This is a genomic window from Klebsiella ornithinolytica (assembly GCF_030505655.1).
GTDB lineage: Bacteria > Pseudomonadota > Gammaproteobacteria > Enterobacterales > Enterobacteriaceae > Klebsiella > Klebsiella ornithinolytica.
On sequence record NZ_CP130153.1, the window covers coordinates 3,873,807 to 4,104,492 of the forward strand.

The 230,686-nt window shown below is 57.5% G+C and carries 208 protein-coding genes, 12 tRNA genes, 2 other RNA genes and 1 pseudogene (2 of these 223 only partly in view); 120 read left to right on the forward strand and 103 right to left on the reverse strand.

The window, feature by feature from the left end; translation table 11 throughout:
• The 5 genes from hutH to hutI all read right to left on the reverse strand — a co-directional run.
• Positions 1-1,065: the 5' portion of a histidine ammonia-lyase gene (gene hutH, locus Q1L34_RS18480; protein WP_327204233.1), read on the reverse strand. 468 nt of this gene lie to the left of the window's left edge; 1,065 of the gene's 1,533 nt are visible here — the first part of the coding sequence; its start codon is at positions 1,063-1,065; its stop codon lies beyond the left edge, outside the window.
• Position 1,066: 1 nt separating this feature from the next.
• Positions 1,067-2,752 (reverse strand): urocanate hydratase, encoded by a 1,686-nt coding sequence (gene hutU / locus Q1L34_RS18485; protein WP_032716926.1) that lies wholly within the window; start codon positions 2,750-2,752, stop codon positions 1,067-1,069.
• A 143-nt stretch (positions 2,753-2,895) separates the two neighbouring features.
• On the reverse strand, positions 2,896-3,621 hold the full coding sequence (locus tag Q1L34_RS18490) for a histidine utilization repressor (RefSeq protein WP_099144840.1): 726 nt from the start codon (positions 3,619-3,621) through the stop codon (positions 2,896-2,898).
• 56 nt (positions 3,622-3,677) lie between these two features.
• Positions 3,678-4,634: a formimidoylglutamase gene (gene hutG, locus Q1L34_RS18495; protein ID WP_004859753.1), complete on the reverse strand. Its 957-nt coding sequence runs from the start codon at positions 4,632-4,634 to the stop codon at positions 3,678-3,680.
• The gene (hutI, locus tag Q1L34_RS18500; RefSeq protein WP_164489297.1) at positions 4,631-5,965 is read right to left on the reverse strand and encodes an imidazolonepropionase; all 1,335 of its coding nucleotides are present in this window, start codon (positions 5,963-5,965) and stop codon (positions 4,631-4,633) included. The genes hutG and hutI overlap by 4 nt, the downstream gene beginning before the upstream one ends.
• A gap of 250 nt (positions 5,966-6,215) precedes the next feature.
• Here hutI and Q1L34_RS18505 point away from each other — a divergent pair, with 250 nt between their 5' ends.
• The 8 genes from Q1L34_RS18505 to Q1L34_RS18540 all read left to right on the forward strand — a co-directional run bounded on the left by Q1L34_RS18505 (position 6,216) and on the right by Q1L34_RS18540 (position 12,889).
• Positions 6,216-7,499 (forward strand): putative acyl-CoA thioester hydrolase, encoded by a 1,284-nt coding sequence (locus tag Q1L34_RS18505; protein WP_075808797.1) that lies wholly within the window; start codon positions 6,216-6,218, stop codon positions 7,497-7,499.
• Between the two features lie 292 nt (positions 7,500-7,791).
• Positions 7,792-8,343 (forward strand): tetratricopeptide repeat protein, encoded by a 552-nt coding sequence (locus tag Q1L34_RS18510; RefSeq protein WP_004859748.1) that lies wholly within the window; start codon positions 7,792-7,794, stop codon positions 8,341-8,343.
• Positions 8,330-8,881 (forward strand): sigma-70 family RNA polymerase sigma factor, encoded by a 552-nt coding sequence (locus Q1L34_RS18515; protein ID WP_071824637.1) that lies wholly within the window; start codon positions 8,330-8,332, stop codon positions 8,879-8,881. The genes Q1L34_RS18510 and Q1L34_RS18515 overlap by 14 nt, the downstream gene beginning before the upstream one ends.
• Positions 8,878-9,681 carry an anti-sigma factor family protein gene (locus Q1L34_RS18520; protein ID WP_099144560.1) on the forward strand — a complete coding sequence of 268 codons (804 nt, stop codon included), beginning with the start codon at positions 8,878-8,880 and terminating at the stop codon, positions 9,679-9,681. Before Q1L34_RS18515 ends, Q1L34_RS18520 begins: the two co-directional genes overlap by 4 nt.
• A gap of 190 nt (positions 9,682-9,871) precedes the next feature.
• Entirely contained in the window at positions 9,872-10,444 is a 573-nt protein-coding gene (locus tag Q1L34_RS18525) for a peroxiredoxin (protein WP_032716916.1), read from the forward strand.
• 15 nt (positions 10,445-10,459) lie between these two features.
• Entirely contained in the window at positions 10,460-11,698 is a 1,239-nt protein-coding gene (locus tag Q1L34_RS18530; protein ID WP_015584860.1) for a protein-disulfide reductase DsbD family protein, read from the forward strand.
• A 17-nt stretch (positions 11,699-11,715) separates the two neighbouring features.
• Positions 11,716-12,267: a sigma-70 family RNA polymerase sigma factor gene (locus Q1L34_RS18535; RefSeq protein WP_004859737.1), complete on the forward strand. Its 552-nt coding sequence runs from the start codon at positions 11,716-11,718 to the stop codon at positions 12,265-12,267.
• The gene (locus Q1L34_RS18540) at positions 12,260-12,889 is read left to right on the forward strand and encodes an NrsF family protein (RefSeq protein WP_306124516.1); all 630 of its coding nucleotides are present in this window, start codon (positions 12,260-12,262) and stop codon (positions 12,887-12,889) included. The genes Q1L34_RS18535 and Q1L34_RS18540 overlap by 8 nt, the downstream gene beginning before the upstream one ends.
• 137 nt (positions 12,890-13,026) lie before the next feature.
• Here the strand turns inward: Q1L34_RS18540 and pgl are convergent, their stop codons facing one another.
• Positions 13,027-14,022 carry a 6-phosphogluconolactonase gene (gene pgl, locus Q1L34_RS18545; protein WP_054829419.1) on the reverse strand — a complete coding sequence of 332 codons (996 nt, stop codon included), beginning with the start codon at positions 14,020-14,022 and terminating at the stop codon, positions 13,027-13,029.
• Between the two features lie 173 nt (positions 14,023-14,195).
• Between pgl and Q1L34_RS18550 the strand changes: the two genes are divergently transcribed.
• Entirely contained in the window at positions 14,196-15,014 is an 819-nt protein-coding gene (locus Q1L34_RS18550; protein WP_152308783.1) for a pyridoxal phosphatase, read from the forward strand.
• Here Q1L34_RS18550 and modC read toward each other — a convergent pair whose 3' ends face one another.
• From modC to Q1L34_RS18570, 4 genes are all read right to left on the reverse strand, one after another.
• Positions 15,015-16,073: a molybdenum ABC transporter ATP-binding protein ModC gene (gene modC, locus Q1L34_RS18555; protein WP_015584861.1), complete on the reverse strand. Its 1,059-nt coding sequence runs from the start codon at positions 16,071-16,073 to the stop codon at positions 15,015-15,017. It lies immediately after the preceding gene.
• Positions 16,074-16,075: 2 nt separating this feature from the next.
• Positions 16,076-16,765, reverse strand: a complete 690-nt coding sequence (modB, locus tag Q1L34_RS18560; RefSeq protein WP_004859726.1) for a molybdate ABC transporter permease subunit — start codon at positions 16,763-16,765, stop codon at positions 16,076-16,078.
• Positions 16,765-17,538, reverse strand: coding sequence for a molybdate ABC transporter substrate-binding protein (gene modA / locus Q1L34_RS18565; RefSeq protein WP_004859724.1), 774 nt, complete (start codon positions 17,536-17,538; stop codon positions 16,765-16,767). The genes modB and modA overlap by 1 nt, the downstream gene beginning before the upstream one ends.
• Before the next feature lie 158 nt (positions 17,539-17,696).
• Positions 17,697-17,846 (reverse strand): AcrZ family multidrug efflux pump-associated protein, encoded by a 150-nt coding sequence (locus tag Q1L34_RS18570; RefSeq protein ID WP_004859721.1) that lies wholly within the window; start codon positions 17,844-17,846, stop codon positions 17,697-17,699.
• Between the two features lie 153 nt (positions 17,847-17,999).
• On the opposite strand from Q1L34_RS18570, the gene modE reads away from it, so the two are divergent.
• The 7 genes from modE (at position 18,000) to gpmA (ending at position 25,758) form a co-directional block, all read left to right on the forward strand.
• Positions 18,000-18,788 carry a molybdenum-dependent transcriptional regulator gene (gene modE / locus Q1L34_RS18575; protein WP_004859720.1) on the forward strand — a complete coding sequence of 263 codons (789 nt, stop codon included), beginning with the start codon at positions 18,000-18,002 and terminating at the stop codon, positions 18,786-18,788.
• A 67-nt stretch (positions 18,789-18,855) separates the two neighbouring features.
• Entirely contained in the window at positions 18,856-20,331 is a 1,476-nt protein-coding gene (gene modF, locus Q1L34_RS18580) for a molybdate ABC transporter ATP-binding protein ModF (RefSeq protein ID WP_032717173.1), read from the forward strand.
• 206 nt (positions 20,332-20,537) lie between these two features.
• Positions 20,538-21,554 (forward strand): UDP-glucose 4-epimerase GalE, encoded by a 1,017-nt coding sequence (gene galE / locus Q1L34_RS18585; protein WP_048024142.1) that lies wholly within the window; start codon positions 20,538-20,540, stop codon positions 21,552-21,554.
• A gap of 9 nt (positions 21,555-21,563) precedes the next feature.
• A complete protein-coding gene (galT, locus tag Q1L34_RS18590) occupies positions 21,564-22,610 on the forward strand; it encodes a galactose-1-phosphate uridylyltransferase (protein ID WP_015584864.1) in 1,047 nt (348 codons plus the stop codon).
• A gap of 2 nt (positions 22,611-22,612) precedes the next feature.
• Positions 22,613-23,761, forward strand: coding sequence for a galactokinase (galK, locus tag Q1L34_RS18595; protein WP_137056462.1), 1,149 nt, complete (start codon positions 22,613-22,615; stop codon positions 23,759-23,761).
• Positions 23,755-24,798 (forward strand): galactose-1-epimerase, encoded by a 1,044-nt coding sequence (gene galM / locus Q1L34_RS18600; protein ID WP_054829420.1) that lies wholly within the window; start codon positions 23,755-23,757, stop codon positions 24,796-24,798. Before galK ends, galM begins: the two co-directional genes overlap by 7 nt.
• Positions 24,799-25,005: 207 nt before the next feature.
• On the forward strand, positions 25,006-25,758 hold the full coding sequence (gene gpmA / locus Q1L34_RS18605; RefSeq protein ID WP_004859709.1) for a 2,3-diphosphoglycerate-dependent phosphoglycerate mutase: 753 nt from the start codon (positions 25,006-25,008) through the stop codon (positions 25,756-25,758).
• 95 nt (positions 25,759-25,853) lie between these two features.
• On the opposite strand, the gene aroG is transcribed toward gpmA, so the two are convergent.
• A complete protein-coding gene (gene aroG, locus Q1L34_RS18610; protein ID WP_004859708.1) occupies positions 25,854-26,906 on the reverse strand; it encodes a 3-deoxy-7-phosphoheptulonate synthase AroG in 1,053 nt (350 codons plus the stop codon).
• A 408-nt stretch (positions 26,907-27,314) separates the two neighbouring features.
• Between aroG and zitB the strand changes: the two genes are divergently transcribed.
• The gene (gene zitB, locus Q1L34_RS18615; RefSeq protein ID WP_004859706.1) at positions 27,315-28,253 is read left to right on the forward strand and encodes a CDF family zinc transporter ZitB; all 939 of its coding nucleotides are present in this window, start codon (positions 27,315-27,317) and stop codon (positions 28,251-28,253) included.
• Here the strand turns inward: zitB and pnuC are convergent.
• The 28 genes from pnuC to sdhC form a co-directional block, all read right to left on the reverse strand.
• Positions 28,250-28,969: a nicotinamide riboside transporter PnuC gene (pnuC, locus tag Q1L34_RS18620; protein ID WP_004859705.1), complete on the reverse strand. Its 720-nt coding sequence runs from the start codon at positions 28,967-28,969 to the stop codon at positions 28,250-28,252. The genes zitB and pnuC overlap by 4 nt on opposite strands.
• A 36-nt stretch (positions 28,970-29,005) precedes the next feature.
• Entirely contained in the window at positions 29,006-30,049 is a 1,044-nt protein-coding gene (nadA, locus tag Q1L34_RS18625) for a quinolinate synthase NadA (RefSeq protein WP_004859703.1), read from the reverse strand.
• Positions 30,050-30,259: 210 nt separating this feature from the next.
• A non-coding RNA gene (locus Q1L34_RS18630) (RtT sRNA) lies at positions 30,260-30,393 on the reverse strand.
• 22 nt (positions 30,394-30,415) lie between these two features.
• A non-coding RNA gene (locus Q1L34_RS18635) (RtT sRNA) lies at positions 30,416-30,549 on the reverse strand.
• A gap of 22 nt (positions 30,550-30,571) precedes the next feature.
• A tRNA-Lys gene (locus tag Q1L34_RS18640) sits at positions 30,572-30,647 on the reverse strand.
• 128 nt (positions 30,648-30,775) lie between these two features.
• Positions 30,776-30,851 (reverse strand) — tRNA-Lys (locus Q1L34_RS18645).
• 142 nt (positions 30,852-30,993) lie between these two features.
• Positions 30,994-31,069: transfer RNA gene (locus tag Q1L34_RS18650), tRNA-Lys, on the reverse strand.
• Between the two features lie 3 nt (positions 31,070-31,072).
• Positions 31,073-31,148 (reverse strand) — tRNA-Val (locus Q1L34_RS18655).
• Between the two features lie 138 nt (positions 31,149-31,286).
• Positions 31,287-31,362, reverse strand: a tRNA-Lys gene (locus Q1L34_RS18660).
• A 162-nt stretch (positions 31,363-31,524) separates the two neighbouring features.
• Positions 31,525-32,313: a cell division protein CpoB gene (gene cpoB / locus Q1L34_RS18665; protein ID WP_004859702.1), complete on the reverse strand. Its 789-nt coding sequence runs from the start codon at positions 32,311-32,313 to the stop codon at positions 31,525-31,527.
• Between the two features lie 9 nt (positions 32,314-32,322).
• Positions 32,323-32,847, reverse strand: coding sequence for a peptidoglycan-associated lipoprotein Pal (gene pal, locus Q1L34_RS18670; RefSeq protein WP_004859700.1), 525 nt, complete (start codon positions 32,845-32,847; stop codon positions 32,323-32,325).
• Between the two features lie 34 nt (positions 32,848-32,881).
• Positions 32,882-34,174: a Tol-Pal system beta propeller repeat protein TolB gene (gene tolB, locus Q1L34_RS18675; protein ID WP_004859698.1), complete on the reverse strand. Its 1,293-nt coding sequence runs from the start codon at positions 34,172-34,174 to the stop codon at positions 32,882-32,884.
• A 129-nt stretch (positions 34,175-34,303) separates the two neighbouring features.
• Positions 34,304-35,641 carry a cell envelope integrity protein TolA gene (gene tolA, locus Q1L34_RS18680; protein WP_044349716.1) on the reverse strand — a complete coding sequence of 446 codons (1,338 nt, stop codon included), beginning with the start codon at positions 35,639-35,641 and terminating at the stop codon, positions 34,304-34,306.
• A 103-nt stretch (positions 35,642-35,744) separates the two neighbouring features.
• A complete protein-coding gene (gene tolR / locus Q1L34_RS18685) occupies positions 35,745-36,173 on the reverse strand; it encodes a colicin uptake protein TolR (protein WP_004859694.1) in 429 nt (142 codons plus the stop codon).
• Positions 36,174-36,176: 3 nt separating this feature from the next.
• Positions 36,177-36,869 (reverse strand): Tol-Pal system protein TolQ, encoded by a 693-nt coding sequence (gene tolQ / locus Q1L34_RS18690; protein WP_004859692.1) that lies wholly within the window; start codon positions 36,867-36,869, stop codon positions 36,177-36,179.
• Entirely contained in the window at positions 36,866-37,270 is a 405-nt protein-coding gene (gene ybgC / locus Q1L34_RS18695) for a tol-pal system-associated acyl-CoA thioesterase (RefSeq protein ID WP_004859689.1), read from the reverse strand. Before ybgC ends, tolQ begins: the two co-directional genes overlap by 4 nt.
• 160 nt (positions 37,271-37,430) lie before the next feature.
• Positions 37,431-37,724 carry a cyd operon protein YbgE gene (gene ybgE, locus Q1L34_RS18700; protein WP_004859687.1) on the reverse strand — a complete coding sequence of 98 codons (294 nt, stop codon included), beginning with the start codon at positions 37,722-37,724 and terminating at the stop codon, positions 37,431-37,433.
• The gene (gene cydX / locus Q1L34_RS18705) at positions 37,724-37,837 is read right to left on the reverse strand and encodes a cytochrome bd-I oxidase subunit CydX (protein WP_004859685.1); all 114 of its coding nucleotides are present in this window, start codon (positions 37,835-37,837) and stop codon (positions 37,724-37,726) included. The genes ybgE and cydX overlap by 1 nt, the downstream gene beginning before the upstream one ends.
• 15 nt (positions 37,838-37,852) lie before the next feature.
• Positions 37,853-38,992, reverse strand: coding sequence for a cytochrome d ubiquinol oxidase subunit II (gene cydB / locus Q1L34_RS18710; protein ID WP_044349711.1), 1,140 nt, complete (start codon positions 38,990-38,992; stop codon positions 37,853-37,855).
• Positions 38,993-39,007: 15 nt separating this feature from the next.
• Positions 39,008-40,576, reverse strand: a complete 1,569-nt coding sequence (cydA, locus tag Q1L34_RS18715; protein WP_004859682.1) for a cytochrome ubiquinol oxidase subunit I — start codon at positions 40,574-40,576, stop codon at positions 39,008-39,010.
• Between the two features lie 839 nt (positions 40,577-41,415).
• The gene (sucD, locus tag Q1L34_RS18720; protein ID WP_004859678.1) at positions 41,416-42,285 is read right to left on the reverse strand and encodes a succinate--CoA ligase subunit alpha; all 870 of its coding nucleotides are present in this window, start codon (positions 42,283-42,285) and stop codon (positions 41,416-41,418) included.
• The gene (gene sucC, locus Q1L34_RS18725) at positions 42,285-43,451 is read right to left on the reverse strand and encodes an ADP-forming succinate--CoA ligase subunit beta (protein ID WP_004859677.1); all 1,167 of its coding nucleotides are present in this window, start codon (positions 43,449-43,451) and stop codon (positions 42,285-42,287) included. The genes sucD and sucC overlap by 1 nt, the downstream gene beginning before the upstream one ends.
• Before the next feature lie 145 nt (positions 43,452-43,596).
• Complete coding sequence (odhB, locus tag Q1L34_RS18730; RefSeq protein WP_004859675.1) at positions 43,597-44,817, reverse strand: 2-oxoglutarate dehydrogenase complex dihydrolipoyllysine-residue succinyltransferase; 1,221 nt, start codon at positions 44,815-44,817, stop codon at positions 43,597-43,599.
• A gap of 14 nt (positions 44,818-44,831) precedes the next feature.
• Positions 44,832-47,639: a 2-oxoglutarate dehydrogenase E1 component gene (sucA, locus tag Q1L34_RS18735; protein WP_004859672.1), complete on the reverse strand. Its 2,808-nt coding sequence runs from the start codon at positions 47,637-47,639 to the stop codon at positions 44,832-44,834.
• Positions 47,640-48,146: 507 nt separating this feature from the next.
• Positions 48,147-48,863 (reverse strand): succinate dehydrogenase iron-sulfur subunit SdhB, encoded by a 717-nt coding sequence (gene sdhB, locus Q1L34_RS18740; RefSeq protein ID WP_004859670.1) that lies wholly within the window; start codon positions 48,861-48,863, stop codon positions 48,147-48,149.
• A gap of 15 nt (positions 48,864-48,878) precedes the next feature.
• Positions 48,879-50,645, reverse strand: coding sequence for a succinate dehydrogenase flavoprotein subunit (gene sdhA, locus Q1L34_RS18745; RefSeq protein WP_004859668.1), 1,767 nt, complete (start codon positions 50,643-50,645; stop codon positions 48,879-48,881).
• Complete coding sequence (gene sdhD / locus Q1L34_RS18750) at positions 50,645-50,992, reverse strand: succinate dehydrogenase membrane anchor subunit (RefSeq protein ID WP_004859665.1); 348 nt, start codon at positions 50,990-50,992, stop codon at positions 50,645-50,647. Before sdhD ends, sdhA begins: the two co-directional genes overlap by 1 nt.
• The gene (gene sdhC / locus Q1L34_RS18755; RefSeq protein WP_004859662.1) at positions 50,986-51,390 is read right to left on the reverse strand and encodes a succinate dehydrogenase cytochrome b556 subunit; all 405 of its coding nucleotides are present in this window, start codon (positions 51,388-51,390) and stop codon (positions 50,986-50,988) included. The genes sdhD and sdhC overlap by 7 nt, the downstream gene beginning before the upstream one ends.
• Before the next feature lie 324 nt (positions 51,391-51,714).
• On the opposite strand from sdhC, the gene Q1L34_RS28500 reads away from it, so the two are divergent.
• Together Q1L34_RS28500 and Q1L34_RS18760 are read left to right on the forward strand one after the other, a co-directional pair.
• A complete protein-coding gene (locus Q1L34_RS28500) occupies positions 51,715-51,846 on the forward strand; it encodes a hypothetical protein (protein WP_418325369.1) in 132 nt (43 codons plus the stop codon).
• 181 nt (positions 51,847-52,027) lie between these two features.
• The gene (locus tag Q1L34_RS18760) at positions 52,028-53,314 is read left to right on the forward strand and encodes a citrate synthase (RefSeq protein WP_004859660.1); all 1,287 of its coding nucleotides are present in this window, start codon (positions 52,028-52,030) and stop codon (positions 53,312-53,314) included.
• Positions 53,315-54,039: 725 nt separating this feature from the next.
• Here the strand turns inward: Q1L34_RS18760 and nei are convergent.
• The 8 genes from nei to Q1L34_RS18800 form a co-directional block, all read right to left on the reverse strand.
• The gene (nei, locus tag Q1L34_RS18765) at positions 54,040-54,831 is read right to left on the reverse strand and encodes an endonuclease VIII (protein WP_004859657.1); all 792 of its coding nucleotides are present in this window, start codon (positions 54,829-54,831) and stop codon (positions 54,040-54,042) included.
• A gap of 15 nt (positions 54,832-54,846) precedes the next feature.
• Positions 54,847-55,491, reverse strand: coding sequence for a pyroglutamyl-peptidase I (pcp, locus tag Q1L34_RS18770; protein ID WP_015584869.1), 645 nt, complete (start codon positions 55,489-55,491; stop codon positions 54,847-54,849).
• A gap of 9 nt (positions 55,492-55,500) precedes the next feature.
• Complete coding sequence (locus tag Q1L34_RS18775; protein ID WP_044349708.1) at positions 55,501-56,496, reverse strand: DUF979 domain-containing protein; 996 nt, start codon at positions 56,494-56,496, stop codon at positions 55,501-55,503.
• Positions 56,493-57,221 carry a DUF969 domain-containing protein gene (locus Q1L34_RS18780; protein WP_004859651.1) on the reverse strand — a complete coding sequence of 243 codons (729 nt, stop codon included), beginning with the start codon at positions 57,219-57,221 and terminating at the stop codon, positions 56,493-56,495. Before Q1L34_RS18780 ends, Q1L34_RS18775 begins: the two co-directional genes overlap by 4 nt.
• A 62-nt stretch (positions 57,222-57,283) precedes the next feature.
• On the reverse strand, positions 57,284-58,030 hold the full coding sequence (gene pxpA, locus Q1L34_RS18785; protein WP_100663090.1) for a 5-oxoprolinase subunit PxpA: 747 nt from the start codon (positions 58,028-58,030) through the stop codon (positions 57,284-57,286).
• On the reverse strand, positions 58,020-58,952 hold the full coding sequence (gene pxpC / locus Q1L34_RS18790; RefSeq protein ID WP_004859647.1) for a 5-oxoprolinase subunit PxpC: 933 nt from the start codon (positions 58,950-58,952) through the stop codon (positions 58,020-58,022). The genes pxpA and pxpC overlap by 11 nt, the downstream gene beginning before the upstream one ends.
• Positions 58,946-59,602, reverse strand: a complete 657-nt coding sequence (gene pxpB, locus Q1L34_RS18795) for a 5-oxoprolinase subunit PxpB (protein WP_048024581.1) — start codon at positions 59,600-59,602, stop codon at positions 58,946-58,948. The genes pxpC and pxpB overlap by 7 nt, the downstream gene beginning before the upstream one ends.
• Positions 59,603-59,618: 16 nt before the next feature.
• Complete coding sequence (locus Q1L34_RS18800) at positions 59,619-60,362, reverse strand: type 2 GTP cyclohydrolase I (RefSeq protein WP_004859643.1); 744 nt, start codon at positions 60,360-60,362, stop codon at positions 59,619-59,621.
• A gap of 270 nt (positions 60,363-60,632) precedes the next feature.
• On the opposite strand from Q1L34_RS18800, the gene dtpD reads away from it, so the two are divergent.
• A complete protein-coding gene (dtpD, locus tag Q1L34_RS18805; RefSeq protein WP_004859642.1) occupies positions 60,633-62,111 on the forward strand; it encodes a dipeptide permease DtpD in 1,479 nt (492 codons plus the stop codon).
• Here the strand turns inward: dtpD and phrB are convergent.
• Together phrB and Q1L34_RS18815 are read right to left on the reverse strand one after the other, a co-directional pair.
• Positions 62,083-63,525: a deoxyribodipyrimidine photo-lyase gene (phrB, locus tag Q1L34_RS18810; RefSeq protein ID WP_064359740.1), complete on the reverse strand. Its 1,443-nt coding sequence runs from the start codon at positions 63,523-63,525 to the stop codon at positions 62,083-62,085. The two genes, dtpD and phrB, sit on opposite strands and share 29 nt — an antisense overlap.
• 188 nt (positions 63,526-63,713) lie before the next feature.
• Complete coding sequence (locus tag Q1L34_RS18815; RefSeq protein WP_004859627.1) at positions 63,714-63,920, reverse strand: DUF2517 family protein; 207 nt, start codon at positions 63,918-63,920, stop codon at positions 63,714-63,716.
• A 308-nt stretch (positions 63,921-64,228) separates the two neighbouring features.
• Here Q1L34_RS18815 and kdpF point away from each other — a divergent pair, with 308 nt between their 5' ends.
• The 6 genes from kdpF to kdpE all read left to right on the forward strand — a co-directional run bounded on the left by kdpF (position 64,229) and on the right by kdpE (position 72,145).
• Entirely contained in the window at positions 64,229-64,318 is a 90-nt protein-coding gene (gene kdpF, locus Q1L34_RS18820) for a K(+)-transporting ATPase subunit F (RefSeq protein ID WP_015584874.1), read from the forward strand.
• On the forward strand, positions 64,318-65,997 hold the full coding sequence (gene kdpA, locus Q1L34_RS18825) for a potassium-transporting ATPase subunit KdpA (protein WP_327204234.1): 1,680 nt from the start codon (positions 64,318-64,320) through the stop codon (positions 65,995-65,997). The genes kdpF and kdpA overlap by 1 nt, the downstream gene beginning before the upstream one ends.
• A 20-nt stretch (positions 65,998-66,017) precedes the next feature.
• Entirely contained in the window at positions 66,018-68,066 is a 2,049-nt protein-coding gene (gene kdpB / locus Q1L34_RS18830) for a potassium-transporting ATPase subunit KdpB (RefSeq protein ID WP_015584876.1), read from the forward strand.
• A gap of 10 nt (positions 68,067-68,076) precedes the next feature.
• Entirely contained in the window at positions 68,077-68,652 is a 576-nt protein-coding gene (gene kdpC, locus Q1L34_RS18835; RefSeq protein ID WP_327204235.1) for a potassium-transporting ATPase subunit KdpC, read from the forward strand.
• A gap of 1 nt (position 68,653) precedes the next feature.
• Complete coding sequence (gene kdpD / locus Q1L34_RS18840) at positions 68,654-71,341, forward strand: two-component system sensor histidine kinase KdpD (protein WP_004859619.1); 2,688 nt, start codon at positions 68,654-68,656, stop codon at positions 71,339-71,341.
• A 126-nt stretch (positions 71,342-71,467) separates the two neighbouring features.
• Positions 71,468-72,145 carry a two-component system response regulator KdpE gene (gene kdpE, locus Q1L34_RS18845; protein ID WP_004859617.1) on the forward strand — a complete coding sequence of 226 codons (678 nt, stop codon included), beginning with the start codon at positions 71,468-71,470 and terminating at the stop codon, positions 72,143-72,145.
• A gap of 176 nt (positions 72,146-72,321) precedes the next feature.
• On the opposite strand, the gene pgm is transcribed toward kdpE, so the two are convergent.
• Both pgm and seqA read right to left on the reverse strand, forming a co-directional pair.
• Positions 72,322-73,962, reverse strand: coding sequence for a phosphoglucomutase (alpha-D-glucose-1,6-bisphosphate-dependent) (pgm, locus tag Q1L34_RS18850; RefSeq protein WP_327204236.1), 1,641 nt, complete (start codon positions 73,960-73,962; stop codon positions 72,322-72,324).
• A gap of 32 nt (positions 73,963-73,994) precedes the next feature.
• Entirely contained in the window at positions 73,995-74,543 is a 549-nt protein-coding gene (gene seqA / locus Q1L34_RS18855; RefSeq protein ID WP_015584879.1) for a replication initiation negative regulator SeqA, read from the reverse strand.
• Positions 74,544-74,726: 183 nt separating this feature from the next.
• On the opposite strand from seqA, the gene ybfF reads away from it, so the two are divergent.
• From ybfF to fur, 4 genes are all read left to right on the forward strand, one after another.
• Positions 74,727-75,500 (forward strand): esterase, encoded by a 774-nt coding sequence (gene ybfF, locus Q1L34_RS18860; RefSeq protein WP_032716898.1) that lies wholly within the window; start codon positions 74,727-74,729, stop codon positions 75,498-75,500.
• Positions 75,501-75,633: 133 nt separating this feature from the next.
• The gene (ybfE, locus tag Q1L34_RS18865; RefSeq protein ID WP_004859608.1) at positions 75,634-75,927 is read left to right on the forward strand and encodes a LexA regulated protein; all 294 of its coding nucleotides are present in this window, start codon (positions 75,634-75,636) and stop codon (positions 75,925-75,927) included.
• Positions 75,928-76,076: 149 nt separating this feature from the next.
• Complete coding sequence (fldA, locus tag Q1L34_RS18870; protein ID WP_004859605.1) at positions 76,077-76,607, forward strand: flavodoxin FldA; 531 nt, start codon at positions 76,077-76,079, stop codon at positions 76,605-76,607.
• A gap of 292 nt (positions 76,608-76,899) precedes the next feature.
• Positions 76,900-77,352 carry a ferric iron uptake transcriptional regulator gene (gene fur / locus Q1L34_RS18875; RefSeq protein WP_015584881.1) on the forward strand — a complete coding sequence of 151 codons (453 nt, stop codon included), beginning with the start codon at positions 76,900-76,902 and terminating at the stop codon, positions 77,350-77,352.
• A gap of 62 nt (positions 77,353-77,414) precedes the next feature.
• On the opposite strand, the gene Q1L34_RS18880 is transcribed toward fur, so the two are convergent.
• The 5 genes from Q1L34_RS18880 to nagE all read right to left on the reverse strand — a co-directional run bounded on the left by Q1L34_RS18880 (position 77,415) and on the right by nagE (position 83,791).
• Positions 77,415-77,630: a hypothetical protein gene (locus Q1L34_RS18880; RefSeq protein ID WP_327204237.1), complete on the reverse strand. Its 216-nt coding sequence runs from the start codon at positions 77,628-77,630 to the stop codon at positions 77,415-77,417.
• A 54-nt stretch (positions 77,631-77,684) separates the two neighbouring features.
• On the reverse strand, positions 77,685-78,017 hold the full coding sequence (locus Q1L34_RS18885) for a ChiQ/YbfN family lipoprotein (protein WP_004859600.1): 333 nt from the start codon (positions 78,015-78,017) through the stop codon (positions 77,685-77,687).
• 47 nt (positions 78,018-78,064) lie between these two features.
• On the reverse strand, positions 78,065-79,468 hold the full coding sequence (gene chiP, locus Q1L34_RS18890; protein ID WP_004859598.1) for a chitoporin ChiP: 1,404 nt from the start codon (positions 79,466-79,468) through the stop codon (positions 78,065-78,067).
• 455 nt (positions 79,469-79,923) lie between these two features.
• Positions 79,924-81,591: a glutamine--tRNA ligase gene (glnS, locus tag Q1L34_RS18900; protein ID WP_327204238.1), complete on the reverse strand. Its 1,668-nt coding sequence runs from the start codon at positions 81,589-81,591 to the stop codon at positions 79,924-79,926.
• 178 nt (positions 81,592-81,769) lie between these two features.
• Entirely contained in the window at positions 81,770-83,791 is a 2,022-nt protein-coding gene (gene nagE, locus Q1L34_RS18905; protein ID WP_015584885.1) for an N-acetylglucosamine-specific PTS transporter subunit IIBC, read from the reverse strand.
• A gap of 313 nt (positions 83,792-84,104) precedes the next feature.
• Here nagE and nagB point away from each other — a divergent pair, with 313 nt between their 5' ends.
• From nagB to Q1L34_RS18965, 12 genes are all read left to right on the forward strand, one after another.
• Complete coding sequence (gene nagB / locus Q1L34_RS18910; protein WP_004859594.1) at positions 84,105-84,905, forward strand: glucosamine-6-phosphate deaminase; 801 nt, start codon at positions 84,105-84,107, stop codon at positions 84,903-84,905.
• Positions 84,906-85,032: 127 nt separating this feature from the next.
• The gene (nagA, locus tag Q1L34_RS18915; RefSeq protein ID WP_015584886.1) at positions 85,033-86,181 is read left to right on the forward strand and encodes an N-acetylglucosamine-6-phosphate deacetylase; all 1,149 of its coding nucleotides are present in this window, start codon (positions 85,033-85,035) and stop codon (positions 86,179-86,181) included.
• A gap of 7 nt (positions 86,182-86,188) precedes the next feature.
• The gene (gene nagC / locus Q1L34_RS18920; protein WP_165458494.1) at positions 86,189-87,409 is read left to right on the forward strand and encodes a DNA-binding transcriptional regulator NagC; all 1,221 of its coding nucleotides are present in this window, start codon (positions 86,189-86,191) and stop codon (positions 87,407-87,409) included.
• Between the two features lie 45 nt (positions 87,410-87,454).
• Complete coding sequence (locus tag Q1L34_RS18925; protein WP_015584887.1) at positions 87,455-88,207, forward strand: HAD-IIA family hydrolase; 753 nt, start codon at positions 87,455-87,457, stop codon at positions 88,205-88,207.
• 279 nt (positions 88,208-88,486) lie between these two features.
• Positions 88,487-90,151, forward strand: coding sequence for an asparagine synthase B (asnB, locus tag Q1L34_RS18930; RefSeq protein ID WP_004859583.1), 1,665 nt, complete (start codon positions 88,487-88,489; stop codon positions 90,149-90,151).
• Positions 90,152-90,377: 226 nt separating this feature from the next.
• A tRNA-Met gene (locus Q1L34_RS18935) sits at positions 90,378-90,454 on the forward strand.
• A 9-nt stretch (positions 90,455-90,463) separates the two neighbouring features.
• Positions 90,464-90,548 (forward strand) — tRNA-Leu (locus Q1L34_RS18940).
• 109 nt (positions 90,549-90,657) lie between these two features.
• A tRNA-Gln gene (locus Q1L34_RS18945) sits at positions 90,658-90,732 on the forward strand.
• A 36-nt stretch (positions 90,733-90,768) separates the two neighbouring features.
• A tRNA-Gln gene (locus Q1L34_RS18950) sits at positions 90,769-90,843 on the forward strand.
• Positions 90,844-90,863: 20 nt separating this feature from the next.
• Positions 90,864-90,940 (forward strand) — tRNA-Met (locus Q1L34_RS18955).
• Positions 90,941-90,986: 46 nt separating this feature from the next.
• Positions 90,987-91,061, forward strand: a tRNA-Gln gene (locus tag Q1L34_RS18960).
• A 36-nt stretch (positions 91,062-91,097) separates the two neighbouring features.
• Positions 91,098-91,172 (forward strand) — tRNA-Gln (locus Q1L34_RS18965).
• Between the two features lie 151 nt (positions 91,173-91,323).
• Here Q1L34_RS18965 and ubiF read toward each other — a convergent pair.
• Entirely contained in the window at positions 91,324-92,499 is a 1,176-nt protein-coding gene (ubiF, locus tag Q1L34_RS18970) for a 3-demethoxyubiquinol 3-hydroxylase (protein WP_004859580.1), read from the reverse strand.
• 208 nt (positions 92,500-92,707) lie between these two features.
• Between ubiF and miaB the strand changes: the two genes are divergently transcribed.
• From miaB to Q1L34_RS19015, 9 genes are all read left to right on the forward strand, one after another.
• Positions 92,708-94,132: a tRNA (N6-isopentenyl adenosine(37)-C2)-methylthiotransferase MiaB gene (miaB, locus tag Q1L34_RS18975; protein WP_004859577.1), complete on the forward strand. Its 1,425-nt coding sequence runs from the start codon at positions 92,708-92,710 to the stop codon at positions 94,130-94,132.
• Positions 94,133-94,284: 152 nt separating this feature from the next.
• Positions 94,285-95,331: a PhoH family protein gene (locus Q1L34_RS18980; protein ID WP_004859576.1), complete on the forward strand. Its 1,047-nt coding sequence runs from the start codon at positions 94,285-94,287 to the stop codon at positions 95,329-95,331.
• Positions 95,328-95,795 carry an rRNA maturation RNase YbeY gene (ybeY, locus tag Q1L34_RS18985; RefSeq protein WP_004859574.1) on the forward strand — a complete coding sequence of 156 codons (468 nt, stop codon included), beginning with the start codon at positions 95,328-95,330 and terminating at the stop codon, positions 95,793-95,795. Before Q1L34_RS18980 ends, ybeY begins: the two co-directional genes overlap by 4 nt.
• 101 nt (positions 95,796-95,896) lie before the next feature.
• On the forward strand, positions 95,897-96,775 hold the full coding sequence (gene corC / locus Q1L34_RS18990) for a CNNM family magnesium/cobalt transport protein CorC (protein ID WP_004859572.1): 879 nt from the start codon (positions 95,897-95,899) through the stop codon (positions 96,773-96,775).
• 22 nt (positions 96,776-96,797) lie between these two features.
• Positions 96,798-98,336, forward strand: coding sequence for an apolipoprotein N-acyltransferase (gene lnt, locus Q1L34_RS18995; protein ID WP_327204239.1), 1,539 nt, complete (start codon positions 96,798-96,800; stop codon positions 98,334-98,336).
• Between the two features lie 406 nt (positions 98,337-98,742).
• Positions 98,743-99,651: an amino acid ABC transporter substrate-binding protein gene (locus Q1L34_RS19000; protein ID WP_015584889.1), complete on the forward strand. Its 909-nt coding sequence runs from the start codon at positions 98,743-98,745 to the stop codon at positions 99,649-99,651.
• Between the two features lie 163 nt (positions 99,652-99,814).
• Entirely contained in the window at positions 99,815-100,555 is a 741-nt protein-coding gene (locus tag Q1L34_RS19005; RefSeq protein WP_004859566.1) for an amino acid ABC transporter permease, read from the forward strand.
• Positions 100,556-100,557: 2 nt separating this feature from the next.
• Entirely contained in the window at positions 100,558-101,232 is a 675-nt protein-coding gene (gene gltK, locus Q1L34_RS19010) for a glutamate/aspartate ABC transporter permease GltK (protein WP_004859564.1), read from the forward strand.
• Positions 101,232-101,957, forward strand: coding sequence for an amino acid ABC transporter ATP-binding protein (locus tag Q1L34_RS19015; RefSeq protein WP_004859562.1), 726 nt, complete (start codon positions 101,232-101,234; stop codon positions 101,955-101,957). The genes gltK and Q1L34_RS19015 overlap by 1 nt, the downstream gene beginning before the upstream one ends.
• Before the next feature lie 69 nt (positions 101,958-102,026).
• Here the strand turns inward: Q1L34_RS19015 and Q1L34_RS19020 are convergent, their stop codons facing one another.
• On the reverse strand, positions 102,027-102,509 hold the full coding sequence (locus Q1L34_RS19020) for a zinc ribbon-containing protein (protein ID WP_015584891.1): 483 nt from the start codon (positions 102,507-102,509) through the stop codon (positions 102,027-102,029).
• Positions 102,510-102,733: 224 nt separating this feature from the next.
• Between Q1L34_RS19020 and leuS the strand changes: the two genes are divergently transcribed.
• The 15 genes from leuS to lipA all read left to right on the forward strand — a co-directional run bounded on the left by leuS (position 102,734) and on the right by lipA (position 118,209).
• The gene (gene leuS / locus Q1L34_RS19025; RefSeq protein ID WP_086817059.1) at positions 102,734-105,316 is read left to right on the forward strand and encodes a leucine--tRNA ligase; all 2,583 of its coding nucleotides are present in this window, start codon (positions 102,734-102,736) and stop codon (positions 105,314-105,316) included.
• 14 nt (positions 105,317-105,330) lie between these two features.
• Positions 105,331-105,912 (forward strand): LPS assembly lipoprotein LptE, encoded by a 582-nt coding sequence (gene lptE, locus Q1L34_RS19030; RefSeq protein WP_004859556.1) that lies wholly within the window; start codon positions 105,331-105,333, stop codon positions 105,910-105,912.
• Entirely contained in the window at positions 105,912-106,943 is a 1,032-nt protein-coding gene (holA, locus tag Q1L34_RS19035) for a DNA polymerase III subunit delta (protein ID WP_004859554.1), read from the forward strand. The genes lptE and holA overlap by 1 nt, the downstream gene beginning before the upstream one ends.
• Positions 106,936-107,586, forward strand: coding sequence for a nicotinate-nucleotide adenylyltransferase (gene nadD, locus Q1L34_RS19040; RefSeq protein WP_004859552.1), 651 nt, complete (start codon positions 106,936-106,938; stop codon positions 107,584-107,586). The genes holA and nadD overlap by 8 nt, the downstream gene beginning before the upstream one ends.
• 102 nt (positions 107,587-107,688) lie before the next feature.
• Positions 107,689-108,318 (forward strand): adenosylcobalamin/alpha-ribazole phosphatase, encoded by a 630-nt coding sequence (locus Q1L34_RS19045; RefSeq protein ID WP_032716886.1) that lies wholly within the window; start codon positions 107,689-107,691, stop codon positions 108,316-108,318.
• 221 nt (positions 108,319-108,539) lie between these two features.
• Positions 108,540-108,857 (forward strand): ribosome silencing factor, encoded by a 318-nt coding sequence (gene rsfS / locus Q1L34_RS19050; protein ID WP_004859547.1) that lies wholly within the window; start codon positions 108,540-108,542, stop codon positions 108,855-108,857.
• A 3-nt stretch (positions 108,858-108,860) separates the two neighbouring features.
• Positions 108,861-109,328, forward strand: coding sequence for a 23S rRNA (pseudouridine(1915)-N(3))-methyltransferase RlmH (rlmH, locus tag Q1L34_RS19055; protein ID WP_015584895.1), 468 nt, complete (start codon positions 108,861-108,863; stop codon positions 109,326-109,328).
• Positions 109,329-109,355: 27 nt separating this feature from the next.
• Positions 109,356-111,257: a peptidoglycan DD-transpeptidase MrdA gene (gene mrdA / locus Q1L34_RS19060; protein WP_004859539.1), complete on the forward strand. Its 1,902-nt coding sequence runs from the start codon at positions 109,356-109,358 to the stop codon at positions 111,255-111,257.
• Entirely contained in the window at positions 111,257-112,369 is a 1,113-nt protein-coding gene (mrdB, locus tag Q1L34_RS19065) for a peptidoglycan glycosyltransferase MrdB (RefSeq protein ID WP_004859537.1), read from the forward strand. The genes mrdA and mrdB overlap by 1 nt, the downstream gene beginning before the upstream one ends.
• Positions 112,370-112,379: 10 nt before the next feature.
• Positions 112,380-113,498, forward strand: coding sequence for an endolytic peptidoglycan transglycosylase RlpA (gene rlpA, locus Q1L34_RS19070; protein ID WP_327204240.1), 1,119 nt, complete (start codon positions 112,380-112,382; stop codon positions 113,496-113,498).
• 143 nt (positions 113,499-113,641) lie between these two features.
• Positions 113,642-114,841 (forward strand): D-alanyl-D-alanine carboxypeptidase DacA, encoded by a 1,200-nt coding sequence (dacA, locus tag Q1L34_RS19075; RefSeq protein WP_015584896.1) that lies wholly within the window; start codon positions 113,642-113,644, stop codon positions 114,839-114,841.
• 114 nt (positions 114,842-114,955) lie between these two features.
• Positions 114,956-115,219 (forward strand): DUF493 family protein YbeD, encoded by a 264-nt coding sequence (gene ybeD, locus Q1L34_RS19080; protein WP_004859527.1) that lies wholly within the window; start codon positions 114,956-114,958, stop codon positions 115,217-115,219.
• A 98-nt stretch (positions 115,220-115,317) separates the two neighbouring features.
• Positions 115,318-115,962: a lipoyl(octanoyl) transferase LipB gene (gene lipB / locus Q1L34_RS19085; RefSeq protein ID WP_015584897.1), complete on the forward strand. Its 645-nt coding sequence runs from the start codon at positions 115,318-115,320 to the stop codon at positions 115,960-115,962.
• 205 nt (positions 115,963-116,167) lie between these two features.
• Positions 116,168-117,064, forward strand: coding sequence for a YbeF family transcriptional regulator (locus tag Q1L34_RS19090; RefSeq protein ID WP_233429570.1), 897 nt, complete (start codon positions 116,168-116,170; stop codon positions 117,062-117,064).
• A 179-nt stretch (positions 117,065-117,243) separates the two neighbouring features.
• Positions 117,244-118,209 carry a lipoyl synthase gene (lipA, locus tag Q1L34_RS19095; protein WP_004859521.1) on the forward strand — a complete coding sequence of 322 codons (966 nt, stop codon included), beginning with the start codon at positions 117,244-117,246 and terminating at the stop codon, positions 118,207-118,209.
• A 227-nt stretch (positions 118,210-118,436) separates the two neighbouring features.
• Here lipA and tatE read toward each other — a convergent pair whose 3' ends face one another.
• Together tatE and Q1L34_RS19105 are read right to left on the reverse strand one after the other, a co-directional pair.
• Positions 118,437-118,643: a twin-arginine translocase subunit TatE gene (gene tatE, locus Q1L34_RS19100; RefSeq protein ID WP_004859519.1), complete on the reverse strand. Its 207-nt coding sequence runs from the start codon at positions 118,641-118,643 to the stop codon at positions 118,437-118,439.
• Positions 118,644-118,770: 127 nt separating this feature from the next.
• The gene (locus tag Q1L34_RS19105) at positions 118,771-119,559 is read right to left on the reverse strand and encodes a deaminated glutathione amidase (RefSeq protein ID WP_015584898.1); all 789 of its coding nucleotides are present in this window, start codon (positions 119,557-119,559) and stop codon (positions 118,771-118,773) included.
• Between the two features lie 90 nt (positions 119,560-119,649).
• On the opposite strand from Q1L34_RS19105, the gene crcB reads away from it, so the two are divergent.
• The gene (gene crcB, locus Q1L34_RS19110) at positions 119,650-120,033 is read left to right on the forward strand and encodes a fluoride efflux transporter CrcB (protein ID WP_004859513.1); all 384 of its coding nucleotides are present in this window, start codon (positions 119,650-119,652) and stop codon (positions 120,031-120,033) included.
• Between the two features lie 57 nt (positions 120,034-120,090).
• Here the strand turns inward: crcB and cspE are convergent, their stop codons facing one another.
• Both cspE and pagP read right to left on the reverse strand, forming a co-directional pair.
• The gene (gene cspE / locus Q1L34_RS19115) at positions 120,091-120,300 is read right to left on the reverse strand and encodes a transcription antiterminator/RNA stability regulator CspE (RefSeq protein ID WP_004859511.1); all 210 of its coding nucleotides are present in this window, start codon (positions 120,298-120,300) and stop codon (positions 120,091-120,093) included.
• Positions 120,301-120,495: 195 nt separating this feature from the next.
• Positions 120,496-121,071 (reverse strand): lipid IV(A) palmitoyltransferase PagP, encoded by a 576-nt coding sequence (pagP, locus tag Q1L34_RS19120; protein ID WP_032716882.1) that lies wholly within the window; start codon positions 121,069-121,071, stop codon positions 120,496-120,498.
• A gap of 291 nt (positions 121,072-121,362) precedes the next feature.
• Between pagP and dcuC the strand changes: the two genes are divergently transcribed.
• A complete protein-coding gene (gene dcuC, locus Q1L34_RS19125) occupies positions 121,363-122,733 on the forward strand; it encodes an anaerobic C4-dicarboxylate transporter DcuC (RefSeq protein ID WP_004859503.1) in 1,371 nt (456 codons plus the stop codon).
• An 85-nt stretch (positions 122,734-122,818) separates the two neighbouring features.
• Positions 122,819-123,616, forward strand: coding sequence for a ribonuclease I (rna, locus tag Q1L34_RS19130; protein WP_015584900.1), 798 nt, complete (start codon positions 122,819-122,821; stop codon positions 123,614-123,616).
• A 28-nt stretch (positions 123,617-123,644) separates the two neighbouring features.
• On the opposite strand, the gene Q1L34_RS19135 is transcribed toward rna, so the two are convergent.
• Positions 123,645-124,475 (reverse strand): alpha/beta fold hydrolase, encoded by an 831-nt coding sequence (locus Q1L34_RS19135; protein ID WP_004859498.1) that lies wholly within the window; start codon positions 124,473-124,475, stop codon positions 123,645-123,647.
• 240 nt (positions 124,476-124,715) lie between these two features.
• Here Q1L34_RS19135 and rnk point away from each other — a divergent pair, with 240 nt between their 5' ends.
• Both rnk and uspG read left to right on the forward strand, forming a co-directional pair.
• Positions 124,716-125,126, forward strand: coding sequence for a nucleoside diphosphate kinase regulator (gene rnk, locus Q1L34_RS19140; protein ID WP_004859496.1), 411 nt, complete (start codon positions 124,716-124,718; stop codon positions 125,124-125,126).
• Between the two features lie 198 nt (positions 125,127-125,324).
• Entirely contained in the window at positions 125,325-125,753 is a 429-nt protein-coding gene (gene uspG / locus Q1L34_RS19145) for a universal stress protein UspG (protein ID WP_004859493.1), read from the forward strand.
• A gap of 68 nt (positions 125,754-125,821) precedes the next feature.
• On the opposite strand, the gene ahpF is transcribed toward uspG, so the two are convergent.
• Both ahpF and ahpC read right to left on the reverse strand, forming a co-directional pair.
• Positions 125,822-127,387, reverse strand: a complete 1,566-nt coding sequence (gene ahpF / locus Q1L34_RS19150) for an alkyl hydroperoxide reductase subunit F (protein WP_064357263.1) — start codon at positions 127,385-127,387, stop codon at positions 125,822-125,824.
• Between the two features lie 239 nt (positions 127,388-127,626).
• Positions 127,627-128,190, reverse strand: coding sequence for an alkyl hydroperoxide reductase subunit C (gene ahpC / locus Q1L34_RS19155; protein ID WP_004859485.1), 564 nt, complete (start codon positions 128,188-128,190; stop codon positions 127,627-127,629).
• 408 nt (positions 128,191-128,598) lie between these two features.
• On the opposite strand from ahpC, the gene dsbG reads away from it, so the two are divergent.
• From dsbG to Q1L34_RS19175, 4 genes are all read left to right on the forward strand, one after another.
• On the forward strand, positions 128,599-129,345 hold the full coding sequence (gene dsbG, locus Q1L34_RS19160) for a thiol:disulfide interchange protein DsbG (protein WP_004859480.1): 747 nt from the start codon (positions 128,599-128,601) through the stop codon (positions 129,343-129,345).
• Positions 129,346-129,535: 190 nt separating this feature from the next.
• Positions 129,536-130,462, forward strand: a complete 927-nt coding sequence (gene citR, locus Q1L34_RS19165) for a DNA-binding transcriptional repressor CitR (RefSeq protein WP_004859477.1) — start codon at positions 129,536-129,538, stop codon at positions 130,460-130,462.
• Between the two features lie 112 nt (positions 130,463-130,574).
• Positions 130,575-131,798, forward strand: a complete 1,224-nt coding sequence (locus Q1L34_RS19170) for a phosphoadenosine phosphosulfate reductase (RefSeq protein WP_004859472.1) — start codon at positions 130,575-130,577, stop codon at positions 131,796-131,798.
• Positions 131,783-132,409 carry an IbrB-like domain-containing protein gene (locus Q1L34_RS19175; RefSeq protein ID WP_044023555.1) on the forward strand — a complete coding sequence of 209 codons (627 nt, stop codon included), beginning with the start codon at positions 131,783-131,785 and terminating at the stop codon, positions 132,407-132,409. The genes Q1L34_RS19170 and Q1L34_RS19175 overlap by 16 nt, the downstream gene beginning before the upstream one ends.
• Here Q1L34_RS19175 and Q1L34_RS19180 read toward each other — a convergent pair whose 3' ends face one another.
• Positions 132,410-133,555 carry a pyridoxal phosphate-dependent aminotransferase gene (locus Q1L34_RS19180; RefSeq protein WP_160873236.1) on the reverse strand — a complete coding sequence of 382 codons (1,146 nt, stop codon included), beginning with the start codon at positions 133,553-133,555 and terminating at the stop codon, positions 132,410-132,412. It lies immediately after the preceding gene.
• Between the two features lie 168 nt (positions 133,556-133,723).
• On the opposite strand from Q1L34_RS19180, the gene mtnC reads away from it, so the two are divergent.
• Together mtnC and Q1L34_RS19190 are read left to right on the forward strand one after the other, a co-directional pair.
• On the forward strand, positions 133,724-134,413 hold the full coding sequence (gene mtnC / locus Q1L34_RS19185) for an acireductone synthase (protein WP_004859463.1): 690 nt from the start codon (positions 133,724-133,726) through the stop codon (positions 134,411-134,413).
• Positions 134,410-134,952: a 1,2-dihydroxy-3-keto-5-methylthiopentene dioxygenase gene (locus tag Q1L34_RS19190; protein WP_015584906.1), complete on the forward strand. Its 543-nt coding sequence runs from the start codon at positions 134,410-134,412 to the stop codon at positions 134,950-134,952. The genes mtnC and Q1L34_RS19190 overlap by 4 nt, the downstream gene beginning before the upstream one ends.
• 357 nt (positions 134,953-135,309) lie before the next feature.
• On the opposite strand, the gene Q1L34_RS19195 is transcribed toward Q1L34_RS19190, so the two are convergent.
• Entirely contained in the window at positions 135,310-137,619 is a 2,310-nt protein-coding gene (locus Q1L34_RS19195) for a molybdopterin-dependent oxidoreductase (protein ID WP_069476137.1), read from the reverse strand.
• A 416-nt stretch (positions 137,620-138,035) separates the two neighbouring features.
• Here Q1L34_RS19195 and Q1L34_RS19200 point away from each other — a divergent pair, with 416 nt between their 5' ends.
• From Q1L34_RS19200 to Q1L34_RS19220, 5 genes are read left to right on the forward strand one after another with little or no spacing between them, the layout of a single operon-like run.
• Entirely contained in the window at positions 138,036-139,016 is a 981-nt protein-coding gene (locus Q1L34_RS19200) for a sugar ABC transporter substrate-binding protein (protein WP_004859454.1), read from the forward strand.
• A 44-nt stretch (positions 139,017-139,060) separates the two neighbouring features.
• A complete protein-coding gene (locus Q1L34_RS19205) occupies positions 139,061-140,566 on the forward strand; it encodes a sugar ABC transporter ATP-binding protein (RefSeq protein WP_155075374.1) in 1,506 nt (501 codons plus the stop codon).
• On the forward strand, positions 140,563-141,549 hold the full coding sequence (locus tag Q1L34_RS19210) for an ABC transporter permease (RefSeq protein ID WP_004859449.1): 987 nt from the start codon (positions 140,563-140,565) through the stop codon (positions 141,547-141,549). The genes Q1L34_RS19205 and Q1L34_RS19210 overlap by 4 nt, the downstream gene beginning before the upstream one ends.
• Positions 141,549-142,547: an ABC transporter permease gene (locus tag Q1L34_RS19215; RefSeq protein WP_327204241.1), complete on the forward strand. Its 999-nt coding sequence runs from the start codon at positions 141,549-141,551 to the stop codon at positions 142,545-142,547. Before Q1L34_RS19210 ends, Q1L34_RS19215 begins: the two co-directional genes overlap by 1 nt.
• A gap of 11 nt (positions 142,548-142,558) precedes the next feature.
• Positions 142,559-143,503, forward strand: a complete 945-nt coding sequence (locus Q1L34_RS19220; RefSeq protein ID WP_048024616.1) for a carbohydrate kinase family protein — start codon at positions 142,559-142,561, stop codon at positions 143,501-143,503.
• A gap of 15 nt (positions 143,504-143,518) precedes the next feature.
• Here the strand turns inward: Q1L34_RS19220 and Q1L34_RS19225 are convergent, their stop codons facing one another.
• Genes Q1L34_RS19225 through Q1L34_RS19235 form a run of 3 tightly spaced genes read right to left on the reverse strand, consistent with a single transcriptional unit; the run spans position 143,519 to position 146,677 of the window.
• Positions 143,519-144,547: a 2-hydroxyacid dehydrogenase gene (locus Q1L34_RS19225; protein ID WP_004859441.1), complete on the reverse strand. Its 1,029-nt coding sequence runs from the start codon at positions 144,545-144,547 to the stop codon at positions 143,519-143,521.
• Entirely contained in the window at positions 144,544-146,040 is a 1,497-nt protein-coding gene (locus Q1L34_RS19230) for an FGGY-family carbohydrate kinase (protein WP_004859438.1), read from the reverse strand. The genes Q1L34_RS19225 and Q1L34_RS19230 overlap by 4 nt, the downstream gene beginning before the upstream one ends.
• Positions 146,041-146,065: 25 nt before the next feature.
• On the reverse strand, positions 146,066-146,677 hold the full coding sequence (locus tag Q1L34_RS19235; protein ID WP_004859435.1) for a methylthioribulose 1-phosphate dehydratase: 612 nt from the start codon (positions 146,675-146,677) through the stop codon (positions 146,066-146,068).
• Between the two features lie 214 nt (positions 146,678-146,891).
• Here Q1L34_RS19235 and Q1L34_RS19240 point away from each other — a divergent pair, with 214 nt between their 5' ends.
• The 8 genes from Q1L34_RS19240 to Q1L34_RS19275 all read left to right on the forward strand — a co-directional run bounded on the left by Q1L34_RS19240 (position 146,892) and on the right by Q1L34_RS19275 (position 156,252).
• Positions 146,892-147,173 carry a hypothetical protein gene (locus tag Q1L34_RS19240; RefSeq protein ID WP_123629085.1) on the forward strand — a complete coding sequence of 94 codons (282 nt, stop codon included), beginning with the start codon at positions 146,892-146,894 and terminating at the stop codon, positions 147,171-147,173.
• A gap of 286 nt (positions 147,174-147,459) precedes the next feature.
• Positions 147,460-148,728 (forward strand): cytosine permease, encoded by a 1,269-nt coding sequence (codB, locus tag Q1L34_RS19245; RefSeq protein ID WP_103073201.1) that lies wholly within the window; start codon positions 147,460-147,462, stop codon positions 148,726-148,728.
• Entirely contained in the window at positions 148,725-149,960 is a 1,236-nt protein-coding gene (locus tag Q1L34_RS19250; protein WP_054829394.1) for a PucR family transcriptional regulator, read from the forward strand. Before codB ends, Q1L34_RS19250 begins: the two co-directional genes overlap by 4 nt.
• The gene (codA, locus tag Q1L34_RS19255; protein ID WP_004859424.1) at positions 149,957-151,195 is read left to right on the forward strand and encodes a cytosine deaminase; all 1,239 of its coding nucleotides are present in this window, start codon (positions 149,957-149,959) and stop codon (positions 151,193-151,195) included. The genes Q1L34_RS19250 and codA overlap by 4 nt, the downstream gene beginning before the upstream one ends.
• 144 nt (positions 151,196-151,339) lie before the next feature.
• Positions 151,340-152,329 (forward strand): LacI family DNA-binding transcriptional regulator, encoded by a 990-nt coding sequence (locus Q1L34_RS19260; RefSeq protein WP_004859419.1) that lies wholly within the window; start codon positions 151,340-151,342, stop codon positions 152,327-152,329.
• A 121-nt stretch (positions 152,330-152,450) separates the two neighbouring features.
• A complete protein-coding gene (locus Q1L34_RS19265) occupies positions 152,451-153,260 on the forward strand; it encodes an inositol monophosphatase family protein (RefSeq protein WP_004859418.1) in 810 nt (269 codons plus the stop codon).
• A 336-nt stretch (positions 153,261-153,596) separates the two neighbouring features.
• The gene (locus tag Q1L34_RS19270) at positions 153,597-154,958 is read left to right on the forward strand and encodes an MFS transporter (protein ID WP_327204242.1); all 1,362 of its coding nucleotides are present in this window, start codon (positions 153,597-153,599) and stop codon (positions 154,956-154,958) included.
• Between the two features lie 25 nt (positions 154,959-154,983).
• Positions 154,984-156,252 carry a histidine-type phosphatase gene (locus tag Q1L34_RS19275; protein WP_069476140.1) on the forward strand — a complete coding sequence of 423 codons (1,269 nt, stop codon included), beginning with the start codon at positions 154,984-154,986 and terminating at the stop codon, positions 156,250-156,252.
• A gap of 177 nt (positions 156,253-156,429) precedes the next feature.
• Here the strand turns inward: Q1L34_RS19275 and mtnA are convergent, their stop codons facing one another.
• Entirely contained in the window at positions 156,430-157,458 is a 1,029-nt protein-coding gene (gene mtnA / locus Q1L34_RS19280; protein WP_327204244.1) for an S-methyl-5-thioribose-1-phosphate isomerase, read from the reverse strand.
• 103 nt (positions 157,459-157,561) lie between these two features.
• Between mtnA and mtnK the strand changes: the two genes are divergently transcribed.
• On the forward strand, positions 157,562-158,761 hold the full coding sequence (mtnK, locus tag Q1L34_RS19285) for an S-methyl-5-thioribose kinase (protein ID WP_004859402.1): 1,200 nt from the start codon (positions 157,562-157,564) through the stop codon (positions 158,759-158,761).
• A gap of 171 nt (positions 158,762-158,932) precedes the next feature.
• Here the strand turns inward: mtnK and Q1L34_RS19290 are convergent, their stop codons facing one another.
• From Q1L34_RS19290 to Q1L34_RS19305, 4 genes are all read right to left on the reverse strand, one after another.
• A complete protein-coding gene (locus Q1L34_RS19290; RefSeq protein ID WP_044349695.1) occupies positions 158,933-160,138 on the reverse strand; it encodes an LVIVD repeat-containing protein in 1,206 nt (401 codons plus the stop codon).
• A 125-nt stretch (positions 160,139-160,263) separates the two neighbouring features.
• Entirely contained in the window at positions 160,264-161,328 is a 1,065-nt protein-coding gene (locus Q1L34_RS19295) for a sugar ABC transporter substrate-binding protein (protein ID WP_004859396.1), read from the reverse strand.
• Positions 161,329-161,348: 20 nt separating this feature from the next.
• Positions 161,349-162,347 carry an ABC transporter permease gene (locus Q1L34_RS19300; protein WP_004859391.1) on the reverse strand — a complete coding sequence of 333 codons (999 nt, stop codon included), beginning with the start codon at positions 162,345-162,347 and terminating at the stop codon, positions 161,349-161,351.
• The gene (locus Q1L34_RS19305; RefSeq protein WP_004859389.1) at positions 162,344-163,846 is read right to left on the reverse strand and encodes a sugar ABC transporter ATP-binding protein; all 1,503 of its coding nucleotides are present in this window, start codon (positions 163,844-163,846) and stop codon (positions 162,344-162,346) included. Before Q1L34_RS19305 ends, Q1L34_RS19300 begins: the two co-directional genes overlap by 4 nt.
• 161 nt (positions 163,847-164,007) lie before the next feature.
• Between Q1L34_RS19305 and Q1L34_RS19310 the strand changes: the two genes are divergently transcribed.
• Positions 164,008-165,105: an oxidoreductase gene (locus tag Q1L34_RS19310; protein ID WP_004859384.1), complete on the forward strand. Its 1,098-nt coding sequence runs from the start codon at positions 164,008-164,010 to the stop codon at positions 165,103-165,105.
• A gap of 60 nt (positions 165,106-165,165) precedes the next feature.
• The gene (locus Q1L34_RS19315) at positions 165,166-165,909 is read left to right on the forward strand and encodes an SDR family NAD(P)-dependent oxidoreductase (protein WP_004859381.1); all 744 of its coding nucleotides are present in this window, start codon (positions 165,166-165,168) and stop codon (positions 165,907-165,909) included.
• A 159-nt stretch (positions 165,910-166,068) separates the two neighbouring features.
• Here Q1L34_RS19315 and Q1L34_RS19320 read toward each other — a convergent pair whose 3' ends face one another.
• From Q1L34_RS19320 to entC, 7 genes are all read right to left on the reverse strand, one after another.
• The gene (locus Q1L34_RS19320) at positions 166,069-166,266 is read right to left on the reverse strand and encodes a YbdD/YjiX family protein (protein ID WP_004859378.1); all 198 of its coding nucleotides are present in this window, start codon (positions 166,264-166,266) and stop codon (positions 166,069-166,071) included.
• Positions 166,267-166,314: 48 nt separating this feature from the next.
• Positions 166,315-168,420, reverse strand: a complete 2,106-nt coding sequence (gene cstA, locus Q1L34_RS19325) for a pyruvate/proton symporter CstA (protein ID WP_004859376.1) — start codon at positions 168,418-168,420, stop codon at positions 166,315-166,317.
• 475 nt (positions 168,421-168,895) lie between these two features.
• Positions 168,896-169,309, reverse strand: a complete 414-nt coding sequence (entH, locus tag Q1L34_RS19330; RefSeq protein WP_004859373.1) for a proofreading thioesterase EntH — start codon at positions 169,307-169,309, stop codon at positions 168,896-168,898.
• Positions 169,310-170,065, reverse strand: coding sequence for a 2,3-dihydro-2,3-dihydroxybenzoate dehydrogenase EntA (gene entA / locus Q1L34_RS19335; protein ID WP_004859369.1), 756 nt, complete (start codon positions 170,063-170,065; stop codon positions 169,310-169,312). It lies immediately after the preceding gene.
• The gene (locus Q1L34_RS19340) at positions 170,065-170,916 is read right to left on the reverse strand and encodes an isochorismatase (protein WP_004859366.1); all 852 of its coding nucleotides are present in this window, start codon (positions 170,914-170,916) and stop codon (positions 170,065-170,067) included. The genes entA and Q1L34_RS19340 overlap by 1 nt, the downstream gene beginning before the upstream one ends.
• A 13-nt stretch (positions 170,917-170,929) precedes the next feature.
• Positions 170,930-172,537: a (2,3-dihydroxybenzoyl)adenylate synthase EntE gene (gene entE / locus Q1L34_RS19345; protein ID WP_065907337.1), complete on the reverse strand. Its 1,608-nt coding sequence runs from the start codon at positions 172,535-172,537 to the stop codon at positions 170,930-170,932.
• 9 nt (positions 172,538-172,546) lie between these two features.
• Complete coding sequence (gene entC / locus Q1L34_RS19350; RefSeq protein ID WP_015584922.1) at positions 172,547-173,722, reverse strand: isochorismate synthase EntC; 1,176 nt, start codon at positions 173,720-173,722, stop codon at positions 172,547-172,549.
• Between the two features lie 187 nt (positions 173,723-173,909).
• On the opposite strand from entC, the gene fepB reads away from it, so the two are divergent.
• Positions 173,910-174,869 carry a Fe2+-enterobactin ABC transporter substrate-binding protein gene (fepB, locus tag Q1L34_RS19355; RefSeq protein WP_004859357.1) on the forward strand — a complete coding sequence of 320 codons (960 nt, stop codon included), beginning with the start codon at positions 173,910-173,912 and terminating at the stop codon, positions 174,867-174,869.
• Between the two features lie 48 nt (positions 174,870-174,917).
• Here fepB and entS read toward each other — a convergent pair whose 3' ends face one another.
• On the reverse strand, positions 174,918-176,159 hold the full coding sequence (entS, locus tag Q1L34_RS19360) for an enterobactin transporter EntS (RefSeq protein ID WP_004859354.1): 1,242 nt from the start codon (positions 176,157-176,159) through the stop codon (positions 174,918-174,920).
• 237 nt (positions 176,160-176,396) lie between these two features.
• Between entS and fepD the strand changes: the two genes are divergently transcribed.
• Genes fepD through fepC form a run of 3 tightly spaced genes read left to right on the forward strand, consistent with a single transcriptional unit; the run spans position 176,397 to position 179,184 of the window.
• Complete coding sequence (gene fepD / locus Q1L34_RS19365) at positions 176,397-177,404, forward strand: Fe(3+)-siderophore ABC transporter permease (protein WP_015584924.1); 1,008 nt, start codon at positions 176,397-176,399, stop codon at positions 177,402-177,404.
• Entirely contained in the window at positions 177,401-178,393 is a 993-nt protein-coding gene (gene fepG / locus Q1L34_RS19370) for an iron-enterobactin ABC transporter permease (protein ID WP_015584925.1), read from the forward strand. Before fepD ends, fepG begins: the two co-directional genes overlap by 4 nt.
• Positions 178,390-179,184 (forward strand): iron-enterobactin ABC transporter ATP-binding protein, encoded by a 795-nt coding sequence (gene fepC / locus Q1L34_RS19375; RefSeq protein ID WP_004859346.1) that lies wholly within the window; start codon positions 178,390-178,392, stop codon positions 179,182-179,184. The genes fepG and fepC overlap by 4 nt, the downstream gene beginning before the upstream one ends.
• Before the next feature lie 435 nt (positions 179,185-179,619).
• Here fepC and entF read toward each other — a convergent pair whose 3' ends face one another.
• From entF to fes, 3 genes are all read right to left on the reverse strand, one after another.
• Positions 179,620-183,501: an enterobactin non-ribosomal peptide synthetase EntF gene (gene entF, locus Q1L34_RS19380; RefSeq protein ID WP_327204245.1), complete on the reverse strand. Its 3,882-nt coding sequence runs from the start codon at positions 183,499-183,501 to the stop codon at positions 179,620-179,622.
• A complete protein-coding gene (locus Q1L34_RS19385; protein ID WP_004859340.1) occupies positions 183,498-183,716 on the reverse strand; it encodes an MbtH family protein in 219 nt (72 codons plus the stop codon). The genes entF and Q1L34_RS19385 overlap by 4 nt, the downstream gene beginning before the upstream one ends.
• 98 nt (positions 183,717-183,814) lie before the next feature.
• Positions 183,815-185,020: an enterochelin esterase gene (gene fes / locus Q1L34_RS19390; protein ID WP_064357276.1), complete on the reverse strand. Its 1,206-nt coding sequence runs from the start codon at positions 185,018-185,020 to the stop codon at positions 183,815-183,817.
• A gap of 257 nt (positions 185,021-185,277) precedes the next feature.
• Between fes and Q1L34_RS19395 the strand changes: the two genes are divergently transcribed.
• Positions 185,278-187,518, forward strand: coding sequence for a TonB-dependent siderophore receptor (locus tag Q1L34_RS19395; RefSeq protein WP_015584930.1), 2,241 nt, complete (start codon positions 185,278-185,280; stop codon positions 187,516-187,518).
• 116 nt (positions 187,519-187,634) lie between these two features.
• Positions 187,635-188,270 (forward strand): enterobactin synthase subunit EntD, encoded by a 636-nt coding sequence (gene entD, locus Q1L34_RS19400; RefSeq protein WP_327204246.1) that lies wholly within the window; start codon positions 187,635-187,637, stop codon positions 188,268-188,270.
• Between the two features lie 49 nt (positions 188,271-188,319).
• Here the strand turns inward: entD and Q1L34_RS19405 are convergent, their stop codons facing one another.
• Both Q1L34_RS19405 and Q1L34_RS19410 read right to left on the reverse strand, forming a co-directional pair.
• Positions 188,320-189,255, reverse strand: coding sequence for a transketolase family protein (locus Q1L34_RS19405; protein ID WP_004859326.1), 936 nt, complete (start codon positions 189,253-189,255; stop codon positions 188,320-188,322).
• Positions 189,248-190,078 (reverse strand): transketolase, encoded by an 831-nt coding sequence (locus Q1L34_RS19410; RefSeq protein WP_004859323.1) that lies wholly within the window; start codon positions 190,076-190,078, stop codon positions 189,248-189,250. The genes Q1L34_RS19405 and Q1L34_RS19410 overlap by 8 nt, the downstream gene beginning before the upstream one ends.
• 365 nt (positions 190,079-190,443) lie before the next feature.
• On the opposite strand from Q1L34_RS19410, the gene Q1L34_RS19415 reads away from it, so the two are divergent.
• From Q1L34_RS19415 to Q1L34_RS19450, 8 genes are all read left to right on the forward strand, one after another.
• Positions 190,444-191,394 carry a sugar-binding transcriptional regulator gene (locus Q1L34_RS19415; RefSeq protein ID WP_004859320.1) on the forward strand — a complete coding sequence of 317 codons (951 nt, stop codon included), beginning with the start codon at positions 190,444-190,446 and terminating at the stop codon, positions 191,392-191,394.
• A 363-nt stretch (positions 191,395-191,757) separates the two neighbouring features.
• Positions 191,758-193,278, forward strand: a complete 1,521-nt coding sequence (locus Q1L34_RS19420) for an FGGY family carbohydrate kinase (protein ID WP_032716850.1) — start codon at positions 191,758-191,760, stop codon at positions 193,276-193,278.
• A 134-nt stretch (positions 193,279-193,412) separates the two neighbouring features.
• Positions 193,413-194,348, forward strand: a complete 936-nt coding sequence (locus tag Q1L34_RS19425; RefSeq protein ID WP_004859313.1) for a D-ribose ABC transporter substrate-binding protein — start codon at positions 193,413-193,415, stop codon at positions 194,346-194,348.
• A 43-nt stretch (positions 194,349-194,391) separates the two neighbouring features.
• Entirely contained in the window at positions 194,392-195,012 is a 621-nt protein-coding gene (locus tag Q1L34_RS19430) for a DUF2291 family protein (protein WP_069476144.1), read from the forward strand.
• A 1-nt stretch (position 195,013) separates the two neighbouring features.
• Positions 195,014-196,558, forward strand: a complete 1,545-nt coding sequence (locus tag Q1L34_RS19435) for a sugar ABC transporter ATP-binding protein (RefSeq protein ID WP_004859306.1) — start codon at positions 195,014-195,016, stop codon at positions 196,556-196,558.
• A gap of 17 nt (positions 196,559-196,575) precedes the next feature.
• Entirely contained in the window at positions 196,576-197,643 is a 1,068-nt protein-coding gene (locus Q1L34_RS19440; protein ID WP_015584935.1) for an ABC transporter permease, read from the forward strand.
• 64 nt (positions 197,644-197,707) lie between these two features.
• Complete coding sequence (locus tag Q1L34_RS19445) at positions 197,708-198,505, forward strand: SDR family oxidoreductase (protein WP_071359224.1); 798 nt, start codon at positions 197,708-197,710, stop codon at positions 198,503-198,505.
• Between the two features lie 35 nt (positions 198,506-198,540).
• Positions 198,541-199,326: an SDR family oxidoreductase gene (locus Q1L34_RS19450; RefSeq protein ID WP_004859296.1), complete on the forward strand. Its 786-nt coding sequence runs from the start codon at positions 198,541-198,543 to the stop codon at positions 199,324-199,326.
• A gap of 75 nt (positions 199,327-199,401) precedes the next feature.
• Here Q1L34_RS19450 and Q1L34_RS19455 read toward each other — a convergent pair whose 3' ends face one another.
• On the reverse strand, positions 199,402-201,435 hold the full coding sequence (locus Q1L34_RS19455) for a choline transporter (protein WP_004859293.1): 2,034 nt from the start codon (positions 201,433-201,435) through the stop codon (positions 199,402-199,404).
• Positions 201,436-201,563: 128 nt separating this feature from the next.
• Between Q1L34_RS19455 and betI the strand changes: the two genes are divergently transcribed.
• Genes betI through betA form a run of 3 tightly spaced genes read left to right on the forward strand, consistent with a single transcriptional unit; the run spans position 201,564 to position 205,338 of the window.
• Complete coding sequence (gene betI, locus Q1L34_RS19460) at positions 201,564-202,157, forward strand: transcriptional regulator BetI (protein ID WP_004859289.1); 594 nt, start codon at positions 201,564-201,566, stop codon at positions 202,155-202,157.
• 11 nt (positions 202,158-202,168) lie between these two features.
• Complete coding sequence (gene betB, locus Q1L34_RS19465; protein WP_004859284.1) at positions 202,169-203,641, forward strand: betaine-aldehyde dehydrogenase; 1,473 nt, start codon at positions 202,169-202,171, stop codon at positions 203,639-203,641.
• 14 nt (positions 203,642-203,655) lie between these two features.
• Positions 203,656-205,338 (forward strand): choline dehydrogenase, encoded by a 1,683-nt coding sequence (betA, locus tag Q1L34_RS19470; protein WP_048024636.1) that lies wholly within the window; start codon positions 203,656-203,658, stop codon positions 205,336-205,338.
• Positions 205,339-205,612: 274 nt separating this feature from the next.
• Here betA and Q1L34_RS19475 read toward each other — a convergent pair whose 3' ends face one another.
• A complete protein-coding gene (locus tag Q1L34_RS19475; RefSeq protein ID WP_054829304.1) occupies positions 205,613-206,308 on the reverse strand; it encodes a GNAT family N-acetyltransferase in 696 nt (231 codons plus the stop codon).
• A gap of 212 nt (positions 206,309-206,520) precedes the next feature.
• Between Q1L34_RS19475 and Q1L34_RS19480 the strand changes: the two genes are divergently transcribed.
• The 5 genes from Q1L34_RS19480 to Q1L34_RS19500 all read left to right on the forward strand — a co-directional run bounded on the left by Q1L34_RS19480 (position 206,521) and on the right by Q1L34_RS19500 (position 211,560).
• Positions 206,521-208,089: an ABC transporter substrate-binding protein gene (locus Q1L34_RS19480; protein WP_004859275.1), complete on the forward strand. Its 1,569-nt coding sequence runs from the start codon at positions 206,521-206,523 to the stop codon at positions 208,087-208,089.
• 101 nt (positions 208,090-208,190) lie between these two features.
• The gene (locus Q1L34_RS19485) at positions 208,191-209,204 is read left to right on the forward strand and encodes an ABC transporter permease (RefSeq protein ID WP_220667692.1); all 1,014 of its coding nucleotides are present in this window, start codon (positions 208,191-208,193) and stop codon (positions 209,202-209,204) included.
• Positions 209,204-210,037 (forward strand): ABC transporter permease, encoded by an 834-nt coding sequence (locus Q1L34_RS19490; protein ID WP_004859268.1) that lies wholly within the window; start codon positions 209,204-209,206, stop codon positions 210,035-210,037. The genes Q1L34_RS19485 and Q1L34_RS19490 overlap by 1 nt, the downstream gene beginning before the upstream one ends.
• Complete coding sequence (locus tag Q1L34_RS19495) at positions 210,030-210,866, forward strand: ABC transporter ATP-binding protein (protein WP_044350480.1); 837 nt, start codon at positions 210,030-210,032, stop codon at positions 210,864-210,866. The genes Q1L34_RS19490 and Q1L34_RS19495 overlap by 8 nt, the downstream gene beginning before the upstream one ends.
• Positions 210,853-211,560: an ABC transporter ATP-binding protein gene (locus Q1L34_RS19500; protein ID WP_004859262.1), complete on the forward strand. Its 708-nt coding sequence runs from the start codon at positions 210,853-210,855 to the stop codon at positions 211,558-211,560. Before Q1L34_RS19495 ends, Q1L34_RS19500 begins: the two co-directional genes overlap by 14 nt.
• 284 nt (positions 211,561-211,844) lie before the next feature.
• Here the strand turns inward: Q1L34_RS19500 and Q1L34_RS19505 are convergent, their stop codons facing one another.
• Entirely contained in the window at positions 211,845-213,182 is a 1,338-nt protein-coding gene (locus Q1L34_RS19505; RefSeq protein ID WP_032716843.1) for an aspartate aminotransferase family protein, read from the reverse strand.
• A 180-nt stretch (positions 213,183-213,362) separates the two neighbouring features.
• Here Q1L34_RS19505 and Q1L34_RS19510 point away from each other — a divergent pair, with 180 nt between their 5' ends.
• Entirely contained in the window at positions 213,363-214,127 is a 765-nt protein-coding gene (locus Q1L34_RS19510; protein ID WP_015584940.1) for an SDR family NAD(P)-dependent oxidoreductase, read from the forward strand.
• A gap of 935 nt (positions 214,128-215,062) precedes the next feature.
• Here Q1L34_RS19510 and Q1L34_RS19515 read toward each other — a convergent pair.
• Genes Q1L34_RS19515 through Q1L34_RS19530 form a run of 4 tightly spaced genes read right to left on the reverse strand, consistent with a single transcriptional unit; the run spans position 215,063 to position 218,038 of the window.
• Positions 215,063-215,824 (reverse strand): amino acid ABC transporter ATP-binding protein, encoded by a 762-nt coding sequence (locus tag Q1L34_RS19515; protein ID WP_004859252.1) that lies wholly within the window; start codon positions 215,822-215,824, stop codon positions 215,063-215,065.
• Positions 215,817-216,482 carry an amino acid ABC transporter permease gene (locus Q1L34_RS19520; protein WP_004859249.1) on the reverse strand — a complete coding sequence of 222 codons (666 nt, stop codon included), beginning with the start codon at positions 216,480-216,482 and terminating at the stop codon, positions 215,817-215,819. Before Q1L34_RS19520 ends, Q1L34_RS19515 begins: the two co-directional genes overlap by 8 nt.
• A 14-nt stretch (positions 216,483-216,496) precedes the next feature.
• Complete coding sequence (locus Q1L34_RS19525) at positions 216,497-217,138, reverse strand: amino acid ABC transporter permease (RefSeq protein WP_015584941.1); 642 nt, start codon at positions 217,136-217,138, stop codon at positions 216,497-216,499.
• A gap of 48 nt (positions 217,139-217,186) precedes the next feature.
• Complete coding sequence (locus tag Q1L34_RS19530) at positions 217,187-218,038, reverse strand: transporter substrate-binding domain-containing protein (RefSeq protein WP_004859243.1); 852 nt, start codon at positions 218,036-218,038, stop codon at positions 217,187-217,189.
• A gap of 232 nt (positions 218,039-218,270) precedes the next feature.
• Here Q1L34_RS19530 and pdxR point away from each other — a divergent pair, with 232 nt between their 5' ends.
• A complete protein-coding gene (gene pdxR / locus Q1L34_RS19535) occupies positions 218,271-219,737 on the forward strand; it encodes a MocR-like pyridoxine biosynthesis transcription factor PdxR (RefSeq protein WP_015584943.1) in 1,467 nt (488 codons plus the stop codon).
• Positions 219,738-219,985: 248 nt separating this feature from the next.
• Positions 219,986-220,120, forward strand: a complete 135-nt coding sequence (locus Q1L34_RS19540) for a hypothetical protein (RefSeq protein ID WP_327204247.1) — start codon at positions 219,986-219,988, stop codon at positions 220,118-220,120.
• Positions 220,121-220,155: 35 nt separating this feature from the next.
• Here Q1L34_RS19540 and Q1L34_RS19545 read toward each other — a convergent pair whose 3' ends face one another.
• From Q1L34_RS19545 to Q1L34_RS19575, 7 genes are read right to left on the reverse strand one after another with little or no spacing between them, the layout of a single operon-like run.
• Complete coding sequence (locus Q1L34_RS19545) at positions 220,156-221,424, reverse strand: Zn-dependent hydrolase (RefSeq protein ID WP_004859237.1); 1,269 nt, start codon at positions 221,422-221,424, stop codon at positions 220,156-220,158.
• Positions 221,414-222,598 carry an amidase gene (locus Q1L34_RS19550; protein ID WP_160873188.1) on the reverse strand — a complete coding sequence of 395 codons (1,185 nt, stop codon included), beginning with the start codon at positions 222,596-222,598 and terminating at the stop codon, positions 221,414-221,416. The genes Q1L34_RS19545 and Q1L34_RS19550 overlap by 11 nt, the downstream gene beginning before the upstream one ends.
• 30 nt (positions 222,599-222,628) lie before the next feature.
• Complete coding sequence (locus Q1L34_RS19555; RefSeq protein ID WP_054829222.1) at positions 222,629-223,639, reverse strand: ABC transporter ATP-binding protein; 1,011 nt, start codon at positions 223,637-223,639, stop codon at positions 222,629-222,631.
• The gene (locus tag Q1L34_RS19560; protein WP_004859228.1) at positions 223,629-224,672 is read right to left on the reverse strand and encodes an ABC transporter ATP-binding protein; all 1,044 of its coding nucleotides are present in this window, start codon (positions 224,670-224,672) and stop codon (positions 223,629-223,631) included. Before Q1L34_RS19560 ends, Q1L34_RS19555 begins: the two co-directional genes overlap by 11 nt.
• A gap of 2 nt (positions 224,673-224,674) precedes the next feature.
• Positions 224,675-225,568, reverse strand: a complete 894-nt coding sequence (locus Q1L34_RS19565; RefSeq protein ID WP_004859224.1) for an ABC transporter permease — start codon at positions 225,566-225,568, stop codon at positions 224,675-224,677.
• 2 nt (positions 225,569-225,570) lie between these two features.
• Positions 225,571-226,524, reverse strand: a complete 954-nt coding sequence (locus Q1L34_RS19570; RefSeq protein ID WP_004859222.1) for an ABC transporter permease — start codon at positions 226,522-226,524, stop codon at positions 225,571-225,573.
• A 17-nt stretch (positions 226,525-226,541) separates the two neighbouring features.
• On the reverse strand, positions 226,542-228,206 hold the full coding sequence (locus tag Q1L34_RS19575; RefSeq protein WP_004859220.1) for an ABC transporter substrate-binding protein: 1,665 nt from the start codon (positions 228,204-228,206) through the stop codon (positions 226,542-226,544).
• A gap of 333 nt (positions 228,207-228,539) precedes the next feature.
• Here Q1L34_RS19575 and Q1L34_RS19580 point away from each other — a divergent pair, with 333 nt between their 5' ends.
• Entirely contained in the window at positions 228,540-229,655 is a 1,116-nt protein-coding gene (locus Q1L34_RS19580; protein WP_004859217.1) for a YbdK family carboxylate-amine ligase, read from the forward strand.
• Positions 229,656-229,738: 83 nt separating this feature from the next.
• A complete protein-coding gene (locus tag Q1L34_RS19585) occupies positions 229,739-230,467 on the forward strand; it encodes a phosphodiester glycosidase family protein (protein ID WP_369974017.1) in 729 nt (242 codons plus the stop codon).
• Positions 230,468-230,619: 152 nt separating this feature from the next.
• Here Q1L34_RS19585 and Q1L34_RS19590 read toward each other — a convergent pair.
• Positions 230,620-230,686, reverse strand: a pseudogene (locus Q1L34_RS19590) (efflux RND transporter permease subunit) (it continues 3,025 nt past the right edge of the window).

Below are 230,686 nucleotides of genomic sequence, written 5' to 3' on the forward strand. Positions count from 1 at the left end.
ACGCTCGGACAGCGAACCGATTTCGGCAATCGCCAGCGCAATGTTATCCGCCGCCATCGCTACCGGTTCGGCGTGGAAGTTACCGCCGGAGATCACTTCATTCTCGGCGGCGAAGACCAGCGGGTTATCCGACACCGCATTGGCCTCAATCAGCAGGACTTCCGCGGCCTGGCGAATCTGGGTCAGACAGGCGCCCATCACCTGCGGCTGACAGCGCAGAGAGTACGGGTCCTGCACTTTGCTACAGTTGTGATGCGACTGCGAAATCTCGCTGCTGTCGGTCAGCACATGGCGATACAGCGCCGCAGCGTCAATCTGCCCGCGCTGGCCGCGCGCTTCGTGAATACGCGAATCAAACGGACGACGCGATCCCAGCGCCGCTTCGGTGGTGAGCGCGCCGCATACCACCGCGGAAGCAAACAGATCTTCCGCGTCAAACAGGCCGCGCAGCGCAAACGCCGTCGATGCCTGAGTACCGTTCAGCAGCGCCAGCCCCTCTTTCGCCGCCAGGGTAATCGGCTCGAGACCCACTTTTTTCAACGCCTGCAGCGCCGGCATCCACTCGCCGTCGACGCGGGCTTTCCCCTCACCCAGCAACGTCAGGGACATGTGCGCCAGCGGCGCCAGGTCACCGGATGCGCCGACGGAACCTTTAGCCGGGATCCACGGCGTGACGCCTTTATTCACCAGTTGAATCAGCGCCTGAATGACGCTCAGACGAATCCCGGAGAAGCCGCGGGAAAGGCTGTTAATCTTCAGCACCATAATCAGACGTGCCATGGCATCATCCAGCGGCTCACCAATGCCCGCCGCATGAGACAGCACCAGAGAACGCTGCAGGTTTTCCAGATCGTCCGTGGAGATCCGCGTTGACGCCAGCAGGCCAAAACCGGTGTTAATGCCGTAAGCGGTGCGTCCTTCGGCCAGAATGGCGTTGACGCAGGCGACGCTCTCGTTAATAGCGGCAAAAGCCTGCTCGTCGAGAGTGATGGTCAGCGGATGCTGGAACACCTCGCGTAGCTGCGCCAGACTCAGTTGACCTGGAATCAGAGTTAAGTTTTTCATCTCAGCGTTGCCCCTGCGTTGCTGCCACCATAGGAAGATTCAGTCCTTGTTCCGCCGCGCACTCAATCGCGATGTCGTAACCCGCATCGGCGTGACGCATCACCCCGGTCGCCGGATCGTTATGCAGCACGCGGGCAATACGCGCGGCCGCTTCGTCGGTACCGTCACAGACGATAACCATCCCGGAGTGCTGCGAGAAGCCCATCCCGACGCCACCACCGTGATGCAGCGACACCCAGGTCGCGCCGCTGGCGGTATTGAGTAAGGCGTTCAGCAGCGGCCAGTCGGAGACGGCATCGGAGCCATCACGCATGGATTCAGTTTCGCGGTTCGGGCTGGCAACCGAGCCAGAGTCAAGGTGGTCACGACCAATGACGATCGGCGCAGACACTTCACCGCTGCGGACCATTTCGTTAAAGGCCAGCCCCAGCTTCTGGCGCCACTCCAGCCCCACCCAGCAAATACGCGCCGGCAGTCCCTGGAAGCTAATACGCTCACGCGCCATATCCAGCCAGTGGTGCAGATGCTGATCATCTTTGATGATCTCTTTCACTTTGGCGTCGGTTTTGTAGATATCCTGCGGATCGCCGGAGAGGGCCACCCAGCGGAACGGACCGATGCCGCGGCAGAACAGCGGGCGAATATAGGCCGGGACAAAACCCGGGAAGTCGAACGCATTGTCGACGCCCATCTCCTGCGCCATCTGGCGGATATTGTTGCCGTAGTCGAAGGTCGGTACGCCCATTTCGTTGAAGGCCAGCATCGCCTGAACATGGTCGGCCATCGAACGCTTGGCCGCCAGAATCGTCCCCTGCGGGTCGGATTCAGCTTTCGCCTGATACTCTTCCCAGGTCCAGCCTTTCGGCAGATAGCCATGCAGCGGATCGTGGGCGCTGGTCTGGTCGGTGACCATATCCGGGCGCACGCCGCGCTTCACCATCTCCGGCACGATATCGGCGGCATTGCCGCACAGAGCGATAGAGATAGCCCGGCCTTCGGCGGTGTATTTCTTGATGCGGGCCAGCGCGTCATCCAGCGAGGTGGCCTGCTCGTCAACGTAGCGGGTACGCAGACGGAAATCGATCCGGCTCTGCTGACATTCGATATTCAGCGAGCAGGCGCCTGCCAGGGTCGCCGCCAGCGGCTGTGCGCCGCCCATACCGCCCAGACCGGCGGTGAGGACCCAGCGCCCCTTCAGGCTGCCCTGATAGTGCTGACGTCCGGCTTCGACGAACGTTTCGTAGGTGCCCTGCACGATGCCCTGGCTACCGATATAGATCCAGCTGCCCGCGGTCATCTGGCCGTACATCGCCAGACCTTTTGCATCCAGCTCATTGAAATGTTCCCAGGTCGCCCAGTGCGGGACCAGGTTGGAGTTGGCAATCAGTACGCGCGGTGAATTTTCATGGGTTTTAAATACGCCAACCGGCTTACCGGACTGCACCAGCAGCGTCTCATCGCTTTCCAGGTTTTTCAGCGCCTTCACGATAGCGTCATAGCATTCCCAGTTACGCGCCGCGCGACCAATACCGCCGTAGACCACCAGCTCATGTGGGTTCTCGGCAACATCGGGATCGAGGTTGTTCATTAACATACGCAGCGGTGCTTCGGTCAACCAGCTCCTGGCATTCAACGTCGTGCCTCGCGGTGCACGTACGTCTTGCTGGCGATATTTGCTTTGCGACATCGGGGTTTCTCCTGACAATTAACGTTGTTTACGTAGATACATATACTTGTCTATACAACTCTACGCAAGCCAGGATTTAACAGAAATGATACAATTTTGTTATATTGCGTCAGCAATCACGCTTTTGCCGACGCAGACGATTGTCAGGAAGTGAAGTGGCCCTGCAGCCGGTAGCGGCTACCCGGGAACAGAAGACGGGCGTGGGAAACAATATGCGTGGTAGACCAGGTACGGCGCCGGATCAGCAGGCAAGGATCGTGGGCATGGATATGCAGCAGTTCGCACTCTTTGGCGCTGGCCTGTACCGCTTCGACGATGTGCTCGCCTTCGGTTAACGGCGCAATCAGCGACAGGTAATCATGCGGTGTGGTGACGGTATAGTCCTGATGTAAATACGCCGGCACCACCGCCGCATTGACGCAGCGGTCTTCAATCTGTACCGGAATGTCGTTTTCAAAATGCACCATCAGAGAGTGAAAAATCCGCGTTCCTTCGGCGACATTCAGCGCAGCCGACTGGATAAGATCGGCTTCGGTCTCTTCCAGCAGCAGCACCTCGCAGCGGTGCTGATGGCGACGGGAGATAATCTCGTCGGCGATGCTCCGCACTTCAAACAGCGCCGACTGCCCTTTCGGCTCCGCGACAAAGGTACCGACACCCTGCAAACGTACCAGTAAACCTTCATCCGTGAGTTCACGCAGCGCCCGATTGATCGTCATGCGACTGAAACCAAACTGGGCCACCAGTTCCGCCTCGGAAGGAATGCGGTCGTGGGGACGCCAGACGCCGCGCTGAATCTTTTCGCTGATCGCCTGCTTCACCTTTTCATAAAACGGGGCAGGCGCGGTTCGAGATTGCTGTGAAAACATAGCCTGACTTTCCTTATACTCAATGGGCGGCGAAACGGTCAGAATATACTGAATCGTCAGCGCCACCAATGGGCGATTTGCCATGCCAGCCGGGCCGCCGCACGGGCCCCCTGGCTGTCAATGTCAAACTGCGGATTAAACTCCACCAGATCCACCGCCTGCAGTTTTCCGCTGCGGCATAACGGTTCAACGATGCGCAGCAGGATCGCCAGCGGAATGCCCAGCGCCGCAGGCGCCGAGACCGCCGGCATTTCGCGCGCCGGCAGCACATCCAGATCGATGGTCAAATAGAGCCTGTCGTAGAGGGCAATATTACGCGCGATTTCCGGCGCAACCTGCTGATCATAGGCCTGCAGAACGTCCAAATCCTCCACGACCCGCACCTCGCGACGCGCCGCTTCATCCCACAGCGCCTGGGTGTTCGCCGCACGGCTGGCGCCGATACAGGTATAGTGAAAGCCGCGCTGCTGCGCGTCGCACTCCAGCGCCAGCTGGCGGAACGGCGTACCGGAGCTGGCCTGCTCAGCGATGCGCAAATCCAGGTGCGCATCGAGGTTAATGATCCCGACCTTCTCTCCGGGGAAAGCGTCGAGCACTCCCGCGCCATGACCGAATGCCGTCTCATGCCCGCCGCCGAGAACCAGCGTGCGTTTGCCTGCGCGCAGGCAGGCGGCCACCGCTTCGCGCAGCGCCTGCTGGGCGGTCTCCAGCCCTTCACCGGCGACGCCGATGGTGCCCATATCGACACAGCGCTCGTGGCCGCTGTGGCTGGCCATATTCGCCAGCGCCCGGCGTAGCGTTTCCGGCCCCTTTTCGGCCCCGGTACGTCCGCGGTTACGGCGAACGCCTTCATCGCAGGCAAACCCCAGCAGGGCAATATCCCCCGGTAACGCCTGTGGTGCAAAACGTTCGGCCCGCACGATAGTCTGAAACAGGCGCAGCGCATTGGCGGCTTCCGCGCTGTCGTCACGCCCTTGCCAGATATCGGCGGGGGTCGGTTGCCACAATGTCATTGCATTTCTCCTCGCACAACGCGATGCCAGAGCGGGCTCCGCCCCGGTTCATAGACCATTTCAACCGGATGTTCAGCATCCCAGATAGCAAAATCGGCAACAAACCCCGCCGCCAGCTGGCCGTGGCTATTCTGGCGCCCCAGCGCCTGCGCGGCATGACGCGTCACGCCCGCCCACGCCTCTTGCGGAGTTAAGCCAAATTTGACGCAGGCCATGTTCATCGCCAGATGCAGGCTGGCAAAGGGGCTGGTACCCGGATTGTAATCCGTCGCCACCGCCATCGGCACCTGATACTGACGCAGCAGCTCGACCGGGGGTTTGCGGGTTTCATTGAGGAAATAGAACGCGCCGGGCAGCAGCACCGCCACCGTCGCGCTGCGGCTCATCGCCGCAACCCCCTCTTCCGTTAAATATTCGATATGATCGGCCGAGAGCCCCTGATAACGGCTCACCAGCTGCGCGCCGCCCAGCGAAGAGAGCTGTTCAACATGCCCTCTGACCGGAATACCGCGGGCCTGCGCGGCCTGGAATACGCGTTCAGTCTGCTGCGGGCTGAAGCCGACGTTTTCGCAGAAAACATCAACGCTTTCAAACAGCCCCTCCTCCCACAGCGTCGGCAGCAGGGTTTCACACACCAGCGTAATATAGGCGTCCGGGCGGTCTTTATATTCCGGTGGCGTGGCGTGAGCGGAGAGCAGCGTCGGCGACAGCTCGACCGCATTGTTCTGCGCAAGCTGGCGCGCCACGCGCAGCATTTTGCGCTCGTTTTCCAGATCCAGCCCGTAGCCGGATTTAATTTCAAGCGTGGTCACTCCCTCGCGAAGCAGTCGCTCCAGCCGCTGCTGAGCCAGCGCTAACAGCTGCGCTTCGCTGCTTTCACGGGTGGCGCGCACCGTTGAGTTAATGCCGCCGCCATTGGCACTGATCGTCTGGTAGGAGACGCCGTTCAGACGCTGCTCCCACTCCTGCGCCCGACTACCGCCGAAGACCAGATGGGTGTGGCAATCAATCAGTCCCGGCGTCAGCAGCCTGCCGCCAAGATCAATACTCGGCCCGGCCGGGGCCTCATTTTCAGGCACAATGGCTTCAATCCGGCCATTGCGAACCAGCAGCGCATGACCATCCCGCAGGCCGTAAGGCTGCGAATCATCAGGGTTGAGAGTGGCGAGGCGGGCATTTCGCCAGATAACGCGATCGGAGGTGGCTTCAGTCATACCAGTCAGCTTGTCATGGGTTGTATAGACATTTATTTTCATTCCACGCGGAATGTCAATAAAAGCAGAGGGAATTGTTATTTTTTTGTGACCGGACGCGGGCGAAGCTCCGGCCATCTGCCCGGTTCAGGCGAACTTTTTCGCGCAGCGTCTTCCCGTTTCGCTCGACTTAGTATAAAAAGCAGGTTTTAAAGGACGTTATACGCGTAATTCATTCCTTGCCGGCCTGACGCCGCTTGCATGTTTTTTGTATAATGCCCTCCCCAAATCATTCGGGTTGCTTTGCGGCGGAAATCAACAAATACGCCAACAGAGAGGCAGCCTGAAGAATGACAGGTCTTGTTAATTGATTCTTGCCCGGAGCAACATGAACACATTCTCAGTTTCCCGCCTGACGCTGGCACTGGCTTTTGGCGTGACGTTATCCGCCTGTAGCTCAACCCCTGCCGATCAACAGCCCTCGACGCAGACTGCGCCGGGCACCGCCTCTCGCCCTGTGTTGACCGCTGATGAAGCGAAAAACTTCACGCCGGCAAGCTATTTCCAGTCCCTGGATCCAAACGCCGCGGCGTGGACCCCGGCGGCCATCAGCATACCGTCTCAGCCTGACTTCGTCGTCGGCCCGGCGGGCGCTCAGGGCGTGACCCATACCACCATTCAGGCTGCGGTTGATGCGGCTATCGCCCGCCACTCCGATCGTCGTCAGTTTATTGCGATTATGCCGGGTGAATATACGGGTACCGTTTATGTCCCTGCGGCACCCGGTGCGCTGACGCTGTACGGTACCGGCGAGAAGCCGCTGGATGTGAAAATCAGCCAGGCTATTGACTCGGAGATGGACGTGAACACCTGGCGCCACCTGGTCAACCCGGCCGGTAAATATATGCCAGGTAAACCGGCGTGGTATATGTTTGACAGCTGCCAGAGCAAACGCGCCGCCACCGTCGGCGTGATGTGTTCAGCGGTATTCTGGTCGCAGAACAATGGTCTGCAGTTGCAAAACCTGACCATCGCCAACAACCTCGGCGACAGCGTGGATGCCGGGACTCACCAGGCCGTTGCGCTGCGCAGCGATGGCGACCAGGTCCAGATTAACAACGTCAACATTCTGGGTCGCCAGAACACCTTCTTCGTCACCAACAGCGGCGTGCAGAACCGTCTGCAAAACGATCGCCAGACCCGTACCCTGGTGAGCAACAGCTACATTGAAGGCGATGTTGATATCGTTTCCGGCCGCGGTGCCGTCGTGTTTGATAACACCGATTTCCGCGTCGTGAATTCACGCACCCAGAAAGAAGCCTACGTCTTTGCACCGGCAACGCTGAAAAGCGTCACCTACGGCTTCCTGGCCGTGAACAGCCGCTTTACCGCCTCCGGCGACGGCGTGGCGCAACTGGGACGCTCTCTCGATGTCGACAGCGCCACCAGTGGCCAGGTGGTAATCCGCGACAGCGCCATCAATGAAGGCTTTAACGTGGCGAAACCGTGGGCCGACGCGGCAATCTCCAGCCGCCCGTTCAGCGGTAACACCGGCGCCGTAGATGCGAAGGGCGTGCCGCAGCGTAATCTCAACGACAGCAGCTTCAACCGCATGTGGGAATACAATAACCGCGGCGTGGGCAGCGTGGTTGTCGCCGAACCGAAGCAGTAAATCTTCACGAGGGGGGAGCGCGTCTCCCCCTTTTTTCTCTCTTTTTCCCTCTCTTTTTCTGAGCGACGTTCTCTTTCGCGACTTACTCTTCTGCTTTTTCCTCCGCTCCGCCTCCTCAATTCATCGCTAGCGCAGCCGCTTCTCTTGCGCGTGCAAAAAATAGCGTTTTCTGGCGAATAAATATCCCCGCTGATGCGTTTACTCTCTGTAAGAACACAACGGCCATCCGGCACGGTTCCCCCCGACAGGGAGGCCGCCGGGTTACCCGCATCGTTGCTCCTGGAGACGAAAAATGAACACCCTTATCTCATCAATTCTGCCGGCTTCGCGCCGCTTAATGGTCCCGGCACTGCTATGTTTGTTCTATGCATCGCCGTCATTCGCCATGGGCGATAACAGCACCCAGAGCAAAACGCCGGACTGCCCCAGCGGGCAGGTATATGACAGCGTCAGCAAGCAGTGCGTCCCGGATAAAACCAGCAGTCTTAGCGATCAGGATAAAACCAACTACGCCTATCATCTGGCGAAAAAAGGGCAATATCAGGCGGCACTGAACCTGCTGGATTCGCTGAAAAACGGCAATACCGCCGAAGCCTGGAACTACCGCGGCTATGCCACCCGTAAGCTCGGACGGACGGATGAAGGGATTGGCTATTATCAGCGCGCGCTGGCGCTTGAGCCCAACTACGCCAAAGCACGTGAATATCTTGGCGAAGCGTGGATGGTAAAAGGCCGCCGGGATCTGGCGCAGGAACAGCTGAAAGTGATTTCCGGAATTTGCGGTCAAAGCTGCGAGGAGTATCGCGATTTGCAGGCCGCCATTAACGGACATCCGGAATCCTGAAGCCCACCGCGAGGGTAAAAAAATTACTACCAGCGACGTTCGCTCACAGCTTGCCGCACATCTGGCCCGTCTTTGGCGCTACGGGCTGATTCTGTCGCACAATCGCGATATTGCCGAAGAGCTGGTTCAGTCAACCTGTGTTCGCGCGCTCGAACGGAGCGCGCAGTTTACGCCGGGCACCCGCATCGACCGGTGGCTGTTCACCATTCTCCACTCCATCTGGATTTCCGAGCTGCGGGCGCGTCACGTCCGAATGGGGCAAGGCTTCGTCGAAAACGACCCGCAGCTTGCCACCGACGACCGCGAAATGAATGAAGATCATCGCCAGTATCAGCAACTTATGCGCCGGGTCAGCGCCCTGCCGGAAGCCCAGCGCAACGCGGTGTTTTTAGTTTATGTTGAAGGTTTTACCTATCAGGAGGCGGCCGATACGCTATCGGTCCCCATCGGTACGGTGATGAGCCGGCTGGCGGCGGCGCGATCGACGCTGGCAAAAACGCCCGCTACCGCCGCTGCAGCCAGGGAGAAACGCCTGTGAAATCATCCTTTTTTACTCCGCCCTATGGCGATGAGGCCATTATTGCCTGGCTGGATGGCGAAATGAGCGCTCCCGACGCTCTCCGCTTTGAAGCCGCCTTCAGAGAGGATCGGCAGCTGGCCGCGCGCACCGCCGAACTGAAGAGCATCCCGCGGAATTATCAGCAGGCGTTTGCCCCGCTGCTGGAACAGGCCCCCGTCGCGCGCATGCAGAACCGACTTGATGCCCATCTGGCGGCAATGCCCGCGCCGGACAGCGCTGCACCTCCCCCGGCCTTTAGCCGCCGCGCCATGATTGCCGCCTCGCTCGCGTTTTTACTGATCGGCAGCGGCTTAGGCTATCTGGCTCGTCCCGCTCCCGGCGAACCTGATGAGAGCGAAAACATTCGCGATCTCGAGGCCCGTTACATGTCGCTGTATAGCGCGGAAACCCTGCTCGATATAGACAGTTCACCGGCGATATTACAGCGCGGCCTGACGCGCACCGCCGAAGATATCGGTTTAGCGCTCAACCCGCAGCAGCTTGCGCTGCCGGGCGCCGAGCTAAAAATGGTGCGCATTCTGCGTTACGAGCGCACCACCATTGCGCAGATCGCCTGGATTCACGCGGCGTATGGGCCGATGGCGCTGTGCATCTCTGCGGCCAGCCCGCAAAACGAGACCAGGATAGTCGCGGAACGGCGGCACGACATGAACCTCGCCTGGTGGCGCGCTAACGGATATCAGTTCGTGCTGATTGGCCGCAATCCTCGCGCACAATTGCACGATAACGCCCGCAAACTGCAGGACTTACTGTCATAGGCAACGTCGCCCTTCGGGGCGATGACCGGCGATAGCGGGCGATGATTCGCTCAACATCGCTGAGAACTGCCGTCGGCCATCGCATCCGGCCGCTAAATATTTTTCACCCGGCGAAACTTTCTTTCTCACTCCGGCGAACTGTATAGCAGAGTCACCTGACCAGAACGCCCTGACATCGCTGGAGCTAATAATGAAACTGATGAAAAACCTTGCTCGTTCTTTGACCCTGACCGTCGCGCTTGGCCTGTCCGCCACCGCGTTTAACGCCGGCGCGGCGCTGCCCGTCGGCGCAAAAGCCCCTGCTTTCGAACTGCAGGGCGCCTTAGCCGGTAAACCGATCGCCTTCTCCCTGCAGCAGGCTTTGCAAAAGGGGCCGGTGGTGCTCTATTTCTTCCCGGCGGCATTTACCGCCGGCTGCACCATTGAGGCCCACGCTTTCGCCGAAGCCACCGATGAATTCAACAAAATGGGCGCTACCGTCATCGGCGTCACCGCCGGTAACACCGATCAGGTCAGCGATTTCTCTAAACTGGAGTGCCGCGATAAGTTCGCCGTCGCCGCGGATCCGGGGGCAAAAGTCGCCGCGCAGTATCAAACGCTGATGGAGATGAAAGGTAAGACCGTTTCTGACCGGACTTCATTTGTCATTGCGCCGGACAACACGATTCTGCTCAGCTACACCGATCGAAATCCGGATGCCCATATTGAGAAGACCCTGGCCGCGGTCAAGCAGTACGACGCCGCCCACCCGCAAACCCACTAAGCGAAGAGGCCAGCGATGCTCACCGCCATGCTGGCCGCCTTTATTGGCGGCATCATACTCAACTTTATGCCCTGCGTTTTTCCGGTCATCTCCCTGAAAGCGCTCGGGCTTCTGCGCCATGCGGATAACGCCGTGGGCGCTCGTCGCGAAGGGCTGGCTTTTTTACTTGGTGTGATGGTCACCATGATGCTGTTGGCCGGTGTTCTGCTGGCTGCACGCGCCGGCGGCGTCGCTGTCGGCTGGGGGTTCCAGCTGCAATCGCCGCTGGTGATTGCCCTGCTTTCGCTGGTGATCCTCGCCGCTGCGCTGAACCTGCTGGGGGTGTTCGAGGTCGGGCTATCGGCGCAGCGTGTCGGCGCTCTGGATATTGGCCGCGGCGCCTTTTTACGCTCGGCGATGACCGGCGCGCTGGCAATCGTCGTTGCAACCCCGTGCGCGGCGCCGTTTATGGCCAGTGCGATTGGCTATGCGCTGGTGCAGCCGCCGGCCACCGCGCTGGTCGTGTTTTTTGCCCTCGCGCTCGGCTTTTCCGCTCCGTTCACCCTCGTCTCACTGTTTCCGGCGCTGGCTTCTCTCCTCCCCCGTCCTGGCGGGTGGATGGATATTCTTAAACGTGCGCTGGCCTTTCCGATGTTCGGCGCTTACGCCTGGCTGGTTTGGGTGCTGGCGCAGCAGGCCGGTAGCAGCGCGCTGGCGACGCTACTGGCGGCCTCCGTGGTGCTGAGCTTTGCTGCCTGGCTCTATGGTATCGCCCAGCAGCGCCGCTTTCAGGGCAAAGGGCATAAGCGCCTGTTCGCCGTCACCGGCCTGCTCGCCGTCGCGGTTATTGCCCCGCTGGTCGGTCTGATTCAGGCTGATTCCGTGTCGCCCGGCGCACAGACTGTCGCGACCGCCGAAACCGCTGCGGAAAAATGGACGCCGCAGGCTGTCGAGGCGCAGCGCGGCCACGGCAAAGCGATCTTTGTTAACTTCACCGCCTCCTGGTGTATCACCTGCCAGGTTAACGAAAAGACATCGCTTTCAACCCAGGCCGTAAAAGAGGCGCTGGCAAAAACCGGGACGCTGTATATGGTGGCAGACTCGACTAAATTTAATCCGGACGTCGATGATGCGCTGAATCAATTTGGTCAGGGCGGTCTGCCGCTGTACGTGGTCTATCCTGCCGATGGCGGGCCGCCGAAAGTACTGCCGCAGCTCCTGACTCCGGGCATCGTCGTGAACGCCCTGAACCAGGCAACCGGCAAAAAAGCATAAACGCAACAAGGCGGATTATGGAAATAAACGACAGCGCGCGTGAAAGCTGGCCCGCGCTAATGGAGCAGGCGCAGGCGGGCGATCAGCTCGCCTACACCCGGCTGTTAAAAGCGCTGGTTCCGGTCATTCGTTCGCAGATACGTAAGCGAATCGCCGACGACGCGTTAGTCGAAGATGTGATTCAGGATGTGCTGCTGACGGTGCATCGGGTACGCCATACCTACGATCCGAGCTACCCTTTTTTGCCCTGGCTGATGGCGATTATTTCGGCGCGGGCCGTTGATGCGCTGCGCCGTCGCGGCCGCTATCAGCAGTGGGAGATCCCCGAAGAGACGCTGCCGGAACCGGCAACGTCAGCAGATCCGCAAAAGCGGGATAGTCGGGAGGAGCTGGCGGGCTATTTGCGCCAGCTCCCCTCCCGCCAACGAGCCATTGTGGAGCATGTCCATCTGCGCGAAATGAGCCTGACGGAAGCCGCTGCACATAATAATCTGAGTGTCGCCGCAGTGAAATCGCTGCTGCATCGGGCGCTGAAAAACCTGCGCCGTTTTGGAGCTCATCATGACTAATCATGACCTGTTAATTGACAAACTGGGGCGCGACATGCGGCCGGTGAAACGCCTGCCGTCGACCGGCAGGCGGGTTCTGACCTGGCTGGCAGCGGCGCTGCCGTGCGCGGTTGCCGCCAGTTTCCTTGTGCAACGCAGTCCGACCGACTGGTCACAGCCCGGCGCCCCTCTGGCGGTGGTGCAGCTGCTGCTGGCTTTTGTGCTCGGCGCGCTGGCGATTCGCAGCGCCTTCACGATGAGCATTGCCGGCCGGCGTTCGCTCAGCTGGAAAGCCCTGCTGCCGATTGGGCTGATGTGGCTGGGGTTGAGTATCAGCAGCATTCCCTATCCGGCGCTGCGGGTGGCGGAGAGCGACAGCACGCCCTGCTTTACCTTTTTGCTGGTGGTCAGCACGCCAATGATGGCGCTGATGATCGCCAGTCTGCGCCGCACCCGAACGCTGCATCCGGTGCGCAGCCTGGCAATGGCGGGACTGGGCATTGCCAGCGTGGCGGTCAGCCTGCTGGCGTTTTGCCATCCGGTGCATCTGCACCCGATGGATTTTGTCATGCATCTGGCGGCGATAGTCACAATCGTGGCGCTGACGGTGTTGGTTGGCAGGCGCTGGGTGGCGCTGGATTAGCGGGCGTTCTCTACCGCTCATCGCTGCGCTATCGGGTCTGGTCATCCATCAGGTTGATGGCACTTTGTTTGCCGGCGCTTCAGACTACGCTAACCGATAAAAAACCTCGCCGCGGCGAGGTTTTTTATCTCAGCAACTTAGTAAGCGTTAACGACCACCCACATTGGCCCCTGACCGACGGCATAGCGCCCTTTCTCTGTCAGCAGCCCCTGCTCACCGACGATCTCATAGACCGCAATATGGTGTGATTTCTGCCCCGCAGCGATCAGATATTTACCGCTGTGATCGAGATTGAAACCGCGCGGCTGCGCCTCCGTCGGCTGATACCCTTCAATGGACAGCACGCTGCCATCTTCGGATACGCTGAAAATGGTGATGATGCTGGCGGTACGGTCACAGGCGTACAGATGACGGCCATCCGGCGTCAGATGAATATCCGCCGCCCAGCGTACGTCGGTAAAACCGGCGGGCATCATATCCAGCGTCTGGACGCACTCAATTTCGCCATGCGGATCTTTCAGCTCCCAGACGTCAACGGAGCTGTTCAGTTCATTCACGCAGTAGCCGTATTGCTGATTCGGATGGAACACCATGTGACGCGGGCCAGCCCCTTCAACGGTGGTCACTTCCGCCGGTTCTTGCGCCGCGAGGAAGCCATCATCGCTGAGGGTAAACAGGCAAATACGATCCTGTTTCAGCGCCGGGACCCACAGGGTGCGGTTGTCGGGCGAAATATTGGCCGAGTGACACCCTTCCAGCCCTTCCACAACGGCCACCGTTTCACCCGGCAGACCATCGATCAGCGGAGTAACGCTCACGCAGCCGGCGTTATAGGACGCGCTGAAGACAAAACGGCCCTGATGATCGGTCGAAATATGCGTCGGGCTGCCCGGCAGCGCCGCTTCGCCGGCGAAAGTCAGCGCGCCGTTATCGGGCGCAATGCGGTAAGCCAGGACGCGAAACTCCGGACGTACGCCAACGTAGAGATACTCTTTATTCGGGCTCACCACCATCGGCTGAACCTGACCCGGGGCATCCACAACCTGAACAAGCTTCAGGTTACCCTCAAGATCGAGACTCCAGACATGAATCTGCTGGCTTTCCGGGCTGGCGGTATAAACGGTTTGTTTCATGACTGCTCCTTTCCTCACTGCACAGGGAAAACGTATACATTTCATTCATCAAGCTGCTGAGCTGATGCAATGTATAGACTCTTTTAACGGTAGATGCTGAAAAATTTGCCCCGCAGGCATAGCGGTGTACCATCATGCCAGGCAATTTTTTCATCATTAACCGGAAACAACACATGACATCACGCGTGATTGCACTGGATTTAGACGGCACCCTGCTCACCTCCAACAAAACTATCCTGCCCGCCTCGCTGGAAGCCCTGGCCCGCGCCAGAGCGGCAGGGTTCCAGGTGATCGTCGTCACTGGCCGACATCACGTCGCTATCCATCCTTTTTATCAGGCACTGGCTCTGGATACACCTGCAATTTGTTGTAATGGCACTTATTTGTATGATTATCAGGCAAAAAAGGTTCTGCAGTCCGATCCGATGCCGGTTGATAAAGCGTTGAGCCTGACCGATATGCTCGCCGCGCACGATATTCACGGCCTGATGTATGTCGACGACGCAATGCTCTATGAACGTCCGACCGGGCACGTTATCCGTACTAGCCGCTGGGCACAGTCGCTGCCCGTCGAGCAGCGTCCGGTGTTCACCCAGGTCGCTTCGCTGGCGCAGGCCGCCCGCGACGTCGAGTCGGTGTGGAAGTTTGCCCTCACCGATGAAGATATACCTAAGCTGGAGCAGTTCGCCCTTGATGTGGGTCAGACGCTGGGTCTGGAGTGCGAATGGTCGTGGCACGATCAGGTCGATATCGCCCGCGCGGGCAACAGCAAAGGCAAGCGCCTGACGCAGTGGGTGGAAGCACAGGGCCTGTCCATGCAGGACGTGGTGGCCTTTGGCGATAACTATAATGACCTCAGCATGCTGGAAGCCGCCGGAACCGGCGTAGCGATGGGCAATGCGGTTGAGGAAGTCAAAGCGCGCGCCAACGTGGTCATTGGCGAAAACGAAAGCAACAGTATTGCCGACTTCATCAACCGCAACCTGCTGTAATCAGGCGGCAATCGATACGCTTTTAATCTGCGCATACAGCCATTGACCTGGCGTGACCCCCAGGTCATCTCTGGCCCACGGGCTGATGCGCGCCCACAGCGGACGGCCGCTGACGTTCAGCTGCACTTCGATCTGTCCGTGTGTTTCAAGACACTGCACGACCCGCGCCGGCAAAATATTGCGAATGCTGGTCTGCTGCGGCTGTTCGAGCACCAGCGAGACGTCGGAGGCCTGAATGCGAATTCGCGTCGCCTCGCCGATTGGCCGATCGAGATAGTTCACCCAGATCTGCTGCTCGCCCAGCGCCAGCGCGGTCATGGCATAACGGGGATGCTGTGCGGCAACGGACACGTTCAGTATTGTGCTCTGCTGATCCGGCGGCAGCCACGGATGCATCACGCTGCTGCTCCATACCTCCTCCAGATCGCCAAAGGCTTTGACGCTCCCCTCCTCCAGCACCAGCACCTTATCCGCCAGATGTTGAATCTCATCAAGCGAGTGGCTGACGTAGAGCATCGGGATATGTATTTCCCGCGCCAGCCGCTGCAGGTACGGCAGAAGCTCACGTTTACGAGGGATATCCAGCGAAGCCAGCGGCTCATCAAGCAGCAACAGCTCAGGTGCGGTGAGAAGCGCTCTGCCAATCGCCACACGCTGCTTTTCTCCGCCGGACAGCCCCCCCGGCAGGCGATCAAGCAGCGGTTCGATACCGAGCAGCGCCACCAGTTTATCAAACTGACCGGCCATACTTTTCGCCATGCCGTACTTCAGATTGCCGCGCACCTTATAGTGCGGAAACAGGCGTGCATCCTGAAACACATAGCCAACACGCCGCTTTTCCGGGGCCAGGCAGATGCGTTTTTCCGTGTCATTTAAAACCCTGCCGTTGAGCACAATTCGCCCTTTCTGCGGCCGGGTCAGGCCGCTGATGGCATTAATCAGGGAGGTTTTGCCTGCGCCGGAGACGCCAAAAACGGCGGTGATACCGCTGGCAGGCAGCGTTTCATCGATACTCAGGCAGTGGCTGCCCAGCGTCTGGGTAAAATGGAGTTCAAGCATGGTTATTTCCCCGTCCGCACGCGGCTGAGCCGCGCCAGCCATTCAGAAACCAGCAGCGAAACCAGCGCCAGCACGATGGAAATCAAACATAAGCGCGCGGCGGCCCCTTCGCCGCCGGGGGTTTGAATCAGGGTATACATCGCCGAAGGAATAGTGCGCGTTTCTCCCGGGATATTGGAGACAAAGGTAATAGTGGCGCCAAACTCCCCTAGCGAACGGGCGAAGGCCAGAACGGTACCGACGATAATGCCCGGCAGCGTCAGCGGCAGCGTTATCGTAAAAAACACCCGCCAACGGCCCGCCCCCAGAGTTCGCGCCGCCTGTTCCAGCTTCACGTCCACCCCTTCCAGCGCCAGACGAATGGCCCGCACCATCAGCGGAAATGACATGACCGCCGCCGCCAGCACCGCCCCGCGCCAGCTGAAGGCAAAGGTCAAACCGAACCAGTCATATAGCCAGCTGCCGATAAAACCGCGCCGACCCATGGCAATCAACAGCAGGTACCCCACTACCACCGGCGGCAGCACCAGCGGCAGGTGGATAATACTGTCGAGCAGCGCCTTTCCGGGGAAATTGCGCCGCACCAGCAGCCATGAGATAAAAATCCCAAAAGGTAAGCTTAACACCACCGCCAGGGATGAGACTTTCAGGCTCAGCAGTACCGCCTGCCATTCGGGATCGCTTAAAATCATTAGCGGGTGGTAAATCCGTATTGTTTGAAGATGGCGGCCGCCTGCGGTCCTTTCAGGTAGTCGTAAAATCCGGTGACGGTGGCATTTTTATGCCCGTCGACGATAGCCAGCGGGTATTCAACTTTCTTGTGCGAATCTTCCGGGAACGTCCCGACCACTTTCACACCTTTGCTCGCCACCGCATCGGAACCGTAGACGATACCCAGCGGGGCTTCGTTACGCTCAACCAGCGCCAGCGCTCCGCGCACGTCTTCAGCCGGTGCCAGTTTCGGCGCCAGCGTCTCCCAGGCACCCAGTTTTTGCAGCGCTTCTTTGGCGTAGATACCTGCCGGCACGTGCTCCGGGTCGCCAACGGCCAGACGGCCGCCTTTCAGCAGGCTGGTCCAGTCGGTTTTGTTGTTAATCACTATGTCGCCCTGCGCGCTGGCTTCAGGCGCGACAACGACCAGGCTGTTGCCAAGCAGCGTTGCGCGCGAGGCGGTATCAATCGCTTTTTTCTCGACCGCGTAATCCATCCATTTCTGGTCGGCAGAGATAAACAGATCCGCAGGCGCGCCGGCTTCGATTTGCCGAGCCAGCGTGGATGAAGAGGCAAACGAGGAGACCACATCGACGTTTTTCTCTTTCTTATAGGCCTTCGCAATATCCTGCATTGCATTCGTTAACGATGCCGCGGCAAACACCGTAATTTTCCCTTCTTCTGCCAGCGCGTGCCCTGCGACGGAAAGTGTTAGCGTCGCTCCGGCAAACAAGCGTAACCATTGACGTGCCATCTGAAACTCCTGTAGTTGCGTTATGTATATGACAATATAACGATAAGATCAGGGTTTTCCCAGCGCGAATTGGTGGTAGCCAGAGGAGGATCAAAAGAGGGTGAAAAAAAGAAAAGAACGAGGAAATGAAAACGCCCGGAAAACCGGGCGCCGGGAAATCAGTTGTTCTGCTGGCCGCGATCTTTGTGACCTGCGCCGGAGAAGATGTTAAACACTTCGCCCAGACCGTAAATCAGACCGAGGATGATGGCCATCACCACCGGGACCATGACAACGGCAAAAACCAGACTTTTCAATAGCTCTAACATGGTTGGCTCCAGAAAGTACGAATGCTTTATTGTAACCGCTTCAGCTGGAAAAACACGCCCCATTTGTGCGGTGGCTGGCCGATAACGGCGACAGATGCATCTTGCAAGATGCCCGCTATCGGTCACAATACTCTTTTTTGCCAGGATATCATTATGCAGGCTGAAATTCTTCTGACCCTCAAGCTACAGCAGCGCCTGTTTGCCGATCCGCGTCGTATCGCCCTGTTAAAACAGATCGATTCCACCGGTTCGATTAGCCAGGGCGCGAAAAACGCGGGCATTAGCTATAAAAGCGCATGGGACGCCATCAATGAGATGAACCAGCTCAGCGAACAGACGCTGGTGGACAGGGCTACCGGCGGTAAAGGCGGCGGCGGCGCTGTGCTGACCCGCTACGGACAGCGGCTGATCCAGCTGTACGATCTGCTGGCGCAAATTCAGCAAAAAGCTTTCGATGTGTTGAGCGACGACGATGCCTTGCCTCTCGACAGCCTGCTGGCCGCTATTTCGCGCTTCTCGCTGCAGACCAGCGCGCGTAACCAGTGGTTTGGTACCATCACCGGTCGCGACCACCAGCAGGTACAGCAGCATGTCGACGTGCTTCTTGCCGATCGTCAGACCCGCTTAAAAGTCGCTATCACCGCGCAGAGCGCAGAGCGCCTTGGCCTGGATGAGGGTCAGGAAGTGCTGGTGCTACTGAAGGCTCCCTGGGTGGGGATGACTCAGGATCCGGCGGTTGCCAAAGAGGCCGATAACCAACTCGCCGGGCGGATCAGCCATATCGAATACGGCCCGGAACAGTGTGAAGTGCTGATGGCGCTGCCTGATGGCCAGAGTTTGTGCGCCACCCTACCGCTGGAACAGACCCGAAAACTGGCAGAAGGTGCTGAGGCGATAGCATATTTTAATGCCGATCGAATCATTCTCGCCACGTTATGCTGACGGCATTGACATTGCGCGCGTGACGTCGTATCCCTGTGGCAAATCGCTGCAAAAAGTGGGATACACAATGTCATCATTGCAAATTTCGCAAGGCACGTTTCGCCTGAGCGACACAAAAACGTTAAAAATCGAGCACCTCACCGTTGGCGCTGGCGAGAGCTGGGCCTTCGTCGGCAGCAACGGCAGCGGGAAGTCGGCGCTGGCTCGCGCGCTGTCCGGTGAGCTCACCCTGCTGTCCGGCCAGTATGAAAACCGCTTTTCCCGGGTAACCCGCCTCTCCTTCGAACAGCTGCAGAAGCTGGTCAGCGATGAATGGCAACGCAACAATACGGACCTACTCAGCCCAGGCGAAGAGGACACCGGCCGCACGACGGAAGAGATTATTCAGGAAGAGTCCAAAGACGCCGCCCGCTGCGCGCGTCTGGCGGAATTGTTTGGCATTACTTCTTTGCTCCAGCGCCGCTTTAAATACCTTTCCACCGGAGAAACGCGTAAAACGCTGCTCTGTCAGGCGCTGATGACGCAGCCGGACCTGTTGATTCTCGATGAGCCGTTTGACGGCCTGGACGTGGCTTCCCGCCAGCAGCTTGCCGGGCTGCTGGCGCGGTTGCACCTCGAAGGGCTCACGCTGGTCCTGGTACTCAACCGCTTCGACGAAATCCCGTCGTTTGTCCAGTTTGCCGGCGTGCTGGCCGATTGCACCCTGAGCGAAACCGGCGAAAAGCAGGCGCTGCTGCAACAGGCGCTGATTGCCCAGCTGGCGCACAGTGAAAAACTGGCTGGCATGAGCTTACCGGAACCAGACGCCCCCGCCGCCCGCCATGCTCTCGACGCCGGGGCCCCGCGCATCGTCCTGCGGGATGGCGTGGTGTCATACAACGACCGGCCGATCATCGAGCGCCTGAGCTGGACGGTTAACCCCGGTGAGCACTGGCAGATCGTCGGTCCCAACGGCGCCGGGAAATCGACCCTGCTCAGTCTGGTGACCGGCGACCATCCGCAGGGCTACAGCAACGACCTGACCCTCTTTGGCCGCCGCCGCGGCAGCGGTGAAACCATCTGGGACATCAAAAAGCATATTGGCTACGTCAGCAGCAGTCTGCATCTTGAGTACCGCGTCAGTACCACGGTTCGCAACGTGATCCTGTCGGGTTATTTCGACTCTATCGGTATTTATCAGGCCGTTTCTGATAAGCAGCGCAAGCTGGTGCAGAACTGGCTGGATATACTGGGAATCGACAAACGTACCGCCGATGCGCCGTTCCACAGTCTCTCCTGGGGACAACAACGGCTGGCGCTGATCGTCCGGGCGCTGGTGAAGCATCCGACGCTGTTGATTCTTGACGAGCCCCTGCAGGGACTGGATCCGCTTAACCGTCAGCTGGTACGGCGCTTCGTGGATGTTTTGATTAGCGAAGGTGCCACTCAGCTGCTGTTTGTCTCCCATCACGCCGAAGATGCGCCGGACTGCATTACCCATCGTCTGGAGTTTGTGCGCAGTGGAGACGGTTACACTTATCAGGTCGGTCCACTCACGGACTGAGCCAAAACAGGGGGCCATGCCCCCCTGTTTTTTTTCAGAGAAATAACCAGAAAAACAATCAACATGCTGTTTTTAAACACTAAAAAGTAAAAATATCGCATTGTGTCTTTTAGTGTAAGCGATTCCACCAATTTGGCCTGTGTCACACTTTCCACTTCTTTGATATGCTATCTTCATCACACACGATAAGCCTATTGGAGCGAATCATGAAAGTACTGGTTACAGGTGGTAGCGGTTACATTGGAAGTCATACCTGCGTTCAACTGCTGCTGCAGGGACATGAAGTGATTATTCTCGACAATCTCTGCAACAGTAAGCGCAGCGTATTGCCGGTCATTGAACGTCTCGGCGGGAAAACAGCCACCTTTGTCGAAGGCGATATTCGTAATGAAGCGCTGATGACGGAAATTCTGCACGATCACGCTATTGAAGCAGTGATCCACTTTGCCGGCCTGAAAGCCGTCGGCGAATCCGTCGCGAAGCCGCTGGAATACTACGACAATAACGTCACCGGTACACTTAAATTAGTTTCCGCCATGCGCGCCGCTGGCGTGAAGAACTTTATTTTTAGCTCCTCCGCGACCGTCTACGGCGATCAGCCGAAGATCCCTTATGTCGAAAGCTTCCCGACCGGTACGCCGCAGAGCCCGTATGGCAAAAGCAAGCTGATGGTCGAACAAATTCTGACCGACCTGCAAAAAGCCCAGCCGGACTGGAGCATTGCGCTGCTGCGTTACTTCAACCCGGTCGGCGCGCATCCGTCAGGCGACATGGGCGAAGATCCGCAGGGTATCCCGAACAACCTGATGCCTTATATCGCGCAGGTGGCCGTTGGTCGTCGCGAATCGCTGGCCGTTTTCGGCAATGATTATCCGACCCCTGACGGTACCGGCGTACGCGACTATATCCACGTCATGGACCTCGCCGACGGCCACGTTGCGGCGATGGAAAAACTGGCGGGCCGCGAAGGCGTACACATTTATAACCTCGGCGCAGGCGTCGGCAGCAGCGTCCTCGACGTGATCAATGCCTTCAGTAAAGCCTGCGGAAAACCTGTTAATTACCACTTCGCGCCGCGCCGCGATGGCGACCTCCCGGCCTACTGGGCGGATGCCGAAAAGGCCGACCGCGAGCTGAACTGGCGCGTTACGCGCGACCTTGACGAGATGGCGCAGGACACCTGGAACTGGCAGTCCCGTCATCCGCAGGGTTACCCAGACTAAGGAACCGTCATGAGCGTATTTAACCCCGTCGACCATCCGCATCGTCGTTATAACCCGTTAACCGGGCAGTGGATTCTGGTATCACCGCATCGCGCCAGGCGCCCCTGGCAAGGGGCGCAGGAAACGCCGGCAAAAGCAACCTTGCCGGCGCACGATCCGGATTGTTTTCTGTGTCCGGGTAACACCCGCGTCACCGGCGACACGAACCCGAATTACACCGGTACCTACGTGTTTACCAATGACTTTGCGGCATTGATGACCGACACGCCCGATGCCCCGAATAGCGACGATCCGCTGATGCGCTGTCAAAGCGCACGCGGCACCAGCCGGGTCATCTGCTTCTCGCCGGATCACAGCAAAACGCTGCCTGAGCTGAGCGTTGAAGCGCTGGAAGAGGTGGTTAATACGTGGCAGGAACAGACGGCTGAGCTGGGCCAAACCTATCCGTGGGTGCAGGTGTTTGAGAATAAAGGCGCGGCGATGGGCTGCTCCAACCCGCACCCGCACGGCCAGGTCTGGGCCAACAGCTTCCTGCCAAATGAGGCGGAACGCGAAGATCGTTTGCAAAAAGAGTATTTCGCCGCTCAGGGTTCGCCGATGCTGGTGGATTACGTTCAGCGCGAATTAGCCGACGGCAGCCGGACTGTCGTCGAAACAGAACATTGGCTGGCGGTCGTACCTTACTGGGCGGCCTGGCCTTTTGAGACGCTGCTGCTGCCGAAGGCACACATTCAGCGCCTCACCGATTTAACCGCAGCCCAGCGTAGCGATCTTGCGCTGGCGCTGAAAAAGCTGACCAGCCGTTACGACAACCTGTTCAAGTGCTCATTCCCTTATTCCATGGGCTGGCACGGGGCGCCGTTTAATAACGAAGAGAATAATCACTGGCAGCTACACGCTCACTTTTATCCGCCGCTGCTGCGCTCTGCGACGGTGCGTAAATTTATGGTCGGCTACGAAATGCTGGCTGAAACTCAGCGCGATTTGACGGCTGAACAAGCCGCCGAACGCCTGCGGGCAGTGAGCGACGTCCATTTTCGCGAATCCGGAGAATAACAATGAGTCTGAAAGAGAAAACCCAAACCCTGTTTGCTGAAAAGTTCGGCTACCCTGCGACCCACGTTATTCAGGCACCGGGCCGCGTCAATCTGATCGGCGAACATACCGACTACAACGACGGCTTCGTGCTACCCTGCGCGATTGATTATCAGACGGTGATCAGCTGCGCGCCGCGCACGGACCGTATTGTCCGGGTGATTGCCGCCGATTATGACAATCAGAGCGACGAGTTCTCCCTTGATAAGCCGATTGTCAGCCACGAGACCCAACAGTGGTCAAACTACGTCCGCGGAGTGGTGAAACACCTGCAGAAGCGCAATAACCATTTTGGCGGCGCCGATCTGGTGATCAGCGGTAATGTGCCGCAGGGGGCGGGGTTAAGCTCTTCCGCTTCGCTGGAAGTGGCCGTCGGAACCGTGTTCCAGCAGCTGTATCATCTGCCGCTGGACGGGGCGCAAATTGCCCTCAACGGCCAGGAAGCGGAGAACCAGTTCGTCGGCTGCAACTGCGGCATCATGGACCAGCTTATCTCAGCGCTGGGTAAGAAAGATCACGCGCTGCTGCTTGACTGCCGCACATTAGGAACCAAGGCCGTCTCGATGCCGAAAGGCGTCGCGGTGGTGATCATCAACAGTAATTTTAAACGTACTCTGGTCGGTAGCGAATACAACACCCGTCGCGAACAGTGTGAGACCGGCGCGCGTTTCTTCCAGCAGCCTGCGCTGCGCGACGTCAAAATCGCCGAGTTCAATGCCGTTGCCCATGAGCTGGATCCGGTGGTTGCGAAACGCGTCCGCCATGTCCTGACCGAAAATGCGCGTACGCTCGAAGCCGCCACCGCGCTGGAAAAAGGCGACCTCAAGCGTATGGGTGAACTGATGGCGGAATCTCATGCCTCGATGCGCGATGATTTTGAAATTACCGTTCCGCAAATTGACACGCTGGTGGAGATCGTCAAAGCCACCATCGGCGATACAGGCGGCGTACGCATGACCGGCGGCGGATTTGGCGGCTGCGTCGTGGCGCTGGTGCCGGAAGAGTGCGTTGATACCGTTAAGCAAGCCGTCGCGCAGCAGTATGAAGCGAAAACCGGCATCAAAGAGACCTTCTACGTGTGCAAACCGTCACAGGGGGCCGGCCAGTGCTAAACCAAACGACAGACCTGGCGCCGGACGGGCAGCCGTGGAATCTGATCACCCTGCGGAATAATGCCGGGATGGTGGTCACGCTGATGGACTGGGGCGCAACATTATTATCCGCCCGGGTACCGCTGGCCAACGGCGAAGTACGCGAAGCGCTGCTCGGCTGCGCTTCGCCGGAAAACTATACCCGCCAGGCGGCCTATCTCGGCGCCTCCGTGGGCCGCTATGCTAACCGTATCGCCAACAGCCGGTTTACTCTCGATGGCCAGACGATCCAACTGACCCCTTCTAACGAAGCCGGTCATCAGCTGCACGGCGGGCCAGACGGCTTTGACAAACGTCGCTGGCAGATCGTTAGCGCCGACGAACATCAGGCGCTGTTTGCCCTCGCTTCTGATGACGGCGACCAGGGTTTTCCCGGCAACCTGAAAGCCACGGCACACTACCGTCTTACTGAAGATAACCGCATCGCTATTGAGTATCGTGCGACGGTTGACAGGCCCTGTCCGGTCAACCTGACCAACCACGTCTACTTCAACCTCGACGGCGGGCAGACGGACGTCCGCAATCACCAGCTGCAAATTTTCGCCGACAGCTACCTGCCGGTGGAGAGCGACGGCATTCCGGGCGGCCATTTGCAGGATGTCGCCCGGACCAGCTTCGATTTTCGCTCGCCGAAAACCGTAGCGGTCGATTTTCTTCGCGATGCCGATCAGCAGAAAGTCAAAGGGTATGATCATGCTTTCCTGCTACAGGCAAAAGGCGATGCCCGCAAGGCGGCGGCCCATGTCTGGTCTCAGGATGGTCAACTGCAGATGGCGGTATATACCTCCGCCCCTGCCCTGCAGTTTTATTCTGGTAACTACCTGGGCGGTACGCCGTCGCGTACCGAACAGCCGTACGCCGACTGGCAAGGCCTGGCGCTGGAGAGTGAATTTCTGCCGGATTCACCCAATCACCCGGAATGGCCCCAGCCCGACTGCATATTGCGCCCGGGCGAGGAGTACGTCAGTCTGACGGAATATCAGTTTATTGCCCGATAAGTCCCCGCCCTCCTGATGGAGGGCTTTTTTTTCGCCATTTTGCTGCAAATTACGCCACTTACAGACAAAAATATAACCGCCGTTTTACAAGCATCTTACACTGAGCCACTATTTTCGCTATGGTTAGGGATAAGCATTGCCGTGGCTCAAATTGCGGCAATATAATGAGAATTGTTATCATTCAAACAAAGCTTGAGGAGTAAGTGTATGGCTGTAACTAAGCTGGTACTGGTCCGTCATGGCGAAAGCCAATGGAACAATGAAAACCGTTTTACCGGTTGGTACGACGTCGATCTGTCCGAGAAAGGCGTAGGTGAAGCAAAAGCGGCAGGTAAACTGCTGAAAGACGAAGGCTTCAGCTTCGATTTTGCTTATACCTCTGTGCTGAAACGTGCCATCCATACTCTGTGGAACGTCCTGGATGAACTGGATCAGGCCTGGCTGCCGGTTGAGAAATCCTGGAAACTGAACGAGCGTCACTACGGGGCATTGCAGGGTCTGAACAAAGCTGAAACCGCTGAGAAATACGGTGATGAGCAGGTTAAACAGTGGCGCCGTGGCTTTGCCATTACTCCGCCGGAGCTGACCAAAGACGACGAGCGCTACCCGGGCCACGATCCGCGTTATGCTAAACTGACCGATAAAGAGCTGCCGGTAACCGAAAGCCTGGCGCTGACCATCGAGCGCGTTGTGCCTTACTGGAACGAAACCATTCTGCCGCGTCTGAAAAGCGGTGAGCGCGTGATTATCGCCGCTCACGGCAACTCCCTGCGTGCGCTGGTGAAGTACCTGGACAATATGGGCGAAGACGAAATCCTTGAACTGAACATCCCGACCGGCGTACCGCTGGTTTATGAGTTCGATGAAAACTTCAAACCGATCAAACACTACTATCTGGGCAATGCGGATGAAATCGCTGCAAAAGCCGCCGCGGTAGCAAACCAGGGTAAAGCGAAATAATTATCGCCAGCCATAAAAAAAGCGTGGATTCGTCCGCGCTTTTTTATTGGCTCTGAATCCCGGCGTCGCGACGCTCTGCCGGGCCAGACGGCGGATTAACCGCGACGGGCTTTTACCGCATCCGCCAGCTGACGCAGGATGGTATCGGTATCTTCCCAGCCGATGCAGGCATCGGTGATGCTTTTGCCATAGGCCAGCGGCACGCCGCTCTCCAGGCTCTGGCTACCTTCCACCAGATGGCTTTCAATCATCACGCCCATAATTGCCTGCTCGCCGCTGGCAATCTGCCGGCAAACATCGGCGCCTACTTCCATCTGTTTTTTAAACTGCTTGCTTGAGTTTGCGTGGCTGAAATCAATCATGATCTGCGCCGGCAGGCCCGCTTTCGCCAGCCCAACCTTCACTTCAGCAACGTGCTTCGCGCTGTAGTTCGGCTCTTTGCCACCGCGCAGAATGATATGACAGTCGCTGTTGCCGCTGGTATTCACAATCGCCGAATGGCCCCATTTGGTCACTGACAGGAAGCAGTGCGGCGCGCCGGCGGCGTTGATCGCGTCAATTGCCACTTTTATTGTCCCGTCGGTCCCGTTTTTAAAACCTACCGGGCAAGAGAGGCCAGATGAAAGCTCGCGATGCACCTGGGATTCCGTGGTGCGTGCGCCGATGGCGCCCCAGCTCATCAGGTCAGCGACGTACTGCGGGGTGATCATATCGAGGAATTCACCCGCCGCAGGCAGTCCGCTGTCGTTAATCTCCAGCAGCAGCTTACGCGCAATGCGCAGGCCGTCGTTGATGCGGAAGCTGTTATCCATATGCGGATCGTTGATTAACCCTTTCCAGCCAACGGTGGTACGCGGTTTTTCAAAGTAAACGCGCATCACCACTTCCAGCTCGCCCTTCAGCTCTTCACGCAGCGTCAGCAGGCGTTCAGCATACTCTTTCGCAGCGGCAGGATCGTGGATAGAACACGGGCCAATCACCACCAGCAGACGATCGTCGTTGCCTTTCAGGATCTGATGGATCGCTTTACGAGCGTGCGCCACGGTGTTAGCAGCATTTTCGGTCGCGGGGAACTTTTCCAGGAGGGCAACGGGAGGTAATAATTCGTTGATCTCTTTAATACGTAAATCGTCGTTCTGATAATTCATTTTCTTTCCAGCGTTGCCATACTTAATCAATTGTGTGCAATGCTTTCAATCTAACTCGCCGTCAGAAAAGTGTAAACAGACTTTTACAGTCACAAGGGTAATTCACTGATTAAACAGATAAAAACAATACAAACCATAACAATGGCGAAAAAAAGAGCCTTAACATCAGTTTTATACTCTGAAAAATTATCATATGTAAATATTATATATTGCACTGACGGGGGAATGATTCGACATTACTCCGTCTCCCCGTGCTTTCACCCTATTGTTGCCTCATTTGCGGCTTGTTGCAGACACATGCCGCCGTACCTTGCCCTATCGACATTGGCTGATGGAACAGACGCCTGATTGTGGTTAATCTGTAATAAGGTCAGAGACTAATTGATAAAATAATGACAGGATTCTGTAATGGCCCATGCTCACACTCCGTCAGAAACCACCGATCGCGGTAACGAAAAACGCCTGTTGCAGGCTTTCATCGTCACCGCCGGCTTTATGCTTGTTGAAGCCATCGGCGGTGTCGTTTCCGGCTCGCTGGCGCTGCTGGCTGATGCCGGTCACATGCTTACCGATTCAGCCGCTCTGTTATTTGCGCTACTCGCGGTCCGCTTCGCCAGCCGTCCACCCAATACCCGTCACACCTTCGGCTGGCTGCGTCTGACCACGCTGGCGGCCTTCGTCAACGCCATTGCGCTGGTTGTGATTACCATTCTGATTGTCTGGGAAGCAATTCAACGCTTTAACCATCCTCAGCCCGTTGCCGGCACCACAATGATGGTGATTGCCGTTGCCGGGCTTCTGGCGAACATACTGGCATTCTGGATCCTGCACCGCGGCAGTGAAGCAAGAAATCTTAATGTCCGCGCGGCCGCCTTACACGTACTGGGCGACTTGCTGGGTTCGGTCGGGGCGATCGTTGCCGCTCTCGTGATTCTCACCACCGGCTGGACGCCAATTGACCCGATTTTGTCGGTGCTGGTCTCATGTCTGGTACTGCGCAGCGCCTGGCGGCTGTTGCAGGAAAGTTTGAACGAACTGCTGGAAGGGGCGCCGCGGTCATTAGATGTCGAGGGGTTAAAGCGGGATTTACGCCGTTCGGTGGCGGAAGTCCGCGATGTGCATCACGTCCACGTCTGGCTGGTTGGTGAAAAAACGGTCATGACGCTGCATGTTCAGGTTGTCCCGCCGCACGATCACGATGCCTTGCTGAATCGCATCCAGGCCTTTTTGCAGCATAAATATAATATCGGGCATGTGACCGTGCAGATGGAGTACCAGCCCTGTAACGGCCCGGAATGCCATCTCAACATGACGCACGCCGGGCACGACCCTCATCACCACCATTAGCGAGAAAACGCGTGAGAACCTCGCTCACGCGCGCTGTTCATCCACATCCGACTGCCGTTAAGGGCAATAAAGGTCAAAAGCAGATATTCCAGCGACATCGCGTAGACGCCCTGAAGGGCAAAAATCACCACGCTGATGACGTTGATGATCACCCAAAGCAGCCAGTTTTCGACATATTTACGGGTCATCAAAATCATGGCGGCGATCGACAGCACCATCATGCAGGAGTCCCAGAACGGGAAGGCATCCGGCTGCAGTTCCGGCATCGTGACCTGCAGTCCCAGGCTCTGCATAAGCGTGACCGCGATCCGCGTCAGAAAGGCAAAGACCGGATTAATGAAGACCGTCATCAGCGCAATTGCCGCAATACAAGCCGTCAGCCAGCCCAGCGCCTTCGGCAATGGCAACCAGCGAATACGCAGTTCGGCTTCATGGCTGCTGGTTTGCCGGGACCAGGCGTACCAGCCATAAACGTTGGCGGCAAAAAAAAAGACCTGTAGCAGCAGGCTGGCATAAAGCTGAATCTGAAAGAAAATAATGGCAAACAAGGTGACGTTGACCAGCCCAAATGCATAGTTGCTGATCTTTTCCAGACTCGCCAGCCAGATACACAGCAGCCCGGCAAGCGTGCCGACCGCCTCGATCCATGATAAGTCGTATCCGCCGGCGCCGATGGGTATATGCACCAGGATATTCTGCGTACTAAAAAAATCCATATTTTCCCCGCACTGTATTGATTGCGTAATTAACCACTATCCCCGAAGTGTAGCCGCAAAATCCAGCATTCTGTTCAGCGGGACTAATGCGCCGGCGCGCAGCTGCGCATCGACCTTAATTTCGTGTTCGGGGCCACCGTTTTCCAGCCCCTCTGCAATCGCTTGCAGGCCGTTCATCGCCATCCACGGACAGTGGGCGCAGCTACGACAGGTTGCCCCTTCTCCCGCCGTCGGTGCTTCCAGCAGCTCTTTTTCCGGTACCGCCTGCTGCATTTTGTAGAAGATCCCGCGATCGGTGGCGACAATGAGCTGGCGCGCCGGAAGCGTTTTAGCCGCGGCAATCAGCTGGCTGGTAGACCCTACCGCATCCGCCATATCCACAATGGACTGCGGTGATTCAGGATGCACCAGAATGGCGGCATCGGGGTAGAGGGCTTTCATCCGCGTTAACGCCTGGGTTTTAAACTCATCGTGGACAATACAGGCGCCCTGCCAGCACAAAACATCTGCCCCGGTTTGCCGCTGCACGTACCGCCCTAAGTGACGGTCGGGCGCCCAGAGAATTTTTTCCCCGAGGCTGTCGAGATGTTCAATAAGTTCAACGGCAATACTGGAAGTCACAACCCAATCGGCACGCGCTTTAACCGCCGCTGAGGTGTTGGCATAAACGACGACGGTACGATCCGGGTGGGCATCGCAGAACGCGTTGAACTCCTCAATCGGGCAGCCGAGATCCAGAGAACACTCGGCATTCAGCGTTGGCATCAGGATGGTCTTTTCCGGGCTGAGAATTTTTGCCGTTTCCCCCATGAAGCGCACTCCGGCCACCAGCAACGTCGAGGCGGAATGGCGGGCGCCGAAACGAGCCATTTCCAGAGAATCAGCGATACAGCCGCCGGTCTCTTCAGCCAGCTGCTGAATTTCAGGGTCAGTATAGTAATGAGCAACCATCACCGCATCGCGCTCGCGCAGCAGACGTTTAATCTTTTCACGGTAAAAGTGTTTTTCATCGCGACTTAATGGCAATGGTTTCGGCGGGAAAGGATAAATCGCCGTTTCAGGGTCAAACATTACGCTCATCTTGCAATCTCGTTTTACTGGCTTAACTCAAATACCGTTAATATGCCTTCAGAGGGCATAGCGGCGGTCATGATGTTTTATATGCTAAACAAGATAGCGGATTGTACAGAAAATGTCGTGCGGAATTTATTGTCGTCTGAAGGCAAAAAAAGGGAGGATTAATATTTATGGAGGGAAAACAACAGATAGCAAAAAGGCGCCTTTTTACATTGGTGGGTCGTGCAGGATAACGCGCTTTGCTCGCCCTTCGGGCCGTCGCCGCCAGCGGCTCCGTTGTCTCGCCTTGCTCGACTCGAACCTGCCGCAGGTTCGAATCGTTAAATTCTGCGCATAGCAAAAAGGCGCCTTTAGGGCGCCTTTTTACATTGGTGGGTCGTGCAGGATAACGCGCTTTGCCCGCCCTTCGGGCCGTCGCCGCCAGCGGCTCCGTTGTCTCGCCTTGCTCGACTCGAACCTGCCGCAGGTTCGAATCGTTAAATTCTGCGCATAGCAAAAAGGCGCCTTTAGGGCGCCTTTTTACATTGGTGGGTCGTGCAGGATTCGAACCTGCGACCAATTGATTAAAAGTCAACTGCTCTACCAACTGAGCTAACGACCCCTTTCGGGACTTAATACTTGCAATATTCAGGATGCCGGGTGGTGCAGGATGAGTGGCTTTCGCTGGCCTTGTGGGCCGTTGCTACGTAACCTTATCCTTCACATTTAACATCAACTTCAATGTTAAAGTGGTGGGTCGTGCAGGATTCGAACCTGCGACCAATTGATTAAAAGTCAACTGCTCTACCAACTGAGCTAACGACCCGCTCGGGTACTACCTGAATTTTTTCACTCGTCACCAATCTTAAACTGGTGGGTCGTGCAGGATGACTCGCTTTCGCTCGCCCTGTGGGCCGTTGCTACGCAACGTTATCCTTCACGTTCAACATCTGAGTTCGATGTTAAATTGGTGGGTCGTGCAGGATTCGAACCTGCGACCAATTGATTAAAAGTCAACTGCTCTACCAACTGAGCTAACGACCCGAGTGGTGGGTGATGACGGGATCGAACCGCCGACCCCCTCCTTGTAAGGGAGGTGCTCTCCCAGCTGAGCTAATCACCCGATACTACGCTGGATACTACATCTGACTAAAGTCAGCGGTGGTTCGTGGAGGAAGACTCGGCTTTGCCTCGCCCTGTGGGCCGTTGCTGACGCAACGTTATCCTTCACGTTTTACTACCGTTCCACCCTGGTAGTTAGTGGTGGGTCGTGCAGGATTCGAACCTGCGACCAATTGATTAAAAGTCAACTGCTCTACCAACTGAGCTAACGACCCACTTTTTTCGTCGCTTCAGGCTTGTTCGATATCCCGTGGCAACGGCGGCATATATTACTGATTTAAGAATTCAGCGCAACAAGTATTTCGATAAAAAACATCTGACTGCTTAGGATTCACGCGACAAGACCAGAAATAATGCGATTTCTGGTCATGCCATAATCACCCAAGGGCATTAAGACGTTTCTGAGCCTGTTTCGCGCCATCGGTGCCAGGGAATTTACTGACTACCTGTTGGTAAACAGCCTTCGCCTTCGCGGTATCACCTTTATCCTGCATAATCACGCCGACCTTAAACATGGCATCAGGCGCTTTCGGGGATTTAGGGTAATTCTTCACCACGGAAGCAAAATAGTAAGCGGCATCATCTTTTTTCCCCTTATTGTAATTCAACTGACCGAGCCAGTAGTTCGCGTTCGGCTGATAGGTTGAATCCGGGTACTTTTTGACGAAATTCTGAAATGCTGCCAGCGCGTCATCCTGGCGGGATGGATCCTTCACCAGCGCAATAGCCGCATTGTAGTCCGTATTTGCATCTCCGGTTGAAGCAGGAGCGCCGGTAGAGGCCGCTGGCGCCGCGGTAGCCGCCGCCCCCTGATCGCCTGCCGAAGACGATGGCTGTGCACCTGCCGCCGCCCCACCGCTGCTCAGACCGTCGATCTGTAACAGAATTTGCTTCTGGCGTTCGACAACCTGATTGAGCTGATACTGGCTTTCCTGAATCTGGCCGCGCAGGGAGTCAATATCATTCTGGTTATCGGAGAGCTGTTGCTGAAGTTGGGTTAAAAGCTGACTGTGAGCGTTAGAAATACGCTCGAGTTGAGTGACCCGGTCTTCGACCGAGCCTGAGCCGACACTACTGATTGGCGCCTGAGCAAAAGCGGCCCAGGGGGCCGCTATGCCAACCAGTAACGACAGACTCAACAGATGATGTCTGAAGTTACTGCTCATGCAATTCTCTTAGTAAACCAGTACGGCGCGACGGTTTTTAGCGTAAGCCGCTTCGTCGTGACCCAGTACTGCAGGTTTTTCTTTACCGTAAGAAACGATGGAGATCTGGTCAGCAGAAACACCTTTGCCCTGCAGATACATCTTAACGGCGTTAGCACGACGCTCACCCAGAGCGATGTTGTATTCCGGCGTACCGCGTTCATCCGCGTGACCTTCAACAGTCACTTTATAGGATGGGTTGCTACGCAGGAAGTTAGCGTGCGCATCCAGCATTGCAGCGAAGTCAGAACGGATATCGTACTTGTCGAGATCGAAGTAAACGATGTTGTTCTGCTGCAGCTGCTGCATTTGCAGACGAGCTTGCTCTTCGGAAGACATGTTGCCACCGTTAGCGTTAGCATCCATACCAGTGCCGGCACCCAGCATGCCTTCACCGCTCTGGTCGTTGCTGGCGTTCTTGTTAGAAGAACACGCCGCGATTGCCATAACCGGCAGAGCGATCATCAGCCCTTTCAGCACTTTGTTCAGTTGCATTTCTTTGATTCCTTTAATAATCAATTATTTATTATCACAGATACGGAGACCAGGCAGGGAATTTTACCTGTCCATCAGTCGCCGGAAGACGCGCTTTGAAACGCCCATCTGTAGAAACCAGATTCAGCACGGATCCCATCCCCTGAGAAGAGCTGTAGATTACCATAGTGCCGTTAGGTGCCAGACTTGGCGTTTCATCCAGGAACGTTGACGACAGAACTTGTACGCCACCCGCTACCAGATCTTGTTTGGCAATGTGCTGCTGACCGTTGGCCGAGCTGACCATTACCATAAATTTACCGTCGCTGCTGACATCCGCATCCTGGTTCTGAGAACCTTCCCAGGAGATACGCTGCGGAGTACCGCCGCCGACGCTGACTTTATACACCTGCGGACGACCGGCCTGGTCGGAAGTAAAGGCCAGATTCTGACTATCCGGGAACCAGCTTGGTTCGGTGTTGTTGCTGCGACCATTGGTCACCTGGCGAATCTGACCCGAACCCAGATCCATCACATACAGGTTCAGGCTACCGGTTTTCGACAATGCGAATGCCAGTTTGCTGCCATCCGGCGAGAAGGCCGGAGCCCCGTTATGCTGCGGGAAGGAGGCTATCTGACGCACCGCGCCATTTGCCAGAGTCTGGACCACCAGCGCAGAACGGCCGCTTTCGAAGGTCACATAAGCCAGTTTAGAACCATCCGGAGACCATGCCGGAGACATCAGCGGCTGCGGTGAACGGTGGACAACAAACTGGTTATAACCATCGTAGTCGGAGACGCGCAGCTCATACGGGAACTGGCCGCCGTTAGTCTGCACAACGTAGGCAATACGGGTACGGAAGGCGCCCTTAATAGAGGTCAGCTTCTCGAATACCGCATCGCTGGCGGTGTGAGCCGCATAGCGCAGGTACTGTTTAGTCACCTTATAAGAGTTCTGCGCCAGAATCGTCCCCGGAGCACCGCCGGTATCAACCAGCTGGTAAGCCACGTTGTACGATCCGTCAGGGTTCCCGGTCACCTGACCGACAACCACCGCATCAATACCCAGCGCAGACCATGCCGCAGGTTGAACCTCTTGTGCCGTCCCCGGTTGCTGAGGCAGACGCGAGCGATCCAGTGGGTTGAACTTACCGCTGTTACGCAGGTCAGCCGCAACGACACCGCCAATATCTTCAGGCGCGGCACCCGGCCCTGCCCACTGGAACGGTACAACCCCGATCGGGCGCGCCGAGTCCACCCCCTGGGTGATCTCGATACGTACTTCTGCGTGCAGCACCGCCGCCCACAGCATTAAAAAACCAAACGCTACTCGTAATGCCTGCTTCATCATATCTCCCTTATCCGGACGGAAAGCCCACGATAATTTAGCAGAATGTTAACAAACTCAAATACACAAAACTACCAAAACCCGGCGTCAGCCCTGGATTGTGTTCCCCCGCTCGCGCCGGGAAGCACATCACTGCGGTTTGAAGTCCAGTGGTGCATTTTTGAACGTCTCATACACAGCCTGAGAAGGCGGTTTCGGGAACTTGCTCATCCGGCTGGTTGCCGCCAGCATCTGCTGACAGAAAGCAGGATCGCCTCCCTCCGACTTCACGCTCAATAACGTCCCGTCCTGAGCCAGGTTCACGCGTAACGTACATGTTTTACCTTTGTACGTGTCCCAGTCATAGAGATGCCCTTTAATCGCCGCCTGAACCTGCGAAATATAACTGGCAATCTCAGCCTGAGACGCGCCCCCCTGCCCCGGTTTACTTCCTTTAGCAGGAGATGAGCCTCCATTGCTACCGCTGGTGCTACCTTTAGGCGCATTCTTACCTGAACTCAGATCGCCGAGCAGGTCGTCTACGCCATCAGCATCTTTCGCTGCCGCGGCTTTTTTCGCTGCCGCGGCTTTCGCTGCGGCGGCCTTAGCTGCAGCAGCCTTGGCGGCTTTATCGGCTGCGGCTTTTTCCGCTGCTGCGGCTTTCGCTGCGGCAGCTTTTTCCGCTTTCTCCGCGGCGGCTTTCTCTGCTGCGGCGGCCTTTTCTGCTGCCGCTTTCTCAGAGGCGGCTTTTTGCGCCGCTGCTTTTTCTGCTGCTTTCTCAGCGGCTTTTTCCGCAGCAGCTTTCTCAGCCGCGGCCTGCTTAGCGGCTTCCTGCTGGGCTTTCTTCTCAGCCTGCTGCTGCGCTTTCTTCGCCGCATCGGCTTCGGCTTTCTTCTGGGCATCCGCCGCAGCTTTCGCCGCTTCGGCTTCGGCCTGTTTCTTCGCATCGGCTGCGGCTTTCGCTGCCGCAGCTTCCGCCGCTTTAGCCTGCGCGTCTGCCTTCGCTTTCGCGTCAGCAGCGGCTTTCGCTGCCGCTTCCTGTGCTTCTTTCGCCTGAGAATCCGCTTTGGCTTTCGCCGCTGCCGCCGCTTTCGCCGCCGCTTCTTCAGCCTGCTTCTGCTCTTCCTTCGCTTGCTTAGCCGCTTCCTGCGCCTGCAGACGATCCTGCTCAAGCTGCTTCAGACGCTCCTGTTCAGCGGCCTGCTTTTCACGCAGTTCTTCAGCCTGCTGCTGAGCCTGCTTTTCGCGCTGCTCGGCGGCACGGCGCGAGCTGGCCTGCTGCTGCTGCTGGCGGTTGTAATTATTCACCACCGCCCCAGGATCAACCATCACCGCATCAATGGAAGAACCTCCGCCGCCGCCGGCTGAGGCATCCAGATGCTCGTCGAACGAACTCCAGATCAGCAGCGCGATCAGAATGATGTGCAGCGCGACTGAAACTATGATCGCTCGTTTAAGCTTGTCGTTTTGTTCGGTTGCCTTTGACACTATCGGTTCCCAAAAACTGTTCGCCTGTCCCCGCTACTCTCGCCGGCCACGAGTCTGTTATTCTCGCAGCCAGCGGTCCGGCGGGCGCACATATCCGAAGCGATTAAATAGGCTTGGTCATTAAGCCAACCGATTTAACCCCTGCGCTATGCAACAGGTTAAGCGCTTTAATAATTTCATCGTAAGGTACGTCTTTCGCACCGCCGATCAGGAACACCGTTTTCTCGTTCGCTTCGAGTCGGCGTTTCGCTTCGGCAATAACCTGCTCTGGCGGCAGCTGCGACAGCGTTTCCGGACCCACTTTTACGCTGTACTGCCCGACGCCGGAAACTTCAACAATCACCGGCGGCTCATCATTACTTTTGACCGCTTGTGATTCTGTCGCATCCGGCAGGTCGACCTCTACGCTCTGCGTAATGATCGGCGCGGTCGCCATAAAGATCAGCAACAGCACCAACAAGACATCCAGCAGCGGAACGATGTTGATCTCGGACTTCAGTTCGCGACGTCCGCGTCCACGTGCTCTGGCCATGGCTTACCCCTTATTGCTTTCGCTGCTGGTAAACGCCTGACGGTGCAGAATCGCGGTGAACTCTTCCATAAAGTTGTCATAGTTCAGTTCAAGTTTGTTCACACGCTGGTTCAAACGGTTGTAGGCCATAACCGCCGGAATTGCCGCAAACAGACCGATTGCCGTGGCGATCAGCGCTTCTGCGATACCCGGTGCAACCATCTGCAGAGTCGCCTGTTTCACCGCACCAAGTGCGATAAAGGCATGCATGATCCCCCAGACGGTACCGAACAGGCCGATGTACGGGCTGATGGACCCCACGGTTCCGAGGAACGGAATGTGCGTCTCCAGCGTCTCGATCTCACGGTTCATCGAGATGCGCATGGCGCGCGACGCCCCTTCAACCACCGCTTCTGGCGCATGGCTGTTTGCGCGATGCAGACGAGCAAACTCTTTGAAACCGCTGTAGAAAATTTGTTCCGATCCCACCAGGTTATCGCGACGCCCCTGGCTCTCCTGATACAGGCGAGAAAGCTCAATACCCGACCAGAACTTGTCTTCAAAGGCTTCCGCCTCGCGGCTTGCCGTGTTGAGGATGCGCGTTCTCTGAATAATAATGGCCCAGGAAGCGATAGAAAAACCAATCAAAATCAACATGATAAGTTTAACCAGAAGGCTCGCCTTCAGGAACAAATCAAGGATATTCATGTCAGTCACTGCTTAAACTCCGCGACAATAGACTTGGGAAGCGCACGAGGCTTCATTAAGAGTGGATCAACGCACACAATGAGAACCTCAGCTTCGTTCAAAACTGTATTCTCTGCGTTGACGATTCGCTGCGTGAAAACCAAAGAGGTACCTCTCATCGAGGTGATTTCCGTCTGGATTTCGAGCATGTCGTCGAGTCTGGCGGGCGCAAAATATTCCAGCGTCATTTTGCGAACCACGAAGGCAACTCGTTCAGCCAGCAAAACCTGCTGACTGAAGTGATGGTGGCGCAGCATCTCTGTGCGTGCTCTTTCATAAAAAGCGACGTAACTGGCGTGGTAAACCACACCACCGGCATCGGTATCTTCATAGTAGACACGAACCGGCCATCGAAACAGCGTTGTATTCACTTTACATCCCGGTAATGCAAAAAAAGATTAGTGCTTTCAAACTTCGCTACTATACGCGCGGGGAACGTGGTTTGGAATGGGGGAAAGTAAACAGCGAGTAAATTTTTATGGGCTTATGCAAGCCCATGAGGTTAACAGAGTTCTCTTATTCTCTTCTCTTTCAAAAGAAGAAAAAAAACAGCCCCGTGATGAGTACAATATCAGCGATAAGTGGACAAAAAATCCCTTGCCAGTGAATGGCATGCGGACGGAAGCCCACGCCGTGGATAACCCCGGCGCACACGGCCCACATCAGCAGGAAGCCGTGCCAGATCTCCAGCTCACTGGTCTTTGCCGCAAAGCGCGACGGATCCCAGAAAATGCAGCCCGCCAGCAGCAGTGCCATCAATAGGGAAAGCGCCCTTAACGGGCGCTTATCCATTATCGCGTAAAGGGTCGCGATAATTTTACTCATCAGTGTTCTTCTTTACCTGCTTTGGTGCTTTCCACGTGCTCAAGCGCTAACGCGGTGATAACCCCAAAGGCACAGGCAAGAAGCGTTCCCAAAATCCATGCGAAATACCACATATCTAGCTCCTTACCTTAATACAACGAGTGGGTGTTCTTTTCGATGTCTTCGCGGGTAATGCGACCGAACATCTTCCAGTAACACCAGGTGGTGTAACCCAGAATAATCGGCACGAAGACAATCGCCACGTAGGTCATCAGGTTCAGCGTTCTTTGGCTGGAGGTTGAATCCCACATGGTCAGACTAACGTTCATCATCGTGCTGGACGGCATGATGAACGGGAACATCGCAATCCCGGCGGTCAGAATGATGCAGGCTAGCGTCAGAGAAGAGAAGATAAACGCCAGAGCGCCCTTCTCCATCCGCGAGGTCAGGATAGTCAGCAGCGGCAATACCACGCCCAGTGCCGGGATAGCCCACAGCGAAGGCATATTATTGAAGTTCGCCAACCATGCACCAGCCTGACGAGTCACTTCTTTGGTCAGCGGGTTAGATGGCGCAGAGTGGTCGATAGCCGAGGTGACCACATAACCGTCGATCCCGTATACCACCCAGACACCGGCCAGCAGGAAGCAAACCAGCGTCACCAGTGCCGCAACCTGAGAGGTCGTGCGGGCACGCAGGTGCAGCTCACCAACGGTACGCATCTGCAGGTAGGTAGCCCCCTGCGTCAGAATCATCGCCACGCTAACAATACCGGCCAGCAGACCAAACGGGTTGAGCAGCTGGAAGAAATTACCGGTGTAGTACAGGCGCATATATTCATCCATATGGAACGGTACGCCCTGCAGCAGGTTCCCGAACGCCACGCCAATCACCAGCGGCGGAACGAAGCTACCGATGAAGATGCCCCAGTCCCACATGTTGCGCCAGCGGGTATCTTCAATCTTCGAGCGGTAGTCAAAACCCACCGGACGGAAGAACAAAGCGGCCAGCACCAGAATCATCGCCACATAGAAGCCGGAGAACGCGGCGGCATAGACCGTCGGCCAGGCAGCAAACAGTGCGCCGCCGGCGGTGATCAGCCACACCTGGTTTCCGTCCCAGTGCGGAGCGATGGAGTTAATCATGATTCGACGCTCGGTGTCATTACGACCGAGGAAACGGGTGAGCATGCCCACCCCCATGTCGAAGCCATCGGTGACGGCGAAACCAATCAGCAGAACACCGATCAGTAGCCACCAGATAAAACGCAATACTTCATAATCGATCATTTGACGACTCCTGTCTTAGCGTGCCGGCTGAGTAGTCGTGGAAGACTGCTCGTAGTGGTAGCGACCGGTTTTCAGGCTGCTTGGTCCACGGCGTGCGAATTTGAACATCAGATACAGCTCCGCGACCAGGAACAGGGTGTACAGACCGCAAATCAGCAGCATCGAGAAGATCAGGTCACCGGCGGTCAGGGACGAGTTCGCTACCGCGGTAGGCAGTACCTCACCTATCGCCCACGGCTGACGACCATATTCCGCGACGAACCAACCGGACTCGATAGCGATCCACGGCAGAGGAATTGCGTACAGCGCAATGCGCAGCAGCCATTTCTTCTCGCCAATTTGGTTACGGATAACGGTCCAGAACGACGCCGCGATGATACCGAGCATCAGGATGCCGCAGGCCACCATAATACGGAACGCAAAGTACAGCGGCGCAACGCGAGGAATAGAGTCTTTCGTCGCCATAGCAATCTGCGCTTCCGTCGCGTCAGAGACGTTCGGGGTATAGCGTTTCAGCAGCAGACCGTAGCCCAAATCTTTCTTCACGCTGTTGAATTCATCGCGTACAGCCTGATCGGTTGAGCCTGCGCGTAGCTCTTCCAGCAGGGTGTAAGCTTTCATCCCGTTACGAATACGCGCTTCGTGCTGTGCCAGCAGGTCTTTCAGACCAATAACCGGCGTATCCACGGAACGAGTGGCAATAATGCCCAACGCATAAGGAATCTGGATTGCGAAGTGGTTGGTTTGCGCATCCTGGTCCGGAATACCAAACAGGGTAAAGGCAGCCGGAGCTGGCTGTGTTTCCCATTCGGCTTCGATGGCCGCAAGTTTAGTTTTCTGCACGTCACCCATTTCGTAACCGGATTCATCACCGAGCACGATAACGGAGAGAATCGCCGCCATACCGAAGCTGGCAGCAATGGCAAAGGAGCGTTTAGCGAAAGCGAAGTCGCGACCGCGCAGCATATAGTAGGAGCTGATACCCAGGACGAACATTGCGCCGCAGACGTAGCCGGATGCGACGGTATGGACAAATTTCACCTGCGCAACCGGGTTCAGAACCAGCTCGGAGAAACTGACCATCTCCATACGCATGGTTTCAAAGTTGAAATCCGAGGCGATCGGGTTTTGCATCCAGCCGTTCGCCACGAGGATCCACAATGCAGACAAGTTGGAACCCAGTGCCACCAGCCAGGTCACCGCCATGTGCTGAACTTTGCCCAGACGATCCCAACCGAAGAAGAACAGACCTACAAAGGTAGATTCGAGGAAGAAGGCCATCAGACCTTCAATGGCCAGAGGCGCACCGAAGATATCGCCCACGTAGTGAGAATAATAAGACCAGTTTGTCCCGAACTGGAACTCCATGGTCAACCCGGTTGCTACACCCAGCGCAAAGTTGATACCAAACAACTTGCCCCAGAACTTGGTCATATCTTTATAAATCTGTTTGCCGGAAAGGACGTAAACCGTTTCCATGATGGCCAGCAGGAACGCCATACCGAGCGTCAGTGGCACAAAAAGGAAGTGGTACATCGCGGTCAAGGCAAACTGTAAGCGCGACAGTTCGACTATATCTAACATCATGACTCCTTGCTCATCGCATGAAGACTCCGAGAATGAACCCTGCACACCGGGTTCATACGCATGCCCCAATACAAAATAACTTGCATCCCGCTTCGTTACCGTTTCGTCGCCAGATGAAACAGCTCCTCGCAAAGGTTACAAATACGTTAACGAAAAACCCAATTGATTCCCCAATATATTACGCCGCAATAACCTTACAATAAACAGGATTTTATTGAATCAGTTTTACATTTACGACGGTGATCAATATATAGCGAAAATGCCTGATTTAGGCCAATTTGATTGGCGACAATTTAACGTTTTTTTGTGGTTTTTTCCAAGCTTTAAGTATTGATATAAATCAATTTTTCCCGCTCATGTTAATTATGTATCCCAACAAAGAATAATGGTGAAGGTAATGTTAAATATATGTTTAAAGCATACCAATAATGGTTACTAAAAAGAGAGATATGAGAAGTATAGGTAATATGATTTAACTTTAAGTCGTATCGTATGAAAAAAAATAGCGATCTGATTAATGTTAGACGCTTCACAGTATTTTTTCCTGATAGACAGCATCAATTAAATCATCATTTTTATCTTTTCATTTTCAGGTAAGAAATAGCAGTGAGAATCATTCCCTCTTCTGCCGAAAAATAGCGGGTTATTATTTTAAAAAAAGGTGTTAAATCAATACAATAGAAGTGGTTTTTCCGGATAACGGCGATCTGCCACGGCAAAAGTGCGCCGCGGGGACCGTTGAAACGGCGGCAAAGAGAGGCATAAAAAAGGCCACCTGACGGTGGCCAACCATGTCGAAATCGGACATTTAACTGCTCAGCTTGAGCAGAGAGGGTTTACTTAATGATTGATTTCAGCGCTTCGCCGATATCCGCCAAGCTACGAACGGTCTTCACGCCCGCCGCTTCCAGCGCAGCAAATTTCTCATCAGCCGTGCCTTTACCGCCTGCGATAATGGCGCCCGCGTGGCCCATACGCTTGCCTTTCGGCGCGGTCACACCGGCGATGTAACCGACAACCGGCTTGGTGACGTGATCTTTGATGTAAGCAGCCGCTTCTTCTTCCGCGCTACCGCCGATCTCACCGATCATCACGATCGCTTCGGTCTGCGGGTCTTCCTGGAACAGCTTCAGGATATCGATGAAGTTAGAACCCGGGATCGGGTCGCCGCCGATACCAACGCAGGTAGACTGGCCGAAACCGTAATCGGTGGTCTGCTTAACCGCTTCATAGGTCAGCGTGCCGGAACGGGAAACGATCCCCACTTTACCCGGCTGATGAATGTGACCCGGCATGATGCCGATTTTGCATGCGCCTGGGGTGATAACGCCCGGGCAGTTAGGGCCGATCATGCGTACGCCGGCTTCATCCAGCTTCACTTTCACCGTCAGCATATCCAGCGTCGGGATACCTTCGGTGATGGTGATGATCAGCTTAATGCCCGCATCAATAGCTTCCAGAATGGAGTCTTTGCAGAACGGGGCCGGAACGTAGATAACGGTCGCGGTTGCGCCGGTTGCTTCAACGGCTTCGCGCACGGTGTTAAACACCGGCAGACCCAGGTGAGTGGTGCCGCCTTTGCCTGGCGTAACGCCGCCGACCATTTGAGTGCCGTAAGCAATGGCTTGTTCAGAGTGGAAAGTCCCCTGGCTACCGGTGAAGCCCTGGCAGATAACCTTGGTGTTTTTATCAATTAAAATGGACATTATTTCCCCTCCACTGCGGCAACAACCTGCTGTGCTGCGTCCGTCAGACTTTTCGCTGCAATAATATTCAGGCCGCTGTCAGCCAGTTTCTTCGCGCCCAGTTCGGCGTTGTTCCCTTCCAGACGTACGACAACCGGTACGTTTACGCCAACTTCTGCTACCGCGCCGATGATGCCGTCAGCGATCAGGTCGCAACGCACGATACCGCCGAAGATGTTAACCAGTACGGCTTTAACATTGCTGTCGGAAAGAATGATTTTGAACGCTTCAGTCACGCGCTCTTTGGTTGCGCCGCCGCCAACGTCGAGGAAGTTAGCCGGTTCGCCGCCGTGCAGTTTAACGATGTCCATGGTGCCCATTGCCAGGCCCGCACCGTTAACCATACAACCGATGTTGCCGTCCAGCGCAACGTAGTTCAGTTCCCACTGTGCAGCCTGCGCTTCACGCGGGTCTTCCTGAGACTGGTCGCGCATTTCACGCAGATCCGGCTGGCGGAACAGCGCATTGCCATCGGCGCCCAGTTTGCCGTCGAGGCAGATCAGGTCGCCCTGCTTAGTGATAACCAGCGGGTTAATTTCGATCAGCGCCAGGTCGCGCTCCAGGAAGATAGTCGCCAGACCCATAAAGATTTTGGTGAACTGCTGAACCTGCTTACCTTCCAGACCCAGTTTGAACGCCAGCTCGCGTCCCTGGTAAGGCATCGGGCCTGCCAGCGGATCGATCGCAATTTTGTGGATCAGGTGCGGGGTTTCTTCCGCCACTTTTTCGATTTCCACGCCGCCTTCGGTGGAGGCCATGAACACTACGCGACGGGAGCTACGGTCAACAACCGCACCCAGATACAGCTCTTTGGCGATATCTGTCGCTGCTTCAACCAGAATCTGGTTAACCGGCTGGCCGTTGGCGTCTGTCTGGTAGGTCACAAGGCGTTTGCCCAGCCAGTGCTCAGCAAATGCGCGAATGTCTTCTTTACTGTTAACTACTTTCACACCGCCCGCTTTACCGCGGCCACCAGCGTGAACCTGACATTTCACTACCCACGGACCCGCGCCGATTTTTGATGCGGCTTCTTCTGCTTCGCGCGGAGTAGTACAGGCATAACCCACCGGCGCCGGTAAACCATAGCGGGCAAACAGTTGTTTTGCCTGATATTCATGTAAGTTCATGTGTTCAGTCCATCCTTCAGGGAATAATTATCTTTAAACCTGTAGGCCTGATAAGACGCGCTAGCGTCGCCATCAGGCATCTCATCAACGCCGGATGGCGGCGTAAACGCCTTATCCGGCCTACGGTAGGTAATACTCTTGCTGACTACACGTCCAGCAGCAGACGAGTCGGGTCTTCCAGCAGCTCTTTGATAGCAACCAGGAAGCCTACCGATTCACGTCCATCGATCAGACGGTGGTCGTAAGAGAGCGCCAGGTACATCATTGGCAGAATTTCTACCTTGCCATTGACCGCCATCGGGCGATCTTTAATGGCATGCATACCCAGAATGGCGCTCTGCGGTGGGTTGATGATTGGCGTGGACATCAGAGAGCCGAATACGCCGCCGTTGGTAATGGTGAAGTTACCGCCGGTCAGGTCATCTACGGTCAGCTTGCCGTCACGGCCTTTCACTGCCAGCTCTTTAATATTCTTTTCGATATCCGCCATGCCCAGCAGGTCAACATCACGCAGAACCGGAGTCACCAGACCGCGCGGCGTAGAGACCGCCATGCTGACGTCGAAGTAGTTGTGATACACCACATCATCGCCATCGATAGAGGCGTTCACTTCCGGATAGCGTTTCAGCGCTTCAACCACGGCTTTCACGTAGAAGGACATAAAGCCCAGACGGATACCGTGACGTTTTTCGAAGGCATCGCCGTACTGCTTACGCAGATCCATAATCGGCTTCATGTTGACTTCGTTGAAGGTCGTCAGCATGGCGGTGGAGTTCTTCGCTTCCAGCAGACGCTCGGCAACGCGTTTGCGCAGGCGGGTCATCGGAACGCGTTTTTCAGAACGGTGGCCCAGTTGCGCAACCGGTGCTGCCGCAGCGGCAGGCGCTTTGGCTTCGGTTTTAGCCGGTGCCGCCGCCAGATGTTTCTCAACATCTTCACGGGTCAGGCGGCCGCCGACGCCGGTGCCTTTAATGGCTGCGGCATCGAGGTTGTGTTCAGCCAGCAGACGGCGAATCGCCGGGCTGAGGGCATCATTGCTCTGCTCTTCCAGAGAGGCCTGCTGACGCTGAGCCGGGGTGGACTCTTTAGCGTCGGCTTTCGCCGCGGACTCTTTACCCGCGCTGTTGCCTTCACGCAGGCGACCGAGGATCTGGCGAGAAAGTACGGTTGCACCTTCGTCTTCCAGCACTGCATCCAGAATGCCGTCCGCTGAAGCCGGTACTTCCAGTACCACTTTGTCAGTTTCGATTTCCACCAGCACTTCATCACGCTGGACGCTATCGCCCGGTTTTTTATGCCAGGTCGCAACCGTCGCGTCAGCTACGGACTCAGGCAGATCGGGAACCAGAATATCTACGCTACTCATTATGTATCCTTTAATTAATCGACGTTCAGCGCGTCATTGACCAGATCTTGTTGCTGTTTCTGGTGAACGGACATATACCCTACCGCCGGAGAGGCGGAGGCCGGGCGGCCTGCGTAACGCAGAGAGGCCCCAAACGGAATCACTTCGCGGAAGTGATGCTGGCTGCAGTACCACGCGCCCTGGTTGAGCGGTTCTTCCTGGCACCAGACAAAATCATGCACGTGAGCGTAAGGCTTCAGCGCTTCCTGTACCGCCTGATGCGGGAACGGATAGAGCTGCTCTATACGCACGATAGCGACATCTTTTTGGTCGTTCTTACGGCGTTGTTCCAGCAGATCGTAATAAACCTTACCAGAGCACAGGACAACACGCTTCACCGCTTTCGGGTCGAGGTCATCGATTTCACCGATGGCCGGCAGGAAGGTGCCGTTCGCCAGTTCGTCCAGGCTGGAGACCGCCAGCGGATGGCGCAGCAGAGATTTCGGCGACATCACCACCAGCGGACGACGCATACCGCGCAGCGCCTGACGACGCAGCATGTGGTAAACCTGAGCCGGAGTCGATGGCACACAAACCTGCATATTCTGTTCAGCACACAGCTGCAGATAGCGTTCCAGACGCGCGGAGGAGTGCTCCGGGCCCTGGCCTTCGTAGCCGTGCGGCAGCAGCATGACCAGGCCACACATCCGGCCCCACTTCTGCTCGCCGGAGCTGATGAACTGATCGATCACCACCTGAGCGCCGTTAGCAAAGTCACCGAACTGCGCTTCCCAGATAGTCAGGGTGCGCGGTTCCGCAGTGGCGTAGCCGTATTCGAACGCCAGCACCGCTTCTTCAGAAAGCACGGAGTCCCAGACTTTGAAATGCTCCTGGCCGTTATGCACATGCTGCAGTGGCGTGTAGGTCGAACCGTTCACCTGGTTATGAATCACGGAATGGCGGTGGAAGAACGTACCGCGACCGGAGTCTTCACCGGACAGGCGAATCGGAATCCCTTCATCAACCAGCGTGGCGTAAGCCAGGTTTTCCGCCGCACCCCAGTCGAACAGCTTCTCGCCGGCGGCCATCGCCTGGCGATCGCCATAAATCTTCGCCACGCGAGACTGCATTTCAATGCTGTCCGGCACGGTGCTGATGCGTTTAGCCAGCTCCTGCAGACGTTTCATCTCGACTTTACTCGGGTAGCTCTCATCCCACTCGTGGTTGAGGTACGGTGACCAGGTAAAGGAATGCAGGTTCATCGGACGCCATTCCTCAACCACGCATTCGCCGGCATCCAGCGCATCACGATAGAGGTTAACCAGTTCGGTCGCATCTTCCAGGGTCGACACTTTGTCCTGCTCAAGTTTGTCGGCGTAGATTTTGCGCGGGGTCGGATGTTTTTTGATTTTCTGATACATCAGCGGCTGCGTTGCGCTCGGCTCGTCGGCTTCGTTATGGCCGTGACGGCGGTAGCACACCAGGTCGATGAAGACATCGCGTTTGAAGGTATTACGGAAATCCAGCGCCAGGCGGGTAACGAAAGCAACGGCTTCCGGATCGTCCGCGTTCACGTGGAAGATCGGCGCCTGAACCATTTTACCGATATCGGTGCAGTATGGCGTGGAGCGCGCATCCAGCGGGTTCGAGGTAGTGAAGCCCACCTGGTTGTTGATAACGATACGTACGGTTCCGCCCACTTCGTAGCCACGCGCCTTGGACATGTTCAGGGTTTCCTGAACCACGCCCTGACCCGTCACTGCGGCGTCGCCGTGGATAGTAATCGGCAGCACTTTATTGCTGCTCGGCTCATCAAGACGATCGAGACGCGCGCGAACCGACCCGATAACCACCGGGCTGACGATTTCGAGGTGTGACGGGTTAAACGCCAGCGCCAGGTGCACCAGGCCGCCTTCGGTTTCCATGTCAGAAGAGAAGCCCATGTGGTACTTCACGTCACCGGTGCCGAGGTGTTCTTTATGCTTGCCCGCGAACTCGTCGAACAGGTCCTGCGGTTTTTTGCCCAGAACATTAACCAGCACGTTCAGACGACCGCGGTGCGCCATGCCGAGCACCACTTCACGGGTGCCGCTTTTGCCAGCGTGACGGATCATCTCTTTGAGCATCGGGATCAGCGCATCGCCGCCTTCCAGCGAGAAGCGTTTGGCGCCCGGGAATTTCGCGCCGAGGTAACGTTCCAGGCCTTCGGCTGCTGTCAGCTCGGTCAGGAAACGTTTCTTCTCGTCAGCGGTAAAGCTGGCTTTCCCTGCTACCGACTCAATACGCTGCTGAATCCAGCGTTTCTCTTCGGTAGAGGTGATGTGCATGTATTCCGCGCCGATAGCGCCGCAGTAGGTTTGTTTGAGCGCGGCAATCAGCTCGCCCAGTTTCATCGTATCTTTGCCGATAGCAAATGAACCTACGTTATAGCTTTCCTGGAAATCGGCCTCGGTCAGATCGTGGTATGCAGGATCGAGATCCGCCACTCTCTCTTGCTTCCACAGTCCCAGCGGATCGAGATTCGCATGCTGGTGACCACGGAAGCGATATGCGTTGATGAGCTGCAGGACTTTAACCTGCTTCACATTGGTATCAGGGTCGGAAATCGAAGAAGTGTAACGTGAGGCATCCTTCGCCAGTCGACGGAAATAATCACGCGTTTTCGAATGAAATTGATCCGGTTTGACTCCGGTGCCAGGTAACTGCTGGAACATAGAACGCCAGTTGGCGTCAACAGAGTCAGGATCGGTTAAGAAGTCTTCATAGAGCTGTTCTATCCAGCTCTGGTTCGAACCAGAGAGGTAAGAAGAGTCCAGCCAGGCTTTCATTGCGCCGTTCTGCATCGTGATCCCTTAAGCATTTATATGCTTATTTCGCCGTAGAAACTACCACGCACAGCAATTGTGCGTGCCGGGGTTCACTTGTTGCGGACGAGTTGTGGCTTCTGCATCCGCGAAGGAACCTTTAAAAACTGCCATTAATCTTCGGCGTTCAGGCTGCGGTTGCGTTAGCTGCCTTCACTTACCCCGGTCACACAGTTCACTATGCTCCCGGGGATGCGTTCAGTTGCCGCCTTACCTCGCTCTGAACGCCTTGATTACTGGTACATATTTGGCGGTTTTTAAAGATTTCCTGCCATCCCCTTCATACTTCAAGTTACATGTGCGTTGGCTTTCCTCACTCACCCCAGTCACTTACTTGAGTAAGCTCCTGGGGATTCGCGGCGTCGCCGCCTTCCTGTAACTCGAATTATTTAGGGTATTCATTTCCCGGCGGCACAAACGCTGCCGGGGCTACTGCTTCGGGTAGCCCGGATAAGCGATAGCGCCATCCGGGACAGACCGGGTTACTTACGCACTGCGCTGCAGCAGCATCGACTTAATATGGCCGATGGCGCGCGTCGGGTTAAGCCCTTTCGGACATACACTGACGCAGTTCATGATGCTGTGACAGCGGAATACGCTGAAAGCATCGCTTAACCCTTCCAGACGGCTGTCGGTTTCGGTATCGCGGCTGTCAATCAGGAAACGATACGCAGCCAGCAGACCTGCCGGGCCGATAAACTTGTCCGGATTCCACCAGAACGACGGACAAGAGGTTGAACAACATGCGCAAAGAATACACTCGTACAGACCATCGAGTTTTTCGCGCTGCTCTGGCTTCTGCAGATGCTCGCGAGCCGGAGGATTTTGCCCATTATTCAACAAGTAAGGCTTAATCTTCTCATATTGTGCATAGAATTGCCCCATGTCTACAACCAAATCGCGGATAACCGGCAAACCGGGCAGCGGACGGATGACAATTTTCTTACCCGGCTGATTCAGCGCGGAGATCGGCGTGATACACGCCAGACCGTTCTTACCGTTCATGTTCAGACCGTCGGAGCCACAGACCCCTTCACGGCAGGAACGACGAAATGAGAGCGACGGGTCTTTTTCTTTCAGCTGCATCAGGGCATCCAGCAGCATCATGTCACGACCTTCTTCCGCTTCGAGGGTGTAATCCTGCATGCGCGGAGCATCGTCAACGTCCGGGTTATAACGATAAATTGAAAACTCTAGTTTCATTTTCCTGTCTCCGCATTAATAAGTACGAATCTTCGGCGGGAATGCCGGACGCAGTTTCGGTTCCATATTGACGCTACGACGCGTCATGGATTCCGACTCTGGCAGATACAGGGAATGGCACAGCCAGTTTTCGTCATCACGATCCGGGAAGTCGAAGCGACTATGCGCGCCGCGGCTTTCGGTACGGAAGTTTGCAGAAACCGCGGTGGCATAGGCAGTTTCCATCAGGTTATCCAGCTCCAGGCACTCAACGCGCTGGGTGTTGAACTCGCTGGAGGTGTCATCCAGGCGCGCATTTTTCAGGCGCTCGCGGATCGCTTTCAGCTGCTCAAGCCCTTTGGCCATCGCATCGCCTTCGCGGAATACCGAGAAGTTATGCTGCATACACTCTTGCAGCGCTTTGCGGATTTCCACCGGATCTTCGCCGTTACGGTTACCGTTCCAGCGGTTCAGACGTTCAAGGGACGCGTCGATTTCGGCTTCGGTCGCGTCAAGCAGATCGCCCTGCTCGGCAATCGACTCCTGCAGATGCAGACCGACCGCACGACCGAACACCACCAGGTCAAGCAGGGAGTTGCCGCCCAGACGGTTCGCGCCGTGGACCGATACGCAGGCAATTTCGCCGACGGCGAACAGGCCAGGAATCACCACGTCTTCGCCCTGCTCGTTCACGGTCAGCGCCTGACCGGTCACTTTGGTCGGAATTCCGCCCATCATGTAGTGGCAGGTTGGGATAACCGGAATCGGCTCTTTCACCGGGTCGACGTGGGCGAAGGTACGTGAAAGCTCCAGGATGCCCGGCAGACGGGATTCCAGAACCTCTTTCCCCAGGTGGTCCAGTTTCAGCTTCGCATGCGGGCCCCACGGGCCGTCACAGCCGCGACCTTCACGGATTTCGATCATGATGGAACGCGCCACCACGTCACGACCCGCCAGGTCTTTCGCATTCGGGGCATAACGCTCCATAAAGCGCTCGCCGTGTTTGTTCAGCAGATAACCGCCTTCGCCGCGGCAGCCTTCTGTCACCAGAACCCCCGCACCGGCGATACCGGTCGGGTGGAACTGCCACATTTCCATATCCTGCACCGGCACGCCGGCGCGAATCGCCATCCCGACGCCGTCACCGGTGTTGATATGGGCGTTAGTTGTGGACTGGTAGATACGGCCTGCGCCACCGGTTGCCAGCACGGTCGCACGGGCTTTGAAGTAAACCACTTCACCGGTCTCGATGCACAGCGCGGTACAACCTACCACCGCGCCATCGGCGTTTTTCACCAGATCCAGCGCATACCACTCGGAGAAAATGGTGGTGTGGTTTTTCAGGTTCTGCTGATAAAGGGTATGCAGCAGCGCGTGACCGGTACGGTCAGCCGCCGCAGCGGTACGTGCCGCCTGTTCGCCGCCGAAGTTTTTCGACTGGCCGCCAAACGGACGCTGATAAATGGTGCCATTCTCCAGGCGGGAGAACGGCAGCCCCATATGGTCAAGCTCCAGAATCGCTTCCGGGCCGGTCTTACACATATATTCGATGGCGTCCTGGTCACCGATATAATCGGAGCCTTTCACCGTGTCATACATATGCCATTCCCAGTTATCTTCATGGGTATTACCGAGCGCCACGGTGATGCCACCCTGCGCGGAAACGGTATGGGAACGGGTAGGGAACACTTTAGAGAGCAGCGCACAGGTCTGGCCGCTCTGGGAAATTTGCAGCGCCGCGCGCATACCTGCGCCACCGGCACCAATCACAACTGCATCAAATTCTCTGACAGGCAATTTCATCACACACCCCACACCACAACAAATCCATAAAGAACGTAAGCCACCAGCGCAACAACGATAACCAGTTGCAGAATTAAGCGTACAGCCAGCGGTTTAACGTAGTCCGTCAACACCTGCCACATCCCGATCCAGGCGTGAATCAGAATGGACACGAGGGCTAACAGGGTGAAGACTTTAGTGAATGCGGAGGAGAAAAAGCCCGTCCAGACTTCCCAGGAAATTTCACCGGTGGTGGCAAAAAAGCCGACCATGTAGATGATGTAAAGGGTCAGAACGATGGCGGTAGCACGAACCAGAATGAAGTCATGTACGCCGTTGCGTCCCAGTGCTGAGGCGTTGCTTACCATACGAGGACTCCTGCGAGAAGTGAAAGCACGACAGTAATAACAAAAGAAATCTTAGCGGAGCGTGTCCCTACTTCGAGGGTTTCTTCCAGGTAGCCAAAATCCATCAACAGGTGGCGGATACCGACAACGGCGTGGTATGCCAGCGCGGTCAGGATGCCCCACATGATGAACTTCACAAAGAAGCTATCCATGATGGAAGACGCAACGAGGAAACCTTCTGGAGAGGAAAGGCTGGTGCCCAGCAACCAAAGCAGAATCCCGACCGCCACGAAGGTGATCACACCGGAAACGCGATGGAGAATGGACGCTATCGCTGTGATTGGGAACCGGATCGTTTGCAGATCCAGATTGACAGGTCTTTGTTTTTTCACATTTCTTACCATGAATAACGCCCACATGCTGTTCTTATTGTTTCCTTCCTCCGGTCTGCTTGCGGGTCAGACAGCGTCCTTTCTATAACCTGTGGTCATGATAAAACCCCTTTTCAAGAGCTAAAACGTGACCAGACAACGCTGGGTGGCTCGGGATTGCAGGGTGTTCCGGAGACCTGGCGGCAGTATAGGCCGTTCACAAAATCATTACAATTAACCTACATATAGTTTGTCGGGTTTTGTCCGGAACAGTGATCGATGTCACGATAACAACATTATTTTAAATTTTAATCACCTGATTTGACAAATATTAAACATTCTTGTTACAACCATTACCAGATAAATGCAATAATGCTCAAAAGTTATGGGGTCACTCTTTCACCTGAGAATAAGTTATGCAACAGTGTGATGGTATTGACCGATGTAATCAGGACAGTTATTAGTGGTATACAGATTTTTAAATTCGGACTGCTAAAACGCTGATTTGCTGCTGTTTCGTCGTAGGCTGAAGACGTACCATCAAGCGCCTTTGCTCTGTACCCTGCAATTTCCGCTGACGCAGAGCTGTGTGCAACATAACAAACTGGTAACGTAGTCAGGCACGGGCCGAAGGCAAATCCACACCCGGCAGTCTTACGCAATAAAGGCGCTAAGGAGACCATAAATGTCTGATGCTAAAGCAAAAATCACCCTAGGCGGTGATACTGCTATTGAACTGGATGTGCTAAAGGGCACGCTCGGTCAGGATGTTATTGATATTCGTAGTCTTGGATCAAAAGGCGTATTCACCTTTGACCCTGGTTTCACTTCCACCGCATCATGTGAATCTAAAATCACCTTTATCGATGGTGATGAAGGTATCCTGCTCCACCGTGGTTTCCCGATCGATCAGTTAGCGACCGAGTCCAACTACCTCGAAGTGTGTTACATCCTGCTGAACGGTGAAAAGCCGAACCAGGAACAGTACAACGAATTCAAGACCATCGTTACCCGCCACACCATGATCCACGAGCAGATTACCCGTCTGTTCCACGCGTTTCGCCGTGACTCTCACCCGATGGCGGTGATGTGTGGTATCACCGGCGCGCTGGCCGCGTTCTATCACGACTCCCTGGATGTCAACAATCCGCGCCACCGTGAAATCGCCGCCTATCGCCTGCTGTCCAAAATGCCGACAATGGCAGCAATGTGTTACAAATATTCAATCGGCCAGCCTTTCGTTTATCCGCGCAACGACCTCTCTTACGCGGGCAACTTCCTGAATATGATGTTCTCCACGCCGTGTGAAACCTACGAGGTTAACCCGGTACTGGAACGCGCCATGGACCGTATCCTGATCCTGCACGCTGACCACGAACAGAACGCATCCACCTCCACCGTCCGTACCGCAGGTTCTTCTGGCGCGAACCCGTTCGCCTGTATCGCTGCGGGCATCGCCTCCCTGTGGGGACCGGCGCACGGTGGCGCGAACGAAGCTGCGCTGAAGATGCTGGAAGAGATCAGTTCCGTTGAGCACATTCCGGAATTTGTCCGTCGCGCGAAAGACAAAAACGACTCTTTCCGTCTGATGGGCTTCGGCCACCGCGTGTACAAAAACTACGACCCGCGCGCCACCGTAATGCGTGAAACCTGCCATGAAGTGCTGAAAGAACTGGGCACCAAAGACGATCTGCTGGAAGTGGCCATGGAACTTGAGCACATCGCGCTCAACGACCCGTACTTCATCGAGAAGAAACTCTACCCGAACGTCGATTTCTACTCCGGTATCATTCTGAAAGCGATGGGTATTCCGTCCTCCATGTTTACCGTTATCTTCGCGATGGCGCGTACCGTAGGCTGGATTGCTCACTGGAACGAAATGCACAGCGACGGCATGAAAATCGCGCGTCCGCGTCAGCTGTATACCGGCTACGAAAAACGCGACTTCAAATCCGACGTGGCCAAAGGCTAAGTTCGATCCTGAAGACAAAAAACGCGTCTGCGAACGTCATGCTGGCCACTTAAGGTGGCCAGCTTTTTTTTGTTTATCGTGGACCAGGGCGATGCCGGTAAACGGTGGTTGGCGCGAAAGTAATTTTCGTACTTCGGGGCATGTGTTCTGTGGAATATTCCGTTCACGTGAGGTTCCGCACGCGACTGTTTCCTGCGCGACAGGTGAACGGGCGGGAACGCAGGCGCACATCCAGGACTGACCGCCAGGACGGTGGTCAGAGGATCGGTCGAGACAGGGACGTCGAGTCCGGCCCGGTCCGCCAGATGAAGCCGGAGTGGAGCATACCGCGTAGCGGCCGTTTTCAGCGCAATGCCGGGGGGGCATGGGGGGCGAGCGAAACGCCCCCCATGCCGTTCACCCGCAGCGGGCGTAAGAAAAGTGGCGGATTCACCGTGAACGGAACATGCCACAAAAGTGAACGATATACTCCACGGAACCCACGCGATAGACCCCTTTCGCACAAACCAGCGTAAAAACAACATCCCTGGCTTAACAGCGAACGACGGGACAGAAACTCCTGCAAAGATGTTGAAAACCTGACAGCGTCGCATAAAAAATCGGCAATCTCATTGAGATAACTGACTCTTACACCACTGCCACACCACTGCCGGATTGGTCAACCGACCCGTAAACGCCCGGCACGAAAGACGGGCACGATAGCTTAAAAAGCGAACAACATATCGCTAATGCTGGCACCCCGGACACCAGTAAAACGGTCGCGACGCGAGCATCGTTTTCTCGATAATCCCGCCGCAGCGCTCGCAGATTTCGCCATCACGATGGAAAACGTTAAAGCGGAACAGCGCGCCATGATGTTTATTCTCATCCACCGCCCCGCGGGTGCGATACGACAGGCGCGGAATATCCAGCAGCGCATGGGCCAGGGCGTCGAGCTGCTTATCATCGAGCGCCGATGCGTTATGCCGCCCGCTCAACCCGACCTGCCAGAGAATCTCCACCCGTAAATAGTTTCCCAGTCCGGCCAGAAACGCCTGATCCAGCAACAAAGCGGAAAACTGCCGTCGGCGGAATCTGGCCGACAGCAGGCGAGCTTTGACCGATTCCGCGGTCAGCGTCATATCCAGCACATCGGGTCCAACCCGCAATAAAAACGGATGGGTAGCCAGCTGCTCCGGCGTCAGAATAGCGATATCCGACGCGCTATAGAGCAAAATCGCCTTCTCCGCCGTCTGCAGCCTGACCCGCAGCACGCGGTTGCTGACCGGCTGTTCGCCCGCCTCCACCACGCGCCAGACGCCGTACAGCTGATTATGACTGTAGAGCGTCAACCCGCCGGAGAAATGCGTCAGCAGCGCTTTGCCGCGGGTTTCTATGTGGGTTACCCGCTGGCCCACCAGCGGAGCCTGATACACCTGTAGCTGCGGAAAAGCGAACCAGACATCGGTAAGAGGTTCGCCTTTGACCGCCGCCTCCAGGCTATCCGCCGCGCGGCGGATCTCCGGACCTTCCGGCATAATAGCGTCCTTCTGTTAGTGCGTCGCACCGCCGACAATTTTCACATCCCCCTCCTGGCGCAGGGAGACGGCAATCGCCGTCTCCAGCGCCGCACGGACCGTTTGTACCGCCATACTCGCCTCACCCGGATGGGCGGCCGCCTGCTCCGGGAGGTACGGAATATGGATAAAGCCGCCTTTTGCCCCGCTTCGCCCGTTTAATGCATGCAGCAGACCATACATCACATGGTTGCAGACGAATGTCCCCGCCGTTTGCGACACCGATGCCGGTATGCCCTGCTCGCGCAGCGCCGCGACAATTGCTTTCACCGGCAGGCTGCTGAACCAGGCCGCCGGACCGTCGGCCACTACCGGCACGTCAACCGGCTGCTGGCCTTTATTATCGGGAATACGCGCATCATCGACGTTTATCGCGACACGTTCGACGGTAATATCGACACGACCACCCGCCTGCCCGACCGCTATCGTTAACACCGGTTGATGCTCATCCAGCGCCGCATACAGCGCCGTCAGGGCCTCACCAAATACACAGGGCAGCTGTCGCGCGACCACGCGCTCACCGGCCACCATCGCGCCATCAAGCTGCTTCACCACTTCCCATGAAGGGTTCACCGCCTCACCGCCAAAGGGTTCAAACCCGGTGATTAATACGCCCGCCATCTTTCCTCCTTACAGGAACATCAGGAAATAGAGTAGAAATACGTTGACGATCAGCAGCAGTACGCCGGTCGGAATCTGAGCCTTAATCACCGCATTTTTATCCGGCAGTTCCAGCAGCGCCGCCGGCACGATGTTGAAGTTTGCCGCCATCGGCGTCATCAGGGTGCCGCAGTAGCCGGAGAACATACCGATCGCCGCCATCACCGCCGGATTACCGCCGTGCTGAAGCACCAGAATCGGAATACCAATCCCTGCCGTGACAATCGGGAAGGCGGCAAACGCATTGCCCATGACCATCGTCAGCAGCGCCATGCCGATGGTGTAGACCGCCACAGCGACAAAGCGGCTGTCCACCGCCAGATAATGCTCGGTGAGCCAGGCAATACTGTTACCCACTCCGGCAGTGGTAAACAGCAGCCCCAGCACCGCCAGGATCTGCGGCAAAATAAACGCCCAGCCTACCGAATCCAGCAGACGACGCGCCTCCTGCAGCGGCTGCGCGACCTTTTCCCGGGTCATGCGAATCGCCATCATCAGGCCGATCAGCGTCCCGGCGGTCATCGAAAACAGCGTAATCAGCGTGGCATGATTACCCGGGCCAAACACCCGGACTTGCCACGATGGCAGGTTATTAAACAGCAGCACCCCGATCACCGTGACAACCGGAATAGCCAGCGCCGGATAAAACAGTCGGTTACCCAGGCGGGTCGCGCTGGCGGTTCGCTCTTCCTCGGTGCGCTGGTGATAGCTACCCAGCCTGACACCGCCAAAACCGGCGATCAGCGCCAGCGCCACGACGGCAACGCCGACGGCAATATTGACCGAGCGCTTGTCGTCTACCAGCTGATAAGTCCAGTCGCCAAGCAGGAACAGCAGACCGTACAGCCCCCAGAACAGGCCGGTGGTCAGGCGACGAGGGTTGCTTTTGTCGCGCCATGACATGACCGCGACCACCAGCAGAACGACACCCGCCAGCCAGTAGAGCCAGGTTTGTTGAAAATTCATGCGACACCGCCTTTCGCCTGTGCGGCGGCGTTCAGTTTATCCAGCTCGCGCTGCAGGTGACGATCGAGTCGCCACAGACGCGCGGAATGGATCGCGAAGGCGCAAATCGCCGTCGGGATCCCCCACAGGGCAATATGCAACGGTTCGGTCTGGATCCCACCGGACTCCAGCATAAAGTTGTGCATAAAGATGATGGCGCCGAAGGCGACGAAAATGTCTTCGCCAAAGAACAGGCCGACGTTGTCCGTCGCCGCCGACATCGCGCGTAAGCGATAGCGAATGCTGCCGGGAAGCGGACCTAACGTTTTTTCCGCCGCCCCTTCCGCCATCGGCGCCAGCAGCGGACGCACCATTTGCGGATGGCCCCCCAGGCTGGTTAACCCCAGCGCAGCCGTCGCTTCGCGCACGAACAGGTAGACGATCAGCAGACGTCCGGCGGTGGCGCTGTGGATCTTCGCGATCCACGCCTGGGCGCGCTCTTTCAGGCCATGCCGTTCAAGTAGCCCAATGACCGCCAGCGGCAGCAAGAGAATAAATGGCAGGTTGCGGGTGTTAAGAAACCCCTCCCCCAGCTTTTCCAGAATGGTGGCGATGGGCATTTGCGCCGCCACGCCGGTAACAATTCCAGAGATAATGACCACTAAAACCGGATTAAAACGCAAAACAAATCCGACCACAATCACGGCAATGCCGATCAGCGGCCAGAGAGATATCGCTTCTCCCATGATAACGTCCTGTTAGTTGTGAGTGTTGTTGTGAGTGCTGTAATGCCTTAATAATTATTGTTTTATTCTTCTGTTTCCGCGCTGACCTGAATATTGCGTCCGGCAAAAGCCGCACGCAAACGGCGCGCAAAATCCAGCGCATGTTCACCGTCACCGTGAAGACACACGGTGTCAGCGATAACATGCGCCCATTCACCGGTGAGACTGCGTACCCGATTATGCTGCACCATTTCCAGGGTCTGCGCCAACGCCTGCTCTTCGCTGTCGATAAGTGCCCCGGGCTGTGAACGCGGCACCAGGCTACCGTCAGCCAGGTACCCGCGATCGGCAAAGACCTCCTGCCGCGTGACCAACTTGTAATGTTGTCCGGCGCGAATTAATTCGCTGCCGGCCAGCCCGACCAGGATCAGCGCAGGATCGAAATCTCGCACAGCCCGGGCAATCGCATCGGCCAGCGGCGCCTCTTTTGCCGCCTGGTTGTAGAGCATACCGTGCGGCTTCACGTGCTTCAGTTCGCCGCCTTCCGCGCGCACGATCGCCGCCAGCGCACCAATCTGATACAGCATCTGGGCATAGACCGTCTCCGGCGGCAGCTGCATTGCGGTGCGGCCAAAATTATCCCGATCGGGAAAGCTGGGATGCGCCCCGACGGCCACGCCGTTTTTCAACGCCTCGCGCACGCATTTATGCATCAGTAACGCATCGCCGGCATGAAAACCGCAGGCGATATTGGCGGAGGAGACCAGCTGTAACAACGCGCTATCGCTCGCACAGCCTTCCCCCAGATCGGCATTTAAATCAATGATCATCGCTCAGTCTCCATGCCAGTTGTTCCAGATAGCGCTGCTGATCCGCACGTGCTTTCAACGCCTCTTCCAGCGTGCACGGAACAAAATGAATCGGCTGGCCTAGCGGAATTTGCGCCAGCTGGTACATATCAGCGTCGATAATGCAGGCGATTCGCGGATAGCCGCCGGTGGTCTGCGCATCGTTCATCAAGACAATCGGCTGACCGTTATGCGGAACCTGTACCACCCCCGGCAGCAGGCCGTGCGAAAACATTTCGCGATGGGTGGTGCGCGTAAGCGGTTGGCCCTGCAGACGATATCCCATCCGGTTGCTCTGGGCGCTAAGCTGCCAGGGGGAACGCCAGAACGCCCCTTGCGAGGCCCGATCAAATTCATGGTACTCCGGCCCCGGCAACGCGCGGATGCGATTGCCGATCGGCAGTGACTTAACGCCCCGCGACGTACTGAATCGTCGGGACGCTTTTCCCAGCTTCAGCCGATCGCCATCCTGCAGGCGTCGCCCTTCAAGGCCGCCAATGCCGACTTTCAGATCGGTACAGCGCGAACCGAGCACCTCCGGAACGTCAATGCCCCCGGCTACCGCCAGATAGCTGCGGATCCCATACTGCGGGGTTTTAAGCACCAGATGCTGCCCGGCCTTCGCCGCCATTCGCCAGCCGACCCATACCGGCTCGCCGTCCAGCATTGCTTCACAGGCGGCACCGGTCAGCGCAAACCAGCAGTCACGTTCAAACTGAATATCCACCTGGCCGAGCGTAATCTCCAGCGCGGCAGCATTTCCCGCGTTGCCGACCAGCAGGTTAGCAATCACCAGCGAGGGTTTATCCAGCGCACCGCAGAGACTGATCCCCGACTGTCGCTGTCCTTCACGTCCGCCATCCTGTACCGAAGAGTACATTCCGGCGCGGATCATCTTCAACATACCCCCTCCTTTTGCGGCACAAAGCGGACTCGATCGCCGGAACGCAGCAGCACGGGCTCCTGACGCGTGGGATCAAAGAGCGCCAGCGGCGTACGGCCCAGCAGCTGCCATCCACCCGGAGTCGCCAGCGGATACACGCCGGTTTGCGCGCCGCCGATGCCGACAGAGCCGGCGGGGACCCGCAGACGCGGTTCCGCATGTCGCGGCATAGCTAAACGCTCCGGCAGTCCGCCGAGATAAGGAAATCCCGGCTGGAAACCAAGAAACCACACCACGTACTCGACGGAGGCGTGCAGTTCGACAACCTGCTGTTCAGTCAACCCGCTGTGAAGCGCCACATTCGCCAGGTCGGGGCCGTCTTCGCCGCCGTAGATAACCGGAATGGTCATCAGCCGCGACTGTGGCTCAAGCGCCTCGCTCTCCTCCCACCAGCGCTGCAACTGCTCAATCGCATCCCATGCCATCTCCTGCGGATGGCGCAGGACCACGGTAATATTGTTCATCCCCGGTATCGCATCCAGGACCTCTTCGTGATCCGCCAGTCTCTGAGCCAGGCGCCAGATACGCTTTTGACTTTCCAGCGTGACCGGGGGTTCGAGCTCCAGAACCACGGCGGTTTCGCCTAACATGTAACAACGCGCTCGCTGCACTTTTCTTTCTCTCTCATCAGGCCGGGTTGGGAATATCAATAAAGGTCACATCCAGATCGGTATTTTCCGTCAGCCATTCGCTCAACGCGCGAATACCGCCGCGTTCGGTGGCATGGTGTCCGGCAGCATAAAAATGCAGGGACTGCTCGCGCGCGGAGTGGACAGTTTGCTCCGAGACTTCGCCGGTAATAAACGCATCGACGCCAAAGCGAGCGGCGCTGTCAATAAAGCTCTGGCCGCCGCCGGTACACCAGGCGACACGGGCCACTTTATCTGGCCCGGTATCACCGCACCACAGCGGCTTGCGCCCCAGGCGCGCCTCAATCCACGAAGCCAGCTCCAGCCCGGAAACCGGCATCGACAGCTCTCCCCACGGGACCAGCGGCTCAATTTCCCCCATGACGGTGATCCCCAGCAGCTGCGCCAGCTGGACGTTATTCCCCAGCTCCGGGTGGGCATCCAGCGGCAGATGCCAGCCATAGAGGTTGATATCATTTGCCAGCAGCGTCTTCAGGCGCTGGCGCTTAATGCCGCGAATCACCGGCGATTCACCTTTCCAGAAATAACCATGATGGACGATCACCGCATCTGCCTGCAGGCGCACGGCCTCGTCCAACAGCGCCTGGCTGGCGGTGACGCCGGTGACAATTTTTTGCACCGTCTCACGCCCTTCCACCTGAAGGCCATTTGGCGCGTAGTCGCTGAATGTCGCGCTATTGAGCTTTTCGTTAATCAGTTGTTCCAGTTCGCTATTTTTCATTGCCGCTCCATCAGGTCATCATTTTGTGCACAGGCATAACATAGCGGTATCCGCGTAGATCGTCGATAGCCTCTGCGTGAGAGACGCTCGTTTGACTTTTAGCTTAATCCCGCAATTTGTCTACCCACCCCGTGATGCATTCGTGTATATTTATGCATTATAAAAGCATATTAAATAACCAGAAAGCCTTTAAGGCCATGAATAACACTGCTAAACCGCTATTCATGCAGAAAGATCGACTTTCGTTTTACGGCAGGAACCAGGCGTTACATGAACAGACAATCATCGCAACCGCGCGCAATCTATTACGTCGTCGCGCTGCAAATTTGGGAATACTTCAGTTTTTACGGGATGCGGGCGCTGCTGATTTTGTATCTCACCAATCAGCTTAAGTACGACGATAGCCACGCCTACGCCCTCTTCAGCGCATACTGCTCTCTGGTCTACGTCACGCCGATTCTCGGCGGTTTCCTGGCCGATAAGCTCCTCGGCAACCGAATGGCGGTGATGCTCGGCGCGTTGTTGATGGCCATTGGCCATTTGGTGTTGGGTGCCAGCGAAATTGCGCCAACCTTCCTCTATCTGTCGCTCGCCATCATCGTCTGCGGCTACGGATTGTTTAAATCCAACGTCAGCTGCCTGTTGGGAGAGCTGTACGAACCCACCGATCCACGCCGCGATGGCGGCTTCTCGCTGATGTATGCGGCGGGGAATATCGGCTCGATCGTCGCCCCCATCGCCTGCGGATATGTGCAGGAAGAGTACAGCTGGGCCATGGGCTTCGCCCTCGCCGCCGTCGGGATGATTGCCGGACTGGTGATTTTCCTCTGCGGCAGTCGCCATTTCCGTCACACCTCGGGCGTCAATCGCCAGGCGCTCTGCGCGCGCCGCTTTATGCTGCCCAACTGGGGCTGGCTGCTGGTTCTGCTGATCGTGGCCCCGCTGCTGATCACCGTGCTGTTCTGGCAGGAGTGGTCGGTCTATGCGCTGATCGTGGCGACGATTGTCGGCCTGGTGGTACTGGCCAGAATTTATCGGCGGGCAGAGACGGCCAAACAGCGTCGAGACCTGCGACTCATTATCGTCCTGACCGGATTCAGCCTGCTGTTCTGGGCTTTCGCTCAGCAGGGCGGCAGCTCCATCAGCCTGTATATCGACCGCTTCGTGAACCGGCATATCATGAGTTATGAGGTCCCGACCGCGATGTTCCAGTCGGTGAACGCCTTTGCGGTCATGCTCTGCGGAATGGTGCTGGCCTGGCTGGTGAAAGAGAATATCAACGGCAACCGTACCGTGCGGATCTGGGGTAAATTTGCGCTGGGTCTGGGGCTAATGAGCGCCGGCTTCTGCATTCTGACCCTGAGCGCACGCTGGTCGGCCGCCTACGGACAATCGTCGATGCCGCTGATGGTACTGGGCCTCGCGGTAATGGGCTTTGCCGAACTGTTTATCGACCCGGTGGCGATGTCGCAAATCACCCGTATCGAAATCCCCGGCGTGACCGGCGTGCTGACCGGCATCTATATGCTGCTCTCCGGCGCCATCGCCAACTATCTGGCCGGCGTGATTGCCGACCAGACAGCACAGGGTGCGTTCGATGAAGCCGGTGCGACCAGCTACGCCATTGATGCCTATATCAACGTGTTCAGCCAAATCACCTGGGGGGCTTTAGCCTGTGTCGGCCTGGTGCTGATAATCTGGCTGTATCACGCCCTGCGGGTCAGGACCCGCGCCCTGGCCGTGGAGTAAGGCTTTTACTGGCGGCCTCCCAGGCCGCCAACGTCTCCAGTCGCGCCTGCTTGTGATCGACCAGCGGACGCGGATAGTTCAGGCTCACCCTCTGTTTATCGGCCCAGATCCACGGCTGATGCAGCGCGTTATCAGGGACATCGGCCAGCTCTGGCAGCCACTGCCGAATAAATGTCCCGGCCTTATCGAACTTCTCTCCCTGGGTGGTCGGATTAAATATACGAAAATAAGGGGCGGCGTCGGTGCCTGTCGACGCTGCCCACTGCCACCCGCCGTTATTCGCCGCCAGGTCGCCATCAATCAGCTGGTTGATAAAATAGCGCTCGCCCGCGCGCCAGTCGATACGCAGGTCCTTGACCAGAAAACTGGCGGTAATCATCCGCAGCCGGTTATGCATCCAGCCCGTGGCATTGAGCTGGCGCATCGCGGCATCGACGATCGGAAAACCCGTTTTCCCGGCTTGCCACGCCTCTAATCCTTGCACATCGTCACGCCATGTCACGTTATCGGTCCAGGCAATGAACGGGCGACCTTTGCATAAGTCCGGGTAGAACACCATCAAATGTCGGTAAAACTCCCGCCAGATCAGTTCGTTTAGCCAGACGGAGCCTGCTTCACCGTCGAGCGCCGCCGGCTGCTCAGCCAGCAGTCGATGCAGGCACTGGCGCGGGGAAAGAACGCCTACGGCCAGACATGGCGACAGCCGGCTGGTGCCTTCCCTGGCGGGGAAATCACGCTGCTGGTCATAATCTGCGGCTTTTTGCTGGCAGAAACGGCGCAGTCGGGCGATAGCCGTTTTCTCATCGTCGGCAAAAAGGTGGGGATCAAAAGCCTCCTGCGGATAGCGGATCTCCGGCAGCGGCGCTGGCGTCAGGGGGCCGTGACCACGTACCGTCGGTGCGGCCACGCACTCCGGCAGCGCCTCGCGCAGTCGACGGAGAAAGGCATTTTTAAAGGGCGTAAACACCTTATACATTTCGTGATTCCCGGTCAGCACGCTGCCTGGGGACAGTAAAAGCGCATCGTCAAACCCGTGACATACCACGCCGCTCAGCCGCTTTTCCACCGCCGCATCGCGCTGACGCTCGTTGATTTCGTACTGGTAGTTATAAAACAGGTGGCTGACCTGCTGCTGCGCGCAATAGTCAGCCAGCAGCTGGACGCTGGCCGAAAAATCCTCCGCCTCCGCCACCTGCAACGCAATTCCTCGCTCGGCAAGAGCTGACTGCAGGCTACGCAGATGGCGGACGATAAATGCCGCCTGCCGCGGCGCCATACCGTGCTGATGCCACTGGCCCGGCGTGGCGATAAACAGCGCCAGCACGCGGGCATGCGGATCGCGACAGGCGGCGGCAAGCGCCAGGTTGTCATGGATACGTAGGTCAGCGCGAAACCAAACCAGATGAGTGGCCATAAAACTCCTGCAATCAGTAACATTCATGGATTCGATACCTCCCGGCCGGGTACGTAGCCCGCGAGGGAAGCATCAGGAAATTCAGATATAGAGTGTTGCAGGAGGCACGCAGGCGCAAGCAGAGGTCGTCTGACCGGGCAAAAAAAAACCGCCGGAGAACCGGCGGTTATGCAGTCTGGGAGGCGCGATCAGTAAAAGTCAGCGGCGGCTTTTTCAGCCTGCGCCATCCACACCGGCTGTTCGCTGGTTTTTGCCCATACGCGGTGCAGCCAGCTGTAATAGCGGGCCCGGTCTTTCCAGAACAGCATCACCGGAAGTGCTGCTACGCCAGCCACGACGGCGAAAGCACGACGTAAAAAGACAACGTGAGCAGGATAAGTTTTATACAACGCCATAATTTCTCTCCCTTAGTCAGGCCGGCAAGCGACGCCGGTAAAGTGTCAATGTATCTCTGGCTAAAATAATACCGCTTTGTATGTAATTTTACTACTCATCCGACCACTAAAAACAGCTCGTTTCGTCTTTATTTACATTCATCCGGTAATTGAGTTACAAAAAAGTTAAATTAATACTAATCATTGGTTAATTTGTGGTTTTGCTGATTTTTATATTTTTTTTACACCGCCGGTTCTGATTTTTGCAAAATCTTTGCACCAGAATTTCTATCCTCCGGGTAAATCGTAAAAACACCCGGAGGTGGATTGTGAGTGCAGGCGTAATTGCTGGCGTGGCGCTGGTATTCCTGTTGCTGGCCTATTTGGTCTATGCCCTGATAAATGCGGAGGCATTCTGATGGCCGCACAAGGATTTTTACTTATCGCCAGTTTTCTTCTGCTGCTGATGGTGCTGGCTCGCCCGACGGGGACGTTGCTGGCCAGAATGATCAACGATACCCCGCTGCCGGTGCTTGCCGGCATTGAGCGCGGCATTTGGCGGCTCTCGGGGATTCGTCCCCAGGAGATGAACTGGTGCCAGTATCTGCTCGCCATTCTGCTGTTTAATGGCGTAGGGCTGGTGGGGCTGTTCGCCCTGCTGATGTCTCAGGGCGCACTGCCGCTCAACCCTCAGCATCTTCCCGGCCTCTCATGGGATCTGGCGCTGAATACGGCGGTGAGTTTCGTCAGCAACACCAACTGGCAGGCCTATGCCGGAGAAAGTACCCTGAGCTACCTCAGCCAGATGGCTGGTCTGACGGTGCAAAACTTCCTGTCGGCGGCAACCGGCATCGCGGTGATTTTTGCCTTCACCCGCGCCTGGTCGCGTCAGCAGGTCAGCACCCTTGGCAACGCCTGGGTCGATCTCACCCGCATTACCCTATGGCTGCTGCTGCCGATTTCACTGCTGATCGCCGTGTTCTTTATTCAGCAGGGCGTGCCGCAAAACTTTCTGCCGTATCAGGCCTTCACCACGCTGGAAGGCGTGCATCAGTCGCTGCCAATGGGGCCGGTCGCTTCGCAGGAAGCGATCAAAATGCTGGGTACTAACGGCGGCGGGTTCTTTAACGCCAACTCATCGCACCCGTTTGAAAACCCGACGGCGCTGAGCAACATAGTGCAAATGCTGGCGATCTTTTTGATCCCGGCCGCGCTGTGCTTTGCCTTTGGCGACGTCGTCGGCGATCGCCGCCAGGGACACGCGATTTTATGGGCCATGACGCTGATCTTTATCGTCTGCGTCGCGGTGGTGATGTGGGCAGAAACCCACGGTAACCCTCACCTGCTGCAGCTGGGGTCGGACAGCAGCCTGAATATGGAAGGCAAAGAGAGTCGCTTTGGCATTCTCGCCAGCAGCCTGTTCGCGGTTGTCACCACCGCCGCCTCCTGCGGCGCGGTCAACGCCATGCACGACTCCTTCACTGCGCTGGGCGGCATGGTACCGATGTGGCTGATGCAGATCGGCGAAGTGGTCTTCGGTGGCGTGGGATCGGGGCTGTACGGCATGCTGCTGTTCGTCATGCTGGCGGTCTTTATCGCCGGGCTGATGATCGGCCGGACGCCGGAATATCTCGGCAAGAAGATCGATGTGCGCGAAATGAAAATGATCGCCCTGGCCATCCTCGTGACGCCCACTCTGGTCCTGCTGGGTACCGCGCTGGCGATGATGACCGAGGCCGGACGCGCGGGGATGTTTAACCCGGGACCGCACGGCTTTAGCGAAGTGCTGTATGCCGTCACCTCCGCCGCCAATAACAACGGCAGCGCCTTCGCCGGCCTCGGCGCAGCAACGCCATTCTGGAACCTGCTGCTGGCGTTTTGCATGCTGTTCGGTCGTTTCGCGGTCATCGTGCCGGTGATGGCTATCGCCGGTTCTCTGGTGAGTAAAAAGATCCAGCCGACCAGTTCCGGCACCCTTGCCACCCACGATGTGCTGTTTATCGGTCTGCTGATCGGTACCGTGCTGCTGGTTGGCGCCCTGACCTTTATTCCTGCCCTGGCGCTCGGCCCGTTGGCGGAACACTTCTCCTTACTTTAAGTGATTCGGAGCACCCTGTTATGAGTCGCAAACAATTAGCCCTGCTCGAGCCGACGCTGGTGCGCCAGGCGCTGCTGGATGCAGTGAAAAAACTGAGCCCGACGGTGCAGTGGCGCAACCCGGTGATGTTCATCGTCTGGACGGGTAGCCTGATAACCACACTGCTGGCCGTGGCGATGGCCAGCGGGCATCTCGCCGGCAGCGCCGCTTTTACCGCCGCCGTGAGTATCTGGCTGTGGTTTACCGTACTGTTCGCCAACTTCGCCGAAGCGATGGCTGAAGGCCGCAGCAAAGCGCAGGCCAACAGTCTGAAAGGGGTGAAAAAAACCGCTTTTGCTCGCAAGCTGCGCGCACCGCAGCATGACGCGCCTGTCGACCATATTCCGGCCGATGACTTACGCAAAGGCGATGTGGTGCTGGTGGAAGCAGGCGATATTATTCCCTGCGACGGGGAGGTCATTGAAGGCGGCGCCTCGGTGGACGAAAGCGCCATCACCGGTGAATCCGCTCCGGTGATCCGCGAATCCGGCGGCGACTTTGCATCGGTCACCGGCGGGACGCGCATTCTTTCTGACTGGCTGGTGATCCGCTGTAGCGTGAACCCCGGTGAAACGTTCCTTGATCGGATGATCGCCATGGTCGAAGGCGCTCAGCGCCGCAAAACGCCGAATGAAATTGCGCTGACGATCCTGCTGATCGCCCTCACGCTGGTGTTCCTGCTGGCCACCGCCACCATCTGGCCGTTCTCCGCCTGGAGCGGCAATGCGGTCAGCGTGACGGTGCTGGTGGCGCTGCTGGTATGCCTGATTCCGACCACGATCGGCGGACTGCTCTCGGCGATCGGCGTCGCCGGAATGAGCCGTATGCTGGGCGCCAACGTCATCGCCACCAGCGGACGCGCGGTAGAAGCCGCCGGCGATGTTGACGTCTTACTGCTGGATAAAACCGGGACGATTACCCTCGGTAACCGCCAGGCCTCCGCGTTTTTACCTGCGGAAGGCGTAGAAGAAAAAACCCTTGCCGACGCCGCCCAGCTCTCATCTCTGGCCGATGAAACGCCGGAAGGTCGCAGCATCGTGATACTGGCAAAACAGCGCTTTAACCTGCGCGAGCGGGATCTGCAGTCGCTGCAAGCGACCTTCGTCCCCTTCACCGCCCAGACGCGCATGAGCGGGATTAATATCGATCGGCGGATGATCCGCAAAGGCTCCGTCGACGCCATTCGTCGCCATGTCGAGGCCAACGGCGGCCACTTCCCGGCGGACGTCGACAAACAGGTGGAAGATGTTGCCCGCCAGGGGGCGACACCGCTGGTGGTCGCGGAAGGCAAACACGTGCTGGGCGTTATTTCGCTGAAAGATATCGTTAAAGGCGGAATTAAGGAGCGCTTTGCTCAACTGCGCAAGATGGGCATTAAAACGGTCATGATTACCGGCGATAACCGCCTCACCGCAGCGGCGATTGCCGCTGAAGCGGGGGTCGATGATTTCCTTGCCGAAGCGACGCCGGAAGCCAAACTGGCGCTGATCCGTCAGTACCAGTCCGAAGGTCGTCTGGTGGCGATGACCGGCGACGGTACTAATGATGCCCCGGCGCTGGCTCAGGCCGATGTCGCGGTGGCGATGAACTCCGGTACCCAGGCGGCAAAAGAGGCGGGCAACATGGTGGACCTCGACTCCAACCCGACCAAACTGATCGAAGTGGTGCACATCGGTAAGCAGATGCTGATGACCCGCGGGTCGTTGACCACCTTCAGTATTGCCAACGACGTGGCGAAGTACTTTGCCATTATTCCGGCCGCCTTTGCCGCCGTTTACCCGCAGCTGGCCATGCTCAACGTCATGCACCTGCATTCGCCTGCCTCGGCGATTCTGAGTGCGGTTATCTTTAACGCGCTGATTATCGTCTTCCTGATCCCGCTGGCGCTGAAGGGCGTGAGCTATCGCCCGCTGTCGGCTTCGGCCATGCTGCGCCGTAATCTGTGGGTCTATGGCCTGGGTGGGCTGCTGGTGCCGTTTATCGGTATTAAAGCTATCGATCTGTTACTGACCCTGACCGGGCTGCTGTGAGGAAAATACCATGTCATTCATTCGACCGGCACTTGTGCTATTTATTCTGTTAACGCTCCTCACCGGTGGCGTCTATCCGCTGCTGACGACGGCGCTTGGGCAGTGGTGGTTCCCGCAGCAGGCAAACGGCTCACTGATCCGCATCGCCGGCGAAGTCCGCGGCTCCAACCTGATTGGCCAGAATTTTACCGCGGCGGGTTATTTCCAGGGACGCCCTTCGGCGACCGCTGAAACGCCGTACAATCCCCTCGCCTCCGGCGGCAGTAATCTGGCCGCCAGCAACCCGGCGCTGGATAAGGCCGTCAGCGAACGCGTGCAGGCGCTACGTCTCGCCAACCCGGACGCTGACCCGCGCGTTCCGGTAGAGCTGGTGACGACATCGGCAAGCGGGCTGGATAATAACCTCACGCCGACGGCCGCGCTCTGGCAGGTCCCTCGCGTCGCGAAGGCCCGCAATCTGAGTATTGAGCAAGTCACCCGCCTGGTGAATGAGGCGACGCAAACGCCGCTGGCCAGTTTTCTCGGACAGCCTGTGGTAAATATAGTGCAACTGAATATGGCGCTGGATGCCCTGAAGGATAAGTAAAATGAGTGACGAGCCGCTGCGCCCGGACCCGGACCGCCTGCTGCAACATACCAGCGAGCCGCATCGCGGCAAGCTAAAAGTGTTCTTTGGCGCCTGTGCGGGCGTCGGTAAAACCTGGGCAATGTTGGCGGAAGCGCAGCGGCTGCGCGCCCAGGGGCTGGATATTCTGATCGGCGTGGCGGAAACCCACGGTCGGAAAGAGACCGCGGCGATGCTGGAAGGGCTCAGCACCCTCCCCCAGCGCCGCCTCTCTCATCGTGGACGCTACGTCCACGAATTCGATCTCGATGCCGCGCTGGCGCGCCGGCCGGCGCTGATCCTGGTTGATGAACTGGCGCACAGCAATGCGCCAGGCTCGCGCCACCCCAAACGCTGGCAGGATGTCGAAGAGCTTCTCGATGCCGGTATCGACGTGTTTACCACCGTAAACGTCCAGCACCTCGAAAGCCTGAACGATGTCGTCAGCGGCATTACCGGCGTTCAGGTGCGCGAAACCGTCCCCGACCCCTTTTTTGACGCCGCCGACGATGTTGTGCTGGTCGACCTGCCTCCTGACGATCTCCGTCAGCGCCTGAATGAAGGCAAGGTCTATATCGGCGGCCAGGCGGAGCGGGCTATCGAAAACTTTTTCCGCAAGGGAAATCTGATTGCCCTGCGTGAACTGGCTTTGCGCCGGACCGCCGATCGGGTCGATGAACAGATGCGCGCCTGGCGCGACCGTCAGGGGCAGGAAAAAGTCTGGCATACCCGCGACACCCTTCTGCTGTGCATCGGCCATAATACCGGCAGTGAAAAACTGGTACGCGCCGCCGCGCGACTGGCCGCACGATTTGGCAGTATCTGGCATGCGGTTTATGTCGAAACCCCTTCCCTGCACCGTCTGCCGGAAGCCAGGCGGCGGGCCATTCTCGCCGCCCTGCGGCTCGCGCAGGAGTTAGGGGCGGAAACCGCCACGCTCTCCAACCCGTCCGAAGAGAAAGCCGTACTGCACTACGCCCGCGAGCATAATCTGGGCAAAATCGTGATTGGCCGTCAGGGAAAACGCCGCTGGTGGAACCGCAGCGGATTCGCCGATCGCCTGGCGCGCGACGCGCCCGACCTCGATCTGGTGGTCATCGCCCTTGATGAGAAAAGCGCCCCTCTACCCACGCGGGCCAGCGATAGCCGTACCGCTATGGAGAAGTGGCGCGTGCAAATCCAGGGCTGCTTCGTGGCGCTGGCGCTCTGCGCGATCATTACGCTGGTGGCGATGCAGTGGCTGGTGGCCTTTGAAGCGGCCAACCTGGTCATGCTCTATCTGCTTGGCGTGGTGATTATTGCGCTGCTATACGGCCGCTGGCCGTCGGTGCTGGCGACGGTTATCAACGTGGTCAGCTTCGACCTGTTCTTTGTGTCGCCGCGCGGTACGCTGGCGGTTTCCGACGTACAATACCTGCTGACCTTTGGCGTCATGCTGACCGTCGGTCTGCTGATCGGGAATCTTACTGCCGGCGTCCGCTATCAGGCCCGCGTGGCGCGTTATCGTGAGCAGCGCACCCGCCATCTGTATGAGATGTCAAAAGCGCTGGCGGTCGGACGCAGCGAGGATGACATTGCCGCGACCAGCGAGCGCTTTATCGCCTCCACCTTCCAGGCCCGCGGGCAGCTGCTGCTCCCCGACAGTAGCGGCAAACTGCACCCGCTCACCCACCAGCCGGGGCTGACCTCATGGGACGATGCCATCGCCCGCTGGAGCTTCGATAAGGGCCAGCCCGCCGGCGCCGGCACCGATACGCTGCCCGGCGTTCCCTATCAAATCTTACCGCTGAAAAGCGCCGCCCGGACCTGGGGACTGCTGGTGGTGGAACCCGAAAACCTGCGTCAGCTGATGATTCCTGAACAGCAGCGCCTGCTGGAAACCTTTACGCTACTGGTCGCCAGCGCGCTGGAACGGCTGACCCTCACCGCCAGCGAAGAGCAGGCCCGATTTAACAGTGAGCGGGAAAGCCTGCGCAACTCGCTGCTGGCGGCACTCTCCCATGATTTGCGTACGCCGTTGACCGTTCTCTTCGGACAGGCGGAAATTCTGACGCTCGACCTCGCCAGCGAAGGCTCGAAACATGCTCCGCAGGCAAATGAGATTCGTCAACACGTGCTGAATACGACCCGGCTGGTCAATAATCTGCTGGATATGGCGCGCATTCAGTCCGGCGGATTTAACTTACATAAAGAGTGGCTGACGCTCGAAGAGGTGATCGGCAGCGCCCTGCGGATGCTGGAACCGGGGCTCGGCGGGCAGCATATTCAGCTGGCGCTACCCGATCCGCTGCTGCTGGTTCACGTCGACGGCCCGCTGTTTGAACGAGTGCTGATTAATCTGCTGGAGAATGCGCTGAAATATGCCGGCTCGAAAGCGCAGATCGGCATTGCGGCGCAGGCTGATGAGCAGCAGCTGCGCTTAGAGGTGTGGGATAATGGCCCCGGGATCCCAACGGGCCAGGAACAGGCTATCTTTGATAAGTTCGCCCGCGGACATAAAGAGTCGGCGATCCCTGGCGTCGGGCTGGGTCTGGCCATCTGTCGGGCGATCGTTGAAGTGCACGGCGGTACGATCGGCGCCTATACGCGGCCAGAGGGCGGTGCCTGCTTCCGTGTTACACTCCCCAGGGAAACGGCCCCGGGGCTGGATGAATGGAGCGGAGCGGCGTAACGCTGCCCCGGCCAGATGCCCGCGCGGCGCTGCTGTGCGCCTGCCCGGGCTACCGGTCTTGCGCGCGAGTAGCCCGGGAGGCGTTTCTGAAGGAGAGGGTCCTATCTGTCTGAACGGGAAGAACGGGTGATAAACGTACTGATTATTGAAGATGAACATGCAATCCGTCGCTTTCTGCGCACCGCGCTGGAAGCCGACGGTATGCGCGTATTTGAAGCCGATACCCTGCAGCGGGGTCTTATTGAAGCTGCAACCCGCAAACCTGATTTAGTCATCCTCGATCTTGGGCTACCCGACGGCGACGGTAATGAATTTATTCGCGACGTGCGCCAGTGGAGTCAGATGCCAATTATCGTGCTGTCGGCTCGCACCGAGGAGCACGATAAAATTGCCGCGCTTGACGCCGGCGCCGATGACTATCTTAGTAAGCCCTTTGGCATTGGCGAACTGCAGGCGAGATTGAGAGTTGCGATGCGCCGACATGCCGGCGCGCAAGCCGACGAGCCGCTGGTGCGCTTCGCCGATATTGAAGTCGATATTCCCGCCCGCCGCATCGTCCGCGGTGACGAAGAGCTCCACCTGACGCCGATTGAATTCCGTCTGCTGGCAGTGCTGTTAAATAATCCCGGCAAGGTCCTCACCCAGCGCCAGCTGCTCAATCAGGTGTGGGGGCCAAATGCGGTGGAACACAGCCATTATTTACGCATTTATATGGGGCATCTGCGGCAAAAGCTGGAAGTTGACCCGGCGCGCCCGCAGCATTTACTGACCGAAACGGGGATCGGCTATCGGTTTATGCCATAGCGCGACGCCTGTCGTCATCATGCGGGCACCACCGATTAAAAACAGCGAACCGATGAGTGGGGGCAATAAAAAAGGGTCCCATGATGACCATGGAACCCTTCTGTGCCACTCAACAGGAACAACCGCGCCTTACCGGGACGACGCTCCTCTGAGAATGCCTGTTCGTTTCACCTGACTCAGGCGTTTTTCAGCACTTCGCTGACGATTTCCACCGCTTCTTTCTCGATCTGCTTACGATGTTCTTCACCCAGGAAGCTCTCGCAGTAGATCTTGTAAGCATCTTCCGTACCTGACGGACGCGCGGCGAACCAGCCGTTGTCGGTCATCACTTTCAGGCCACCAATCGATGCGCCGTTGCCCGGCGCGGCGGTCAGACGTGCGGTGATCGGATCGCCGGCCAACTGGCTGGCGCTGACCATTTCCGGCGACAGCTTAGACAGCGCCGCTTTCTGTGCGGAAGTAGCCGAAGCCTGCAGACGGTTATAGCTCGGCGCGCCAAAGCGGGCAGCCAGTTCGTCGTAGTGCTCCTGCGGGTTTTTACCGGTGACGGCGGTGATTTCCGCCGCCAGCAGGCACATGATGATACCGTCTTTGTCGGTCGACCACGGGGTTCCGTCAAAACGCAGGAACGATGCGCCCGCGCTCTCTTCGCCGCCAAAACCGAAGCTGCCATCGAACAGACCGTCAACAAACCATTTAAAGCCCACCGGCACTTCCACCAGCTTGCGGCCCAGGTCGTTAACCACGCGATCGATCATCGCGGAGGAGACCAGCGTCTTACCAACGGCGACATCCTGGCCCCACTGCGGACGATGCTGGAACAGGTAGTTAATCGCCACCGCCAGATAGTGGTTCGGGTTCATCAGACCCGCCGGCGTGACGATGCCGTGACGGTCATAATCCGGATCGTTAGCAAAAGCCAGATCGAACTTATCGCGCAGCGCCAGCAGCCCTGCCATCGCACACTCAGAAGAGCAGTCCATGCGAATGGCGCCGTCTTTATCGAGGTGCATAAAGCGGAAGGTTTGATCGACGTGATCGTTGACGATAGTCAGGTCGAGTTTGTAGTACTCGGCAATACGTTTCCAGTATTCGATACCGGAACCACCCAACGGATCGACCCCGAGCTTCAGGCCGGCTTTCTGAATCGCCGCCATGTCGACGATATCCGCCAGCCCTTCGATAAACGGTTGCACCAGATCCTGCTCTATAACATGACCGGATGCCAGTGCCGCATCGAGGGAGATGCGCTTGACGCCCTGCAGACCCGAGGCCAGCAGTTCGTTAGCGCGATTCTCTACCACTTTGGTGACGTTGGTATCAGCCGGGCCGCCGTTCGGCGGGTTGTACTTAATACCGCCATCTTCCGGCGGGTTATGAGACGGCGTAATCACGATGCCGTCCGCCAGCGGACCACCTTTTTTGTTGTGCACCAGGATGGCATTGGAAATGGCCGGCGTCGGGGTGAAACCGTTGTTTTCCTGCACGATAACATCAACGCCGTTGGCCGCCAGCACTTCCAGTACGGAAATAAAGGCCGGTTCGGAGAGCGCGTGGGTATCTTTACCCACGTAGCAGGGACCGGTAATCCCGTTCTTCGCGCGGTCTTCCGCAATCGCCTGAGCGATCGCCAGAATATGCTGCTCATTGAAGTTATGGCGCCCTGCACTGCCACGATGGCCAGAGGTGCCAAACTTCACCGCATGCTCCGCGTTGCCCGCTTCCGGCTTCAGTACGTAGTACTGCGCGGTCAGCTGAGCGACGTTAATCAAATCACTCTGTTGTGCAGGCTGACCCGCACGCTTATCGATTGCCATTGCCTGATCCTTCTGATGCAAGGTGAATAAAACTAGATCGTGCCGCAGACCTTCTCAATTAATTCCGCTGGGAACTGCATCGACTGCATGATGTGTTCGATCATGCTGCACTTACGACCGGTATTGGTATTGGTGATAACCCACCACGGAGTACCAGGAACCTGTTTCGGTTTGGTCTGGTTACCGCTTTTTAGCAGGATCCGCGAATCTTCGGCAAAGTACACGCGGGTGCGCCCGTGCAGAGACTCGGTGGCCTCAGCAAACGCTTTGTTATCTAAGGAGTACAGCGTGGTCAGGACCAGCATGAAGCGGTTTACCGCGCGTTTTTGTTCGGCGTATTCATCAGATAACAGCAGCTCGCGCATCGCGCGGACTTTATCTTTCGCCGGATTCACGGGCTTCGCTTCGACGGCAGGCGTCGCAGCCGGCGCCGGCGCAGCTTTTACGACCGGTGCGGCAGTCTGGGAAACGGCGGAAAATTTCAGCATGCGCCGTAAAATGTCGGATGCACTCTCGCCAATATGCTGGGTGTGGCTGGCAATATAGCGATAGAGATCATCATCAACTTCAATTGTTTTCATCTTAATCCAGTGCGATATCTTATTCTGAATACAAGTTGTCAGGATTATAAGGACAAATCCTGACCGCGGATAGCGTCAAACCAGGATGGCGGTAAAACTCAGATAGCTCTGGGTCTTGCAGCCGGATGGCAGAATGTCCAACATAATACCCTAACCCGACGAAGCGAAAAAAAGAACTTTGCCATGAAATTAAATAGCCGCACGCAATCTGCACAAAATCCGCACAATAATTCCCCTGTTGTCCTGGTTCACGGTCTGTTTGGTAGTCTCGACAACCTGGGCATCCTCGCCCGCGACCTGGTGAACGACTACGATATTTTGCAGGTTGATATGCGCAACCACGGTCTTTCCCCCCGTTCGCCGGAGATGACCTACGCGGCGATGGCGCAGGATCTGATCGATACTCTTGACGATCGGCAGATAGAGAAAGCCATCTTTATTGGTCATTCGATGGGGGGGAAAGCGGTCATGGCGCTTACCGCACTGGCGCCGGAGCGCATCGCTGGCCTGGTCGCCATTGATATTGCCCCGGTGGACTACCACGTGCGCCGTCATGATGAAATTTTCAACGCCATCAATGCCGTCACCGACGCCGGCGCCGCGTCCCGTCAGCAGGCGGCCACGGTGATGCGCCAACATCTGCAGGAAGAAGGCGTGATTCAGTTTCTGCTGAAATCCTTCGTTGATGGCCAGTGGCGCTTCAACGTACCGGTATTATGGGATCAATATCCGCACATCGTGGGCTGGCAAACGGTTCCTGCCTGGCCTCATCCGACCCTGTTCATCCCGGGAGGCAACTCGCCGTACGTCACCGATGAGTATCGCGATACCCTGCTCGCCCAGTTCCCACAGGCGCGAGCGCACGTCATCGCCGGCGCCGGCCACTGGGTGCATGCGGAGAAACCGGAAGCCGTCCTGCGCGCCATTCGTCGCTATCTGACCGCTTTGCAGGCTTAACTGGCTAAAAACTGCCCGACCGCGCTGCAGAATGCCCGCGGTCGTTGGCGCAGCGGTTCGCCTGATGTATTATGGCGCGCTATCTGTGTCGGCTATAGCCCGGCAACTTGTTTCCCCGAAGTCACTCTGAATCATGGCAAAAGAACAAACGGACCGTACGACATTAGATTTGTTCGCAACCGAGCGTCGCCCGGGTAGACCAAAGACCAATCCGCTTTCGCGCGATGAACAACTGCGCATAAATAAACGCAATCAGCTCAAACGCGACAAAGTTCGCGGCCTGAAGCGTGTGGAGTTAAAACTCAACGCTGAAGCGGTTGATGCGCTCAACGAGCTGGCGGAAGCTCGCAATATGAACCGCAGCGATTTGATCGAAGAGATGCTGATGAACCAGCTGGCAACCCTGCACAGCCGGGATAAAGCCTGAAAATCCTCAAAAAAACACTTTCATGTAGCAGAGTGTGCAGTCGGGCGTGATTGCTGTTTCCGCGCCCTCCCCTGTTCTGCTATGATTGCCGTTATCTGCGGGCATTACGCCACTACCACATCATTAAGTTTCAAGAGGTTATTTTACTCATGGCAATCATCGGCATCTTTTTTGGCAGCGACACGGGCAACACCGAGAATATTGCAAAAATGATTCAGAAGCAGCTTGGTAAAGATGTTGCTGATGTTCACGACATTGCCAAGAGCAGCAAAGAAGATCTGGAAGCCTACGACATCCTGCTGCTCGGCATTCCGACCTGGTACTACGGTGAAGCTCAGTGCGACTGGGATGACTTTTTCCCGACGCTGGAAGAGGTCGACTTTAACGGTAAACTGGTTGCGCTGTTTGGCTGCGGCGATCAGGAAGACTACGCGGAATACTTCTGTGACGCGCTGGGCACCATCCGCGACATCATTGAACCGCGCGGCGCCACCATCGTTGGCCACTGGCCGACCGCGGGCTATCATTTTGAAGCCTCTAAAGGCCTGGCGGATGACGATCACTTCGTCGGCCTGGCTATCGATGAAGACCGCCAGCCGGAACTGACCAACGAACGCGTGACTCAGTGGGTTAAGCAGGTCTCTGAAGAGCTGCACCTCGAAGAAATCAAAAACGCCTGATGATTGTGCGGCGTTACCGTTAAGTTTCGCCGCATTAATAGATAGAAGCAATCAAACTAATAGCTACAAGTTTTTAACTTTTAATCACATATCTGTACAATGTCCTCTGATTTAACGAGGTCAGGTGACGTAGTTTGTAGCTGGGACCTCGTTTTTGACAGCATACAAGGCCCGATACTTGCAGTTTTCATTTAACGATGGCAGTTCTATAATGAGACGCATTGCATCGGGTGATTCTCTGTATTACTTCCGCTGATGGAAGTAGATCGTTTAGCAACAGGACAGATTCCGCATGACTGACAACAATACCGCATTAAAGAAGGCTGGCCTGAAAGTCACACTTCCACGATTAAAAATCCTGGAAGTCCTGCAGGAACCGGATAACCATCACGTCAGTGCGGAAGATTTATACAAGCGCCTGATCGACATGGGTGAAGAGATTGGTCTCGCTACCGTTTATCGCGTGCTGAACCAGTTTGATGATGCTGGCATTGTGACTCGCCACAACTTCGAAGGCGGTAAATCTGTTTTCGAACTGACCCAGCAGCACCATCACGATCATCTTATTTGTCTCGATTGTGGCAAAGTGATCGAATTCAGCGATGAGTCTATCGAAGCGCGTCAGCGTGAAATCGCCCACCGCCACGGCATCCGTCTGACCAACCACAGTCTGTACCTTTACGGTCACTGTGCGGAAGGCGACTGCCGCGAAGATGAACATGCACACGACGCGCTGGAAAAGTAATTTCCCACCGCGTGGACCACAAAAAGCCAACCTGACGGTTGGCTTTTTTTATGTGCAAACGCCTACCCTTTTCTGCGCGCGGTATGCTCGTCGAAAGCACGGGTAAACGGTTCCTCATCCCAGCGGTTTGCCAGCGCTTCTCGTACCAGAGCCTGTTGGGTTTTCGGTACCATTCCACCTAATGGTGGGTCGGTATCAAGATTGGTGGGGAATGCGTAGCCCCGGGCAGCCACGGCAATCAGTGCCTGAACATCGCCACAGGATTGCGCGCCATGCAAAACGCCTGATGGTTAACATCAGGCGTTTTTACTGACAGGAGCTGGCGCCCGCGATCAGGGCCTGGTGTTGTTGCTGCGAATCTCTTTCCAGATACGATCGCAACGCGCTTTCACCGCCTGGTCATTGCCGGTACGGGTCGCCTGAATACACTGTTGGTAATCCAGAACGCGCACGCTTTCCTGGCTGGCAAACGCCTGATGCTGTTTATCTTCTTTCAGCACGTCGAGAACGCTCTGGCAGGCCTGAACCTTATCCGGATTCCCTTCCGCCGTATTGATACAGGCGCTGTAAGCATCTTTTAGTTTCGTATCTTCTTTTGGCGCGGGGGACTGCGTACAGGCTACCAGGCCCGATGCCATAACCGCGATGAGCAATAGCTTCTTCATAATTGACCTCTCAGGTTTGCGGCAGGTTTACGCCTGCCGCCGCGGCATCAGAAAATAGTGAACGGAGCAATAACCATGAACTTCACGTCACGCTCATCCTGGAAGATATTGCCATAGCCACCGCTCCAGCTCGGGATGTCGGAGTGGTTGTCGTATTGGGTAAAGTGCAGTTTAAACAGCGTTCCTTTTGCCCGGCCGTCCTGTACGGTGTACATGGCATCGAGGCTATACGCGGACTCTTCCAGCCGTTTGTCCGGATTGTAATAGGCGTCCGGCGTGGACATTCTGCCCGGTTTGGCATCCCATGCGTAGACGTAAGAGGCGCCAAACGCCCAGCCCGGCATATTCCAGTTTTTCATGTCATACATCGCGCCGAAGAACACCGCTTTTTCACCGTTGGCGTTGAAGTCAGAACGGTTATCCCACCATACATCAAGACGACCGTTGGAAGAGGCATAGGTCGGGGTCATACGCTGCAGGAAGTAGCCCTGCTGGCCTTCAGCTTTCACCCAGGTGCCTTCCAGACGCAGGTCGAGGACATCAGCAACCTTGTAGCCAAAGGTCAGCGCCTGCAGCCAGGCAGTCCCGTCGTAGATATCGTTCGTGCCGCCGTTACTGACTTTGTCGCGCGTGCCATAGAACTGGTAGCTGGTGTTTAACGGCGTACCCGCGATATCAAATTTGTAGCTGGCCTTGGCAAAATACTGGTCGATATAGCCTTCAGCCTGGCCAAACGCCGCTTCCAGCACGAGGTCATTTTTAAAATCGTATTTGGCGCCCAGGGAGTGCAGATAATCGACTTTGGTTTTCTTGTCGTTCTGGTAGAAATTATCCATCTCGATGTGCCATGGCGCTTTGTATTCGTTCGTCCACATATAGGAGAAACTCAGCGCGCCGGCATCACCGTAATCAAAGTTGGCGCCGGCTTCAGCCCCCTGGTAAGTACCCGGCATAAAGCTCCAGTGCGGAGCCAGCAGCGTTTGCCCGGTTGGCTGGATATAACCGCCGCGAGCCCACACCGGGCCATATTTAAATTTCGCCGCAGCTTTATACAGGCTGATTCCGCTCTTATCGCCAGAGTAATCTTCGTCGTAGGCTTTATTCTTTGAGGAGAAGGCAATTTCGTTCGGGTGACCGCTTTCGCTGCTTTCCGCCATTTCAATTGCGGTGAAGGCAGCCACGTCAATACCAAACATATCAGCGGCATAGCCGGACTGGAAATCCAGATTGGCGTTCCAGGTCGAATGGGAAAGGTTGGTTTTGTATTTATCGCCGTCGGTCACATCTTTCCGGTCGCGCTCACGCTGCCAGTAGTAGATGCCGCCGGTTAAGGTGGAATCATCAATAAAACCTGCTGCGCTGGCCTGCGGAACAACGATCCAGCCCGACATCGCGGTGACGGCGGCAATAGCCAGCGCCAGCGTACTACGTTTGCCACTAAACGTACGCATGTGCATATCCTCTTTGACGTTTTAAAAACGCGGAGCCAAAGGCAAGCCGCGAAAAAATAAATAAGACTGCTAAAAAGGTGGAGCGGTAAAAGCCGCGTAACCACTGTTGATAGACTATTTTTCGTGACGCGAATTATCAATCTCTTTCGCCGATCAAAGCTTAAGATTATGACAAAGCGCACATATTCTATTTCTTTTTGTAACAATATCAGGCCTCATCCTTTTTTATGCGTAAGTAATTACTAAATAGAAAGAAAATACAGAATGAAAGCGCTTACAGCCGTTTTGTGTACCGGTGGGAGGAGTGGCAGAGCTGACAGATATGACAAACAGTAAACAAGATTAATTCGCATCGCAAAAATAACGAACTTAATTCACTGATTCCAAAATAAAAAAAAACGCCGCTAAATGCGGCGTTTTGACACAGAGACGACGGCCGGGCCGCGACGAAAAATTTACTCGCCGACTTTAGCCCAGGTATCACGCAGACCCACGGTGCGGTTAAACACCAGATGCGTTGCGGTTGCATAGCGGCTATCGAGACAGAAATAACCTTCACGCTCAAACTGATAGGCTTTGCTGGCTTCCGCAGTGGCCAGGCTCGGTTCAGCGAAGCCCTGCTTGATCACCAACGATTCAGGGTTCATCACCGTCAGGAAGTCTTCTTCCGCGCCCGGATTCGGCACGCTGAACAGACGATCGTACAGACGAATCTCCACCGGCAGCGCGTGTGCCGCGCTGACCCAATGGATAACGCCCTTCACCTTACGACCATCGGCAGGATCTTTGCTCAGCGTATCGGCGTCATAGGTACAGAAGATCGTGGTGATCGTCCCCTCTTCGTCCTTCTCTACACGCTCGGCCTTGATCACGTAGGCATTACGCAGGCGAACTTCTTTACCCAGCACCAGGCGCTTGTACTGCTTATTCGCCTCTTCACGGAAGTCGGCGCGGTCAATCCAGATCTCCGCGCTAAACGGTACTTCACGGCTGCCCATCTCCGGTTTGTTCGGATGATTCGGCATCGTCACCATTTCGCTTGCACCCTGCAGGTAGTTTTCAATGACCAGCTTAACCGGGTCGATAACGGCCATGGCGCGCGGCGCGTTTTCATTGAGATCTTCGCGGATGCAGGATTCCAGTGACGCCATCTCAATGGTGTTGTCCTGCTTGGTCACGCCAATGCGCTTGCAGAATTCACGAATAGAACTGGCGGTATAGCCGCGACGACGCAGACCGGAAATGGTCGGCATACGCGGGTCATCCCAGCCTTCTACGTGCTTCTCGGTAACCAGCTGGTTCAGCTTACGCTTGGACATCACGGTATATTCGAGATTCAGACGGGAGAATTCATACTGACGCGGGTGAACCGGGATGCTGATGTTGTCCAGCACCCAATCATACAGGCGACGGTTGTCCTGGAACTCGAGGGTACACAGGGAGTGCGTAATGCCTTCCAGCGCATCGCTAATGCAGTGCGTGAAGTCGTACATCGGATAGATGCACCACTTGCTGCCGGTCTGATGATGATCGGCAAATTTAATGCGGTACAGCACCGGATCGCGCATGACGATAAACGGCGAGGCCATATCGATTTTTGCACGCAGGCAGGCTTTCCCCTCTTCAAAACCACCGGCACGCATTTTTTCAAACAGCGCCAGGTTCTCTTCCACGCTGCGATCGCGATACGGGCTGTTTTTACCCGGCGCTTTCAGCGAACCGCGGTATTCGCGAATCTCATCCGCCGACAGTTCGTCAACATAGGCCAGGCCTTTGTTGATCAGCTCAATGGCATACTGGTGCAGCTGGTCAAAGTAATCAGACGAGTAGCAAACATCCCCGGACCAGTGGAAACCTAACCACTGCACGTCGTTTTTAATCGACTCCACGTATTCGATATCTTCTTTCACCGGGTTGGTGTCATCGAAACGCAGGTTGCATTGGCCCTGATAATCCTGAGCAATACCAAAGTTCAGGCAAATAGACTTCGCATGGCCAATGTGCAGATAACCGTTCGGTTCCGGCGGGAAACGAGTATGAACGGTGGTGTGCTTACCAGTAGCCAGATCTTCATCAATGATCTGACGAATAAAGTTAGTCGGGCGGGCTTCTGCCTCACTCATCGTGGGTTCCTCAAAGCGTAAACAACGTATAACGGCACATGATCTTACAAGCGGGGCGTAGAGACAACTATTAGTTACTGAAAATACGTATCTGAAGAAGATTATGGGGTCAGATGGGCTAAAAAAAAGCGGCGGAGGTTTCCCCCCGCCGCTCAGGCATAAACGCTACTCAGGAGCCTTACTTGCCTTTAATCTCATACAGCGGCGTCTGACCTGCCACCACCTTACCGGTTGCCAGAATCACCAGCGCACTGTAATCGTCGCTGTTGCTGCACACGACGGGGCTGATCATTGAACGGGCATTGGCATTCAGGTAGTCCAGATCCATTTCCAGAATCGGCTGGCCAGCCTGCACTTCCGCACCTTCTTCAACCAGTCGTTTGAAGCCCTGGCCGTTCAGCGCCACGGTATCAATGCCCATATGGACGACGATTTCCGCGCCATTTTCCGTTTCCAGGCAGAACGCATGGTTGGTGTTGAAGATCTTCACGACGGTACCGGCAGCCGGAGCTACGACGGTTTTGTCGGTCGGTTTCACCGCCACGCCATCGCCGACCGCTTTGCTGGCGAAGGCTTCATCAGGCACCTGCTCCAGCGCAACGATATCACCGGTAATCGGCGATACCAGCGCCGCGATGGTTTTGGCGTTAGCCACGGCCTGCGGTTTTGCAGTCGGAGCGGCGGCGGCAGGTGCAGCGTTGCCTTCTGCTGCGGCTACTGGTCCCGTCGTTTTCATCGCGTTAGCGATTTTTTCCGCCACGAAGCCGACAATGATCTGTACGCTCGTTTTGTTCAGGCGAATAACGCCTGACGCGCCCAGACGTTTCGCCAGCGCTTCGTTCACCAGAGAAGAGTCTTTAACGTTCAGACGCAAACGGGTGATGCAGGCATCGATACCGGTCAGGTTGTCAGAACCGCCGACTGCAGCGATGTACTGACGTGCCAGACCTGCAACATCCTGCTCTTTGCCGCTGCTGACATTCACATCCTGACCATCCGCTTCGCTACCGGCAACGGCCAGTTCGCGACCCGGGGTCATCAGGTTGAATTTGGTGATGGTGAAGCGGAAGACCACGTAGTAAATAACGAAGAAGACCAGACCCTGCGGAATCAGCATCCACCAGTGGACCGCCAGCGGGTTACGGGACGACAGCACCATATCCACCAGACCGGCGCTGAAGCCGAAACCGGCAATCCAGTGCATGCTGGCAGCGATGAACACGGAGATACCGGTCAACACGGCGTGAATGACATACAGCACCGGCGCCACGAACATGAAGGAGAACTCCAGCGGTTCAGTGATCCCGGTAAAGAAGGCGGCAAAGGCGCCCGCCATCATAATACCCAGCACTTTTGCCTTGTTCTCAGGACGCGCGCAGTGGTAGATAGCCAGCGCCGCACCCGGTAAACCGAACATCATAATCGGGAAGAAGCCCGCCTGGTAACGACCGGTGATCCCCACAACCGCTTTACCTGCTTCGATAGACTGAGCGCCACCGAGGAAGTTAGGAATATCGTTAATACCAGCAACGTCAAACCAGAACACGGAGTTCAGCGCGTGGTGCAGACCGACCGGAATGAGCAGACGGTTGAAGAACGCATACACGCCCGCACCGACGGAACCCAGTTTCTGGATATGCTCACCGAAGTTTACCAGACCGTCGAAGATAACCGGCCAGATATACATCATGATGAACGCGACGGCGATCATCACAAAAGAGGTGAGAATCGGCACCAGACGGCGACCGCTAAAGAAGGAGAGCGCTTTCGGCAGTTCAACGCTGCTGAAGCGGTTATACAGCTCCGCGGAAATGATCCCCACGAGGATACCCACGAACTGGTTGCTGATCTTACCGAATGCTGCAGGAACCTGATCCGCCGGAATCTTCTGGATCATGGAAACCGCAGCCGGAGAGCAGAGCGTGGTCAACACGAGGAAGCCCACAAAGCCGGTTAACGCCGCAGCGCCATCTTTATCTTTCGACATACCATAAGCCACACCAATGGCGAATAGTACGGACATATTGTCGATGATCGCGGAACCGGATTTAATGAAGAACGCGGCCAGCGCGTTGCTTCCACCCCAGCCTACCGGGTCAATCCAGTAACCGACACCCATTAATATCGCTGCCGCCGGCAGCGTGGCGACCGGCACCATAAGCGCGCGGCCAACCTTTTGTAGATAACCTAGAATACTCACTTTATTCCCCCTATGAGACCCCGATAAGGCTCATTCAAAGCCACTTTTTTATTGTGTAACCAGGTTGGTTTTTTAACTTACTTGCAAAGTGTGTGGAAAATTAATTCGTATCGCAAATTAAATGCGTATTTTTTGTGACTATAATCACCAAATATCGTATTAACCCCTCCCTGCGACTGGCTAACATCGAAAACTTATTTTATCATTCAAAAAATCAACACGGATTGACCCCGCTCGTCGTAGTGACTGTAATACTCTTAATAGTATGCTGGCGCCAATCCGCCAGGTTCTAATTTAACTATAGAGGTGAAGAATGAGACTGATCCCCCTGGTAACTGCTGAACAAGTCGGCAAATGGGCCGCTCGCCACATCGTTAACCGCATTAACGCGTTCAAACCGACGGCGGACCGTCCGTTTGTCCTGGGTCTGCCTACCGGTGGTACGCCTCTGACCGCTTACAAAGCGCTGGTTGAAATGCACAAATCAGGCCAGGTTAGCTTTAAACATGTTGTGACCTTCAACATGGACGAATATGTCGGTCTGCCGAAAGAGCATCCGGAAAGCTATCATAGCTTCATGCATCGTAATTTCTTTGATCACGTTGATATTCCGGCGGAAAACATTAACCTGCTGAACGGCAATGCGCCAGATATCGATGCAGAATGCCGCCGCTATGAAGAAAAAATCCGCTCCTACGGTAAAATCAACCTGTTTATGGGCGGCGTTGGCAACGACGGGCATATCGCGTTCAACGAACCCGCCTCTTCACTGGCCTCTCGTACCCGTATTAAAACCCTGACCCATGAAACCCGCGTAGCGAACTCCCGTTTCTTCGACGGCGATGTGGATCTGGTGCCGAAATATGCACTGACCGTGGGCGTGGGCACCCTGCTGGATGCGGAAGAAGTGATGATTCTGGTACTGGGTCACCAGAAAGCGCTGGCGCTGCAGGCGGCGGTTGAAGGCAACGTTAACCATATGTGGACCATTACCTGTCTGCAGCTGCACCCGAAAGCGGTGATCGTCTGCGACGAGCCGTCCACCATGGAGCTGAAAGTGAAGACGTTGAAATACTTCAATGAATTAGAAGCCGAAAACGTCAAAGGGCTGTAAGGTAGTCTCGTCCTGCGGCTTGTCCGCGGGACATTTCATTTTTTTGCTACACCAGCTCCGCCAGGCGGCATCAGACCAACCCTTAGAAGCCAGCCTGCCGCGGAGCATGTGTGAACCGGGGGTCGTAATGTATGCATTAACCCAAGGCCGGATTTATACCGGTCATGAAATTCTGGATGACCATGCGATTATCATCGCTGATGGCCTTATCGAACGTATCTGTTCACTGGCTGATTTGCCGTCTGAGATTGAGCAACGCTCGGTCAATGGCGCCATTCTTGCCCCCGGTTTTATCGACGTACAGCTGAACGGCTGTGGCGGCGTGCAGTTTAACGACAGCCCTGACGCCGTCACCGTCGAAACGCTGGAAATTATGCAGAAGGCCAACGAACGTTCCGGCTGCACCAGCTATCTGCCGACGCTGATTACCTCCAGCGATGAATTGATGAAACAGGGCGTGCGCGTCATGCGCGAGTACCTGCAAAAACATCCGAACCAGGCGCTGGGTCTGCACCTTGAAGGCCCGTGGCTGAACATCGTGAAAAAAGGCACCCACAACCCGGACTACGTGCGTAAGCCGGACGCTGCGCTGGTCGATTTTCTGTGTGAAAACGCCGATGTGATCACCAAAGTGACTCTCGCCCCTGAGCGCGTCAGTACCGAGGTGATTCGTAAACTGGTGGCTGCCGGGATCGTTGTTTCCGCAGGCCACTCCAATGCCACGCTGAAAGAGGCGAAAATCGGTTTTCGCGCGGGCATCACCTTCGCGACCCATCTGTACAACGCCATGCCGTACATCACCGGGCGCGAACCGGGCCTGGCAGGCGCGATTTTCGACGAACCGGACGTTTACTGCGGTATTATCGTCGACGGTATGCATGTGGATTATGCTAACGTGCGGAATGCAAAACGCCTGAAAGGCGACAAGCTGTGCCTCGTCACTGACGCAACCGCCCCCGCCGGCGCGCATATTGACCAGTTCATTTTTGCTGGTAAAACAATATACTACCGTAACGGGCTGTGCGTGGATGAAAATGGTACCCTCAGCGGTTCTTCGCTGACCATGATTGAAGGTGTCCGCAATCTCGTCGAGCATTGCGGTATCGCACTGGACGAAGTGTTGCGTATGGCAACCCTCTATCCCGCACGCGCCATTGGCGTAGAGAAACAGCTTGGCAGCATCGCACCGGGAATGGTCGCTAACCTGACCGCCTTTACCCGCGATTATAAAATCATCAAGACCATCGTTAATGGTAACGAGGTCGTCACTGAGTAAGTAAAGAATGACAGCAGGCGGACATGCTCAAATTGGTAACGTTGATCTCGTAAAACAGCTGAACAGCGCGGCCGTGTATCGGCTCATTGACCAGCACGGCCCCATTTCGCGCATTCAGATCGCGGAACAAAGCCAGCTTGCCCCTGCCAGCGTGACCAAAATCACGCGCCAACTGATTGAACGCGGGCTGATCAAAGAAGTCGATCAGCAGGCCTCCACCGGGGGCCGCCGCGCCATCTCTATTATTGCGGAAACCCGCAACTTCCATGCTATCGGCGTACGCCTTGGTCGCTACGACGCGACGCTGACCCTGTATGATTTAAGCAGTAAGACGCTGGAAGAAGAACATTTTCCGCTGCCTGAACGCACCCAGGAGACGCTGGAACATGCGCTGCTGAACATCATTGCGGCCTTTACTGAACGCTGCCAGCGCAAGATCCGCGAACTTATCGCCATCTCCGTGATCTTACCCGGACTCGTTGACCCGGAAAGCGGCGTGATTCGCTATATGCCGCATATTCAGGTCGAGAACTGGGGGCTGGTTGAAGCGCTGGAAAAACGCTTTAAAGTCACCTGTTTCGTTGGTCACGATATTCGCAGCCTTGCGCTGGCAGAGCACTATTTTGGTGCAAGTCAGGATTGCGAAGACTCTATTCTGGTGCGCGTCCATCGCGGTACCGGCGCGGGAATCATCTCCAACGGACGCATTTTTATCGGTCGTAACGGCAACGTCGGCGAGATAGGCCATATTCAGGTCGACCCGCTGGGCGAACGCTGTCACTGCGGGAATTTTGGCTGCCTGGAGACCGTCGCGGCGAACGCCGCCATCGAACAACGCGTGCGTCACCTTCTTGAGCAGGGCTACCAGAGTAAACTGACTGCGGATGAGTGCACGATCAAAGCTATCTGCAAAGCGGCCAACAAAGGCGACGCCCTGGCCTGCGAGGTCATCGAATATGTGGGACGTCACCTGGGCAAAACCATTGCTATCGCCATTAACCTGTTTAATCCGCAAAAAGTGGTGATCGCCGGCGAAGTTGTCGAAGCAGAGAAGGTACTGTTACCCGCGATTGAAGGCTGCATTAACGCTCAGGCACTGAAGGCGTTTCGCAAGAACCTGCCGGTGGTGCGTTCGACGTTAGATCACCGCTCCGCAATCGGCGCTTTTGCGCTGGTGAAGCGCGCCATGCTCAACGGTATACTGCTCCAGCGTTTGCTGGAAAGCTAACGCGGCTATATAGTTTCGCCTTTCTTCAAAAATGTCGGACTGTCCATGACCATTCAAAACGTAATCTGTGATATTGACGGCGTGCTGATGCACGACAATGTGGCCGTGCCGGGCGCTGCCGAATTTATCAAACGCATTCTTGAGAAAGATATGCCGTTGGTGATGTTGACCAACTACCCTTCCCAGACCGGGCAGGACCTGGCAAACCGCTTTGCGACCGCCGGCATCGACGTGCCGGATAGCGCCTTTTATACCTCCGCGATGGCCACCGCTGATTTCCTGCGCCGCCAGGAAGGCAAGAAAGCCTACGTGGTCGGTGAAGGCGCACTGATTCACGAGCTTTATAAAGCCGGCTTTACCATTACCGACGTCAATCCGGATTTTGTTATCGTCGGTGAAACCCGCTCCTTTAACTGGGAGATGATGCATAAAGCGGCCTTCTTTGTCGCCAACGGCGCACGCTTCATTGCCACCAACCCGGATACTCACGGCCGCGGCTTCTACCCGGCCTGCGGCGCTCTCTGTGCCGGAATTGAGAAAATCTCCGGCCGCAAGCCGTTCTACGTGGGAAAACCCAGCCCGTGGATCATCCGCTCTGCGCTGAATAAGATGCAGGCGCACTCCGAGCAGACGGTTATCGTCGGCGACAACCTGCGTACCGATATCCTGGCCGGTTTCCAGGCTGGTCTGGAAACTATTTTGGTTCTCTCCGGCGTCTCGACGCTCGACGATATCGACAGCCTGCCGTTCCGACCGTCGTGGATCTATCCGTCCGTTGCCGAAATTGATATTTTCTGAATAAAACCACGTCCCAGGACGTGGTTTTTCATTTATCGCACCTGAAAAAAGAACCTCATCTAATAGAAATGGCTTATCACTGCACATTCATCAATAAAGACGCTCAAAACATGTTCTTTTTTTAATATTCAGCAATCGTCATTGCGTTTTTTCTTTTACTGACCGTAAATCTCTTGCGCCTCCCTCTCCTTTGCGGCATTTTCTTAGACATGCACTGAGACCTCGCGATAAGACGACGTCTGCACAACATCACAACACGACAGGGTAATGGAGAAGGTTATGTGTTCAATTTTCGGCGTACTGGATATTAAAACTGACGCGGTCGAGCTGCGTAAAAAGGCACTGGAACTTTCCCGCCTGATGCGCCACCGCGGTCCGGACTGGTCCGGCGTTTACGCCAGCGATAAAGCCATTTTGGTCCATGAGCGTCTGTCTATCGTCGACGTGAACGCCGGGGCCCAGCCGTTGTACAACGCGCAAAAAACCCACGCGCTGGCGGTAAACGGCGAAATTTACAACCATCAGGCGCTGCGTGCGGAATACGGCGACCGCTATACCTTCCAGACCGGCTCCGACTGCGAAGTCATCCTTGCCCTGTACCAGGAAAAAGGCCCGGCATTCCTCGACGATCTGCAGGGGATGTTCGCCTTCGCGCTGTACGATAGCGAGCAGGACGCCTATCTGATTGGTCGCGACCATATCGGCATCATTCCGCTGTATATGGGCCACGACGAGCACGGCAACTTCTACGTCGCCTCAGAAATGAAAGCGCTGGTACCGGTCTGCCGGACAATCAAAGAGTTCCCGGCAGGTAGCTACCTGTGGAGCAAAGATGGCGAAATCCGCCAGTACTACCAGCGCGACTGGTTCGACTATGATGCGGTTAAAGACAACGTCACGGATAAAAACGAACTGCGTCAGGCGCTGGAAGAGTCCGTCAAAAGCCATCTGATGTCTGATGTGCCGTATGGCGTGCTGCTGTCCGGTGGCCTCGATTCGTCGGTTATCTCCGCCATCACCAAAAAATTCGCCGCTCGCCGGGTTGAAGATCAGGAACGCAGCGAAGCCTGGTGGCCGCAGCTGCACTCTTTCGCCGTCGGCCTGCAGGGCTCGCCGGACCTGAAAGCCGCGCAGGAAGTGGCAAACCATCTGGGTACCGTCCACCACGAGATCCACTTCACCGTGCAGGAAGGCCTTGATGCCATTCGCGACGTTATCTATCACATCGAAACCTATGATGTGACCACCATCCGCGCCTCGACGCCGATGTATTTAATGTCGCGTAAAATCAAAGCGATGGGCATCAAAATGGTGTTATCAGGCGAAGGTTCTGATGAAGTGTTCGGCGGCTATCTCTATTTCCATAAAGCGCCAAACGCTAAAGAGCTGCATGAAGAGACCGTGCGTAAGCTGCAGGCTCTGCATATGTTTGACTGCGCCCGTGCCAACAAAGCGATGTCGGCGTGGGGCGTGGAAGCCCGCGTGCCGTTCCTCGACAAGCAGTTCCTCGACGTCGCCATGCGCATCAACCCGCAGGATAAGATGTGCGGCAACGGTAAAATGGAAAAGCATATCCTGCGTGAATGTTTTGAATCCTATCTGCCGGCCAGCGTCGCATGGCGCCAGAAAGAGCAGTTCTCTGACGGCGTAGGCTACAGCTGGATCGATACGTTAAAAGAGGTTGCGGCGAAACAGGTCTCCGATCAGCAGTTGGAAACCGCCAGCTTCCGTTTCCCGTACAACACGCCGTCTTCCAAAGAAGCGTACCTGTATCGTGAAATCTTCGAGGAGCTGTTCCCGGTTCCTAGCGCTGCCGAATGCGTACCTGGCGGCCCGTCAGTAGCCTGTTCATCGGCTAAGGCGATTGAGTGGGACGAAGCGTTCAAAACCATGAACGATCCATCAGGACGCGCCGTTGGCGTTCACCAGTCAGCTTATAAATAACCAATTTGTACGATCGGCGGACCCCTCGGGGTCCGTTTTTTTATTGCTTTTTTTACCGCAGAAAAACGATAAATAACCAATAATTGCCGATTATTCCATCACGCTGTTCGCAACCTAACCAAACAGTCACATTCCGGCGATTTTCATTGAAAAAGGGGTTGACGCTCGCAGGCCCAATACGCATAATGCGCCCCGCAACGCCGATAAGGTAACGCGAAAAAAAGATGGCTACGTAGCTCAGCTGGTTAGAGCACATCACTCATAATGATGGGGTCACAGGTTCGAATCCCGTCGTAGCCACCATCTTTTTTTGCGGGAGTGGCGAAATTGGTAGACGCACCAGATTTAGGTTCTGGCGCCGCAAGGTGTGCGAGTTCAAGTCTCGCCTCCCGCACCATTCACCCAAAGCGTTGCACGGATGGGGTATATCCAGGCTGTAAGATGGCCATAAAGGCTGCCGTAATAAGTTTGTAGATAACCTCTTCTGGAAGTAAAAGATTTTTTGTTGGGGTATCGCCAAGCGGTAAGGCACCGGTTTTTGATACCGGCATTCCCTGGTTCGAATCCAGGTACCCCAGCCATTTTCTTCGATGTTTGCGGTTCACCGCGACGGTTATTGGGGTATCGCCAAGCGGTAAGGCACCGGTTTTTGATACCGGCATTCCCTGGTTCGAATCCAGGTACCCCAGCCATCGAAGAATATGATAAAATTGGCTACGTAGCTCAGCTGGTTAGAGCACATCACTCATAATGATGGGGTCACAGGTTCGAATCCCGTCGTAGCCACCATATAAAGGAATTATTGATTCATTTCGATAAATCCAGAAAGAATTGTTGGGGTATCGCCAAGCGGTAAGGCACCGGATTCTGATTCCGGCATTCCGAGGTTCGAATCCTCGTACCCCAGCCAATTTTAAAAAGTCGTTCACACTGTGGACGCACCCGTTGGGGTATCGCCAAGCGGTAAGGCTCTGGTTTCTGATACCAGCATTCCGAGGTTCGAATCCTCGTACCCCAGCCACTTAATAGCAAAAAAGCTCGCTTCGGCGAGCTTTTTTGTTTTCTGCATTCGGTTCAATCCGGATCGCGACGTTAACGCCATACTCAGGCGACGACGGACAACGCTTAGCGCTAATATCCCGGCTAAGCGACGCGCCAGCCGGGAACTGCGCTTACAATCCCAGGGCGTACTTCAGCGCCTGACGCTTTAAAACGCCCGCATGTGCCGCAGCCATTAAGCCGATATTGCGCAGCACGCGCACCGGCGCCAGATCGTTGGTGAAGCCGGCATAAAACAGATCCATACCCGACTGCATAATAAAATTATCCGCCCTGCGTCGCGCCTGGTAGCGTTTCAGCACCGGAAGACTGGCCCATGCTTCACCCTGGCTTTTCGCCTCGCTCAAAATATCCAGCAGCGCGTCAACATCGCGATAGCCCAGATTCACCCCCTGCCCCGCCAGCGGATGAATGGTATGCGCAGCATCTCCCACCAGCGCCAGCCCCGGCTGTACATACTGCAGCGCATGGCGACGGGTTAGTGGAAACGCTCCGGCACTCAGCGGCGTGACCTGCCCCAGTCGGGACGGGAAGTGGCGCCCAATCTCCTGCTGTAGCTGCGGCATACTCATCCCCTGCAGCTGGCGAATACGCGCGGGCGTGTCATACCACACCAGCGATGCCCAATTGTCGAACAACGGCAGAAATGCGCGCGGGCCCGATGGCGTAAACTGCTGCCAGGTGCTGTTGCCAGGCTCCTCTGCGCACTGCACGCTAATCAACATGCAGGATTGCTGATACTGCCATGCGTGAACGCCAATTCCGGCCAACTGGCGCACCTGCGAGTTGGCGCCATCGGCGCCGATAACCAGGCTGGCTGCGCACTCGCCACCGTCGCTCAGACGCAATGTCGTACAGGTCTCCTCTCGCTGCATCTCCTGTAACGATGCGCCAACCTCGAGCGTGATGCGCTCATGCGCCATCAGCGCCTGCCATAGGGCGAGCTGCAGAACATTGTTCTCCACCATATAACCCAGCTCAGGCAGCTTCAGCTCGGCGGCATCAAAGGTCACATGCGCATCCTCCCATTCCCAGGTCTCCAGCCGGCGATAGGGATGCGCACGCATGCCGCGCACCGCATCCCAGACGCCGAGGCTTTTTAGTAACCCGACAGAAGCGGCGCTAATTGCCGAAATACGCACATCCGGCGGCGCTGAAGGCGCAAATGCCGGCGGTGCCGATGTCTCGATAACCGTTACCGTAAAACCGTGCTGCGCCAGCCCCAGCGCCAGGGCTCCGCCAACCATTCCGCCACCCACAATGGCGACATCTGTTGCATGAATTGTCATGGCAATTATCCTTAAACCTGAATCCGTTAAGTTTACCGGATTTTTCCCCACCTCGTGGTGATAACGCTCGCACTGGTCAGGGCGCGACCAAAGCATTACAATACGCGCCCTGCAATCCTGGCTTTATACCCGCTATCCTTCACATTGCAGAGTCATTCCCGGTGAAGAAAATAGCTTTGGGTATATATACTTAAGCATGAGCAAGTCGATGACAAAAAAACTCCATATTAAAACCTGGGGCTGTCAGATGAACGAATATGATTCATCAAAGATGGCCGATCTGCTGGATGCCACGCACGGGTATCAACTGACCGAAGTGGCGGAAGAAGCGGATGTGCTGCTGCTCAATACCTGCTCAATCCGTGAGAAGGCTCAGGAAAAAGTCTTCCATCAGTTAGGCCGCTGGAAGCTACTGAAAGAGAAGAATCCCGACCTGATTATTGGCGTCGGCGGTTGTGTCGCCTCTCAGGAAGGTCACCATATTCGCCAACGCGCCCACTACGTCGATATTATTTTCGGGCCGCAGACGCTCCATCGCCTGCCGGAGATGATCAACTCCGTTCGCGGCAACCGCAGTCCGGTTGTAGACGTCAGTTTCCCCGAAATCGAAAAATTCGACCGCCTGCCGGAACCGCGCGCCGAAGGCCCAACGGCATTCGTCTCCATCATGGAAGGCTGCAATAAATACTGTACTTACTGCGTGGTGCCTTACACCCGCGGTGAAGAAGTCAGCCGCCCCTGCGACGATATTCTGTTTGAAATCGCTCAGCTGGCCGCTCAGGGGGTCCGTGAAGTCAACCTGCTGGGTCAAAACGTCAATGCATGGCGTGGCGAGAACTACGACGGAACGACCGGCAGTTTTGCCGATCTGCTGCGTCTGGTGGCGGCGATCGACGGTATCGACCGCATTCGCTTTACCACCAGCCACCCGATCGAGTTTACCGATGACATCATCGATGTTTATCGCGATACGCCGGAGCTGGTGAGCTTCCTGCACTTGCCGGTGCAGAGCGGTTCCGATCGGGTGCTGAACCTGATGGGACGTACCCACACGGCGCTGGAATACAAAGCGATTATCCGCAAGCTGTACGAAGCGCGCCCGAATATCCAGATTAGCTCCGACTTTATCGTTGGCTTCCCTGGCGAAACCAATGAAGATTTCGAGAAGACCATGAAGCTGATTGCCGATGTCAATCATGACATGAGCTACAGCTTTATCTTCTCTGCCCGTCCGGGCACTCCGGCGGCGGATATGGTCGACGACGTCCCGGAAAAGGACAAGAAGCAGCGCCTGTATATTCTGCAGGAGCGCATCAACCAGCAGGCGATGGCGTGGAGCCGCCGCATGCTTGGCACCACCCAGCGCATTCTGGTTGAAGGCACCTCCCGTAAAAGCATCATGGAGCTCTCAGGACGCACCGAGAACAACCGGGTAGTCAACTTCGAAGGCACCCCGGATATGGTCGGTAAGTTCGTCGATGTCGAAATCGTTGACGTCTACACCAACTCGCTGCGCGGTAAAATTGTGCGTACCGAAGAGGAAATGGGGCTGCGTATCGCGGAATCTCCGGAATCCGTTATCGCCCGCACCCGCAAAGAAAACGACCTCGGCGTCGGAACCTATCAGCCGTGATCCGTTCAGGCCTGCCGCCCCGGCAGGCCTTGTATTTCCTCTCCCCGACCCAATATTCATCGCAATGCTTGCGCCATATTCCCATGACGTGAATAATTTCCTTACTGGCCGGAGACGTTCGCTGTCCGGCAAAACGCGTAAAGAGGAACAGCTTGAACATAGAAACCCGTGAAATTACCCTGGAGCCAGCGGATAACGCACGCCTGCTGGGGCTGTGTGGCCCGTTTGACGACAACATCAAACAGCTGGAACGCCGATTAGGCATCGAAATTAATCGCCGTGACAATCACTTTAAACTGACCGGGCGCATGATATGCGTGAACGCGGCAGCCGATATCCTGCGCAGCCTGTACGTCGATACTGCGCCGATGCGCGGACAGATTCAGGATATTGAACCGGAACAGATTCATCTGGCCATCAAAGAGGCACGGGTGCTGGAACAAAGCGCCGAAAGCGTGCCGGAGTACGGTAAGGCCGTCAATATCAAGACCCGGCGTGGCGTGATTAAGCCGCGTACGCCAAACCAGGCGCAGTACATCGCCAACATTCTCGATCATGATATTACCTTCGGCGTCGGCCCTGCCGGGACCGGGAAAACCTATCTTGCGGTAGCCGCAGCGGTCGACGCGCTCGAACGCCAGGACGTACGCCGTATTCTGCTGACCCGCCCTGCCGTCGAAGCCGGGGAAAAGCTCGGCTTCCTGCCCGGCGACCTGAGCCAGAAAGTCGATCCGTACCTGCGCCCGCTGTACGATGCGTTGTTCGAAATGCTCGGCTTTGAGAAGGTCGAGAAGCTGATTGAGCGCAACGTGATCGAAGTCGCGCCGCTGGCCTATATGCGCGGCCGTACGCTGAACGATGCGTTTATTATTCTCGATGAAAGCCAGAACACCACCATCGAACAGATGAAGATGTTCCTGACCCGTATCGGTTTTAACTCAAAAGCGGTGATCACCGGCGACGTCACTCAGATAGACCTGCCGCGCAGCACCAAATCCGGTCTGCGCCACGCCATTGAAGTGCTGGCGGAAGTCGATGAAATCAGCTTCAATTTCTTCCATAGCGAAGATGTGGTACGCCACCCGGTGGTAGCCCGCATCGTGAATGCGTATGAAGCGTGGGAAGAAGCTGACCAAAAACGTAAAGCAGAGCTGGCCGCCGAGCGCAAACGCGAAGCCCAGGAACAGGAGCAGAAATGAGTCAGGTTATTCTCGATTTACAGCTGGCTTGCGAAGATAGCGCCGGGTTACCGGATGAAGCCCAGTTTCAACGCTGGGTCGATGCCGTCATTCCTCAGTTCCAGGAGGAGTCAGAAGTGACCGTGCGGCTGGTAGACGAAGCCGAAAGCCATGAGCTGAATCTGACCTATCGCGGCAAGGATAAGCCGACCAACGTGCTGTCGTTCCCGTTTGAAGCTCCGCCGGGTATCGAACTGCCGCTGCTTGGCGACCTGATCATCTGCCGTCAGGTCGTTGAACAGGAAGCCAAAGAGCAAGACAAACCGCTGGAGGCGCACTGGGCGCATATGGTGATTCACGGCAGTCTGCACCTGCTGGGCTATGACCATATCATTGATGAAGAAGCGGAAGAGATGGAAGGCCTCGAAACAGAGATAATGCTTGCTCTGGGCTATGAGGATCCGTACATTGCCGAGAAGGAATAGCCTGCCGCCGGTTTAACCGGCGAGCGGCCCCCATGCCGTCCGGCGCTGAACACACGCGCGACGAGCGACAAATTAACTGACATGAGAACCCACACGACGCCATGAGCGACGACAATTCACACAGTAGTGACACAGTAAACAGCAAAAAGGGATTCTTCTCCCTGTTACTCAGCCAGCTTTTTCACGGAGAACCGAAAAACCGTGATGAACTGCTGGAGCTGATCCGTGATTCCGGGCAAAACGACCTTATCGACGAAGATACGCGCGATATGCTCGAAGGGGTAATGGACATCGCCGACCAGCGCGTCCGCGATATCATGATCCCCCGCTCGCAGATGATTACCCTGAAACGCAATCAGACCCTGGACGAATGCCTCGATGTGATCATCGAGTCCGCCCACTCGCGTTTCCCGGTCATCAGCGAAGATAAAGATCACATTGAAGGGATTCTGATGGCCAAGGACCTGCTGCCGTTTATGCGCAGCGATTCCGAAGCATTCAGCATGGAAAAAGTGTTACGCCCGGCGGTTGTCGTGCCTGAAAGTAAGCGGGTTGACCGCATGCTGAAAGAGTTCCGCTCCCAGCGTTACCATATGGCTATCGTGATCGATGAGTTCGGCGGTGTCTCCGGTCTGGTGACCATTGAAGACATTCTCGAGCTTATCGTCGGCGAGATCGAAGACGAATACGATGAAGAAGAAGATATCGATTTTCGTCAGCTGAGCCGCCACACCTGGACGGTGCGCGCCCTGGCCTCCATTGAAGACTTCAACGAAGCCTATGGCACTCACTTCAGCGATGAAGAGGTGGATACCATTGGCGGGCTGGTGATGCAGGCCTTCGGCCATCTGCCGGCGCGCGGTGAGTCTATTGACATCGATGGTTACCAATTCAAAGTCGCCATGGCCGATAGCCGACGTATCATCCAGGTACATGTCAAACTTCCTGATGACGCGCCACAGCCGAAGCTGGAAGATTAATTACACGGGACGATTAACCTAAATGGTATTTGCCTCTCTCATCGAACGCCAGCGCGTACGTCTGCTGCTGGCGCTATTATTCGGAGCCAGCGGAACGCTGGCTTTTTCTCCTTATGACATCTGGCCTGCGGCGATTGTTTCGTTAATCGGCCTGCAGGGATTAACCCTCAACCGACGTCCGCTGCAAAGCGCCTGGATCGGCTTTTTCTGGGGCCTGGGACTGTTCGGTTCCGGCATCAACTGGGTCTATGTCAGCATTGCCCAGTTCGGTGGCATGCCCGGCCCGGTCAACGTATTCCTCGTGGTACTGCTGGCGGCTTATATGTCGCTGTATACCGGACTGTTCGCCGGTCTGCTGTCGCGCCTGTGGCCCAAAACAAACTGGATACGCGTCGCCGTCGCTGCCCCGGTTGTCTGGCAAATCACCGAATTCCTGCGCGGCTGGGTGCTGACCGGCTTCCCGTGGCTGCAGTTTGGCTACAGCCAGATTGACGGCCCGTTGAAAGGGCTAGCGCCGGTAATGGGCGTTGAAGCCATTAACTTCCTGTTGATGGTGGTCAGCGGCCTGCTGGTCCTTGCGCTCATTCACCGCAGCTGGAAACCGTTGGTTGCCGCTATCGTGCTGTTCGCGCTGCCCTTCCCGCTGCGCTACATCCAGTGGTATCAACTGCTGCCGGAACGGGCTACCCAGGTATCTTTGGTACAGGGTGATATTCCCCAGGCGCTGAAATGGGATGAAAATCAGCTGGTGAATACGCTGAAAATCTATCTGGATTTGACGCAGCCGCATATGGGTTCATCCCAGCTAATCGTCTGGCCCGAGTCGGCGATCCCGGATCTGGAAATCAACCAGCAGAATTTCCTGAGTATGATGGACGACCTGCTGCGGGCGAAAGACAGCTCGTTGATTACCGGTATTGTCGACGCCCGGCTTAACAAGCAGAACCGTTACAATACCTACAACACCATCATTACGCTGGGCAAAGATAACTCCTACAGTTACGACTCCAAAGATCGCTACAACAAGAATCATCTGGTGCCGTTCGGTGAATTCGTGCCGCTGGAGTCCATTCTACGCCCGCTGGCTCCGTTCTTCGATTTACCGATGTCCTCTTTCAGCCGCGGTCCGTACGTGCAGCCGCAGCTGGTGGCGCATAACATGAAGCTGACCGCGGCTATCTGCTACGAGATTATTCTCGGCGAGCAGGTGCGGGATAACTTCCGCCCGGATACCGACTACCTGCTGACCATCTCCAACGATGCCTGGTTTGGCAAGTCCATCGGTCCGTGGCAGCATTTCCAGATGGCGCGGATGCGCGCCCTGGAGCTGGCGCGTCCGCTGTTGCGCAGCACCAATAACGGTATTACCGCCGTCATCGGCCCGCGTGGGGAAATTCAGGACATGATCCCGCAGTTCACCCGCGCAGTGCTGACCACGAAAGTCACTCCGACTTCCGGCCTGACCCCGTACGCCCGTACCGGTAACTGGCCGCTGTGGGCGCTGACCGCGCTGTTGGGTTTTGGCGCGCTGATCATGAGCCTGCGCCAGCGTCGTCGCTAATCGTTATAGCCTGCGGATCTTATTGTCGCTCCGCATAGCCCCGGCCGGCAGCCGTCGCCGGGGCCGCCCTTCTGACCATTCTGACCTCTCTCTACTCGCCAACCTGGCACGAGCATTGCTTAATATTCTCAGGTCGCGGCGACATTTATTGTTGGTATAACCCGGTTGCACCAGCATCGCTCACCTCAGGCACTAACATGGTGCAATGGACGATTTTTGCCTTTAAATGGTGCGGAGCACTTCGCAAAAATAAACAATAAAGCAGCAAAATCTTTACATTAAGCCAAACTAAATGCTAACAAACACATACAAATGCTGCGTGTCAGTGTCGCAGCCATAATAACGCACACACACATTCACAATGGGTATCAAAAGCGTCAATGACGCTGAGGATAAGGAGTTGGATATGCAATTACGTAAACTGGCCACAGCGATGCTGGTCATGGGTATGACCGCCGGTCTGGCGCATGCGGAAGATGCCGCCCCGGCAGCAGGCAGCACGCTGGACAAAATCGCTAAAAACGGCGTCATCGTCGTCGGCCACCGTGAATCCTCCGTTCCGTTCTCTTACTACGACAATCAACAAAAAGTGGTCGGTTACTCTCAGGACTACTCCAACGCTATCGTTGACGCCATCAAGAAACAGCTGAATAAGCCTGACCTGCAGGTAAAACTGGTTCCGGTGACCTCGCAAAACCGTATTCCGCTGTTGCAGAACGGTACTTACGACTTCGAGTGCGGCTCCACGACCAATAACCTTGAACGTCAGAAACAAGCCGCCTTCTCCGATACCATTTTCGTCGTGGGTACCCGCCTGCTGGTGAAAAAAGGCGGTGCAATTAAAGATTTCCCGGACCTGAAAGACAAAGCGGTTGTCGTCACGTCCGGTACCACTTCCGAAGTTCTGCTGCATAAGTTGAATGACGAGAAGAAAATGAACATGCGCATTATCAGCGCCAAAGACCACGGCGACTCCTTCCGTACTCTGGAAAGCGGTCGTGCGGTGGCCTTTATGATGGACGATGCGCTGCTGGCCGGCGAACGTGCGAAAGCGAAGAAGCCGGATAACTGGGAGATCGTCGGCACGGCCCAGTCGAAAGAAGCCTACGGCTGTATGCTGCGCAAAGACGATCCGCAGTTTAAAAAGCTGATTGATGACACCGTCGCCACGGCCCAGACCTCCGGCGAAGCGGAAAAATGGTTTGATAAGTGGTTTAAAAACCCCATCCCGCCGAAAAATCTGAATATGAACTTCGAACTCTCCGACGACATGAAGGCGCTGTTCAAGACCCCTAACGACAAAGCTCTGAACTAATTAAAAAAACAAGGGGCAGGACATCCTGCCCTCCCGATTGTTGTGACAGCGCGGACAGACTATACGGTGGCTGGTCGTTCCCCAGCCGCCGCGAATACCGAAACAGGCTGCACAATGATCTTCGAGGGTAGCGATGCTACCCTTTTTTTTCCAGGAGTCATTTATGTCAATAGACTGGAACTGGGGAATCTTCCTGCAACAGGCCCCGTTCGGCAATACCACCTATCTGGGTTGGCTCTGGAGCGGCTTTCAGGTCACCATCGCACTGTCGATTAGCGCCTGGATTATCGCTTTTTTCGTCGGCTCGCTGTTCGGCATTTTACGCACTGCCCCCAACCGCTGGTTATCCAGCATCGGCACCTGCTACGTTGAACTGTTCCGTAATGTCCCGCTGATCGTTCAGTTCTTCACCTGGTACCTGGTGGTGCCGGAGCTCCTGCCGGAAAACATCGGCATGTGGTTTAAATCCGAGCTCGATCCGAATATTCAGTTCTTCCTCTCTTCGATGATGTGTCTGGGGCTGTTTACCGCCGCTCGCGTATGCGAACAGGTGCGCGCCGCCATTCAGTCACTGCCGCGCGGACAGAAAAACGCCGGGCTGGCCATGGGCCTGACGCTGCCGCAGACCTATCGTTACGTACTGCTGCCCAACGCCTATCGGGTCATTGTGCCGCCGATGACCTCGGAGATGATGAACCTGGTGAAAAACTCGGCCATCGCTTCAACCATCGGGCTGGCGGATATGGCGGCACAGGCAGGCAAGCTGCTGGATTACTCAGCCCACGCCTGGGAATCCTTTACCGCGATTACCCTCGCCTATGTGTTTATTAATGCGGTGATTATGCTGGTGATGTATGTGGTTGAACGCAAGGTCCGCCTGCCGGGCAATATGGGAGGCAAATAATCATGTACGATTTTGACTGGAGTTCTATCGTCCCATCAATGCCCTACCTGCTGGCCGGGCTGGTTATCACCCTGAAAATCACCGTGACCGCCATCATTTTTGGTATCGTCTGGGGCACCCTGCTGGCGGTTATGCGTCTGTCCAGCTTCCTGCCGCTGGCGTGGTTTGCGAAGACCTACGTCAACGTGTTCCGCTCGATCCCGCTGGTGATGGTCCTGCTGTGGTTTTATCTGATTGTTCCCGGTTTCCTGCAGAACGTCCTGGGCCTGTCGCCGAAGAGCGATATCCGCTTGATCTCCGCGATGGTGGCCTTCTCGATGTTTGAAGCGGCGTACTATTCGGAAATTATCCGCGCGGGTATCCAGAGTATCTCTCGCGGCCAGTCGAGCGCCGCGCTGGCGCTGGGGATGACCCAGTGGCAATCCATGAAGCTGATTATTCTGCCGCAGGCGTTTCGCGCCATGGTGCCGCTGCTGCTCACCCAGGGGATCGTACTGTTTCAGGATACCTCTCTGGTTTACGTTCTCAGCCTGGCCGACTTCTTCCGTACCGCCTCTACCATCGGCGAGCGCGACGGAACCCAGGTCGAGATGATCCTGTTCGCAGGCGCCGTTTATTTTGTCATTAGTCTCAGCGCATCGCTGTTGGTCAGCTGGTTGAAGAAAAGGACTGTGTAATGATTACCCTGAAAAACGTTTCAAAATGGTATGGTCACTTTCAGGTGCTGACCGATTGCTCCACGGAAGTGAAAAAAGGTGAAGTAGTGGTGGTATGCGGGCCTTCCGGCTCGGGCAAATCAACGTTGATTAAAACCGTCAACGGCCTGGAGCCTATTCAACAGGGTGAGATCACCGTGGATGGTACCCGGGTCAACGATAAAAAAACCAACCTTGCCAGGCTGCGTTCCCGCGTCGGGATGGTGTTCCAGCACTTTGAACTGTTTCCGCATCTGTCGATTATCGATAACCTGACGCTGGCGCAGGTCAAAGTGCTTAACCGCGATAAAGCCGCTTCCCGGGCAAAAGGCCTGAAGCTGCTGGAACGCGTGGGGCTCTCCGCCCATGCCGATAAATATCCGGCCCAGCTCTCCGGCGGCCAGCAGCAGCGCGTGGCTATCGCCCGTGCGCTCTGTATGGATCCCATTGCTATGCTGTTTGACGAACCGACTTCCGCACTGGATCCGGAAATGATCAACGAAGTGCTGGATGTCATGGTTGAACTGGCCAACGAAGGCATGACGATGATGGTGGTGACGCACGAAATGGGCTTTGCCCGTAAGGTCGCCAACCGGGTGATCTTTATGGATGAAGGGAAAATTGTCGAAGACTCTGACAAAGAAGCATTTTTCGCCAATCCGCAATCCGATCGCGCAAAAGACTTCCTCGCCAAAATTCTGCATTAACGGGTCATTTTACAGGCGCGCATCGGCAGGTGCGCGCCTGATTTCATTCAGCCACCTCAGCGCGGCGTATCAAGGCTCAAAGGGACGACGCTGGAACTGGTCATGGCCGCATTTCGGGCAACGCGGCAGAATATCCGGGGTATAGACCGCCAGGTGATAATGGCAGTGTTCGCACACCAGGTTTCCCAGCCCCACCACTTCGCCACTATGGTAAACCCCGTGGTGGTTGAGATCCTGGAACACTTCGCGCCATTCCAGCTGGGTTTTATCGGTAATATCCGCCAGCTCCTGCCACAGGCTCTCTTTTATCACCCGCATAAACACGCTGTCCGTCAGTTCGTCCTGGCTCTCTTCATAGCTGCGGGCAAACTCCTCCAGATCGCGCCTGACCGCTTTGGTCAGCGTCTCAACTTCGCGATGCGTTAACTCACCAGACTGGCTAATTTTCATCCGCGCCTGTTCCACCAGCGCGTCAATATCACGTTCTCCATTGCGCAGCCGTTCACTGAGCGTCGACACCAGTTCACGGTAGAATTGAGCAACCTTGTTCATCATTTCGCCTCCGGTGTGGTTAACTTCTTCTAATAATAGACCTTATTTGCCATCTGCTTTGCCAGTTAGCCCACAGAGTCACGAAATAGTCTCCGCCGCTTTTGCCGATGTTAATGTGCGAAAGGCTGTTTTGACGTGGGCGTTTGGGCTATGCTATGCCGATCTGATAACACATCCATTGGCTACATTTTGTAGCTGTATTGAAAACAGGACCACTGGCTGCCATGCAAGAGCAATACCGCCCGGAAGAGATAGAATCGAAAGTCCAGCTTCACTGGGACGATCATCGTACATTTGAAGTAACTGAAGACGAGAGCAAAGAGAAGTATTACTGCCTGTCGATGCTTCCTTATCCTTCTGGTCGACTACACATGGGTCACGTGCGTAACTACACCATCGGCGACGTGATTGCCCGCTACCAGCGTATGCTCGGCAAAAACGTTCTGCAGCCGATCGGCTGGGATGCGTTTGGTCTGCCGGCGGAAGGCGCCGCGGTAAAAAACAACACCGCGCCGGCCCCGTGGACCTACGACAATATTGCCTACATGAAAAACCAGTTGAAAAAGCTGGGCTTTGGCTATGACTGGAGCCGTGAAGTGGCGACCTGCACCCCGGAATACTACCGCTGGGAGCAAAAATTCTTCACCGAGCTGTATAAAAAAGGCCTGGTGTACAAAAAAACGTCTGCGGTGAACTGGTGTCCGAACGACCAGACCGTTCTTGCCAACGAACAGGTTATCGACGGCTGCTGCTGGCGCTGCGATACCAAAGTTGAGCGTAAAGAGATCCCGCAGTGGTTTATCAAAATCACCGCCTACGCCGACGAACTGCTGAACGATCTGGATAAACTGGATCACTGGCCTGATACCGTTAAGACCATGCAGCGCAACTGGATCGGCCGCTCCGAAGGGGTAGAAATCTCCTTCAACGTTAACGAGTATGCCGACAAGCTGACCGTCTACACCACCCGTCCGGACACCTTCATGGGCTGTACCTACCTGGCCGTAGCCGCGGGTCATCCGCTGGCACAGCAGGCGGCAGCGAACAACCCTGCGCTGGCTGCATTTATCGACGAATGCCGCAACACCAAAGTCGCCGAAGCAGAAATGGCGACGATGGAGAAAAAAGGTGTCGATACCGGCTACAAAGCGATTCACCCGCTGACCGGCGAAGAAATTCCGGTCTGGGCGGCAAACTTCGTGCTGATGGAATACGGCACCGGCGCCGTCATGGCCGTTCCGGGTCACGATCAGCGCGACTACGAATTTGCCAGCAAATATGGCCTGAACATTAAGCCGGTTATTCTGGCGGCAGACGGCTCAGAACCGGATCTCTCCGGGCAGGCGCTGACTGAAAAAGGCACCCTCTTCAACTCCGGCGAGTTCGATGGCCTGAGCTACGAAGCGGGCTTTAACGCTATCGCCGACAAACTGGCGGCGATGGGCGTTGGCGAGCGCAAAATTAACTATCGCCTTCGCGACTGGGGCGTTTCCCGTCAGCGTTACTGGGGCGCGCCGATTCCAATGGTCACCCTGGAAGACGGTACCGTGATGCCGACCCCGGAAGATCAGCTGCCGGTCATTCTGCCGGAAGATGTGGTCATGGACGGCATCACCAGCCCAATCAAGGCCGATCCGGAGTGGGCAAAAACCACCGTTAACGGTCAGCCTGCGCTGCGTGAAACCGACACCTTCGATACCTTTATGGAATCCTCCTGGTACTACGCGCGCTATACCTGCCCGCAGTACAATGACGGAATGCTGGATCCAAATGCCGCCAACTACTGGCTGCCGGTCGATATTTACATCGGCGGGATCGAACATGCGATTATGCACCTGCTGTACTTCCGCTTCTTCCATAAGCTGATGCGCGACGCGGGTATGGTTAACTCTGACGAGCCGGCGAAACAGCTGCTGTGCCAGGGGATGGTTCTGGCTGACGCCTTCTATTACGTTGGCGAAAACGGCGAGCGCAACTGGGTTTCTCCGGTTGATGCCACCGTGGAGCGCGATGAAAAAGGCCGTATCGTAAAAGCCTACGATCCGCAGGGGCGCGAGCTGGTGTATACCGGCATGAGCAAAATGTCCAAGTCGAAGAACAACGGCATCGACCCGCAGGTGATGGTTGAACGCTACGGCGCGGATACCGTACGTCTGTTTATGATGTTCGCCTCTCCGGCAGATATGACTCTGGAATGGCAGGAATCCGGCGTTGAAGGGGCAAACCGCTTCCTGAAACGTGTCTGGAAACTGGTTTATGAGCACACGACTCAGGGCCCGGTTGCCGCGCTGGACGTTGCCAGCCTGAGCGAAGATCAGCAGGCGCTGCGTCGTGATGTCCACAAAACGATCGCCAAAGTGACCGATGATATCGGCCGTCGTCAGACCTTCAACACCGCGATCGCCGCGATCATGGAGCTGATGAACAAACTGGCGAAAGCGCCGCAGGAAAACGAACAGGATCGCGCGCTGATGCGTGAGGCTCTGCTGGCGGTTGTGCGCATGCTCAATCCGTTCACCCCGCACGCCTGCTTCACGCTGTGGCAGGAGCTGGGCGGTGAAGGCGATATCGACAACGCGCCGTGGCCGGTCGCCGATGAAAGCGCTATGGTTGAAAATACCACCCTGGTTGTTGTTCAGGTTAATGGTAAAGTCCGTGGTAAAATTACCGTTCCTGTCGATGCAACCGAAGAACAGGTTCGTGCACGTGCGGGCCAGGAACATCTGGTTGCGAAGTATCTCGACGGTGTAACCGTACGTAAAGTGATTTACGTCCCGGGTAAACTGCTCAACCTGGTCGTTGGCTAAGCGCAGGAGGAAGCGTGCGATATCTGGCAACATTGTTGTTATCTCTGGCGGTGCTCATCACCGCCGGATGCGGTTGGCATCTGCGGAGTACCACTCAGGTCCCCACCGCGATGAAAACCATGATCTTTCAGTCGAGCGATCCGAATGGTCCGTTAAGTCGTTCGGTACGTAATCAGCTGCGTCTGAATGGCGTCGAGATCGTCGACGGCAGCACGCTGCGCAAGGATATTCCGTCCCTGCGTCTGGATGCGTCATCCATTCAGAAAGATACGGCTTCCATTTTCCAGGATGGTCGTACCGCTGAATATCAGATGGTGCTGACGGTGCAGGCAAGCGTGCTAATCCCGGGTCATGATATCTATCCGATCTCGACGAAAGTCTACCGCTCGTTCTTCGATAACCCGCAGGCGGCGTTAGCGAAAGACGCCGAGCAGGATATGATCGTCCAGGAGATGTACGACAAAGCCGCTGAACAGCTGATTCGTAAGCTGCCAAGCGTCCACGTTGCTGATGTCGAAGCCACGAAAGGGGAAGAGAAGCCGGTTAACGCCACTTCCACCTCCGGCAACCGCGTCTCCACCACGCTGGGTAACTGATGATTCGGCTGTACCCAGAGCAACTCCGCGCGCAGCTCACCGAAGGGCTGCGCGCGGCCTATTTATTACTCGGTAGCGATCCGTTGCTGTTGCAGGAAAGTCAGGACGCGATTCGCGAAGCCGCTGCTACCCAGGGCTTTACCGAACACCATACCGCGACCATCGACGCCAGCACCGACTGGCCCGCCCTCTTCTCACTCAGCCAGGCCATGAGCCTGTTCGCCAGCCGTCAGACGCTGCTTCTGGTCCTGCCGGAAAACGGCCCTAACGCGGCGATTAACGAACAGCTTGCCACCCTGGTCAGCATGCTCCATGACGACCTGCTGTTAATCGTTCGCGGTAATAAGCTCAGCAAAGCGCAGGAAAATGCCGCCTGGGTTGCCGCGCTGGCCAGCCGCGCGGTTCAGGTGAGCTGTCAGACGCCGGAATATGCGCAGCTGCCACGATGGCTGGCGGCGCGAGCAAAACAGCACCACTTGCATCTTGATGATGCCGCCAGTCAGCTGCTGTGCTACTGCTACGAAGGCAACCTGCTGGCGCTGGCGCAGGCGCTGGAACGTCTCTCTCTGCTGTGGCCGGATGGCAAGCTCACGCTGCCGCGCGTCGAGCAGGCGGTCAACGATGCCGCCCACTTCACGCCCTATCACTGGGTGGATGCGCTGCTGGCTGGCAAAAGCAAACGGGTGCTGCATATCCTGCAGCAGTTACGGCTGGAAGGCAGCGAACCGGCTATTCTGCTGCGCACGCTTCAACGCGAGCTGCTGCTGCTGGTTAACCTGAAACGCCAGTCGGCCCATACGCCGCTGCGTACGCTGTTCGATAAACATCGGGTATGGCAGAACCGTCGACAGCTGTTAAGCGATGCGCTCGCGCGCCTCAGCACGGACCAGTTACGCCAGGCCGTGACTCTGCTGACCCGAGCGGAGCTCACCTTCAAGCAGGATTACGGCAGCGCCATCTGGCCGGAATTAGAGAGCCTTTCTTTGTTGCTCTGCCATAAAGCGCTGGCAGACGTGTTTATTGATGGTTGATATGACTCAGTTGCAGGCAATGTACGGCGGCACCTTCGATCCGGTGCACTATGGTCACCTCAAACCGGTCGAGGTTCTGGCGAATCAGATCGGTCTTGGCAAAGTCATTATCGTCCCAAACAATGTTCCGCCACACCGCCCGCAGCCTGAAGCCACCAGCGCCCAGCGTAAACAGATGCTGGCGCTGGCCATTGCCGATAAACCGTTGTTCGTGCTCGATGAACGCGAGCTTCGGCGTCAGACGCCGTCCTGGTCGGCACAAACGCTCGAAGAGTGGCGACAGGAACAAGGGCCGGACCAGCCGCTGGCGTTCATTATTGGTCAGGACTCGCTGCTCACCTTCCCGACCTGGCACAATTACACCTCGATTCTGGATAATGTCCATCTGATCGTTTGCCGTCGTCCGGGCTACCCGCTGGTGATGAAACGGGAAGAGGATCAGCGGTGGCTGGACAAACATTTAACCCACGACGCAGAACAGCTGCACAGCCGTCCCGCCGGGGTCATCTATCTGGCGGAAACCCCGTGGTTTGATATTTCGGCAACGATTATCCGCCAGCGCCTTGAACGCGGAGAATCCTGCGCTGACATGCTGCCGGCCGCGGTACTGGCGTATATCCATCAGCAAAAACTCTACTGTTAACCGGCCGTTGCCCCAGCGTTGGTGACGCCGGATACAATAGCAGCGCGCCGATTCGCATATACTCTCCCTCATCCCTTGATGATGTCAGAAGGCGTATATTCAGTGAAATTATGGTTAGTTCGACATGGTGAAACTGAGGCCAATGTTGCCGGCCTTTACAGCGGACACGCCCCGACTCCGCTAACCGAACGCGGCATGATGCAGGCGAGAACGCTCGGCCAGCTGCTGCAGGCGGTAACGTTCGATCGCGTGCTCTGCAGCGAACTGGAACGCACCCACATCACCGCCGACCTGCTGCTCGGCACACGGCATATCCCCCGGCAGATTGTCCCCGAACTCAACGAGATGTTTTTTGGCGACTGGGAAATGCGCCATCATCGGGACTTACAGCTCGAAGACGCGGAAAACTATGCCGCCTGGTGCGCGGACTGGCAGCATGCGGCGCCGACCAACGGCGAAAGTTTTCAGCATTTCGCCCACCGCGTCCGCACGTTTGCCGAGAAGCTGACGCACCATCCGCAGCCAGATCATCTGCTGATCGTGGGCCATAAAGGTGGGCTGAGTCTGCTTATCGCGCTGTTGCTGAAGCTGCCGGCGGAGGCCATGTGGCATTTTCCTGTCGCCCATGGCACATGGAGCGAACTCGAACTGCACGCTGATTTTGCCACGCTGCGGGTATTAAATAGCCAGGCGCGCTGGCAGAAGGAAGAAGAATTCCGTGCAGACCATTGACAGGTCAGAGCAGGCTGTTATTCTCCGCTGCCTGGACGTATCGGCTAAACGATGTTTCCAGAAATTGTTTTACAAAAATGGCGATGCAATCACGGGCGATGGATGGGATGATAGCCGCCGCCATCGCTTGCTGACCGACATTTATCCCGACTTTTCGACGAGTTCAGGTATACTGTCAGGCTGTTTATTATTATCAATCTTCACTCACCCAGGGGGAACTCTTGCAGGGTAAAGCACTCCAGGATTTTGTTATCGACAAAATTGATGACCTGAAAGGTCAGGACATCGTTGCCATTGACGTTCATGGCAAATCCAGCATTACAGATTGCATGATTATTTGCACCGGCACCTCTACGCGCCATGTAATGTCCATCGCCGACCACGTAGTACAAGAGTCTCGCGCCGCAGGAATGCTGCCGCTTGGCGTTGAAGGTGAAAGCGCCGCTGACTGGATTGTTGTCGACCTTGGCGACGTCATGGTTCACGTTATGCAGGAAGAGAGCCGTCGTCTGTACGAGCTGGAAAAACTCTGGAGTTAATGCGTGAAGCTGCAGCTGGTGGCCGTTGGCACCAAGATGCCGGACTGGGTTCAGACCGGCTTTAGTGAATATTTGCGCCGTTTTCCAAAAGATATGCCGTTCGAGCTGCTGGAAATCCCTGCCGGTAAACGCGGTAAAAATGCCGACATCAAGCGAATCCTCGACAAAGAAGGGGAGATGATGCTGGCAGCCGCAGGCAAAAATCGCATCGTGACCCTGGATATTCCGGGAAAACCGTGGGATACGCCGCAGCTGGCACGAGAGCTGGAGCGCTGGAAACAGGATGGCCGCGACGTCAGCCTGCTTATCGGCGGTCCCGAGGGGCTCTCTCCGGCTTGTAAAGCAGCAGCGGAACAGAGTTGGTCACTCTCCACCCTCACGTTGCCTCACCCGCTGGTACGCGTACTGGTCGCTGAGAGCCTGTATCGTGCGTGGAGCATTACCACCAACCACCCTTACCACCGTGAATAATGATGACCAGGGTAGACTAAGCAGCGAATGAAATTACAGAATTCTTTCCGCGACTATACGGCTGAATCCTCGCTGTTCGTGCGCCGGGCGCTGGTCGCTTTTTTGGGGATTTTGCTGCTTACCGGCATACTGGTTGCCAATCTTTATAACGTGCAGATTGTTCGCTACACCGACTATCAAACGCGTTCCAACGAAAACCGTATTAAGCTGGTCCCCATTCCGCCCAGTCGCGGCATTATCTATGACCGCAACGGTACGCCGCTGGCGCTGAACCGCACCATCTACCAGCTGGAGATGATGCCGGAGAAAGTCGATAACGTGCAGCAGACGCTGGATGCGTTACGCGACGTCATCGATCTGACCGATGATGATATTGCAAACTTCAAGAAAGAACGCTCGCGTTCCCATCGCTTCACCTCGATTCCCGTCAAGGTCAACCTGAGCGAAGTCCAGGTGGCCCGTTTTGCGGTTAACCAGTACCGCTTTCCCGGCGTCGAAGTAAAAGGCTATAAACGCCGCTACTACCCCTATAATTCCGCGCTGACCCACGTTATCGGCTACGTCTCAAAAATTAACGATAAAGACGTCGATCGCCTGGATAAAGAGGGCAAGCTGGCCAACTATGCCTCCACGCATGATATTGGCAAGCTGGGAATCGAGCGCTATTACGAAGACGTATTGCACGGTCAGACCGGCTATGAAGAGGTTGAGGTCAACAACCGCGGCCGCGTCATTCGCCAGCTCAAAGAGGTGCCGCCGCAGGCCGGGCGCGATATCTATTTGACCCTCGATCTCAAGCTTCAGCAGTACATTGAGACCCTGCTCGCCGGCAGCCGCGCTGCCGTGGTCGTCACCGACCCGCGTACCGGCAGCATCCTCGCGCTGGTCTCCACGCCGAGCTACGACCCGAACCTGTTTGTGGACGGCATCTCCAGTAAAGACTACTCCGCCCTGCTGAACGATCCGAATACTCCGCTGGTCAACCGCGCGACTCAGGGGGTCTACCCGCCGGCGTCGACGGTGAAGCCTTATGTCGCCGTATCGGCCCTCAGCGCGAACGTCATCACCCGCAATACCAGCCTGTTCGACCCAGGCTGGTGGCAGCTGCCGGGCTCTGACAAGCGCTACCGCGACTGGAAAAAATGGGGTCACGGGCATCTGAATGTGACCAAAGCTCTCGAGGAGTCTGCGGATACCTACTTCTATCAGGTCGCTTATGATATGGGTATCGACCGCCTCTCTGAGTGGATGAGCAAATTCGGTTACGGCCACTATACCGGTATCGATCTGTCGGAAGAGCGTTCCGGGAATATGCCGACCCGCGAATGGAAGCTGAAACGCTTTAAGAAGCCCTGGTATCAGGGTGACACCATCCCGGTCGGAATCGGCCAGGGCTACTGGACCGCCACGCCGATTCAGATGAACAAAGCGCTGATGATCCTGATAAACGACGGTCTGGTGAAAGTGCCGCATCTGCTGCAAAGCACCGTCGAAGACGGCAAACAGGTTCCCTGGGTTCAACCGCACGAGCCGCCGGTCGGCGACATTCACTCCGGCTTCTGGGAAATCGCCAAGGACGGGATGTTCGGCGTCGCTAACCGTGGCAACGGGACCGCGCATAAATACTTCGCCAGCGCGCCCTATAAAATTGCGGCGAAATCCGGTACAGCCCAGGTATTTGGCCTGAAAGCCAATGAAACCTATAACGCGCACCGAATCGCGGAACGTCTGCGTGACCATAAACTCATGACGGCGTTTGCCCCTTATAACAATCCCCAGGTTGCTGTTGCCATCATTCTTGAGAACGGCGGTGCTGGCCCGGCGGTCGGCACGATTATGCGCCAGATTCTCGACCACATTATGCTGGGTGATAACAACACAAACCTGCCGAGTGAAAACCCGGCGGTCACGGCGGGTGAGGATCAATAATGACCGATAATCCGAACAAAAAATCACTATGGGATAAAATCCATCTCGATCCGACCATGGTGCTGATTCTGCTGGCGCTGCTGACCTACAGCGCGCTGGTCATCTGGAGCGCCAGCGGCCAGGACATCGGGATGATGGAGCGCAAAATAGGCCAGATCGCCATGGGCGTGGTGATCATGATCGTGATGGCGCAAATCCCGCCGCGCGTGTATGAAGGCTGGGCGCCCTATCTCTATATCTTCTGTATCATTTTGCTGGTGGCGGTTGACGCTTTCGGCGCGATTTCCAAAGGCGCCCAGCGCTGGCTGGATCTGGGGGTTGTGCGCTTTCAGCCGTCGGAAATTGCTAAAATCGCCGTCCCGCTGATGGTCGCGCGCTTTATCAACCGCGACGTTTGCCCACCCTCGCTGAAGAATACCGCCATTGCGCTGGTGCTGATTTTTCTGCCAACCCTGCTGGTTGCCGCCCAGCCTGACCTCGGAACATCGATTCTGATTGCGTTGTCTGGCCTGTTCGTACTGTTCCTGTCCGGGCTGAGCTGGCGCCTGATCGGCGTGGCGGTGGTGCTGGTTGCGGCGTTTATTCCGATTTTATGGTTCTTCCTGATGCATGATTATCAGCGTCAGCGCGTCATGATGTTGCTCGACCCGGAAACCGATCCGCTGGGTGCCGGCTATCATATTATCCAGTCGAAAATCGCCATTGGCTCCGGTGGATTACGCGGCAAAGGCTGGCTGCACGGCACCCAGTCGCAGCTTGAATTCCTGCCGGAGCGCCATACCGACTTTATCTTTGCGGTCCTGGCCGAAGAGCTCGGCCTGATTGGCGTGCTGATTCTACTGGCGCTCTATATTTTGCTCATCATGCGCGGGCTGTGGATCGCCGCCCAGGCGCAGACCACCTTCGGTCGCGTCATGGCCGGTGGTTTAATGTTGATTTTATTCGTTTATGTCTTCGTAAATATTGGTATGGTGAGTGGTATTTTACCAGTGGTGGGGGTACCGTTGCCGCTGGTCAGCTACGGGGGCTCAGCCCTGATCGTATTGATGGCCGGGTTTGGTATCGTGATGTCGATCCACACCCACAGAAAAATGTTGTCGAAAAGCGTTTAAGGGGTTTGCGATGCGTAAGCAATGGCTGGGGATTTGCATAGCAGCGGGGCTGCTGGCGGCATGTTCGGGTGAAGACGTTCAACAGAAGACGGTCAGCACTCCACAGCCGGCCGTTTGTAATGGCCCAAGCGTGGAAATCAGCGGCGCCGATCCGCATTATGAGACGCCAAATGCGGCGGCGAATCAGGATTACGAGCGCGAGGGTAAAAGTTATAAAATCGTCCAGGATCCGTCTAACTTTACCCAGACCGGTCTGGCCGCCATTTATGATGCGGAGCCCAACAGCAACCTGACGGCATCCGGCGAAGCCTTCGACCCGACGCAGCTGACCGCAGCACACCCGACGCTGCCGATCCCGAGCTACGTGCGCGTGACGAACGTGGCAAATGGCCGCATGATCGTCGTGCGCATTAACGATCGCGGCCCGTACGGCACCGATCGCGTGATTTCGCTTTCTCGCGCCTCCGCCGATCGCCTGAACACCTCCAACAACACCAAAGTGCGTATCGATCCGATCATCGTCGCACCGGACGGTTCGCTTTCCGGCCCGGGCATGGCCTGTACTACCGTCGCCAAACAGACCTATGCGCTGCCTGCTCGTCCCGATCTTGACGGCGGCGCAGGTGTTTCCAGCGAACCGACGGCGCCAACCGACGTTCGCCCGATCAGCAATGCCACGCTGAAGCCGGAAGACAACGTTGGCGCTCCGGTGAACAGCAGCGGCTTCCTCGGCGCGCCGACGCCCCTGAATAGCGGCGTACTGGAAAGCAGCGAGCCTGCGGTTCAGACTGCCACCCAAAGCGCGCCGGTTACCGCCCCTGGTTCTGTGCAAGGCAGCGTCACGCCAGCAGCGCCGGCTGCGGCGGCAACCACGGCTGTCGCCGCCTCTTCGGCCAGCGCCAGCGGCGATTTTGTCGTCCAGGTCGGCGCCGTCAGCGATCGGGCCCGCGCGCAGCAATATCAGCAGCGTCTGAGCCAGCAGTTTTCCGTGCCTGGCCGCGTCGTGCAGAACGGCGCAGTGTGGCGCATTCAGCTAGGGCCATTCGCCAGTAAATCGCAGGCCAGCACGGTACAACAGCGCCTGCAAAGCGAAGCTCAGCTGCAATCATTTATTACTCACGCCAACTAAACAGGTAGGGTCGTTGTCCGTACTGTGATGCGCATGAAAAAGTCATTAACAAAGTCATGCGCAATGTCGGATGCCGGTCCACAGAGCATTTGTTATAGTAAGGCACTTTTTTTAACTCCATCACGGATGCCGTTGTTCTGACCATGAAGACCTCTTTCACCGCACGTTTACTCGTTACGGCCCTCTCCGTTGCAGCGCTCTCCTCCGCTGCCCACGCCGATGACCTGAATCTCAAAACCATGATCCCAGGCGCGCCGCAGATTGACGCCGAATCCTGGATTCTTATTGATTACAATTCGGGCAAAGTGCTGGCGGAGAATAACGCCGATTCCCGCCGCGACCCGGCGAGTCTGACCAAAATGATGACCAGCTACGTCATCGGTCAGGCCATGAAAGCGGGCAAGTTTAAAGAAACCGACCTGGTTACGGTGGGTAACGATGCGTGGGCAACCGGTAACCCGGTGTTTAAAGGCTCTTCACTGATGTTCCTGAAGCCGGGTATGCAGGTTCCGGTTTCTCAGCTGATCCGCGGCATCAACCTGCAATCAGGTAACGATGCCTGCGTCGCCATGGCCGACTATGTTGCCGGCAGCCAGGATGCCTTCGTCAGCCTGATGAACAGCTACGTCAATGCGCTGGGCCTGAAAAACAGCCACTTCCAGACCGTTCACGGCCTCGATGCCGACGGCCAGTACAGCTCCGCGCGCGATATGGCGCTGATTGGCCAGGCGCTGATCCGCGATGTACCGAACGAATACACCATCTATAAAGAAAAAGAGTTCACCTTTAACGGCATTCGTCAGCTGAACCGTAACGGTCTGCTGTGGGATAACAGCCTGAACGTCGACGGGATTAAAACCGGGCATACCGATAAAGCGGGCTATAACCTCGTGGCCTCGGCGACCGAAGGCCAGATGCGTCTGATCTCCGCCGTCATGGGCGGCCGCACCTACAAAGGCCGCGAATCCGAAAGCAAAAAGCTGCTGACCTGGGGCTTCCGCTTCTTCGAAACCGTTAATCCGCTGAAAGCCGGGAAAGAGTTCTCTTCCGAACCAGCCTGGTTTGGCGACAGCGATCGCGCTTCGCTGGGTGTCGATAAAGACGTTTATCTGACTATCCCTCGTGGCCGCATGAAAGATCTGAAAGCCAGCTATGTGCTGAACAATACCGAACTGCACGCCCCGCTGCAGAAAAATCAGGTTGTCGGCACCATTAACTTCCAGCTGGACGGTAAAACGATCGATCAGCGCCCGCTGGTCGTCCTGCAAGAAATTCCTGAAGGCAATTTCTTCGGAAAAATGATTGATTACATCAAGTTAATGTTCCACCACTGGTTTGGTTAAAAATCGAACACTTGAAAGTGTGATTTACATCCCCATATACTAATCATCAAAGTAACCTGATAACTCCCACACTTCGTGGGAGTTATTATTTTTTGTCGTAACACCGGAGCTGACATGAAAACCAAACTTAACGAACTGCTTGAATTCCCTACTCCATTTACTTACAAAGTAATGGGGCAGGCGTTGCCTGAGCTGGTTGATCAGGTGGTGGAAGTGGTACAGCGCCATGCGCCTGGTGATTACTCTCCACAGGTAAAACCGAGCAGCAAGGGTAACTACCACTCGGTCTCTATCACCATCAACGCAACCCATATCGAGCAGGTCGAAACCCTGTACGAAGAGCTGGGCAATATCGATATCGTCCGGATGGTGCTGTAACCCATTCCCAGACCCGGTCCTGCGCCGGGTCATCTCTCCCCGCTATGCTGTGATATACTCCCCCCTCAAGTCACTTCTCTCTCTGCGGAGACGTTGTTTTGCAGCATAACAAAATCCTTATTCGTCAACTTGGCCTGCAACCTTACGAACCGGTCTCGCAGGCGATGCATGAATTTACCGATACCCGCGACGACAGCACGCTGGACGAAATCTGGCTGGTAGAGCACCCTGCGGTCTTTACTCAAGGCCAGGCGGGAAAAGCCGAACACGTGCTGGTTCCGGGGGACATTCCGGTCATTCAAAGCGATCGCGGCGGCCAGGTGACCTACCACGGGCCAGGGCAGCAGGTGATGTATGTTCTGTTGAACCTCAAGCGCCGGAAACTGGGCGTGCGCGAACTGGTTACTCTGCTGGAACAGACCGTGGTCAATACGCTGGCGGAATACGCGATTGAATCACATCCACGCGCCGATGCGCCCGGCGTCTACGTCGGCGAGCAAAAAATCTGTTCGCTGGGTTTACGCATCCGGAAAGGTTGTTCGTTTCACGGGCTTGCGCTGAATATTGCGATGGACCTGTCGCCGTTTCTGCGGATTAACCCCTGCGGCTATGCCGGGATGGAGATGACCCAAATGCGCCAGTGGCAGCCGGATATTCAACCGCAGATGGTGGCGCCACATCTGGTTGCCAACCTGCTGGCCCTGCTCGGCAACCCGCCCCACGAGATGATTGCTGCCGCTTAGCTCCCGCCCGCTCGCGCCCCTGTCACCGGGCGCGACATTCGCATTATCGATAGTTAAGCCATTATATTTGCAATTAAACGTCACGCACGACGCTGCCGCCGGCCGCTATACTTGCGCTATTTCCGATAACAGGAAGCGCTGAGTGGAAAATAACACGCCGTCATCAGAGTCGCCCGCACCGCAGGAACCGCACCACGACCGCCAGGTGTTGCGTATTCTACGCAATGTGGATCTGAACCTGCTGACCATTTTTGAAGCGGTGTATGTCCACAAGGGCATCGTAAATGCCGCTAAAGTGCTGAATATTACACCATCGGCGATCAGCCAGTCGCTTAACAAACTGCGTGCGGTATTCCCCGACCCACTGTTTATTCGTAAAGGCCAGGGGGTGAGGCCTACGGCCTACGCAACCCATCTTCACCAGTACATCAGCCAGGGAATGGAATCCTTCCTCAGCGCCCTTGACCTGGCCTGCGGGGCGGCTCAGCCACGCGCCCTCACCATCGCGACCTCCCCTCTCATCGGGGCGCTGGTCATCCCCACGATTGCGCACGCGCTCAAACCGCGTTTCCCCCAGATCCGGTTACACAACATCGCCATTACCGATGCCAGCAGTCAGCTTAACCAACGCCAGGTCGATTTAGCGATCGACAGCGATACCTACAGTAGCCAGACCATCGCGTATCACCTGCTGTTTGAAGAGCGGCTGGTGATGTATTGCCGCGAAGGACATCCGGCGCTGCAAAGGCCGTTAACCGAAGAAAATCTCCGCCAGTATGAGTTTGCGCTGAAGCTATCGCCGGGCCAACGCTATCCGGCAATATACCGGCAGCGGCAGGAACGCCAGGGAGAACGCCGCTGTGGCTTCAGCAGCGACAACCTGTTTGCCCAGGCTGCGCTGATTAGCCAAAGCGATATGCTCGGGCTGATGCCGGAGCGAATGTTTTCTCTGCTGGCGCAAACGTGGTCGCTGGCAAGGCTCGACTACGCTCAATTACCCGAAGAGCGCATTGAGATTGCACTGCATTACAACCGGCAGAGCGCGCAGGAACCGTTGCTGAATCAGGTCATCGAGGTCGTTTGTCAGTCGTTTAAACAATAAAGCACGTGAGGATAAGCATAAAACAACAACTATTTTACAATTTGCCGAACAGGTAGGCTGCTTTCTGTCCCATATCAATGGTATACTGCCTGTCCTTAATTCAAAAATAGTTGATAAATACAACATTTCCTTGAATTGATTCGCTTTCCTTCGTGACTCGCAACTGGAACACGCACGCTATGAGTAAACCCATTGTGATGGAACGCGGTGTTAAGTACCGCGACGCCGATAAAATGGCCCTTATCCCGGTGAAAAACGTGGCAACTGAGCGTGAAGCTCTGCTCAGAAAACCGGAATGGATGAAAATCAAACTTCCGGCTGACTCGTCCCGTATCCAGGGAATCAAAGCAGCGATGCGTAAGAACGGTCTGCACTCCGTGTGCGAAGAAGCTTCTTGCCCAAACCTTGCGGAATGCTTCAACCACGGAACGGCCACCTTTATGATCCTCGGCGCGATTTGTACCCGCCGCTGCCCGTTCTGTGACGTTGCGCACGGTCGTCCGGTGACCCCGGATGCCAACGAACCGCAGAAACTCGCGCAAACTATCGCCGATATGGGCCTGCGTTACGTCGTCGTGACCTCCGTTGACCGCGACGATCTTCGCGACGGCGGCGCGCAGCACTTTGCCGATTGTATCAGCGCTATTCGTGAGAAAAACCCGACGATTAAGATTGAGACCCTGGTCCCTGACTTCCGTGGCCGTATGGATCGCGCGCTGGATATCCTCACGGTGACGCCGCCGGATGTGTTTAACCACAACCTGGAAAACGTGCCGCGTCTGTATCGTCAGGTTCGCCCAGGCGCCGACTACAACTGGTCGCTGAAGCTGCTGGAGCGCTTTAAAGAAGCGCATCCGGAGATCCCGACGAAATCAGGTTTGATGGTCGGTCTCGGCGAGACCAACGAAGAGATCATCGAAGTTATGCGCGACCTGCGTCGCCATGGCGTGACTATGCTCACCCTGGGCCAGTATCTGCAGCCAAGCCGTCATCACCTGCCGGTTCAGCGCTACGTTAGCCCGGATGAGTTTGAAGAGATGAAAGCCGAAGCGATGGCGATGGGCTTCACCCACGCCGCCTGCGGTCCGTTCGTTCGTTCGTCTTATCATGCCGACCTGCAAGCCAAAGGGATGGAAGTGAAGTAAATCTCACTGCCCGCCAATCGCCGCGTGAACGCTTTCGCGCGGCGATCTGTTTTTATCCCGCCCGTCTGATGTTTCCCTGCCCGCTGGTAACAACTGGTTGCATTTTTTCCGTATTTTCGCGAGCAGGCAACAAAAAGAGGCCACAACGCCTATCGCTGCAGCCTCTTCAACGTCCAGACTCTCGCCTGTCGGTTACGCCCTCCCGCTGTCGGGGAAAGCGCCTTTAATTACTCTTTATGAGAGAGCTTTTGTGCCGGAGCGTCTTCTTCCGCACTGGTTTTCTTCGCGCTATCGTCATCGTCGTTCATGGCTTTCTTGAAGCCTTTGATAGCGGACCCCAGGTCTCCACCCAGCGTACGTAATTTTTTGGTACCAAACACTAAAATAATCAGTGCTGCGACAACCAGCAGTTTGGTAATACTAATCTCACCCATAGCTAACCTTCTTCTCTAAAACAAGCTGCGAATACGCCATCATACACGCGAACAATTAACGGCTATTTGACGCGCGGACACAATAGCAATCTGTAACAAGGTGAATCAAGCCTTGTTTAAAAAAACATCACAATAATTGCGGTGGCGCAAAGCGGCGGTTCTTCAACACCGGCAAACGCTCGCGAATCTGACGCAGCGACGCTGTCGAAATGTCGGCAGTAATCATCTGCGGCTCGTCCCCTGCCCCCGCCATTATCGTTCCCATCGGGTCGATAATGCGGCTCTGACCAATATTACGGGTGCCGCATTCGCCTGCCGCAACGATATAGCAGGTCGTATCCAGAGCCCTGGCCGCCAGTAGCGTGGCCCAATGATACTCCTTCATCGGCCCTTTTACCCACGCGGTGGGTAAAACCAATACTTCAGCACCGTTAAGCGCCAGCGTTAACGCCAGTTCAGGAAAGCGTAAATCGTAACAGGTCATTAGGCCAACGCGTACCCCGTCGATATCAATCAGCGGCGGAATCTGTTGCCCGGCATCGACAAGTCGCGACTCCTGCATCGCAAACGCGTCATACAAATGGAGCTTCTGGTATTGGGCAATCACTTCGCCCTGGCGTATCGCCACCAGCGTATTCGTCGCTCGCCCCTCACCCGAAGGTACATGCAGCGTCAGCACCGTGGTTAAACCATAATTCCGGCTTTCATCACGCAACAGCTGCAGAAAACCGCCATCAATCTCCTGCGCCGACTTTACCGAGAGATCCGGATCGCTGTCGTCACGCGCCAGCAATGCTTCCGGTAATACCAGCAATGATACTCCCTGCCCGGCCGCCTGGTTCATCAACGCTACGCAGGTACGCGCATTGACTCGCCAGTCCGCCGTAACGGCAAATTGTCCCGCAGCAACCCGCATTCTCTTCTCCCGTCAGGTATTTCGTAGCCAATGACGCATTTTGCGCGCTACACTCAAACCCCTGTATTAACCAAATAGCAGGGAATGAGAGTGTCACAACTACTTTTAGCCGTTTTTGTTGGCGGCGGTACCGGCAGCGTATTGCGCTGGTGGCTTGGTATGAAGTTCAATCCAATGCATCACGCTATTCCCATCGGCACACTCGCGGCAAACTTGCTGGGCGCATTTATCATTGGTGCCGGGCTGGCATGGTTTAATCGCCTGACAAACATTGACCCAATGTGGAAATTGCTGATCACTACCGGATTTTGCGGCGGGCTGACGACGTTCTCAACCTTCTCATCGGAGGTCGTTTTCCTGCTGCAACAGGGCCGTTTCAGCTGGGCGCTGCTGAACATTCTGGTCAATCTGTTAGGTTCATTCGCCATGACGGCAACGGCATTCTGGCTCTTTTCCCACGCTGCCAGCCGCTAACGGCAGACAAAAAAAAACCCGCGTTGAGCGGGTTTTTATATTCTACTGACGCAATGCTTAGATAGCGTTTACGTTTGCAGCAGAAGGGCCTTTGGCACCGTTAGTGATTTCGAACTCTACGCGCTGACCTTCAGCCAGAGTTTTGAAACCGTTGGACTGGATTGCAGAGAAATGTACGAATACATCTTTGCTGCCATCTTCCGGAGTAATGAAACCGAATCCTTTGGATTCATTAAACCACTTAACGTTACCTTTAATCTTAGACATCAAAATTACCTTTATATGAAAAAACGACACTGATACTGTGTCGGACACCAGTACATCAATTGTGATGCCTTTTGTCCAGTCCAACTTTGTTAAAAAGTGACAAATATCGCTATCTTTTTTAGGAGGTCACGCCTTAGTTGTTGTTTTTTCACAGGACAAACGACTTAGCTCTTTTATTGCTAAGTTATGCCAGTTCTAAAACTGGAAACGGGCCCAGGCAAAGTAGACGTTACCGTTATTGTAGGTCCCGGGGATATAGGTCATCTGGAAAGTTGCCGGTCCATAACCAATGGATGCCAGTGGCAAAATGACCGGAATGGGAATGTAATTCCAGTTATCCCGCGCCGTCACGCCCAGCGTGTACCCCAGACCAAGATGAAAGTTGTCATCTGCTAACGGACGCCAGGTTTTCTCCCAGCCATAGCCGCCAATCGGTTCCCATTTGTTAAAAGAGTCCTTAAAAGCCATCAGATACAGGCCGTGCCAGTTGCCTTTATCATCCCAGCGCGAAACCCCGAATCCTGCTCCCCACGGACGCTCGTTATATTCATCGGTCTTTTCTTTGTCATAGGCAAAGCGGGCATGCCAGGTAATCGCGGGAACATACAGATCGTAGTGTTCAGGTTCCTGCCAGGTTTGCACGACGTTATCACTTAAGGTGTTATACCCATCGCGAATCGTCGACGTAAACGACGCGTTAGCCGCGCCACAAGAGAGCATTACCCCTAAAAAACCAAGAAAAAACAATACGAACTGACGTTGTCTCAACACTTATCTCTTACCAATATCGATTTTAAAGCGCAATAATTTAACAAGTATAATCTTAATATTACCTTAACGAAATTAGGTAAGTTTCTGATTTATGATCGGAAAAACAGCCCCCTTTTCACCTCGTCGTTTTGTGATAGCGGCCGCCCCTCCACTGATGATTGCAGGGTTCTCATCAGTTTATTGATTTGCATCAGCATGTTTCGCCCATTAATTAGGCACATTCGCTCACTTAATTTTATCTTCACTTTATTTATTAGCAGATTCTTTGGGTAAAAGGCTTAGGGGTAAAAGATGCTTACGCTAGTTGAGATCCTGATTGGGATTGTGGTCATTGTGGGTGTTGCCCGCTATATCATAAAGGGGTATTCCGCCACCGGCGTGCTGTTCGTCGGCGGTTTGACGTTACTCATCGTCAGCGCGTTGATGGGGCACAAAATTTTACCCGGCGATACAAAAAGCACGGGGTACTCCGCGACCGATATTATCGAGTACGTTAAAATTCTCCTGATGAGCCGCGGCGGCGATTTGGGCATGATGATCATGATGCTCTGCGGATTCGCCACCTATATGACCCATATTGGCGCCAACGATATGGTGGTAAAGCTGGCTTCAAAGCCGCTGCGCTATATTAACTCTCCCTATCTGCTGATGATCGCCGCCTATTTTGTCGCCTGTCTGATGTCGCTGGCCGTCTCTTCGGCAACCGGTCTGGGCGTTCTGCTGATGGCCACGCTGTTCCCGGTGATGGTGAACGTCGGTATCAGTCGCGGCGCCGCGGCGGCCATTTGCGCCTCGCCGGCCGCCATTATCCTCTCTCCGACCTCCGGCGACGTGGTGCTGGCCGCCAAAGCCGCAGAAATGCCGCTCATCGACTTCGCGTTTAAAACCACGCTGCCAATCTCCATCGTCGCAATTATCAGCATGGCCATTGCCCACTACTTCTGGCAGCGCTATCTGGATAAAAAAGAGAATGTCGTTCACGAAATGCTTGATGTGAATGAGATCACCACAACCGCTCCCTCCTTTTACGCCCTTCTGCCCTTTACGCCGATTATCGGCGTCCTGATTTTCGACGGGAAATGGGGCCCGGAGCTGCATATTATTGCTATCCTCGTGCTCTGCATGCTGCTGGCGGCCGTGCTGGAGTTTGTTCGCGGCTTTAATACGAAAAATGTTTTCGCCGGACTGGAAGTCGCCTACCGCGGCATGGCCGATGCCTTCGCCGGCGTCGTCATGCTGTTAGTGGCCGCCGGCGTCTTTGCTCAGGGCCTGAGCACCATTGGCTTTATCAATAGCCTGATCTCAATCGCCACATCATTTGGCTCGGCGAGCATTATTTTAATGCTGGTGCTGGTGATTCTGACCATGCTGGCGGCAATGACCACCGGTTCTGGTAACGCGCCGTTTTACGCCTTCGTAGAGATGATCCCGAAATTAGCCCACTCTTCAGGCATCAACCCGGCCTACCTGTCCATTCCTATGCTACAGGCTTCAAACCTGGGTCGGACTATTTCGCCGGTCTCAGGCGTGGTGGTCGCCGTTGCCGGGATGGCCAAAATCTCCCCCTTTGAAGTGGTGAAACGGACCTCTGTTCCGGTTATCGTCGGTCTGCTGGTGGTGATTATCGCCACCGAAGTTCTGGTACCCGGTAGCGCGCTTTAATAAACGCGAAAAGGCGCCAGCTGGCGCCTTTTTTATGCTTTAATCATTTCCTGTAAATCATTGTCACCCACTATCAGGATTAAAAATGTTCAGGAAGGATTTCGTCGCCATTGCCCTTTTGTTGACGGCAACCCAGGCCGGCGCTGAACCACTCACCGCAACGCAATATGGCGATTTCGACCGTTATGTACTGGCTTTGTCATGGCAAACGGGGTTCTGCCAGAGCATGCATGACAGAAACCGGAGTGAGCCGGAAGAGTGTCGCTTGCAGCAGGAATTACCGAATAAAGCGGATTTCCTGACGGTACATGGCCTCTGGCCTGGCCTGCCAAAATCCATTGCTGCCCGGGGCGTCGACGATCGGCGCTGGATGCGTTTTGGCTGCGCCACCCGCCCTGTCCCCAACATGCCTGAAGTGAAAGCCGGGCGTAAATGCCAGGCCGCTGAAACCGGGCTGTCGCTCGAGATGGCGAATAAACTCAATAGCGTGATGCCGGGAGCCGGCGGCAATTCATGTCTCGAGCGTTATGAGTATGCGAAACACGGCGTCTGTTTTGGCTTCGATCCCGATAGCTACTTTGGCACGATGGTACGTCTTGATAGTGAAGTGAAGCAGAGCCCGCTGGGCCTCTTTCTGGCGAAGCACTACGGGCAGAGCGTCAGCCGCGATGAGTTCGATGCCGCGGTCGCGCAGGCATATGGTAAGCAGAGCGTGAAAGCATTTAAGCTGACCTGTAACGGCAATCCGGCTTATTTAACCGAAATGCAAATCGCCATCAAAGCGGAGGCTATCAATCAGCCGCTTTCAGCCAATAGCCTCTTGCCCCAGCCTCATCCGGGGAATTGCGGCAAACAATTTGTGATTGATAAAGCCGGCAACTGATGATTCGGCGGCGTAAGCCGCCGGTAGATTACGCGCGAATAAAATCGAGCAGATCCTGGTTAATCTGGTGTTTATGGGTCGTACAGATCCCGTGAGACCCGCCCTGGTAGACCTTTAATTCGCCGTCAGGCAGCAGCTGCGCCGCCACTTTCCCGCAGGTTTCAAACGGGACAATCTGGTCATCATCACCATGAATCACCAGCGTCGGGATCGTCATCTTACGCAGGTCTTCACGGAGGTCGGTTTCAGAAAACGCTTCAATACAGTCATAAAGCGCTTTGATTGACCCCTGCAACCCCTGCTCGACAAACCCTTCACGTACCGCTTTTGACTCTTTGGCCCCGTCCCGATTGTAGCCGTAGAATGCTGCCGTCAGCTCATAGAAGAACGCTCCGCGATCCTCAATAACCCCCTCCCTGATGCTGTCGAAGACCGCCCTGGGAACGCCGTTCGGGTTAAAGTCCGTCTGAATCATAATCGGCGTCACGGCGCCAATCAGCACCGCTTTCGCCACACGGTCAGTTCCGTGCCGGCCGATATAACGCGCGACTTCCCCGCCGCCGGTTGAGTGTCCGACATGAACGGCATCACGTAAGTTCAGATGGGCCGTGAGCTGAGCCAGATCGTCGGCATACTGATCCATATTGTGGCCATCCCAGGGCTGCGCCGAGCGACCATGCCCCCGGCGATCGTGAGCAATCACGCGGAATCCATGCGATCCGAGAAACAACATTTGATCTTCAAAAGCATCAGCCGTCAACGGCCAGCCGTGGCTGAATACCACCGGTTGCCCGCTACCCCAGTCTTTAAAATACAGATAACTACCGTCGTTAAGAGTAAGTTTGTCAAAACCGCTCATTTAAGTCTCCTGTATTGGAAGGGTACTACCTGATACAGCTTAAAAAGGATAAGACAGATTTTTCGGTTGTGACGGCATTATCATAAATTTCATATGTCCCTTTCGGCGATCATCACTTAATGTGCGTTTAATCACTTCAAACCGCCGACAAGTCTCAGTATGATGGGACGACATTAACCCTTGCCTTTTCGGTGAGGGTTTTCTTTTACGGACAGGTTCCTGGATAACACGGAGTATGCGATGACCAGACCCGCAATCATCATTAATGAGCTCGATGCAGAACGCATCGACAGGCTGCTCGAACAGCCGGCTTTCGCTAATTCCCCGGTGGCAGATGCGCTGAACGACGAACTGGATCGTGCACAAATGCTGGCGCCCGAAGCGATGCCGCATGATGTTGTCAGCATGAACAGTAAAGTCAGATTTCGCGATTTGAGCAGCGGTGAAGAACGCGTGCGGACACTGGTGTTTCCCTCGCAGGTAACGGACAGCGCCACCCAGCTTTCCGTGCTCGCTCCCGTTGGCGCCGCGCTGCTCGGTCTGAAAGTCGGCAGTGCGATCCACTGGGAATTACCGGGCGGGGCATCGGCTCATCTCGAAGTCCTGGAGCTACTTTACCAGCCGGAAGCTGCAGGTGAGTTTCATCGTTAATTCTCCCGCTGCCTGAGGCGTTTCACGCTTTATTCAGAGGATGTCTTCGCATCCTCTTTCTGCCCTCTTCCCTCTCTCATTTGTTCTGACAAAATTTTACCTCTCTCTTCGTCTGAGCTGACAGTTTTGCGAGCTGAATGACACTATATTTTCCTATAATGTGTTGATATAGAAACAGTCGAACAAGGAGGAATGCATATGTATAAAACTATCATTATGCCCGTTGATGTTTTTGAGATGGAGTTGAGCGACAAGGCCGTCCGCCACGCGGAGTTTTTGGCCCAGCAGGATGGGATTATTCACCTGCTCCACGTCTTACCCGGATCGTCCAGCTTCACGATGAGCCGCTTTACCGCCGATCTGCGTCGTTTTGAAGAGCATCTACAGCACGAAGCGGAAACGCGCCTGAAAACAATGGCAGGTCATTTCAGCATCGACCCTTCGCGGATTAAAATGCACGTCCGCTTTGGTAATGTGCGGGACATGGTCAATGAACTGGCGAACGAAATTAAAGCCGATGTGGTGGTGATTGGTTCGCGCAACCCTTCTATCAGCACCCACTTGCTTGGCTCTAATGCCTCAAGCGTCATCCGCCATGCCCATATTCCGGTAATGGTCGTTCGGTAACCCCGAAGGCTAAAAAAAGAGGCTACCCTGGGGTAGCCTCTTTTATATGCAGGTGTGGTCTTACTTTATTATGCGCTTTTGGTACGAATCAGATAATCGAACGAACTCAGGGAAGCTTTCGCGCCCTCGCCCGCGGCGATAATAATCTGTTTGTACGGTACGGTTGTGCAGTCGCCGGCGGCAAACACGCCCTTGACGTTAGTTTCACATTTCGCGTCGATGATAATCTCGCCCATCCGGTTACGCTCGATGGTGCCTTCCAGCCAGTTGGTGTTCGGCAGCAGCCCAATTTGCACGAAAATCCCCGCCAGCTCGATATGGTGTTCATCACCGCTGACCCGGTCACGATACTGCAGGCCGGTCACTTTGCTGCCATCGCCCGTCACTTCAGTGGTCTGCGCATTGAGAATGATATCGACGTTTTTCAGGCTGCGGACTTTATCCTGCAGGACCTGGTCGGCTTTCATTTCCGGCGCGAACTCCAGCAGGGTCACGTGTTCTACCAGACCTGCCAGATCGATGGCCGCCTCAACGCCGGAGTTACCGCCGCCGATGACCGCCACGCGTTTACCTTTAAACAGCGGGCCGTCGCAGTGCGGGCAATAGGTCACCCCTTTAGTGCGATACTGATCCTCACCCGGCACGTTCATGTTGCGCCATTTTGCCCCGGTGGCAATGATCACGCTGCGCGCTTTCAGCACCGCGCCAGAGACCGTTTCAATTTGGTGCAGGCCGCCTTCTACCGAAGCCGGAATCAGTTTCGATGCGCTCTGAGAGTCGATCACATCCACCGCATAGTCGCTGACGTGCGCTTTTAACGCCCCGGCCAGTTTCTGCCCTTCGGTTTTCGGTACAGAGATGTAGTTTTCGATATCCACGGTATCCAGCACCTGACCACCGAAACGTTCACCCATCAGGCCAGTACGAATACCTTTACGCGCAGAATAGACCGCCGCCGCGGCACCAGACGGGCCGGAACCAACAATCAGCACATCATAAGCATCGCGCTTATTCAGCTCTTCCGCCGCCCGTTTTTCGGCGCCGGTATCAACTTTAGCGACAATTTCCGCCAGCGTCATACGACCCTGACCGAACTCCTGGCCATTCATAAAGACAGCCGGAACGCCCATCACGTTGCGATCGGTAATCTCATTCTGGAAAGTCCCACCGTCAATCGCCGTATGTTTAATACGCGGATTCAGTACCGCCATCAGGTTCAGCGCCTGCACGACATCCGGGCAGTTATGACAAGAAAGCGAATAATAGGTTTCAAACTCAAAATCACCGTCCAGATCGCGGATCTGCTCGAGCAGTGACTGGGTCTCTTTGGAAGGATGGCCGCCGGTCCACAGCAGCGCCAGCACCAAAGAGGTAAATTCATGTCCCAGCGGAGAACCGGCAAAACGCGGCCCCTGGAGGGATCCGGGATTGGCAATCAGGAAAGAAGGCTTGCGGACAGGCAAGCTGTTATCTTCTCTGAAGGTCACTTTTTCCGACAGTTCGGCGATTTCAGCCAGCAGTTCCTTGATTTCTGCCGATTTTGCGCTGTCATCCAGCGTGGCAACCAGCTCAACAGGTTTGGTCAGTTTCTCAAGGTAGGCCTTGAGCTGGGTTTTCATGTTGGTGTCGAGCATTTTTAATCTCCTGCTTAAAAAACATCATCATGCAAGCAGCCTTGCGGGCGGCCTGAATGCGGCTTGCATCATGGTGCTGGAATAAAACGGGCGCAGATGCACCCGCTTGAGGATAAATTCGCAAGCATTTCGTGTTACAGGAAGGCGGCAGGCTTATGAATCCCCGGAGCTTACATAAGTAAGTGACCGGGGGATGAAGCGTAGCCAACGCACCTGTAGCGCGAAAGGTGTAGTGAATTTTAGATTTTGCCGACCAGGTCCAGGGAAGGCGCCAGAGTCGCTTCACCTTCTTTCCATTTCGCCGGGCAAACTTCACCTGGGTGAGAAGCAACGTACTGAGCAGCTTTGATTTTACGCAGCAGGTCAGATGCGTCGCGGCCGATACCTTCAGCGGTAACTTCGATAGCCTGGATGATACCCTGCGGGTCAACAACGAAGGTTGCGCGGTCCGCCAGGCCTTCGTCTTCACGCATGTTGTCGAAGTTACGGGTCAGGGCGCCAGTCGGGTCGCCGATCATCGCATACTTGATTTTCGCGATGGTGTCAGAGCTGCTGTGCCATGCTTTGTGGGTGAAGTGGGTATCGGTAGAAACGGAGTACACGTCTACGCCCAGTTTCTGCAGCTCTTCGTAATGGTCTGCAACGTCGCCCAGTTCAGTCGGGCATACGAAGGTGAAGTCAGCCGGATAGAAGAAGAATACGCTCCAACGGCCTTCGGTGTCTTTTTCGGTAACTTCGATGAATTCACCGTTTTTGAATGCCTGGTTTTTAAAAGGTTTGATTTTAGTGTTAATCAAGGACATCTATACTTCCTCCGTGTTTTCGTTGAGGTCTAAGTTAACGAACTTTTCCTGATTCGACCAATGCGTTTGCATTATCAAATCAATAAGCGATATCTAACAACCGGAACAAGACAGCTTTGTGAACCCGGCGCGACGATCGCCGCTTTTCGTTACTTTTGCATCCCGTGGCACTGAAAGTAAAAAGGCCACCCTATTCAGGCGGCCCCGTTACCTGAAATACCCGCAGGTAGGTTCAGTGCCAGACAAGCTGGCTATGTGTTGCGCTCTACATTACCTTAATGTAACAGCAAGGCCGATTACACCATCCGCAGTATTAAAGGGCAATCCGCCCGCGAGCAGGTCTTACCTATAGCTGTGATAGGCTTCATCATCTTTTCACCTTACACATTGATTTAACAAGGAATTATCATGTTAAAGCGTCTGTTTTTTCTCAGTTTTTTACCCTTTTTCTGCCAGGCTGAAGATCTCCCGGCTCCCGTAAAAGCGATAGAAAAACAGGGAATTACCATTATTAAGCCCTTTGAAGCACCGGGTGGGGTGAAGGGATGGCTGGGGAAATATCAGGATATGGGGGTCGCTATCTATCTGACCCCCGACGGCAAGCACGCTATTTCCGGCTATATGTACGATGAAAATGGCAATAACCTGAGCGAGCAGCTGTTCCAGAAAGAGCTCTATACGCCGGCAGGCCAGGCGATGTGGAAGAAAATGGAGGCCGCCAGCTGGCTACAGGAAGGGAAAAAGGAGGCGCCGGTCACTCTGTATGTCTTTGCCGATCCCTTCTGCCCGTACTGCCTGCAATTCTGGCAACAGGCCCGTCCGTGGGTAGAGTCAGGCAAAGTACAGATTCGCACGCTGTTGGTTGGCGTTATCAAACCCGAAAGCCCGGCGACGGCCGCCGCAATTCTCGCTACCGAGGATCCGGCGAAAACCTGGCGTGATTACCAACAATCCGCCGGAAAAATGCTTATTAAGATCCCGACTAATCTCTCCCCGGAAAAAATGAAGATCGTCAGCGAGAACCAGCAGTTAATGGATGAACTCGGCGCGAACGCAACGCCGGCCATTTACTACATGAACAAAGATAATATGCTGCAGCAGGTGGTCGGGCTGCCTGAAGCCGACAAGCTGCAGGTCATGATGGGAGAAAAGTAGCCCGCTCAGCTCCTCTTCCTGGCCAGGTTCCTGAGAAAAAAGAACCTGGCTTACGCCTCTCCAGTCATATACATTCAGTATTGGCGAAAAATAAACGCTATTATAAATTCACCAACTCAATTATTACAAAAAAATAAAATACAAAATACTAATAACTTTTATCACCACGACGTAATCCGGATAATTAGCCATGGCGAACCTTTACGGCCTGAAAAAATTCGATCTTAACCTGCTGGTTATTTTTGAATGCATCTATCAACATCTGAGCATCAGTCGGGCGGCGGAAACATTATTTATTACGCCCTCCGCCGTAAGCCAGTCACTGCAACGCCTGCGCACTCAGCTTAACGATCCGCTGTTTATTCGTTCGGGGAAAGGCATTACCCCCACCCAAATGAGCGTCAACCTGCATTATCTCCTCGAAAAAAACTTAAGCCAGCTGGAGAAAACGATTTCTATTGCCAACCCGGACAATTTAAAAAAACGGTTTGTCATTTATAGCCCACAGTTATTTATTACCCCCGACTCTTCACAACTCATCCGTGCCCTCTACCACAGCCGGAATATGCAGATTGAGCATCATGACCTTCAGCTCACCAGCGAATCAGTGGAGAATTTGCTCTCACAGCGCAAGGCGGATCTGATACTCAGTTTGTCCCCCGGTAAAAACGCGGAGACGCTCTGCCAGCCCTTCCACGAGGCTGAAATGGTACTGGTCTGTGGCGAACACCATCCGCGGGCCGATGAACTCAACGACCGGCAGGCCATTATGCGAGAAAGCTTTGCCGCTTATCTTTCCAGTGAAGTCGGGATAAAGAGTTTTTATGCGCAAATGAAAAAAAGCTTTCCTGACCGCAGGATTGCCTTTCGCAGCGATTCTCTGATAGCGATCATCAATATGATTAACCACACCGACCTTATCGGCTTTGTTCCTAAAGCGATATTGACTCCCCCGCTTTTTAATCTGAAATTAAGAGTGCTGCCCGTTCCGCTACCCTCTATTATGATCTACATGATTTATCACCAGACGCAGATAAATACCCCCCTGTTCTCTTCGCTGATCGACAAGATAATCCATCCGCAACCTCAGACAAAAATTCACGCCATGAATGATTAAGTCTAAATTAATAATCCACGCAAATGTAAACGCATAAAAAATGACGGTGGTTATTTTCTGTCGTAGCATGGTATGCAATCAAACCGTCAACTGCAGTTAAGGAACAGAGATCGTGGCATTAATAAAACTTCCATTACCCGAGTCCGTTCTGCAGGCCGCGCAGAAACGTATTGAATGGGTGATGGATAATTTCTCCCGAATCTGTGTCTCTTTTTCCGGAGGCAAGGATTCCACTCTGATGTTACATCTGACCGCGCTTCACGCACGACGTACAGGCCGCAAAATTAGCGTGCTGTTTATCGACTGGGAGGCGCAGTTTTCCTGCACCATTACCCATTGTGAAGCGCTGCGGGAAACATATCAGGATGTCATCGAACAATTTTTCTGGGTTGCTCTGCCGCTAACCACGCAGAACTCACTCAGTCAGTTCGCGCCGGAATGGCAATGCTGGGAACCTGACACCCCATGGGTGCGCCAGCCTCCGCCGCATGCCATTACCGACCCCGGCTATTTTTCTTTTTACGCCCCGGGGATGAGCTTCGAAAGCTTTGTGCGCGAATTCGCCGACTGGTTTTCCGCTAACCGTCCCGCGGCGATCTTAGTCGGCATCCGCGCGGATGAATCCCTTAACCGATTTATCACCATCTCATCGCGTCGCAAACAGCGTTTTGCCGATGATAAGCCCTGGACCACCTCAGCGCCGGGGGGCCACGCGTGGTACGCCTACCCTATTTATGACTGGAAAACCGCTGATATCTGGACCTGGTTTGCCAAAAGCGGACTCGCCTGTAACCCACTCTATGACCTGATGTATCAGGCCGGCGTACCGCTGCGCTACATGCGTATCTGTGAACCTTTCGGTCCGGAACAACGCCAGGGGCTTTGGCTTTATCACGTACTGGAACCTGCGCGCTGGGCCGCTATGTGCCAGCGGGTGAGCGGCGCAGGCTGCGGCGGGATCTACGCCGGCCAGGATAACCAGTTCTACGGACATCGCAAGCTGGAGAAACCCGGACATCATACCTGGAAGAGCTACGCCCTGTTTTTACTCGACAGCATGCCGGAAAAAACGGCCGAACATTACCGGAATAAAATTGCCGTCTATCTGCACTGGTATCAAAAGCAAGGAATGGTGGATATACCTGACCTCCAGACGGCCGATACCGGCGTGAAGGATATTCCCTCCTGGCGACGCATCTGCAAAGTGCTACTGAATAACGATTACTGGTGCCGCATGCTCTCTTTCAGTCCGACCAAAGCCAGCCAATACCGACGCTACCGCGAACGAATGCGTCAAAAACGCCAGCAGTGGGGAATCTTATGCAACAACAAATAATGCAGGATCTTGAGCGCTATCTGAACACTCTCCAGGATGCAGAACGCGTGGAGGCGCTGAACGCTTTTCGCCAGCTTTTGCACAATTACAGTCCGTTCAAATCACATCCCGTTGACTGTGTGCTGTGGGTCAAGCAGGAGAGCGTTTCGCCAAATGACTACAACCCCAACAACCTCGCCCCGCCGGAAAAACGTCTGCTGCTCACTTCGCTGGAGACGGACGGTTTTACGCAACCCATTGTGGTGCTCAGACAAGATGAGGCGCGCTACACCATCGTTGACGGATTCCATCGCCACGAGCTCGCCAGAAACAAAGCGCCGTTAAAAAAGCAGTTGAACGGCTATCTCCCGGTTACCTGCCTGGAAAACCCTTCTCCCGGCCGCGATACGCTGATGGCCGCCACCATTCGCCATAACCGCGCGCGGGGCCGCCATCAGATCCCCGCCATGTCCGCGATCGTCCATGAGCTGGCAAACCTGGGCTGGTCAGACGCGAAAATCAGTCAGGAGCTGGGTATGGACGCTGACGAGGTGTTACGCCTGAAACAAATTAACGGTCTTGCCGAACTGTTTGGCGACCGGCAATTTTCTCAGGCGTGGACCGTAAAATAGCTACAGCTGGCAGAGACGTTCCGCTGCGGCCAGCAGAGTTGCCGGTTGTTTTGCAAAGCACAGGCGGATGAGCTGGTGCGGGAACGGATCTGCGCAGAACACCGACAGCGGGATCGCCGCGACGCCCACTTCGGTCGTCAGCCAACGGCAAAAGCTCACATCGTCGAGATCGGAAATCGCGCTGTAGTCAGCCAGCAGGAAGTAGGTGCCCTCGCAAGGAAGAATCTCCAGACGGCTGCTGCGCAGGGCATCGACAAACAGATCTCGCCGCTCGCGGTAGAATTCCGGCAGCTGGCGATAGTGCTCCGGCTCATGGCGCAGCATATCGGCGATTGCCAGCTGGGCAGGCGTATTCACTGCGAAAGTCAGATACTGATGAACCTTGCGCAGCTCGGCGCTTATCGCCGCCGGCGCCACGCAGTACCCCACTTTCCAGCCGGTCATGTGGAAGGTTTTACCAAAAGAAGAGACCGCCACCGCCCGTTCGCGCAGCTGAGGGTGTGCCAGTACGCTGGCGTGCCCGTGCGTCGCAAAGCAAATATGCTCATAGACCTCATCGCTGATCACATAAATTTGATGGTCAGCAATCGCCTGCCACAACGCGGCAAAATCCTCGCGCTGCCAGACCGTCGCCGACGGATTATGCGGTGTGTTCAGGATAACCAGCCGGGTGCGCTCGCTAAGCGCTGCGGCAAATTCTTGCCAGTCAACGCGAAAATGGGGCGGCTGCAGAGCGATACGTTTCAATACGCCGCCAGATAACTCCACGGCCGGCGCGTAGCTATCGTAGCTTGGGTCAAAACAGATGACCTCATCGCCGGCGCGTACCAGCGCGGTAATCGCCGCATAGAGCGCTTCGGTTGCCCCCGCCGTAACGGTAATATCGCTGTTGGCATCCGGGCGATAGCCGTACAGTTCGGCGGTTTTGTCGGCAATCGCTTCACGCAAAGCCGGGACACCGGTCATCGGCGCGTACTGGTTAGCCCCCTGAGCGACATGATACGCCAGGCGCTCCTGCAGGTAGCGCGGCCCGTCAAAGTCCGGGAACCCCTGCGACAGATTGATCGCCCGGTGTTCCTGCGCCAGCGCGCTCATTTGTGTAAATATGGTGGTGCCAAGAGAAGGAAGTTTACTTTCAGGAATCAGTGGCTTATTGCTCATTTTATAATTACCGATTGTAATGCTGTTGTTGAAGCCACTATAACACGATGTTAATATTTGGCAATCAAGACGCTTAGACGTCTAAATGATAATGTTATGCCGGTTCTCGCCTGAAGCAGCCCATCACGGCGCACCGCCCACTCTGGAGAAACCATGATCCGCGCTATCGTGACCGATATTGAAGGCACCACCAGCGACATTTCTTTTGTCCACAACGTTCTGTTTCCGTACGCCCGCGAGCGGCTAGCGGCCTTTGTCACCGCGCAACAGTACGCCGAGCCGGTGAAGACGATCCTTGATAATCTGCGAGCGGAAATCGATAACCCCGCCGCCAGCACCGCCGAACTGATTGATACCCTGCTGGCCTTTATGGACGAAGACCGCAAGTCAACGGCGCTCAAGGCGCTGCAGGGTATTATCTGGCGCGAAGGCTACGTTAATGGCGACTTTACCGGCCATCTCTATCCGGACGTTCTGCCCGCGCTGGAAAAATGGAAGTCCCAGGGAATTGATTTATATATATATTCCTCTGGCTCCGTCGCGGCGCAGAAATTGTTATTTGGCTACAGCGACGAAGGTGATATTACTCATCTGTTCAGTGGCTATTTCGACACCTTGACGGGAGCCAAGCGAGAAACGCAGTCCTATCGCAATATTGCCGAACAGCTGGGGCATCATCCGGCGACGATTCTGTTCCTCTCCGATATTCATCAGGAGCTGGATGCGGCAGAAGCCGCCGGTTTTCGTACGATTCAGCTGGTGCGCGGCGACCGCGATCCTGCCAGCCATCACCCGCAAGTTCAGCGTTTTGACGACATTCATCCGGAGCAGATCCCAGCATGAGCGCATTAACGATTTATTCAGAAAAAGACGCCGGTACCCCTCTGTGGCATAGCACCGACGGCGATGAAATTCAGCAGCAGCTCAACGCCAAAGGCGTGCGCTTCGAACGCTGGCAGGCCGACCGTGATTTAGGCCCCTCTCCGACATCCGAGGCGGTGCTTGAAGCCTATCAGCACGCAATCGCGAAGCTGGTGGCGGAAAAGGGCTACCAGAGCTGGGACGTGATCAGCCTGCGCGCGGATAATCCGCAGAAAGAGGCGCTACGCGCGAAGTTCCTCAACGAACACACCCACGGGGAAGACGAAGTCCGCTTTTTTGTTGAAGGCGCCGGGCTGTTCTGCCTGCATATCGGCAACGAAGTGTTTCAGGTGCTGTGCGAGAAGAACGATCTGATTTCGGTACCGGCCAACACGCCGCACTGGTTTGATATGGGCCCGGAGCCTGACTTCACCGCTATCCGTATTTTCGACAACCCGGAAGGCTGGGTAGCGAAATTTACCGGCAATGATATCGCCGACGCCTACCCGCGGCTGGCCTAACGCCGCAATTCAATAGCGCCGGGTGGCGGCTTCGCCTGACCCGGCCTACAGCATCCGCTCCTTCCCGTCAGCCCGCGCAAGCGAAGCGCCGCCGGGTTTGCTGCGCACTCCGGGCGGGCGATGAACCGGCTCTGGACAGATGTCGGGTGGCGGCTTCGCCTGACCCGGCCTACAGCATCCGCTCCTTCCCGTAGGCCCGCGTAAGCGAAGCGCCGCCGGGTTTACTGCGCACTCCTCGCGGGCGATAAACCGGCTCTGGACAGATGTCGGGTGGCGGCTTCGCCTGACCCGGCCTACAGCATCCCCTCCTTCCCGTAGGCCCGCGCAAGCGAAGCGCCGCCGGGCAATTCCCCGTTCCTACTCCCGAATAAACCTCGGCGGATCGAAGGCGGTAATCGGCGGTAGCGGTTCACGCCATGGTTCGATCTCTACCCGGCAGGTCTGGGCGCTACAGCCCTGTCCCAGGCGCGAACTGCCGCGATCTTCGGTCAAGACGTTCGGATTTCCATGCTTGTCCAGCGAACCTTTGACCTTCGGATCCAGCGGATCGTACCAGGCCCCCGTTGACATCTGCACCACCCCTTCGAGGATCTGCTCGCTAAGATGCACCCCGGCGAGAATCGCCCCGCGGGCGTTATACACCTTCACCACGCTACCCTCGACGATGCCCCGCGCCTGCGCATCCTGCGGATGCATCCACAGCGGCTCCCGGCCCTGAATTTTCGTCGCTCGGCTGACGCTGCCGTGATCGTACTGGCTGTGCAGACGGGTGCGCGGCTGACTGGAGAGCAGATGCAGGGGCCAGCGCTCGGCCTCCGTCTGCTGCCGGGCCGCCTCTTCTGCATCCCACCACGGATGGCCCGGGCATTCGCGATAGCCAAAAGCGGCAATCGTTTCCGAGTAGAGTTCAATCTTGCCTGAAGGAGTGGAGAGCGGATAGCGCTGCGGGTCGGCGCGGAACTCCGCCAGAAAGACCTGCGGTTTTTCCGGGGCACGGTATTCCAGCACGCCCTGCTGCCAGAACGCATCGAACGAAGGCAGCTCAATCCCCTCTTCCTGTGCCCGCGGCCGGGAGTCTTCGTAAATCTGTCGCAGCCACTGGCCGGCATCCCGCCCTTCACTAAACCGCTCGCCAATGCCCAGCCGTGCCGCGAGATCGCAGAAAATCGCGTAATCGTCGCGCGCCTCGCCCACCGGCGGGATCTGGGCGCTCATGGCGATCATAAAGCCGTCGTGCCCACCGCTGCCGATATCTTCACGCTCCAGCGAGGTGGTTACCGGCAACACGATATCGGAGAATTTAGCCTGCGCGGTCCAGTACTGCTCGTGGACCACCACCGTTTCCGGCCGCCGCCACGCTTCACACAGCTGGTTGAGATCCTGGTGGTGATGGAACGCGTTCCCCCCCGCCCAGTACACCAGGCGGATATCAGGGTAGCGCAGATGCTGGCCGTCAAACTCGTACTCCTCGCCGGGATGCAGCAGCATATCCGCCAGTCGCGCCACCGGGATCACGCTGCTGACCGCATTTTCCCCGGCCGGTAAGCGCGGGCCGGAGAACGCTTTACGCGCGGCTCCCGCCAGGTTGGTGCAGGCGTAGCCAAAGCCCAGCCCGCCGCCCGGAGTGCCAATTTGCCCCAGCAGCGCGGTCAGCGCTACCGTAGCCCAGTAGGCCTGTTCCCCCTGGCGCGCGCGTTGAATGGACCACGAGATATTCACCATCGTGCGCTGGCTGGCCATCATCCGCGCCAGAGAGACGATCTGTTGTTCCGCGATACCGGTAATCGCCGCCGCCCAGCGCGGCGTTTTCGCTATCCCGTCGCTCTCCCCGAGCAGATAGGCACGATACGGTTCAAAACCTACCGTATGGCTGGCGACAAACTGCGCATCGTACAGTGATTCGGCTATCAGCACGTGGCACAGCGCCAGCAGCAGCGCCGTATCGGTGCCCGGACGAATCGCCAGCCACTGCGCGCTCTCCACGGCGCTGAGATCGTTACGCACCGGGCTGATGTTAACAAAGCGCGTTCCCCCCTCCTGCATTTTATCCAGCCAGTGCTTCAGCATATGGTCATTGGCGCCGCCGCCGTTGACCTGCGCATTACGCAGCGGTAAACCGCCGATGGCGACAAACAGCTGGCACTCGCGCGCCAGCTCAGAGAAATGAGTGTGCTGGCGGTGCAGCGGACTGAGCGGCCCGAGCACATGCGGTAAAATGCGTTCCCCGGCGGCGCTGCTGTAGGTATTAGTGCTGGCGGTGTAACCGCCGAAGGTTTTCAGGAAACGATGCAGCTGGCTCTGGGCGTGGTGAAAACGTCCGGCGCTGGCCCAACCGTAGGAGCCGCCAAAAATCGCCTCGTTGCCGCAGCGCGTCTTCACCGACGTCAGCTCGCGGGCCAGCAGATCAAGCGCCACCTCCCAGCTCACCTCCACGAAAGGTTCTGTGCCACGCCCCTCGCGGGAAGCCGGGCCATTCTTCAGATAGCCTTCTCGCACCGCCGGACGGCGAATGCGCGCATTGCCGGTGACCGCATCGGGGAGCGATTGACCGATACGTGAAGGAGACTTATCCCAGGGAACCGGCGTGACCGCAGCGATATGGCCATCGCGGGCCTGAACCTGCCAGGTTCCCCAGTGCATCACGGTCAGATTATGCTGTTTTCTCATAGTGCCTGTTTTCTTCTCACCCGCTAAAGAGCGCTATAATAGAGCGCGATGCTCGGCAAGATAAAACGCCACCCGCCATATAATATGCTGGATATATAGCAATTAACCCCTCACACTTCCCGGCCCGACAGGTTATTTACCAGATTTCACATCAGCTAAACCATAATAATTAAGCAGCAACGATTATTTGCACTGAAAATAACGCACCAGCTTTAATATCCACAATATAAAAGAGGGTTAAATTATCCATCATGAAATATTTTCAGCTTGCCGATGATAAAATTAAGTTTTCCTCGGCTAATCCTGCGATATAACATTACTGGAATAACTTAGACGTATTTCGTATTTGAGGTTGCGTGCTCGTTATTGTCATGCTACGAGTCCGCAGCTACCTTCATCACAGGATCATAATAAGAATGTCGCAGAGAAAAAAATTATTACCCGCCGCGCTGGGTCTGCTCTCGCTCGTCTCCGTTAGCGCGTCAGCCGCAGAAGCCCTTTCGCTCCAGGGGAAGACCATTGGCGTCGCCGTGGTTGGCACCCAGCACTTCTGGGATCGTGAAGCCTATAAAGGCGCCACCGAACAGGTAGAGAAACTGGGTGGTAAAGTGATCGGCGTCGATGGCGGCCGCGATAATCAGGTCCATGCCAACAACCATGATATTTTACTGTCACGTAAAGTCGATGCGGTAATTAGTATTCTCGGCGACAGCGCTGTCGAACCTAAATTCAAAGCGCTGCGCGACGCTGGCATTCCGGTATTTACCGTCGATCATGTGTCAAAATACTCGGTCAATAACACGACTTCCGACAACTACACCCTCGGCTCAACCATTGGCCGCTATATGGCGGACGAATTAGGCGGTAAAGGCAACGTTGCCGTATTCAATGCGTTCTCCAGCTCCCTGCGTATTTGCGGGATTCGTTACGATCAGTGGAAATATGTCCTTAAGGATTATCCGGACATTCATATTATCCAGCCGGAGCTGGCCGAACAGTTTGCCAATTCCCCGGAAGACGCGCGGAAGAAAACCCTCGAATTACTCAGCCAGTATCCTAAAGGCAAACTCGATGCCATTCATGTCGCCTGCTGGGATCAGCCGGCCATCGGTATCGTTCAGGCGCTGGAAGAGACCGGCCGCGATAAAGATGTGAAGGTTACCGCTATCGATGCCGGTCCGGAAACGCTGGAGATCATGGCCGAGCCAAATAGCCCGTTCGTCGCCAACGTGGCTCAGCAGCCTCATCTGATTGGCCAGACCTCCGCCGATAACGTCGCGCGCTACTTCGCCAAAGAGAAACTGCCGCTGCAGACCTTTATTCCGGTGGTCCCGGTCAAAGGGCCGCAGGAGGCGAAAGCAGTCTATAAACAGCTGGGATATGGCGAACTGCAGTGATCACTCAATCCTCCGGCGGGACTCACCCCGCCGCTGGTCTGGCGATGAACCAGATCAGCAAAAGCTTTGCCAACGTGACTGCATTAAATGCGGTCACGCTGCTTCTGAATCCCGGCGAAATTCACGGTCTGATCGGCGAGAACGGCGCCGGAAAATCGACGCTGATCAAAATCCTCGCGGGCGTTTACCAGGCCGATAGCGGCAACGCCACCCTCGACGGCGCGCCGCTGCCGCTGGGTAATCCGGCGGCGATTGAAGCGCTGGGCATCCGCGTCATTCACCAGGAGCTCAATCTGATCCCCCACTTTACGGTGGCGGAATCGGTGTTCCTCGGCCAGGAGTACCGTACCCGCTGGGGGGCGCTGGACCGGCGGCGAATGAATGCCGCCACCGCGGCGTTTTTCCGCGACAGCTGGCAGCTGGAAATCAATCCTCGCCGCCTGATCCGCGACCTCAGCCTCGCTGAACGCAAGCTGGTGCAGATAGCCCGCGCGCTGATCGACGGCGCGGCAAAGCTGGTGGTATTCGATGAGCCTACCGCACCGCTGGAAGCGCAGGAAGCCAGCCTGGTCTCCTCGGCGATTCTGCGCCTGCGGCAGCAGGGGATCGCGATTCTCTATATTTCTCACTATCTCAATGAAATCGCCGCCCTGTGCGATCGCGGCACGGTACTGCGTAACGGCGAGGTCGTCGGCTACCCCGATCGGGCGCTCCTGCAGAACACCGATGCGCTGATTAAAATGATGGTCGGGCGCGATATCGAACAGCTCTATACCCCGCGTCAGAGCAGCGCTCATCAGGTCGATACCGCCGTGCCGGTCCTGTCGGTACGCCAGCTCAGCGACGGTGCGCAATTAAACGCTATTACCTTTGATATTCAGCCGGGAGAGATCGTCGGCGTCGCCGGTCTGCTGGGCGCCGGCCGCGACGTGCTGGTCGATCTGCTTTACGGGCTGCGCCGCGCCCGCAGCGGCACGATTAGCATCGACGGCCAGCCGAAGCGGCTGCGTACGCCGTATCAGGCCACCCGCGCCGGCATGGCGCTGGTGCCGCGCGACCGTCGCCATCAGGGGCTGATTCTTCCCTTCTCCACCGCCGACAATATTAATCTCGCCTCCCTGCCGCAGACCGCCACCTTCGGCTGGGAGCATCGCGGCCGGGCGCTGGAAAAAGCGCGCAGCTGGATCGACCGGCTCTCGATCCGCCCCGGTCGTCCGGAACTGCCGGTGCGTTTTATGAGCGGCGGCAACCAGCAAAAAGCCATTCTGGCCCGCTGGCTGGGTACCGACGCACGGCTCTTTATTCTCGATGAACCCACTCTTGGGGTCGATATCGGCGCCCGCAGCGATATTTATCAGCGCACCCGCGAGCTGGCGGATCGCGGACGCGCGGTACTGGTCTCCTCCAGCGATGCGCCGGAGCTGCTGGGCCTTTGCGACCGCATCCTGGTGATGTGGCGCGGCGAGCTGGTGGCTAATCTTCCGACCCGGGGGCTGACGCTCGACGCGCTGCTGGCGACGATTAACGGTGGACAGGAACAACAGGTATGAGTGCAGGTATCCAGCGCCGCCCGCTTCCGGGCATAACGACGCTTATCGAAAAATTCCCGCTGATTCTCTTTTTTGCACTGCTGGTCTGGCTCAGCCTCCAGTCGCCTTTCTTTTTAAGCTGGCAGAATATCAGCATGATGCTGGTGCAGAGCGTGCCGCTGGCGATCCTCTGCTTCGGCCTGGTGTGCGTGATTGCCGTCGGCGGCGATGACGTGGTCTCCGGCGGTATCGACCTCTCGCTTCCCGCTATCGCCGTGCTCGGCGTCGCCCTGCTGAGCCTCGGGATGGTCGAATGGAACACTCCGTATCTGCTGCTGTTACTGCTGCTGATCGCGGTCTCCCTCGCCTGCGGAGCGGTGAACGCGATACTGGTGCTCGCCGCCGGCCTGCCGCCGCTGCTGGCGACGCTGTCGACTTCCGTCGCCTTTACCGGCCTGACGGATCTGCTGACCGGTCAGCGGCGCATCGCGGTCAACGACCCGCTCATGGTCGCTTTTCGCGACAACGCGGTGCTCGGGGTTCCCTGGCCGCTGATCTATCTGCTGGCGGTATTCGTGCTGTTTCAGTTTTTGCTCCATCACTCCCGTTTCGGCCAGCACTTACAGGCGGTAGGCGGCAACCGCGATATGGCGCAGATGAGCGGCCTCAACGTCCGTCGTCTGACGATTATGGTCTGGCTACTGGCCGGGATCGCCGCCGGGCTGGCGATTTTGCCGCTGCTCAGCCAGGGCTCCGGTAGCTCCAGCGGCACGGCAACGCCGTTACTGCTGGAAACTGTCCTCGCCACCTTTATCGGCGCGGCGTTCTCGCGGCGTCGCGTGGTCACCATCTGGGGGGCGCTGCTCGGGGCGGTACTGGTCAACGCGCTCTCCAACGGCCTTGGCCTGCTGGGGGTGAATATCTTCTGGATGGGCGCCATCAAGGGTGGCCTGATCCTCATCGTCCTGGCGGCCTCGGCGGTCAGGCATCAAGGAGGCCGCTGATGAGTCAGCTGACGCTCAAATCCTCAGCCAACCGGTCGGGCAGCAGCCCGCTGGCGTGGCTGTCGCGGGCCGGGTTCGGCATTATTACCCTGCTGGCGGTCGCCCTGTTTGGCTGGGCCAACCCGGTCTTTCTGACCCTCGATAACTGGGCGAATTTACTCCAGGGAAGCGCCATTCTGCTGATTGTGGCGATGGCGATGACCTTAATCGTCAGCGCCGGCGCCATCGACCTGTCGGTAGGCGTGGCGCTCGATTTCGGTGCCGCCTTTGCGCTGGTCGCCTTAAAAACCTGGCACCTGCCGTGGCAGGCGGCGGTGGGCTGCGCCCTGCTTGGCGGGGTGATGATTGGCCTGCTGAATGCCTTCCTGATCCTTATCTGCCAGATTCGTCCCTTCCTCGCCACCCTCGGCACCTGGTTTATCGCCAGCAGCGCCGAACGCATCTATACCGACGGCGGCGGCTCTATCTCCTATCGCAGAATGGCTCCTGAGTATCATGACCTGGCGGTCGGCAATATCGCCGGCATTCCGACGCCGGTGGTGATTGTCCTCGCGCTGGGGCTGGCGGCCTGGCTGATAACCGAACGCACGCTGTTTGGCAAATATGTCCGCGCCGTCGGCCAGAACGGCGAAGCGGCGCGCATCGCCGGGATCCGCGATCGCCTGACTCTGCTGTGGGTACTGGTGGCGGCCTCGGCGCTGTGCGCCGTCGGCGGCGTTATTCTTTCCGCCAACCTGCGCCAGTTTACGCCGCTGGCCGGTCAGGCCTATTTGATGGACGCTATCGCCGCGGTATTTATCGGCACCGCCTTTAACCGACTGGGTCGGGTCAGCATCGCCGGTACCCTCGGCGGCGTGCTGTTCCTCGCCATTATTGATAACGGCCTGAACCTGATGGGGCTCAACTACCTGGTGAAAGATGCGCTGGTTGGCGTGATTCTGGTGGTGGCGCTGGCCCTCTCCTTCTGGCAGGCGCGTCTGCGCCAAACCCATCGTTAAGTGGAGCATTTATGGCAGCCTTTGACGCCGTCTTTGTCGGCCTGACTATTCTTGATATCGCCGGTCGCCCGGTGATGGACATCCCGCCGCGCGGCGGGGTGGCCTTTATCGAACAAATTCGCCTTAACCCTGCCGGTACCGCCGCCGGAGCCAATATTAACGCCGCAAAGCTGGGCATTCGTACCGCAGCGGTCGCCTGCCTTGGCGAAGATGAAAAAGCCGATTTTATCCTTGCCAGCTATGCGCGGCTGGGGATCGACTGCTCGCTGATCCAGCGCACGGCGCAGCAGGAAACGTCGGCGACGATCCTGCCGATCCGTCCCAACGGCGAGCGCCCGGCACTGCACTGCCGGGGCGCTTCCGATGCCCTTTTCGTCGGCGAAGAACAATTTGACGCGATTCTCAACTGCCGCTTCCTGCACCACGGCGGCAGCGGCCTGCTGGCGGCGATGGATCGCGGGCAAAGCGCCCTGCTGCTGCAAGAGGCAAAGGCCCGCGGCGTCACCACCAGCTTTGATTTGATCGCCCCCAACGAGCAGACTCTGGATCTGTTGCGCCCGCTGCTGCCGTCGGTGGACTATTTTATGCCTTCGCTGGAAGAGGCAAGCGACCTCAGCGGGCGCACCGACCCCGCCGACATCGCCCGTTTCTTCTTCGATCTGGGCGTCGGGACCTGCATTCTGAAGGATGGCGAAAACGGCTCGTGGCTGCTGAGCGGCGACGGTGGCGTCGAACATATCGCACCGTACCGGGTCGATGCCGTTGATACTACCGGCTGCGGCGACAGCTACTGCGGCGGCTTTATTGCCGCGCTGGCCCGCGGGATGAGCGTGAAAGAGGCCTGTGAAGTCGCCTCCGCGGTCGCCGCGCTGGTGGCGACCGGGTTAGGCTCAGACGCCGGAGTGGTCGACTGGGATCATACCCTGGCGTTTATGGCGGCCAACCGGGCCGGATAATCTCCGGCCCGCGGCTTAGCGCCACTGATAGAGCAGCGGCTCGCCAGCGACATAGCGCTGGAGGTCGGCGGCAATCATCGCCGTATGCTTAGCGATGCTCTCCCGCGTCGCCCCGGCAATATGCGGCGTGATGATCACGTTAGCAAACTCAGTGATAAACGGATGGTCGCGCCACAGCGGTTCACGGTGATAGACATCCAGCGCCGCGCCGCCGAGCGGGCCATGACGCAGCGCGTGAATCAACGCCTCTTCATCCACCACCGCCGCCCGCGAGGTGTTAATCAACAACGCGCCGGGCTTCATGCTATTCAACAACGCCGCGTTCACCAGACCATCGCTGTGCGGGCCGCTGCTCAGATGTAAGCTCACGATATCCGCCGCGCGGAACAGTCCCTCAAGCGTTGTTTTCTGTAGACCCGGCTCGTTGATCTCTTCGGCGGCGACAAACGGATCCACTACCAGCACCGCCATGCCAAACGCCCGCGCAATACGCGCCACCCGGCGACCGATATTGCCATAGCCAATCAACCCCAGGGTTTTGTTGCGCAGCTCGCTGCCTTTAAATACTTCATAGGGACTCTCCGGGCTCACGTCCCACACTACATCGCGGCGCAGTCCGCTCTGCGTGGCCTGCGTGGCGTTCTCGGCGCGGGTAAACTCACCGCGTTTCAGCGCCGCATGGGACTGCGGAATATGCCGCGCCAGGCTCAACATCAGCCCAATGGTCAGCTCCGCCGCGGCGTCCGCATTGCGCCCCGGCGTATAGAGCACGCGGATACCACGGGCCTGAGCGGCTTTGATATCAATGTTCACCGGATTGGCGCGGGTGCAGGCGATGACCTGCAGTCGCGGGCAGGCGGCAATCACCTCTTCCGTCACATCGTCATAGCTGGTGATCAGAACCTCGGCATCATGGGCCAGCTCAATCAGCTGGCCCGCGCTCAGTTTCGGTTTGCCCAACGCCCAGCCTTCCACCAGCAGCTCGCCGAGTTGCTGAAAGGCTGCGAGATCGCCGGAATGTTCGGCGGTAAAAACGATTTTCATGAATGTTGTTCCTGAGAAAGACGGTGAAGAGCATCCTGTCGGGCCTGCCAGACCGGCAGCATCTGCTCGCGCAGCAGCCGGTAAACCGGGTACAGGGCAGCGTAGCGGGCGTGGGCCTGCGGATCGGGCTGATAGCGGGTCTGCTCCAGCCGGGGATAGTGCGCCAGCGCGCCGACGCTGCGGGCGGCCAGAATCGCCGCCCCGCGCGCGCTGAGTTCATTAAAGGTACTGGAGACCACCGTGCGCCCGGTACAGTCGGCAATGATTTGCAGCCAGGTTGCCGAGGCCGCGCCGCCGCCGGTCAGGTACAGTTCGCCCCCCTGCGGATAGCCCTGCAGCGAGTCGACGATGGCGTAAGCCAGGCCTTCAAACACCGCCCGCTGCAGTTCCGCGCGGGTGGTATGCTGGCTGATGCCAAAATAGCCGGCCCGCGCATCGGGGCTGAAAAACGGCGCGCGTTCGCCGTTGAGGTAGGGCTGCCAGAAGACGCCGCCGCTGCCCGGTTCGACATCGGCGATAGACTGCTCCAGCAGCTGGAGGTCCGCCGTCAGGGAAATATGCTGTTGCAGCCAGTCAATATTCGGCGTACCGGCCTGCATCGGGAAGAGATTGATAAAGCTCCCCGACTCGGTGTGGGTGACATAGCGAGTCCCCTCATTCACCGCCTGACGACCGTGGCAGACAATCCCGGTACAGCAGGTGGTGCCGAGAATGGTGTAGATATCGCCATCGTTGACCGCTCCGCAGCCCAGCGCGGCGCTGCAAACGTCGAGCGCGCCGGCGGCCACCGGCGTGGCGGCGGGGAGTCCGGTGAGGGCGGCGACCTCATCGCGCAGCGTGCCGGCCGGCGCATCGGGGGCCAGCCGCGGCGGGAACAGATGCTGCAGATCGGCCAGCCCCATTTCATTAAGCACAACCGCCGACAGTTCGCCGCTGTGCTGATTGAGCAGCGAAGTGCTGGCGTCGGTAACATCCAGCGCCGCCACCCCGGTTAAGCGAAAACGCACCCAGTCTTTGGCGAAAAACAGATAGTGCGCCTGCGCCAGCCGCTCCGGTTGATAATGCCGGAGCCAGCTCAACTGCATGCTGGTATTGCACGGCTGCAGGTGAGTGCCGGTGTCAGAGAAAAAGCGCCGGTCGAAACCCGGACGGCGTAACAGCTCGCTCATCAGCTCGCGGCTGCGGGTGTCGCTCCACAGGATCCCCGGGCCCACCGGTTCGCCCTCGGCATCGCTCAGCCAGACGCCTTCGCCCTGCCCGGCAAGGCCGATCGCCCGCAGACGTCCGGCCTTCAGTTCCGGCTGTCGGGCAATCTGTTGCAAAATGGTCAACACCGACTGCCACAGCTGCGCCATATCCTGCTCGGCATGACCGTTCGCCGACAGGCGCGGGCCGGTATTCTCCGCCGCGCTGGCCCGTGCCTGAAAATGCTCATCAAACAGCACCGCTTTAACGCGCGAGGTGCCGATGTCGATTCCGAGATAAAAATCCATGCCTGACCCGTTAGTGGAGTGAAATTTAGTCGCGCTCGTAGCGGCGACGCATCAGCTCGCACTCGAACAGAAACTCCAGTCCTTCCAGCTGACGGCGGGCCTCATTAATATCTTTGCCCCAGCAGGTCAGGCCGTGGCCGCGCAGCAGGAAGCCATAGCGCAGCGGATTGGTCTGCGCATAATCTTCAATGCGCGCCGCCAGGGCGTCGATATCCTGGTCATTATCGAAAATCGCCACCGGGACGGTATCGAGATGACTGTGCTGACCGGTCAGGGTTTTCTGCATTTCATAGCCCTGCAGCGCCAGCGTCCCGCTCTTCTCGATGCGCGACAGCACCGTCGCGTTGACGGTATGGACGTGCAGCACGACGTTAGCCTCAGGGAACAGGCGATACACCAGGGTATGCAGACCGGTTTCAGCAGAAGGTTTACGCCCGGAAGGCGCTTTATTGCTGGCGATCTCGACCTGGAGGAAATCCTCCGTCGTCAGGCTGCCTTTATCGCGTCCCGACTCGCTAAGCCAGCACCAGGTCTCATCCTGACGCACCGACATATTGCCGCCGGTCGCCGGCGCCCAGCCTTTCGCGCCGATCCAATGACAGGTGGTGACCAGTTGCGCGAGTCTTTCTTGCCACATAGCAGTTCCTTAGTTTAGCGATGTTAATTTGAGAACCTTTACGGCAGGTGTTGCAGGCAGTCTCGACACCGACAGCGCGGCACACCCGGAACGTACACCGGGTACGTGAGAGGGTGAGCCTGCCCAGGTCCAAAATGGCCAATAAAATAGCCTGGAGAAAGGTTCTTTAGCCGTCTAAATGGCTATTTACCCGATACTAACACCGCCAGCTTAAGTGAACAATATTTCAGGAAAGGCTTACATTGATAATGGTTATATCAGAAATGCATATGAAATTACTGCTTTTAACAATGATATAACCGAACGTTTTCATGAAGCCCCTATTACCAACTACCGGTGGTCAAAAAGACGGGGGATCGTTCTGCAGGAAAGAAGTGCGATGGGTCCGCAAAAATCGGGCGCAAAATGTGTAGAGACGGTGATGCCCGACAAGATCGTCAGGTGCGGGATTGCCGGCATAACAACCCAGCGCCGCCGCTCCCTGTCCGATCGTTGATCGCGTCCGCGTCGCGGAAACTGCCCGGTAACGCCAGCCCCCAGCCAACAGAAATGCGAGCACAATCGCTAAATCTCAGCGCCAGCCTGGGTAATCCGCCGGCCGCTGCCCCATCGCGGGGCAAAACTTTGCACCGTGCACACTATTCTGGCAAACATCGGCTGATAAACGACTTTTTATGTGCACACTGCCCATCGCATTGTGTCACCCATGCCTTGATTTTGTTGGCATATCTCTTGCTACCTCTCTGCCATCGCCATTCGGATAGCCACTCAGAGGTTCCACAATGTCAAACAGCAATGATTTTCCGCTCGTCGAAGCGCCCGCCTCCGGGCGTAAGGGCCTGTTTTCGATCTCCATGGTTCTGTTCAGCTTTACCTTTTTTACCGGCACGATGTTCGCCGGCGGCAAACTTGGCGTCTCTTTTTCGATCGTCAATCTCCTGTGGATTGCGGCGATCGGTAACTTTCTGCTGGCTCTGTATGCCGCTTCCCTCGGCTGGATTGCCGCACGCAGCGGGCTGAATACCGTACTGATGGGCCGTTTTTGTTTCGGGGAAATCGGCAGCAAGCTCGCCGATTTTATTCTCGGCTTCGCCGAACTGGGCTGGTACGCCTGGGGTACCGCGACGGTCGCCATCTCGCTGGTCAAAATCCTCGCCCTGCCCGCCGCCATGACCATCCCGCTGATGATCCTGTTCGGTATCCTGTTCTGCGTCACCGCGCTGGTGGGCTACAAAGGGCTGGATGCGCTGTCGCGCGTGTCGGTGCCGCTGATGTTCATTCTGCTGGTGGTCTCGATGTACCTGGCCGCCCACCACGCCGGCGGCTGGCAGGCAATGACCAAAATCGAACCGGGCGAAACCATGACCTGGTCGGCGGCGATCACCATGGTCTTCGGCACCTTCGCCAGCGGCGCCACCCAGGCGACCAACTGGACGCGGCTGGCTAACTCCAGCCGCACCGCCATCCTCGCCAGTATGGGCAGCTTCCTGATCGGTAACGGGTTGATGATTGTGGCCGGCGCCTGGTGCGCCATCGTTTATCAGCAGGCCGATATCGTGGAAGTGCTGATTTTGCAGGGGCTGTCGGTCGCCGCGGTGGTGATGCTGTGCCTCAACCTACTGACCATTCAGGGGCCGACGATTTATAACGTCTCGGCGGCCGCCTGCCACCTGCTGCGCAGCGAGCGCCGCCGCACCCTGACCGTGGTCGCCGCCGGCGTTGGCATTCTGCTGGCCATTGGCGGGATGTATGAAATGCTGATTCCTTTCCTGGTGCTGCTGGGCAGCATCATTCCGCCCATCGGTGGCGTTATCCTCGCCGACTACTGGTTTTATCGCGGCGGCCGCTATCCGCGGCTGCACACCGCCCGCTTACCGCGTTTTAACTGGCTGGGGCTGAGCGCCTACGCCGTGGGCGCGGTGGTGGCTTACCTGTCGCCGTGGATCGCCCCGCTGGTTGGCATTACCGTTTCCGCGCTGGTCTATATCGCGCTGACTCGTCTGAGCAAACGTCAGCCCGCCGCTGATTCGGTCGCGGAGCAGGAGTCATGAGCCTGACGGTCAGCGAAATCCTCGCTCTCGAGGGACTCTCGGCGATGCGGCTGCGCGCGGGGCAGCAGGGGCTCCAGCTGGCGGTGCGCTGGTACTACGTCGCGGAAAATGAAAATATCGCCGAATGGATCATGGGCGGAGAGCTGGTGTTTATCACCGGGATCAACCATCCCCGCGATGAAGACAACCTGATCCATCTGCTGATGGAGGGCAAGCAGCGCGGGATCGCCGGCATGGTGATCCTCACCGGGGACCAATATATTCAGACGATCCCGCCGCGATTGATCGCGCTGGCGGACGAGCTGGGCATTCCGCTGATCGAACAGCCCTATCTGCTCAAAATGGTGATCGTCACCGAACGCATCGGTACCGCGCTGGTGCGCAGCGAAAACGCGCTGCAGTCGCAGCGCGATATTCTGCTGCAGCTGTTAACCGGCGACTATCCCGATCTGCAAATCCTGCATCAACGCGCGCTCCACCAGCAGCTGGATTTTACCCGCCCGCTGCGAGTGGCGGCCCTGCGCCTGGAAGGGATCCCGCGCCTGTTTCGCCAGCTTCCGCCGGAACAGGCCGAAGCCTGGCTCCAGCAGGCCCGCCGCACCGTGCGCCAGCGCCTGCAGCAGCAGCTCAATCAGCAGGGCAACCCCTTTCCCCTGGTCGAACGCAGCAATATGTTTCTTTTCCTGCTCCCGGATGAAGAAGGCGAGTTTTATCAGCACAAAAAGTGGCTCCAGGCGTGGCTGTATGCGCTGGCGGAAGGCGATGACGGGCTGTCGCTGCTGTGCGGTCTTTCGGCGCCGGTGCAGCAGCTGCAGGGCTATCAGCGGGCGCTGTCGCAGGCGCGTCAGGCGCTGGACCTCAGCGATAGCCTGCGTCCGGCCCAGCGTATCAGCGATTACCAGCAGCTGGGCTTTATCAAGCTGCTCTCCGCCGTCAGCGACCCCACCCTGCTGAGTGATTTTATGCACGACACCCTCGGCTGCCTGATCGAGCCCGATCGTAAAAGTCCGTGGCTGCTGATGGAGACGCTGGAAACGCTGCTTCAGGAGAGCGGTAACGTGGTCAGGGCCGCCGAGCGACTGGGCATTCACCGCAACACGCTGCATCAGCGTATTCAACGTATTGAAAAGCTGACCCGCAATCCGGTCAGCCATCCGCAATTTCATCTCAACGCTTCGGTCGCCCTGGCGATCTGGCGTATGTCGCAAAACCATTTACGGGAACAACCATGAAAATCATCAACGCGCGTCTGCGCCATCAAGAAGCGCTCTATACCCTTGAATTACAGGACGGTCTGATTAACAGCATCACTCCGCAGGCCGCCGCGCAGGCGGCTGAAACCAGCGATATCGACGCGCAGCAAAAGCTGGTTATCCCGCCGTTCGTCGAGCCACATATCCACCTGGATGCTACCCTGACGGCGGGCGAGCCGGAGTGGAATATGAGCGGTACGCTGTTCGAGGGTATCGCCCGCTGGAGCCAGCGTAAAGAGAGCGTCACGGTAGAAGATACGCGCCAGCGGGCGCTGAAAACGATCGGTATGCTGCGCGATAACGGCGTACAGCACGTGCGCACCCACATCGATGTCACCGACCCCTCCCTGACCGCGCTTGAAGCGATGCTGGAGGTGAAAAAAGAGGCCGCCCATCTTATCGACCTGCAGATCGTCGCCTTTCCGCAGGAGGGCATTGAGTCCTTCCCCGGCGGGCGCGAGCTGATGACCCGCGCCATCGAAATGGGCGCCGACGTAGTGGGCGGCATTCCGCACTACGAAAACACCCGCGATAAGGGCGTCAGCTCCCTGAGCTTTTTAATGGACCTGGCCCAGCGCCACGGCTGCCTGGTGGACGTACACTGCGATGAAACCGACGACCCGCAGTCGCGTTTCCTCGAAGTGCTGGCGGAAGAGGCCCGGGTGCGCGGCATGGGCGCGCAGGTCACCGCCAGCCATACCTGCGCGATGGGTTCCTACGATAACGCCTACTGCTCGAAACTGTTCCGTCTGCTCAAGGCCTCGGGCATCAACTTTATCTCCTGCCCGACCGAAAGCATTCACCTGCAGGGGCGCTTCGACAGCTGGCCGAAACGCCGCGGCGTGACGCGGGTGGCGGAGCTGGACCGCGCCGGGATTAACGTCTGCTTTGCTCAGGACTCCATTCAGGATCCGTGGTACCCGCTGGGCAACGGCAACATCATGCGCATTCTCGACGCCGGGCTGCACATCTGCCATATGCTGGGCTATGAAGATTTGCAGCGCTGTCTCGATCTCATTACCGACAACAGCGCCCGTACGCTGTGCCTCGGCGACAACTACGGTATCGCCGAAGGCCGCCCGGCAAACCTGCTGATCCTTGATGCGCATAACGACTATGACGCGGTGCGCCGTCAGGCCAAAGTGCTGACCTCCATTCGTCACGGCAAGATCATTATGCAGCGCCAGGCGGAACAGATTCACTACCCGGCCTAAGCGCAACGTTGACGCGGTACGCATCCCGCGTCAACCCGCTGCTCGCGCAGGGATTTATGTGATACCTTCTTACTACTTTTTTGTGCCGACCATGGGCTCCCGCGTCGGCATGGGCTTACTAAGAACAACCCGTACCCTGACACTATGAGCGAAAAAAAATGGATTAAGGCTGAGGATGTTGCCCGGCTCGCTGGGGTCTCCCGTTCCGCGGTATCCCGCACCTTTACGCCCGGCGCATCGGTGGCGGAAAAAACCCGGCAGAAGGTCCTCGCCGCGGCGGAAACGCTGGGCTATCAGGTCAATATCATCGCCCGCGCGATGAATACCGGCAGCAGCAACTTTATCGGCATCGTCACCGCCGGGTTTGATAACCCGTTCCGCAGCAAGCTGCTGTCGCCGCTGGTCCACCAGCTGGCGCTCAACGGGTTTATGCCGCTGCTGATGAACGCCGACGATCCGCAGCAGCTCGCCCCGTCGCTCAAGCAGCTGCTGAGCTATCACGTCGCGGGCGTCATTATCACCTCCGGAGCGCCGCCGCTGTCGCTGGCGGAGGAGTATCTGGAGCGAAAAATCCCGGTGACGCTGATCAACCGCCACGCCGATCTGGCCGGCTGCGATCGCGTATGCAGCGACAACGCGCAGGGGGCGAAGCTGGTGGCCGACCTGTTTGTTCAGCGCCAGTGGCGACAGGCCGGGTTTATCGGTGAAAGTCTGGATAACTTCAGCACCCGGCAGCGCTACGACGCGTTCATTGCCCATGCGCAAGGCATCGACGTTGCCGCGCACTTCTGCGAAAGCAGCGGCTATCAGGCGGGCTTTAGCGCCGCCAGGCAGCTGCTCGCCGCGCATCCGCAGCTGCAGGCGCTGTTCTGCGCCACCGATATGCTGGCGCTCGGCGCGCTGGACGGTCTGCGGGCGGACAATCCTGCCGCCTCGCTACCTGCCATTATCGGATTCGATGATATCCCGCAGGCGGACTGGCAGCCCTACCAGCTGACCACCGTGCAGCAGAATACCGCTCTGCTCGCCCACCATGCGGTGGATCTCCTGGTCACGAGGATCGCTAAATTCAACCTGCCGTCACGTCATCGCGAAGTGCCAGTGAAACTAATTGTTCGTCAGAGCGCGAAATGAAAAATTCATTTTATGCCAGCACGATCACAGAATATTATTTTTAATCCATCCACACTCACTTCGCCCTTCGGGGCTGTTTTTTTCACATACAATGCACACGTGTGCAAAATGGAGAATAAGCATGAAATCCCTGGAATCAGATGCGCTGCAGGCCCGCTATCGCCTGGCCTGCGAGCTGGCGCAAGCCGGTGCTGAACTGGCATTCGAATACTATCAGCAGCGCGACCGGCTGGCGGTGGATCATAAAGGCGACGACCTGCAGGACGTGGTCAGCGTCGCCGATAAGCGGGTCGAGGCGTTTGTTAAGCAGCGCATTATCAGCGCCTTTCCGCAGGATGGTTTTCTCGGCGAGGAGAGCGGAACGCAGATGCCTGACGCCCGCGTGCTGTGGGTTGTCGACCCTATCGACGGCACCAGCTGTTTTCTTAACGGTCTGCACACCTGGTGCCTGTCGATGGCCATCGTCGCCGATGGCGAACCGGTTATCGGCGTGGTGTACGACCCCAACCATCGCGAGCTGTTCCACGCCCTGAAAGGCCAGGGCGCATGGCTCAACGATGCGCCCATCGCTCCGCATCCGGCGACGACGGTCAAAGAGGGGGTGATGGGCGTCGGGACTTCGCACCGCGTGACGCCAGCGGTTTTTCTGCCCTTTCTCAATGCGCTGCTTAGCGACGGCGGCATGTTTATCCGCAACGGCTCCGGAGCGCTGATGAGTGCCTGGGCAGCGGCTGGCCGGCTCATCGGTTACTACGAACCGCACATGAACCCGTGGGACGGGCTGCCGGGGCTGGTGCTGATGCGCGAAGCCGGCGGCCTGAGCAATGACTATCTGGCGGAGGATGGGATTCGTCATGGCAACCCGCTGCTGCTGGCCAGCAAGACGCTCTATCCACAATTAAAAAACATGCTTTATCACCCATTACCTTAACCCGTATCGGGTCAGGCTTTATCTGATTATGTACTCTACACAAAGACAATATGCCCTCAATAATTCGAGTTGCAGGACAAGGCACTTTTGCCGTGAACAGCGCTTGCGCTGGCCCCGAAGGGGCGAGGCCGGGTAACGCGGCAAGTGAGCGGGGTGAACGACAAATCTGTCTGGAACAGATTTGAACGCCGTGTAGCGGCTGCCCGTAAGGGCGAGGCCCATGAATGGGTCGAGTAGACCGCAGCCAACGCACATGCAACTTGAAGTATGACGGGGATAAACCTCACGGACGAACCACGCTAATCAGTCAGGCCTCCGACCTTCGGAGATACCATTATGTCTGGAAGAATTATCGCATTTTTTCGCGCTTCGCCGCCCAAAGCAGGCGCGCAGTTCGATGAACAACGCTTTCGCCGCGTACGCTGGCAAACATTTTTAGCCATGACCGTCGCCTACGTGACCTTTTACGTCTGTCGGCTGTCATTTACCGTCGCCAAAAGCGCGCTCGTCGAGCTGGGTATTTCTCCTACCGAGCTGGGCATGATCGGCTCGGCGCTGTTTTTCAGCTACGCCATCGGCAAACTGGTTAATGGTTTCGTTGCCGATCATGCCAATGTGGTTCGCTATATGAGTCTCGGCCTGCTGCTGAGCGCCGGGATGAACCTGATGATGGGGATGACCAGCAATGCCCTGCTGCTGGCGGTTTTCTGGGGGATCAACGGCTGGGCGCAATCGATGGGGGTCGGTCCCTGTGCGGTATCGCTGGCCCGCTGGTACGGTTATAAAGAGCGCGGCACCTTTTATGGTATCTGGTCAACCGCCCACAACATCGGCGAAGCGCTGACCTACATGGTGATCGCCGCCGTCATTGCGGGTTTTGGCTGGCAAATGGGCTATTTGTCCACGGCAGCGCTCGGCGCCGTCGGGGTGGCGCTGTTGCTGCTGTTTATGCGCGACTCACCGCAAAGCTGCGGCTTCCCGTCAATCAACGTGATTCGCGACGAACCGCAGGAAGGGGCGGAAGTCCGCGGCTCGGTGTTTAAAAACCAGCTGCTGGCGCTGCGCAATCCGGCCCTGTGGACGCTGGCAATGGCCTCGGCGTTTATGTATATCGATCGCTACGCGGTGAACTCGTGGGGGATCTTCTTTCTCGAGCAGGATAAAGCCTACTCTACCCTTGAAGCCTCCGGAATTATCGGGGTTAACGCCATCGCGGGTATTGCCGGCACCATTATCGCCGGCGTGCTCTCCGACCGCCTCTTCCCGCGTAACCGCAGCGTGATGGCCGGGTTTATCAGCCTGCTCAACACCGGAGGCTTTGCGCTGATGCTCTGGTCGCCGCACGGCTACTACACCGACATTCTGGCGATGATTATCTTCGGCGCCACCATTGGCGCATTGACCTGCTTCCTTGGCGGACTGATTGCGGTCGATATTTCGTCGCGCAAAGCCGCGGGGGCAGCGCTCGGCACCATCGGTATCGCCAGCTACGCGGGTGCGGGACTCGGCGAGTTTCTCACCGGCATCATCATCGATAAAACATCGATTATCGAAAATGGCAAAACGCTGTACGACTTCAGTACGCTGTCGCTGTTTTGGGTAGGCGCCGGCCTGATGTCCGCGCTATTCTGTTTTACCACCGCGGCGATTGTCGCCAGACGACACGCGATAGAACGCCAGACCTCATTCTCGTCGTAACCATTTAATCTATAAGGAATATTTTATGATGCCTGTACGACATCAGGTTTTACTACGCTTGTTGTTTGCCTGCGCCCTGCCGCTGCTGGTCGCACCGGGGCATGCCGCCGCGCAGTTTGAGCTGGAAAAAGTGGTTGAACTCAGCCGCCACGGCATTCGCCCGCCGACGCCGGGCAACCGGGAAGCCATCGACGCCGCGACCCAGCGTTCGTGGACCCAGTGGACCACCCGCGACGGCGAGCTGACCGGCCATGGCTATGCCGCGGTGGTCAATAAAGGGCGCGAAGAGGGCGTGCGCTTTCGCCAGCTGGGCCTGCTGACGGCGGGCTGCCCGGCGAACGGCGAAATTTACGTTCGCGCCAGCCCCCTGCAGCGCACGCGGGCCACCGCCCAGGCGCTGGTGGACGGCGCCTTTCCCGGCTGCGGCGTAGCCATTCATTACGTCAGCGGCGACGCCGATCCGCTGTTTCAGACCGATAAGTTTGCCGCCACGCAAACCGATCCCGCCCGCCAACTGGCGGCAGTGAAAGAAAAAGCCGGCGATCTGGCACAGCGTCGGCAGGCGCTGGCTCCGGTGATTCAGCTGCTGAAAAATGCGGTCTGCGTGCCGGACAAACCTTGTCCGGCGTTCGACCAGCCGTGGCAGGTCGAGCAGAGCAAAAGCGGCAAAACGTCGATTAGTGGACTGAGCGTGATGGCCAATATGGTTGAGACGCTACGCCTGGGCTGGAGCGAAAATCTGCCTCTCAGCCAGCTGGCGTGGGGTAACATCACCCGCTCCAGCCAGATCACCGCCCTGCTGCCGCTGCTGACGGAGAACTACGATCTGAGCAACGATGTGTTTTATACCGCGCAAAAACGCGGTTCGATTCTGCTCAACGCCATGCTGGAGGGGGTCAAAGAAGGCGCCACGCCGGACGTGCGCTGGCTACTGCTGGTGGCGCACGACACCAATATCGCCATGGTGCGTACGTTAATGGATTTTAGCTGGCAGTTGCCGGGGTACAGCCGGGGCAATATCCCGCCGGGCAGCAGCCTGGTCCTGGAACGCTGGCGCGATACCCATAGCGGTAAACGCTATCTGCGCGTCTACTTCCAGGCGCAAAGTCTGGACGATTTACGTCGTCTGCAAATCCCGGACAGCCAGCATCCGCTGCTGCGCCAGGAGTGGCGTCAAGCGGGCTGCCAGACGACCGAAGTCGGAACCCTGTGCCCTTACCAGGCGGCGCTGACAACGCTCGGCCGGCATATCGATCCGCACGCGGCTCCGGCGGTCGATATGGTTCTGCCGTGATTGGGCGATCGTGCCCGCACGCTTGTCAGGCGGCGGCTGACGCCTTTCCTGACCGACAAAAGCCGATCTGATCCCGCCCCGTAAGCCCGGTAAGGCGTCAGCCGCCGCCGGGTATTTTAAAGAGGCGCGTTACTCATATAGCCTGACAGGAAGCGATGGGAATCACTGCGCTTTAACTCAGGCTTTTTCCGCTGCAAACGCCCCGGCCGCCACCTGTTCCGGGGTGACCACGCCGCTATCCAGCACCCAGCCGCTAATTAATGCCGCGGGGGTGACGTCAAATGCCGGATTGTAAACGGCGGCATCTTTCGGCGCCCACTGCACCGCGCCAAAGCTGCCGGTGACGCCGGTCACTTCCGCTGGCGCCCGCTGCTCAATCGGAATCGCCTCGCCGTTCGGACAGTGGCGATCGAGGGTGGTTTGCGGTGCCGCCACGTAGAACGGAATACCGTGATACTTCGCCAGTACCGCCAGGGAATAGGTGCCGATCTTATTCGCCACATCGCCGTTAGCGGCGATCCGGTCAGCCCCGACCCATACGGCGTCAACCTCTCCTTTGGCCATCAGGCTGGCGGCCATCGAATCGGTAATCAGCCGGTAAGGCACCCCCAGTTCACCCAGCTCCCAGGCGGTCAGCCGACCGCCCTGCAGCAGCGGTCGCGTCTCGTCGACCCAGACATTTTCCACCAGCCCGCGCTGATGGGCCAGCGCAATCACCCCCAGCGCCGTCCCTACGCCCGCCGTTGCCAGACCGCCGGTATTACAATGCGTCAGCAGGCGGCTGCCCGGCGTCACCAGTGCGCTGCCCGCCTCGGCGATGCTGGCGCATAGCTGTTTATCTTCTGCGATCAGACGCAGCGCTTCCTCTTCCAGTGCCTGGGCATGATTCTCTTCCGCCAGCGCCAGCTTCATGCGATCGAGATTATTCATCAGGTTTACCGCCGTCGGGCGCGCGGCCCGCAGCGTTTCCAGTGCCTGGGCCAGTTCATCCCGGCTGAGGCCGCGCCGGGCCAGAAGCGCCAGCAGCAGGCTGGCCGACAGGCCGATTAGCGGCGCCCCGCGTACCCGCAGGGCGTGAATATGGTCCACCAGCAACGAAACGTTATCCGCCGCCAGCCAGCGTTTTTCCTGCGGCAATGCCTGCTGATCAAGAATAAAAAGCTGATTTTCGCTTACCCGCAGGCTGGTGGTCTGTAGTGTCTGCATATCGTTAAATCCCTGTTGCGTTGTTGTATCACATTGTGTCAGGATGAAATCCAGAAGTATAGACGTCTGAACGGCTTAATCAGAACTTTTGAGGATCGAGGCAATGTCGCAATACCATACCTTCACCCCCGGCGATGCCGTGGCATACGCACAACAATTTGGCGGCATCGATGACCCGTCGGAGCTGGTGTCCGCGCAGGAAGTGGGGGACGGTAACCTCAACCTGGTCTTTAAGATTTATGATACCCACGGCGTGAGCCGCGTTGTCGTGAAGCAGGCCCTACCCTACGTTCGCTGCGTCGGTGAATCCTGGCCGCTGACCCTCGACCGCGCTCGTCTCGAGGCGCAAACCCTGGTGGCACACTACCAGCACGCCCCGCAGCACACGGTGAAAATCCACCACTTCGACCCCGAACTGGCGGTGATGGTGATGGAAGATCTCTCCGATCATCGTATCTGGCGCGGCGAGCTGATTAACAATGTTTACTATCCGCAGGCCGCCAGCCAGCTGGGGGAATATCTGGCCCAGGCGCTGTTTCATACCAGTGATTTCTACCTCCATCCGCATGAGAAAAAGGCTCAGGTCGCCCGGTTTATCAATCCGGAGATGTGCGAAATCACCGAAGACCTGTTTTTCAACGACCCGTACCAGGTTCACGAACGCAATAACTACCCGGCCGAACTGGAAGCTGAAGTGGCCGCCCTGCGTGACGACGCGTCGCTCAGGCTGGCAGTCGCGTCGCTGAAACATCGCTTCTTCTCGCATACCGAAGCATTGCTACACGGCGATATTCACAGCGGCTCCATTTTTGTTGCCGAGGACAGTTTTAAAGCCATCGATGCGGAGTTCGGCTATTTCGGCCCGATAGGTTTTGATATCGGTACCGCCATCGGCAACCTGCTGCTGAACTACTGCGGCCTGCCGGGGCATCTGGGCATTCGCGATGCCGCCGCGGCTCGCGAACAGCGTCTGCACGATATTCAGACGCTGTGGAATACTTTTGCCGAACGCTTCCACTCTCTGGCAGCGGAGAAAACGCGCGATGCGGCGCTGGCCTGGCCCGGCTATGCCTCCGCGTTCCTGAAAAAAGTATGGAACGACGCGATTGGCTTCTGCGGCACCGAGCTGATTCGCCGCAGCGTCGGCCTGTCCCACGTCGCCGATATAGAGACGATTCAGGATGAGGCCATGCGCCACGAGTGCCTGCGCCACGCAATCACCCTGGGTAAAGCGCTGATTGTGATTGCCGACCGTATCGACAGCGTCGAAGAGCTGGTGGCACGGGTGCGCCAGTACAGCTAAGCGCAGTCTGTAGGCCGGGTGGCGGCTGACGCCTTACCCGGCCTACGGCTCTTTGACATCTTCCCGGCATAGGGTCCTGACGCCTTCTCCAGCCTACGCGCCTGACGCCTTATCCGACATCTCGTCCGGGGTTTTGTAGGCCGGGTAAGCGCAGCGCCACCCGGCAAAAAACTACCCGAGATACTCAATCACCGACAACCCGCCGTTGTAATCCGTGCTGTAGATAATTCCCTGCGCATCAACAAACACATCGCAGGACTGAATGACCTGCGGGCGACCCGGACGGGTATCCATCATTTTCGCCGGTGCGGCCGGTACCAGCGCCCCGGTCTCCACCGGACGATAAGGGTTGGAGATATCGTAAGCGCGAACGCCCGCATTCTGGTAAGTGGCAAAAATCAGCGTTGAGCTAATGAAACTACCGGGGCGATTCTCATGCAGATTATGCGGACCAAAGTGCGCCCCTTTTGCCACGTAGTCGGCTTCATCCGGCGGCGGGAACGTGGCGATACTCACCGGGTTTGTCGGTTCGCGGATATCAAACAGCCAGATCAGCTTCTCCCCATCCTGCTGGTTATCAAGCACCGCTTCATCCAGCACCACCAGCAGATCCCTGTCCGGCAGCGGCAGCGCCGTATGGGTTCCGCCGCCAAACGGCGGGCTCCAGTTGCGATGGCTAATCAGCGTCGGCTGTGTTCTGTCCTTCACGTCGAGCAGCGTCAGGCCACCGTCGCGCCAGCTACCGTAGGCGGTATCCCCGGCGATAATGGCGTGATGCAACGCGTAGCGCTTGCCCTGTGGCCAGTCCGCCGTCTCCCCTGCCGCCAGGTTCATCCCCGGCAACCACCAGCGTCCGGCCACTTCCGGTTTGCGCGGATCCGCCAGATCGATGGTCAGGAAGATATAATCGCTAAAACCGTCGATCAGCGCAGAAACGTAGGCCCAACGACCGCCAACGTACCAGATTCGATGAATGCCGATACCGCTGAGCGACAAAAAACCTATCTCGCGCGGATGCTCCGGATGCGAAATATCGAACACCCGCAGCCCGGCGCTCCAGCCCTTATCCTGCACATCGCTGACCGTCTCGCCCACCGAACGGGTGTAGTAAACTTTCTCGTCGGCAAAGCGAGCGTCGGCAAACAGATCGCGGGCATTGATGACCAGCAGCAGATCATCATGCGCCTGCAAATGCACGTTCCAGGTCCCCGGCGGCGCGGCGATGTAGTTTACCGCTTTCGGACGCGCCGGATCGCGAACGTCGACCACCGAAAAGCCCTGCGATACCATATGACCGATATACGCAAAGCCACGGTGCACCATGAGCTGGACGCCGTCCGGGCGTCCTCCCTGATCGCTATGCCCAATCAGCCGCATATTGCGGCTGTAGTCGGGGCGCGGTAATTCAGTCTCAGTCACCTTGAGCTCCTTTTGCCGGATAGCGGCAGCGCCTTATCGGGCCGACGAAACCGCAGACCCGGTAAGCGCAGCGCCAGCGGGCGTTACTTGTTTTTTGCTTCCAGCGTGGCAAACCACGGGGCGATAAAGTCTTCCGTCTGGCCCCAGCCCGGAATGATTTTACCCAGCGAGGCAACGTTCACCGCCCCCGGCTGCGCCGCCAGCAGCGCCTGCGGAATAGCCGCCGCTTTGAAGTCATAGGTTGCAGGAGTCGGCTCCCCGGCAATCTTATTGGCGATCAGGCGCACGTTAGTGGCGCCGATAAGCTTCGGATCCACCGCCACGCTCACTTTCCACGGGCTGCCGGATTCACGCATCAGCTGCAAATCCTGGTTAGAAATATCAATGCTGTAGAGTTTGATTTCGCTGCGGCCGTTCTCCTTCAGCGCTTTATAAGCCCCCTGGCTGAACGCATCCCAGGTTCCCCAAATCGCATCGATCTTGCCTTTCGGATATTTCGCCAGAATCGCCCCAACTTTATTGGCGGTATCGCCCTGCACGTCGGAAGAGACGGCGCCAATCGACTCCAGCTCTTTAATCCCCGGGTTTTGCTTAAGCAGCGTCTGGTACGCGGCCTGGCGGCGTTCCATCGGCGGGAAGCCGGCGACCCACAGTTTGACGATGTTGGCTTTACCGTTGAAATCTTTCACCAGTTGGCCAAAGGAGAGCTCGGTCAGCGAAGCGTCATCCTGCTGGGTGACGGTGACACCCGGGATCTCGCCGTTAACCGCAGTATCGAACACGGCAACTTTAATCCCGGCGTCCACCGCTTTTTTCACCAGCGCGGTCGAGTACGGATCGCGTCCCTGGGAGAGAATAATGCCGTCGTATTTCTGGCTAATCGCCTGGTTAACGAAGTCCTGGAATTTGGCGTCATCGCCGTTGCTCAGGAAGGTGCTGATTTTGAAACCGAGCTTTTTACCCTCCTGGATGGCCCCGGAGACAAACTGGGTGGTGTTATCGTCGGAACCAAGATTACGGATCACCGCGATACGAATCGGGCCGCTATGTTCGGCAATCGCTGCCGGAATCGGCGTCGGAGTTTCAGCAAAGGCCGCCGCAGAGTTGAACAACCCCAATGCGATGAGTGAAAGCGTTATCTTTTTCATGGTGTTTACCCTGTAAAATTTTATGTGCGGCGCTGAAAGTAGGTCAGTGCGAGCGCGCCAGCCAGCACCAGCCCTTTAATAATGTCCATGGCGTAGTACGGCACCGACAGCATCACCAGGCCGTTGGAGAGCACGCCAAGAATCACCGCCCCCACCAGCGTGCCCAGCGCGTTCGGTTTACCTGAACCCGCCAGTGAAAAGCCTATCCACGCCGCCGCCACCGCATCCATCAGGTAGCCGCTGCCGGCATTAACCTGCGAGGAACCGATGCGCGAGGCCAGTAAAATGCCGCCCAGCCCGGCCAGCAGCGAGGCGATAACATAGGCCGCCACTTTATAACGAGTGATGCGCAGCCCGGAGAGCCGTGCGGCCTCTGGGTTTCCGCCGATGGCGTACATTCTCCGCCCGTGCGTGGTGAACGAGAGCGCCAGCTGAGCCACCACGGTCACCACCAGCATCACGATCACAATCGTAGGCACCTGTCCCAGCGCACCGAAGGCGGCCGGAATCACCCCTTCCGCCATGTCACCACTCGGCAATACCATGTTCTCGGTAATCGAGCCGCCGTAGCTGTAGGTCATTGCCACGCCCTGAATCACAAACAGGCTGGCGAGGGTAGCCAGCATGTCGGGAATGCGCAGGACGACAATTAAAAAAGCGTTGAACAGCCCCACCAGCGTACAGAGCGCCAGGGTGATAAGGATCGCCTCGGTGGTGCCGAAGCCGTGCCAGACAAACAGCGAAATCACCAGCGCGTTTGCCAGCGAAGCCGTTGACCCCACCGACAGGTCAAAGCCGCCAATGGTTAACGACACAGAGACGCCGATCGCAATCACCGTCACGATGGCGATGGAGCGCAAAATGTTGATGATGTTGAACGGGTCGAGGAAGTTGTCCGAGGCGAGGCCAAAAACGGCAATCAGCGCCACTACGGTCAGCAACATGCCCCATTTATAAAGAAAATCAAAAAATCGCTGACGACCCGATGCCGTCGCGTTAACTGTCAGGGCCTTGCTCACGCTGCTGCTCCTCCGGTGGAGTAATAAAGTAGTGTCTCTTCCCGGGCCTCAGCGCCCGGAATTTCTGCGACGATACGGCCATCCCACAACACGCAAATGCGGTCGCACAATCCCACCAGTTCAGAGAATTCGCCCGAGGCATAGATAATCCCCTTCCCGTCGCGCGCCAGCCCGTCGATCAGGGTGAACAGGTCGGTTTTTGCTTTCACATCGACACCCTTGGTCGGCTCGTCGAATATCAAGACGTTGGCGTTACCGCGCAGCCATTTGCCGATCGCCACTTTCTGCTGATTGCCGCCGGAAAGCCGGCGCAGGGTCTGAGCCGGACCGGTGGTACGAATCCCGATCCGGGCGATCACCTCTTCCGCCCAGCGCCACGCCTGGCGATGGCCGAACAGGCTCCAGCGCGAAAAGCTGTTATCGGCGCTGACCGCCAGGTTCATGCCGATCGGTTCTTCGATAAAAATGCCCTCTTTGCGTCGCTCTTCCGGTACCAGCGCCAGCCCGCGCAGCACAGAATCTGCCGGGTCGCGGGGCCGCCACGGCTGGCTGTTCAACTCCCCGCGCGTCAGGCGGCTTTTGCTGGCGCCAAACAGCGCTTTGCACAGTTCGGTTTTTCCCGCGCCGGCCAGACCGGCGATACCGAGAATTTCGCCTTTGCGCAGCCGCAGCGAAATATCCTGCAACAGCCCCTCGTCATGCAGACCGTCAACCTGTAACAGAACCTCTTCGCCGTGGGGCGGGCGTTTCGGCGGGAAGATATCGCTCAGCTCGTGGCCGAGCATCTTCTCGACGATCTGCTCGCCGCTCAGATCGTGCATTGGGCTGCTTTCAATCAGCTTTCCGTCGCGCAATACCGTCAGGGTGTCGCAGATAGCCTTCAGCTCATGAATACGGTGGGAGATGAACACCACGCCGATCCCCTGCTGCTGCAGACGGCGTACCACTGTAAACAGGCGCTCACTTTCATGTTGATCCAACGGCGCGGTGGGTTCATCCAGAATTAAAAACCGGCAATGGTGCGACAGCGCGCGGGCCAGCAGAATTTGCTGCTTCTCGGCCAGGGTACAGCTGTCGATGGGGCGACGCACATCGAGCGTAATATCCAGCTGGGCCAGAGCCTCGCGCGCCTGCTCACGCACTGCGCGCCAGCTGAAGCCCAGCCCCGGCTCCGCCAGACGATCCAGCATAATGTTTTCCGCAATGGACAGGCCGGGCACCAGCGCCACATCGACCTCCTGTTGCACCAGATGAATGCCCAGCAGTTTCGCATCCCGCGGCGAGCGAACGCTCACCGGCTGATTATTGATGACGATCTCGCCCTCATAATGGGCGTGCGTTCCGCACAGCACCGCCATCAGCGTCGATTTCCCCGCCCCGTTAGCACCGGTCAGCGCGTGTACCGACCCTCCCCGCAGGGTGAACGCCACATTGCTCAGCGCCCTGAAACCGGAAAAGGCCAGATTAATGTTGTTCATCTCAAGACGATTCACTGTCATCCGCCGGGACCTTTACGATTAATATTCTGATTTAACGAATTTTTCACAGCCGACCTTGACTGACAACTGCGTAAAAGGCATAAGATAAAACGAAATAATATTAGCCATCCGGATGTCCAGACATAACATCAGGTTAGCGAAACGAAATAAGGACAGCGTTCATGAGCAACAGCGATATCCGCGTGGTACCCGGCCCGGCTAACTATTTTTCCCATAACGGCAGCCTTGCCCACCTGCACGATTTTTACAGCGACGAGCAGCTTGCCCGCGCCATCTGGATCTACGGCGAGCGCGCCATCGCCGGTGCGCAGCCCTTCCTGCCGGAGGCGTTTCACGCCGTCGGCGCCAAAAAAGTGCTGTTTAGCGGGCACTGCAGCGAAAGCGACGTCGCGCAGCTGGTCGCGGAAGCCGGGGATGACCGGGCCGTGGTGATTGGCGTCGGCGGCGGCGCGCTGCTGGATACCGCCAAGGCCGTGGCCCGGCGGCTGGGTCTGCCGGTGGTGGCCATCCCGACCATCGCCGCCACCTGCGCCGCGTGGACCCCGCTATCGGTGTGGTACAACGACGCCGGCCAGGCGCTGCATTTTGAAATTTTTGATGACGCCAACTTCCTCGTGCTGGTGGAACCGCAAATCATCCTCAACGCTCCGGCGGAATATCTGCTGGCGGGAATCGGCGATACGCTGGCGAAATGGTATGAAGCGGTGGTACTGGCGCCGCAGCCGGAAACGCTGCCGCTGACCGTGCGCCTGGGGATTAACGGCGCGCTGGCCATTCGCGACGTTCTGCTGCAAAGCAGCGAAACCGCGTTGGCGGATCAGCAGCGCGGCGAACTGTCGCAGGCGTTCCGCGACGTGACGGATGCCATTATCGCCGGCGGCGGGATGGTCGGCGGCTTAGGCGAGCGCTATACCCGCGTCGCCGCCGCCCATGCGGTGCATAACGGCCTGACAATCCTGCCGCAGACTGATAAATTCCTTCATGGCACCAAGGTTGCCTACGGCATTCTGGTGCAAAGCGCCCTGCTGGGTCAGGACGACGTGCTGGCCCAGTTGATTAACGCCTGGCAGCGTTTCAACCTGCCCACGACCCTGGCGGAACTCGACGTGGATATCCACAATCGGGACGAACTGGAGCGGGTCATTGCCCATACCCTGCGTCCGGTGGAGTCGATCCACTTCCTTCCGGTGGAACTGACGCCGCAAAGCCTGGCCGCCGCTTTTGAGAAAGTGGAAAACTTCCGCAGGCAGGTGCATTGACGGACAGCAATCTCGCTCTATACCTAATGATGCATCTCCCACTCACAGTACGAGGTCATCATGCAGATCGAGTTAACGGGTAAAAAAGCGTTGGTTACCGGCGCCAGTCGCGGAATTGGCCGCGCCATTGCGCTGTCGCTGGCGCAGGCGGGCGCCGATGTGGTTATCACTTATGAAAAATCCGCCGATAAAGCGCAGGCGGTGGTCGACGAGATTGTGGCTCTCGGCCGCCGCGGCGCGGCGATTCAGGCCGACAGCGCAAACGCCCAGGCGATTCAGCAGGCCGTCACACGCACGGTAGAGACCCTCGGCGGGCTGGATATTCTGGTCAATAACGCCGGGATCGCCCGCGGCGGCCCGCTGGAGTCGCTGTCGCTGGAAGATATCGATGCGCTGATCAACGTCAATATCCGTGGCGTGGTGATCGCCATCCAGGCAGCGCTGCCGCATCTGCCCGCTGGAGGGCGCATTATCAATATCGGCAGTTGCCTCGCCAACCGCGTCGCCTCACCGGGCATCGCGGTCTACGCCATGACCAAATCTGCGCTCAACTCGCTGACCCGCGGCCTCGCCCGCGATCTCGGGCCGCGCGGCATTACCGTAAACCTGGTGCATCCGGGCCCTACCGACAGCGATATGAACCCGGCGAACGGGGAGCAGGCCGACTCGCAGCGTCAGCTTATTGCCGTCGGACATTACGGTCAGCCGGATGACGTCGCCGCTGCGGTGACCTTTCTGGCCAGCCCGGCGGCCGGACAAATCTCCGGCACCGGTCTGGATGTTGATGGGGGACTTAATGCCTGACGCCTGAGAAGGCGACTAAAAGCCTATCCCCGTAGGCGTGTTGCCGCCAGTCTGGCCGCGGACAGCGCGGAACCACCGGAGCGTACACGTACTAGGTGGGGATGGTGAGCACTGCCCTGGGTCAAAATGGCAAATAAAATAGCCTAATGGAATAGGCTCTTAGCAGCACTTCGCCCCCCCTTTTCCGCCGTAGCGTGCATCCTGTCGCTCGCGAAAGAACTCTTCATAGGTCATCGGCGTTTGCTCAGGATGCGTCAGGCGAATATGCTCGACATAATTATCGTAATCGGGCACGCCAATCATCATTTTCGCCGCCTGACCCAGATACTTCCCGGCTTTCGAAAGGGTATCAAACATAGTGCTCTCTCATGGTCCCCCTTTCCGCACGTGGAAAGGGGGTAGGGTTTAATGTGCGCGCTTCGCCTGCGCCGCCATCGGCTCTGCAGCGGCAGGTAACGCCTCATAAGGCGTCTCTTTCGCCGTCGGTTTATCCTCTTTCAACGCCGCCAACGCGGTTTTGATGGAGAAGAACGCCAGCACCACCACAACCACCATAAAGAAGATGGTTAATCCCGCATCCAGACGGTTGTTAAAGACCAGCTGCGCCAGCTGAGATTCGGTGTACTGAGGCGGAATCGTGCCGCTGTCGATCATCGCCTGGAACTTATTGGCAATCGCCAGGAAGCCGACTTTGGTGTCCGGACTGAACGACTTTTGCCAGCCGGCGGTCAGGGTGCAAATCAACAGCCAGGACGTCGGCAGCAGCGCAACCCAGGCATAGCGTTCGCGCTTCATTTTAAACAGTACCACCGCACACAGCATCAATGCCATCCCCGCCAGCATCTGGTTAGCGATACCAAACAGCGGCCACAGCGTATTGATGCCGCCGAGCGGGTCAACAACCCCTTGATGCAGGAAGTATCCCCACGCCAGCACGCAAAGCCCGGTCGCCAGCAGGTTGGCCGGCAGCGAGTTGGTTTTCTTCAGGCCCGGGCTGAGCACGCCCAGTAAATCCTGCAGCATAAAGCGCGCTGCGCGGGTGCCCGCATCCACTGCCGTCAGGATGAACAGTGCTTCAAACAGAATGGCGAAGTGGTACCAGAAGGCAACATCCATCAGACCGCCCAGCGAGCCGTGCAGGATGTAGGCCATCCCCACCGCCAGCGTCGGTGCGCCGCCGGCCCGCGAGATGATCGACTGCTCGCCCACTTCGCTGGCTATCTGGCGCAGCGTGTCCGGCGTAATGCTAAAGCCCCAGCTGCTGACCACCTGTGCGGCAGAGGCTACCACATCGGTGGTGCCAGCCGGCGCCAGTACCGCCATCGGGCTGTTCATCGCAAAGTAGACGCCCGGATCGATAACACAGGCCGCCACCAGCGCCATGATGGCGACAAAGGACTCCATCAACATACCGCCGTAGCCGATAAAGCAGGCCTGGCCCTCATTCGCCAGCATCTTAGGCGTGGTTCCGGATGAAATCAGCGCATGGAAGCCGGAGACCGCGCCGCAGGCGATGGTGATAAACAGGAACGGGAACATGCTGCCAGACCAGACCGGGCCGGTGCCGTCAATAAATTTGGTCAGCGCCGGCATGGTCAGCGTCGGACGCATAATCAGAATCCCAATCGCCAGCCCGACGATGGTGCCGATTTTCAGAAAGGTCGACAGGTAATCACGCGGCGCCAGCAGCAGCCACACCGGAAGAACGGCGGCAATAAAACCATAGCCCACCAGAATCCAGGTCAGCTGTACGCCGGTATAATCAAACCACGGCGCCCAGGTCGGGCTTTCCGCCACCCATCCGCCGGAGACAATCGCGAATACCAGCATCACCAGACCAATCACCGACACTTCGCCGATGCGTCCCGGACGCAGGTAGCGAATGTAGATCCCCATAAAGATCGCCAGCGGAATAGTGAAGGCCACGGTATAGGTGCCCCACGGGCTGTGGGTCAACGCTTTCACCACGATCATCGCCAGTACGGCGAGGATAATCACCATAATCATAAAGCAGGCCACCAGCGCCAGCACTCCGGCGGTTGGCCCCATCTCTTCTTTCACCAGCTCGCCGAGAGAACGTCCGTCGCGGCGCGTAGACACAAACAGCACCATAAAGTCCTGCACCGCGCCGGCCAGCACTACCCCGGCGAGGATCCAGATCATCCCCGGCAGATAGCCCATTTGCGCCGCCAGCACCGGTCCTACCAGCGGCCCCGCACCGGCAATCGCCGCAAAATGATGACCGAACAGCACTTTTTTATCGGTCGGGACATAATCAAGGCCGTCGTTATGCCGAACGGCGGGGGTCATGCGCGTCGGGTCAACCGCCAGCACATTTTTGGCGATGTAGAGACCGTAGAAACGATAGGCGATCAGATAAATGCAGACTGCCGCGACGACAATCCATAACGCATTAATCTGTTCACCTCGGTTTAAGGCGATATAGCCGAGGGCAAAGGCTCCGACAACCGAGAGCAATGTCCAGATGAGGTATTTCCCTGAATGATTCATCGTTGCGTTCCACCGGTAAGGTAATCAGGATGTTACATTTTGTTTCTAGAACACAACGCCGGGTTTAACAACATTGAAACCGTACAGATGTCGTACAAAGACAGGGATTTATCTCACATTGCTAGCGAGATCACTTCTGGGGGGAAAATGGAATGTATCGCCAGCAAGAAAGCGCTACATGATACGTCGTCAGACGACACCCCGGCTCGCGGCGTAAACGCCTGAACCAGGCAACCTTAGCGCACCGGTCCGTCGCCCGACTAAGCGTAGCGCCAGCCGGGAAAACAGAGAGATTATCCCGGGCCGTAGCCCCGGTAAGCGTAGCGTCACCGGGGAGTCAGCCGCAGTGTATGGCAACACCAAGGACATTTCCGGAGACGGCACATTGCGCTTTGTCCGGGCGACAAAATCACCGGCGGTTGTGGGCCCATCGCCCGGCTTAAGAGTTCATCCCGCGCGCCGGGAGCAGACCTCCTCAGCCCAGTACCGCGGTGCCGAGGCGGCAGGTGCAGCAGCGACGGCCCCGCTCGTCGAACACCGCAATCTCCCAGCTCTGGTTCTGACGTCCCAGGTGCAGAGGGCGACACTCGCCGCGCACACGACCGCTCGAGACCGCCCGATGGTGGGTTGCATTCAGCTCGGTCCCCACCACGCACTGGCCCTCTTCGGTCATCAGCCAGCCGGCCATCGACCCCAGCGTCTCCGCCAGCGCCGCGGAGGCGCCGCCGTGCAGCAGGCCAAACGGTTGATGCGTACGCGCATCAACCGGCATACTCGCCTCCAGCAGCCCCTCTTCCAGCCGGGTGTAGACAATCCCCAGGTGAGCGACCATCGTATTGTCGCTGGTGGCATTAAGCGCCTCCAGCGTCAGCTGACGTTTCCAGGCCATTTATGCCCCCAGCGTCGAGCCGCCGTCCACCACGATATCCTGCAGCGTGATATGGCTGGCGTGATCGGAAGCGAGGAACAGAATCGTGCTGGCAATCTCCTGCGGACGCGCAATTTTACCCAGCGGGATCCCGAGCTTAAACTGCTCGCCGAAACCGCGGATACGGCGCTGCTCGGCATCCTCACTTACCCACAGCGTGCGCTGCATATCGGTGTCGGTGGAGCCCGGAGAGACCAGGTTGCAGCGTACGCCGCTGCCCGCCAGCTCCAGGCCCACGGTCAGCGCCAGACTTTTCAGCGCCGCCTTTGAGGCGCCGTAGGCGCTCATGCCGATGCGCGGCGTATGCGCGGCATCGGAGGCGACGGTGACGATTGCCCCGCCCTGCTGGCGACGGAACTGGCCCATCGTCTGCTGGAACAGGTTAAACGCCCCGCCGACGTTGACGGCGAAAGTCTGCTGCCATGCGTCCAGACTCAGCTCATCGGTCGCGCCCATGCGCAGAATCCCCGCGGCGTTAACCAGCACATCCAGCCGATCGATGCCTTTCAGCAGATGCCCGCATACCTCGGCCACCTGCTGCGCATTGGCAACATCCAGCGTGTGGGTGGCAAACGGATAGTCATCCCCCTCGAAAGCGAGATCGAAACCGCTCACCCGAGCGCCGGCCTCAACAAACGCCAGCGCCGTTGCGTAGCCAATCCCCTTACCGGCGCCGGTGACCCAAACGGTTTGCCCCTGAAAATCCAGTGCGGCCATTATTTCACCTCACGGGAGAGCAGCGCCCACCAGGCGTCAATGGTCGGGTTTTTCGCCAGCATCACGAAATCAATATCGCCGTGCACTTTGCGCCAGCGGGCGGCCAGCGCCATCATGCGTACGGAGTCCAGACCATAGTCGATCAGGTTTTCGTCATCCATGGGCTCGTCGGATTCATCGAGCAGCGGCAGTACCAGCGCACGCAGCGCCGTTTTTGATGCCGGCAGCGGCAGCAGCTCTTCGGTCATCACGACGCGGCCACAACGACCGGCAACATATTTCAGCGACATCAGATGCTCTTCGCGGCTAAAGTCAGCCAGCGCATCGGCGACGAAGAATGGTTTAATGTCGCGCATAAAGGCGTCGGTCGCGGTGGTCATACAGCCGATATGGGCATAGACGCCGGTGATAATCAGCTGATCGCGGCCGCTCTCTTTGAGCATCTCTTCCAGCGGCGAGCGGTGAAACGCGCTGTAGCGCCACTTCACCAGGACGGTGTCGTGTTCATCCGGCGCCAGCGCGGCAATCACCCGCTGCTGCTCCGGCGAACGGGTCAGGCCCGGTCCCCACATATCATTCAGCAGGGCGCGATCTTCATCGCTTTGCTCTTTCGGCTGCGCGGTGTAAAACACCGGAATATTATGCTGTTTGCAGAAATCACGCAGCGCGGCAATATTGGCAACGACTTTCGCCATCATGGCGCTGTCTTCACCCCAGAAGTTGAGGAAATATTCCTGCATATCGTGGATCAGCAGCGCGGCGCGGGATGGCTCAAAAGCCCAGTTCACTTTGTTCGCCGGGATGTCGCTGGCTTCCGGCAGCGTGTAAGCCTGTAATTCAGGGATGGCCATTCTCTTTTCTCCTTCAGCCCGGCTCGCGTGAAGCCAGCCACTGGCGTAGTTGTTTTTTATCGACTTTGCCCACCGGCGTCAGCGGCAGTGCATCCAGGCACTCCACACGGTCCGGCAGTTTAAATTCTGCGACGCCCTGTTCGCGCAGGAAGCGACGTACCGCTACCGCGCGCAGCGGCTCTTTCACCACCAGATACGCGCAGCTTTTCTCGCCCAGCAGGCTATCTTCCATGCTGACCAGCGCGGCATGGATCACCGCCGGATGGCGCAGCAGCAGGTTTTCAACTTCCTCCGCCGCGATCTTCTCGCCGCCGCGGTTGATCTGATCTTTTTCACGCCCCTGCACGGTGATATAGCCGTCCTCGTCGATCGAAATAAGATCGCCGGAGCAGTAAAAACCGTCGGCATCAAACGCTTCGGCGTTATGCTGCGGACTTTTGTAGTAGCCGCGGAAGGTGTATGGACCCCGGGTCATCAGACGCCCCACCTCACCATGGGGTAGCGGGTTGCCGTCGGCATCCGCCACCCAGACCTCATCGTCCGGACACATCGGGCAGCCCTGGGTATTGATGATGCGTTCCGGGCTGTCGTTGAGGCGGGTGTAGTTCACCAGCCCTTCCGCCATGCCGAAGACCTGCTGAAGCTGGCAGCCAATCTCCGCCGGAATCCGCGCCGCCAGCGTTGCCGACAGACGCGCGCCGCCAACCTGCAGCAGCCTCAGCGAACGCAGCTGCGCGTTCCCGGCCCCCTCGCGGATCGCCTGTAGCCACAGGCTGACCGCCGGCGGTACCAGCGAAGCGACGTTAATCTGATGTTGTTCAATCAGCGGGAAGCAGAGCGTGGCGCTCGGATCGGCGGCCAGAATCACCCGACCACCGGCCAGAAACACGCCGAGGGAACCCGGCGAGCTCATCGCGTAGTTATGGGCGGCGGGCAGCGCGTTGAGGTAGCGGGTTTCCGCGCTGATACCGCAAATTTCGTTACTGCGACGGATGCTGTAGTCGTAGTCGTTATGGGTGCGAGGTATCAGCTTCGGCGTACCGGTACTGCCGCCGGAGAGCTGGAAAAAGGCCACTTCATCGGCAGGCGTCGGATTAGCGATAAAGTTCTCCGCCGGCCGCGCGATCGCCGCCGCCAGATCGTATTCACCGCAATCGTTGCGCAGCAGCACAACCCGTACTGACGCATGCTGCTCAACAAAGCCATTCAGGAAATGATCATCGGCAAACAGCGCATGCTCACGATCGGCAATCAGCAGCGCGGGCTCAATTTGCGTCGCGTAGGCATTCAGCTCGCTGCGCTGATGGCTGAATAACGCATTCACCGGCGCCACTCCGATACGCAACAGCGCAAACAGGGTGATGTAGAATTCGGCTACGTTGCCCAGCTGCACCAGCGCGGTTTCACCGCGCTTCAGCCCCAGACGCTGGAGCGACGAGGCCAGGTTATCCACCTGCTGATTGAACTGACGATAGCTGTGCTGCTTATCACCGTCGATAATGGCGATGGCGTCGCTGTCGGCGTGACGGGTAATCAGGTTGGTTAATGGCAAATCCTGCCAGTAGCCCTTTTCGCGGTAGCGGGCGGCAAAACTTTCCGGCCAGCGGTTAAATGCAATCATCATTGCCTCTTAATTCAAGCCAAACACATTCAGCATGGTCGTCAGTTTGACGCCGGTTTCACGCCACTCACCCAGCGGAGAGGAGGCCGGAACAATCCCCGCGCCGGCAAACAGACGCAGCGTACGCTGATGCAGGCGAGCGCAGCGAATCGTCACCACCCATTCGCCGTTACCTTCGTCATCGCACCAGCCAACAATGCCGCCGAACAGCTGGCGATCGAACGGTTCAAGCTCGGCAATCAGTCGTTTCGCCACCTGATGCGGGAAACCGCTCAGCGCCGGGGTCGGATGCAGCAGGCAGGCCAGCGACATCGCGTTCTCCTGCGCCAGCGCGGTACCTTCAATCGGCGTCGCCAGGTGCCACAGCGTCGGCGTGGTGACCAGCTGCGGGGAATCCGGCAGCGACAGTTCGCGGCAGCGCGGAGTCAGCACCGTCTTCATTGCCTGGGTCACCAGTTCGTGCTCGTGGCGATCTTTTCCGGAAGCCAGCAGCTTGTTACCCGCCTCGCGATCCAGTACGTCATCCGGCTGGCGACGGGCCGAGCCGGCCAGCGGCAGGGAGCTGAAATGATCGCCCTCTTTACGCAGCAGCAGCTCCGGGCTGGCGCCCAGCAGCACGCCGCCGTCGGAGAGCGGCACGTGGAAGTTAAAGCTGGCCGGATTCTGCGCGATCAGGCGCTCGAGCAGCGCGCCGCTGTCCACGCGTTCGCGGGTGGTAATGTCGATCAGGCGCGACAGGACAACCTTGTCCACTTCCGGCGTCGCGGTCAGCTCGGCGGCCCGCTCCACCATCGCCATAAAGGCATCCTGTTGAGGAATCTCCTGACGATCCACGACATCCATTGGCGTCTGGGCGCTGAAGTAGCGCGCCGACTGCTGTTTACCGGTGCGGGAGAAATTCTCCCAGCTCTCTGGAATAAACAGCTCGGAAGGCTGGTTGGTATCAAACGGGATAGCGCCGACCATCACCGGCTTACGGATCCCGGCAGCCTTCGCGTCGGAGAACGCGGCCGCCATACTCCGCTGAAACTCCCCATCGAGCAGCGCGCCATCGGCGGCCGAGTGGGAAAAACGGCTAAAACAGCCCGCGGTACGAAAACTGCGGTACGGCGACATAAAGAAGAAGCTTTCCGGCAACAGGGTCATTTTTTGTTCCTGTACATCCTCGGCCAGTGACGTTTCCATATCATCCTCCAAAAACGATAAAGATATTACGAATAATTATCATTTATATTTTGGTTGGCTAACCTAAAAGGTATTGCCTGCCATGTCAACCGTACAAACGGCATGTTGTGCGACTTAGGCTTGCATCCACGCACGACAAAGCTGAAAATGAGACGCATTTATCCCAACTGAATCAGGATGCGAATTCGTGAATTTGTCCACATTATGCCGCCGTACCCTGCTGGCCTGCGGGCTGGTGCTTTTAGGAATTACCTCAGCTCTGGCGGCCGACTGGCCTCGTCAGGTGACCGATAGCCGCGGCGCACATACGCTGGAAAGCAAACCACTGCGCATCGTCTCCACCAGCGTCACCCTCACCGGATCCTTACTGGCGATTGACGCGCCGGTCGTCGCCAGCGGTGCAACCACGCCGAACAACCGCGTAGCCGACGATCGGGGATTTCTGCGTCAGTGGAGCGCCGTCGCGAAAGAACGTAAGCTCGCGCGCCTGTACATCGGCGAACCCAGCGCCGAGGCCGTCGCCGCGCAAATGCCGGATCTGATTCTGATCAGCGCTACCGGCGGCGACTCCGCCCTCGCGCTGTATGACCAGCTCTCCACCATCGCGCCGACGCTTATCATTAATTACGATGACAAAAGCTGGCAGGCGCTGTTGACCGAACTGGGGCACATCACCGGCCACGAAAAGCAGGCGACGGCGCGTATTGCTGAGTTTGATAAGCAGCTCGCCACCCTGAAGCACCAGATGAAACTCCCGCCTCAGCCGATCAGCGCGCTGGTCTATACCGCCGCCGCCCACAGCGCCAACCTGTGGACGCCGGAATCCGCTCAAGGTCAGATGCTTGAACAGCTGGGCTTTAAACTGGCGACCTTACCCGCCGGTCTGCATGCCAGCCAGAGCCAGGGGAAACGCCATGACATTATCCAGCTGGGCGGCGAGAATTTAGCCGCAGGCCTCAATGGCAACAGCCTGTTCCTGTTTGCCGGTGACGGAAAAGATGCCGATGCGATTTACGCCAACCCGCTGCTGGCGCACCTCCCGGCGGTAGAGAACAAGCGCGTCTATCCGCTCGGTACAGAAACATTCCGTCTCGATTACTACAGCGCCATGCTGGTACTGCAGCGTCTCGCCACGCTCTTCAGCTAACCATCATGCCCGGCAGGCGCTGCGCCTGACCGGGATGCCCCTGCGCGTTTAACTTTCGCTGACCGCCTCAGGACGCTGGAAACGACGCAGCTCTCCCAGCAGCCCAATCAGTATTACTCCGACAATCACCAGCACCCAACCGCTGGTGCTTGCCGACGCGACCGGCGTCATCATCGCCCCCAGTCCGCCGAGCAACGCGGCGCCAATCGCATCGCCAGTGACGTTCTGCGCGGTCCACAGACCGTTAATACGCCCGAGCATCGCTTCCGGCGTCTGGGTCTGAATCAGGGTGTACTGCAACAGCGAGCTGATCGCGCTCAGCCAGCCAAATAGCGCCAGACACAGCGCGCCCAATGCCCAGACCGGCATCAGGCTGAACAGCGCAATGGCCACAAATGAGCCGACCGTCGTCATCAGCATCAGAGCGCCCGGTTTCGCCGTTTGCGCCAGCTGACCGCTGGTCAACGCCCCAAGCGCTGCCCCCAGCGGAATAGCGGCATAGAGCAAACCAATCTGCGAGGCCGACATCTGCCAGCCGTCGGCCAGCGCCGGATAAAGCACCCGAACCGCGCTCGCCATTGTCAGCAGACCGCCCAGCAGAGCAATCCCGCCAATCAGCGGGCTATTGAAGAGGAACTTCAGCCCCGCCAGCAGCGACTTCAGCGGGTGTTCCCGCGGCTGAGGAGGCGGCGGTAGCAGCGGCAACCGCAGCAGGGTCAGGGTGGTGATAAACGTCCCCGCCGCCGCCAGGCCATAGTTCCAGGCCACCCCGCCGGTGGCCAGCAGCAGACCGCCGATCATCGGCGAAATCACCGAGCCCAGACGCACCGTCAGCATGGTGATCGCGCCGGCCTGCATCAGGTTTTCACGCCCGACCAGCGCCGGCGTCGCCGCCAGCAGCGCCGTCACGCCCAGCGAAGCAAAAAAACCATCCCAGATACCCAGCAGATAGATAGCGATGAGCGACGGCTCAGGCAGCAGCGCGTTGAGGCACAGACCGACAAACCCCACGCCGCAGGTCCCACGCGCCAGCAGAATCAAACGTTTCCGCTCATAGCGATCCGCCAGCACGCCGCCGACCATCAGGCCAACAAACATTGAGCAGCCGGTCAAAGTGACCGAGAGCCCCACCTGCCAGGTAGAGTGGGTCATCATCTGGATTTGGACCGGAATCGCCACGCCCAGCAGGCCGAGCGACAGGATCGAGATAAAACGGGCGATAAAGACGGCGCGAAACGCCGGATGGGTTTGCAGCAGACTGAGATTCAGCAGCCGGGATTGTCGGTTCATTACAGCGCCTTGTTATTATTTTCCATCAACGCGCGATCGTTCAGGCAGCGTGCTTATTGGCTGTACTTCCTTAGCCCGGTCATACGGTTAGCGATACTTCCAGGCAAGCGTGCGTTTGCCGCCGCGATGCATTCTGAATGATTTTGCGTATACCATTCTTGTGGGCCGCCATGCTAACATAACTGAACAGAATCGATAACGATAATTACTATCATTATCATGTCAGGGATGTGAATTATGTCGTTTTCTACGACCACGGTGCGCGCCGTTGCCGTACCGGGTCTGTTACTCGTTTTAGCCTTTGCTATCGCTCTCAGCCTGCTGATTGGCGCCAAACCTCTTCCAGTGAGCGTCGTCGTGGATGCTTTTTCCGCTACCTGTCAGAGTGCCGACTGCACGATCGTGCTGGACGCCCGGCTGCCGCGAACCCTGGCGGGACTGCTGGCCGGCGCCGCGCTGGGCCTGGCAGGATCGCTGATGCAGACTCTGACGCGTAATCCCCTTGCCGACCCCGGCATTCTCGGCGTGAACTCCGGCGCCAGCTTCGCAATTGTGCTGGGTGCCGCGCTATTTGGCATCCACTCCCCGCAGGAACAGCTGCTGATGTCGTTTTGCGGCGCGTTTGGCGCCTCGCTGCTGGTGGCCTTTACCGGCAGTCAGGGCGGCGGTCAGCTCAGCCCGGTACGTCTGACGCTAGCCGGCGTGGCGCTGGCGGCCGTGCTGGAAGGGCTCTCCAACGGGATTGCGCTCCTCAATCCTGATGTCTATGACCAGCTACGTTTCTGGCAGGCCGGCTCGCTGGATATTCGCACTCTGCAGACGCTGAAAATCGTCCTCCTGCCGGTGGTGATTGCCGCCGTCGTGACGCTGCTGTTAAGCCGGGCGTTGAACAGTCTGAGTCTCGGCAACGATACCGCCACCGCGCTCGGCAGCCGGGTGGCCCGCACTCAGGTCATCGGCCTGCTGGCGATTACCGTGCTTTGCGGTAGCGCCACGGCGGTCGTTGGCCCCATCGCTTTTATCGGCCTGATGATGCCGCATATGTCGCGCTGGCTGGTGGGCGCTGACCATCGCTGGTCGTTGCCGGTCACCTTACTGGCAACCCCTGCCCTGCTGCTGTTTGCCGATGTATTGGGCCGCCTGTTGGTCCCCGGTGAACTGCGAGTCTCGGTAGTCAGCGCCTTTATCGGCGCGCCGGTACTGATTTGGCTGGTGCGCCGTCAGCCGCGCGGAGGTGCAATATGATCGCCCCTTCCCGCCGGCTGCTGCTCAGCTGTCTGCTTCTGCTGGCCGCCAGCCTGCTGGTCTCCCTCTGGGGTCTCGGCAGCGGGCTGGTGCCGTTAAGCGTCGAGCAGGTGCTTTCCGCTCTGCTGGGCGATGCGCCGCGTAACATCACTATGGTGGTCACCGAATGGCGACTGCCGCGGGTGCTGATGGCCCTGCTGATCGGTGCGGGGCTTGGCGTCAGCGGCGCCATTTTTCAGTCGCTGATGCGTAACCCGCTGGGCAGCCCGGACGTGATGGGCTTCAACACCGGCGCCTGGAGCGGCGTGCTGGTAGCGATGGTGATGTTCGGCCAGAACCTGGCGGCGATTGCGCTGGCGGCGATGGCCGGCGGCGTGTTGACCGCGCTGGTGGTGTGGCTGCTGGCCTGGCGCAACGGCATCGAAACTTTCCGCCTGATTATTATCGGCATCGGCGTTCGCGCCATGCTGGTGGCCTTCAATACCTGGCTGCTGCTGCGCGCTTCGCTGGAGACCGCTCTCTCTGCCGGACTATGGAATGCCGGCTCGCTCAATGGCCTGACCTGGAGCAAAACCTGGCCCTCGGCGCCGCTGATTGTGCTGATGCTGGTCGCGGCGGCGCTGCTGGCGCGGCGCATGCGCCTGCTGGAGATGGGCGACGATACCGCCTGCGCGCTCGGCGTGCGGGTAGAACGTTCGCGCCTGCTGATGATGCTGGTGGGCGTGGTGCTGACCGCCGCTGCCACCGCGTTAGCCGGACCGATCTCGTTTATCGCCCTGGTCGCGCCGCATATCGCCCGTCGCCTGAGCGGCACCGCGCGCTGGGGGCTAACCCAATCGGCGCTCTGCGGCGCGCTGCTGCTGGCGCTGGCTGACTACAGCGCCCAGCGCCTGTTTATGCCCTATCAATTACCGGTGGGAGTGGTGACCGTCAGCCTCGGCGGCATCTATCTCATCGCGCTGTTAATTCAGGAGTCCCGCAAAAAATGACCGCCGAAACGACCCGTTTGCGCGGCGACCAGCTAACCCTGGCGTACGGCAAAAAGACCATCGCCGAATCGCTGAATGTGACCATTCCTGACGGCCATTTCACCGCGATCATTGGCCCTAACGGCTGCGGGAAATCAACGCTGCTGCGTACCCTGAGTCGCCTGATGACGCCGGCCAGCGGCCATGTTTATCTCGACGGTGAGCAGATCCAGCGCTATGCCAGCAAAGAGGTGGCGAAGCGCATCGGTCTGCTGGCGCAAAATGCCACTACGCCGGGAGATATTACCGTTCAGGAGCTGGTGGCGCGCGGCCGCTATCCGCATCAGCCGCTGTTTACCCGCTGGCGTAAAGAGGATGATGACGCGGTCAACAGCGCCATGAGGGCGACCGGAATAACCGACCTGGCACGACAAAGCGTCGATACGCTCTCCGGCGGCCAACGGCAGCGGGCCTGGATTGCGATGGTGCTGGCGCAGGAAACGGCCATTATGCTGCTCGACGAGCCCACCACCTGGCTGGATATCAGCCATCAAATCGATCTGCTGGAGCTGCTGAGCGAGCTCAACCGCGAAAAGGGGTATACCCTCGCGGCGGTACTGCACGACCTCAACCAGGCCTGCCGCTACGCAACGCATCTGATTGCCTTGCGCGAGGGTAAAATCATTGCCGAGGGGGCGCCGAAAGAGATTGTCACCGCCGAATTGATCGAGCAGATTTACGGCCTGCGCTGCATGATCATTGACGATCCGGTCGCCCATACGCCGCTGGTCGTGCCGCTGGGGCGCCGGTAACGCCTCTCGCTTGAAGATCCGCCCGGTGGCGCTGCGCTTACCGGGCCTACCGTCCTGCATCCTTGCGCGGGTACTGCAACGCTCCGTAGGCCGGGTCAGGCGGCAGCCGCCGCCCGGCAATATCCTCCGGGCTACCCGAGAATCTCCCGTACGACCGGAGCATCGAGGCTTCGCCCGGTGGCGCTGCGCTTACCGGGCCTACCGTCCTGCATCCTTGCGCGGGTTCTGCGCCGCTCCATAGGCCGGGTCAGGCGGCAGCCGCCGCCCGGCAATACCCTCCGGGCTCACCCAGAATCTCCCGCACGACCGGAGCATCGAGGCTTCGCCCGGTGGCGCTGCGCTTACCGGGCCTACCGTCCTGCATCCTTGCGCAGGCTCTGCTACGCTCCGTAGGCCGGGTCAGGCGGCAGCCGCCACCCGGCAATATCCTCCGGGCTACCCCAGAATCTCCCGTACGACCGGACCAATTGATTCGAAGGCCTGCGGGGAGATAATATCCACGTGGGCGCAGTTCTGGCTGAAGACCTCCAGTTCACCCACCCAGGGGCCCCACGCCGCCTGCGGATCCATCCCCGCCTGGCGCGTTTTCTCCGCCACAAACAGCGTCGCTTTGCCATCAAACTTCGCGCTATGCGCGGTGGTCAGCAGGCGTACCGCATCGGCATAGTTGCCCTCAATGACACGGAACAGTTCACCGGAAGCCTGTCCCTGCTGGGCAGCCAGGAAGGCTTCTCGTTCACGTGCAATCTCGGCCAGCACTTCCGGGTCCAGACCGTTAGCCTCTTTCTCCGCCCAGTTCTGCGTCTCCGGCGGCCAGGTGTCCAGCAAGCCCAGGAACGCCACCGCTTCGCCGCGCTGGCGTAAGCGGGCAGCAATGCCCTGTGCCAGCGTCCCGCCGAGGGAATAGCCAAACAGGTAATAGGGCCCGTGCGGCTGCTGCGCCAGCAAAGTCTGCAGATGCTGCTCGCACACTTCATCGAGATTTGCCGCGCTCATCATCGGCCCTTCCGGTCGCGGCGACTGAATGCCGGTAATCGACCAGCGCGGGCTAAGATAGCGGGCCAGCACGCTGAACTGCCAGGCAAAACCGGATGCCGGATGGAAACAGAACAGCGTTGGTCCGTCGCCGACGCGCAGCGGCAGAATCGCATCAAAGCCCAGGCGCTGCGCCTGCTCATCGCTAAGATCGGACGCCAGCAGCGCGCTCAGTTTCCCCACCGTCGAGGCCACCATCACCTGCCCGGGCGTCACCTGACGTCCCAGCTCGCGGCTGAGCTGCGCCGCCAGGCGCATTGCCAGCAGAGAATGACCGCCGAGGGCGAAGAAATCGGCTTCAATGTCGTTCACTTCACAGCCCAGCAGCCGACTGAACGCCTCTGCGACCGTCGTTTCCATTCCCGCCTCCGGCGCTCGTCCGCTGCTTTCACTGCCCAACGTCGGCAGCGGCAGCGCTTTGCGATCCAGTTTGCCGTTGGCGCTCAGCGGCAGTTCCGCTAGCTGAATCAGCACCACCGGCACCATGTGCGGCGGCAGCTGTTCGGCGAGGCGCGTTTTCAGCGCTGTCATATCCAGCGGCAGGCCGGACTCTGACACCAGGTAGCCAACCAGCTGGCGGGCATCGCCGCCGGTCGCCGCCGCCTGATTGAAAACGCAGGCGTTGGTTACCGCCAGGGAAATGTCCGGTAGCGCAGACATGACGCGGTCGATTTCGCCCAGCTCAATACGCTGTCCGCGAATTTTCAGCTGGTCATCGCTACGCCCAAGGTACTCCACCGCGCCGTTATCCAGCCAGCGCGCCACGTCGCCGGTGCGGTACATCCGTTCACCGGCGGCAAACGGGTCGGCAATGAAGCGCGAAGCGGTCAGATCCGGGCGGCCCAGATACCCCTGAGCTAACTGAATGCCGGTCAGATATAAATCCCCGGCGACGCCCGGCGGAACCGGCCGCAGAGTGGCATCGAGAATACGCAGCCCGGTATTCCATACCGGCCAGCCAATCGGCACGCTGTTGCCGGTGACCGCCGCCAGCTCCGTCCCGCAGGCCGGATACCAGCTCACATCCACCGCCGCCTCGGTCGGGCCATAGAGGTTATGCAACGGCGCGCCGGTCAACGCTTCCCACTCGCGGCACAGGTCGGTTGGCAGTGCTTCCCCGCTGCAGAAGACGCGCTTCAGCGTCCGGCAGGTCGTCACGTTTTCAGCATCCAGCGAAGCCACGAACGCCGCCAGCATTGATGGCACAAAGTGGGTGGTGGTCACTCCGTAGCGGGCAAAGAACTGCTGCATCGCCTGCGGGTCGCGATGGGCTTCCGGCTCGGCCATCACCAGCTGCGCGCCGGTGATAAACGGCCACCAGAATTCCCATACCGACACATCAAAGCTGCACGGCGTTTTCTGCGCCACCACATCCCCGGCAGTAAGCGGATAGTGATTTTGCATCCACAGCAGTCGGTTAACGATCGCAGTTTGCCCGACCATCACCCCTTTCGGGCGTCCGGTGGAGCCGGAGGTAAAGATGATGTACGCCGTATGCTCCGGCTGTGAGAGCGCCAGCGGAGTATCATCATCCGCCGCAAGCGGCTGCTGATAACACAGGGTTTCAAGACCCGGAATATCGTTAAAGCGGGCCAGCTGATCTTCTGCCGTAATCAGCAGCGTAGGACGCGCGTCCTCCAGCATCATACGCAGGCGGTCGTCCGGATACCCGGTATCCAGCGGCAGCCAGGCCGCGCCGGCCTCAACGATGCCGTGCAGCGCGAGGGTGAGGAACACCGAACGCGGCAACGCCACCGCCACGCTGTCGCCGGGCTTGACGCCGCGTTCACGCAGCAGCCGGGCCAGCGCCACCACCTGCTGACGCATTTCCCGATAGCTGAACTGCCGGGTGGCATCCGCCAGCGCCGGGGCATCTGGCGTTTTCGCCGCCTGTTCCGCCACCAGGGCACTGAGCGTCATCGTCGGCAGCGCCACGCCGGTATCATTGACCTGCGCCAACTGCGCCGTCTCGTCGGCCGAGAGCAGATTGGCCTCTGCGCAGCGTAGCGCCGGATCGGCGGCAAACTGGGTCAGCAGCGCGGATAAACGCGCCACGTGCGCGCGCAACGTGGTCTGGTCGTAGCGCGCTTTGTTCGCCAGCACTTCCAGCGACAGTCCGCCGGACTCATCCGGAAACAGCGCCAGTTCAAGATCGTTCACCGGGCCGGTCGCCAGGGTGTGGGTCACCGCCTCGATACCGTCAATATCCAGAACATAATCAAAAACTTTAACATTGAGCACCGGGCCAAACAGCGGCTCATCGCCCGCCGCTTTGCCGCTATCGCGCACGATTTGTTCGGCGTCGTAACGCTGGTGGCGACGCATCTTTTTCAGCTGGGCGCTGAGACGCAACGCCAGCTCCGCCAGGGTCTCTTGCCCATCGATATGTATCGCCAGCGGCAGGACGTTCAGTACCGGGCCGGTTGCGGTCAATGCCGCCGAGCCCATCCGCCGCATAAAGATAAAGCCCGCAGCATAGTCCATGCGGTTGCATAAACGGCCGAGCCACAGGGTGGTTAGCGCCAGCGCCAGATCGGCTCGCTGACACTGCGGTGCGCCGGCGGCCAGGCGGCTGAACAGGCCGGCATCCAGATCCAGCTTCAGGCGCCAGATATCGGTACTGGTCGCCCGCCCCGCCAGCGGTGCCGCAGAGAGCGATGCCGGTGACGGCAGGGCGTTGCGTTGCGCCATCCAGAACGCTTTATCGCGCTGCCAGGCCTCGCTGCCGTAGTAGCGCTGATACTCTTCAACAACCTCAGCGAAAGGGGTAAACGGTGACGCCGGCGTCGCCTCCCCACGTTGCCAGGCGCGATAAATCGCCGCGATCTGGCGGGTAATAGCGGGGAAACTGAAGCCATCGACCAGTAAATGATGATAACGCTGATACCAATACCAGCAGTCATCCGCCACGCGCAGCAGCTGGTGACAAACCAGCGGATTACCGCCATCCACGCGTAAATTCTGCCCGAGGTCGGCCTGCATTAACGCCAGCGCGGCGTCGTGCGGATCGCGCGCCTCGCGCAGATCGCAATAGTCAGGTTCGGCAAAAGCGCGGTGCTCATCGACCCATTGCCAGGCTTCGCCGTTATCTTCGCAAAAGCGCATGCTGAGCGTGTCGGCCTGCGCCAGACCAGTGACGATCGCCCGTCCCAGCAGCGCCGGGTCCAGATTGCCACGCAGTTCGACATAGTGGGCGACACTCCATGCGCCGGGCAACGTAGAGAGCCGCTCCGCCATCCAGATCCCAGGCTGCGCCGCGACCAGCGGTAAACGAGTGCTCATGTCCGGCTCCTTGAGGTTGCATAGTGGGCAGGGGTAAGGGTTGACCAGTTCGCCGCCAGCCAGCCGTTGCACGCCTCTAAGGACTGCGGCGGGCATTCCACTACCCAGCCTTGCGGTAGCGCGCAGTGGTGCGGCCACAGGCTGTACTGCTGTTGTTCGTTGCGCAAAATGTAAAACTGCCCTTGCGGATTATCGAAGGGGTTGCTGAATTGCATACCAAACTCCTGTCTTTACTCGTCATCCTCCCGTCGGCTTTCGCCCTGGCTAGCGCCTCGGGGTATGCGGAAGGATGTTGAGTCTGAAGCGCACTTTGTTATTGCGCGCGGCTCAACGGCTGCCAGAGCTGGATGAGCCCAGCCGTCAGCCCACCACGCCAGCAAAGCGCATCGTGCCCGCCGTCAACCTGACGCCAGAAAATCGTCTGCTGTGTCTGCTGTAGTTGTGATAAAAGCGCCTGATTGGCGCGAAAAATAAGCGGCTCACGCTCTCCGGCTTCCAGCCAGATTCGCAGGCCGTGGGGGCGGAGCACGCCCTGGCTCAGGCGTTCGATCAGCAGGCCGGTTTGCGCGCCACCGCGATGCGGCCACCAGTAGGAACCAGACTGACTCAGCACGCAGCCAAAGCGCTGCGGCCAGTACAGCGCGGCAAACATTGCCGCCAGGCCGCCAAAGCTCTGACCGGCGACCACGGTGCGATCGGCGCGGTCGCTAAAAGGCGCGATTTGGTGTACCCGAGGCAGTAGCTCTTCCTGCACCGCCAGCCAGAAATCGGCGTGACAGGGCAGCTCCCGACTCCGGTGTTCGTTGTCGATAACATCAATCAGCAGATAGACCGCAGGCGGCAGTTTTGCCTCGCGCGTCAGCCCGGCCAGTGCGGACCAAACCGGCATACTCTCGGCCCAGAACTGGCCATCAAGCAGTACCGCCAGCGGACGCTCTGCGGCAACGGCCTCACCGGTGGTGTAAACCCATATCCGCCGCGTGTTACCCAGCCGGGCGCTGTGCCATTCAATGCACACTGGCGGTTGATAAGGTGTATTCCGCAGCGACCAGCCGGGTTGTTCCGGCGCCAGCGGCAGCTCCAGCGCCGAAACCGCATGGCCGCGTCCGCCTTTCCAGCTTTTCGGGTTTAACGGATCGGCTATCGCCCGCGGCAGCAGTCTGCGCCAGCCTTCCCGCAGCAGCGTACGGTCCGGGCTACCGCCGTTGAAAATCTCAGGGGCAAAATCGTCATCGCGATCGGAGGGAATAAAGCAGTAGCTGCCGCGCCAGGCGGGCGACAGCGTGGTTTGCCATTGCCAGGCATCGGTACCGGGCACGCGCTTCAGGGTTTGCGGCACGGCATTTTGATGATGGTCGGTGACGCCGGTGATGTAAATCCACACCCGCTTCGTCAACGAGGTCTCTTCGCTGCCCGCCGGATCTCGCCACCAGAAGGTCACCCGATAGCCATCGCCAACGGCCTCAGCCTGCGGACCGGAGATCCCCTGCCACCAGTCATCACTTCCTGTCATTAACATTCCGTCATTAACCCTATGTTTACCGTGATTTTTCTCAATAAACGTAATTTTTATTGATAATATTATTGATAACTATTTGCATTTGCAATAGCGTATTACCGCGCTTTGGGAAGAGTCACTTCTAATTACACATGTCAGAAAGGGCCATTTGGTCAGCGATGGAATGCCTTCGCCCTCTACTGACCACATTTCTGCCGCCTCCCCTCCCGGTGGGAAGGGGTTTCAGGGGCATGCGGCAACGGAAAGCAGGACGTAAAATGAATAACAAGATCAAATCTTTGACCTTGCTGGTCAATCTGGGAATTTATGGGGTCGCCTTCCCGCTGTGTGCGGAAGAGACCCTCGACAGTAAAAAAACGGCTACCGAAGAGACGATGGTGGTTACTGCCGCCGAACAAAACCTGCAGGCGCCGGGCGTATCGACGATCACCGCCGAGGAAATTCGTAAACGTCCCCCCGCTCGCGATGTCTCCGAAATTATCCGCACCATGCCGGGCGTTAACCTGACCGGCAACTCCACCAGCGGCCAGCGCGGTAACAACCGCCAGATTGATATCCGCGGCATGGGCCCGGAAAATACCCTGATCCTGATTGATGGCAAACCGGTCACCAGCCGTAACTCCATCCGCCTGGGCTGGCGCGGCGAGCGCGATACCCGCGGCGATACCAACTGGGTCCCACCGGAGCTGATTGAGCGCATTGAAGTCATTCGTGGACCGGCGGCGGTACGCTACGGCAACGGCGCCGCGGGCGGCGTGGTCAATATCATCACCAAAAAAGGTGATAACGAGTGGCACGGTTCATGGAACACCTACATGAACGCCCCGGAGCACAAAGATGAAGGCTCCACCAAACGCACCAACTTCAGCCTGAACGGCCCGCTGGGCGGCGACTTCAGTTTCCGCCTGTTAGGCAACCTCGATAAAACCCAGGCCGATGCCTGGGATATCAACCAGGGCCATCAGTCAGAACGTACCGGTATTTACGCCGATACGCTACCGGCCGGCCGTGAAGGGGTGGAGAACAAAAATATCAACGGCGTCGTACGCTGGGATTTTGCACCGATGAACTCGCTGGAGTTTGAGGCGGGCTACAGCCGCCAGGGCAACCTGTACGCCGGGGATACGCAGAACACCAACACCAACGATCTGGTGAAAAAAAATTACGGCAAAGAGACCAACCGTCTCTATCGCCAGACCTACTCGGTGACCTGGAACGGCGGCTGGGATAACGGCATCACCACCAGCAACTGGGCGCAGTACGAGCACACCCGCAACTCGCGTAAAGGCGAAGGCCTGGCCGGGGGCACGGAAGGGATTTTCAGCAGCGATCAATTCTCTGATATCGACCTGTCCGACGTGATGCTGCACAGTGAAGTCAGCGTTCCGTTCGACCTGTGGGTCAATCAGAACCTGACGCTGGGTACCGAATGGAACCAGCAGCGGATGAAGGATCTGGCCTCCAACACCCAGACCTTTATGGGCGGCGACATTCCGGGTTTTACAAGCACCGGCCGCAGCCCGTATTCTCAGGCGGAGATCTTCTCGCTGTTTGCTGAAGACAACATCGAGCTGACCGACTCCACCATGCTGACCCCGGCGCTGCGCTTTGACCACCACAGCATTGTGGGGAACAACTGGAGCCCGTCGCTTAACCTGTCTCAGGGACTCGGGGATGACTTCACCCTGAAGATGGGCATCGGCCGCGCCTATAAAGCGCCGAGCCTGTACCAGACCAACCCGAACTACATTCTGTACAGTAAAGGCCAGGGCTGTTATGCCAGCGCAACCGGCACCGGTTGCTATATGATGGGTAACGAAGACCTGAAAGCGGAAACCAGTATCAACAAAGAGATCGGCCTTGAGTTTAAACGCGACGGCTGGCTGGCCGGAGTGACCTGGTTCCGTAACGACTACCGCAACAAGATTGAAGCTGGCTATGCACCGATCTCCCAGACCGGTACGAGTAAAGTGAAAACCGATATTTACCAGTGGGAAAACGTACCGAAAGCGGTAGTAGAAGGCCTGGAAGGAACATTGAACGTCCCGGTTAGCGAAACCGTTAACTGGACCAACAATATCACCTACATGCTGCAGAGTAAGAACAAAGAGACCGGCGACCGTCTGTCGATTATTCCGGAATATACGCTGAACTCAACGCTGAGCTGGCAGATATACCAGGATGTTTCGGTGCAGTCGACCTTCACCTGGTACGGCAAGCAGGAACCGAAGAAGTATAACTACAAAGGTCAGCCGGTCACCGGCAGCGAGAAGAACGAGGTGAGCCCGTACAGCATCCTCGGTCTGAGCGCGACCTGGGACGTCACCAAATACGTCAGTCTGACCGGCGGCGTGGATAACGTCTTTGACAAGCGCCACTGGCGCGCGGGTAATGCCCAGACCACCGGCGGCGATACCGGTTATATGTACGGCGCGGGCGCCGAAACCTATAACGAATCGGGCCGGACCTGGTACATGAGCGTCAACACGCAGTTCTGATTACGCGCCTGAAGACCAGGCCGTTCTCCCCCCGGAGGGCGGCCTGGCTTTTTGGCCTCCTGACGGGGCAACCGCCAGGCTATCCCCTCACCTGCATCCTGACGTAGGATGACACTATGCAAACGACACACTCCACTTTTCTTTTTGCCGGCCATCGGCTGCATCAGATTGATTTCGACCCGGCCACCTTTGCGCCTCACGATATCATGTGGCTCTCCCACCACCCGCAGATCGAACATTGCGGCCGGAAACGGCAGATGGAACATCTTGCCGGGCGTATCGCGGCGGCCTGCGCCCTGAAAGCAGTGGGCGTGAAAGGCGTTCCCGGAACAGGTGACCAGCGGCAGCCGCTGTGGCCTGCCCCGTGGTCTGGCAGCATCAGCCACTGCGACACCCGCGCGCTGGCCGTCGTCGCCGCCCGACCGGTTGGTATCGACATCGAAAACGTGCTCACCCTCGCGCTGGCGGAGGAGCTGGAAAGCAGTATTATCAGCCCGGCGGAACGCGGGGTGCTGAAGGCGAGCGGACTGCCCTTCGAACTGGCTCTGACCCTGGCTTTTTCGGCCAAAGAGAGTGGGTTTAAGGCCCTGCCTCTCGCGCAGCAGGCAGGAACAGGGTTTATGCACTTTCGGATAACTGACATTCAGGGCGAGGTCATCACTTTGTGGACTACGCGGCAGGTGTTCCAGGTGCATTGGATGGTGGATGAGTCCTACGTCATCACGCTTTGCCAAACGCAACACCGGCAGTAAAGGAAGAACCCGCGCGGTCAGGGCCGCACGGGGGAAACGTCATGCTGACTCAACACATCGTTTTGGCGAGGGCGATAATAGCCTGGGCATCAAAGCCGTGGTGCTGACGCATCCAGCCACGATCCGCCGCCGCCGCATATTCGCCATCTGGAATACCCAGCCGTTTCAGCGGAATACCGATACCTGCCTCCGCCATAACCTCTGCTACCAGGCTTCCCAGACCACCGTTCACATTATGCTCTTCAACCGTAATCACCGCGTTGCATCCCTTCAGCGCGGCCAGTAACGCTGAGGTGTCACAAGGGCGAATCGAAGGTACGCTAACCACCTGCGCCTGAATCCCTGACTCTGCCAGCGTTTGGGCGGCCTCGACAATTTCATGCACCGTCGAACCGGTAGCGACCAGCGCCAGATCGTGGCCTTCACGCAACGTGTTTACGGCGCCGGGAGCAAAACGATAGTTTTCAGCATACAGCTCCGGCAGCGCTTTACCGTCGAGACGGATGTAAACCGGCCCCTGATGATGAAGGGCGTAGTCGATTATCTGCCGACATTCCCGTGGCGATGATGGCGCGTAAATCTCAATGTTGCCGAATCCACGCATCACCGCAAGGTCATCAATAGCGTGGTGCGTACTCGCCAACGGGCCATAGCTGGCTCCCGCATTCAGACCAAATAATTTGACGTTGGTGTTGTTGTAACAGACATCGACTTTGATCTGTTCATTGGCGCGGGAAATCAAAAATGGCGCGGCATTGCAGGTCACCGCCACTTTCCCCCCCAGCGCCAGACCGGCCGCCATACCGACCATGCTTTGCTCGGCAATACCGACGTTAACCAGCCGGTCAGGGAAATGTTTAATAAATGGCGCGATTTTTGCGGTTGATGTTGAGTCGGCGACAACAGGCACCAGATCAACTCCATTTTCAACGGCATCGATAAACGCCTGAACCATCACGTTTGCCAGGTGTTCTGCATTACTCATCTTTCAGTTCCTCCAGTGCCAGCGCAATCTCCTCACCTTTCGGCACCCGGTGGTGCCATTCCGGACGCCCCTGGATAAAGGAGATGCCGGCGCCTTTCGTGGTATTCGCAATAACGACGTTGGGTTTCCCTTCCTGCTTTAATCCTTCAAGCGTCGCGACAACCGAGGCCATATTATTGCCCTGACATTCGGTCACGGTCATACCAAAGGCCTGCCATTTTTCGGCAAGCGGATCGGTATTCATAATTTCGCGGGTTGGTCCGGCCAGCTGCAGGTTGTTTTTGTCATTAATAATGATCAGATTATCAAGACCGTAATGTGCGGCGGCCAGCGCGGCCTCCCAGTTACTCCCCTCAGCCAGTTCACCATCGCCGGTAATGAGGAAGACGCGGCGGGCGCTGTGGCTCTTTTTCGCTGCCAACGCCAGTCCTACCGCCACGGGCAAACCGTGCCCTAAAGCCCCGGTATTCAGCTCGATGCCCGGCGTCTTCTGGCGAACCGGATGACCGGGAAGGTGGGAGTTGGCATGCTGATAGGTGCTCAGCCAGTCGACCGGGAAGAATCCCGCCTCGGCCAGCACGCAGTAGTAGCAGCCCACCGCATGACCTTTCGACTGGATATAGATGTCACGCCCTTCATCGGCAATGCGGTCCGCTGCAACGTTCAAAATACGAAAGTACAGCGCGGTTAAGAGCTCCACCTGCGACAGGTCGGCGCCGGTATGACCGCCGGCAGGGCTGTTGGCGTTCAATCTGATAATGTGGCGGCGTACCGCACGAGCCTGACGCTCAAGTGCCTGAACATCGTAGTTATAGGGATTCATTTAATACCTCTGAATTTAATTTCAACTTGGAATATTTATTCCGTAAGGGACTAAAAAAACCAGATATCCCCTGGCAGCGCATCACAGCGCTTTCGCCGCTGCACCAGACTCAGGAACATTCTGCCTCCTCACCATCAGGCATACCTGCGCCTGGATAATTTTTCAGTTGACCTGAAATCATCATGAATATATATTCACATATGATTCTTTATTCAATTATGCAACCGCTGTTCTGTTTTTGTCCATAGCTGTTTTAGAGGATTGATAAAAGTTAGAGTCTCATCACACTTAAATGTCTTTTTTTTTCGCGTATGATTACAGGCTCTAACATAATGGCTGCACGTTAATGATTTTCGGGGATATATATGGCTAAGCAGGATGAACAACGGCTATTAGTTAAGATTGCCACTCTTTACTACCTTGAAGGACGCAAGCAGTCCGACATTGCTCAACTTCTCTCGCTTTCTCAGTCATTTGTCTCCCGCGCCATCACCCGCTGCCAGAAAGAAGGGGTGGTCAAAATTAGCGTCGTGCAGCCCTCGAATATTTTCCTGAATCTCGAAAAAGGCATTGAGGATCGCTACGGCATAAAGCAGGCCATCGTGGTGGACACCGAAGAGGATGCCAGCGACCATACCCTTAAACGAGCCATCGGTTCGGCCGCGGCCCACTATCTTGAAACGCGGCTACGGCCAAAAGATCTGATTGGCGTCTCCTCCTGGAGCTCGACCATTCGGGCCATGGTCGACGAGGTTCACGCGCAGAACCTGAAAGCCAGCGGCGTGATTCAACTGCTGGGCGGAGTGGGTCCTAACGGCAATGTGCAGGCAACGATCCTCACTCAGACTCTGGCGCAACGGCTAAACTGTGAAGCCTGGCTGCTGCCTTCGCAAAGTATTGAAGGCTCGGTGGAAGAGAAAAACCGGCTGATTGCCAGCCAGGATGTAGCCGATGTGATTTCACGTTTTGATGAAGTCGATATCGCTATCGTCGGGATTGGTATTCTCGAACCTTCGCAGCTGCTCAAAACATCAGGCAACTATTACCACGAAGATATGCTGCAGGTGCTGGCGGAGCGCGGCGCCGTCGGGGATATTTGTCTGCACTATTACGATAAAAACGGGCAGGCGGTGTTACGTGATGATGAAGATCCTGTTATCGGCATGGCGCTGGAGAAAGTCAAAAAATGCCCCAATGTCGTCGCACTGGCCGGCGGTAGCGATAAAGTCGCCGCCATCAAGGGCGCCCTCTCCGGCGGTTATATTGACGTTTTAATCACCGATTATCCGACCGCCAGGCTGCTCGTCACCGCCTGATCCGCCGCTAAAACATCTTTTCTCATGCCTTTGCGCCCTCCTGGAAGACGCAAAGGCACATCAAATAAATGTTTATATTTCAATTTAATAAATAGTTTAAGCGCGGTACCCACTCAGCATCCCCTGCACATTTCACGATCCAGATAAGTGTGATTGCCAGCACAATTGATAACTTTCCCTCTGGCCCCAGAGAAACTTTCTGGCTAAGGTATTAAATAAATAATCACTATCGAATATATATTCAGTGATTAAAAAAGTGATAACGAAATGTCACATCATGGCCTGCTAAGCAGCAATGCGATAACGAGGAATGCTCGCCCTTCCCTTCGCGCCAGGACGACGTGTGACTCAGGAGACTATCTAATGCTGGCAACACAGAAAGAGTTCATCATTGCGCTCGATGAAGGTACCACTAACGCCAAAGCGGTGGTACTTGACGGCCGTGGCAACGTTATTGTGAAGTTTTCTCAACCGTTAGCTATCCAGACACCGCGCGATGGCTGGGTAGAACAATCCGGAGAGGCGTTAGTCGAGGCCTCGCTGGCGGTAATAGCCAATGCTATCGACCACGTTGGCGCAGAAAACGTGGCGGCATTAGCCATCAGCAACCAACGTGAAACCGCCATCGGCTGGTACCGCCAGAGCGGCAAACCGATTAACGCCGCCATCACCTGGCAATGTACCCGCAGCGCGGGGTTCTGTGAAGCGCTGCGCCGCGATCGCAAAGAATCCCGGATTAAATCCACCACCGGACTGCCGATTGCCCCGCTGTTTTCCGCCTCAAAAATGCGCTGGCTGCTGGAGTCGCTGCCGGAAGGCCGGGAGATGGCTGAACGCGGTGAGATTTGCCTCGGTACCATCGATAGCTGGCTGCTGTGGAACCTGACGCAAGGCGCAGCATTCAGCTGCGACTACTCCAACGCCGCGCGGACACAGTTACTCAATTTACATACCGGTCAATGGGATGACGAAATGCTGGCGCTGTTCCAGATCCCTCGCGCCGCGCTGCCTGAGATTAAACCCTCCAGCGGGTTATTCGGTTATACCCGAGGGCTGGCCGCCATTCCTGACGGCATCCCGGTGATGGCGATGGTCGGCGATTCACATGCCGCGTTGTTTGGTCACGCGCTCGGTGAACTGGGCTGCGTTAAGGCCACTTATGGCACGGGATCGTCGGTCATGGCGCCGGTGAAGTCAGCTCAATGCGATATTGCCGCACTGGCCACCACCATCGCCTGGCACGATGGCGACAGCATCATTTATGGTCTGGAAGGCAATATCCCCCATACCGGCGATGCGGTGGCCTGGATGGCCGATAGCACGGGATTAAGCGAGCTCTCCGCGCACGAACTGGCCCACGAGCTCAATACCCTGCCGGCCTCCGTCGATTCCACGCTGGGCGTCTATTTTGTCCCCGCGCTAACCGGTCTTGGCGCCCCCTGGTGGGACGACAGCGCGCGCGGGGTTATCTGCGGACTCAGCCGCGGCGTCAAGCGCGCCCACCTGATTCGCGCCGCGCTGGAATCCATCACTTACCAGATTGCTGATGTGGTGCTTACCATGCGCCAGCATGACGACTTTCACCTGGCGGCGCTGATGGTCGATGGCGGGCCGACAAAAAATGACTGGCTGATGCAATACCAGGCCGATCTGCTGGGTTGCCCGGTGATGCGCAGCGATGTCCCCGAACTGTCGGCGATTGGCGCGGCCCTGCTGGCCCGCAAAGCGATTCATCCCGGTACGCTGACTGATTTAAGCGCGTTCTTAACCGAACACAGCGAATTTCGCCCCGATATGGCGCGCCATCTGCGTTTACAGAAAAGATGGCAGGAATGGCGCCATGCGGTGGACAGAACATTATGGAAACCGGCCCCGTCCGCCTGACGCCCCACCAGGGATCCTGCTGCGCGACGAACCTGAATCATCAACATAAGGAGAGCCCCGGACCATACAACTGATTTTCAGGCCTTGCGTTGTTTCACCGTACCCGACAATAACAACATAGAGAGAACATTGTCATGAAATTACGTTTAACGCTGTTAACTGCTGCAACCCTGACCGCTTTTTCATTTTCTGCTCAGGCGGTAGAAAAAGGCACCATTATGATTATGGTCAACTCGCTGGATAATCCGTATTACGCCTCGGAAGCCAAAGGCGCCAGTGAAAAAGCCAAACAGCTGGGATATAAAACGACGGTTCTGTCACATGGCGAAGATGTCAAAAAACAGAACGAACTTATTGATACCGCTATTGGTAAAAAAGTTCAGGGTATTATTCTCGATAACGCCGACTCAACCGCCAGCGTCGCCGCCATTGAAAAAGCCAAAAAAGCAGGCATTCCCGTGGTATTAATCAACAGGGAAATTCCTGTCGATGATGTGGCGCTTGAGCAAATCACGCACAATAACTTCCAGGCGGGTTCGGAAGTCGCCAACGTATTTGTTGAGAAAATGGCGGAGAAAGGAAAATACGCCGAGCTCACCTGTAATCTTGCCGATAATAACTGCGTGACCCGCTCCAAATCTTTCCATCAGGTTATCGACCAGTATCCTGACATGGTCAGCGTCGCCAGACAGGATGCCAAAGGAACGTTAATCGACGGCAAACGCATTATGGACAGCATCCTGCAGGCTCATCCGGACGTTAAAGGGGTGATTTGCGGTAACGGCCCCGTCGCTCTGGGCGCTATCGCCGCGCTAAAAGCCGCGAACCGTACGGACGTCGTGGTTGTCGGCATCGACGGCAGCAATGACGAGCGTGATGCGGTTAAAGCGGGAACCCTGCAGGCCACCGTGATGCTGCAGGCCCAGTCCATCGCCGCTCAAGGGGTCACCGACCTCGATAACTTCCTGCAAAAAGGGGTGAAACCGGCGAAACAGCGCGTCATGTTCCGCGGCATCCTGATCACTAAAGATAACGCAGACAAAGTTCAGGACTTCAATATCAAGTCCTGAGTTCGGGTTGTTGCGCCCCTTGCGGGGCGCACAGGAGAGTCTCATGTATAAAAAAACCTGGCTGGCATTGGCCATCGTAGCACTGGGAGGTTGCCGCATTGTCTCTCAGCAAGAGCTGGCCGATCTTAAATCCCCGCCCAATCCGCACATGGCGCATATCGATCGGACGTGGCAGGAGAAAATTGTACCGCAGGTAGTCGCACAGGCTCGCCCCGCGGAAGCGTTAATGACCGCGCTACATGCGGCCAAAGATTTCGACAGCGCTTGTAAAACATTGGGTTATCGCGCTCAGGAAGAAAATCCGTGCATTTTCTTCGTCAAGGTTGAAGGTAAGGTCATCAAGCTTGACGCCACGTCACGCAGCGGAAAAATGACCGTTCAGGATCAAAATGGCCGCGCTATCGTCGTGCAAACGGGGCCGACGCTGCGTGGGACCCAGCTGCGCGATGGCTATAACGGTGCCAGCTATGCCGACTTTAACGATCAGGTCTTGTTTGGCGAATATGGCCGGGCCATTAATGAACAGGCCGTAAAAATGATTAACGGCGCACAGCTAAAATCCGGCGAAACGGTTGAGGTCTATGGCGTATTTTCCGCCTGGGATATACCGCAAACATTCCCTGATATTACACCAGCGAAAATTGTTCACCCCGGAGGACAATAAGATGTCAGCGCAAGAAATCGTCACTCCCCAACCAGTCGAAGCTGAAGTTATTATCGAAACCCGCGGATTATCTCGCGTTTACCCAGGCGTTATCGCCTTAGATAACGTCGACTACCGGGTTTATCGAAATAAAGTCAACGTTCTGATCGGAGAAAATGGTGCGGGCAAATCCACCATGATGAAAATGCTTGCCGGTGTCGAAACGCCTTCCTCCGGACAAATTATTCTCGAGGGTTCTCCCGTTTCATTAAATTCGACTCACCAGGCTGAAAAACAGGGTATCAGCATTATTTTCCAGGAGCTGAATTTATTCCCGAATATGAATGTCATGGATAATATTTTCATGGCTAATGAGTTTTTCCAGAAAGGAAGGATCAACGAAAAATACCAATACGAACTGGCTAAATCACTGCTGGAACGACTGGAGCTTGATGTTGATCCCTACACTCCGCTCGGGGAACTGGGTATTGGCCACCAGCAGCTGGTCGAAATTGCGCGCGCCCTGTCCAAAGATACGCGCGTATTGATTATGGATGAGCCCACCTCCGCCCTCAGCCAGTCTGAAGTCAAAGTCCTGTTCAATGTTATCGGGCAGCTTAAACGGCGCGGCGTCACCATCATCTATATCTCCCATCGTCTGGAAGAACTGATGGAAATTGGCGACCACATTACCATTTTCCGCGATGGCCGTTTTATCAGCGAACGGACCGTCAGCGATGCCAGCATCCCGTGGATCATTGAACAGATGGTCGGCGATAAGAAAAAGCATTTCGACTATCAACCGGCCCCCAAAGGCGAAGCGGTGCTGGCGGTGGACGGTCTGACCGCGCTGCACCATAGCGGCGGTTACAAACTTAATGATGTCACCTTTACCTTATGTAAAGGGGAAGTCATCGGCATTTACGGCCTGCTGGGCGCCGGGCGTACCGAGCTATTTAAAGGACTGGTCGGCCTGATGCCGTGCCAGAATGGCAGCATCCATCTCAACGGTGAAAACATCGGCAGGGCCCCTTTTCAGGCCAGACTCAAAAAAGGGCTGGCGCTGGTACCGGAAGACAGACAGGGCGAAGGCGTGGTGCAGATGATGTCCATTCAATCCAATATGACGCTCTCCGATTTCAGTCTTCAGGGGTTTCGCCGCGCCTGGCAATGGCTGAATCCGCATAAAGAGCATGCCAGCGTTAAAGAGATGATTCAGCAGCTTGCCATCAAAGTGAGCGATCCCGAGCTCCCCATCACCTCTCTGAGCGGCGGCAACCAACAAAAAGTGGTGCTGGGGAAAGCGTTAATGACGCAGCCGCAGGTCGTTTTTCTGGATGAACCCACGCGCGGCATCGACGTGGGCGCCAAAACGGACGTTTATCACCTGATTGGCAAAATGGCGCAACAGGGGCTGGCCGTGATGTTCTCCTCGTCAGAGCTGGATGAAGTGATGGCTCTGGCAGATCGTATTTTGGTGATGGCCGATGGCCGTATTACCGCTGATTTACCGCGTCATGCGGTCACCCGCGAAAAATTAATCGCGGCTTCAACACCTCAAGATTAATCAGGCTGGAACCCATCATGAACCAGAAATATATGATCTATATGTACCTGCTGAAGGCCAGAACGTTTATCGCTCTGCTGCTGGTTGTTGCGTTTTTCAGCGTGATGGTACCGAATTTCCTGACGACGTCGAATCTGCTGATCATGACCCAGCATGTGGCCATTACCGGCCTGCTGGCTATCGGGATGACGCTGGTCATTCTGACCGGGGGAATCGACCTTTCAGTCGGCGCCGTGGCCGGGATTTGCGGCATGGTGGCCGGCGCCCTGCTGACCAACGGGCTGCCGCTATGGAACGGTAGCGTCATCTTCTTCAACGTACCGGAAGTCATCTTGTGCGTGGCTATCTTTGGCGTGTTGGTGGGGCTGGTTAACGGCGCCGTGATCACCCGCTTTGGCGTGGCGCCCTTTATTTGTACCCTGGGAATGATGTACGTCGCCCGCGGTTCTGCCCTGCTGTTTAACGACGGTAGCACTTACCCCAATCTCAACGGCATGGAAGCGCTGGGCAATACCGGTTTCTCCACTCTCGGCTCCGGTACCGTCCTGGGAATTTATCTGCCGATCTGGTTGATGATCGCTTTTCTGCTGCTGGGCTACTGGCTGACCACGAAAACCCCGCTGGGCCGCTATATCTACGCCATTGGAGGCAATGAGTCCGCGGCCCGTCTGGCCGGCGTCCCGATTGTTAAGGCCAAAATCTTTGTTTATGCCTTCTCCGGACTCTGCGCCGCGTTCGTCGGGCTGATTGTCGCCTCACAGCTGCAAACCGCGCACCCGATGACCGGCAACATGTTCGAAATGGATGCGATCGGTGCCACCGTTCTCGGCGGGACCGCGCTGGCGGGCGGTCGCGGCCGGGTGACCGGGTCGATTATTGGCGCCTTCGTGATCGTCTTCCTCGCCGACGGAATGGTGATGATGGGGGTCAGTGATTTCTGGCAGATGGTGATTAAAGGCGTGGTCATCGTCACCGCCGTCGTCGTCGATCAGTTCCAGCAGAAGCTACAGAACAAGGTCATTCTCATGCGCCGCCACGAAGAAAAGCTGGCGACGGTTCACCCCAGCGGCGCGGCATCCAGTTAATTCACGCATAGCACCGATTCTTCCGCCGGGCGTAACCGCCCGGCTTCGCTAAAGGGAAAAAAGTATGCACAGAAATTTTCACAATAAAACCATCGTCATTACCGGAGCCTGCCGTGGTATTGGCGCCGGCATCGCCGAACGCTTTGCACGCGATGGCGCCAGGCTGGTGATGGTCTCTAATGCACCGCGCGTCCATGAAACCGCAGAAACCTTACGCCAACGTTATCAGGCCGATATTCTGTCGCTGGAGATTGATGTCACCGATGAAGCCCAGGTTCAGTCCCTGTACGAACAGGCCGCAGCCCGCTTCGACACCATTGATGTCTCTATTCAAAACGCCGGAGTGATCACCATCGATTATTTCGATCGTATGCCAAAAGCCGATTTCGAAAAAGTGCTGGCCGTGAATACAACCGGCGTCTGGCTGTGCTGTCGCGAAGCGGCCAAATATATGGTCAAACAGAACTACGGCAGTTTAATCAATACCTCGTCCGGTCAGGGGCGCCAGGGCTTTATCTACACCCCGCATTACGCCGCCAGCAAAATGGGCGTTATCGGCATTACGCAAAGCCTGGCTCATGAGCTGGCACCGTGGAACATCACCGTCAACGCCTTCTGCCCCGGAATTATCGAAAGTGAAATGTGGGACTACAACGACCGGGTGTGGGGCGAAATTCTCAGCAATGAACAAAAGCGCTATGGCAAAGGCGAGCTGATGGCGGAATGGGTAGAAGGTATACCGATGAAACGGGCGGGGAAACCGGAGGATGTTGCCGGACTGGTGGCCTTTCTCGCCTCTGACGATGCGCGCTATCTCACCGGGCAGACGATTAACATCGACGGCGGCTTAATCATGTCTTAATACCCGCCAGGGTTTTGACCAGAAGAGTAATCACCATGATCGCAAAAGATTTTGCTCAACAGTTGTTTAACCTGCAGGACCGCGTTGCCTTTGTCACCGGCGCGGGCAGTGGTATTGGCCAGATGATTGCTTACGGGCTCGCCAGCGCGGGCGCGCGCGTCGTCGGTTTCGATTTGCGCGAAGACGGGGGACTTGCCGAAACCGTGCGTCATATTGAAGCGATAGGCGGCGAAGCCTGCTTTTATACCGGGGATGTGCGCCAGCTAAGCGATCTTCGCGCTGGCGTCGCGCTGGCCAAAAGTCGCTTCGGCCGTCTCGATATCGCCGTCAATGCCGCCGGTATCGCCAACGCCAACCCGGCGCTGGAGATGGAGACGGAACAGTGGCAGCGGGTTATTGATATCAATCTCACCGGCGTCTGGAACTCCTGTAAAGCGGAAGCGGAACTGATGCTGGAATCCGGCGGCGGCTCGATTATTAATATTGCCTCGATGTCGGGAATTATCGTTAACCGCGGGCTAGAACAGGCGCATTACAACAGCGCCAAAGCCGGCGTGATTCATCTCTCTAAAAGCCTTGCCATGGAGTGGGTCGGCAAAGGGATTCGCGTCAACTCAATGAGCCCGGGTTACACCGCGACGCCGATGAATACCCGTCCTGAAATGGTCCATCAGACTCGCGAATTTGAAAACCAGACGCCCATTCAGCGCATGGCAAAAGTTGAAGAGATGGCGGGGCCGGCTCTGTTTCTCGCCAGCGACGCCGCCTCATTTTGTACCGGCGTTGATTTGGTCGTTGATGGCGGATTTATCTGCTGGTAAGCCGCGCATATCGCGACATTCGCTCGAAAAAAGGCGCCCACAGGGCGCCTTTTTCCTCACTCCACCGTCCGCCGCCTACATCCCGGGAAACATCACGCTGTTCCCCGGCGCTTCCCGGTGCAGATGGATAAAGTTCAGGTGACGCTCGTACTGATCGAGAATATCGGTGATCACCTGCTCCTTGCTGTAGTCCATCAGGTCGTTGCCCTGGCTGCCCTCCAGCAGGAAAGTCTCCAGACGATAGTAGGTCGATTTACCGCTGCGCGCCCGGTAGGTGAAGCCCGGAATCGAATACTGCTGCGGCCAGATCTGATAGACAAAATTCTGTTCATCGCCCATATGCACCAGCAGGTCGAGATGGCCCAGATTATCCCCCTCCTCCGGCGGTAAACTTTTCAGATCCACATAGGCGCCGCGCAATTTAAGCTCCTGCGCCACCTCCTCCATCGCCGGGTAGCACACCGTCTCCATCATCTGACGCGTATAGCGGGTTCCCGGATAGTTCATCAACCGCGACAGGCGTTTCTTCCAGCTCAGTCGATCCTGCACGCCGAGCGGGCGCGGGGCGGTATCGCGACTGGCGCTCTCGCGGCGATAATCTTCGACCTTCAATGATTTATACAACCCCGCCATCACAAAGAAGATCACGAAACTAAACGGCAGCCCCATGATCACCGTGGTGTTCTGCAGCGCCGAAATCCCGTTGGTCATCAGCATTCCGATGGTCAGCAGACCGATAGCAACCGACCAGAAGATACGCAGCCAGTTCGGCGCATCGCTGTTGATATCTTTGAGTTTCGAGGTGAAGTTCCCCAGCACCAGCGCCCCTGAGTCAGCGGAAGTCACATAGAACAGCAGCCCGGTGATGGTGGCGACCGAGGCGCTGAAGGTAAAGGCCGGGTACTGGGCCAGCAGGTTATAGAAGCCGCGCTCCGGATGAGCCATCGCCTCTTCGGCAAAGGCGACATTGCCGTGAATAATTTCGTACAGCGCGCTGTTACCGAAGACCGACAGCCAGAGTAAGGTGAAGGTAAACGGAATAATCAGCGTCCCCAGCACAAACTGACGAATGGTGCGCCCGCGCGAGATACGCGCCAGGAACAGCCCCACAAACGGTGACCAGGCAACCCACCAGGCCCAGAAAAACAGCGTCCAGTTGTTCATCCACTCGACCGGGCGATCGAAAGCGAAGCTGTTGAGGGTCATGCCCATAAAGCGGTTCACGTAGTCGCCAACGTTTAGCACCAGCGCGTTCATCAGAAACTCGGTATCGCCCATAAACAAGATGAACAGAATCAGCCCCAGCGCCAGCACCACGTTCAGTTCGGAGAGAATACGAATCCCTTTATCGACCCCGGAGGTCACCGAAATCGTGGCGATAATCACCGACAGGACAATCAGCGCCGCTTTCGCCCCCAGCGAATCCGGAATATCAAACAGCACGTTCAGACCATAATTAAGCTGTACGACCCCGATCCCCAGCGTCGTGGCAATCCCAAAAATGGTCCCGACCACCGCCGCAATATCCACGCTATGGCCGATGGGACCATCGATTTTTTTACCGAAAATGGGATAGAGGGCGGAGCGTATGGTGAGCGGCAAATTATAACGATAGCTAAAGTATCCTAGCGCCATACCCATCAGAGCATACATCGACCAGCCGGTCAGCCCGTAGTGGAACAAGGTCCAGACCATCGACTGACGCGCGGCCTCCATGGTCTGCCCGGCTCCTTCCGGCGGCTGCATATACTGGGTGACCGGTTCGGCGACCGAGAAGAACATCAGGTCGATACCGATACCGGCGGCAAACAGCATCGCCGCCCAGCTCAGCATGCTGAACTCCGGTTTGGAGTGCTCAGGCCCGAGCTTCACCGAACCGAAGCGCGAGCAGGCAATGCAGACCACAAACACGATATACAGCGTGGCCGCCAGCAAATAGTACCAGCCAAAAGTCGTTGAAACCCAGTTCAGGGTACGGCCAATCCAGGCCGCGGAAAAATCGCTGAAGAAGATAGTCATCAGGGAAAACAACAAAATCAGTCCGGCGGAAGTATAAAAAACCACCGGATTGATTTTGTCCTTTTCTCTGCTCGGCGAAAGGTCTGTCATCCAGTATCCTCACTGTTTTTGTAACTATTAAAATCCAAAACCGCAACAATTAAGACACATTTTATATTGAACGTCCAATCAAAAACCGCTTTAATAGATAAACAAATCTGATGAATGGAACCAAGGAAATGCCCAAACTGGGGATGCAACCGATACGCCAGCGGCAGCTTATTGACGCCACCCTCGAGGCGATAAACGCGGTGGGAATGCACGATGCCACTATCGCGCAAATTGCCCGACGGGCGGGCGTATCGACCGGCATCATTAGTCACTATTTCAAGGATAAGAACGGTCTGCTGGAAGCAACGATGCGCGACATCACCGGCCAGCTCCGGCTGGCGGTACTGAGCCGTTTGCACGCGCTGCCGGGCGCCAGCGCCGAACGGCGGCTGCGGGCCATCGTGGCGGGTAATTTCGACGACAGCCAGATAAGCAGCGCGGCGATGAAAGCCTGGCTCGCCTTCTGGGCCAGCAGCATGCATCAACCGATGCTCTACCGTCTGCAGCAGGTCTGCAGCCGACGTCTGCTGTCGAACATCGTCTATGAATTTCAGCGCGAGCTGCCGCGCCAGCAGGCGCAGGAGGCCGGTTATGGTCTCGCCGCCTTAATCGACGGACTGTGGCTACGCGCGGCGCTGAGCGGTAAACCGCTCGATAAAGCCCGCGCCGAAACGCTCGCCGACCATTTCATCAGCCAGTATCTGCCACCGACGTCTCAATAATGGAGGAAACCATGTCCCGAATGGCCGAACAGCAGCTTTATATCCACGGTGGTTACGTCCCTGCCACCAGCGGGAAAACCTTCGAGACCCTCAACCCTGCCAACGGGGAAGTACTGGCGACAGTCCAGGCCGCGGGTCGCGACGATGTCGACCGGGCGGTAAAGAGCGCCCAACAAGGGCAAAAAATCTGGGCGGCGATGAGCGCCATGGCACGTTCGCGTATCCTGCGCAAAGCGGTGGATATTCTGCGCGAGCGTAACGACGAACTGGCGCGGCTGGAGACGCTGGATACCGGTAAACCGCTGAGCGAAACCGCCCATGTCGATATCGTCACCGGCGCCGATGTGCTGGAGTATTACGCCGGACTGATCCCGGCGCTCGAAGGCAGTCAGATCCCGCTGCGCGACAGTTCATTCATCTATACCCGCCGCGAGCCGCTCGGTGTCGTGGCCGGGATCGGCGCCTGGAACTACCCGATTCAGATCGCGCTGTGGAAATCCGCTCCGGCGCTGGCCGCCGGTAACGCCATGATTTTTAAACCGAGTGAAGTCACCCCGCTCACCGCCCTGAAGCTGGCGGAAATCTACCGCGAAGCCGGCCTGCCGGACGGCGTATTTAACGTCCTGCCGGGCATCGGCGCCGAAACCGGGCAGTACCTGACCGAACATCCGGACATTGCCAAAATCTCCTTTACCGGCGGCGTCGCCAGCGGCAAAAAAGTGATGGCCAACTCCGCCGCCTCATCGCTGAAAGAGGTGACCATGGAGCTGGGCGGCAAGTCGCCGCTGATTGTCTGCGACGATGCCGATCTCGACCTCGCCGCCGATATCGCGATGATGGCCAACTTCTACAGCTCCGGCCAGGTCTGCACCAACGGTACCCGGGTGTTTGTTCCGACGCGGGCTAAAGCGGCGTTCGAGGAAAAAATTCTCGCCCGCGTGGCGCGGATTCGTCCCGGCGACCCGTTTGAGGAAACAACCAACTTCGGTCCGCTGGTGAGCTTCCCGCATCGCGAAAATGTCCTGCGCTATATCGCCAGCGGTAAGCAGGAAGGGGCGCGTCTGCTGTGCGGCGGCGGTGTGCTGCAAGGCGATGACTTCGCCAGCGGCGCGTGGGTCGCCCCCACGGTATTTAGCGACTGCCGCGATGATATGACCATCGTACGGGAAGAGATCTTTGGCCCGGTGATGTCGATTCTGACCTATGACGATGAGGCAGAAGTGATTCGCCGCGCCAACGCCACCGAATACGGCCTTGCCGCCGGCGTGGTGACGGCGAATTTAAACCGCGCCCACCGCATCATTCATCAGCTTGAGGCCGGGATCTGCTGGATCAACAGCTGGGGAGAGTCCCCGGCGGAGATGCCGGTCGGCGGCTATAAGCACTCCGGTATCGGCCGCGAAAACGGCGTGATGACGCTCCAGAGCTACACCCAGGTGAAATCCATCCAGGTTGAGATGGGTCAGTTTCAATCCATATTTTAACCAGGAGGTCATTTTTGCAATTTGACTACATCATTATTGGTGCCGGCTCTGCCGGCAACGTACTGGCGACACGACTGACGGAAGATCCTCATACCACCGTCCTGCTGCTGGAAGCCGGCGGCCCGGATTATCGTTTTGATTTCCGCACCCAGATGCCCGCCGCGCTGGCTTTTCCGCTACAGGGCCGACGCTATAACTGGGCCTACGAGACCGAACCCGAACCGCATATGAATAACCGGCGCATGGAGTGCGGTCGCGGCAAGGGGCTCGGCGGCTCGTCGCTGATTAACGGCATGTGCTACATCCGCGGTAATGCAATGGACCTCGACAACTGGGCCACCGCGCCGGGGCTTGAGCAGTGGAGCTATCTTGACTGTCTGCCCTACTACCGCAAAGCGGAAACCCGCGATATCGGCGCCAACGACTACCACGGCGGCGATGGCCCGGTGAGCGTCACCACGCCGAAGCAGAATAATAATCCGCTGTTCCATGCCATGGTGGAAGCCGGTGTCCAGGCCGGCTATCCGCGCACCGACGATCTCAATGGCTACCAGCAGGAGGGATTCGGACCGATGGATCGCACCGTGACCCCGCAGGGACGCCGGGCCAGTACCGCCCGCGGCTATCTTGACCAGGCCCGCGCGCGCCCAAACCTGACGATTCGCACCCATGCGCTGACCGACCATATTATTTTTGCCGGTAAGCGCGCGGTAGGCGTGGAGTGGCTGGAGGGCGATAGCACCGCGCCGTCAAAAGCAACGGCCAGTAAAGAAGTGCTGCTCTGCGCGGGAGCCATCGCTTCGCCGCAGATTCTGCAACGTTCCGGCGTCGGCGATCCCGAACTGCTACGCCAGTTTGATATCCCGCTGGTGCACGCCCTGCCCGGCGTCGGTGAAAACCTGCAGGACCACCTGGAGATGTATTTGCAATACGAGTGCAAGGAGCCGGTGTCGCTCTATCCGGCGCTGCAATGGTGGAATCAGCCGAAAATTGGCGCTGAATGGCTGTTCGGCGGGACCGGCATCGGCGCCAGCAACCAGTTTGAAGCGGGCGGGTTTATTCGCAGCCGGGAGGCGTTTGCGTGGCCGAATATTCAGTATCACTTCCTGCCGGTGGCGATTAACTACAACGGTTCGAATGCGGTGAAAGAGCACGGCTTCCAGTGCCACGTCGGCTCCATGCGTTCGCCCAGCCGCGGCCATGTGCGCCTGAAATCACGCGACCCGCATGAGCATCCGGCAATTCTGTTCAACTATATGTCCAGCGAACAGGACTGGCAGGAGTTCCGCGACGCGATCCGCATCACCCGCGACATCATGAACCAGCCGGCGCTGGATAAATATCGCGGCCGGGAAATCAGCCCGGGTCTGGCGTGCCAGAGCGATGCCGAGCTGGATGAGTTCGTGCGTAATCACGCCGAGACCGCTTTCCATCCCTGCGGGACCTGTAAAATGGGCTATGACGAAATGGCGGTGGTCGATGGCGAGGGGCGGGTTCACGGTCTGGAAGGGCTGCGGGTAGTGGATGCGTCGATTATGCCGCAGATCATCACCGGCAACCTCAACGCTACCACCATCATGATTGGCGAGAAGATAGCCGATGCCATTCGCGGCCGCGCGCCGCTGCCGCGCAGCACGGCGCGCTATTATGTGGCGAACGGCGCGCCGGTGCGTCGTCAGGCCGCTGTTGAGGGATAGCAAGCCTGCTCGGGCTTGTGTTCTGACATCTCTGCCGGGCGGCGGCTGACGCCTTGCCCGGCCTACGACAGCGAGTCTGTTCCGTAGAATCAGTCTACCGCCCCTGTTTGTCGCGAAGCCCTTACCTGCCTACCGGCACTGCGCCGGTAGGCCCATGCAGGCGAAGCGCCGCCGTATTTGTGAATAAGAAAGATTGACTGACTGGAGGTAGGCCCGCGCAAGCGAAGCGCCGCCGGGCAATTCCCGATGCACACACATTGTCCGCTGGCTGCAATCAGCGAAAATCCTCCAGTCGCTTCAGCTGTCTCCCTTCACCATCAAAATTCTCCGCCGCCAGCCATGCGCGCAGCGCCGCATCCCGCGCCGCCCACTCGCTATCAATAATCGACAGCTGGTCGCTATCGCGGGTGCGCCCTTTCCGCACCATTTTTTGCCGCAGACACCCTTCCCAGGTAAAACCCAGGCGCTCCGCCGCCCGTCGTGAGGCAATATTCATCGAATCACATTTCCACTCCAGCCGGCGATAGCCCTGCCCGAAGGCATTTTTCAGCAACAGCCATACCGCTTCCGTGCCCAGCGGCGTGTTCTTCATCTTCCGCGACCAGGTCACATGGCCGATTTCAACGGTCCCCATTGCCCGATCGATGGCCATATAGCTGACCAGCCCAACCGCCCGCTCGGTCTGCAGATCGATAACCGCAAACGGCACCAGCGCATCATCGTTGACTTTACCTGCCACCCAGTGGGTCGTCGCTTCCACGCTTGCCGGACAGGTGCTGGCCAGCCATGTCCAGTCGCTCTCATCTCCCAACGCGTAGGCGGCGAACAGATCGGCGGCATGGCGCTGCACCTCCAGCGGCTCAAGCCGGCAAAAGCGCCCGCTTAACGGCGTGCGTTTCAGGATCCTGGCCCCCTGCCAGTCTGCGACAACATCATTCACCACCTGACCATATTGATTGATTTCCGGCATGCCCGCACCCCGTTGAATTGTAATGAAATTGTTATATCAAGAAGCGCGGCGGACAAAAAGCGCGCCGCCGCTTTTTTTCATTAATAACCCGACGCTATGAATTATTCTTTTTAAGCATAAGCTTATCCGTATTTTGACTTTACGACTGCGGGGAAGCGGCCTAACGTAGCGAAGCATAAATAATCAAAACAACATTTTTTCAGGGATTGCACATGACCAAAAAACTGCTGTCTTTACTGGTGCTGACCGCACTCTCCGCCGCCGTCCATGCCGCGACACCGCCCTCCACCCTGGTCGTTGCCCAGGGTCTTGACGACATCGTCAGCCTCGACCCGGCAGAAGCCAATGAGCTTTCCAGCATTCAGACGGTACCGAGTCTCTACCAGCGCCTGGTTCAGCCAGATCGCGACAACCCTGAAAAAATCACCCCGATTCTGGCCGCAAGCTGGCAGGCCGACCCGGCGGCGAAAACCTTGACCATCAAGCTGAAGCCCGATGCCAAATTTGCTTCGGGCAACCCGCTGCGTCCGGAAGACATTATCTTCTCCTATACCCGCGCGGTGACGCTGAATAAGTCCCCCGCGTTTATCCTCAACGTCCTCGGCTGGCAGCCGGACAACATCGCCAGCCAGCTGAAAAAGGTCGATGACCATACGCTGCAGCTGCACTGGACCGCTGACGTCAGTCCGGCGGTCGCGCTGAATATCCTCTCCACGCCGATCGCCTCCATCGTGGATGAAAAGCTGGTGGCGCCGAACGTCAAAGATAACGATTTCGGTAACAGCTGGCTGAAAATGCACTCGGCGGGCAGCGGCGCGTTCAAAATGCGCGTCTATCAGCCGCATCAGGCCATCGTGCTGGAGGCCAACAACAGCTCGCCTACCGGGGCGCCGAAGCTGAAAAGCATCATTATTAAAAACGTCCCCGATCCGGCCTCTCGCCGCCTGCTGATTCAACAGGGTGATGCCGATATCGCCCGCGATCTCGGCGCCGATCAGATAGCCGCCCTGCAGGGGAAACCCGGCGTTAACGTGCTGAGCATTCCCTCCGCCGAGCAGAATTACCTGGCATTCAACACCGGCAACAGCGCTAACCCGCTGCTGAAAAACCCGGCCCTGTGGGAAGCCGCGCGCTGGCTGGTGGACTACGACGGCATCACCAAAGATCTGCTTAAAGGCCAGTATTTTGTGCATCAGAGCTTCCTGCCGGTTGGTCTGCCGGGCGCGCTGGATAATAATCCGTTCAAATTTGACCCGGAGAAGGCCAAAGCGATTCTCGCCAAAGCGGGGATTAAGGACGCGCACTTCACTCTTGATGTCGAGAACAAACCGCCGTTCATTACTATCGCCCAGTCGATGCAGGCCAGCTTTGCCCAGGGCGGCGTGAAGATTGACCTGCTGCCGGCAGCGGGCAGCCAGGTGTATGCCCGCGTGCGCGCGAAGCAGCACCAGGCAGCTATTCGCCTGTGGATCCCGGACTATTTTGACGCCCACTCCAACGCCAGCGCCTTCGCGTGGAATGATGGTAAATCCAGCACCGTTGCCGGTCTCAACGGCTGGCAGATCCCGCAGCTAAATAAAGAAACCCAGGCGGCGGTCGCCGAAGCGGATCCGGCAAAACGCCTCGATCTGTACAAAAAAATGCAGGAAGAGCTGCAGCGCAGTTCGCCGTATGTATTTGTTGACCAAGGGAAAACGCAGATCGTGGTCCGCGATAACGTCAAAGGCTATCAGCAGGGCCTCAACGCCGATATGGTCTGGTACGATAACGTCACCAAGTAATTTCCCTTGTTGCCGGGTGGCGCTGCGCTTACCCGGCCCGGGTTCTCGTTTTTTGTAGGCCGGGTAAGGCGAAGCCGCCTCCCGGTATGAAGAGACTTCCCATGCCACATCTTTCCACGCGCGTGCTTCAGGGGCTGCTTACCCTGCTACTCACGCTCTTTGGGCTGTTGCTCGTCACGTTCGCGCTTTCCGCGTTTTCACCTGTCGATCGGGTGCTGCAAATCGTCGGCGATCATGCCAGCCAGTCGACCTATGATCAGGTTCGCCACCAGCTCGGGCTCGATCGCCCGCTGCCGGTGCAGTTCTGGCACTATCTGGTTAACCTTGCCCACGGCGACCTCGGCACGGCCAGCTCCACCGGCCAGCCGGTGCTGCACGACCTGCTCACCACCTTTCCCGCCACCCTCGAACTGGCCACCCTGGCGCTGATCGTCGGGGCGCTGTTCGGGGTGATTGCCGGCGTGCTGTGCGCCCGCTACGCCGGTTCGCCGTGGGATCTGGCGGTACGCACCTTGACCTTGATCGGCAACTCGGTTCCCATTTTCTGGCTCGGGCTGCTAATGCTGGCGTTGTTCTACGCCAAATTGCAGTGGACGCCGGGCCCCGGGCGACTGGACGATATCTATCAATATACCGTCGAACCGCGAACCGGCTTCGTGCTGATTGATACCTGGCTCTCTGGCGATAAAGAGGCCTTCAAAAACGCCATTGGCCATCTGCTGCTGCCGGTGCTGCTGCTGGGATACTATTCGCTGGCCAGCATCACCCGTCTGACGCGTTCCGCCTGCCTCAGCGAGATGAATAAAGAGTACATCCTGCTGGCGCGCGCCAAAGGGGCCAGCGAAATGACGATTCTGCTGCGGCACGTACTCCCCAACATTCGCGGCACTCTGCTGACGGTCATCGCCCTGGCCTGGACCTCGATGCTGGAAGGCGCGGTGCTGACGGAAACCGTCTTCTCATGGCCGGGAATTGGCCGCTACCTGACTACCGCGCTGTTCGCCGGGGATACCACGGCGATCATGGGCGGTACGCTGCTGATTGGCGCCAGCTTTGTGTTCATTAACAATCTCACCGACCTGCTGGTGCGGTTGACCGACCCGAGGGTACGCTGATGCCGGCTTATCTGTTTTTGCGTCGTTTGCGTCGCTCCCCCGCCGCCTTTTTCGGGCTGATCGTCATCGCGCTGCTCCTGCTGGTGGCGCTGTTCGCGCCGTGGCTGGCGCCGCTCGATCCCAACTGGCAGGATGCCGCGGCACGCCTGCAAAGCCCCGATGCCCGGCACTGGCTCGGCACCGACAGCTATGGCCGCGACCTGCTCTCTCGCCTGATTTACGGCGCGCGCCCGGCGCTGGGGCTGGTGGCGTTAGTCACGCTGATTACGCTCCCCGCCGGTCTGCTGGTGGGGATTCTTTCCGGCTATTACGGCGGCTGGCTGGAGCGTATTCTGATGCGATTTACCGACGTGGTGATGTCAATGCCGCGGCTGATCCTCGCCTTTGCCTTTGTCGCCATGCTGGGGCCTGGGTTGGTTAACGGTGCGCTGGCACTGGCGCTCACCACCTGGCCCGCCTACGCTCGCCAGGCGCGGAGCGAAATTCAACGTCTGCGCCATAGCGATTATCTGGCCGCGGCGGAAATGATGGGCATTCGCGGCTGGCGGCTGCTGACTGGCCATATTTTACCGCTGTGCCTGCCTTCCGCCATCGTGCGCCTGGCGCTGGATCTCGCCGGCATTATTCTCGCCGCCGCCGGGCTCGGTTTCCTCGGTCTCGGCGCGCGTCCGCCGATGGCGGAATGGGGGGCGATGATCGCCGACGGAATGCAGGTTATTTTCGATCAGTGGTGGATTGCCGCCGCGCCCGGGGCGGTGATCCTGATAGCCAGCCTGGCTTTTAACCTGCTGGGCGACGGCCTGCGCGATGTTCTGGAGCCGCAACATGACTGATACCCGACTCACCGTTCAGGGGTTAAGCATCGACTACCCCTCTGCCCGGGTGGTGAATAACGTCAGCTTTACGCTCGGCAACGAGCGGCTGGCGCTGGTGGGCGAATCCGGTTCCGGCAAATCAATGACCGCCCGCGCGCTGATGGGACTGGTGCGTCGTCCGGGCGTGGTCAGCGCAGAAACGCTGAACGTGCTGGGACACGATCTTCTGACCCTCAACGATCGCCGCTGGCGCGCGCTGCGCGGCAACGATATCGCCATGGTGCTGCAGGATCCGCGCTATGCGCTGAATCCGGTACAGACCATTCAGGCACAGCTGGAAGAGGCATTAACGCTGCATCAGCGCCTGAGCCGCCGCGCGCGGCAGGAGGCGGTGAAAGCCGCCGTTGCCGCCGTCGGCCTCGATTTACCCGTACTCAGCCGCTACCCCGGCGAACTCTCTGGCGGGATGGGGCAACGGGTGATGATCGCCATTGCGCTGTTGAACAACCCGAAGGTGCTGATTGCCGACGAGCCGACCTCGGCGCTCGATTCCCGCCTGCGCAATCAGATCCTCGAACTGCTGGTGGAACAGTGCGAGCAGCGGCAAATGGCGATGCTGCTGATCAGCCACGATCTGCCGCTGGTGGCGCAACATTGCCACCGGGTACTGGTGATGTACCAGGGGGCGCAGGTCGATGAGATGCCCGCCCGCGAGCTGCCTCAGGCCACGCATCCCTACACCCGTACGCTGTGGACCTGTCGTCCCGATGCGAGCACCTACGGCCAGATGCTGCCCACTCTCGACAGAACACTGGACTTTACGGAGGCGGCGCATGGCAGTCGTTAATCTCGATGCATTGCAGGTCATTTTTGCGGAAAAAACGGCGGTGTCCGCCGCCAGCTTCAGCGTTGAGGCCGGGGAAACCTTCAGCCTGATCGGCGCTTCCGGCTGCGGGAAATCGACGATTCTGCGGGTTCTCGCCGGACTACAGCGCGAGTGGCGCGGCGGCGTTCAGCTGTTTGGCAAAGCGATAGCCCCCGGCGTTCGTTTTCAGGGCGAGCTGCGCCGCAACGTGCAGATGGTGTTTCAGGATCCCTATGCCTCTCTGCACCCCAACCATACGCTGTGGCGTACCCTGGCCGAACCGCTGAAAATCCACGGTCTCGACGCCATCCGGCAGCGGGTCGATACCGCGCTGGAACAGGTGGGGCTCCCCGCCGACGCCGCGCGTCGTTATCCGCATCAGCTTTCCGGCGGCCAGCGCCAGCGCGTGGCCATTGCGCGCGCGCTGCTGCTGCGCCCGCAGATCCTGCTGTTAGATGAGCCCACCTCGGCGCTGGATATGTCGGTACAGGCGGAAATTCTCAATCTGTTGAACCGATTGAAGCAGGAGCACGGCATGACCTATCTGCTGGTCAGTCATGATGCCGATGTGATTGCACATATGTCGGATCGGGCGGCATTTATGGCCGAGGGAGTCATTCAGCGCTTCTTCGATCGCGAGGCGCTGGTGAAAGGTGAACACCGGATGGCGGGATAGCCCGCCATCCGGGGAAACTCCCCGGTGGCGCTGCGCTTACCGGGGCTACGGGGTTGTGCGGTCGGGTAGCCCGGATAAGGCGCTGGCGCCGCTATCCGGGAAACTCTCGGGTGGCGCTGCGCTTACCGGGGCTACGGGGTCGTGCGGTCGGGTAGCCCGGATAAGGCGCTGGCGCCGCTATCCGGGAAACTCTCGGGTGGCGCTGCGCTTACCGGGGCTACGGGGTCGTGCGGCCGGGTAGCCCGGATAAGGCGCTGGCGCCGCTATCCGGGAACAAGGTTGGCTTATTTCGCCAGCGTGGCGAAGCGGGCGAATACGCTGTCAAAAATCGCCAGCCCTTTCGCAATCTGCTCGGCGCTGATGGTACAGGGCGGTACCACGTGAATGCGGTTTTCCACCACAAAGGCCAGCAGACCGGCTTCGGTTAAGGCCCCTTTAATCGCCGCCATATCCGCCGCGGTTAGCGGTGTTTTAGCTTCGCGGTCGCTGACCAGCTCCAGCGCCTGGAACAAGCCGCGGCCGCGGACATGACCGATGATCGCATGTTTTTCCGCCAGTGCCTCCAGCCCCGGACGCAGGACGTGATTCCCCATCTGCGCCGCGTTTTCGACGATGTTTTCCTCTTTCATGGCATCGATCGTCGCCACAATCGCCGCCATCGCCAGCGGATGGCCGGAGTAGGTCAGGCCACCGGCAAAGAAATGGTCGTCAAAATAGCGGGCAATCGGGTCGCTAATCAGCACGCCGCCCGCAGGCACATACCCGGCGTTAACCCCTTTGGCAAAGGTCACCAGATCCGGCACCACGCCATCTTGCTCGAAGGCAAACCAGCTGCCGGTACGGCCAAACCCGGCCATCACCTCATCGAGGATCAGCACAATACCAAACTCATCGGCCAGCGCCCGTACGCCCTGCATATAGCCATCAGGCGGCACCAGAATGCCAGCGGTTCCGGGAATTGACTCCAGCAAAATGGCGGCAATAGCGCCAGGGCCTTCGCACTCAATGATTCTGCGCAGATGCGCCAGCGCGCGCTGACACTCCTCCTCTTCCGTCACGGCATTAAATTCGCTGCGATAGAGGTAGGGGTTGAAAAAGTGAACGTGGCCGCGCGAGTACTCGTTCGGCACCCGGCGCCAGTCGCCGGTGGCGGCAATCGCGCTGCCGGTATTGCCGTGGTATGAACGATAGGCCGACAGCACTTTATCGCGTCCGGTATAGAGCCGCGCCATGCGGATAGCATTCTCGTTGGCGTCGGCTCCGGCATTGGTAAAGAACACTTTGCTGAAGCCTTCCGGCGCCAGCTCGACGATGCGTTTCGCCGCTTCGCCGCGGGCGAGGTTGGCGGTCGCCGGCGCAATTGTCACCAGCTCCTCCAGCTGCGCTTTCATCGCCGCCAGCACGCGCGGGTGCTGATAGCCGATATTGACGTTGACCAGCTGACTGCTGAAATCAAGGTAGGTTTTGCCTTCATAATCCCACAGTTCACAGCCTTTGGCCCCGGCAATCACCAGCGGGTTGATGTTGCCCTGTACCGACCACGAATGGAAAACATAAGCGCGATCCAGTTGGCGAACGTCATCGTTGCTTACCGTTACATCGTTCTGTATTGCCAGCTTCATACCCTGCCCTCTGATGTCATTGTTGTTGGCTCCATCATTGGTCGCCCGACGGAAAAAGGGATAGAGCCAGTCGCTCGAAAAGGTTGTGACACCGTGTCACAACGCCACCTGACAACTGGCCCTGTGTCGCCGCCCGCGGCGTTTTTATAGTGAGGGCAACAATGCGCACAGGAGAGTGAAATGACCACCAACAACATAGTGTTTATTACCGGGGCCACCTCCGGTTTTGGGGAGGCAGCGGCACAGGTGTTTGCCGAAGCGGGCTGGTCGCTGGTGCTGAGCGGCCGCCGCCTGGCGCGCCTGCAAAAACTGTATGACCGGCTGAGCCTGCTGGTGCCGGTACATATTATCGAGCTGGACGTGCGTGACAGCGAGGCCGTTGCCGCCGCGGTGGCAGAGCTGCCCGCCGCCTTTGCCGATATCAAAACGCTGATTAACAACGCCGGGCTGGCGCTGGCGCCGCAGCCGGCGCAGAAGGTCGACCTGCAGGACTGGAAAACGATGATCGATACCAACGTTACCGGCCTGGTTAACGTCACCCACGCGCTGCTGCCAACGCTCATTCAGCATGGCGCCGGCGCCAGTATCATCAATGTCGGCTCCATTGCCGGTCAGTGGCCCTATCCGGGCAGCCACGTCTACGGCGCCAGCAAAGCGTTTGTGAAGCAGTTCAGCTACAACCTGCGCTGCGATTTACTCGGTACCGGGGTGCGGGTGACCGATCTGGCGCCGGGCATTGCCGAGACCGAATTCACTCTCGTGCGCACTAAAGGCGACCAGGCGGCATCCGATAATCTGTATCGCGGCACCACCCCGCTGAGCGCGCAGGATATCGCCGGGCAGATGTTCTACATCGCCACCTTACCGGATCATATGAATATCAACCGCGTAGAAGTGATGCCGGTGCGCCAGGCCTGGCAGCCATTCGCCATTGACCGGGATTGATTGTAGACCCGCCCGATTGATCTCCCCCCTCCCCGGTGGCGCTGCGCTTACCGGGGCTACCTGTTTCCGGCCGCCTGCGGCCAGAGAAAAGCGCTGACAGCAGCTTAAGTCATTCTGCAACAACAAGACTTCCCGCGATGCTCCGGTATCCGCTGAAATCAGCGAACCGGAGCCCGGCAGGCAGGGGCTGGACGCCAGGGATGGGACGAGTAGCATCGCGTTGAGCGTCGGGAGGCGAGCGCAGCGCCGATTTCTTTGCCGTACCGTGGGGATGGTGAAGCGGGAGAGGGTTTCTCCCCCTTTATCCGTTCACGTGCCACGATGAAACAGTTCTGTGAATGGATGGTGAACGGAACCAAATACCTTGCTGCCGGAACACCTCCCCGGATAGCGGCGCGATGCGCCTTATTCAGACTTCCCGACCGCACGACCCCGTAGCCCCGGTAAGCGCAGCGCCACCGGGGGAGTTTCCCGGATAACGGCGCGATGCGCCTTATCCAGACTCCCTGACCGCACGACCCCGTTGCCCCGGTAAGCACAGCGCCACCGGGGGAGTTTCCCGGATGGCGGCGTGATGCGCCTTATCCAGACTCCCTGACCGCACAACCCCGTAGCCCCGGTAAGCGCAGCGCCACCGGGGGAGTTTCCCGGATAACGGCGCGATGCGCCTTATCCAGACTTCCCGACCGCACGACCCCGTAGCCCCGGTAAGCGCAGCGCCACCGGGGGAGTTTCCCGGATGGCGGCGCGATGCGCCTTATCCAGACTTCCCGACCGCACAACCCCGTAGCCCCGGTAAGCGCAGCGCCACCGGGGGAGTTTCCCGGATAGCGGCGCGATGCGCCTTATCCAGACTCCCTGACCGCACAACCCCGTAGCCCCGGTAAGCGCAGCGCCACCGGGGAGAGCGGCCGCAGGCGATCGGGCCCCTCGTATTAGCGGCGGCTCTGCAAAAACTGGCGTACGCGTTCAGAATCCGGGTTGGTGAAAAATTTCTCCGGCGGCGCTTTCTCAATCAACAGCCCTTTTTCGAGAAACACCACTTCATCCGATACCTGGCGGGCAAAATCCATCTCATGAGTCACCACCACCATGGTGTAGCCCTCCGCCGCCAGCGCCTTCATCACTCCCAACACTTCGTTGACCAGTTCGGGATCCAGCGCCGATGTCGGCTCGTCAAACAGAATCACTTCCGGCGACATCGCCAGCGAACGGGCAATGGCCACCCGCTGCTTCTGCCCGCCGGAGAGGGTAATCGGCCAGGCGTCGGCCTTGTGCGCCATCCCGACCTTTTCCAGCTGCTGTATGGCGATTGCCGACGCTTCATCGCGCTTCATTCCTTTGACGTGGAGCAGCGCTTCGCTGACGTTCTGCTGCACGGTCAGGTGCGGCCACAGGTTAAAGCTCTGGAACACCATCCCCACCCGCTCACGAATCTTCGACAGCTGGCGATGGGACATGGCTTTGCCATTCTGTTCATCGATCCCCAGCCGCTGGCCGCCGATATGAATCTCCCCGCGGTCCGGCTGTTCCAGCCAGTTCATGCAGCGCAGCAGCGTCGATTTACCGGAACCTGACGACCCCAGAATACTGACCACCGATCCCTTTTCGACGGTCAGGTTGATATCGCGCAGCACTTCAATATTATCAAACTGCTTAGAGACGTTTTTAATGCTTACTGCAGTGGTATCAGGCATGACTCATTCCTCTTCTGGCTCCGAGGGCGCTCAGTCGCTTAATCAGCAACTCCAGCAAAATGCTGATCGCCCAGTAGAGTGCAATCGCGACGATAAAAGCGTTAAACGGGATGAACCAGGTCGCCTGCACGCTGTTGGCCGCGGCGGTAATTTCCTGAACGGTGATAATGCTGAGAAAAGCGGTATCCTTCAGGCAAATAATCAGCTGGTTGCCGAGCAGCGGCAGCGCCGATGAGACGATATTCGGCAAAATAATCCGCCGGTATATCTGGTAACGTGAAAAGCCCTGCGCCACCGCGGCCTCAATATATCCGGCGGAGAAGACCCGACGCTGGCTGCGCAGGATTTCAAAGAAATAGGCGCCGTGGTAGATCATCAGCGCCACCAGGCCGGCACTCCAGGCGTCCATACTGATCCCCACTTCCGGCAGGCCGTAATAGAGCAGATAGGCGAGGATTAAGAACGGAATCGCGCGCATCAGGCTGACAAAACCGATAATCACCCGGTTAAGCCAGCGCTTTTGATATTCGGTCAAATAGCACAGCACAATGCCAATGGCTAACCCCACAACGGCGGCCAGAATGAATAGCTCAAGAGTGGCGATCAGGCCGGCAATAAAGCTGTCGCGCGCTGACCAGATAATGGCCCACTGATTCATAGATCCTCCGGTTGTTATCGTGCCAGGCGTTTCGCTTTACGTTCCGCCAGTCCCTGCAGCTTCAGCAGCATGCCGATTATCACGACATAAAGCAGACCCGCCGCAAGAATCGGCGACAGGGGCTCATAGGTGACGGATGAGATGCGGTTGGTCACGCGGGTCAAATCGACCACGCCGATCACCGCAATCGCCGGACTGCCTTTAATCAGGAAAGACATTTCGTTCACCAGCGCCGGCAGGCTTTCGATCCACATTTGCGGCAGCATGATGTAGCGAAAATAGGTCCAGCGGCGCATCCCCACGGATTCTGCCGCCTCACGCTGTTCACGCGGGAAGGTACGGAACGCATTGCGCCAGATTTCGGCGTTAAAAGCCGAGGTGTTGAGGGTCAGCGCCACGATTGCCGCCACGTTTTTATCCAGATTAATCCCCACCGTCGGCAGCGAGAGAAACAGAAACAGCACCAGCGTCACCAGCGGCGTGGCGCGCGCCAGGCTGATATAGACCACCAGCAGCTGGTCAATAATCGGCAGACGCAGCATCCGCACCAGCGCGATCAGCAGACCAATCACCACCCCAAAGGCGATAGCGATGGCCGAAATCCAGAGGGTCGTCCATGCGCCTTCAATCAATAACTGCCAGGAAATTACATCCATATGGCCCTCCTGTGGATTAAAAACGCGGCGGTGACCCGCCGCAAAATGTTACAAACCAGCCAGTTTATGGAACTGTTCCGGGCTGGTAATCGCTTCCGTCGGGAGGTTATCGTAGGTTTCGCCAAACCATTTTTTCTGCAGCTCTGCAAGCTTGCCGGTTTCGCGCATATGGTTGATAAATTTGGTCATGTAGGCCAAAAGCTGCGGTGAGTTTTTCGGAATCGGCCAGGCCATATAGCCCGGGCCGGACACCGCCAGTCCTTTGGCGAAGACCTTCGGTTTGGCTTTCGCCAGGTCGTTGACGGAAATCACCACGTTAATCACGTAATCGAGGCGCTTATTGGCAAGGTCGGCGTAGGCTTCCGGATAGGAGGGATACTCCACCACCGGCCCGAGCTTGCCGCCGGTTTTTTCCAGCATCGCTTTCAGTTCAGGCAGTCGCGCCAGCAGCGCGCTGCCCGCCTGCAGCCCCACTTTTTTGCCGCTCAAATCGGCGATGGTGTTGAGAGAGTTATCGCCAGCGCGCTTGACAAAATAGTGCTGCGCCGAGGCCCACGGCGGCGTGAAGTCAAAGACCTTAAGTCGATCGTCGGTAATCACCGCGCCGGTTAACGCCATATCGTACTGACCGGTGGAGACCGCCGCTAACAGGCCGGTCCAAGGCAGGATGCTCTGGTCGACGTGGAATTTCGCATACTTGCGTAGCTCCTCCAGCATATCTTTGTTAAAGCCATCGGCCTGGCCGTTGCTCATAAAGTTAAACGGCGCGTAATCATCTTCGGTCGCGACTTTCAGGGTGCCGGATTTTTCAATTTCCGGGAGATCTGCTGCCGCTGCGTGATAAGAAAAAGCCAGTGCCATAACGGCGCCCAGACACATTGAACCCAACGATTTGTTCATCAATCCACCCCTAATTAATTCGCCAGACGTGTTCATTCCCGAACATGAAAAGGTTTTGCAAAACTTGTGCCGACGGAAGTTCCGTTCCGCGACTGATGAATGCGTTTTTACTGTAGGGAGCGTTTTTGTTTTCCGGATAGAGCCAGTTTCGTTGCGTCCGTGTGTCAGACTTTTTCAGGGTGGTATGGAATTTGCTGCAGGGTAGACAGAGTATTCACGTAAGGAGCCCCGCATGATCCGTCACCTTTTGCACGTCGAGTTCGACCAACGTCGCGGTTTACAGGAGCAGGTGCGGGAGACGTTGGTTAACGCCATTCTGAGCGGTATTTTTTCCGCCGACACGCCGCTGCCCTCCTGCCGTCAGTTGGCCAGCCAGCTGCGGGTATCGCGCAATACTACGGCGCTGGTTTTTGAGAGTCTGGTCAGCGAAGGGTATCTCATCAGCCGCCCGCGCAGCGGATACTATCTGCATCCCGACTATCAGCATTCCGCCGCGACGGTTGCCGTGCAGGATGCACCGGATGACGAGCGCGCTGCACCACGCTGGGGCGCGCGACTGCAAATCACTCCCAGCCAGCAGGAGTCGATTCTTAAACCCGCCGGCTGGATGAATTATCGCTATCCGTTTATCTATGGCCAGCCGGATACCCGCCAGTTTCCGCTGACCACCTGGCGTTCGGCGGCCAACTGGCTGCACGGCGGCGTGCGCGATCCGGCCTGGGTCGTCGATCACATCGACCAGGACGTCCCGATGCTGATTGAGCAGATCCGCACCCGGGTGCTGCCCAAGCGCGGCATCGTCGCCGCAGCGGATGAGATCCTGATTACGCTCGGCTCGCAGAACGCGCTCTACCTGCTCACCCGCCTGCTGATGTCGTCCACAACCCGGGTCGGCGTCGAGAATCCCTGCTTCCGCGAGGCGATTAATACCTTCCTGCTGGCGGACGCCGACATCGTGCCGCACCCGGTGGACGAAGAAGGGATCGTGCTCGACGATGCTCCCTGCGATTACTACTACGTCACCCCCGGCCACCAGGTGCCGACGGGGGTGGCGATGAGCCAGGCGCGGCGCGGCCAGCTGCTGGAACATGCGGCCCGCCACGATGCGGTGATCGTTGAAGATGATTACGACTCGGAAAGTAATTTTATGCTGAACCCGCTACCGGCACTGAAAGCCAGCGACCGTAGCGGGCGGGTGATTTACGTCAGCAGCCTGTCGAAGGCGCTGTCTCCCGGCCTGCGGCTGGGATTTATGGTGGCCGACCCGGACCTGATTGATGAAGCCCGCGCGCTGCGGCGGCTGATTTACCGCCACCCGCCCACCAATATTCAGTATCAGATGGCCCATTTTCTCGCCCAGGGGCACTATGAAACCCACCTGCGCCGCTACCACTTTGACTCCGCCCAGCGCTGGGAGCGGCTGAATAATGCGCTGCACCGCTACCTGCCGGAGTGCCGGATTATTCCCGGGAGCGAACATGCCAATGCCTTCTGGCTGGCGACACCGAAACAGATCAATACCCAGCAGCTGACCTGGCGAGCCGCCCATGCCGGGGTGCTGATTGAACCCGGCGCGCGCCATTTTCTCAACGCCAACCCGCCGGAAAATTTTTTCCGCATGGGCTTTCACGCTATCAATCCCGATGCGATTGCGCCCGGCGTCGAGGTACTGTGCCACCAGCTGGCGCAGCTGGGGTAAACGAAGTCTGTCGTCGCCCCCCGCGCATCCAGCATCCCGTAGCCCGAATAAGGTGCGCGCGCCGCCATCCGGAGAAATCCCCCGGTGGCGCTGCGCTTACCGGGGCTACAGGGGCTATGCGGTCGGATTGCCCGGCTAAGCGTCGCGCCAGCCGGAGCAATCCCCCGGTGGCGCTGCGCTTACCGGGGCTACAGGGGCGTGCGGTCGGATTGCCCGGCTAAGCGTCGCGCCATCCGGAGAAATCCCCGGTGGCGCTGCGCTTACCGGGGCTACAGGGCATGCGGTCGGATTGCCCGGCTAAGCATCGCGCCAGCCGGAGCAATCCCCCGGTGGCGCTGCGCTTACCGGGGCTACAGGGGCGTGCGGTCGGGTTGCCCGGCTAAGCGTCGCGCCAGCCGGGGAGATCCCGGGCGGCGGGTTACGCCACCTGCGCGTACTGCAGCATGACCTGCAGCAGCACGTTTGCGCCGGCGGTAACGTGCCCGGGAGAGGCGTACTCGATTTCGTTATGGCTAATCCCGTCTTTGCAGGGAATAAAGATCATCCCCGTCGGCGCCAGATAGCTCATATATACCGCATCATGCCCGGCACCGGAGACGATCTCCCGCGCCGGATAGCCAAGTCGCGCCGCCGCATCGGCAATGGCCTGCTGGCAATCCGGATGGAACGGCGCCGCCGGGTAATGGCTGACCTCCTGCAACGTCACCGCCAGGCCGCTCTCCTGCTGCACGCGGGTGATAAAAGCCCGCAGCTGGCGGTCCATCTCATCGACCGCCGCGTCGCTGATATTGCGCATATCGATGGAAAAGGTGACCTCGCCCGGCACCACGTTGCGGCTGTTGGGATAGACCTGCACCATCCCGACGGTACCGCGCCCCTCTTCGCTGCGCCCGGCAATCGCCACCACCTCCTGCATAATCCGGGTCGCTACCTGCAAGGCATCCTGACGTAGGCGCATCGGCGTTGGCCCGGCATGAGATGCCTGCCCCGTCACCACGCAATCGTACCAGCGGATCCCCAGCACCCCCTGCACCACGCCGATGATTTTCTCTTCATCTTCCAGGATCGGTCCCTGCTCGATATGGGCTTCAAAGTAGGCGCCGATCGGATGATCGCCGGGAGTCTGGCTGCCGACATAGCCGATACGCGCCAGCTCCTCGCCCACCGTTTTTCCCTGCGCATCCTGCGCGGCATAGATTGTTTCCAGCGGGAATACTCCGGCAAAGACCCCAGACCCCATCATGACCGGCACAAAACGCGAGCCTTCTTCATTGGTCCAGAACACCACTTCAATCGGCGCTTCGGTTTCAATATCGAGGTCGTTCAGCGTACGCACCACCTCCAGCGCCGCCAGCACCCCGTAGTTACCGTCAAATTTCCCGCCGGTAGGCTGAGTATCAATATGGCTTCCGGAGACAATCGGCGGCAGCAGCGGGTTGCGCCCTTCCCGGCGCATAAACACGTTACCGATTTTATCAACCGTGACGCTCATCCCCGCCTCTTGCGCCCAGCCGATGACTACATCCCGTCCCTGTCGGTCGAGATCGGTGAGCGTCAGGCGACAGCAGCCGCCCTTCGGCGTCGCGCCGATTTCCGCCAGCGCCATCAATGAATCCCATAACCGCTCCCCGTTAATACGCCAACCCGTCGCCCCGGCAACCGGGGTAAAAAGAACCTCACTGCTCATCTTTGTCTCCTTGCGCAAATGCAACGGCCAGCTCCACCAGCAGACGATCGCTGCCGCGCGGCCCTAAAAAAGAGATGCCCAGCGGCAGACCGCCGACCTGAGCCACCGGCAGCGTCACCTGCGGACGCCGGGTCATCACCGAAATCAACAATAAATCGTGGGAAAGACGCCGGGTGGTCTCAATCTCCTCAGCCTGCGCCGTCAGCAGCGGCGCACCGTCGGGCACGGTGGGCAGAACCAGTATCGCGTCGCCCAACAGCGCATCCCACCAACGGGTAAAGTGCTCCCGCCGCTGGCAGGCGGCCTCATACTGCGCCGGGGTCACCGCTTTTCCCCATAAGAAGCGTTCGCGTACATCCGGCCCCAGCTGCAGGCCATAGCGTTCTATCGTCTCCCCCTGCGCCTGCCAGGCCTCAAATCCCTGAATCTGCCGAAAGGCGAGGTAGATCTCATCGATGTCCGGCAGCGACGCATTCAGCGGCGTGAAGGTGCCAAAAACGCGCTCAAGCCGCTGCCGGACGGGCAACAATGCCTGCTGGCTACGCAGCGGCAGGCGGGAAAAAAGAGCGTCATGGCACGCCAGCGCCACGCCGGCAATCGCCGGAGGCTTCGCGTCCAGCAGGCAGTCAGCGACCGCCCGAAAGACCTCCGGCGTTTGGGCGAAGAAACCGCAGGTGTCCATCGTGGCGCACAGCGGCTGGCAGCCGTCGAGCGAAATGCGCCCGTGCGTGGGGCGCAGGCCAAACAAGCCGCAGTAGCTTGCCGGGGTACGCACCGACCCGCCGGTATCGGTGCCCAGCGCAAAATCGCACACGCCGTTCGACACCGCCGACGCCGACCCGGATGACGAACCGCCGGGTATATGGTTCGGCGCAGCGCCGTTGCGTGGCGTCCCGTAATGCACATTGTGGCCGCTCATCGAGTAGGCCAGCTCGCTGGTGTGGGTTTTACCGATAAAACGTGCGCCGTTATCCAGCAGGCGCTGCACCACCGGCGCCGTGCGGCGTTTAATGCCGGAGAGCGCCAGTAAATGTGGGTTACCGCCGCCGGTGGGATAGCCCGCAACATCAAACAGATCTTTGACGGCAAAGGTCATCCCGCTGAGCGGCCCGCTCAGCGCGTGGGGTACCGGCTGCGGCGGGTAAGGCATAAATGCGTGATTATCATCCTGCATGCGTATCACCTCTTTTACTCGGTCGACCGTTCAGGCATACAGCGCCGGTTTTTCGACGCCCGACGTCAGTTCTCGCCAGCGATGGCAACTCACCACATGACGCTGTCCCGCCTGTTCGGTCACGGGTTGAGTTTGCCTACAAACGGGTCTCGCATGCGGGCAACGGTCGGCGAACGCGCAGCCCGGCGGCAGGCGGGAAAGATCCGGCGGCGAACCGGGAATGCAATGCAGCGCGTCGCCTTTTTTCAACCCGTCTTTGGGACGGCTACCCAGCAGCACCTGGGTATAGGGATGGCGAGGACGGGACAAAATATCCGTCATCGACGCCTCTTCAACGATCCGTCCGGCGTACATCACCGCCACCCGGTCGGCTATCTCCACCGCGGCGCCAATATCATGAGTCACAAAGATAATCGCCAGCTCGCGCTGCTTTTGCTGCTCGCGCAACAGGATCAGAATCTGGATCTGCACCGTGGCGTCCAGCGCGGTGGTCGGCTCATCCGCCAGCAGCAGCTGCGGATTGCACGACAGCGCCAGAGCAATCATCGCCCGCTGGCGCATACCGCCGGACATTTCGTGCGGGTAGGCATCCAGCCGTCGTTCCGGACTGGGGATCCGCACCTGACGCAGCGCCTCCAGAGCCCGCTCCCTCGCCGCCTGACGCGACAGCCCTTCATGGCGACGCAGCCCTTCAACGATCTGCTGACCGACGGTATACACCGGATCAAACGCCAGCAGCGGCTCCTGAAAAATCATCGCGCAGCGGGCGCCGCGATAGGCCCGCAGCCGGGAAGCGCTCATCTTCAGCACCTCCTCATCGCCGACGCGCAGCGTCCCCGAGAGCACGCTGCTTGTAGGCGGATGCAGGCGCATCAGCGCCCTCAACGTGACGCTTTTACCGGACCCCGACTCACCGATCAACGCCATCACTTCGCCTTTATGGACATCAAAAGAGACACCGTTAACCGCATTCACCGTCTGGCCATCGCGGCGAAATTCCACCCGCAGATCGCGAATATGGACAAAAGCCTCATGCGACATGACTCACCTCCTGAATGGCGATATTCTGATGCCAGGGCGACGACGGCTGGGCCATCAGGCAGGCACTTTGATGCCCCTCGCCGACGCTTTCGAGCTTCGGTTTCACCTCGGCGCACACCGCTCTGGCGTGCGGGCAGCGGGTATGAAACCGACAGCCCGAAGGCGGTGATATCGGGCTCGGCGGATCGCCGTTCAGCGGCGAGGTCAGGGTGCGGTTTTGCGGGTCCATCGACGGCATCGAGCTGAGCAATGCGCGGGTATAAGGATGAGCGGAGCGGGTAAACAGCTGTTCCGCCGGCCCAATTTCCACTACCTCGCCGAGATACATCACCAGAATGCGATCCGATAGCCAGCGCACCACGTGCAGATCGTGGCTGATAAACACATAGGTCAGCTCAAGGGTACGTTTTAGCTCCTGCAACAGCTGCAGAACCTGCGCCTCTACCGATTTATCCAGCGCCGACACCGCCTCATCGAGGATAACCAGCCGCGGCTTCATTGCCAGGGCGCGAGCGATGTTGACACGCTGACGCTGGCCGCCGGAGAGCGCATGCGGATAGCGGTGGGCAAAACGTTCGGGTTCGAGGCCTACGTGGGCCAGCAGATAGCGGGCATATTCGCTGGCTTCTTTGGCGCTCACACCGTGTACGCGCTGGCCGAAGGCGATACTCTCCTCCATCGTCATACGCGGATTGAGCGAAGCATAGCTATCCTGAAACACCATCTGTACCTGACGACGATACTCTTTCATCGGCAGGCGCGAGGACCCCACCGTCAGGCCATCAAAGATCAGCTCGCCGCTGTCCTGATTAAGCAGCTGCATCAGCAGGCGTGCCGTCGTCGATTTGCCGCAGCCGGACTCCCCTACCACGCCCAGCGTTTCACCTTTCATCACCGTAAAGCTGACGTTATCCACCGCCTGCACCACTTCACGGCTTTTTGCGCCACCGGCACGAAAATACTTCAACAGCTGATTGACCTTCAGCAGCGGCTGAGCCGGGCCGCCAAGGTCGATATTGATAAAAGGTTGCATCGTTACTCCTTAATCGCCATCGCCGTGCGCAGGCGGTCGGCGAGGATGTTGAACGAAATGGAGGTGATAAAAATCATCAGTCCCGGCAGGGCCGCCACCCACGGCTGGGTGTAGATGGCCGTGCGCAGGGTATTGAGCATCAATCCCCATTCCGGCTCCGGCGGCCGCACGCCCAGGCCAAGAAAAGAGAGGCCGGAGGCGAGGATCATGCACACCGAAATCAGGCCGGTGGAGAAGACAAAAATCGGGCCCAGCACGTTGCCGAGGACCTGGACGCGAATAATGGTAAAGGCGCTGGCCCCGGTAGCGCGGGCGGCCTCGATATAGTCCATATGGCGGACCTGGGCGGTAACGCTTTCCGCAATCCGCGCCACCTGCGGCACGAACACCAGCGTCAACGACAGCAGCGCATTGCCAATGCCCGCCCCCAGCGCGCCGGAGAGCGCAATCGCCAGCAGCACCGAAGGGAAAGCGTAAAACACGTCGACGGTACGCATAATCAGGGTATTGGTTTTACCGCCCGCATAGCCGGCGATAATGCCGATGGCGCCGCCGATGAAAAAGGCGAACACCACCGGAACAATGCCCATAAACAGCGACAGCCGGGCGCCGAGAATCAGGCGCGACAGCATATCGCGGCCCAGTTCATCAGAACCCAGAACAAAACCGTCGCTGCCGATAGGTTTAAGGCGTAAAAACATCGAGGTCTGATAAGGGTCTTTCACTATCAGCCACGGGCCAAACAGCGCCAGCGCCAGCAGCAGCAAAATGAGGGTGCCGACGATCAGGCCGCCGGGATCGCGCAGCAAGCGGCGAAACACGCCGCGCCAGTAGCCCTGCCGGACAGCCACAACCGGAGAAGCCGGCGCCATTTTTGTCGTCGCGGTATCCACCATAGTCAGCTCCTCTTAATTCGCGGATCGAGGGTGGTTTGCAGGATATCCACCAGCAGATTGAGCAGCACAAAGAACAGCGCCAGCACCCAGATAGTTCCCTGCAGCAACGGCAGATCGCGCTGGAAAATCGCCGTATTCAGCAGCAGGCCGGTCCCCGGCCAGGAGAAGACCGTTTCAACGAGAATCGATCCGCCCATCAAATACCCCACCTGCAGCCCCATCACCGCCAGCGCGGTCGGCGCGGCGTTTTTCACTACGTGGAGGAAGATGCGCGATTCGTTCAGCCCGCGGGCGCGCAGGCCGACGATAAACTCCTGGCTAAGAATATCCGCCACCTGCGAACGCACGGTGCGGGCGATAATCCCGGTCGGGATCACCGACAGCGTAATCGCCGGCAGCAGCATGAACTGCAGATGCTCCCGGTCCCACTGCCAGCCAATCTCGCCAATCGGTCCGCCGCCGGTGGCCGGCAGCAGGGAAAACTTGACGCTAAAGACGATGACCAGCAGCATTCCCAGCCAGTAATGCGGCACGCTGACGCCGAAAACCGACAGCAGTGACGCCAGGCGGTCAACGATGCTGTTACGAAAGTAGCCGGCGACAAAACCAAACAGGCTACCCAGCACAAAGCCGATAATGGTTGCCAGCAGCGCCAGACGCAGCGAATAGCTGACCGCCGTCAGCACTTCGCCAAGCACCGGTCGGCCCGTCGCCACCGACATGCCTAAATCGCCATGCAGCGCCCGCCATAGCCAGTGCACGAACTGCAGCGGCAGCGGTTTATCAAAGCCATAGGCCTGCATTAATGTCTGGCGCAGCGCCTCGGAGGCATCCGGCGGCATCACCGAAACCAGCGGGTCACCCGGGGCAATCTGCACCAGCATAAAACAGATCAGCGCCACGCCGAGCATCGTCGGGATGGCCAGCAGAATGCGGTATAGCAGCGTATTGATCATCTGTTCCCCCTGTGCGGTTACTCTTTCTTACTCACCAGGCTGAGATCGATAAACCAGCTTTGTGGCTGGACCACCCCGGTCACCGCAGGTGAAATCGCGCGCGGCCCAACGTCATGGGCGACAAACAGGAACGGCACCTGGTCGACCAGCGCCGCATGCAGTTCACCGGCCGCTTTGTCCATCTCCGCCGGGGTAAAGGCGTGTTTTACCGCCGTCGCCAGTCTTTCCGTCTCCGGCGTTGCGAAATAGCCCCAGTTGGTGGCGACCGGTGGGAAGGCTTTGGCGGTCGAGAAACGAATCAGGCCGAAGTAGGGATCGTTCACCGCCGCGCTGACATTGATCGCATCGATCCCCTTCGCCGACGGATCTTTCGCCCCCAGCCGCCAGTTGGTAAACAGGGTGTTCCATTCCGTCACTTTAATATCGACATTGAAGAAGCAGCTTTTCAGGCTCTGCTGGATGTATTCATTCATCGGCAGCGGCTGCATCTGCCCGGAGCCGGAAGCGGAAGTCGCCACCGTGACGTGCAGCGGTTTCGCGGCGCTAAATCCGGCCTCGGTCATCAGCTTGCGGGCGCTGTCCGGGTCGTATTTGATCTGGAAAGTGGGTTGGCCGTGCCACGGACTGTCGGCTTCATAGACGCCGGTCGCTTCGGTCATGTAGCCGCCGAGATAGCTTTTGAGTTCGGCGCGGTTAAGGCACAGGTTGGCGGCTTTGCGCACGCGAATATCTTTCCACGGCGAGCCTTCTGCAAAGGAGAACTGCCACGGCCACAGGTGCGGCTGAGTGTTGGCGTAGATTTTAAAACCCTGAGCTTTAATCTGATCGACCGAATCCGGCGCCGGGGCTTCAATCCAGTCCACCTGTTTTGACAGCAGCGCGGCGGTACGGGCATTGGCCTCCGGCAGCGGGATCAGCACCACTTTATCGACCCGTGGAATACGCTCTTTATTCCAGTAATCCGGGTTTTTATCGAGAATCAGCTGCTGGCGCGGAACCAGTTTTTCCATTTTAAAGGGGCCGCTGCCCACCGCCTGAGCGGCAAACGCCGTCCACGCCTGCTTGCTGCGGGCCGCCGCATCGCCGATGCTGGCCGCTACCGCGTCATACTGCTTTTGCCAGGCCGTCGGCGAGACAATAAACAGGTTGGTGATGTTGTACGGCAGCAGCGCATCTGGCTCGGAGGTGGTCAGCGCAACCGTATATCGATCGATTTTTTCCGCCCCGCTGAGCGTCGGCATACGGGACAGCGTATTGCCAATCTGCCCCGGCGCATATTGCGGCGCGGTTTTGTTCAACACCTTATCGACGTTCCAGACGATGGCGTCGGCGTTCACCTCGCTGCCATCATGAAACTTCACCCCGGGACGCAGGGTAAAAATCCAGCGACGTTGATTCTGCGGGTCAACGTGCCACTCCGTCGCCAGGCCCGGAACCAGGCCGCTGGGCTTTTCGCCCTGTGAAAGATCCCACTCGACCAGCGCATCGTATAGCGGGATACCGGTGAAGCGGTTGCCTTCATATCCTTGATCGGGCTGCCCAAGCGTCAGGGGGATATCGGCGGCGGTCATGGCGATCCGCAGCGTGGAGGCACTGGACGGCAGGGAGGCAAAGAGCGCCAGCGCGCCGCTCACAGCAACGGCGAGATGACGTTTGCGCAAAAGTACGGTGTTATTTAGCATCACATTGTCCCTGTTAAATAAAAGTCGTTATTTAACAGGCAAGATGCATACCAGTTTATCCGGGCGAAAAAATAAGTGTGAAAGCGCTTATAAAATAAGAGCAACCTATTATATCCGAATGATTTTAATTGAAAAAATAAACAACCCTTATCTTTACGCACCATCTGAGTGAAATAAGTTGCACAATTGCACCAGCCCGTTTATTGCCGCACGGGCAAAGCCGAATAATCACTTAACATCACTTTTATAAAATAAATTCATCATTTCCGCGCAGCGATCTGCCCGCGGCGAACCCATCTATACTTCGTTTATCGCGCTAATCAGGGAGTCACCATGCCGCTACCCGACTTTCACCGCTCCGCCCCCTTCACCCTCGGGATTGAACTGGAGCTTCAGGTGGTCAATCCGCCAGGATACGACCTGAGCCAGGACTCCTCGCGGCTCATCGACGACGTGAAAAGCGGCCTGAGCGTCGGGGAGGCTAAACATGACATCACCGAAAGCATGCTGGAAATCGCCACCGGGATTTGTCGCGATATCCACCAGGCCGCGACGCAGCTGGGCACCATCCAGCAGGCGGTTTTACGCGCTGCCGCCCGCCACCATCTGCAAATCTGCGGCGGCGGCACCCACCCTTTCCAGACCTGGCAGCGCCAGCAAATCAGCGATAATCCGCGCTATCTGAAAACCGTGGAGCACTTCGGCTATCTGGCGCAGCAGGCCACGATATTCGGCCAGCACGTCCATGTTGGCTGCCAGAACGGCGATGATGCGCTTTATCTTTTACATGGCCTGTCGCGCTTCGTTCCGCATTGTATTGCGCTGAATGCGGCCTCGCCGTGGCTCGACGGCGCCGACAGCGGTTTTGCCTGTTCGCGTCTGAATCTGTTCGCCGCCTATCCTGACAACGGGCCGATGCCGTGGGTCAACAGCTGGCAGGAGTTTACCCGCTTATTCCGGCGCCTCAGCTATACCAGCATGATCGACAGTATGAAGGATCTGCACTGGGATATTCGCCCCAGCCCCCGTTTTGGCACCGTCGAAGTACGGGTGATGGATACCCCGCTCACTCTCGCGCAGGCGATCAATGTCGCCGGATTCATCCAGACCCTCGCCTGTTGGCTGCTGACGGAGAGGCCGTTTAAACATCATCCCGATGACTACCTGCTGTATCCGTTTAACCGCTACCAGGCCTGTCGCTACGGTCTGGAGGGCATCACTACCGATGTTCACAGCGGCGAACAGCGCCAGCTTCGCGAGGAGATTTTACAGCTGATCCCTCGTCTCATGCCCTACGCCGAGCGCCTCAATGCCGCCAGCGCTCTTGCAGCGATCGGGCGCCAGCTGCAGCAGGAGACGAGCGAAGCCCGGCAGATGCGCGAGTTTGTCGCCGCCGGCGGCTCGCTGATCGGTCTGGTGCAAAAGCACTGCGAAATCTGGGCGGCATAGTCCGGCAAAAAGGTATACTGCGGCCAATATTGCTTTCGCCGCCCCGCATCTTCCTGCGGCATACCTGGAACGTTCTCATGACTTTGCGCCTTCTGCCGCTGCTGCCAGCGCTGTTGCTTCCCCTCTCCGCGCTGGCCAGCGGGAAATGCACCCTCACCGACCCGTCGCTGACGCTACAAAGCTATACCGTCAATCCGCAGCGTGAGCGCATCGCGATGTACTGGAAAAAAGCGGATGGCGAGGCCTTCGGATCGCTGCGTGCGCTGCTGGCGGATATCAATCAGAGCGGACGCGTGCAGATGGCGATGAACGGCGGTATCTACGCGAAAAGCTACGCGCCGCTGGGGCTGTATATCGAAAAGGGCGTGCAGAAAGTTCCGCTGAATCGCGCTTCCGGCGGCGGCAACTTTTTTATCCGCCCCGGCGGCGTGTTTTATCTGCAAGGCGAACGGGCGAAAATCGTCAGTATCGACAAATTTAAGCCGACGCCGGGCATCGATTATGCCGTGCAGTCCGGCCCGATGCTGATTGAAAACGGCACAATAAACTGGCGTCTGAAGCCGTCTGCCGGCTCACGCAAGCTGCGCAATGGCGTCGGTATCACCCGGCAGGGCCAGGTGATTTTTATGCTCAGCGATCGCGAAACCAACTTCTACGATTTCGCCTGCTACGCGCAGTCAACGCTCAACGTGCGGCAGATGCTCTATCTCGACGGCACCATTTCAAAGATGTACCGGAAAGGCGGCAGCGTACCGTGGCAGTATCACCCGTTCGTCACCCTGATTACGGTGGAGAGCAAGCCGTCCCCGTAGCCGATTGGCTGTCCGTAGCACCACGCCAGCCGTGGCGGCGGCAACAGCAGCTCATCTCATTCTGAAACCACAAAACATGCGGCGATGCCCAGCTGTCCGCTGAAATCGGCGAACCGGAGGCCGGAGGACAAGGCTGGCCGACAGAAGCGCGCTTACATCCGCCGATGCCCCCATTCGCGCAGGCGCTGGAACAGCACGAACAGCGAGGGAATAAACACA

Coding starts and splice junctions, on each gene's coding strand:
- Q1L34_RS19455 (WP_004859293.1), bottom strand. CDS start 201,435: ATGACAGACCTTTCGCCGAGCAGAGAAAAGGACAAAATCAATCCGGTG.
- ybeD (WP_004859527.1), top strand. CDS start 114,956: ATGAAAACCAAACTTAACGAACTGCTTGAATTCCCTACTCCATTTACT.
- Q1L34_RS19570 (WP_004859222.1), bottom strand. CDS start 226,524: ATGATCAATACGCTGCTATACCGCATTCTGCTGGCCATCCCGACGATG.
- modA (WP_004859724.1), bottom strand. CDS start 17,538: ATGGCACGTCAATGGTTACGCTTGTTTGCCGGAGCGACGCTAACACTT.
- Q1L34_RS19005 (WP_004859566.1), top strand. CDS start 99,815: ATGTCAATAGACTGGAACTGGGGAATCTTCCTGCAACAGGCCCCGTTC.
- codA (WP_004859424.1), top strand. CDS start 149,957: ATGAAAATCATCAACGCGCGTCTGCGCCATCAAGAAGCGCTCTATACC.
- kdpA (WP_327204234.1), top strand. CDS start 64,318: ATGGCCGCACAAGGATTTTTACTTATCGCCAGTTTTCTTCTGCTGCTG.
- zitB (WP_004859706.1), top strand. CDS start 27,315: ATGGCCCATGCTCACACTCCGTCAGAAACCACCGATCGCGGTAACGAA.
- nei (WP_004859657.1), bottom strand. CDS start 54,831: ATGCCGGAAGGTCCGGAGATCCGCCGCGCGGCGGATAGCCTGGAGGCG.
- Q1L34_RS19410 (WP_004859323.1), bottom strand. CDS start 190,078: ATGAATCCCTATAACTACGATGTTCAGGCACTTGAGCGTCAGGCTCGT.
- Q1L34_RS18780 (WP_004859651.1), bottom strand. CDS start 57,221: ATGGGAGAAGCGATATCTCTCTGGCCGCTGATCGGCATTGCCGTGATT.
- Q1L34_RS18540 (WP_306124516.1), top strand. CDS start 12,260: ATGACTAATCATGACCTGTTAATTGACAAACTGGGGCGCGACATGCGG.
- Q1L34_RS19430 (WP_069476144.1), top strand. CDS start 194,392: ATGTATAAAAAAACCTGGCTGGCATTGGCCATCGTAGCACTGGGAGGT.
- leuS (WP_086817059.1), top strand. CDS start 102,734: ATGCAAGAGCAATACCGCCCGGAAGAGATAGAATCGAAAGTCCAGCTT.
- betI (WP_004859289.1), top strand. CDS start 201,564: ATGCCCAAACTGGGGATGCAACCGATACGCCAGCGGCAGCTTATTGAC.
- Q1L34_RS19190 (WP_015584906.1), top strand. CDS start 134,410: ATGAGCGCATTAACGATTTATTCAGAAAAAGACGCCGGTACCCCTCTG.
- entS (WP_004859354.1), bottom strand. CDS start 176,159: ATGAACCGACAATCCCGGCTGCTGAATCTCAGTCTGCTGCAAACCCAT.
- cspE (WP_004859511.1), bottom strand. CDS start 120,300: ATGTCTAAGATTAAAGGTAACGTTAAGTGGTTTAATGAATCCAAAGGA.
- Q1L34_RS19575 (WP_004859220.1), bottom strand. CDS start 228,206: ATGCTAAATAACACCGTACTTTTGCGCAAACGTCATCTCGCCGTTGCT.
- Q1L34_RS19200 (WP_004859454.1), top strand. CDS start 138,036: ATGTCGCAGAGAAAAAAATTATTACCCGCCGCGCTGGGTCTGCTCTCG.
- mtnK (WP_004859402.1), top strand. CDS start 157,562: ATGTCGCAATACCATACCTTCACCCCCGGCGATGCCGTGGCATACGCA.
- fepD (WP_015584924.1), top strand. CDS start 176,397: ATGTCGTTTTCTACGACCACGGTGCGCGCCGTTGCCGTACCGGGTCTG.
- cstA (WP_004859376.1), bottom strand. CDS start 168,420: ATGAATCATTCAGGGAAATACCTCATCTGGACATTGCTCTCGGTTGTC.
- Q1L34_RS19480 (WP_004859275.1), top strand. CDS start 206,521: ATGACCAAAAAACTGCTGTCTTTACTGGTGCTGACCGCACTCTCCGCC.
- Q1L34_RS19015 (WP_004859562.1), top strand. CDS start 101,232: ATGATTACCCTGAAAAACGTTTCAAAATGGTATGGTCACTTTCAGGTG.
- pgl (WP_054829419.1), bottom strand. CDS start 14,022: ATGAAACAAACCGTTTATACCGCCAGCCCGGAAAGCCAGCAGATTCAT.
- Q1L34_RS19225 (WP_004859441.1), bottom strand. CDS start 144,547: ATGAAAATCGTTTTTACCGCCGAACATTCCGGCGATCTCGCAGCCTTT.
- Q1L34_RS19135 (WP_004859498.1), bottom strand. CDS start 124,475: ATGAGCGGTTTTGACAAACTTACTCTTAACGACGGTAGTTATCTGTAT.
- dacA (WP_015584896.1), top strand. CDS start 113,642: ATGAAGACCTCTTTCACCGCACGTTTACTCGTTACGGCCCTCTCCGTT.
- fldA (WP_004859605.1), top strand. CDS start 76,077: ATGGCAATCATCGGCATCTTTTTTGGCAGCGACACGGGCAACACCGAG.
- Q1L34_RS19405 (WP_004859326.1), bottom strand. CDS start 189,255: ATGAGTAATGCAGAACACCTGGCAAACGTGATGGTTCAGGCGTTTATC.
- Q1L34_RS19305 (WP_004859389.1), bottom strand. CDS start 163,846: ATGACAGTGAATCGTCTTGAGATGAACAACATTAATCTGGCCTTTTCC.
- galK (WP_137056462.1), top strand. CDS start 22,613: ATGAGTCTGAAAGAGAAAACCCAAACCCTGTTTGCTGAAAAGTTCGGC.
- gltK (WP_004859564.1), top strand. CDS start 100,558: ATGTACGATTTTGACTGGAGTTCTATCGTCCCATCAATGCCCTACCTG.
- sdhA (WP_004859668.1), bottom strand. CDS start 50,645: ATGAAATTGCCTGTCAGAGAATTTGATGCAGTTGTGATTGGTGCCGGT.
- cydA (WP_004859682.1), bottom strand. CDS start 40,576: ATGTTAGATATAGTCGAACTGTCGCGCTTACAGTTTGCCTTGACCGCG.
- dcuC (WP_004859503.1), top strand. CDS start 121,363: ATGCTTACGCTAGTTGAGATCCTGATTGGGATTGTGGTCATTGTGGGT.
- Q1L34_RS19445 (WP_071359224.1), top strand. CDS start 197,708: ATGCACAGAAATTTTCACAATAAAACCATCGTCATTACCGGAGCCTGC.
- Q1L34_RS19340 (WP_004859366.1), bottom strand. CDS start 170,916: ATGGCCATCCCTGAATTACAGGCTTACACGCTGCCGGAAGCCAGCGAC.
- ybgE (WP_004859687.1), bottom strand. CDS start 37,724: ATGAGTAAAATTATCGCGACCCTTTACGCGATAATGGATAAGCGCCCG.
- Q1L34_RS19210 (WP_004859449.1), top strand. CDS start 140,563: ATGAGTGCAGGTATCCAGCGCCGCCCGCTTCCGGGCATAACGACGCTT.
- lipA (WP_004859521.1), top strand. CDS start 117,244: ATGAGTAAACCCATTGTGATGGAACGCGGTGTTAAGTACCGCGACGCC.
- pxpA (WP_100663090.1), bottom strand. CDS start 58,030: ATGATCATTGATTTAAATGCCGATCTGGGGGAAGGCTGTGCGAGCGAT.
- cydB (WP_044349711.1), bottom strand. CDS start 38,992: ATGATCGATTATGAAGTATTGCGTTTTATCTGGTGGCTACTGATCGGT.
- Q1L34_RS19220 (WP_048024616.1), top strand. CDS start 142,559: ATGGCAGCCTTTGACGCCGTCTTTGTCGGCCTGACTATTCTTGATATC.
- pxpC (WP_004859647.1), bottom strand. CDS start 58,952: ATGTTGAAGATGATCCGCGCCGGAATGTACTCTTCGGTACAGGATGGC.
- Q1L34_RS19450 (WP_004859296.1), top strand. CDS start 198,541: ATGATCGCAAAAGATTTTGCTCAACAGTTGTTTAACCTGCAGGACCGC.
- Q1L34_RS19495 (WP_044350480.1), top strand. CDS start 210,030: ATGACTGATACCCGACTCACCGTTCAGGGGTTAAGCATCGACTACCCC.
- Q1L34_RS28500 (WP_418325369.1), top strand. CDS start 51,715: ATGCTCAAAAGTTATGGGGTCACTCTTTCACCTGAGAATAAGTTATGC.
- Q1L34_RS19105 (WP_015584898.1), bottom strand. CDS start 119,559: ATGCGGGTTGCTGCGGGACAATTTGCCGTTACGGCGGACTGGCGAGTC.
- Q1L34_RS19265 (WP_004859418.1), top strand. CDS start 152,451: ATGAAATCCCTGGAATCAGATGCGCTGCAGGCCCGCTATCGCCTGGCC.
- phrB (WP_064359740.1), bottom strand. CDS start 63,525: ATGGCCACTCATCTGGTTTGGTTTCGCGCTGACCTACGTATCCATGAC.
- entA (WP_004859369.1), bottom strand. CDS start 170,065: ATGGCCGCACTGGATTTTCAGGGGCAAACCGTTTGGGTCACCGGCGCC.
- entF (WP_327204245.1), bottom strand. CDS start 183,501: ATGAGCACTCGTTTACCGCTGGTCGCGGCGCAGCCTGGGATCTGGATG.
- entE (WP_065907337.1), bottom strand. CDS start 172,537: ATGATTGCATTTAACCGCTGGCCGGAAAGTTTTGCCGCCCGCTACCGC.
- Q1L34_RS19385 (WP_004859340.1), bottom strand. CDS start 183,716: ATGCAATTCAGCAACCCCTTCGATAATCCGCAAGGGCAGTTTTACATT.
- Q1L34_RS19510 (WP_015584940.1), top strand. CDS start 213,363: ATGACCACCAACAACATAGTGTTTATTACCGGGGCCACCTCCGGTTTT.
- Q1L34_RS19320 (WP_004859378.1), bottom strand. CDS start 166,266: ATGTTTGATACCCTTTCGAAAGCCGGGAAGTATCTGGGTCAGGCGGCG.
- Q1L34_RS19295 (WP_004859396.1), bottom strand. CDS start 161,328: ATGAAAAAGATAACGCTTTCACTCATCGCATTGGGGTTGTTCAACTCT.
- pcp (WP_015584869.1), bottom strand. CDS start 55,491: ATGGCGGGCGTATTAATCACCGGGTTTGAACCCTTTGGCGGTGAGGCG.
- mrdA (WP_004859539.1), top strand. CDS start 109,356: ATGAAATTACAGAATTCTTTCCGCGACTATACGGCTGAATCCTCGCTG.
- Q1L34_RS19440 (WP_015584935.1), top strand. CDS start 196,576: ATGAACCAGAAATATATGATCTATATGTACCTGCTGAAGGCCAGAACG.
- fepC (WP_004859346.1), top strand. CDS start 178,390: ATGACCGCCGAAACGACCCGTTTGCGCGGCGACCAGCTAACCCTGGCG.
- miaB (WP_004859577.1), top strand. CDS start 92,708: ATGACAAAAAAACTCCATATTAAAACCTGGGGCTGTCAGATGAACGAA.
- mtnC (WP_004859463.1), top strand. CDS start 133,724: ATGATCCGCGCTATCGTGACCGATATTGAAGGCACCACCAGCGACATT.
- Q1L34_RS19520 (WP_004859249.1), bottom strand. CDS start 216,482: ATGAATCAGTGGGCCATTATCTGGTCAGCGCGCGACAGCTTTATTGCC.
- hutG (WP_004859753.1), bottom strand. CDS start 4,634: ATGACATTGTGGCAACCGACCCCCGCCGATATCTGGCAAGGGCGTGAC.
- Q1L34_RS19555 (WP_054829222.1), bottom strand. CDS start 223,639: ATGTCGCATGAGGCTTTTGTCCATATTCGCGATCTGCGGGTGGAATTT.
- Q1L34_RS19580 (WP_004859217.1), top strand. CDS start 228,540: ATGCCGCTACCCGACTTTCACCGCTCCGCCCCCTTCACCCTCGGGATT.
- Q1L34_RS19490 (WP_004859268.1), top strand. CDS start 209,204: ATGCCGGCTTATCTGTTTTTGCGTCGTTTGCGTCGCTCCCCCGCCGCC.
- Q1L34_RS18570 (WP_004859721.1), bottom strand. CDS start 17,846: ATGTTAGAGCTATTGAAAAGTCTGGTTTTTGCCGTTGTCATGGTCCCG.
- Q1L34_RS18800 (WP_004859643.1), bottom strand. CDS start 60,362: ATGAAAAATAGCGAACTGGAACAACTGATTAACGAAAAGCTCAATAGC.
- galT (WP_015584864.1), top strand. CDS start 21,564: ATGAGCGTATTTAACCCCGTCGACCATCCGCATCGTCGTTATAACCCG.
- rnk (WP_004859496.1), top strand. CDS start 124,716: ATGACCAGACCCGCAATCATCATTAATGAGCTCGATGCAGAACGCATC.
- sdhD (WP_004859665.1), bottom strand. CDS start 50,992: ATGGTAAGCAACGCCTCAGCACTGGGACGCAACGGCGTACATGACTTC.
- Q1L34_RS18760 (WP_004859660.1), top strand. CDS start 52,028: ATGTCTGATGCTAAAGCAAAAATCACCCTAGGCGGTGATACTGCTATT.
- ybfF (WP_032716898.1), top strand. CDS start 74,727: ATGAAATTAAATAGCCGCACGCAATCTGCACAAAATCCGCACAATAAT.
- Q1L34_RS19310 (WP_004859384.1), top strand. CDS start 164,008: ATGAGCAACAGCGATATCCGCGTGGTACCCGGCCCGGCTAACTATTTT.
- rlpA (WP_327204240.1), top strand. CDS start 112,380: ATGCGTAAGCAATGGCTGGGGATTTGCATAGCAGCGGGGCTGCTGGCG.
- Q1L34_RS19230 (WP_004859438.1), bottom strand. CDS start 146,040: ATGGATTTTTATCTCGGAATCGACATCGGCACCTCGCGCGTTAAAGCG.
- pal (WP_004859700.1), bottom strand. CDS start 32,847: ATGCAACTGAACAAAGTGCTGAAAGGGCTGATGATCGCTCTGCCGGTT.
- Q1L34_RS19565 (WP_004859224.1), bottom strand. CDS start 225,568: ATGGTGGATACCGCGACGACAAAAATGGCGCCGGCTTCTCCGGTTGTG.
- sucD (WP_004859678.1), bottom strand. CDS start 42,285: ATGTCCATTTTAATTGATAAAAACACCAAGGTTATCTGCCAGGGCTTC.
- sdhB (WP_004859670.1), bottom strand. CDS start 48,863: ATGAAACTAGAGTTTTCAATTTATCGTTATAACCCGGACGTTGACGAT.
- ahpF (WP_064357263.1), bottom strand. CDS start 127,387: ATGCTCGACACCAACATGAAAACCCAGCTCAAGGCCTACCTTGAGAAA.
- aroG (WP_004859708.1), bottom strand. CDS start 26,906: ATGAATTATCAGAACGACGATTTACGTATTAAAGAGATCAACGAATTA.
- Q1L34_RS19270 (WP_327204242.1), top strand. CDS start 153,597: ATGTCTGGAAGAATTATCGCATTTTTTCGCGCTTCGCCGCCCAAAGCA.
- fes (WP_064357276.1), bottom strand. CDS start 185,020: ATGTTAATGACAGGAAGTGATGACTGGTGGCAGGGGATCTCCGGTCCG.
- citR (WP_004859477.1), top strand. CDS start 129,536: ATGGCGAACCTTTACGGCCTGAAAAAATTCGATCTTAACCTGCTGGTT.
- cydX (WP_004859685.1), bottom strand. CDS start 37,837: ATGTGGTATTTCGCATGGATTTTGGGAACGCTTCTTGCCTGTGCCTTT.
- Q1L34_RS19525 (WP_015584941.1), bottom strand. CDS start 217,138: ATGGATGTAATTTCCTGGCAGTTATTGATTGAAGGCGCATGGACGACC.
- Q1L34_RS19215 (WP_327204241.1), top strand. CDS start 141,549: ATGAGTCAGCTGACGCTCAAATCCTCAGCCAACCGGTCGGGCAGCAGC.
- modC (WP_015584861.1), bottom strand. CDS start 16,073: ATGCTTGAACTCCATTTTACCCAGACGCTGGGCAGCCACTGCCTGAGT.
- Q1L34_RS19560 (WP_004859228.1), bottom strand. CDS start 224,672: ATGCAACCTTTTATCAATATCGACCTTGGCGGCCCGGCTCAGCCGCTG.
- ubiF (WP_004859580.1), bottom strand. CDS start 92,499: ATGACAATTCATGCAACAGATGTCGCCATTGTGGGTGGCGGAATGGTT.
- cpoB (WP_004859702.1), bottom strand. CDS start 32,313: ATGAGCAGTAACTTCAGACATCATCTGTTGAGTCTGTCGTTACTGGTT.
- mrdB (WP_004859537.1), top strand. CDS start 111,257: ATGACCGATAATCCGAACAAAAAATCACTATGGGATAAAATCCATCTC.
- kdpC (WP_327204235.1), top strand. CDS start 68,077: ATGTCATTCATTCGACCGGCACTTGTGCTATTTATTCTGTTAACGCTC.
- Q1L34_RS19395 (WP_015584930.1), top strand. CDS start 185,278: ATGAATAACAAGATCAAATCTTTGACCTTGCTGGTCAATCTGGGAATT.
- Q1L34_RS19020 (WP_015584891.1), bottom strand. CDS start 102,509: ATGAACAAGGTTGCTCAATTCTACCGTGAACTGGTGTCGACGCTCAGT.
- Q1L34_RS19485 (WP_220667692.1), top strand. CDS start 208,191: ATGCCACATCTTTCCACGCGCGTGCTTCAGGGGCTGCTTACCCTGCTA.
- ahpC (WP_004859485.1), bottom strand. CDS start 128,190: ATGTCCTTGATTAACACTAAAATCAAACCTTTTAAAAACCAGGCATTC.
- nagB (WP_004859594.1), top strand. CDS start 84,105: ATGAGACTGATCCCCCTGGTAACTGCTGAACAAGTCGGCAAATGGGCC.
- lnt (WP_327204239.1), top strand. CDS start 96,798: ATGGTATTTGCCTCTCTCATCGAACGCCAGCGCGTACGTCTGCTGCTG.
- Q1L34_RS19205 (WP_155075374.1), top strand. CDS start 139,061: ATGAACCAGATCAGCAAAAGCTTTGCCAACGTGACTGCATTAAATGCG.
- ybeY (WP_004859574.1), top strand. CDS start 95,328: ATGAGTCAGGTTATTCTCGATTTACAGCTGGCTTGCGAAGATAGCGCC.
- Q1L34_RS19505 (WP_032716843.1), bottom strand. CDS start 213,182: ATGAAGCTGGCAATACAGAACGATGTAACGGTAAGCAACGATGACGTT.
- sucC (WP_004859677.1), bottom strand. CDS start 43,451: ATGAACTTACATGAATATCAGGCAAAACAACTGTTTGCCCGCTATGGT.
- Q1L34_RS19435 (WP_004859306.1), top strand. CDS start 195,014: ATGTCAGCGCAAGAAATCGTCACTCCCCAACCAGTCGAAGCTGAAGTT.
- nadD (WP_004859552.1), top strand. CDS start 106,936: ATGGTTGATATGACTCAGTTGCAGGCAATGTACGGCGGCACCTTCGAT.
- Q1L34_RS19420 (WP_032716850.1), top strand. CDS start 191,758: ATGCTGGCAACACAGAAAGAGTTCATCATTGCGCTCGATGAAGGTACC.
- odhB (WP_004859675.1), bottom strand. CDS start 44,817: ATGAGTAGCGTAGATATTCTGGTTCCCGATCTGCCTGAGTCCGTAGCT.
- Q1L34_RS19175 (WP_044023555.1), top strand. CDS start 131,783: ATGCAACAACAAATAATGCAGGATCTTGAGCGCTATCTGAACACTCTC.
- Q1L34_RS19500 (WP_004859262.1), top strand. CDS start 210,853: ATGGCAGTCGTTAATCTCGATGCATTGCAGGTCATTTTTGCGGAAAAA.
- fepG (WP_015584925.1), top strand. CDS start 177,401: ATGATCGCCCCTTCCCGCCGGCTGCTGCTCAGCTGTCTGCTTCTGCTG.
- uspG (WP_004859493.1), top strand. CDS start 125,325: ATGTATAAAACTATCATTATGCCCGTTGATGTTTTTGAGATGGAGTTG.
- modB (WP_004859726.1), bottom strand. CDS start 16,765: ATGATTTTAAGCGATCCCGAATGGCAGGCGGTACTGCTGAGCCTGAAA.
- seqA (WP_015584879.1), bottom strand. CDS start 74,543: ATGAAAACAATTGAAGTTGATGATGATCTCTATCGCTATATTGCCAGC.
- galE (WP_048024142.1), top strand. CDS start 20,538: ATGAAAGTACTGGTTACAGGTGGTAGCGGTTACATTGGAAGTCATACC.
- modF (WP_032717173.1), top strand. CDS start 18,856: ATGTCATCATTGCAAATTTCGCAAGGCACGTTTCGCCTGAGCGACACA.
- Q1L34_RS19530 (WP_004859243.1), bottom strand. CDS start 218,038: ATGAACAAATCGTTGGGTTCAATGTGTCTGGGCGCCGTTATGGCACTG.
- entC (WP_015584922.1), bottom strand. CDS start 173,722: ATGGAAACGTCACTGGCCGAGGATGTACAGGAACAAAAAATGACCCTG.
- Q1L34_RS19290 (WP_044349695.1), bottom strand. CDS start 160,138: ATGCGGCTGATTGGGCATAGCGATCAGGGAGGACGCCCGGACGGCGTC.
- Q1L34_RS18525 (WP_032716916.1), top strand. CDS start 9,872: ATGAAACTGATGAAAAACCTTGCTCGTTCTTTGACCCTGACCGTCGCG.
- nagC (WP_165458494.1), top strand. CDS start 86,189: ATGACAGCAGGCGGACATGCTCAAATTGGTAACGTTGATCTCGTAAAA.
- Q1L34_RS19475 (WP_054829304.1), bottom strand. CDS start 206,308: ATGCCGGAAATCAATCAATATGGTCAGGTGGTGAATGATGTTGTCGCA.
- Q1L34_RS18925 (WP_015584887.1), top strand. CDS start 87,455: ATGACCATTCAAAACGTAATCTGTGATATTGACGGCGTGCTGATGCAC.
- asnB (WP_004859583.1), top strand. CDS start 88,487: ATGTGTTCAATTTTCGGCGTACTGGATATTAAAACTGACGCGGTCGAG.
- Q1L34_RS19315 (WP_004859381.1), top strand. CDS start 165,166: ATGCAGATCGAGTTAACGGGTAAAAAAGCGTTGGTTACCGGCGCCAGT.
- Q1L34_RS18775 (WP_044349708.1), bottom strand. CDS start 56,496: ATGAATTTTCAACAAACCTGGCTCTACTGGCTGGCGGGTGTCGTTCTG.
- sdhC (WP_004859662.1), bottom strand. CDS start 51,390: ATGTGGGCGTTATTCATGGTAAGAAATGTGAAAAAACAAAGACCTGTC.
- Q1L34_RS18530 (WP_015584860.1), top strand. CDS start 10,460: ATGCTCACCGCCATGCTGGCCGCCTTTATTGGCGGCATCATACTCAAC.
- Q1L34_RS18815 (WP_004859627.1), bottom strand. CDS start 63,920: ATGGCGTTGTATAAAACTTATCCTGCTCACGTTGTCTTTTTACGTCGT.
- kdpB (WP_015584876.1), top strand. CDS start 66,018: ATGAGTCGCAAACAATTAGCCCTGCTCGAGCCGACGCTGGTGCGCCAG.
- Q1L34_RS18510 (WP_004859748.1), top strand. CDS start 7,792: ATGAACACCCTTATCTCATCAATTCTGCCGGCTTCGCGCCGCTTAATG.
- holA (WP_004859554.1), top strand. CDS start 105,912: ATGATTCGGCTGTACCCAGAGCAACTCCGCGCGCAGCTCACCGAAGGG.
- Q1L34_RS19250 (WP_054829394.1), top strand. CDS start 148,725: ATGAGCCTGACGGTCAGCGAAATCCTCGCTCTCGAGGGACTCTCGGCG.
- Q1L34_RS19545 (WP_004859237.1), bottom strand. CDS start 221,424: ATGAGCAGTGAGGTTCTTTTTACCCCGGTTGCCGGGGCGACGGGTTGG.
- Q1L34_RS18885 (WP_004859600.1), bottom strand. CDS start 78,017: ATGAAGAAGCTATTGCTCATCGCGGTTATGGCATCGGGCCTGGTAGCC.
- entH (WP_004859373.1), bottom strand. CDS start 169,309: ATGGCCTGGAAACGTCAGCTGACGCTGGAGGCGCTTAATGCCACCAGC.
- betB (WP_004859284.1), top strand. CDS start 202,169: ATGTCCCGAATGGCCGAACAGCAGCTTTATATCCACGGTGGTTACGTC.
- ybfE (WP_004859608.1), top strand. CDS start 75,634: ATGGCAAAAGAACAAACGGACCGTACGACATTAGATTTGTTCGCAACC.
- Q1L34_RS18535 (WP_004859737.1), top strand. CDS start 11,716: ATGGAAATAAACGACAGCGCGCGTGAAAGCTGGCCCGCGCTAATGGAG.
- Q1L34_RS19415 (WP_004859320.1), top strand. CDS start 190,444: ATGGCTAAGCAGGATGAACAACGGCTATTAGTTAAGATTGCCACTCTT.
- Q1L34_RS19000 (WP_015584889.1), top strand. CDS start 98,743: ATGCAATTACGTAAACTGGCCACAGCGATGCTGGTCATGGGTATGACC.
- entD (WP_327204246.1), top strand. CDS start 187,635: ATGCAAACGACACACTCCACTTTTCTTTTTGCCGGCCATCGGCTGCAT.
- hutU (WP_032716926.1), bottom strand. CDS start 2,752: ATGTCGCAAAGCAAATATCGCCAGCAAGACGTACGTGCACCGCGAGGC.
- mtnA (WP_327204244.1), bottom strand. CDS start 157,458: ATGCAGACACTACAGACCACCAGCCTGCGGGTAAGCGAAAATCAGCTT.
- tatE (WP_004859519.1), bottom strand. CDS start 118,643: ATGGGTGAGATTAGTATTACCAAACTGCTGGTTGTCGCAGCACTGATT.
- tolR (WP_004859694.1), bottom strand. CDS start 36,173: ATGGCCAGAGCACGTGGACGCGGACGTCGCGAACTGAAGTCCGAGATC.
- pdxR (WP_015584943.1), top strand. CDS start 218,271: ATGATCCGTCACCTTTTGCACGTCGAGTTCGACCAACGTCGCGGTTTA.
- kdpD (WP_004859619.1), top strand. CDS start 68,654: ATGAGTGACGAGCCGCTGCGCCCGGACCCGGACCGCCTGCTGCAACAT.
- Q1L34_RS19235 (WP_004859435.1), bottom strand. CDS start 146,677: ATGTGGCAAGAAAGACTCGCGCAACTGGTCACCACCTGTCATTGGATC.
- Q1L34_RS19195 (WP_069476137.1), bottom strand. CDS start 137,619: ATGAGAAAACAGCATAATCTGACCGTGATGCACTGGGGAACCTGGCAG.
- chiP (WP_004859598.1), bottom strand. CDS start 79,468: ATGCGTACGTTTAGTGGCAAACGTAGTACGCTGGCGCTGGCTATTGCC.
- hutI (WP_164489297.1), bottom strand. CDS start 5,965: ATGGCCGGAGCTTCGCCCGCGTCCGGTCACAAAAAAATAACAATTCCC.
- Q1L34_RS19425 (WP_004859313.1), top strand. CDS start 193,413: ATGAAATTACGTTTAACGCTGTTAACTGCTGCAACCCTGACCGCTTTT.
- corC (WP_004859572.1), top strand. CDS start 95,897: ATGAGCGACGACAATTCACACAGTAGTGACACAGTAAACAGCAAAAAG.
- glnS (WP_327204238.1), bottom strand. CDS start 81,591: ATGAGTGAGGCAGAAGCCCGCCCGACTAACTTTATTCGTCAGATCATT.
- pgm (WP_327204236.1), bottom strand. CDS start 73,962: ATGGCAATCGATAAGCGTGCGGGTCAGCCTGCACAACAGAGTGATTTG.
- fur (WP_015584881.1), top strand. CDS start 76,900: ATGACTGACAACAATACCGCATTAAAGAAGGCTGGCCTGAAAGTCACA.
- Q1L34_RS18550 (WP_152308783.1), top strand. CDS start 14,196: ATGACATCACGCGTGATTGCACTGGATTTAGACGGCACCCTGCTCACC.
- pnuC (WP_004859705.1), bottom strand. CDS start 28,969: ATGGATTTTTTTAGTACGCAGAATATCCTGGTGCATATACCCATCGGC.
- tolB (WP_004859698.1), bottom strand. CDS start 34,174: ATGAAGCAGGCATTACGAGTAGCGTTTGGTTTTTTAATGCTGTGGGCG.
- Q1L34_RS19550 (WP_160873188.1), bottom strand. CDS start 222,598: ATGCAGGATGATAATCACGCATTTATGCCTTACCCGCCGCAGCCGGTA.
- dtpD (WP_004859642.1), top strand. CDS start 60,633: ATGAACAGACAATCATCGCAACCGCGCGCAATCTATTACGTCGTCGCG.
- sucA (WP_004859672.1), bottom strand. CDS start 47,639: ATGCAGAACGGCGCAATGAAAGCCTGGCTGGACTCTTCTTACCTCTCT.
- nagA (WP_015584886.1), top strand. CDS start 85,033: ATGTATGCATTAACCCAAGGCCGGATTTATACCGGTCATGAAATTCTG.
- gpmA (WP_004859709.1), top strand. CDS start 25,006: ATGGCTGTAACTAAGCTGGTACTGGTCCGTCATGGCGAAAGCCAATGG.
- rna (WP_015584900.1), top strand. CDS start 122,819: ATGTTCAGGAAGGATTTCGTCGCCATTGCCCTTTTGTTGACGGCAACC.
- Q1L34_RS19275 (WP_069476140.1), top strand. CDS start 154,984: ATGATGCCTGTACGACATCAGGTTTTACTACGCTTGTTGTTTGCCTGC.
- Q1L34_RS18505 (WP_075808797.1), top strand. CDS start 6,216: ATGAACACATTCTCAGTTTCCCGCCTGACGCTGGCACTGGCTTTTGGC.
- codB (WP_103073201.1), top strand. CDS start 147,460: ATGTCAAACAGCAATGATTTTCCGCTCGTCGAAGCGCCCGCCTCCGGG.
- Q1L34_RS19260 (WP_004859419.1), top strand. CDS start 151,340: ATGAGCGAAAAAAAATGGATTAAGGCTGAGGATGTTGCCCGGCTCGCT.
- Q1L34_RS19515 (WP_004859252.1), bottom strand. CDS start 215,824: ATGCCTGATACCACTGCAGTAAGCATTAAAAACGTCTCTAAGCAGTTT.
- modE (WP_004859720.1), top strand. CDS start 18,000: ATGCAGGCTGAAATTCTTCTGACCCTCAAGCTACAGCAGCGCCTGTTT.
- Q1L34_RS18490 (WP_099144840.1), bottom strand. CDS start 3,621: ATGTTTTCACAGCAATCTCGAACCGCGCCTGCCCCGTTTTATGAAAAG.
- dsbG (WP_004859480.1), top strand. CDS start 128,599: ATGTTAAAGCGTCTGTTTTTTCTCAGTTTTTTACCCTTTTTCTGCCAG.
- nadA (WP_004859703.1), bottom strand. CDS start 30,049: ATGAGCGTAATGTTTGACCCTGAAACGGCGATTTATCCTTTCCCGCCG.